At 40.0% G+C, this 206,416-nt stretch carries 177 protein-coding genes and 2 pseudogenes (1 of these 179 cut by a window edge); 63 read left to right on the forward strand and 116 right to left on the reverse strand.

Going from position 1 to position 206,416, the window contains the following annotated elements; genetic code table 11:
* Positions 1 to 464, reverse strand: the start of a protein-coding gene (locus J2S05_RS09885; RefSeq protein WP_306982322.1) for a dihydrodipicolinate synthase family protein. 715 nt of this gene lie to the left of the window's left edge; 464 of the gene's 1,179 nt are visible here — the first part of the coding sequence; it begins with the start codon at positions 462 to 464; its stop codon lies off the left edge, out of view.
* Between the two features lie 10 nt (positions 465 to 474).
* A complete protein-coding gene (locus J2S05_RS09890) occupies positions 475 to 1,626 on the reverse strand; it encodes a Gfo/Idh/MocA family protein (protein WP_306982324.1) in 1,152 nt (383 codons plus the stop codon).
* Positions 1,627 to 1,827: 201 nt separating this feature from the next.
* Between J2S05_RS09890 and J2S05_RS09895 the strand changes: the two genes are divergently transcribed.
* From J2S05_RS09895 to J2S05_RS09905, 3 genes are all read left to right on the forward strand, one after another.
* A complete protein-coding gene (locus J2S05_RS09895; RefSeq protein ID WP_306982326.1) occupies positions 1,828 to 2,040 on the forward strand; it encodes a YuzF family protein in 213 nt (70 codons plus the stop codon).
* Between the two features lie 62 nt (positions 2,041 to 2,102).
* Positions 2,103 to 2,993, forward strand: coding sequence for a manganese catalase family protein (locus J2S05_RS09900; protein WP_306982328.1), 891 nt, complete (start codon positions 2,103 to 2,105; stop codon positions 2,991 to 2,993).
* 189 nt (positions 2,994 to 3,182) lie between these two features.
* On the forward strand, positions 3,183 to 4,358 hold the full coding sequence (locus J2S05_RS09905) for an MFS transporter (RefSeq protein WP_306982330.1): 1,176 nt from the start codon (positions 3,183 to 3,185) through the stop codon (positions 4,356 to 4,358).
* A gap of 59 nt (positions 4,359 to 4,417) precedes the next feature.
* On the opposite strand, the gene J2S05_RS09910 is transcribed toward J2S05_RS09905, so the two are convergent.
* From J2S05_RS09910 to J2S05_RS09935, 6 genes are all read right to left on the reverse strand, one after another.
* A complete protein-coding gene (locus J2S05_RS09910; RefSeq protein ID WP_306982332.1) occupies positions 4,418 to 5,218 on the reverse strand; it encodes a helix-turn-helix domain-containing protein in 801 nt (266 codons plus the stop codon).
* Positions 5,219 to 5,295: 77 nt separating this feature from the next.
* A complete protein-coding gene (locus J2S05_RS09915) occupies positions 5,296 to 6,033 on the reverse strand; it encodes a glycerophosphodiester phosphodiesterase (RefSeq protein WP_306982335.1) in 738 nt (245 codons plus the stop codon).
* Between the two features lie 16 nt (positions 6,034 to 6,049).
* Entirely contained in the window at positions 6,050 to 6,868 is an 819-nt protein-coding gene (locus J2S05_RS09920) for a carbohydrate ABC transporter permease (RefSeq protein WP_306982336.1), read from the reverse strand.
* 18 nt (positions 6,869 to 6,886) lie between these two features.
* Positions 6,887 to 7,753, reverse strand: coding sequence for a carbohydrate ABC transporter permease (locus J2S05_RS09925; protein WP_306982338.1), 867 nt, complete (start codon positions 7,751 to 7,753; stop codon positions 6,887 to 6,889).
* The gene (locus J2S05_RS09930) at positions 7,750 to 8,820 is read right to left on the reverse strand and encodes an ABC transporter ATP-binding protein (protein ID WP_306982339.1); all 1,071 of its coding nucleotides are present in this window, start codon (positions 8,818 to 8,820) and stop codon (positions 7,750 to 7,752) included. The genes J2S05_RS09925 and J2S05_RS09930 overlap by 4 nt, the downstream gene beginning before the upstream one ends.
* 20 nt (positions 8,821 to 8,840) lie before the next feature.
* Positions 8,841 to 10,121 carry an ABC transporter substrate-binding protein gene (locus J2S05_RS09935; RefSeq protein WP_306982341.1) on the reverse strand — a complete coding sequence of 427 codons (1,281 nt, stop codon included), beginning with the start codon at positions 10,119 to 10,121 and terminating at the stop codon, positions 8,841 to 8,843.
* 227 nt (positions 10,122 to 10,348) lie between these two features.
* On the opposite strand from J2S05_RS09935, the gene J2S05_RS09940 reads away from it, so the two are divergent.
* From J2S05_RS09940 to J2S05_RS09960, 5 genes are all read left to right on the forward strand, one after another.
* Positions 10,349 to 11,518 carry an iron-containing alcohol dehydrogenase gene (locus tag J2S05_RS09940; RefSeq protein ID WP_306982343.1) on the forward strand — a complete coding sequence of 390 codons (1,170 nt, stop codon included), beginning with the start codon at positions 10,349 to 10,351 and terminating at the stop codon, positions 11,516 to 11,518.
* Between the two features lie 171 nt (positions 11,519 to 11,689).
* Positions 11,690 to 12,526: a carbonic anhydrase gene (locus J2S05_RS09945; RefSeq protein ID WP_306982345.1), complete on the forward strand. Its 837-nt coding sequence runs from the start codon at positions 11,690 to 11,692 to the stop codon at positions 12,524 to 12,526.
* A 263-nt stretch (positions 12,527 to 12,789) separates the two neighbouring features.
* Positions 12,790 to 13,515: a (Fe-S)-binding protein gene (locus J2S05_RS09950; protein WP_306982347.1), complete on the forward strand. Its 726-nt coding sequence runs from the start codon at positions 12,790 to 12,792 to the stop codon at positions 13,513 to 13,515.
* A 14-nt stretch (positions 13,516 to 13,529) separates the two neighbouring features.
* A complete protein-coding gene (locus J2S05_RS09955) occupies positions 13,530 to 14,975 on the forward strand; it encodes a LutB/LldF family L-lactate oxidation iron-sulfur protein (protein ID WP_306982349.1) in 1,446 nt (481 codons plus the stop codon).
* Positions 14,953 to 15,669: a LutC/YkgG family protein gene (locus J2S05_RS09960; RefSeq protein WP_306982351.1), complete on the forward strand. Its 717-nt coding sequence runs from the start codon at positions 14,953 to 14,955 to the stop codon at positions 15,667 to 15,669. Before J2S05_RS09955 ends, J2S05_RS09960 begins: the two co-directional genes overlap by 23 nt.
* 26 nt (positions 15,670 to 15,695) lie before the next feature.
* On the opposite strand, the gene J2S05_RS09965 is transcribed toward J2S05_RS09960, so the two are convergent.
* Both J2S05_RS09965 and J2S05_RS09970 read right to left on the reverse strand, forming a co-directional pair.
* Positions 15,696 to 16,421 carry a FadR/GntR family transcriptional regulator gene (locus tag J2S05_RS09965; protein ID WP_306982352.1) on the reverse strand — a complete coding sequence of 242 codons (726 nt, stop codon included), beginning with the start codon at positions 16,419 to 16,421 and terminating at the stop codon, positions 15,696 to 15,698.
* A gap of 108 nt (positions 16,422 to 16,529) precedes the next feature.
* Complete coding sequence (locus J2S05_RS09970; protein WP_306982355.1) at positions 16,530 to 16,973, reverse strand: Rrf2 family transcriptional regulator; 444 nt, start codon at positions 16,971 to 16,973, stop codon at positions 16,530 to 16,532.
* A 190-nt stretch (positions 16,974 to 17,163) separates the two neighbouring features.
* Here J2S05_RS09970 and J2S05_RS09975 point away from each other — a divergent pair.
* A pseudogene (locus tag J2S05_RS09975) lies at positions 17,164 to 17,304 on the forward strand (DsbA family protein); the annotation flags it as partial.
* A gap of 119 nt (positions 17,305 to 17,423) precedes the next feature.
* Positions 17,424 to 18,275 (forward strand): SDR family oxidoreductase, encoded by an 852-nt coding sequence (locus J2S05_RS09980; protein WP_306982357.1) that lies wholly within the window; start codon positions 17,424 to 17,426, stop codon positions 18,273 to 18,275.
* Between the two features lie 102 nt (positions 18,276 to 18,377).
* Here J2S05_RS09980 and J2S05_RS09985 read toward each other — a convergent pair whose 3' ends face one another.
* The 4 genes from J2S05_RS09985 to J2S05_RS10000 all read right to left on the reverse strand — a co-directional run bounded on the left by J2S05_RS09985 (position 18,378) and on the right by J2S05_RS10000 (position 24,235).
* Positions 18,378 to 20,441: a bifunctional aldolase/short-chain dehydrogenase gene (locus tag J2S05_RS09985; protein WP_306982358.1), complete on the reverse strand. Its 2,064-nt coding sequence runs from the start codon at positions 20,439 to 20,441 to the stop codon at positions 18,378 to 18,380.
* 33 nt (positions 20,442 to 20,474) lie between these two features.
* Positions 20,475 to 21,731, reverse strand: a complete 1,257-nt coding sequence (gene rhaA, locus J2S05_RS09990) for an L-rhamnose isomerase (protein WP_370873635.1) — start codon at positions 21,729 to 21,731, stop codon at positions 20,475 to 20,477.
* Positions 21,721 to 23,142, reverse strand: coding sequence for a rhamnulokinase (rhaB, locus tag J2S05_RS09995; protein ID WP_306982362.1), 1,422 nt, complete (start codon positions 23,140 to 23,142; stop codon positions 21,721 to 21,723). The genes rhaA and rhaB overlap by 11 nt, the downstream gene beginning before the upstream one ends.
* A 121-nt stretch (positions 23,143 to 23,263) precedes the next feature.
* Complete coding sequence (locus J2S05_RS10000; protein ID WP_306982364.1) at positions 23,264 to 24,235, reverse strand: AraC family transcriptional regulator; 972 nt, start codon at positions 24,233 to 24,235, stop codon at positions 23,264 to 23,266.
* A gap of 137 nt (positions 24,236 to 24,372) precedes the next feature.
* On the opposite strand from J2S05_RS10000, the gene J2S05_RS10005 reads away from it, so the two are divergent.
* From J2S05_RS10005 to J2S05_RS10020, 4 genes are all read left to right on the forward strand, one after another.
* A complete protein-coding gene (locus J2S05_RS10005; RefSeq protein ID WP_306982366.1) occupies positions 24,373 to 26,109 on the forward strand; it encodes a sensor histidine kinase in 1,737 nt (578 codons plus the stop codon).
* A gap of 1 nt (position 26,110) precedes the next feature.
* Positions 26,111 to 26,839, forward strand: coding sequence for a LytR/AlgR family response regulator transcription factor (locus J2S05_RS10010; protein ID WP_306982368.1), 729 nt, complete (start codon positions 26,111 to 26,113; stop codon positions 26,837 to 26,839).
* Positions 26,840 to 26,972: 133 nt separating this feature from the next.
* Positions 26,973 to 28,424 (forward strand): carbon starvation CstA family protein, encoded by a 1,452-nt coding sequence (locus tag J2S05_RS10015; RefSeq protein ID WP_306982371.1) that lies wholly within the window; start codon positions 26,973 to 26,975, stop codon positions 28,422 to 28,424.
* A 121-nt stretch (positions 28,425 to 28,545) separates the two neighbouring features.
* Positions 28,546 to 30,132, forward strand: a complete 1,587-nt coding sequence (locus J2S05_RS10020) for a glutathione ABC transporter substrate-binding protein (RefSeq protein ID WP_306982372.1) — start codon at positions 28,546 to 28,548, stop codon at positions 30,130 to 30,132.
* Positions 30,133 to 30,229: 97 nt separating this feature from the next.
* Here J2S05_RS10020 and J2S05_RS10025 read toward each other — a convergent pair whose 3' ends face one another.
* The 6 genes from J2S05_RS10025 to J2S05_RS10050 form a co-directional block, all read right to left on the reverse strand.
* Entirely contained in the window at positions 30,230 to 31,831 is a 1,602-nt protein-coding gene (locus tag J2S05_RS10025; RefSeq protein WP_306982374.1) for a response regulator transcription factor, read from the reverse strand.
* Positions 31,832 to 31,844: 13 nt separating this feature from the next.
* Positions 31,845 to 33,611: a sensor histidine kinase gene (locus tag J2S05_RS10030; RefSeq protein ID WP_306982375.1), complete on the reverse strand. Its 1,767-nt coding sequence runs from the start codon at positions 33,609 to 33,611 to the stop codon at positions 31,845 to 31,847.
* Positions 33,612 to 33,723: 112 nt separating this feature from the next.
* Entirely contained in the window at positions 33,724 to 34,365 is a 642-nt protein-coding gene (locus J2S05_RS10035) for a YesL family protein (protein ID WP_306982377.1), read from the reverse strand.
* A 32-nt stretch (positions 34,366 to 34,397) separates the two neighbouring features.
* A complete protein-coding gene (locus J2S05_RS10040; protein ID WP_306982379.1) occupies positions 34,398 to 35,240 on the reverse strand; it encodes a carbohydrate ABC transporter permease in 843 nt (280 codons plus the stop codon).
* Between the two features lie 2 nt (positions 35,241 to 35,242).
* Positions 35,243 to 36,190 carry a carbohydrate ABC transporter permease gene (locus J2S05_RS10045; RefSeq protein ID WP_306982381.1) on the reverse strand — a complete coding sequence of 316 codons (948 nt, stop codon included), beginning with the start codon at positions 36,188 to 36,190 and terminating at the stop codon, positions 35,243 to 35,245.
* Positions 36,191 to 36,293: 103 nt separating this feature from the next.
* Entirely contained in the window at positions 36,294 to 37,586 is a 1,293-nt protein-coding gene (locus J2S05_RS10050; protein WP_306982382.1) for an ABC transporter substrate-binding protein, read from the reverse strand.
* Between the two features lie 251 nt (positions 37,587 to 37,837).
* On the opposite strand from J2S05_RS10050, the gene J2S05_RS10055 reads away from it, so the two are divergent.
* Positions 37,838 to 40,213, forward strand: a complete 2,376-nt coding sequence (locus tag J2S05_RS10055; RefSeq protein ID WP_306982384.1) for a glycoside hydrolase family 95 protein — start codon at positions 37,838 to 37,840, stop codon at positions 40,211 to 40,213.
* Positions 40,214 to 40,284: 71 nt separating this feature from the next.
* Here the strand turns inward: J2S05_RS10055 and ytvI are convergent, their stop codons facing one another.
* The 4 genes from ytvI to J2S05_RS10075 all read right to left on the reverse strand — a co-directional run bounded on the left by ytvI (position 40,285) and on the right by J2S05_RS10075 (position 44,257).
* Positions 40,285 to 41,376, reverse strand: coding sequence for a sporulation integral membrane protein YtvI (ytvI, locus tag J2S05_RS10060; RefSeq protein ID WP_306982386.1), 1,092 nt, complete (start codon positions 41,374 to 41,376; stop codon positions 40,285 to 40,287).
* 89 nt (positions 41,377 to 41,465) lie between these two features.
* Positions 41,466 to 43,163 (reverse strand): methyl-accepting chemotaxis protein, encoded by a 1,698-nt coding sequence (locus tag J2S05_RS10065; protein ID WP_306982389.1) that lies wholly within the window; start codon positions 43,161 to 43,163, stop codon positions 41,466 to 41,468.
* 157 nt (positions 43,164 to 43,320) lie between these two features.
* Positions 43,321 to 44,124 (reverse strand): SDR family NAD(P)-dependent oxidoreductase, encoded by an 804-nt coding sequence (locus J2S05_RS10070; RefSeq protein ID WP_306982391.1) that lies wholly within the window; start codon positions 44,122 to 44,124, stop codon positions 43,321 to 43,323.
* Positions 44,111 to 44,257, reverse strand: a complete 147-nt coding sequence (locus J2S05_RS10075) for a hypothetical protein (RefSeq protein WP_306982393.1) — start codon at positions 44,255 to 44,257, stop codon at positions 44,111 to 44,113. Before J2S05_RS10075 ends, J2S05_RS10070 begins: the two co-directional genes overlap by 14 nt.
* Positions 44,258 to 44,465: 208 nt before the next feature.
* Between J2S05_RS10075 and J2S05_RS10080 the strand changes: the two genes are divergently transcribed.
* Entirely contained in the window at positions 44,466 to 45,092 is a 627-nt protein-coding gene (locus J2S05_RS10080; protein ID WP_306982396.1) for an FMN-dependent NADH-azoreductase, read from the forward strand.
* A gap of 62 nt (positions 45,093 to 45,154) precedes the next feature.
* Here J2S05_RS10080 and J2S05_RS10085 read toward each other — a convergent pair whose 3' ends face one another.
* Positions 45,155 to 45,940: an SDR family NAD(P)-dependent oxidoreductase gene (locus J2S05_RS10085; protein ID WP_306982397.1), complete on the reverse strand. Its 786-nt coding sequence runs from the start codon at positions 45,938 to 45,940 to the stop codon at positions 45,155 to 45,157.
* Positions 45,941 to 46,000: 60 nt separating this feature from the next.
* Entirely contained in the window at positions 46,001 to 46,345 is a 345-nt protein-coding gene (locus J2S05_RS10090) for a hypothetical protein (RefSeq protein ID WP_306982399.1), read from the reverse strand.
* 266 nt (positions 46,346 to 46,611) lie between these two features.
* On the opposite strand from J2S05_RS10090, the gene J2S05_RS10095 reads away from it, so the two are divergent.
* The 3 genes from J2S05_RS10095 to J2S05_RS10105 all read left to right on the forward strand — a co-directional run bounded on the left by J2S05_RS10095 (position 46,612) and on the right by J2S05_RS10105 (position 53,250).
* Entirely contained in the window at positions 46,612 to 47,982 is a 1,371-nt protein-coding gene (locus J2S05_RS10095; protein WP_306982401.1) for a sodium-dependent transporter, read from the forward strand.
* A 197-nt stretch (positions 47,983 to 48,179) separates the two neighbouring features.
* Complete coding sequence (locus J2S05_RS10100) at positions 48,180 to 50,522, forward strand: beta-galactosidase (RefSeq protein WP_306982403.1); 2,343 nt, start codon at positions 48,180 to 48,182, stop codon at positions 50,520 to 50,522.
* A 40-nt stretch (positions 50,523 to 50,562) separates the two neighbouring features.
* Positions 50,563 to 53,250 carry an alpha-L-rhamnosidase gene (locus J2S05_RS10105; protein ID WP_306982405.1) on the forward strand — a complete coding sequence of 896 codons (2,688 nt, stop codon included), beginning with the start codon at positions 50,563 to 50,565 and terminating at the stop codon, positions 53,248 to 53,250.
* 151 nt (positions 53,251 to 53,401) lie between these two features.
* Here J2S05_RS10105 and J2S05_RS10110 read toward each other — a convergent pair whose 3' ends face one another.
* The 7 genes from J2S05_RS10110 to J2S05_RS10140 all read right to left on the reverse strand — a co-directional run bounded on the left by J2S05_RS10110 (position 53,402) and on the right by J2S05_RS10140 (position 58,134).
* Positions 53,402 to 53,545 carry a hypothetical protein gene (locus tag J2S05_RS10110; protein WP_306982407.1) on the reverse strand — a complete coding sequence of 48 codons (144 nt, stop codon included), beginning with the start codon at positions 53,543 to 53,545 and terminating at the stop codon, positions 53,402 to 53,404.
* 456 nt (positions 53,546 to 54,001) lie between these two features.
* Entirely contained in the window at positions 54,002 to 54,343 is a 342-nt protein-coding gene (locus tag J2S05_RS10115; protein WP_306982408.1) for a YxeA family protein, read from the reverse strand.
* Between the two features lie 91 nt (positions 54,344 to 54,434).
* Positions 54,435 to 55,364 carry an AEC family transporter gene (locus J2S05_RS10120; protein ID WP_306982410.1) on the reverse strand — a complete coding sequence of 310 codons (930 nt, stop codon included), beginning with the start codon at positions 55,362 to 55,364 and terminating at the stop codon, positions 54,435 to 54,437.
* Positions 55,365 to 55,400: 36 nt separating this feature from the next.
* Positions 55,401 to 56,441, reverse strand: a complete 1,041-nt coding sequence (locus J2S05_RS10125) for an enoyl-CoA hydratase/isomerase family protein (protein ID WP_306982412.1) — start codon at positions 56,439 to 56,441, stop codon at positions 55,401 to 55,403.
* A gap of 320 nt (positions 56,442 to 56,761) precedes the next feature.
* On the reverse strand, positions 56,762 to 57,388 hold the full coding sequence (locus tag J2S05_RS10130; protein WP_306982413.1) for a hypothetical protein: 627 nt from the start codon (positions 57,386 to 57,388) through the stop codon (positions 56,762 to 56,764).
* Positions 57,389 to 57,808, reverse strand: coding sequence for a permease prefix domain 1-containing protein (locus tag J2S05_RS10135; protein WP_306982415.1), 420 nt, complete (start codon positions 57,806 to 57,808; stop codon positions 57,389 to 57,391). It abuts the gene before it with no gap.
* A complete protein-coding gene (locus J2S05_RS10140; protein ID WP_306982672.1) occupies positions 57,805 to 58,134 on the reverse strand; it encodes a PadR family transcriptional regulator in 330 nt (109 codons plus the stop codon). The genes J2S05_RS10135 and J2S05_RS10140 overlap by 4 nt, the downstream gene beginning before the upstream one ends.
* Positions 58,135 to 58,641: 507 nt before the next feature.
* Between J2S05_RS10140 and J2S05_RS10145 the strand changes: the two genes are divergently transcribed.
* Positions 58,642 to 58,992: a hypothetical protein gene (locus tag J2S05_RS10145; RefSeq protein ID WP_306982416.1), complete on the forward strand. Its 351-nt coding sequence runs from the start codon at positions 58,642 to 58,644 to the stop codon at positions 58,990 to 58,992.
* Between the two features lie 37 nt (positions 58,993 to 59,029).
* Here the strand turns inward: J2S05_RS10145 and J2S05_RS10150 are convergent, their stop codons facing one another.
* The gene (locus J2S05_RS10150) at positions 59,030 to 60,313 is read right to left on the reverse strand and encodes a M48 family metallopeptidase (RefSeq protein ID WP_306982418.1); all 1,284 of its coding nucleotides are present in this window, start codon (positions 60,311 to 60,313) and stop codon (positions 59,030 to 59,032) included.
* A gap of 108 nt (positions 60,314 to 60,421) precedes the next feature.
* Positions 60,422 to 61,891 (reverse strand): FAD-binding oxidoreductase, encoded by a 1,470-nt coding sequence (locus J2S05_RS10155; RefSeq protein WP_306982419.1) that lies wholly within the window; start codon positions 61,889 to 61,891, stop codon positions 60,422 to 60,424.
* A 166-nt stretch (positions 61,892 to 62,057) separates the two neighbouring features.
* On the opposite strand from J2S05_RS10155, the gene J2S05_RS10160 reads away from it, so the two are divergent.
* Both J2S05_RS10160 and J2S05_RS10165 read left to right on the forward strand, forming a co-directional pair.
* Positions 62,058 to 63,038: an iron-hydroxamate ABC transporter substrate-binding protein gene (locus tag J2S05_RS10160; protein ID WP_306982420.1), complete on the forward strand. Its 981-nt coding sequence runs from the start codon at positions 62,058 to 62,060 to the stop codon at positions 63,036 to 63,038.
* A gap of 131 nt (positions 63,039 to 63,169) precedes the next feature.
* Positions 63,170 to 63,883, forward strand: coding sequence for a pseudouridine synthase (locus J2S05_RS10165; protein ID WP_306982422.1), 714 nt, complete (start codon positions 63,170 to 63,172; stop codon positions 63,881 to 63,883).
* Positions 63,884 to 64,034: 151 nt separating this feature from the next.
* Here the strand turns inward: J2S05_RS10165 and J2S05_RS10170 are convergent, their stop codons facing one another.
* Positions 64,035 to 65,042, reverse strand: a complete 1,008-nt coding sequence (locus J2S05_RS10170; protein ID WP_306982425.1) for a zinc-binding alcohol dehydrogenase family protein — start codon at positions 65,040 to 65,042, stop codon at positions 64,035 to 64,037.
* A 197-nt stretch (positions 65,043 to 65,239) separates the two neighbouring features.
* Here J2S05_RS10170 and J2S05_RS10175 point away from each other — a divergent pair, with 197 nt between their 5' ends.
* Together J2S05_RS10175 and J2S05_RS10180 are read left to right on the forward strand one after the other, a co-directional pair.
* Complete coding sequence (locus J2S05_RS10175) at positions 65,240 to 66,127, forward strand: DMT family transporter (protein ID WP_306982427.1); 888 nt, start codon at positions 65,240 to 65,242, stop codon at positions 66,125 to 66,127.
* 21 nt (positions 66,128 to 66,148) lie between these two features.
* Complete coding sequence (locus J2S05_RS10180) at positions 66,149 to 66,733, forward strand: cysteine dioxygenase (protein ID WP_306982429.1); 585 nt, start codon at positions 66,149 to 66,151, stop codon at positions 66,731 to 66,733.
* Here the strand turns inward: J2S05_RS10180 and J2S05_RS10185 are convergent.
* The 9 genes from J2S05_RS10185 to J2S05_RS10225 form a co-directional block, all read right to left on the reverse strand.
* The gene (locus tag J2S05_RS10185; RefSeq protein WP_306982431.1) at positions 66,692 to 67,612 is read right to left on the reverse strand and encodes an AEC family transporter; all 921 of its coding nucleotides are present in this window, start codon (positions 67,610 to 67,612) and stop codon (positions 66,692 to 66,694) included. The genes J2S05_RS10180 and J2S05_RS10185 overlap by 42 nt on opposite strands.
* Positions 67,613 to 67,950: 338 nt before the next feature.
* Positions 67,951 to 69,681, reverse strand: a complete 1,731-nt coding sequence (locus J2S05_RS10190) for an ABC transporter ATP-binding protein (protein ID WP_306982432.1) — start codon at positions 69,679 to 69,681, stop codon at positions 67,951 to 67,953.
* A gap of 140 nt (positions 69,682 to 69,821) precedes the next feature.
* The gene (locus J2S05_RS10195; RefSeq protein WP_306982435.1) at positions 69,822 to 71,171 is read right to left on the reverse strand and encodes an aminotransferase; all 1,350 of its coding nucleotides are present in this window, start codon (positions 71,169 to 71,171) and stop codon (positions 69,822 to 69,824) included.
* Positions 71,172 to 71,191: 20 nt separating this feature from the next.
* The gene (locus J2S05_RS10200; protein ID WP_306982436.1) at positions 71,192 to 72,427 is read right to left on the reverse strand and encodes a Zn-dependent hydrolase; all 1,236 of its coding nucleotides are present in this window, start codon (positions 72,425 to 72,427) and stop codon (positions 71,192 to 71,194) included.
* Positions 72,424 to 72,651, reverse strand: a complete 228-nt coding sequence (locus tag J2S05_RS10205; protein ID WP_306982438.1) for a hypothetical protein — start codon at positions 72,649 to 72,651, stop codon at positions 72,424 to 72,426. The genes J2S05_RS10200 and J2S05_RS10205 overlap by 4 nt, the downstream gene beginning before the upstream one ends.
* A 13-nt stretch (positions 72,652 to 72,664) precedes the next feature.
* Entirely contained in the window at positions 72,665 to 74,137 is a 1,473-nt protein-coding gene (locus J2S05_RS10210; RefSeq protein WP_306982440.1) for an NCS1 family transporter, read from the reverse strand.
* A 48-nt stretch (positions 74,138 to 74,185) separates the two neighbouring features.
* The gene (gene hydA / locus J2S05_RS10215; protein ID WP_306982442.1) at positions 74,186 to 75,601 is read right to left on the reverse strand and encodes a dihydropyrimidinase; all 1,416 of its coding nucleotides are present in this window, start codon (positions 75,599 to 75,601) and stop codon (positions 74,186 to 74,188) included.
* Between the two features lie 12 nt (positions 75,602 to 75,613).
* The gene (gene preA / locus J2S05_RS10220) at positions 75,614 to 76,888 is read right to left on the reverse strand and encodes an NAD-dependent dihydropyrimidine dehydrogenase subunit PreA (RefSeq protein WP_306982444.1); all 1,275 of its coding nucleotides are present in this window, start codon (positions 76,886 to 76,888) and stop codon (positions 75,614 to 75,616) included.
* A gap of 10 nt (positions 76,889 to 76,898) precedes the next feature.
* Positions 76,899 to 78,257: an NAD(P)-dependent oxidoreductase gene (locus tag J2S05_RS10225; RefSeq protein WP_306982445.1), complete on the reverse strand. Its 1,359-nt coding sequence runs from the start codon at positions 78,255 to 78,257 to the stop codon at positions 76,899 to 76,901.
* A gap of 307 nt (positions 78,258 to 78,564) precedes the next feature.
* Between J2S05_RS10225 and htpX the strand changes: the two genes are divergently transcribed.
* Positions 78,565 to 79,476 (forward strand): protease HtpX, encoded by a 912-nt coding sequence (htpX, locus tag J2S05_RS10230; RefSeq protein ID WP_306982447.1) that lies wholly within the window; start codon positions 78,565 to 78,567, stop codon positions 79,474 to 79,476.
* A gap of 139 nt (positions 79,477 to 79,615) precedes the next feature.
* Positions 79,616 to 79,906, forward strand: coding sequence for a hypothetical protein (locus J2S05_RS10235; RefSeq protein ID WP_306982449.1), 291 nt, complete (start codon positions 79,616 to 79,618; stop codon positions 79,904 to 79,906).
* A gap of 190 nt (positions 79,907 to 80,096) precedes the next feature.
* Here the strand turns inward: J2S05_RS10235 and J2S05_RS10240 are convergent, their stop codons facing one another.
* Both J2S05_RS10240 and J2S05_RS10245 read right to left on the reverse strand, forming a co-directional pair.
* Positions 80,097 to 80,264, reverse strand: coding sequence for a hypothetical protein (locus J2S05_RS10240; protein ID WP_306982450.1), 168 nt, complete (start codon positions 80,262 to 80,264; stop codon positions 80,097 to 80,099).
* A 120-nt stretch (positions 80,265 to 80,384) separates the two neighbouring features.
* Complete coding sequence (locus J2S05_RS10245; RefSeq protein WP_306982674.1) at positions 80,385 to 82,208, reverse strand: UbiD family decarboxylase; 1,824 nt, start codon at positions 82,206 to 82,208, stop codon at positions 80,385 to 80,387.
* 545 nt (positions 82,209 to 82,753) lie between these two features.
* Between J2S05_RS10245 and J2S05_RS10250 the strand changes: the two genes are divergently transcribed.
* Positions 82,754 to 83,539, forward strand: a complete 786-nt coding sequence (locus J2S05_RS10250; protein ID WP_306982451.1) for a zinc ribbon domain-containing protein — start codon at positions 82,754 to 82,756, stop codon at positions 83,537 to 83,539.
* Between the two features lie 82 nt (positions 83,540 to 83,621).
* Here the strand turns inward: J2S05_RS10250 and abc-f are convergent, their stop codons facing one another.
* The 5 genes from abc-f to J2S05_RS10275 all read right to left on the reverse strand — a co-directional run bounded on the left by abc-f (position 83,622) and on the right by J2S05_RS10275 (position 89,888).
* Complete coding sequence (gene abc-f, locus J2S05_RS10255; RefSeq protein WP_306982453.1) at positions 83,622 to 85,244, reverse strand: ribosomal protection-like ABC-F family protein; 1,623 nt, start codon at positions 85,242 to 85,244, stop codon at positions 83,622 to 83,624.
* Positions 85,245 to 85,550: 306 nt separating this feature from the next.
* Positions 85,551 to 86,711 carry an MFS transporter gene (locus J2S05_RS10260; protein ID WP_306982455.1) on the reverse strand — a complete coding sequence of 387 codons (1,161 nt, stop codon included), beginning with the start codon at positions 86,709 to 86,711 and terminating at the stop codon, positions 85,551 to 85,553.
* 330 nt (positions 86,712 to 87,041) lie between these two features.
* Positions 87,042 to 88,370, reverse strand: a complete 1,329-nt coding sequence (locus J2S05_RS10265) for a Na+/H+ antiporter family protein (protein WP_306982457.1) — start codon at positions 88,368 to 88,370, stop codon at positions 87,042 to 87,044.
* 120 nt (positions 88,371 to 88,490) lie between these two features.
* Entirely contained in the window at positions 88,491 to 89,036 is a 546-nt protein-coding gene (locus tag J2S05_RS10270; protein ID WP_306982459.1) for a D-glycero-alpha-D-manno-heptose-1,7-bisphosphate 7-phosphatase, read from the reverse strand.
* A 3-nt stretch (positions 89,037 to 89,039) separates the two neighbouring features.
* Positions 89,040 to 89,888 carry an MBL fold metallo-hydrolase gene (locus tag J2S05_RS10275; RefSeq protein ID WP_306982461.1) on the reverse strand — a complete coding sequence of 283 codons (849 nt, stop codon included), beginning with the start codon at positions 89,886 to 89,888 and terminating at the stop codon, positions 89,040 to 89,042.
* Positions 89,889 to 90,066: 178 nt separating this feature from the next.
* Between J2S05_RS10275 and J2S05_RS10280 the strand changes: the two genes are divergently transcribed.
* Complete coding sequence (locus tag J2S05_RS10280; protein WP_306982676.1) at positions 90,067 to 90,315, forward strand: GlsB/YeaQ/YmgE family stress response membrane protein; 249 nt, start codon at positions 90,067 to 90,069, stop codon at positions 90,313 to 90,315.
* Between the two features lie 292 nt (positions 90,316 to 90,607).
* Here the strand turns inward: J2S05_RS10280 and J2S05_RS10285 are convergent, their stop codons facing one another.
* The 3 genes from J2S05_RS10285 to J2S05_RS10295 are packed head-to-tail and all read right to left on the reverse strand — an operon-like array spanning position 90,608 to position 95,329.
* Positions 90,608 to 92,431 (reverse strand): ABC transporter substrate-binding protein, encoded by a 1,824-nt coding sequence (locus J2S05_RS10285; protein WP_306982462.1) that lies wholly within the window; start codon positions 92,429 to 92,431, stop codon positions 90,608 to 90,610.
* Between the two features lie 20 nt (positions 92,432 to 92,451).
* Positions 92,452 to 93,927: an ABC transporter permease gene (locus J2S05_RS10290; protein WP_306982464.1), complete on the reverse strand. Its 1,476-nt coding sequence runs from the start codon at positions 93,925 to 93,927 to the stop codon at positions 92,452 to 92,454.
* Between the two features lie 4 nt (positions 93,928 to 93,931).
* Positions 93,932 to 95,329 carry an ABC transporter permease gene (locus J2S05_RS10295; protein ID WP_306982465.1) on the reverse strand — a complete coding sequence of 466 codons (1,398 nt, stop codon included), beginning with the start codon at positions 95,327 to 95,329 and terminating at the stop codon, positions 93,932 to 93,934.
* Between the two features lie 209 nt (positions 95,330 to 95,538).
* Here J2S05_RS10295 and J2S05_RS10300 point away from each other — a divergent pair, with 209 nt between their 5' ends.
* The gene (locus tag J2S05_RS10300; protein ID WP_306982467.1) at positions 95,539 to 97,242 is read left to right on the forward strand and encodes an ABC transporter ATP-binding protein; all 1,704 of its coding nucleotides are present in this window, start codon (positions 95,539 to 95,541) and stop codon (positions 97,240 to 97,242) included.
* Positions 97,243 to 97,302: 60 nt separating this feature from the next.
* Here J2S05_RS10300 and J2S05_RS10305 read toward each other — a convergent pair whose 3' ends face one another.
* The 6 genes from J2S05_RS10305 to J2S05_RS10330 form a co-directional block, all read right to left on the reverse strand.
* Positions 97,303 to 97,623, reverse strand: a complete 321-nt coding sequence (locus J2S05_RS10305) for a YxeA family protein (RefSeq protein ID WP_306982469.1) — start codon at positions 97,621 to 97,623, stop codon at positions 97,303 to 97,305.
* Positions 97,624 to 97,638: 15 nt separating this feature from the next.
* Entirely contained in the window at positions 97,639 to 99,561 is a 1,923-nt protein-coding gene (locus tag J2S05_RS10310) for an FtsX-like permease family protein (protein ID WP_306982471.1), read from the reverse strand.
* Positions 99,558 to 100,337 carry an ABC transporter ATP-binding protein gene (locus tag J2S05_RS10315; protein WP_306982473.1) on the reverse strand — a complete coding sequence of 260 codons (780 nt, stop codon included), beginning with the start codon at positions 100,335 to 100,337 and terminating at the stop codon, positions 99,558 to 99,560. The genes J2S05_RS10310 and J2S05_RS10315 overlap by 4 nt, the downstream gene beginning before the upstream one ends.
* 161 nt (positions 100,338 to 100,498) lie before the next feature.
* Positions 100,499 to 101,536, reverse strand: a complete 1,038-nt coding sequence (locus J2S05_RS10320) for a sensor histidine kinase (protein ID WP_306982474.1) — start codon at positions 101,534 to 101,536, stop codon at positions 100,499 to 100,501.
* Between the two features lie 11 nt (positions 101,537 to 101,547).
* On the reverse strand, positions 101,548 to 102,225 hold the full coding sequence (locus J2S05_RS10325) for a response regulator transcription factor (protein ID WP_306982678.1): 678 nt from the start codon (positions 102,223 to 102,225) through the stop codon (positions 101,548 to 101,550).
* Between the two features lie 59 nt (positions 102,226 to 102,284).
* Positions 102,285 to 102,614 carry a winged helix-turn-helix transcriptional regulator gene (locus J2S05_RS10330; RefSeq protein ID WP_306982476.1) on the reverse strand — a complete coding sequence of 110 codons (330 nt, stop codon included), beginning with the start codon at positions 102,612 to 102,614 and terminating at the stop codon, positions 102,285 to 102,287.
* Positions 102,615 to 102,809: 195 nt separating this feature from the next.
* On the opposite strand from J2S05_RS10330, the gene J2S05_RS10335 reads away from it, so the two are divergent.
* The gene (locus J2S05_RS10335) at positions 102,810 to 103,412 is read left to right on the forward strand and encodes an NADPH-dependent FMN reductase (RefSeq protein ID WP_306982478.1); all 603 of its coding nucleotides are present in this window, start codon (positions 102,810 to 102,812) and stop codon (positions 103,410 to 103,412) included.
* Between the two features lie 739 nt (positions 103,413 to 104,151).
* Here J2S05_RS10335 and J2S05_RS10340 read toward each other — a convergent pair.
* The 4 genes from J2S05_RS10340 to J2S05_RS10355 form a co-directional block, all read right to left on the reverse strand.
* Positions 104,152 to 105,618 (reverse strand): glycoside hydrolase family 1 protein, encoded by a 1,467-nt coding sequence (locus tag J2S05_RS10340; protein WP_306982480.1) that lies wholly within the window; start codon positions 105,616 to 105,618, stop codon positions 104,152 to 104,154.
* Between the two features lie 70 nt (positions 105,619 to 105,688).
* Positions 105,689 to 107,605 carry a beta-glucoside-specific PTS transporter subunit IIABC gene (locus J2S05_RS10345; RefSeq protein WP_306982482.1) on the reverse strand — a complete coding sequence of 639 codons (1,917 nt, stop codon included), beginning with the start codon at positions 107,603 to 107,605 and terminating at the stop codon, positions 105,689 to 105,691.
* 102 nt (positions 107,606 to 107,707) lie between these two features.
* Positions 107,708 to 108,562, reverse strand: coding sequence for a PRD domain-containing protein (locus tag J2S05_RS10350; RefSeq protein ID WP_306982483.1), 855 nt, complete (start codon positions 108,560 to 108,562; stop codon positions 107,708 to 107,710).
* A 223-nt stretch (positions 108,563 to 108,785) separates the two neighbouring features.
* On the reverse strand, positions 108,786 to 110,150 hold the full coding sequence (locus J2S05_RS10355; protein WP_306982485.1) for a PTS transporter subunit EIIC: 1,365 nt from the start codon (positions 110,148 to 110,150) through the stop codon (positions 108,786 to 108,788).
* A 309-nt stretch (positions 110,151 to 110,459) separates the two neighbouring features.
* Here J2S05_RS10355 and J2S05_RS10360 point away from each other — a divergent pair, with 309 nt between their 5' ends.
* Positions 110,460 to 111,659, forward strand: coding sequence for an enolase C-terminal domain-like protein (locus J2S05_RS10360; protein WP_306982486.1), 1,200 nt, complete (start codon positions 110,460 to 110,462; stop codon positions 111,657 to 111,659).
* Between the two features lie 106 nt (positions 111,660 to 111,765).
* Complete coding sequence (locus J2S05_RS10365) at positions 111,766 to 112,473, forward strand: GntR family transcriptional regulator (RefSeq protein ID WP_306982488.1); 708 nt, start codon at positions 111,766 to 111,768, stop codon at positions 112,471 to 112,473.
* 362 nt (positions 112,474 to 112,835) lie between these two features.
* Here the strand turns inward: J2S05_RS10365 and J2S05_RS10370 are convergent, their stop codons facing one another.
* The gene (locus tag J2S05_RS10370; RefSeq protein WP_306982490.1) at positions 112,836 to 114,056 is read right to left on the reverse strand and encodes a multidrug effflux MFS transporter; all 1,221 of its coding nucleotides are present in this window, start codon (positions 114,054 to 114,056) and stop codon (positions 112,836 to 112,838) included.
* Between the two features lie 185 nt (positions 114,057 to 114,241).
* On the opposite strand from J2S05_RS10370, the gene J2S05_RS10375 reads away from it, so the two are divergent.
* The 9 genes from J2S05_RS10375 to J2S05_RS10415 all read left to right on the forward strand — a co-directional run bounded on the left by J2S05_RS10375 (position 114,242) and on the right by J2S05_RS10415 (position 124,582).
* A complete protein-coding gene (locus tag J2S05_RS10375; RefSeq protein WP_306982492.1) occupies positions 114,242 to 115,069 on the forward strand; it encodes a sugar phosphate isomerase/epimerase family protein in 828 nt (275 codons plus the stop codon).
* On the forward strand, positions 115,066 to 116,055 hold the full coding sequence (locus tag J2S05_RS10380; RefSeq protein WP_306982493.1) for an ROK family protein: 990 nt from the start codon (positions 115,066 to 115,068) through the stop codon (positions 116,053 to 116,055). Before J2S05_RS10375 ends, J2S05_RS10380 begins: the two co-directional genes overlap by 4 nt.
* Positions 116,056 to 116,076: 21 nt before the next feature.
* On the forward strand, positions 116,077 to 117,273 hold the full coding sequence (locus J2S05_RS10385) for an MFS transporter (RefSeq protein ID WP_306982495.1): 1,197 nt from the start codon (positions 116,077 to 116,079) through the stop codon (positions 117,271 to 117,273).
* A complete protein-coding gene (locus J2S05_RS10390; RefSeq protein ID WP_306982497.1) occupies positions 117,263 to 117,820 on the forward strand; it encodes a maltose acetyltransferase domain-containing protein in 558 nt (185 codons plus the stop codon). Before J2S05_RS10385 ends, J2S05_RS10390 begins: the two co-directional genes overlap by 11 nt.
* A 292-nt stretch (positions 117,821 to 118,112) precedes the next feature.
* Positions 118,113 to 120,011, forward strand: a complete 1,899-nt coding sequence (locus tag J2S05_RS10395) for a beta-glucoside-specific PTS transporter subunit IIABC (protein ID WP_306982499.1) — start codon at positions 118,113 to 118,115, stop codon at positions 120,009 to 120,011.
* Complete coding sequence (locus tag J2S05_RS10400; protein WP_306982500.1) at positions 120,008 to 121,456, forward strand: glycoside hydrolase family 1 protein; 1,449 nt, start codon at positions 120,008 to 120,010, stop codon at positions 121,454 to 121,456. The genes J2S05_RS10395 and J2S05_RS10400 overlap by 4 nt, the downstream gene beginning before the upstream one ends.
* Before the next feature lie 54 nt (positions 121,457 to 121,510).
* Complete coding sequence (gene licT, locus J2S05_RS10405) at positions 121,511 to 122,341, forward strand: BglG family transcription antiterminator LicT (protein ID WP_306982503.1); 831 nt, start codon at positions 121,511 to 121,513, stop codon at positions 122,339 to 122,341.
* A gap of 122 nt (positions 122,342 to 122,463) precedes the next feature.
* On the forward strand, positions 122,464 to 123,345 hold the full coding sequence (locus tag J2S05_RS10410) for a fumarylacetoacetate hydrolase family protein (protein WP_306982506.1): 882 nt from the start codon (positions 122,464 to 122,466) through the stop codon (positions 123,343 to 123,345).
* 259 nt (positions 123,346 to 123,604) lie between these two features.
* A complete protein-coding gene (locus J2S05_RS10415) occupies positions 123,605 to 124,582 on the forward strand; it encodes a pectate lyase family protein (protein WP_306982681.1) in 978 nt (325 codons plus the stop codon).
* A 124-nt stretch (positions 124,583 to 124,706) separates the two neighbouring features.
* Here J2S05_RS10415 and nagA read toward each other — a convergent pair whose 3' ends face one another.
* Positions 124,707 to 125,894 (reverse strand): N-acetylglucosamine-6-phosphate deacetylase, encoded by a 1,188-nt coding sequence (gene nagA / locus J2S05_RS10420; protein ID WP_306982508.1) that lies wholly within the window; start codon positions 125,892 to 125,894, stop codon positions 124,707 to 124,709.
* A gap of 158 nt (positions 125,895 to 126,052) precedes the next feature.
* Between nagA and J2S05_RS10425 the strand changes: the two genes are divergently transcribed.
* Complete coding sequence (locus tag J2S05_RS10425) at positions 126,053 to 127,420, forward strand: acetamidase/formamidase family protein (RefSeq protein ID WP_306982510.1); 1,368 nt, start codon at positions 126,053 to 126,055, stop codon at positions 127,418 to 127,420.
* Positions 127,421 to 127,775: 355 nt separating this feature from the next.
* On the opposite strand, the gene hmpA is transcribed toward J2S05_RS10425, so the two are convergent.
* The gene (gene hmpA, locus J2S05_RS10430; RefSeq protein ID WP_306982511.1) at positions 127,776 to 128,945 is read right to left on the reverse strand and encodes an NO-inducible flavohemoprotein; all 1,170 of its coding nucleotides are present in this window, start codon (positions 128,943 to 128,945) and stop codon (positions 127,776 to 127,778) included.
* A 175-nt stretch (positions 128,946 to 129,120) separates the two neighbouring features.
* Here hmpA and J2S05_RS10435 point away from each other — a divergent pair, with 175 nt between their 5' ends.
* Complete coding sequence (locus J2S05_RS10435; protein ID WP_370873627.1) at positions 129,121 to 129,570, forward strand: Rrf2 family transcriptional regulator; 450 nt, start codon at positions 129,121 to 129,123, stop codon at positions 129,568 to 129,570.
* 37 nt (positions 129,571 to 129,607) lie between these two features.
* Here the strand turns inward: J2S05_RS10435 and J2S05_RS10440 are convergent, their stop codons facing one another.
* The 4 genes from J2S05_RS10440 to J2S05_RS10455 form a co-directional block, all read right to left on the reverse strand.
* Entirely contained in the window at positions 129,608 to 130,366 is a 759-nt protein-coding gene (locus J2S05_RS10440; protein WP_306982513.1) for a hypothetical protein, read from the reverse strand.
* A gap of 200 nt (positions 130,367 to 130,566) precedes the next feature.
* The gene (locus J2S05_RS10445; protein ID WP_306982515.1) at positions 130,567 to 131,397 is read right to left on the reverse strand and encodes a carbohydrate ABC transporter permease; all 831 of its coding nucleotides are present in this window, start codon (positions 131,395 to 131,397) and stop codon (positions 130,567 to 130,569) included.
* A complete protein-coding gene (locus tag J2S05_RS10450) occupies positions 131,397 to 132,383 on the reverse strand; it encodes a carbohydrate ABC transporter permease (RefSeq protein ID WP_306982517.1) in 987 nt (328 codons plus the stop codon). The genes J2S05_RS10445 and J2S05_RS10450 overlap by 1 nt, the downstream gene beginning before the upstream one ends.
* A 75-nt stretch (positions 132,384 to 132,458) precedes the next feature.
* Positions 132,459 to 133,889 (reverse strand): ABC transporter substrate-binding protein, encoded by a 1,431-nt coding sequence (locus J2S05_RS10455; RefSeq protein WP_306982519.1) that lies wholly within the window; start codon positions 133,887 to 133,889, stop codon positions 132,459 to 132,461.
* Between the two features lie 358 nt (positions 133,890 to 134,247).
* Between J2S05_RS10455 and J2S05_RS10460 the strand changes: the two genes are divergently transcribed.
* Both J2S05_RS10460 and J2S05_RS10465 read left to right on the forward strand, forming a co-directional pair.
* A complete protein-coding gene (locus tag J2S05_RS10460; protein ID WP_306982521.1) occupies positions 134,248 to 135,492 on the forward strand; it encodes an ROK family transcriptional regulator in 1,245 nt (414 codons plus the stop codon).
* 131 nt (positions 135,493 to 135,623) lie between these two features.
* Positions 135,624 to 137,156, forward strand: a complete 1,533-nt coding sequence (locus J2S05_RS10465) for an alpha/beta hydrolase (protein ID WP_306982524.1) — start codon at positions 135,624 to 135,626, stop codon at positions 137,154 to 137,156.
* 255 nt (positions 137,157 to 137,411) lie between these two features.
* Here J2S05_RS10465 and J2S05_RS10470 read toward each other — a convergent pair whose 3' ends face one another.
* Both J2S05_RS10470 and J2S05_RS10475 read right to left on the reverse strand, forming a co-directional pair.
* Positions 137,412 to 138,407: a DUF4179 domain-containing protein gene (locus tag J2S05_RS10470; protein ID WP_306982526.1), complete on the reverse strand. Its 996-nt coding sequence runs from the start codon at positions 138,405 to 138,407 to the stop codon at positions 137,412 to 137,414.
* Positions 138,400 to 138,918, reverse strand: coding sequence for an RNA polymerase sigma factor (locus J2S05_RS10475; protein ID WP_306982528.1), 519 nt, complete (start codon positions 138,916 to 138,918; stop codon positions 138,400 to 138,402). Before J2S05_RS10475 ends, J2S05_RS10470 begins: the two co-directional genes overlap by 8 nt.
* A 142-nt stretch (positions 138,919 to 139,060) precedes the next feature.
* Here J2S05_RS10475 and J2S05_RS10480 point away from each other — a divergent pair, with 142 nt between their 5' ends.
* The 5 genes from J2S05_RS10480 to J2S05_RS10500 all read left to right on the forward strand — a co-directional run bounded on the left by J2S05_RS10480 (position 139,061) and on the right by J2S05_RS10500 (position 144,028).
* Complete coding sequence (locus tag J2S05_RS10480; RefSeq protein WP_306982530.1) at positions 139,061 to 139,507, forward strand: GNAT family N-acetyltransferase; 447 nt, start codon at positions 139,061 to 139,063, stop codon at positions 139,505 to 139,507.
* Between the two features lie 319 nt (positions 139,508 to 139,826).
* Positions 139,827 to 140,591 carry an ABC transporter ATP-binding protein gene (locus J2S05_RS10485; RefSeq protein ID WP_306982533.1) on the forward strand — a complete coding sequence of 255 codons (765 nt, stop codon included), beginning with the start codon at positions 139,827 to 139,829 and terminating at the stop codon, positions 140,589 to 140,591.
* Entirely contained in the window at positions 140,588 to 141,448 is an 861-nt protein-coding gene (locus tag J2S05_RS10490) for an ABC transporter permease (protein ID WP_306982536.1), read from the forward strand. The genes J2S05_RS10485 and J2S05_RS10490 overlap by 4 nt, the downstream gene beginning before the upstream one ends.
* A 24-nt stretch (positions 141,449 to 141,472) precedes the next feature.
* A complete protein-coding gene (locus J2S05_RS10495) occupies positions 141,473 to 142,504 on the forward strand; it encodes an ABC transporter substrate-binding protein (RefSeq protein WP_306982538.1) in 1,032 nt (343 codons plus the stop codon).
* A gap of 135 nt (positions 142,505 to 142,639) precedes the next feature.
* Positions 142,640 to 144,028: a DUF2254 domain-containing protein gene (locus J2S05_RS10500; protein WP_306982540.1), complete on the forward strand. Its 1,389-nt coding sequence runs from the start codon at positions 142,640 to 142,642 to the stop codon at positions 144,026 to 144,028.
* Positions 144,029 to 144,509: 481 nt separating this feature from the next.
* On the opposite strand, the gene J2S05_RS10505 is transcribed toward J2S05_RS10500, so the two are convergent.
* From J2S05_RS10505 to J2S05_RS10515, 3 genes are all read right to left on the reverse strand, one after another.
* Positions 144,510 to 146,111: a catalase gene (locus J2S05_RS10505; RefSeq protein ID WP_306982542.1), complete on the reverse strand. Its 1,602-nt coding sequence runs from the start codon at positions 146,109 to 146,111 to the stop codon at positions 144,510 to 144,512.
* A 198-nt stretch (positions 146,112 to 146,309) separates the two neighbouring features.
* Entirely contained in the window at positions 146,310 to 147,437 is a 1,128-nt protein-coding gene (locus J2S05_RS10510; protein ID WP_306982544.1) for a Ger(x)C family spore germination protein, read from the reverse strand.
* Positions 147,438 to 147,827: 390 nt separating this feature from the next.
* Entirely contained in the window at positions 147,828 to 148,793 is a 966-nt protein-coding gene (locus J2S05_RS10515) for an ABC transporter substrate-binding protein (RefSeq protein ID WP_306982545.1), read from the reverse strand.
* 157 nt (positions 148,794 to 148,950) lie between these two features.
* Between J2S05_RS10515 and J2S05_RS10520 the strand changes: the two genes are divergently transcribed.
* Positions 148,951 to 150,567 carry an AraC family transcriptional regulator gene (locus J2S05_RS10520; RefSeq protein ID WP_306982548.1) on the forward strand — a complete coding sequence of 539 codons (1,617 nt, stop codon included), beginning with the start codon at positions 148,951 to 148,953 and terminating at the stop codon, positions 150,565 to 150,567.
* Between the two features lie 118 nt (positions 150,568 to 150,685).
* Positions 150,686 to 151,411: an IucA/IucC family C-terminal-domain containing protein gene (locus J2S05_RS10525; protein ID WP_306982549.1), complete on the forward strand. Its 726-nt coding sequence runs from the start codon at positions 150,686 to 150,688 to the stop codon at positions 151,409 to 151,411.
* A gap of 32 nt (positions 151,412 to 151,443) precedes the next feature.
* Here the strand turns inward: J2S05_RS10525 and J2S05_RS10530 are convergent, their stop codons facing one another.
* From J2S05_RS10530 to J2S05_RS10540, 3 genes are all read right to left on the reverse strand, one after another.
* Entirely contained in the window at positions 151,444 to 151,833 is a 390-nt protein-coding gene (locus J2S05_RS10530) for a VOC family protein (protein ID WP_306982550.1), read from the reverse strand.
* Between the two features lie 31 nt (positions 151,834 to 151,864).
* Positions 151,865 to 152,680, reverse strand: a complete 816-nt coding sequence (locus J2S05_RS10535) for an SMI1/KNR4 family protein (RefSeq protein WP_306982551.1) — start codon at positions 152,678 to 152,680, stop codon at positions 151,865 to 151,867.
* 534 nt (positions 152,681 to 153,214) lie between these two features.
* The gene (locus J2S05_RS10540; protein ID WP_306982552.1) at positions 153,215 to 154,273 is read right to left on the reverse strand and encodes an LLM class flavin-dependent oxidoreductase; all 1,059 of its coding nucleotides are present in this window, start codon (positions 154,271 to 154,273) and stop codon (positions 153,215 to 153,217) included.
* A 155-nt stretch (positions 154,274 to 154,428) separates the two neighbouring features.
* On the opposite strand from J2S05_RS10540, the gene J2S05_RS10545 reads away from it, so the two are divergent.
* Complete coding sequence (locus J2S05_RS10545) at positions 154,429 to 156,711, forward strand: glycoside hydrolase family 3 C-terminal domain-containing protein (RefSeq protein WP_306982554.1); 2,283 nt, start codon at positions 154,429 to 154,431, stop codon at positions 156,709 to 156,711.
* Positions 156,712 to 156,774: 63 nt separating this feature from the next.
* Here the strand turns inward: J2S05_RS10545 and glsA are convergent, their stop codons facing one another.
* The 3 genes from glsA to J2S05_RS10560 all read right to left on the reverse strand — a co-directional run bounded on the left by glsA (position 156,775) and on the right by J2S05_RS10560 (position 159,417).
* Entirely contained in the window at positions 156,775 to 157,704 is a 930-nt protein-coding gene (glsA, locus tag J2S05_RS10550; RefSeq protein WP_306982555.1) for a glutaminase A, read from the reverse strand.
* A gap of 139 nt (positions 157,705 to 157,843) precedes the next feature.
* Positions 157,844 to 159,013, reverse strand: a complete 1,170-nt coding sequence (locus J2S05_RS10555) for an MFS transporter (RefSeq protein ID WP_306982557.1) — start codon at positions 159,011 to 159,013, stop codon at positions 157,844 to 157,846.
* A gap of 89 nt (positions 159,014 to 159,102) precedes the next feature.
* Positions 159,103 to 159,417 carry an ArsR/SmtB family transcription factor gene (locus tag J2S05_RS10560; RefSeq protein ID WP_306982559.1) on the reverse strand — a complete coding sequence of 105 codons (315 nt, stop codon included), beginning with the start codon at positions 159,415 to 159,417 and terminating at the stop codon, positions 159,103 to 159,105.
* A 119-nt stretch (positions 159,418 to 159,536) separates the two neighbouring features.
* On the opposite strand from J2S05_RS10560, the gene J2S05_RS10565 reads away from it, so the two are divergent.
* Complete coding sequence (locus tag J2S05_RS10565; RefSeq protein WP_306982561.1) at positions 159,537 to 160,154, forward strand: GDSL-type esterase/lipase family protein; 618 nt, start codon at positions 159,537 to 159,539, stop codon at positions 160,152 to 160,154.
* Between the two features lie 103 nt (positions 160,155 to 160,257).
* On the opposite strand, the gene J2S05_RS10570 is transcribed toward J2S05_RS10565, so the two are convergent.
* From J2S05_RS10570 to J2S05_RS10595, 6 genes are all read right to left on the reverse strand, one after another.
* The gene (locus J2S05_RS10570) at positions 160,258 to 161,196 is read right to left on the reverse strand and encodes a LysR family transcriptional regulator (RefSeq protein WP_306982563.1); all 939 of its coding nucleotides are present in this window, start codon (positions 161,194 to 161,196) and stop codon (positions 160,258 to 160,260) included.
* Between the two features lie 62 nt (positions 161,197 to 161,258).
* Positions 161,259 to 162,473, reverse strand: a complete 1,215-nt coding sequence (locus J2S05_RS10575; protein WP_306982565.1) for an MFS transporter — start codon at positions 162,471 to 162,473, stop codon at positions 161,259 to 161,261.
* 63 nt (positions 162,474 to 162,536) lie between these two features.
* On the reverse strand, positions 162,537 to 163,295 hold the full coding sequence (locus J2S05_RS10580) for an isochorismatase family protein (protein WP_306982566.1): 759 nt from the start codon (positions 163,293 to 163,295) through the stop codon (positions 162,537 to 162,539).
* A gap of 14 nt (positions 163,296 to 163,309) precedes the next feature.
* Positions 163,310 to 164,311, reverse strand: coding sequence for an ABC transporter substrate-binding protein (locus J2S05_RS10585; protein ID WP_306982567.1), 1,002 nt, complete (start codon positions 164,309 to 164,311; stop codon positions 163,310 to 163,312).
* Between the two features lie 15 nt (positions 164,312 to 164,326).
* Entirely contained in the window at positions 164,327 to 165,190 is an 864-nt protein-coding gene (locus J2S05_RS10590; RefSeq protein WP_306982569.1) for an ABC transporter permease, read from the reverse strand.
* A gap of 14 nt (positions 165,191 to 165,204) precedes the next feature.
* Complete coding sequence (locus J2S05_RS10595; protein ID WP_306982571.1) at positions 165,205 to 165,999, reverse strand: ABC transporter ATP-binding protein; 795 nt, start codon at positions 165,997 to 165,999, stop codon at positions 165,205 to 165,207.
* A gap of 191 nt (positions 166,000 to 166,190) precedes the next feature.
* Here J2S05_RS10595 and J2S05_RS10600 point away from each other — a divergent pair, with 191 nt between their 5' ends.
* Positions 166,191 to 166,655, forward strand: coding sequence for a RidA family protein (locus J2S05_RS10600; protein WP_306982573.1), 465 nt, complete (start codon positions 166,191 to 166,193; stop codon positions 166,653 to 166,655).
* 130 nt (positions 166,656 to 166,785) lie between these two features.
* Here the strand turns inward: J2S05_RS10600 and J2S05_RS10605 are convergent, their stop codons facing one another.
* Genes J2S05_RS10605 through J2S05_RS10620 form a run of 4 tightly spaced genes read right to left on the reverse strand, consistent with a single transcriptional unit; the run spans position 166,786 to position 169,819 of the window.
* A complete protein-coding gene (locus J2S05_RS10605) occupies positions 166,786 to 167,376 on the reverse strand; it encodes a histidine phosphatase family protein (RefSeq protein ID WP_306982575.1) in 591 nt (196 codons plus the stop codon).
* 11 nt (positions 167,377 to 167,387) lie between these two features.
* Positions 167,388 to 168,173: a phosphonate ABC transporter, permease protein PhnE gene (gene phnE / locus J2S05_RS10610; protein WP_306982576.1), complete on the reverse strand. Its 786-nt coding sequence runs from the start codon at positions 168,171 to 168,173 to the stop codon at positions 167,388 to 167,390.
* Entirely contained in the window at positions 168,166 to 168,927 is a 762-nt protein-coding gene (gene phnC, locus J2S05_RS10615; RefSeq protein ID WP_306982577.1) for a phosphonate ABC transporter ATP-binding protein, read from the reverse strand. Before phnC ends, phnE begins: the two co-directional genes overlap by 8 nt.
* A gap of 13 nt (positions 168,928 to 168,940) precedes the next feature.
* On the reverse strand, positions 168,941 to 169,819 hold the full coding sequence (locus J2S05_RS10620; protein WP_306982579.1) for a phosphate/phosphite/phosphonate ABC transporter substrate-binding protein: 879 nt from the start codon (positions 169,817 to 169,819) through the stop codon (positions 168,941 to 168,943).
* A gap of 143 nt (positions 169,820 to 169,962) precedes the next feature.
* Between J2S05_RS10620 and J2S05_RS10625 the strand changes: the two genes are divergently transcribed.
* Complete coding sequence (locus J2S05_RS10625; protein WP_306982581.1) at positions 169,963 to 170,892, forward strand: LysR family transcriptional regulator; 930 nt, start codon at positions 169,963 to 169,965, stop codon at positions 170,890 to 170,892.
* 88 nt (positions 170,893 to 170,980) lie between these two features.
* Entirely contained in the window at positions 170,981 to 171,613 is a 633-nt protein-coding gene (locus tag J2S05_RS10630) for a hypothetical protein (RefSeq protein ID WP_306982583.1), read from the forward strand.
* A 165-nt stretch (positions 171,614 to 171,778) separates the two neighbouring features.
* Here J2S05_RS10630 and J2S05_RS10635 read toward each other — a convergent pair whose 3' ends face one another.
* From J2S05_RS10635 to J2S05_RS10650, 4 genes are all read right to left on the reverse strand, one after another.
* Entirely contained in the window at positions 171,779 to 173,341 is a 1,563-nt protein-coding gene (locus J2S05_RS10635) for a histidine kinase N-terminal 7TM domain-containing diguanylate cyclase (protein ID WP_306982585.1), read from the reverse strand.
* 90 nt (positions 173,342 to 173,431) lie between these two features.
* Positions 173,432 to 173,743 carry a group-specific protein gene (locus J2S05_RS10640; protein WP_306982587.1) on the reverse strand — a complete coding sequence of 104 codons (312 nt, stop codon included), beginning with the start codon at positions 173,741 to 173,743 and terminating at the stop codon, positions 173,432 to 173,434.
* Between the two features lie 92 nt (positions 173,744 to 173,835).
* A complete protein-coding gene (locus tag J2S05_RS10645) occupies positions 173,836 to 174,285 on the reverse strand; it encodes a hypothetical protein (protein WP_306982589.1) in 450 nt (149 codons plus the stop codon).
* 33 nt (positions 174,286 to 174,318) lie between these two features.
* Positions 174,319 to 174,909, reverse strand: a complete 591-nt coding sequence (locus J2S05_RS10650; RefSeq protein WP_306982591.1) for a TetR/AcrR family transcriptional regulator — start codon at positions 174,907 to 174,909, stop codon at positions 174,319 to 174,321.
* A gap of 220 nt (positions 174,910 to 175,129) precedes the next feature.
* Between J2S05_RS10650 and J2S05_RS10655 the strand changes: the two genes are divergently transcribed.
* Entirely contained in the window at positions 175,130 to 177,121 is a 1,992-nt protein-coding gene (locus J2S05_RS10655; RefSeq protein WP_370873636.1) for an efflux RND transporter permease subunit, read from the forward strand.
* Positions 177,122 to 178,951 carry a YhgE/Pip domain-containing protein gene (locus tag J2S05_RS10660; protein ID WP_306982593.1) on the forward strand — a complete coding sequence of 610 codons (1,830 nt, stop codon included), beginning with the start codon at positions 177,122 to 177,124 and terminating at the stop codon, positions 178,949 to 178,951.
* A 587-nt stretch (positions 178,952 to 179,538) separates the two neighbouring features.
* Here J2S05_RS10660 and J2S05_RS10665 read toward each other — a convergent pair.
* The 5 genes from J2S05_RS10665 to J2S05_RS10685 form a co-directional block, all read right to left on the reverse strand.
* Positions 179,539 to 181,437, reverse strand: a complete 1,899-nt coding sequence (locus J2S05_RS10665) for a PTS fructose transporter subunit IIABC (protein WP_306982594.1) — start codon at positions 181,435 to 181,437, stop codon at positions 179,539 to 179,541.
* A 30-nt stretch (positions 181,438 to 181,467) separates the two neighbouring features.
* Positions 181,468 to 182,337 (reverse strand): ketose-bisphosphate aldolase, encoded by an 870-nt coding sequence (locus tag J2S05_RS10670; protein ID WP_306982596.1) that lies wholly within the window; start codon positions 182,335 to 182,337, stop codon positions 181,468 to 181,470.
* Positions 182,338 to 182,357: 20 nt separating this feature from the next.
* Positions 182,358 to 184,211, reverse strand: a complete 1,854-nt coding sequence (locus J2S05_RS10675) for a BglG family transcription antiterminator (RefSeq protein WP_306982598.1) — start codon at positions 184,209 to 184,211, stop codon at positions 182,358 to 182,360.
* 179 nt (positions 184,212 to 184,390) lie between these two features.
* The gene (locus J2S05_RS10680; protein WP_370873628.1) at positions 184,391 to 185,320 is read right to left on the reverse strand and encodes an aldo/keto reductase; all 930 of its coding nucleotides are present in this window, start codon (positions 185,318 to 185,320) and stop codon (positions 184,391 to 184,393) included.
* 335 nt (positions 185,321 to 185,655) lie between these two features.
* Positions 185,656 to 186,087, reverse strand: coding sequence for a MarR family winged helix-turn-helix transcriptional regulator (locus J2S05_RS10685; protein WP_306982599.1), 432 nt, complete (start codon positions 186,085 to 186,087; stop codon positions 185,656 to 185,658).
* Positions 186,088 to 186,252: 165 nt separating this feature from the next.
* On the opposite strand from J2S05_RS10685, the gene J2S05_RS10690 reads away from it, so the two are divergent.
* The gene (locus J2S05_RS10690) at positions 186,253 to 186,675 is read left to right on the forward strand and encodes an organic hydroperoxide resistance protein (RefSeq protein ID WP_306982601.1); all 423 of its coding nucleotides are present in this window, start codon (positions 186,253 to 186,255) and stop codon (positions 186,673 to 186,675) included.
* Positions 186,676 to 186,729: 54 nt separating this feature from the next.
* Here J2S05_RS10690 and J2S05_RS10695 read toward each other — a convergent pair whose 3' ends face one another.
* The 6 genes from J2S05_RS10695 to J2S05_RS10720 all read right to left on the reverse strand — a co-directional run bounded on the left by J2S05_RS10695 (position 186,730) and on the right by J2S05_RS10720 (position 194,756).
* A complete protein-coding gene (locus J2S05_RS10695) occupies positions 186,730 to 187,488 on the reverse strand; it encodes a response regulator transcription factor (RefSeq protein WP_306982603.1) in 759 nt (252 codons plus the stop codon).
* 7 nt (positions 187,489 to 187,495) lie between these two features.
* Positions 187,496 to 189,157: a sensor histidine kinase gene (locus J2S05_RS10700; RefSeq protein WP_306982605.1), complete on the reverse strand. Its 1,662-nt coding sequence runs from the start codon at positions 189,155 to 189,157 to the stop codon at positions 187,496 to 187,498.
* 68 nt (positions 189,158 to 189,225) lie between these two features.
* Complete coding sequence (locus J2S05_RS10705) at positions 189,226 to 190,881, reverse strand: ABC transporter permease (RefSeq protein ID WP_306982606.1); 1,656 nt, start codon at positions 190,879 to 190,881, stop codon at positions 189,226 to 189,228.
* 1 nt (position 190,882) lies between these two features.
* Positions 190,883 to 191,977 carry an ABC transporter ATP-binding protein gene (locus J2S05_RS10710; RefSeq protein ID WP_306982608.1) on the reverse strand — a complete coding sequence of 365 codons (1,095 nt, stop codon included), beginning with the start codon at positions 191,975 to 191,977 and terminating at the stop codon, positions 190,883 to 190,885.
* Positions 191,978 to 192,052: 75 nt separating this feature from the next.
* Entirely contained in the window at positions 192,053 to 193,078 is a 1,026-nt protein-coding gene (locus J2S05_RS10715) for an extracellular solute-binding protein (protein ID WP_306982610.1), read from the reverse strand.
* A gap of 151 nt (positions 193,079 to 193,229) precedes the next feature.
* The gene (locus J2S05_RS10720) at positions 193,230 to 194,756 is read right to left on the reverse strand and encodes a malate:quinone oxidoreductase (protein ID WP_306982612.1); all 1,527 of its coding nucleotides are present in this window, start codon (positions 194,754 to 194,756) and stop codon (positions 193,230 to 193,232) included.
* A gap of 349 nt (positions 194,757 to 195,105) precedes the next feature.
* Here J2S05_RS10720 and J2S05_RS10725 point away from each other — a divergent pair, with 349 nt between their 5' ends.
* Positions 195,106 to 195,822 carry a 3-ketoacyl-ACP reductase gene (locus J2S05_RS10725; protein WP_306982614.1) on the forward strand — a complete coding sequence of 239 codons (717 nt, stop codon included), beginning with the start codon at positions 195,106 to 195,108 and terminating at the stop codon, positions 195,820 to 195,822.
* Positions 195,823 to 196,353: 531 nt separating this feature from the next.
* On the opposite strand, the gene yeiL is transcribed toward J2S05_RS10725, so the two are convergent.
* On the reverse strand, positions 196,354 to 197,019 hold the full coding sequence (gene yeiL, locus J2S05_RS10730) for a transcriptional regulator YeiL (protein ID WP_306982616.1): 666 nt from the start codon (positions 197,017 to 197,019) through the stop codon (positions 196,354 to 196,356).
* 85 nt (positions 197,020 to 197,104) lie between these two features.
* Here yeiL and J2S05_RS10735 point away from each other — a divergent pair, with 85 nt between their 5' ends.
* Complete coding sequence (locus tag J2S05_RS10735; RefSeq protein ID WP_306982619.1) at positions 197,105 to 198,259, forward strand: MFS transporter; 1,155 nt, start codon at positions 197,105 to 197,107, stop codon at positions 198,257 to 198,259.
* 118 nt (positions 198,260 to 198,377) lie between these two features.
* Here J2S05_RS10735 and J2S05_RS10740 read toward each other — a convergent pair whose 3' ends face one another.
* Genes J2S05_RS10740 through J2S05_RS10760 form a run of 5 tightly spaced genes read right to left on the reverse strand, consistent with a single transcriptional unit; the run spans position 198,378 to position 204,082 of the window.
* A complete protein-coding gene (locus tag J2S05_RS10740) occupies positions 198,378 to 199,154 on the reverse strand; it encodes a Cof-type HAD-IIB family hydrolase (protein WP_306982621.1) in 777 nt (258 codons plus the stop codon).
* Positions 199,147 to 200,286 (reverse strand): ABC transporter ATP-binding protein, encoded by a 1,140-nt coding sequence (locus J2S05_RS10745; RefSeq protein WP_306982622.1) that lies wholly within the window; start codon positions 200,284 to 200,286, stop codon positions 199,147 to 199,149. The genes J2S05_RS10740 and J2S05_RS10745 overlap by 8 nt, the downstream gene beginning before the upstream one ends.
* 3 nt (positions 200,287 to 200,289) lie before the next feature.
* Positions 200,290 to 202,095 (reverse strand): ABC transporter permease, encoded by a 1,806-nt coding sequence (locus J2S05_RS10750; RefSeq protein ID WP_306982624.1) that lies wholly within the window; start codon positions 202,093 to 202,095, stop codon positions 200,290 to 200,292.
* Between the two features lie 17 nt (positions 202,096 to 202,112).
* Entirely contained in the window at positions 202,113 to 203,294 is a 1,182-nt protein-coding gene (locus J2S05_RS10755; protein ID WP_306982625.1) for an ABC transporter substrate-binding protein, read from the reverse strand.
* 14 nt (positions 203,295 to 203,308) lie between these two features.
* A complete protein-coding gene (locus J2S05_RS10760) occupies positions 203,309 to 204,082 on the reverse strand; it encodes a PHP-associated domain-containing protein (protein ID WP_306982626.1) in 774 nt (257 codons plus the stop codon).
* 162 nt (positions 204,083 to 204,244) lie between these two features.
* On the opposite strand from J2S05_RS10760, the gene J2S05_RS10765 reads away from it, so the two are divergent.
* Positions 204,245 to 205,072, forward strand: coding sequence for a MurR/RpiR family transcriptional regulator (locus J2S05_RS10765; protein WP_306982627.1), 828 nt, complete (start codon positions 204,245 to 204,247; stop codon positions 205,070 to 205,072).
* Between the two features lie 210 nt (positions 205,073 to 205,282).
* On the opposite strand, the gene rhaM is transcribed toward J2S05_RS10765, so the two are convergent.
* Both rhaM and J2S05_RS10775 read right to left on the reverse strand, forming a co-directional pair.
* Positions 205,283 to 205,597: an L-rhamnose mutarotase gene (rhaM, locus tag J2S05_RS10770; protein ID WP_306982629.1), complete on the reverse strand. Its 315-nt coding sequence runs from the start codon at positions 205,595 to 205,597 to the stop codon at positions 205,283 to 205,285.
* A gap of 345 nt (positions 205,598 to 205,942) precedes the next feature.
* Positions 205,943 to 206,416 (reverse strand): annotated as a pseudogene (locus J2S05_RS10775) (copper amine oxidase); the annotation flags it as partial.

Genomic DNA, 206,416 nt, shown 5'->3' on the forward strand with positions numbered 1-206,416 from the left:
ATCAAAATGATTCCACTATCTTGACTTTCAACAAATTCACATTGTTCGCTATACGCGCGAATAATATCATCTAATGAATGCTCTACACTTAAATCTAAGTGGTCAGTCCCTGCACCTGAGGCAATTAATCCGCCTACACGTTTAGCTTCGATTGACGATTGTTTGATTAGTTCCTGAGCGCTTTCCCAAGACAATCCCATACCGCGCTGTGCCGTATCCATGGCTTCAGCCACACCAAATCCTAGTGAATATAAATGTCTACGGTAATGCAGTGTTCTCTCCCAATCAATCTCCCCACCAAGTACAGGGTGGCTGGATGAAAGAGGGTCAACAACCACATGTGCTGCAGAATAAGCCGTACGGGAGGAAAAGCCCCCCGTACCACTAAATGCAGCTGGTGATCCCTTTAATGTATAGGTCTCAAGTGTACGATCTTCGGTTGGAAGTTTAATAGAATATCCCATCATATGCCTCCTATAGCTTCAAATCTGGTACGTCTACCCACTTACGACCATGCCATGCTTCCAATCCAAGGTCTGAAAGCTGAGTACCTTTTGCTCCTTCAAGTAGATCCCAAGGGAATGCATCACCTTGATGAATATGCTTAAGGAATAGCTCCCATTGAATTTTAAAGCCATTGTCGTACGTTTCATTTTCAGGAACCTGCTCCCACTGCTCTTGGAATGCAAACGGGTTAGGAATATCTGGGTTCCACGTTGGACGCGGAGTCTGCACACGGTGCTGCGTTTTGCAGTCACGTAGTCCAGCCACTGCACTTCCAAGCTTGCCATCCACTTGAATTGTTAATAGATCATCACGATCTACACGTGTGGTCCATGAAGAATTGGCCTGAATCACGGCTCCACTCTGCATTTCAAAAATTGCGTATGCCGCATCATCTGCGGTTGCTTTGTACGTCTCTCCATCTTCATCTACACGGCTTGGAATATGTGTAGCCCCTAAGCAAGTCAGTGACTTGATCTCGCCGAACAAATTGTCAATAACATAACGCCAGTGAGCGAACATATCAACGATAATTCCGCCGCCATCTTCTTCTCTATAATTCCAGCTCGGACGTTGACCTTCCTGCCAGTCTCCTTCAAATACCCAGTATCCAAAGTCAAGCTTCACAGAAAGAATCTCTCCAAAGTAGCCACTGTCGATCAGACGCTTCAGCTTTAACAAACCTGGAAGAAATAATTTATCTTGAACAACACCGTTTTTCACTCCTGCTTCTTGAGCTAATCTTGCTAGTTCAAGAGAGCCTTCAACGCTTGTTGCTGTTGGTTTTTCACAATAGATATGCTTACCTGCTGCGATGGCTTGCTTAATGCCCTCTGCACGGCGTACGGTTGTTTGGGAATCAAAATAGATTACATTATGGTCATCAGCAAGGGCTGCTTCAAGATCTGTTCCAATACGATCAATTCCATGAGTATCCGCAAGCGCCTGTAGCTTTGCTTCATTACGCCCTACTAGGATTGGATCTGGGTATAGCACGTCACCATTTGCTAGCTTGACGCCTCCCTCAGAACGAATTGCTACGATTGAACGAATTAAGTGTTGATTCGTCCCCATTCTTCCTGTTACACCATTCATGATAATACCAATTTTATGCGTTGCCATTTTTTTGTTCCCCTCTCTACTTTTAATCTATCTCTATCATAATTAAAGCGCATACATAATTCTTACTACATCAGGCAAGAAATTCTCATTTTCGGAAATAGAATCAATGACTTCCTTCTCAAGACTCAAAAATTTACTGGGTATTTTTCGATTCTGCCGCATATACTGCCTAAGATTACAAACGGAGAAAGGATGATATATATGAATGATCAGCTTGAATGGACCCTCAACGACCCTTACTTATACGGCTCTGCCTCAGAGTATCTAAATCAGATAGTTGAAGTACAAACAACGCGCGGAGCAGTTAGAGGAAAGTTACTAGATGCTCAACCCGATCATCTCGTTATTGAAATGGGCGGCACACCCTTTTTCGTTCGGACGCAGCAAATCATTTGGTTCTTTCCAGCAAAATAAAAAAACATCCTCCCTTGTGCATGTAACGAAACTTACTTAATAAGGAACGGAGGAACTTTTGTATGATTAAACGAATCAATAAATTACAAATTGAATTACCCCGCCCTGAACACGGAGACGCAAATGCAGCTGCGGCTGTTCAAGAGTTATTAGGGGGCAAGTTTGGGGAGATGTCTACATTAAACAATTACATGTTCCAATCGTTTAACTTCCGAGGAAAATCAAAATACAAACCCTTCTATGATTTGATTGCTAGTATTACAGCCGAAGAGTTTGGACACGTTGAATTAGTGGCCAATGCCATAAACCTCGTCTCCTATGGAACTACGTTTCCTGGAGACCCCGATACAGCTCCGCTTCAAAATGGAAAAGATGAACGATATTCAACCCATTTTACAACGACAGCGCAGACAGCTTTCCCGGGTGATAGCATGGGGAGGCCGTGGAACGGTACCTTTGTGAACAATAGCGGGGCATTAGTGGAAGACTTACTACACAATTACACATTAGAAATCGGTGCACGTAATCATAAAATGCGCGTATATCAAATGTCCACGAATCCTACAGTACGTGAGCTTTGTGGATACTTATTAGTTCGAGGAGGCACACACATCATTGCATACGCCAAAGCCATCCAAGTGGCTACTGGTGTCGACATCGGAAAGATGCTTCCCGTCCCCTATCCTGACAATACCAAGTTTGCTGAGGCAAACAAGTTTATTGATCAAGGTCTCTACAATGTCCTCTATACTTGGGGAGAACCTGAATATCGAGACATTAATCAAATTTGGAAAGGCCAAAATCCAGAGACGAATGAGCCACTTCGTGTAATTGATGGCGTCCCTGCAGGAGCACCCATACCTGATCTAGAGGAGACACCTCAGCTTTTTGCACCGGGCATTGATCCAGAACAATATGAACAAATACAAAAAAGGCTGAAAGAGAACCTTTAATCAAATAACATACTAAATCGGCCAGGAACTTTTTCTGGTCTTTTTGCATGTTTCAAACCCTAAAAAACCTCGTAAGCGTAGTCATTCTTAGTAAATTTTAGTTTTTAGGTAAAATGCCTAGACATCCCTCCTATAATGTTTTATTATAACCGCTTGTGCTAGTTAAAACGTACGGCAAGGGGTGATGAAATGAATCGTTTACAGGCTTCAAGAACAACCGTATTAATTGTGTTTATGCTTTCCACTTTTGCTATTGGAATGACTGAATATGTTGTAACAGGGTTGCTTACTCAATTCTCAATGGATCTCGATGTACCAATTTCCACAACAGGGCTGTTGCTCAGTGTATATGCATTAGGGGTCGCCGTATTTGGGCCGATCCTCCGGATGATTACAATCAAATTCCCAGCTAAAAAGCTGCTGATTATTTTTATGGGTATATTTGTAGCAAGTAACATTATTGCAGCAACAGCGCCAAACTTTGAGATGTTGCTCGTATCAAGATTACTGTCTGCCACCATGCATGCTCCATTTTTCGGTTTGAGTATGGCTGTAGCGGTTAACATTTCCACTCCTGAGAAACGGACTGCAGCCATTGCTGCTGTGCAGGGTGGTTTAACGATTGCCATTATGCTTGGGGTTCCTTTTGGCTCTTATCTTGGTGGAATCTTTGATTGGAGATATGTCTTCTGGTTCATCGCTTTAATTGGAGTCATTGCTTTTATTGGGATTATCTTAACAACACCAAACCACAAACCAATTGACACACCTAATCTAAAAAAAGAATTAGGTATGTTTAAAAATAAAAGTGTATTACTTGTTATTGCGATTATTGTTTTTGGATTCTCCGGTGTGTTTACAGCTTATACCTTCAAAGAACCAATGCTTAGAGAATTCGCAGGTTTTGAAGTGACTGGAATCACCGCCGCATTATTCTGCTTTGGACTTGGGGCAGTGATTGGAAACTTCGCATCTGGGCGAGTCATTCCGAAACTACTGACAGAACGACTTATGGGGGCACTTGTAGTACTTGCCGTCATCCTGGTATCGTTCACATACCTATTGCAGTTTCCTATAACAGCCTTTGTCGCTTGTTTCCTATTTGGAGTTGGGACATTCGGTACCACACCACTCTTAAATTCGAAAATTATTATCGCTGCCAGAGAAGCACCTTCCTTATCGGGAACCGTTGCAGCCTCTGTTTTTAATCTGGCAAATGCGATTGGCGCTTTTCTCGGTACGATGATTTTAGATATCAGTGCAAGTTATGTCATTGTAACGTTTGTAGCTGCTGGGTTAATTACCCTCGGAATTGTGCTTACCTTTATCACTCATAAAGTTGAGGACAAGTCTTTGTATGAATAAAATGAAGCCACCTTCCAATGTGGGAGGTGGCTTTTATTTTTCGTTATGAAGATTTCATTTTACTCCCTACCCACATATGTTGTCCGATACCGATTTGGCGGTACACCTATTTGTTTTTTAAAAACACGGTAGAAGGTGGATAGAGATTCAAAGCCAACTTCAAAGCAAATCGTCACAATATCGAGGTCTGTCTCTGTCAGCATTTTTTTGACCCTGGTTAAGCGCACTTCTGTTAGGTAGCGCATTGGGGTTTGTTCATAAACCTCTGTAAACATTTGGTTCATATATCGTGAGCTTATTCCCATTTTACTGGCCATTTCTTCAATACTAGCAATCTGATAGAAATTCGAGTCAATATACTCTTTTAACCAGCTGGATCGCAAAGTATTTGAGTCCTGTTGCGCCATCGACTGATTAGTTCTCATCAGAATAAATAAAAGCTGACTAAGCAACAGTTTTATTCCTAGCGTATATTCTATATTTTTTTGGGATTGTTCATATAACATCTTTCTGAGAAGCTGGCGGATCTCGCTGCTTATAAATAAATTAAGGCTCCATACTTTTGATTCCGCAAAAACAGGAGCAATGAGCTGATCACGACTTTCTACATCAACGTGTAAATGAGAGAACTCCAAAATAAGCACCGTCATTTTGGACGCTGCTAAAATAGAGTGCTCCGTATGTGGAGGGATAACGATCATACTGTCTGGTGCAAGAGGAAAATCACGTTCATTTATTTTACAACGACCCTGCCCATCTAGGACATAAAGGATTTGGTGTGTATCATGTGAATGAGGCTGAACATAATCTTTCTCTTTATGTTTGCTTTCATATAAGATGACATCTTGTTGATTTAGCACGGTAGAAACACTCCTCTGACCTCTTCTCTTCTTTAATCATATACGAAGAGGTCAGTAAGTGAAAGCGGTATACATTCTTAAACAGTTGAAGCCTTTAAGATATGGTCCTTTAAAATACGCGGGTTATTTGTAGTGATATAAACGTCTTCAAAAAAGGTTCGTTTACGGTTTATAATCAGCTCATCATCGATCGTCCAAACTCCTACGTGAATGCCTTTATTTTTAAGCTCTTCAATTAATTCAGGCTCCGCAAAATGGTGCTCAAGCATCAGATAACCCGCTTTTACATGATCCAATTGTTCAAGAATCAAATTAGGTAGCTGCCCGATGATTAGACCTCGATTGGCTTGTGGCGCTAGCTTAAAGATTCGCTCCACAGATACATGATCAAAAGATGCAAAGATCACTTGCTCCATCATATTTAATCGTTCTACTACTTCAACTACTCTTTCCTCCATGCCAGGATAACGAGACCCCACCTGCTTGAGCTCAATGGTCACCTTTTTCCCTGAATCTTTTATGGCTAGAAGTGCCTGCTCAAGACTTGGGATTCGTTGATCAAAAAAGCTTTCACGATACCAGCTTCCAGCATCTAGCTGCGAGAGCTCCTCATACGTATATTCTTTTACTTCCCCTATACCATTTGTCGTTCTCTCTAGCGTATGATCATGAATGACAACAGGAATCCCATCTTTACTTAAATGAACATCCAATTCAATGCCAAAGATCCAATCGTGATCTAGTGCTTTATAAAAAGCAGCCATCGTATTCTCAGGAGCAAAGCTCGACCAACCTCGGTGTGCGATACATTTCATTCATAATCACCCTTTCTTATTTAACTCCAGTATAGGTAAATGCACGAATGATCTGCCTTTGCGCAAGTAAAAACACAAACAGGACAGGAATCACAAGCAGCATATTACCTGCCATTAATGTGTTCCAGGAGACTCCACCTTCTGTATTACGAAGCTGAGCAATGCCAACCGGAAGAGTACGAGCATCATTATTTGTTGTCATCACAAGTGGCCAAAAATAGTCGTTCCAGTGTGTAATGAAGCTAAATAAAGCAAATGTAATTAAGGTTGGTTTCGCCAGTGGGACCATGACTCGCCACATGATTTTCCACTCGCTCGCATCATCTAGTCTTGCTGCTTCAATCAGTTCATGAGGTACTTGCTTAAAGGACTGCCGGAGCAAAAAGATTCCAAAGGCACTAGAGGCAAATGGTAGAATTAACGCCCACACTTGGTTGAGCAATCCCCAGTTACTCATCTGAATGTATACAGGAAGAAAGATAAGCTGTGCTGGGATCATTAACGTGATCATAATGAGCGCAAACAAAACCTTTTGTCCACGGAATTGGTAACGAGCGAATGCATACGCCGCTGGAACAACCGTGACAAACTGCAAAAGTAGAATACCACCCGTAACAAGTAAACTATTTGTTAGATACTGAAGGAACGGACCTGAATTCCATGCTGCTGCAAAATTCTGCCACTGCAGCACCTCTGGTAGCCATTTTGGCGGAAATGTCATCGCCTCTCCTAGAGTCTTTAAAGAGGTGGAAACCATCCAAACAAATGGAAAGATAAACAAGAGTGCTAGTAGGAGCAATCCCACTATATTTAGTGAGCGTTTTAACAAAATCATCAGGTGAGAGCTCCTTTTTTATTGGTAGTGAACCCGACGTGATAAGAGCCAGAAGTATACTGCTGTGAAGATGCTGATTATACCAAGCAGCAAAACACCAGCTGCAGATGCATAGCCTATCTTAAAGAATTGAAATCCATACTCGTAGATGTAATAAACCAACATATTTGTTGAATTAATCGGTCCACCCTGCGTCATAATGGATATAGTTTCAAAGACCTGAAAAGAACCAATGAGATTAATAATTACTAGAAAAAAGATAGTAGGTGACAACATTGGTAACGTAATCTCGCGAAAGGTACTAAACCTTGAAGCATCATCAAGATCTGCCGCTTCATACACGGTCTTAGGAATGCTTTGCAATCCAGCAATGAAAATAAGTGTGTTAAACCCAAGCCCTTTCCATACCGCTACAACAATTAATGAAAATAGCGAGGTCTCCGGCGCATTTAACCATTGAATACCACTGAGCCCAAAGAGATTAAGTGCCCAATTTAATAGGCCGTAATCAGGCTCCATCATCCACATCCACAAAAGCGCAATCGAAACAAGTGAGATCACATGTGGACTAAAAATGGCGCCCTGTAAAAACGTGTACAGCCAGCCTTTTTTATTGAGCCAAAGAGCTAATAGGATGGAGAGAGCTGTTGTTACACTTACACTTGATACGGTGTAGATGCTTGTATTGAGTAGCACTTCTTTAAATTCAGCATCTGCAAACAACTGTTGAAAATTTTGCAGTCCAATAAAATTCATCTCAGGGCTGATAAAGTTCCAATCATGTAGACTCAGTTGAATCAAATAACCTATTGGATAGAGAAAAAACAAAGAAAATACAACGAGCGATGGCAGAATCATTAGATAAGGCTGAGCTTTTTGCATCATGCTTCAATGCCCACCTCTTTATGAACAGCTTTAGTATTCAATACGGCAACCCCACTTCGGTCAAAGTAGTGAAGATGCTTTTTGGCGATACTGATGTAGACCTGGTCACCCATTTTTAATGGTGGCTCGACACTTTTGGCAACCATACCTCCAAATGATGTTTCAATCTGATATAACGTCTCCGATCCTAGGGTCTCAACCGTTTTGATCTCTGCTTTCACAATCGCTTTTTCACCTGAAATAGCTAGTGCAGATGACATTGAGACATGCTCCGGCCTGAAACCTATTCTCGTGATTCCCTCACTAACATTTTGAAAAGAGTCGGGTAGTTCATCTACTGTAAACACATTCATAGCTGGTGTTCCAATAAATTGAGCTGAAAATACATTGGCGGGTTGCTGATAGATATTCATCGGTGCATCCATTTGCTGGATGAGACCTTTGTTCAGAATAACGATTTCATCACCCATGGACATCGCCTCTGTTTGATCGTGGGTAACATACACAAAGGTTGTTCCTAGTCGTTTGTGGAGCTGGATTAACTCTGTACGCATCTGTCCTCTTAATTTGGCATCTAGATTTGAGAGTGGCTCATCAAACACAAAGACCTTTGGTTTTTTCACCATCGCTCTTGCCAAAGCTACACGCTGACGCTGTCCACCAGAGAGGACTTGTGGTTTTTTAGATAGATATGGAGTTAGACCCACAATACCGGCTATTTCCTGAATCAATCTCTCCCGTTCTGCTTTTGGAACTTTTTTGTTCTTTAGACCAAACTCAATATTTCCTTTTACCGTCATCGTTGGATAGAGAGCATAGTTCTGAAAAACCATGGCAATATCCCGTTTTCCAGGGGGTAATTGATCGACTCGTTTGTCATCAATCCAAATCTCACCCTTCGTTTGTTTCTCAAGTCCCGCAATCATTCGTAGAGTTGTAGACTTCCCGCATCCCGAGGGGCCAACAAATACTGTAAAGGAACCATCTTTGATATGGAGATTCAGGTCATTAATAACCAGGTCGTCTCCAAATTGCTTACTAATGTTTTTAAGAGTAATACTGGCCATTATCGACGCTCCTCGTAAACTTATTTCAAAACAGCTTCTGCCCGTTCAGTAGCATTGTCCAGAGCGTCTTGGCTTGAACCATCCTGTAAAACAGCTCTTGTAATCTCTTCGACTAATGCGTTAACTACCTCAGGATACCCTTCCACCATTGGTCGTTCATGTGCATATTCAAGCTGTTCTACAGCTGTTTTATATTGAGGAACCTCTTCATAAACCTTCTGGATTTTCTCTGTTTCAGAAGCAGAATGTCTGCTTGGTAGATAACCAGTAAATTCACTTGAATAGGCTGTTTGCTCTGTATCTGTCATCCATTTTATAAATGTCCATGCAGCTTCTTGTTTTGCTTCATCAAGACCAGCTGTCATCACTAGATTTGCTCCACCTGTCGGAACACCAAATTGTTTGTTCTCAGGCATAAAGGCTGTATCAACCTCATAACCTTGATCATTTGCGTTCGTCATTAAATAGGTTAGATCTGCTGTTGAACTGAGCATCATTCCTGACTTTCCATTGACAAAATCTTGCTTCGCTGTATCTCCGGCGACATCGCCTGTTGGAACCTTGATCGAACCTGCTTCATACATCTCTTTAATGAAATCGATTGCTTCTGCCCCTGCTTCACTATTAAAAGCAGGCTTGCCTGCATCATCAATCATTTCACCACCTGCTTGAGTTACAAAGGCTTCATAAAACCAGATATCAATAGGCATCGTTGCCCCTTTCATCTCACCATCCTCAGATAGAACAGCAGCATATTCCTTAAATTCATCCCAGGTTTTTGGACCAGCTGGGTCTAGTCCTTTTTCTTCTAAAAGAGTTGTATTTAAGTACAAAATGGGAGTGCTACGAAGATACGGTAAGGCATAGATCTCATCATCTACATAAGAATTGCCCATTAGCCCTTCATTAAAATCCTCGATATCTAACTCATCTTGATCGATAAAAGGCTGCAGGCTTTCTGTCATTCCATTTTTTGCGAAGGTTTCTACAGAAGCAATTTCATTTTGAGTTACTTCCGGCGCATCTTTAGCTGCAAACGCTGCTTGAGTTTTAGCATGCAATTCATCATAGGTTCCTTGAAATTCTGCGGTTACTTGAATGTTTGGGTGTGCCTCGTTAAACTGTTCAACAAGATTTTCATTATTCTCTCCAATCTTATCTCCCCAGGCATACCAATATGTAAGCTCTATAGGTTCATCAGGCTGTGCCCCACTTACCGATTCGGTTGTTCCCGACGAACCACATCCTGTGATTACCAACATTGCCGCCATCGCGCTTCCAAGTGTCCAATATGTTTTCATGCTTTCGCCCCCTTAGTGATTTTCTATCTTGCCTTCATGCTACGCCCCTTTCATTAAGCATCTGTGAATGGAAGATAAAGTGTTTTTTAAGAGCACAGGAGAACCATTGAGTTTGTAAAGATCGTTCTTGATTTGTAATTTCATGTTTTATTTTGTTTTGTGTGGGAAGCCATAATAGTAGAGGTCATTGATCTTAACTAACCCATTACAAAGGAGACATGTTTTTCATGAGTCGCTTTACTATCCCTAGAGATATCTATTTTGAGGAAGACGCACTCGATACCTTAAAGACATTTGAAGGTAAAAAAGCAGCCCTTATTATTGGGGGCGGTTCACTTAAGAAAAATGGAAATTTAGATCGAATTGAGAAGCTTTTAGCCGAAGCTGATATAGAGACAAAAGTATTTGACGGATTCAATCAGGAGCCAACTGTAAAGATTGTTAAGGATGGTGCAAAGGCAGTAGAGAGCTTTAATCCAGATTGGATCATTGGAATTGGTGGAGGATCGGTAATTGATTCAGCTAAGGCTGTATGGTTATTCCATGAACACCCAGATCTCTCATTTGAAGATGCAGCCAAACCATTTACCCTACCGAAACTTCGGACAAAAGCGAAGTTCGCCGGTATTCCAACCACTAGTGGCAGTGGCGCAGAGGTATCAAACCTCTCTGTTGTAACAGATGACGAAACCAATATTAAATATCCATTGGCAGATTTCGAGCTCACGCCAGATGTGGCGATTATTGATCCAAGCTTGGTGGACAGTCTGCCGCCGCATTTAATTGCAAATACAGGGATGGACGCATTCACTCATACAATTGAAGCGTATGTAGCCAAACCGAGAACTGTATTCACAGATTCCTTGTCAGTAGGTGGCGGGGAGATTCTAAAAGAACATCTCCTGTCTTCTTATAAAGGGAATGAAGAATCCCGAAAACAAGTGCATAATGCCCAAGCAATGGCTGGTATGTCGTTCGCTAATGCTGTACTCGGTAATGTACACAGCTTAGCTCACAAAAGCGGCCCGACTTTTGGTATCCCGCACGGCTTAGCCAATGCGATTTATTTACCATACGTGATTGAATTCAACCGTACCGTTGTGACAGACCGCTATGCGACATTTGCAAGAAAAATTGGACTTGAAGCATCAAGTGACGAGAAGCTGGTTGACGAGCTAATTGCTTATATCAATCAACTTAATAAGGATCTAGGTATCCCAGCTACGCTGAAGGAATATGGCGTATCGGATGAAGACTTCCACAAACACGTGGATACGATGGCGAAAAATGCTGTAGGAGACCCTTGTACCGGTACAAATCCACGCGAAACATCTGTTGAGCAAATGAAAGAGCTCTATGAAATTTCGTTCCATGGTAAAGTACCAAGTCACGCGTAATAATAAAAAGATGGTCCTCCTTTTGGAGGCCATCTTTTTTTATGTCTGATACACTTGTCTGTTTGAACCATAATCCTTTGCCTTATAAAGTTGGGAAACCCATATACCCCCTAGTTTTATAAACGATGATCTTTATAATTGATCCTAGACTACTTATTGGAGGTATCGACTTTGCCAAAAATAAAGACGCTTAAAAAATTGTCCTTGAATGCTGCATTTTTACTTTCAAGCAGCTCCATAGTTACCATTCCTCTCTTTGCACAAGCACATACAAACCCATCGCATCTTCCTTATCACTCACTTCACCATCCGCTAAGTACTAGCACGAATGAAGACTGGTCTTATTCTGGCGCAACCGGCCCAGAGTTCTGGGCCGACTTACATAATGAATATGCAGCATGCTCACATGGAGTTGAGCAATCGCCTGTAGCCTTACATAATGATGACGCGTCAGACGAAGAAAAATGGTCGTTAGATCTTGATTATAAAGAAACAACGTTTTCCGTTGAAAATAATGGTCATACTATTCAAGCAAATGTAGACGAACACTCATCAAATAAATTAATTGTAAATGGAACGGATTACAAGCTGGAACAATTTCACTTCCATTCTCAAAGTGAGCATACCTTAAACGACGATTATTACGAGATGGAGGTTCATTTAGTACATCAGGATGAGGATCAGAACTTGGCTGTCCTAGGAGTTCTCATTGAGGAAGGAGAGAAGAACGAGACTCTAGCAAACATGTGGGATGTAATGCCCGAAAGTGAAGGAGAAGCCAATGAAACCATTTTACTAAACCCATCAGAGCTAGTCCCTAGAGATCTATCTACCTTCCAATATGCCGGTTCTCTTACTACCCCACCTTGCTCAGATCATGTTAAATGGAGTGTCAGTGACACATCCATCAGCATGTCAGCTGAACAACTACAAGCATTTCAACAGATCTATCCCGATAACTATCGCCCCATTCAAGAATTAGGAGATAGAGAGGTCGGCTCTTATTAATATAGGGTTAGCTAACCAGCAGACGATCGTTTGCTGGTTCCAATTCCCTCCTATCGCTCCAATCTCAGCATCCATCGTTCCACTTTCCCCTCCATCGCTTCAATCTCAGCACCCATCGTTCCACTTTCCCCTCCATCGCTTCAATCTCAGTACCCACCCCTCCCTCTTCTTCATCTACTTATCTATTGAACTTCCATCCCTCCACGTTTATAATGAAGGCAATATCTAATGGTCTGACCATATGATGAAATGGAGTGAATGAGATGAAAGTGTCCTTATTTATTACCTGTTTGGCAGATGTATTCTACCCGAATGTCGGGAAGGATGTTGTTGAGGTTTTAGAACGTCAAGGCTGCGAAGTGGATTTCCCTGCTAGCCAAACCTGCTGTGGACAACCGGCTTATAACAGTGGCTATCACAAAGAAACAAAAGAAGTGGCCAAAAGTATGATTCGGTCCTTTGAACATTCACAATATGTAGTAGCACCTTCTGGTTCATGTGCTGCGATGCTTCATGAGTACCCACACCTATTTAAAGACGATACGGCAATTTGGTTAAAACGAGCGGAGGAGCTTGCTGCAAAAACCTATGAGTTCACACAGTTCATTGTTGATGTTCTAGGTGTTAAGGATGTCAAAGCATCCTGTCCAGCTTCGGCTACCTATCATACCTCTTGCCATATGACGCGACTACTTGGTGTGACAGAAGCTCCGATGAAATTGCTTAAGAACGTAGACGGTCTAAACTATACTGAGCTTCCAGGTAAGGAAACGTGTTGTGGATTTGGTGGGACCTTTTCAGTCAAAATGAAACCGATATCAGAGCAAATGGTGGATGAAAAAATTGCTCATATTGAAGAAACCAACTCTGATATGCTTATCGGCGCCGACTGTGGCTGTTTAATGAATATAGGCGGACGCCTGGACCGCTTGGGTAAACCGGTTAAAGTAAAACATATTGCAGAGATTTTAAACCAACAGCACTCGTAAAGGAGGAACCAACTATGGGAATGAAAATTGGAGACAAACCATTTTTTGACCGCGTGAATAAAGGTTTAGGTGATTCATTTATGCGGGGGTCCGTTGTTTCTGCGCAGGAGCGACTAAAAAACGCCAAAACTAGCTCATCAGAACAGCTTGGAAACTGGGAAGACTGGCGTGAGCAGTCTGAGGAGATTAGGCAGCACACCCTTGAAAACCTCGACTTTTATCTAGAACAGCTAGCAACGAATGTAACCAAACAAGGTGGACATATCTATTTTGCACAAACGGCCCAGGAAGCAAATGACTACATTAAAGGTGTAGCTGAGAAAAATAATGCAAAAAAAATTATCAAATCGAAATCAATGGTCACAGAAGAAATTGGCATGAATAGTGCCTTAGAATCGATTGGCTGTGAAGTTATTGAATCGGATCTTGGTGAATATATCCTGCAACTGGATGACCATGACCCGCCCTCTCATATTGTTGCGCCTGCTCTTCATAAGAACCGTGATCAAATTCGAGATACATTTGAAGAAAAGCGTCAATATAAGGGTACCTCCACACCGGAAGAGCTAGCACTATTTGCGCGTCAACAGCTCAGAGAGGAATTCCTGACTGCTGATCTTGGAATCACTGGATGTAATTTTGCAGTAGCTGAATCGGGATCAGTTGCGCTCGTCACCAATGAAGGGAATGCCCATTTAACAGCTGACCTTCCCAAAACACAAATCTCTGTAATGGGTATGGAACGGATTGTGCCTACATGGGAAGAGCTTGATGTTATGGTTACCATGCTTTGCCGCAGTGCTGTTGGTCAAAATCTAACAAGCTATGTTACTGGCTTAACGGGCCCTCGACGTGAAGGTGAAACGGATGGTCCTGAGGAATTTCATTTAGTCGTCGTCGACAATGGACGCTCGTCTATTCTCGGTACAGAGTTCCAATCGGTTCTGCAATGTATTCGCTGCGCAGCCTGTATTAACGTTTGTCCGATCTACAGACATATCGGTGGACATTCGTATGGTTCGATTTATCCTGGTCCAATCGGGGCCGTGCTGTCTCCATTACTTGGCGGCTACGATGACAATAAAGAACTTCCTTTTGCTTCCAGCCTTTGTGCAGCCTGTACAGATGCCTGCCCTGTAAAGATTCCTCTTCATAATCTATTAATTGAGCATCGCCGCAAAATTGTAGAGGATGAAAAGATGAATGGCTGGGGTGAAAAGCTGGCAATGAGAGGATTTGGCTTAGCCATGAGTTCGTCTAAAGTGATGAGTACTGGGGCAAAGCTTGCTCCACGCTTGATGAAACCACTTGTTAAGGACGGAAAAATTGTTCGCGGTCCGGGTCCGATGAAGCCGTGGACAGACATCCGTGATTTCCCTACACCTGCCAAAGAGTCATTCCGAAAGTGGTACAAGACGGAAAAAGGGGGCGTAGATCATGACAACAACAAAAGAAAATAACCAGGAAACATTTTTAAATGAAATCGCAAAAAATCTAGGACGTCCTAGGAAAAAAGAAGTTACACGACCAACCTGGAAAAAACGTCCGCAGTGGGATGTGCTTGCAGATGCAACGCAGGATCAGTTGGTTGAAAAGCTTAAGGATCGCTGTCTTGCTATTCATACACAAGTTGAAATGGCCACTCTAGAATCTCTTCCTGCTACGTTAAAGAAGGTACTCGAAGAATACGAAGCATCATCTATTGTGAATTGGCGTGATCCACGATTTGCAGAATTCGGACTGGATTCGTTTTTCGAAGAACATAGCGAAAAAGGTCATTCTGTTCACTACTGGGATCCAGAAAGAGAAAAAGAGAATATTAGACTCGCAGAAAAAGCAGACGTTGGCATCACATTTTCAGATGTAACTCTTGCTGAGTCAGGCACCGTAACCCTTCTTAATACAGCTGGAAAAGGTCGATCTGTCAGCTTTTTACCTAAGTCCTATATCGCGATTATCCCTAAGAGCACATTAGTGCCTAGGATTAGTCAGGCTACTAGAATGCTTCATCAACTAGTCAAAGATGATAAACCCTTCCCTTCTTGCGTGAACTTCGTATCCGGTCCAAGTAACAGTGCTGACATTGAGATGAACCTTGTTGTCGGAGTGCATGGACCTGTTCGTGCCTGTTATATCCTTGTAGATGATAAGTAATACAAAATGGAGAGACTCCAGCTTTATCAATTCGCTGAGATCTCTCCATTTTTTTGTTTATATTCAACTAGTAAATCATTAATCGTATCCAAATGCACAGACATCGCTTCTTTTGCAGTAGCAGGATCTTTTGCCTTTATCGCTTCTGCTACGGCAATGTGTTGATCAACCAGCTTTTGTCTAATTGAGTACCCCTCAATTACTTTGACCATCCATACCTTTGTCACGACGCTAGAGATTTGAAGAACCTCCGCCAAAAATGTATTCCGCGCCATATCTGCAATGAGGCGATGGAACTCCAAATCAAGCTCAAGAAAACGATCGTGCTCGCTGGAATCCTTCATTCGCCCAATGATTTTATCTAATGATTCGTGGTCCTCTTCTGTAGACTTTGCCGCTGCCATTTCAGCTAGCACAGCTTCCATCTTCACTCTAGCCTCAACTAATTCAAGAATGTTATCATAGCTAATTTTGGACATTAACTCGAGGTGTTTGGTAAAAAAATCACCAAAACTTTGCGCTACAAATGTTCCCTCAGGTACACGAACCTCAACTAGACCTAAAGCAACCAATGCCCGGATCGCTTCACGCAATGTACTTCGTCCAACACCAAACATCTCCATCAGTTGTTTCTCTGACGGTAGCTTGCCGCCAAGTGGGATCGTACCATTTATAATTAATTCCATTAACTGCTGTACAATATTTTGAGACATTGTTGTCTTTTTAACTTGGTTTATCTGACCCTCTAGCATGTATTCACCTCAATGATCTGACCTTAAGACCTTAATGATACCTTAGACCTTAGGAAACAACAAGATTGTAAAAATAGGCGATCTTCTAGAACGACAGGTTACTCAACTTCACTCTATTTTTATCTCATCCTTAACAATCTGACTCACAACTTGATCAACTGTTATACTTTCTAGCTTCTCTTCTAAAGCACGTTGTGCATCCGAAAAATGCTGAGCAATAGAATGCTGAATATTTCTACCAACCATACATTTTGGATTAGGATTGTCATGTATGTTAAACAGTTCATTGTCTTTGACTGCATGTACTGCTTTATAGACATCGAGTAGCGTGACTTGTGACAAATCCTTAGCAAGCTCAGCACCTGCAATACCTGGTTTTGTTTTCACCAAACCTTCATTTCTAAGCATTCCAATGATCTTTCGAATAACCGCTGGATTTGTATTTACACTAGTTGCTAAAAACTCAGAAGTGTTTGCACTAGATTGATGTTTATTTACATCTAAAAGAGATAAGATATGAATTCCTACAGAGAAGCGACTACTAATAGACATTGTTTCACCTTCCTCTAACTTGTAACAAATAATATTACAAGTATAGTATACAAGGATCATAAGAACAATAAAAATTTACTATGTTGTTGTTGACAAACAAGGATCTTGTAATTATGATAGTTACATGTAATCAATTAAGTTACAAGTGTTCATGAAATTGATCTACCAAATTAAATAAGGAGAAAATTTTATGAATGATCATCGTTTAATCTATGTCTGGGATGCCTATTGTGGATGGTGCTACGGCTTCTCAAAAAGCTTACGTGCATTTTATAAAAACCATCCAGATATTCCTTTAGAGGTCCTTTCAGGTGGACTTTTTCAAGGGGATCAACTATCTGTCATTGGCAGTGGAGTGATGACAGCAGAGAAAATTGAAGATCGTTTAAATGAACAATTGTCCATGTCATAACTTAAGGTACAACTAAATTAAATTTGGAGGCTACAAACATGAAAACATTAATAACTGGAGCAACAGGTAAACTAGGTTCTAAGGTAGTAACATCAGTACTTAAGGTCATTCCTGCAACGGAACTAGCTGTGAGTGTTCGAGATCCCAAAAAAGCAGCAGAATTAAAAGAGCTTGGTGTTGATGTCCGACAAGCAGACTTTGATCATCCTGAATCACTCGATAAAGCATTTTCCGATATAGATCGTTTGTTACTGATATCAGCAGATGGAGATAACGAAACAAGAATTCAGCAGCACACAAATGCTGTTGAAGCTGCTGAGCGTGCGGGCGTTACATTCATCGCATACACAAGTCTTGCTGATGCTACACATAGCAAAAACCTAATGGCTGCCCCTCACGTTGCAACAGAAGCAGCTATCAAGAAAACTGGCATTCCTTATTCTTTCCTACGTAATAACTGGTATCTAGAAAATGAGCTAGGCAGTATCCAAGGCGTAGTAGCAGGTGCTCCGTGGGTTACTTCAGCTGAATCCAGCAAAGTAGGCTGGGCACTGCAGCAAGATTACGCGGATGCAGCAGCCAATGTACTGACTCAAGACGGTCACGACAATACGACCTATGAGCTTTCAGGTCCACTTTTAACTCAAGAAGAATTTGTTACTCAGCTAGGTTCTGTATTAAACAAAGACATTACATTAAATCAAGTGAATGATGAAGATTATGCTGAAACCATGAAACAAGCAGGTGTACCTGATTTCGCCATTCCTATTGTTGTAGGCATTCAACAAAGTATTAGAGTTGGTAGCCTTGCTATTGAAAGTGATGACTTTGAAAAGGTCTTAGGTCGTCCTGTAACTCCAATGAAAGAAGCTCTCAAGCAACTGGTTTAACAATCATGTAAAAAACCCGTTCCTCTCATCAAAGAGGTACGGGTTTTTACTGTTCAGCTACTCTGCTGAACCTCTAGATATCTACTCCACTGCTATCCTTTGTTATCTTGTAAATGCTGCCGGCACTCCGCCATCAACTGTAATCATACAACCTGTTGTCTTCTCTGATTTTGATGATGATAGGAACAATACTGCATCAGCAATATCCTTAGGGAAGATCATCACACCTAGTGTCGTGCGCTTTTTGTAGTGATTCTCTAACTCGTCTGGCTCAATGCCGTATGCCGCGGCGCGTTCTTCGCGCCATGCGGAGCCCCAGATCGCTGATCCCTGCAAGACTGCATCTGGAAGAACCGTATTCACTCGGATACCAAAGTCTCCACCCTCTGCTGCAATCGTACGAGCGAGATGAGCTTCAAGTGCTTTTACTGAGCTGTAAGCAGAAACATTTTTCCCAGCATAGACAGAGTTTTTCGATCCGATGAATACCATACTTCCGCCAATGTCTTGTTTCTTCAGTAGCTTAAATGCTTCACGAGAAACGAGGAAATATCCTGTACCAAGTACATTCATATTCAGGTTCCATTCTTTTAAGCTTGTTTCATCAAATGGACTTGAGGTTGCAAGCCCTGCATTGTTGACAAGAAAATCAATTCCGCCATATGTGCGTGCGACTTCAGCAAATGCTTCAACAATCATATCTTCACTTGTTACGTCCATTTTAATAGCCAATGCGCGACCTTCACCATACTCTTCATTAATCTCAGCAGCAACCTTCTGTGCGCCTTCAAGGTTTAGATCGGCAAGCACAACATGGGCACCCTGACTTACATATTGACGGCAAGTTTCGCTACCGATTCCACCTGCTCCACCAGTAACAAAGGCTACTTTACGAGAGAACTCAGATTCCGCTGGTGCTAGTGACAACTTGTATAGCTCTAACGGCCAATATTCGATCTGGAAGGATTCCTCTGCATTTAGAGAAACAAATCCACCAAGTGCCGTTGTACCTTTCATAACGGAGATAGCTCGTGTATATAATGCACCACTCACTTTAGAATTCGCTAGGCTTTTACCTGTATTCACCATGCCAAGACCTGGGATCAAGATGACGCGTGGAGAAGGATCAAACATTTTATCTCCTTCTGATTGATTCGCTTCAAAGTACGCTTCATACTCTTCTTTATACTTTTTGATGCCTTCAATTAACTTTTCAGCTAATGCCTCTGTATCATCTACTTTTGGTTCCCAGCTAATATAAAGGGGTACACGTTTTGTGTGAACGAGATGATCAGGGCAAGCTGCGCCTACCTGCGAAAGCTCTTCTGCATCTTGGCTATTTACAAACTCAAGGATGTGCTCTCCGTCATCATAGGAAAGGATTGATTTCTCTTGCTGACTCACTTGGCCACGGATCACTGGCATCACACTAGCTAATACAGACTTACGATCGTCCTCTGTCAAACCAGAAAATTTCTGCCCTCCAAAGATGTCAGCCTGCTTCGATTCGATAAAGGATTCCGCTTCATTGATCACAGAAATTGTGCGGTCGTAGCTTTCTTTAGCTGTTTCTCCCCATACGACCAGACCGTGTTTTTCCATAAGAACAAGCTCTGCTTTTGGGTTGTTCTGAACACCTTCTGCAATCATCTTAGATAAAGTGAAGCCAGGACGGATATAAGGAACCCAGACAAAACGGTCTCCAAAGATCTCCTTCGCCAGTTCTTGCCCATTATCTGCGCAGCATAGGCTGATAATTGCATCTGGATGCGTATGATCCACATGTTTAAATGGAAGGAAAGCATGAAGCAATGTTTCTATGGATGCACGAGGGTGCTTTTGACTCAGCATGCAGTTTTCTAGATAGGCAACCATCTCCGCATCTGGCATCTCGTCTTTTTCAATTAATGGACGAACGTCTTCAAGTCGCAGACCTGTGAAATTCTTTGCTCCCATTGTAGCTAGATCTGATCCGCTTCCTTTCACCCACATCACTTCAACTTCACGACCACGAAAGTCGATCTCTGTTGTCTTCATTGATGTGTTACCTCCGCCCCAGTTACATACAGCGCGGTCAGAACCAATCAAATTCGAGCGGTACACCAGCTCATCTAATCCTTGAGTTAAAGATTCTGCTTCTTGATTGTTCCAAAGATTCTTCACCATTCATATCCCATCCTTTTCTCTCTTTAATTAGCGTTACACTCGTTTAGATTGAGTATCTTCCTCATATTTCTGTATATCTTTTAACCAGCTTTCTTTAACTGGTACTTGTTGTCTTTGGCAATACTCATCCCAAATCGCTCCAAAAGGATATGTTTTGAATTCCTCAAGCAGCGCGAGCCTTTCAGTGAAATTACCTTCTTCTTGAAGAGATTTTAAGTGTTCACTTGGCTCAAGCAATGCATAGAGTAAAGCCTTTACCGTATTACGTGTTCCAATTGTCCAAGCTGCCACTCGGTTAATACTTGCATCAAAGAAATCAAGTCCAATGCTCACTCGTTCAAGCGCATCTGAACGAACAATTTCGTGCGCAATTTCCTTCAACTCATCATCAAATGTCACAACATGATCACTATCCCATCTCACAGGACGCGACACATGCAGTGCTACTTTTTCATTAAATAGAAGCAAGGACGAAAGCTTATTGGAAATCGTCTCTGTTGGATGAAAGTGTCCTGAATCAAGTAGGCAAAGTTTCTGATTTTGCTGCGCATAGCTCATATAAAACTCATGAGACCCGACAACGTAAGCTTCTGATCCAATGCCGAATAATTTACTTTCAACAGCATCTAGAACTAAGCTCTCATCAAAAGATTCCGAGTAAATTTCATCAAGGGATTCCTTCAGCCTTCTCCGAGGTGTTAATCGATCACTTGGTGTATCCTTATAGCCATCAGGCACCCAAATATTAACGAGTGAAGGCGTACCTAGTTGTTCTCCGAAATAGGCAGCAATTTTGCGACTTGCCTTACAATGATTGATCCAAAACTCTCGAATCTCAGGGTCTGGATGACTCAGAGTTAAACCATCTTCTGCTTTTGGATGGGCAAACACTGTCGGGTTAAAATCTAGACCTAGCCCTCTTTCCTTTGCCCATGCTACCCACTTCTCAAAGTGTTTTGGTTCAATGGCATCACGGTCAACATCTTCTCCGTTTGTTTCCGCATAAATGGCATGTAGATTTATGCGATGCTTCCCAGGAATTAGAGCAAGAGCCTGATCTAAATCAGCACGTAGCTCTTCTCCATTTCTTGCTTTACCAGGGTAATTTCCAGTTACATCAATGCCTCCTGACAGCTCCCTTTGTGCAACCTCAAATCCAGTAATATCATCACCTTGCCAGCAATGAACCGATATTGGAACTTGCGCCATTTTTTCAAATGCCTCTTCTACGTTAACGCCAAAGCGTTCATAATGTGATTTCGCTTCTGTAAATGCTGTGTTAGCCATGATGAATCTCTCCTTTTTGTGGGATATATTCAGTTAAATCAAAGGACTTTGCAACAAGCTCTCTCGCTTCTGATAAATGACTAATCTCATTCTGAGCAATCATTTGCACAATGATATTACCGATCGCCGTTGCTTCAATCGGCCCCGCTACAACACGTTTTCCTGTTTGGTTGGCCAGTAGCTGGTTCACGTATTCATTCTGCGCCCCACCGCCAATGATATTTACCTGATCAAAGGGCTGTCCTACAACCTCTTCAATCTGTTGAATAGACGTTTGATAGCTTTGGGTTAAACTATGAAATACGCATGCTGCCAATTCACTTGATTTTGCAGGAACCGGCTGGCCAGTCTCCATACACGCAGCCTGAATTTCTTCAATCATATTGACTGGGTTTAGGAATCGATGCTGATCCACATCAATACGTGCTGGATTCTTCACCTGTTTACTCGCCTGCACTAGGTCGTCAAATGAATACAGGTCACCATAAAGCCGTTTCACCTCTTGTATCATCCAAAAACCCATGATATTCTTCAAAAATCTAAATCTATGATTCACACCGCCTTCATTGGTGAAGTTGTAAGACAATGCTTTTTCACTGCAGATCGGCTCTGAGTTTTCCACGCCAAGCAAAGACCACGTTCCAGAACTCAGATAGATGGTTTCTTTCGATTCCGGTACAGCTGCTACAGCAGAGGCTGTATCGTGTGTTGCCGGAACAATCACTTCTAGATCGAAACCAAACTCATCCACTAGCTCCTGCTTAAGCCCACCTAAGTGAGTACCCGGTAGCACAATGTCTTCAAATACATCAGGAGACATCCCAATACCCTCAAGCAAAATTGGATCCCACTCTTTCGTGAATGCGTTCATCAGCTGTGTCGACGTGGCATTGGTATATTCGTTAACTTTTTTCCCTGTTAGTAGATAGTGAAAGTAATCCGGTATCATTAAAAAAGACTCTGCTTTCTCAAGCGCTTCTGGTTGCTCTTTTTTTAGTGCAGCAAGCTGATAAATTGTATTAAACGGTTGAAACTGGATACCCGTGTAGGAATAGATCTTCTCTTTTCTAATCTGCTGTGTAACTTCTTCCATTACTCCATCCGTACGTGTATCTCTGTATGCAACAGCTGGTGTTAGTAGTTGATCATGAGCATCCAACAGAACAAAATCCACTGCCCATGTATCGATTCCAATCGATGTTGGCGTAATGCCTTGATCTCGACATGCAAGGATGCCTTTCTTAATCTCATCAAATAAGTAATCGATATCCCAGCACAACTGTCCAGATTTGTTGATCATTCCGTTAGAGAATCGGTGAACTTCCTGTAAATCTATTTTTTCATCGATCAAGCGACCGACAAGTAATCGTCCACCGGATGCGCCGATATCAACGGCTATATGATTTGATGCCATCCTTTCACCCCTTATTCTGAAATCGCTTTCTTTTTATCAGTATATAAAAAAGACCTTTATATCACTAGGTCCGCATTCAACGAATCATATGTCCTTATTTGCATGAATAAAAGACCCCCATTTATGGGAGGTCTCTAGATGATTCTCGGAATTTTTTTGGGGTCATTCCATATCTCTTCTGAAAAATACGGTAAAAATAGCTCACATTGTCATACCCTACTTGATTCACAACCATGGTAATCGGTAGGTCTGTTTTTGTCATAAGATCGCAGGCCACAGTTAAGCGCTTTTCCTGCAGAAGTTCTTTAAAGGTTTGATTCGTCATTTGTTTTATCGCTCGACTTAACACATAATCGTGTTGATTCAATCGATGTGATATCTCAGTTAATGTTGCCGTACTGTACGATTGATTAATATACGATAATGTTTCCTGCATCCAGCTACTATGAAGAGTTAACGTTTCTGCTCCTTCAATTTGATGTTCATTCTGGGACAACTCTACTATTAATAGGCCAACCTGAAGCTTCACTCGAGCCTCAGACACATCAACTGGATTAAGAATTTCATTTATAATCGTCAGGATTAATTCTTGTAATTTATCATTCGTCGCGGTTTTAAATGTGAGGTATTGCCCTTGGTAGGAGTAGGTATAGAGACTATCCATTAAAAAACGATAGATGGGACCTCTAATATTCAAAAAAGAAAAGATATATTCAAAAAAACTCGGCTGAATAATAAAGTTGATGATAATATCCTCTTTTGAACAAGGGTCAATCTCATGTTCAATGTGTTGATTAAGGAACATAAGCTCGCCTTCATTTAATGTAAGTCTTTTGCCTGCAATAGTTTGCGTAAATGAACCCTGAAGAACATAGCTCATCTCGATATAATCATGCTTATGTCTAGGAAATTGAATAAAACGGGTATGTTTGCGCACCATAATCGTTTCATTGTCAGTCAAAAATTTCTTACTTTCTACCATAGTAAATTGAGGCTGTGACGTGTATCTATTATGTGAAACCTTATGTTCAGAGAGAATATCCTTTTCCTCATCCGTTAAAGGCATGAGCTCCTCTAGAATCTTTTCTTTCACCTTTAATCACCTCAGTTATCTCAAACTATAGCATAGACAAACGGCCATCCTATAGGAGAAACGTATTTGCTTATTTTATTGTGATATACTACTTTTTAGGTTATTTTAATTTGTCCGTTTAAAGAGAGGCACCTTTGATGATTGAACTTCTTATTACTATGTTAGAACGTCTTGGAATTATTGTTATGATTGCTTTTATTCTGACACGTTTTAGTTTTTTTCGCCATTTGATTACATCCAACCAACTGAACCGAAAACAGCAATTGATTGCCGTCCTCTTTTTTGGGGTCTTCGGTATAGTTGGAACGTATTCTGGATTAACGTTCAGCACGTCATCCTCTGAATTTTCGTTATGGGCGACCGACATCAATACTGATGAAGCCATTGCAAATTTTCGTGTGATAGGTGTTGTACTAGCGGGACTTCTTGGAGGATATAAAGTAGGCATTGGTGCCGGATTGATTGCTGGTGTACACCGCTTTTTTCTAGGGGGATACACTGCCTTTCCTTGTGGCATTGCGTCTATCTTAGCTGGTTATTTTGCTGGTCTTTTCCGTAAGGATAATCAACGTCCGCCTCTAACAAAAGCATTAATTATTGGTGCAGCGGCAGAGGCAGTCCAAATGCTACTCATTCTTCTTCTAGCTAGACCCTTTTCTCAGGCTCTAGACTTGATTGAAATGATTGCCTTACCTATGATCATTGCAAACGGCTTAGGCTGTGCATTATTTCTACTGATTATTAAAAATGTTGTCTATCAGGAAGATAAAATTGGGGCTTCTCAAACTCAGCTATCTCTTCGTATCGCAGATCAGACACTTGTTTACTTAAGGAAAGGGTTAAATGCCTCGTCTGCACAGGCTGTCTGTCAGATTCTTCATAGTGAGACACAGACCATTGCGGTTTCCATCACAAACAAAACCAATATTCTTGCTCACGTAGGGATGGCAAGCGATCATCACCAACAGAAAAGCCCAATTCAAACTCAGGTCACACGGGATGTGATACGTGATGGACAGCTTGTCATTGCCAAAAATCAGATGATCCACTGTTCTCATCCAGACTGTCCTTTAGGTGCCGCCGTCATTGCTCCTCTCAAACAACGAGGGGAAACAATTGGTACGCTTAAGTTTTATTTTCACTCTGCCAAAGAGATCAGTCCACTCTCGATTGAATTAATATCTGGACTGAGTGCGCTCTTAAGTAGTCAATTAGAAATTGCAAATGCGGATCACGCCTATAAGTTAGCTCAAGAAGCTGAGATTACAGCATTACAAGCCCAAATCAGTCCACACTTCTTATTTAATTCATTAAATACGATCACTTCATTGATTCGGATTGATCCAGGAAAAGCACGTAAATTACTTGTATCCTTGTCTCACTTTTTACGTCAAAACCTTTCAGCTACGACAGAGAGCTCCATTACATTTGAACAAGAATTACGACATATGAAAGCGTATCTGACAATTGAAGAGACACGCTTCAACGATAAGTTCACTGTTATCTATGATATAGATGAAAACTGTTTAATGGAGAAGTTACCACCGCTCACCCTTCAGCCGATTGTTGAGAATGCCATCAAACACGGCATCTATCCTTTAGATCGAGCCTGTACATTGACTATTCGTATTAATAGATGGCGGGATAAAATCTATGTTACTGTCGAAGATACAGGTAAAGGCATGGATAGAGAAACAGCAGACCTTATTAAACATAGTCATGTTCCATCTGAAACCGGATCAGGACTTGCCATGCACAATATCAATCGAAGGCTTACATTGATGTTTGGCGCAGATGCTGCTTTGCAGATTGAAAGTGAACCCAATCAAGGGACAAGTGTACGGTTTGCTATTCCTATAATGGAGGATCGTTGATATGCCACAGACCATTCGAACGTTAATCGTAGATGATGAACGATACAATCGTGATGAATTACATTTTTTACTAAGTCAACATGAGTGTATTGATATTATCGGGGAAGCAGAAACAGGAGAGGCCTGTATCGTTAAAGCGATCCAGCTTCAACCAGACCTCGTCTTTCTAGATATAGAAATGCCCATAATGAATGGAATGAAGGCGGCTGATTCTTTAAAGGAACTTCGTAAAGTACCTTTCATAGTTTTTGCTACAGCCCATCCTCAATTTGCAGCAGAAGCCTTTCGCTACGAGGCCATTGATTATTTGCTAAAGCCTTATGATGAGGAGCAACTACAGCAAACCATTAGTCGGATTCAACAGCGATTGATTGCTGATTCTCCGCAGGTTCCTGTCCCAACAGGAAAACTTCCTGTTGAAGCGGATGGGGATATTTATTACCTAGACCCAGCGGACATTCTATATATTTACCGTGACGATAAACTATCACGTATCGTTTCTAAAAAAGGACGATTCGAAGTGAAAACACCTTTAAAGGAGTTGGAGGTTCGACTTGTTCCCTTTTCCTTTTTTCGAATCCATAAGAGCTACTTGGTTAATCTCAGATGTGTAACAAGATTGTCGCCATGGTTTAATGGAGCCTTTCAGCTTGAAGTGGAGGGGCAAAAGGAACAACTTTCTGTAAGTCGAAATTACGTAAAAGAACTAAAAAAACGCTTGGAGCTTTAGGCTCCTTGCATCTTATCTACCTCCTTCGACATCATACCCCCTCATTTCTACATCTTACCCTTCTTTTTAACTTTTTGATTGTCCCTCCTATTATACTTGAAAACGGATTCAGTTTATTTTAGGGGGAACATGTATGTTTACATTTTTAGGCGGTATCGTACTACTAATTGTCGGATATTTTACTTACGGAAAAGTCGTAGAGAGAATATTTGTTCCAAATGCAGAGAGAACAACTCCTGCTTATACAAAAGGTGACGGCGTCGATTATTTACCCATGAGTACAAAGAAAAACTCATTGATTCAATTAATAAGTATTGCCGGGATCGGTCCAATTTTCGGTCCAATTATGGGTGCCCTATATGGCCCCGTTGCTTTTCTATGGATTGTGTTCGGCTGTATCTTCGCAGGAGCTGTACATGATTACTTAACTGGTATGATTTCCATTAGACACGGTGGGGCTCACCTTCCAGCACTAGCTGGTAAGTTCTTAGGAAAAGTTATGAAGCATGTAGTTAATGCATTTTCTATCCTATTATTACTACTAGTCGGAACTGTATTTGTGACATCACCTGCTGATCTACTCGTAGATCTTGTGAATGGAACTGTACCAGCCATTGTCTTTATCGTTATTATCTTTATTTATTTTATTCTAGCTACCATTCTACCTATTGATAAAATTATCGGAAATATTTATCCTTACTTTGGTGCTTTACTACTCATTAGTGCACTTGGTATCGGTATTGGCCTCATTGCAAATCAAGCAGCCATTCCGGAGCTTTCTTTAACAAATTTCCATCCTGATAATATACCAATCTTTCCATTATTGTTCCTAACCATTTCTTGTGGTGCATTATCTGGATTTCACGCAACTCAATCGCCTATTATCTCAAGAACAACTCAGAATGAAAATCAAGGACGTAAGATTTTTTACGGAATGATGATTGCAGAAGGTATTATCGCTATGATTTGGGCAGCAGCTGCCATGAGTTTGTTTGATGGACCTGTTAGTCTAAATGAATTAATTAATACAATTGGAACAGCAGGTATTGTTGCAGAGGCATCTACACTAATGCTTGGTTCTGTCTTTGGTACTCTAGCTATTCTTGGGGTTATCATTCTTCCGATTACATCAGGAGACACGGCATTCCGTAGTGCCAGAATGATTATTGCCGATTACTTTAACATTTCACAGAAAAAGATCTCTAGCCGTCTCTGGATTGCGCTTCCTTTGTTTGTGGTATCTGTTTTCTTAACAACCGTTGACTTTACACTACTATGGAGATATTTCTCCTGGGCGAATCAGTCTACAGCCGTCATCGCATTATGGGTCGGAAGTATGTACTTATTTATTGCCAAACGAAATTACTGGATCGCTGTCATTCCAGGAATCTTCATGACGATGGCTTGTGCGACCTATATCCTAAACGCACCAATTGGATTAGGGTTATCCATGAGTACGTCGTATCTGATCGGAGCGATCATTACCATTCTTATCACTGCTTTGTTCTTTAAAGCTGCAAATAAAGCAAGAGGTCAAAATATCCCTCTTGAAGAAGATGTATCAGATTGGAAGAACCCAGCGTAAGCAAAGATTGACCCGACTAAAACGGATGGTTTTAGTCGGGTCTTTTCTATTGTTACACATACTTTTTCACGGTATAGTAGAAAAGATTTATTTTTTAGAGAGATAGAGGAGAGTGAAGAGAATGAAAAAGAGAAAAAGAGTTGGCTTAGGTTCACTCATTGTATCAATTAGTTTGGCAGTAATGGTAGGCTGCGCGAATGATGATATTGATTCTGGTGCATCTGATTCAGAAGGAGCCGCTGGAGGAGATCTTGTAGTAGATATGCAATCAGACGTTGTATCTCTAGATGTACATGGATCAAATGATACAGCTTCTAGTAATGTCACATCTAATATCTTTGAAACGCTTGTGACACAGGATGAGAACCTTGACCTTCAGCCTGGACTTGCTGAGGAGTGGGAGCAAGTGAATGATACCGAGTGGGAATTCACACTAAGAGAAGGCGTAACATTCCATGATGGCACGGAGTTTGATGCAGAGGCTGTGAAAGCAAACCTTGACCGTGTGTTGGATGCAGATGTTAGCTCACCACGAGCGTTTTTATTTGAAATGATTAATGAAGTAGAGATTATCGATCCACATACAATAGTATTGCACACAGACTACCCGTTCGCTCCTCTTGCTGCGAATCTTGCTCACTATGGCGCTGCAATGATGAGCCCTGCTGCGATTGAAGAAGACTATCAAGCCATGGAAGAAGGAGCCGATGCCGGAAGTTACCTAAACGAACACCCTGTTGGCACTGGCTACTTTACATTCGATTCTTGGAACACGGGACAGTCTATTAAACTACTTAAAAACGAAGAGTATTGGGGAGAACCAGCTAAAGTTGACTCTGTTACATTTCAGGTCATTCCTGAAGGCAACACACGAATTGCCAATCTTGAAACAGAAGCCTCCCATATTGCTAACAATATCAGTTCAAGTGATCTAAACAGATTCGAAAATACTGATGGACTAGAAGTAAGTCAAACTGAAGGTGTAGGCATGCTTTACCTTGGATTCAACAAACAGAATGATGTCCTTAATGATCCACTTGTACGTAAAGCTTTTTCATTAGCTATTAATCGCTCTGAAATCGTCGATGGCATCTTTAACGGTGTAGGAACAGAAGCTACATCACCGCTTGCACCAAAGGTATTTGGCCACGATGACTCTATTATCAGCAATGAATATGATGTTGAAGAAGCTAAAAGTCTTTTAGCTGAAGCCGGTTATGAAGATGGACTTGAAATTACATTGAATACAAGTGATCAACGTGAGCGTCAAGATATTTCGCAATATATCCAATCTGCTTTGAGTGAGATCGGAGTAGATGTTTCCATTGAAATCAACGAATGGGGATCGTTCCTTGATCTGACCTCTCAAGGAGAATCAGAACTATTCATCTTAAGCTGGTCAACTGTGAATGGGGATGCAGATATGGGTCTCTATCCACTTTTCCACACCGATAATCAAGGCGCACAAGGGAACCGTACATTTACATCTGAAGAGGACCTTGACGAGTTACTTGAGCAAGCTAGAATAAGTAAAGATGAAGATGAACGACTAGCATTGTATAATGAAATTCAGACAATTGTAGCAGAGGATAGCATCATTCAGCCTTTAATTCATGAAGAATTTCTGGTTGGTCTGAGAAGCAATGTCACAGGTTTCTGGCAAAGCCCTACAGGAGTCTTGGTTTTGCGTGATGTAACCATTAATTAATCCATAGAAAAAACGAAGTGGCATGTTACTGTCCGCTTCGTTTTTTTTTATAACTAGAGTGCAATCAGCTCAAGGCGGAACCTATTCATACATCCACCTAAGCCTTCATTCGCTTTTGTATGAGGTCTGTCGGCGTATACCCTGTGTACTTTTTAAAGGCACTGGAAAAATAAGCAGGATTTCCGTATCCAACATTCTCTGATATCTCATAGATTAGATACGTTCCCTCTTGAATCATCGTTTTGGCTTTCTCCATTCGAACTCGTAGAAGGTAGTCCTTGAATGATTCTCCGACGACCTGCTTAAAAATCTTCCCCAAATAATTTCTTGAAATGTACAGTTTTTCAGCTAGGTCTTGTAACGTAATATTCTGATCCATATGATCCTGGATAAAATCTAGCATTTGTTCAATAAGCTGTCGATGCTTCAGGTTCTCATCCCATCTTTGACTCTTACAGATGTTGATTACATTATTCTTAAGCAACTCTGAGAATTCATCCCATGAATGTAATGATGTTAATTCTTTGTAGATATCATAATCCTCTGAGAAGAGATCCTCTATACGAATACCGATGTCATAGAGGGAATATGTCATAAGCGCCCACAGCTCAATACCAAGACGAATGGCTGTTTGTTTGTGATAGGAGTCTGTTCCAATAGATTCGTATAGAAGCTGAATAGCTGCACATGCTGATTCCTCATCTGCATATCGGATGGCCTCTGATAGCTGTCGATTTACTATGGTCAGTTCTTTTGGAACTTTTACGCCTGAAAGATCTGCTTCCGTTTGTTCCTGCTTCTCAAAAAGAGGCAGTTGATGTAAGGCTTCGTTTGTCGACTGGTAAGCTAATCGCCAATCACGCGTAATCGAACCAATTGTCATGATGGATTCGATACCAAGATGTGCTCCCAAACTCTTTTGCACAAAGTCTTTTAGCTGATTCAATTTGTTCATCTGTTCCGTATGATCTTCTCGGTTAAGATGGATTAGTAAGGCAGCTTGATTAGAATGAAACTCTGCATAATGAAATTCACTAAAAATCCTTGTCGCAGCTTCCTTTATCACGTCACCTAGAACAAAGCGGAAAAGATACCAATCCTTTTTCAAAAGTGGCGATCGGCCCTTTTGCTCAACAGAAGTAATCATGACAACAGCATGATCACATTGTTCCCATTTTTCAATCAGCTTTTTTGCCTTCTCAGGAGGACTTTTTGGTATAGATGATTCCGTAATTACAGATTTAATCCATTCCTTTTCAATTAATGGTTCATACCTCATCACTTTACTTCTTAGTTCAGAGAACCTCAGCTCTTCTGTATTTTTTTCCTCCATTTGACCAATCGTTCTTTTGAGCACTTCTTTAATCGTATCTCTTGATGCTGGTTTAGAAAGATAATCATTAATTTTAAGGCGCATGGCTTTCCTAGCATACTCAAAATCACTATACCCACTTAAAATAATCACATGTCCTTCAAAACCAGACTTCCGTAACTCTTCTACCATCTCTAATCCGTTTTTGATGGGCATATAAATATCTGTAATCACTAGATCAGGGGTCGTACGTTGAATGAGTTCCAACCCTTGCTCCCCATTTTTTGCTTGTCCCACCCATTCACACTCTAATTGATCCCATGGAATAATCATCTTTAAGCCACGTAGTACTCTTTCATCATCATCAATGATAACGACCTTCCACAATTGAACCGCCTCCCTATTCATTCTGGTCTAACAAATGAAAGTACTGAGCATCTACTTTTGGAATCTCTAATCTAACTGCTACACCACCAACTACGTTTTCTGTTACCTCTACACTAGCATCATGGCCAAAATACATATCAAGTCTTTCTCTTACATTTTTAATTCCATAACCACCCGTTTCAACTTTTGGGCGATCTAAATCTTTCTTGGGAAATCCATTTCCATTATCTGAAATCTCAAAGACTAGGGAGTGATTTCGTTCCGTTATAATGATGTCAATTTCACTATCAACCCTGCCTGAAAACCCATGAATCACTGCATTTTCAACAAAGGGTTGTAACGTGAGCTTCGGAATATAATAGTCTTCCATGTTACGATCACTCGTTATGGTGTACGTCAGTTGATTATCTCGATTAATTTTTTGGAGTTCTAAATAATTTGTAAGATACTCCACTTCCTTAGGCACAGGTAGAATACTGTCTCCTTTTGATAACCCAATACGTAACATATTCCCAAGTAACTCCAGCATCTTACTCATATCATCATCACCACGCTCAATGGCGCGCCAATTCAATTGATCCAGCGTATTATATAAAAAGTGCGGATTGATGTTAGCTTGAAGTGCTTTACTTTCAGCTATCCGCTGCCTCCTTGTTTTCTCTAGAACAGACGTGTATAAAGAATCGCTTCTTGCGACCAACTCTCTATATCCATCATAAAGAAGACCAATTTCATTTTTATAGTCTGTTGGCAGTTCTTCCGTTACTGGAGTTTGCGGATATTTTTGCATGACATTTTTTAATTGAATAATTGGTTCAGTGAATTTCTTAGTTAAAAATAGTGTCCCCAACGTAATAAATACGATAGAAACTAACCCAATAGCCGATAACCAAATCGCAATCGATTTACTTCCAGCTGTGATGACTTCCTTTGGTGTCACTTCAATAATCGTCCAATCTGAAGAAGGTACCGCACTAGAGACGACCAAATCTCCATTTGTAATGGTCGCCTGTTCAGACACGCCCCTTTGCTCTTGTAACCGAAGAGCCGATTGTTGTAAAAATGATCTGAAGTCCGATGGAACTTCGTCATTATTATGTTGGGAGAGAAAGGCTGCATCACCATCTAAAACAAATAGACTGGAGTGATTCCCCTTTTCTTGTATCCAGTTCTGAATGAACTCAATCCGGAGATTTAGTACTAACACCGCGGTCAGCTCACCTCTAGGCGAATACACATTTCTACCATAGCTAATCACATGGTCGGTGCCGAACAACAAACTGACTTCCCGCTCACCTAACCAACCTGCTGTTACATCTGAAAGTTTCACAGCCCAATCAGAGGAACGAAACTCTTCAATTGAGTGATATTGAACAGGATGTTGAGAGTTAACAGGTGGATTATCCATATAGACCGATACAGAATGCAGTCCAGGGACACTATATGTGATGTTAGAGAAATCAAGGTCTACTAATGTCCTTTGTTGAGTGGACGCTGACTCTTGCTTTAGTTGGGCTTCCATAGCTTGTGTAATAAGATCCTGAAACGCCTTCTGTCTCGACATACCTATAGACGTTTCATGAAAGCTACCCAGCTCACTGCTAAGCTCACTGCTTAATAGATTTAATTTTTCTTCTTGATGCTTTATAATCGTTTGCGTGCTTTCTCGCGTAGTAAGCTGATAGGTTACGACAATAATTGTTAAAAGAAGAAGCAAAACAAACGCAAAAAAGCTAATAAAAAAAATCTGTCTAATTTTATATCGTTTAAACACGTCCATCATCTCTTCTCCAAACCAAGCAATAATGTTAACGCTTTCAGTCTATCTTATCAAATTACTCTTAAAATGGAAATAAGGGGAAGGCTTTTGCCCTCCCCCTAACTATCTATCATTATGCTGGTTGATAACTAGTTACAAGACCTGCCTTCGCAAAAATCCGTAAGGCAAATTGCATGATAATAGCCGCTGGTAGGCTGACTCCATAAAAGAGAACTAAGCCAGGAAACAGTACGTACATATACACAAGAACCGTTAATATAAGACATAAGATTAACACATAGTGCATATTTGCAACTCCGAGAAGAAGCGCAAAGCGAACCGTATGCACTGAAGACATGCTCATGAAGGCTTTAAGCGGAAAAGCTAACAACAATATGGATACGAATAGAAATAAGACAGTCAAAAGAATCATTCGTGGCAACATACTTGCTTCCATCAATACCATAGCTCGACCACTTACAACTAATAACCCTAGACCAGCCACAATCAACCATCCAAAGAGATTTGCACTCACAAACTCTTTTTTATAGCTTTCTTTAAAGTCTCTAAATATAGAGGCAGAGTTCTCTCCTGTAAGACCTGTGCCCATAAATGATTTGCGCATAACGGTAAAAGCAGCTGCCGAAGCAGGAGCCCAACCAAACAGACCTAGACCAAACAATGTAAAACCAATCCATAACAGATTAATGACAGCAAGCCTCATTAGAATCTCGCAATAATGCATGACTCCTTCTCCAAGTCTGTGGATATTCACAATGGTTCCTCCTTTTCTTCAGCAGCTCATTTTTATTTGATACCCGTCGTTGCAATTCCTTCTACTAGATAACGTTGAAAGAACATGAATAGAATAAGTTGTGGCAATAACGATAAGGACGACATAGCAAGCAACGGCCCCCATGATGTTCCTGCTTCTGCATCCATAAAGTTCCTTAACCCTAAAGAAATCGTATGGATTTCAGAACTGTTTAAATAAATGAGTGGTGATAGAAAGTCATCCCATGACCACATGAAAGCAAAAATGGCTACAGTAACTAGAGCTGGCTTAAGTAGTGGCAGGATTATTCTCCAGAACACACCAAAGGTTGAGCAGCCATCAATAATAGCAGCTTCATCCAGCTCTTTTGGAATGCCTCTAATAAACTGAATTAAGAGGAAGATAAAAAATGGTGTCCCACCTAAAAAGGCTGGTACGATAAGTGGATAAAAGGTATTTACCCAATTAAACTGTTGAAACAGAATGTATTGTGGAATTAACGTAATCTGCATTGGCAGCATTACGGTTGAGATTAAGCAGGCAAACAATACTTTCTTGAATTTGAATCTTAGTCTAGCAAACCCATATGCTACGATACTAGACGAAAGTATAGCACCGACCACAACACTACTTGTGACAAATAGTGAGTTTTTAAAATACACATCAAAGCCAACTCCACCAAAACCAGCCCAGCCCTCAGGGTAATTAAGCCAGTCTACCTCTGTTGGGATTAATGAAACGGCATTACCAAAGATCTCAGTCTCAGGTTTAAGTGAACTGCCAAACATCCATAGGATCGGATACAGCATAAGGAAACTAAACCCAATGACAAACACATAATAGATGGTATTAGATAGCTTAGTTGGTTTATTCATGGTTAGTTCCCCCCATCTGAATCATAATGAACCCAAAGGCTAGATGTTTTGAAGATGATTAATGTGAATGCTCCTATAATTAATAGTAGTACCCACGCCATGGCAGAAGCGTAGCCCATGTTCAAGAATTCAAATGCTACCTCGTAAAGATACACAGCATAGAATAGTGTGGAATCTCTTGGTCCTCCACCAGTGACTAAAAACGCCTGCGTAAATGTCATAAATCCGCCGATCATCTCCATGATTAGATTAAAGAAGATAATAGGTGTTAACATCGGTAACGTCACTTTAAAGAATTGAACGACACGATTCGCTCCATCCACACTTGCTGCTTCATATAAATCCTTTGGTATTTGCCTTAACCCTGCAAGAAAGATAATCATCGGTGCCCCGAACTGCCACACGACTAATAGAACGAGAATCGACATCGCTGCATTTGAATCCCCAAAGAAACTGATTGTGTTTAAGCCGACTGAATCAAGCATCGTATTCACTGCACCATTTCGACCAAACAATTGTCTCCAAACAACAGCAATTGCTACACTTCCTCCAATAATAGAAGGTACGTAATACATGGTTGTTAAGAAACCAGATCCTTTTTTTCCTGCATTAAAGACCATCGCCAAAAACAAGGAAAATGCTAATTTTAAAGGCACTGCAATGATGACAAACGTAAACGTAGCCTTTAAAGATTGGATAAACCTAGGGTCATTTGTGAATAGCTTGACGTAGTTCGTTAGGCCAGTCCATACAGGAGCTGTCAGCATATTGTAATTTGTAAACGATAAATAGAATGAGTACATCATCGGTCCGATTACAAGCCCAAAGAAACCAATTAACCAAGGTGAGATAACAAGGTAGGCGGTTAAACTTTCACGCCAGGTTTTCTTTCGTATTCTTTTCTTCTCTGCAACGGTCAGCGTTTTCTCTGTTGATTTGATTGTCTCCATTTCCCACCTCTATCTATTGGATATACATGCGTATCAATTGAAAAAGAAAGGGTCAGTCCAATGATGGCCTGACCTCCTTCTGTTACTCCTACTGTTAAGCAGCTTAGCCTAGAATTTGTTCCGCTTCAGAACGGAATACTTCTACGCCTTCTTCTGGAGTCATATCACCATATTTTACAGCTTCCAACATGCGATTAAATGATGCTCTTACCTCTGCTTCTCCTGCTGGAGGTAGGGGTTCAGGCTCACCAGCACGTTGCCCTACAATATCTAGGAACTCAAACGTCTTCGCTACACTTTCATCTACCTGGTCCATTAAGTGAGTACGAACCTCTGTAGAAATTGGAACTCCACGTTCAGCCATTAGAATTTCATTTCCTTCGATATCATTTGTTAGGAAGTCAATGAATTTACCAGCAGCTTCTTGCTGTTCAGACGCTGCAGAGATACTAAAGGACATGCTTGGACGGATCCAGTCACCAGGACTTGTAGCCCCTTCCGCTACCGGAAGCACATTCACACCAATTGGGTCTTCAGACATTGGCTGAATTCCAATAACGCCATTACTAGCACCCACGGCCATTGCCGCTTCTCTATTCGCGATCATCGATTCTCCACTATCATTAATCTCAACTGTTACATCATGTGGAGTAGACACTCCATTATCAATCATGTTTTTCTCCATTGTTAGGAAATCGATTAGCGTTTGGTCCTCAAACCCAAGCTTGCCGTCTTCTCCGTAAAGGTGCTGCTCAAATTGACGTGCATAGTGGGTAAACGCTTCGTACTCTGCTTTAACAAAGTCAAATCCCCACGCGTTGTCTCCCTCACCTTGTGAAACTTTATCCATTGCCTCATATAAGTCGTCATACGTATATCCAGGCTCTAAATTTATATCGTATTCCTCAAATAACGCTTCATTATAAAGGGTTGAAAAAGCATTCGCCCCTGCTGCAATGGCAAATGTGCCGCCATCCTTTATGTTCATTTCTTGGTACACATCGTCAACGTCATCCATATTGATTGTACCCTCTTCAATGAGATCATTTAGATCAAGAACAAGTTCACTTGATATGTACTGCTCAAGTTTTGATGTGTCCATTTGAATGACATCCGGTAGATTACTTCCGGCTGCTTGAGTCGTTAGCCTTTCCCAATAGCTATCGAATCCTGTATATTCTGGCTCTACTTTAATGTCTGGGTTTTTCTCCTCAAATAATGCTATGGCTTCGGTAGTCATATTGTGGCGCTCATCTGCACCCCACCACGATACTCTAATAACGGTCTGACCATCTTCTGACCCTTCATTTCCGCCAGTTGGTCCACCTGGTGTACAGCCAACCATGACCAAAGTTAATGCGGTTACGCCTGCCATTGATCCCCATAATTTATTCATAAGTAACCATCCCCGCTCTTTTTGTAAGTGCTTTCATTCATAATTATAAGCGCTTACATTGATTAGTCATATATAATAAATGTTAAATATCTATAAAAAACCAACACACATTCTATTATCATACGTTTTATTTCTTTTTTGAAGCAAGACCCATCTTTCCAAAAATATGCTATCATCTTACTAATGTTCTGTTGATAAAGACTTTTATGAACGCGCTTACAAACTAACTTTTTGAAAGGAAGTGACAAAAGGTGAAGCTCTATTACGATCAACCATCTTTACTGTGGACTCATGCATTACCAATTGGAAATGGTTCTTTAGGGGCCATGGTGTATGGCGGCATTCAAGAAGAGAGGCTTCAATGTAATGAAGACACAATATGGTCTGGTGCACCTCGTGATCAATTTAATGTTAAGGCTATAGATTCTTTACCAGAGGTTCGATCGCTTTTAAAAGAAGGAAAATATAAAGATGCAAATGAAGCCGGTAGAAAATTAATGGGTGCCTACACTCAGTCCTATCTTCCTTTCTGTGATATCCATCTAACCTTTGATCATGATGCTACGTGCAGTCAGTATCAAAGAGAGCTCGACTTAGAACATGCCCTTTTAACAACGAGTTACACAATGAATGGAGTCACGTACAAACGTGAAACCTTCTCCTCTTATGTAGATCGTGTAATTGTTATGAGGCTAACAGCAAGCGAACCAAAAGCTCTGTCTTTTTCTGCTCGAATTTCAAGCCAATTATACGCCCAAAGTCAAACGAACGATCAGCGTATTCATTTAACTGGACGGTGCCCTGATCATGTAGATCCTTCCTATTATGATACACCTGATCCTGTTATCTATAAGGAAGAAGCAGAGTCAGAAGCGATTCGATTTGAGGCCATCCTCGATGTGAAGCTTGTTGATGGGTCCGTCAAATCATCAGCTGAGTCTTTAACAATTTGTGGTGCGACTGAGGTAACCCTAACGTTTGGTGCTGCTACTAGTTTTAACGGGTATAATCGCTCACCAGGTAAACAAGGAAAGGACTATCATCGCGATGTACACAATACGTTACAACAAGCTGGATCGAAGTCATATAGTGAGCTTTTGACTGCACATGTAAACGACTATCAGCAATTATTTCAGAGAGTAGAGTTTGAACTCGACCCAAACGAGTCTCATTCCCATCTACCAACAGATGAGCGCATTAAGGATTATGGAGCTTCTGATCAAGGATTGGTTGAACTACTTTTCCATTACGGACGGTATTTATTGATTGCAAGCTCTCGACAAGGATCGCAGCCAGCCAATCTTCAAGGCATTTGGAACAATGAGCTAAGACCGCCATGGAGCAGCAATTATACGTTAAATATTAATACAGAAATGAATTATTGGCCGGCTGAATTATGCCAGCTAAAGGAATGCCATACTCCTTTGTTGCAGTTCATCTCTGAACTGGCTGAGACAGGCAAACAAACGGCTTCAATCCATTACGATTGTAGCGGCTGGACTGCTCATCATAATTCTGATATTTGGCGCCACTCTCTTCCGGCAGGCAACAATAGCCACGGCGAACCCATTTGGACCATCTGGCCGATGGCAGGTGCTTGGCTTACACAGCATCTATGGGAGCACTATCTCTTTAATCTTGATCAGGAATATTTACGAAAACATGCATATCCGGTGATGAAAGGGGCCGCCGAATTCTGTCTTGATTGGCTAATCAAAAATGAGGATGGTTTCTTGATTACATCACCATCTACGTCTCCAGAACATTGCTTTCTTTCTAATGGTGAACCTTGTGGGCTAAGCGAAGCTTCCACTATGGACATCGCCTTAATCAGAGAATTGTTCACTAATACTGTAGACGCAGCCGGTGTTCTACAAATAGATCAAACATTCATCCAAAAAATTAAAGCTTCTTTAAACCAACTGCTCCCTTATCAAATTGGCGAACGTAATCGCCTGCAAGAGTGGTCCAAAGATTATACGGATCATGAGCCAGAGCATAGACATGTCTCGCATTTATTTGGCGTCTATCCTGGACACTTGCTCACAGAATCCTCATCAGCTGATTTATTTCATGCGGCGGAGCAAGCCCTAAAAATAAGGGGCAACGGTGGGACAGGGTGGAGTTTAGCATGGAAAATCTGTCTATGGGCTCGTTTTCGTAATGGCGACCAGGCACATCTATTCATTCATAACCTACTTCAAATAACGGAAGAAGACTCTATCAACCAAAAAGGCGGCGTGTACCAAAACTTATTTGATGCGCATCCACCCTTTCAAATTGATGGGAATTTCGGTTATACGGCAGGCGTTATCGAAATGCTCTTACAATCGCATGAAGACTACATTAGCTTCCTCCCCGCCCTACCTAAGCACTGGAAAAAAGGTCGGCTAAATGGGGTCAAAGCACGCGGTGGATTTATTATTGATATGGAGTGGAGAAACAGAAAGCTGACAAAGGTGAAGATTCATTCAGAGAAAGGTCAGACATGCCGTATCGATTCGATACCTACTATGAAGATCGAGTCTAATGGAGTTTCTATCAAGTGGGAAAAAGATTCAGTACATCAGATCATATCAATTGATACAATCGCAGGTAGCTCCTATCACCTCATTATCTCAGGATAAAGAGAACCGCCTGTGTAGAACCGAAAAAGCCCTCTATTGCTGTTAAGAAGCAATAGAGGGCTTTTGGGTTATCATTTTCTTATGGACTGATTCGGTAAATCACCCGTAAGGTTTAATTCAAACAATCCAGCTTCTTTTGCTGAACGAATCGCAATGTAAACAAATGGACCAAGAATTAGACCTAATACCCCAAAGAATACATACCCAAAATACATAGATAACACAGTTGGTAGTGCTGCAAGTCCAATTGAATCTCCCAGTACTTTCGGTTCAATGATTCTTCTCACTAATAACAGCACCACAGCCAAAATCATAAGTTGTAGCCCTGTGCTAGTGCTCCCAAGAATCATAGCCAGAATACCCCATGGGACAAGAATTAAAGCCGGACCGACGTATAAAGGAATAATATCGACTAGCCAAATAAGAACAGACATAAGTAAGGCCGACTCTGGTGAGATGAACAACAAGCTCACATACGTCACAATGAACACTCCAACGCTGAGAATAAACTGTGCTTTCCAATAGCCTAAAAATACTTTGCTCATTCGTTGGAAAACAAACCGTAACTTACTTGCTGTTTCCATTTTAAAGAGGTTAAAGAATAAATTTAAAAGTCTTGGCAGATCCAAGCTGAACAAAAACAATGTAATAACATAGATCAGTAAAACAAATAACATATTAGGAATACCCGTCAATACCGAAGTACTTGTCGCAAGAATATCGGATGTGATACTGACAGCCTTATCAAATAGGGCTTCTGACTGTCTCTCAAGCTCTCTGACAATTTGATTTCCTTGAGGAATTTCAGCGATTGTCTGGTTAAATGTAATAATAAAATCATCTATAAATATTTGGATCTCGCGCGCATAGTGCGGGATTTCCAGTGACCTCATATAAATCATGGTAACCAATCTAGTTAAGGTCAGATAAAGTAGGTACCCTCCTACTGTAAGGAATAACGTAAATACAATGGTCACAGGAAGAATTCGCTTCTCCGATTTCAAGTGCTTTTTAAGCATCTTCACAAATGGCTCAAAAATCATAGCGGTTAATAACGCAAGTAAGATAGGCAAAAACACAGAAAAGTTAATATACACAAAAACAACGATTGCAATAGCAGCAATCAAAGTCAAAATTCTTTTGACCAATACTGGATTAAACAATAAACAACCTCCTGACCACAATTAAAAAGGTGATGCTACATTATTATATCAGCATGGTGAAACGATACACAATTTTTCGAGAAATTTTTTTAAAGTTTGAATGTACTTACTGATTTCTGTAATTCTCCTGCGATATCCGTTAAATAACTCGATGCACCCGCAACTTCCTCCATAGCAGCTCCTTGCTCCTGTGCGGCCGCAGCAACTTGTTGAGAATGACTGGCTGCATCTGTGGCTAATTTAGATGCTACTTCAATTGTCTTTGCCATATCTATTACTTTTTCTTTAACATGCACGACTGACTGAGAGACTTCAACTACCTGAGAAGTAACTCCATTAACGTCAGCCGTAATCTGAATAAATTCACTACCTGCACGGTCTACTAAGTTCATGCCTCCATCCACTACCAAAGCCACATCATTCATAGATTGAACTGATTGATCAATTTGACTGTTGATACGTTCTGTTATTCCTTTAATTTGTAAGGCCGAACCTTGAGATTGATCAGCTAGCTTTCGAACCTCAGAAGCAACAACTGCAAATCCTTTTCCTTGTTCACCTGCACGAGCGGCCTCTATTGAAGCATTTAAAGCTAATAAGCTAGTTTGCTCAGCAACCTCAGTAACCATTAAAATCATCTTACTTATCTCTACAGATTGATCACCCAATTGTTCAATAAGTGTTGAAACAGTCTCTGTTTTAGCTTTAATTACTTTCATTTGTGTCAGACTCTCTGTTACGATATTTAATCCATTCTCTGCTTTGTTCTGAGTTGCTTTAGAACTATGGTCCACTTTATTCACGAGTTCTTCGATAGATTGAATACTAACCCCTATTTCTTGAGCAGAACTTGTAGCCAGATGAGTTTGCCTCATTTGAATTTCAGAACCGGCTGCTACCTCTTGGATTATCTGTGTGATTTCCTCTGCTGCATGATTCGTCTGATCTGCTCCAGCTGATAACTGGTCAGAGGATGATGCTACTTGATTTGATTTCAGTATTACGTCATTAACAAGTTTAGAAAGACTAAGCCTCATCTGATCATAATTCATAGCTAATTGACCAATTTCATCCTTCGCAGAATCTTGAATTGATACAGTAAAATTTCCTTGTCCTGCATTTTTTAATGCAAAACCAACTTGATTCAATCGCTTTTTCAATCGAGTAGTAAAGCCAAACACAAAAAGTGTAGAAAGCACAATACCTGAAATAACAACAATACCCAAACTGACTAAGATCTTCGAGATCGTTTGATCAACTAACTGTTGCGAAACCCCTGTATACCACATACCTATGATCACATTATCTTTGTCTCTAATTGGTTGATAGGCTGTTTGAGTCATAATACCTGCCACATTTGCCTCTCCATAATAGGTGTTTCCATCTTTAAGTACCGCTTGTATAACTTCATCCGATGCCTGAGTTGAAATAGCTCTTTCCCCATCCACCTCGACATTAGTCGAAATTCTAGTATCATCGAGAAAAATTGTCACAGTTCCTCCGGTCATCTCTGCAATTTGATCAACTAATTCAAAGTTATTATTTAGAACGGTCTCTCCTTTATATAGTTCTCCATCGATGACTGTCCAATCTCCAGGAAACTCTTTGTCAATCGCATGAAAAGATAGTAAGAGATCTGACTCAGCCTTCTCTAGTGCCATTTCTTTAATTCCTTCTGTAACCAATATATAAACAACTAAACCCAATGCACATCCAAAAACAAGTAATAGCGATAATACTAAGGCGTTTATTTTAAATGAAAGCCCCAAATTCTTAAACATTCTCATAATCCTTCTCCTCTAAGTTCATTAGGTGTTTCTTAGAATATATCGGATCAGAAAAGCTATATTTTATTAAGATATACATTATTAAACCGCTTACAATAAAAACTATAAATAAATAACCAACCAGCTGTAAATACAGGAGATTGGTTACTTTTTTTAATTATACAGAAGTAGCTCCCTGCCCACCGTCAATTCGGTAGTACGTTCCTGAAATAAAAGCAGCATCATCTGAGGCTAAGAAGGCCATTAGATTAGCAATTTCTTCTGAAGTAGCATATCGATTTAAGGGTACACTTGCTTCAAATTGCTTTCTCGGATCTTTTGCGCCTGTTTGTTCTGCATTTGACTCAATTGATCTCATCATCTGTGTATCCACACCTGATGGAGCTACTGCATTTACTCGAATATTGTTTGGTGCTCCTTCAAGTGCTGCGGTTTTTGTTAATCCAATGACACCGTGCTTAGAAGCTACATACAGTCCCATGCCTGGAGCACCTAATAATCCACCATTTGAAGCTGTGTTGACAATGGCTCCACTCTTCTGTTCGTTCATCACGCGCATGACGTGTTTCAATCCATAAAATACACCTTTTAGGTTAACATTCATGACCATTTCAAAATTCTCAGTGGTTTGATCCACAAGATTTTTAAACTCACCATTGATCCCAGCATTATTAATAAATACATCAATTCGACCGTATTTTTCTTTTGTTTGAGAAACAAACGCTTCAACATCCTCTTCTTTTCCTACATTACCATCAAGTAAAAGAAGATCAGATGCTTCAATATCAATACCTTCAGCCGCTTTTTTTAAGACATCTAGTTTTAAGTCTACCAGTGTTAGCTTTGCGCCTTCTCGGGCAAATTTCTTTGCAGCAGCAATTCCAATACCGCCCGCAGCACCAGTAATGAGTACGACCTTATTATGAAAAGTCATCGTATAAGCACTATTATGATTTTTCATCTCTAAACTCGTTTGGCTCTTCATGTTTGGTTGAATTATGGTTCTTTATCTGGCTGAGTCTGCCATTTCGATGTTCACCATGGTTTGTATTCTCTTTAAATTGGTTATTCGGTTTATGATCTTTTTTTGACATCAATAGCCCTCTTTTCCTAATGTGTTAAGGATAGCTTTTGCTATTACGTCCAATCTATACATTCTGAAACAGGCTTAGCAATCATTAGTATCCTTTAGGAAACTATAGTACTTTAAAGTGCGTACTACTATCTTGCATATCACTGTTGTATACTATCGAAATACCGAGAAATCAGTATATCTATTATATCTTCTGGAGGGAACTACCCATGTCTAAAGTTTTATTTATCAAAGCCAATGACCGCCCTGCTGATCAAGCAGTAAGCGTTATGATGTACGATGCATTCCTTGCATCATATAAAGAAGCTAATCCTAGCGACACTGTTACAGAATTGGATCTTTTCAAAGCTGACCTTCCTTACTATGGTAATGAAGCAATCACTGCTAACTACAAAAAGAGCCAAGGAATGGAATTAACAACAGAAGATCAAACGTTTATTGATCTTACAGAACAATACCTTGGTCAGTTCTTTGACGCTGATAAAATTGTTTTTGCTACACCACTATGGAATGGAACAGTTCCAGCACCACTTGTTACGTATATTTCGTACCTTGCACAAGCTGGACGTACATTCAAATATACAGCAGAAGGTCCAGTTGGACTTGCTGGCGATAAAAAAGTAGCTGTACTTGCTGCACGTGGTTCTGACTACGCTCTTGATTTCATGGCAGACGGTGAAATGGCTGTACGCTTTGTGAACAGAAACCTTGCCCTTTGGGGTATTCTTGAGCCAACTGAACTAATTATCGAAGGTCACAATCATTACCCTGAGCGTTCTCAGGAAATTATTGCTGACGGATTAGTAGAAGTAACAAAAGCTGGCGCTTCTTTCTAATTGCTATAAAAAGAAAAAGCTGTCCCCTTCACGTCATGTGAAGAAGGGACAGCTTTTTTTATTTAATCAAACATTAAAGGACGAGCGATCTTATTGATAGCCGCTCCATCCACCATTAACGTTTGTCCGCTCACGTATGTCGCTTCATCTGAAACCATAAATAAGCAAGCATTCGCGATATCATCAACCGTACCAATACGTCCGAATGGTTGAAATTCAAGAGTTTGTCTGAATGCTTCCTCTGGATCTTCAAGGCTTGCAAATGTTTTTTGTAGAAGTGGTGTGTCAACAGAGCTTGGACATACAGCATTCACACGGATATTATGTGGACCTAAGTCAAGTGACATCTGGCGTGTCAATGCAGTCAGCCCACCCTTTGATGCAGCGTATGCTGCAAGCCTCGTAATCGTTTTTTCCGCATGCCATGATGCGATATTAACAATTGCACCACCCCCGCGCTTTTTCATTTCAGCGATGGTATATTTTGAGCATAAAAAAGCTCCAGTTAAATTCACACCAAGAATTTGCTGCCATTCTTCAAACGATGTATCTTCAACTGATTTTCGAACAGTTACTGCTGCATTATTAATAAGGATATCCACCCCACCAAATGCTTCTATAGCCTGATCGACTAACTTTGTCACTTGCTCCTCCTTGCTCACATCAGCTTGAACAAAAAGCGCCTCCACATCATTCTCTTTTAACTGATTTACTAAAGCGAGTCCTAGCTCTTCATTCACATCCGCCACAACCACTTTTGCGCCTTCTCGTGCAAAGGTTCGGGCAATCCCCTCACCGATGCCTTGACTACCACCTGTAATGATTGCTACTTTATTTTTTAATCTCATATGTCATTCCTCCTCACGATTTAAAAAGGAACCCTACATGCATAGGGCCCCTCCAGTTTCTTAGTTTAAATTGCTCAAATCTAATTTGTACCCATTCTCATCATTACTCTCTTTTTCAGGAGCATTAAAAAGTGTTTGCTTGTTGATCTTATGCTTCTCCGCTGCACGGTCAGCAAATGCATCTGCGATCTCCGTATCTTCATTCAACACAAACTCAAGCGCGTTAATCTGAGTACGAAGTCTTTGAACAGTACGATCAAGATAAATATAGACCTGTTGATCATACGAAGATAATTCTCTAAACGTCTTCTCATCAACCTGCATTTCCTTTACCTTCTTAATACAATGAACAAGCTCCCCACGAAGCTGATTACGCTGTTCTTTCACAACTGCAAGATCTCTCATACATGCCACCCTTTCTAAAGATGCGAGTTATTCATATTGTCACGTTCCATCTAATTCTAGTATAGCTTTTTCAAGTAGGCTTTGAAAGGGGAAATATGCTAATTTTGTTTATCTCCCCTTCCCTCTAATGGTTAGACAAAATCTAAACTCTTCAGATAGTAAGAATAAAAAGACAATACTCCCAACATTCAGAACCTTGTTAATGCATACCTGCTCTGCTACCATGGAATAATGTTTTGAAGAGGAAATGAGAGGACTTATACATCATGACGAACACAAATGAACAATGGTCATCAAAGCTTGGATTTATTTACGCAACCGCAGGAAGCGCAATTGGACTCGGCGCAATCTGGAAATTTCCATACATAGCTGGAATGAGCGGTGGCGGTGCTTTCTTTATTCTATTCCTATTATTAACACTATTCTTAGGAGTTCCTTTACTCATTGGGGAGTACGTCTTAGGCAGACATACTGGAAAAGACGCTATTCTGACGTATAAAAAATTAGCCCCACGCTCTCCTTATCAATTAACTGGCTGGTTAGGAGTCATAGCCTGTTTTCTCATTCTTTCTTTCTATAGTGTGATTGGAGGATGGTCTCTCCTTTATCTCGGATCATCACTCACTGGCCAATTGTCGGGGTTAACATTAGGTGAATCTCAGAATTACTTTGATAATCTCATTGCTAACCCTGCTCTTGCCCTTGGTGCTCAGTTAACCTTTCTGTTGCTTGCAGCATTTGTCGTAGCTAAAGGAATTCAGAAAGGCATTGAAAAGGTGAGCAAGTGGATGATTCCATCCTTACTTGTACTGCTCGTGATCTTAGCTGTCTATTCCCTTACGCTTGACGGAGCCGCTGAAGGTATTCGCTTCCTACTCTACCCTGATTTCTCCGCTATTGATGGAGAAACCGTATTGTTTGCTCTAGGACAATCCTTTTTTGCTTTATCTGTAGGTGTATCCGTTATGGTCACTCTAAGTTCTTACGCATCAAAAAAGCAGAATCTACCGGCATCTGCCATGGTTTTAGCAGTCATGAATATCTTTGTTGCTTTACTTGCTGGTCTTGTGATCTTTCCTGGTGTCTTTACTTTTGGTTTTACACCTGAAGAGGGTCCAACGTTAATCTTTGCTGTTCTACCAGCTATTTTTGAACAAATGGCATTTGGTCAGCTTCCGCTTATCGCCTTTTTTGTCTTATTCCTTTTTGCTGCATTAAGCACGGCCTTTTCATTACTTGAAATTATTGTAGCTGCTTTTGTACGAGGAAACCAAACGAAGCGAAAACGCGCCAGCTGGATTTTTGCTATTCTAGTCTTTATCGTTGGGGTACCCTCCGCACTATCATACGGCTTACTCTCAAACCTAGAGATAGGAGAGCGTTCCTTTTTTGATACAGTGGATTACGTTACGAGTAACATTCTTATGCCTTTAGGAGCTTTGTTAATCTGTCTCATGATTCCACGAAAAATAAGCAAAGAGATCTTATGGCAAGAGTTCACTTCTGGATCAAACGCCGGAAAACGACTATTCGCCTTGTGGTTTGCGTTAATAAAATACGTCGTACCTTTAGCCATCTGTATTGTATTTATCGATCAGTTATTCGGTCTAAATCTCGTTACGATTATATTTGGCTAACCGGCTGGTTTAAGTTCAGTAAATTACTGGACTTAAACCAGCTTATTTTCTATTTTATTTATTAAAATGATTTTTAAATACACTTGACTTTATAAAGTTATTTAAAGTAATATACGCCTATGAAAGCGGTAACAATTAGATACGTTCGATTTATGTTAACTCAACATCAAAATAATTCTTTATAGGGATGGTTATAGATGCAGATAGATCATAAAGAAACGATCATTTTAACTAAGGAAAAAAACTCATTTACACCGGCTTTACCAGCATTGCAAGGGAAGAATCTCCAGGACGAGATGCTTCACTTTTCCAATCATTTTATGATGGTAAACGACAAACCTGTCTTCGGAATATGTGGAGAGTTTCATTTCAGCCGTTATAATCACACGAAATGGGAAGACGAGCTTTTAAAGATGAAAATGTGTGGGGTTACGATTGTTCCAACGTATGTAGTTTGGAATCACCATGAGGAGATTAAAGGAGAGTTTGAATGGAAGGGGTCTAAGGATTTACGTACATTTATTCAGCTTTGCGGAAAACATGGTCTACAATGTATTTTACGAATCGGCCCTTTTGCTCATGGAGAAGTTAGGAATGGTGGCCTTCCAGATTGGCTTTATGGTGAACCCTGCCGTGTAAGAAGCAATGATGCTCGCTATATCTATTATGTTGAACGTATGTACAATGAAATCGGAAAGCAAGCTGAAGGGCTTATGTATAAGGATGATGGTCCTGTCATTGGTATTCAGCTTGAGAATGAATTCTATCACGCCGGGGCTCCTTGGGAACTAACAACTGGTACAAGCAACGAGTGGGTTTCAGCTGGTGAAGATGGCGAAGCACACATCCTATTACTAAAAGAGTTAGCCATTCAAGCAGGTTTGGTCACTCCAATCTACTCGGCTACTGGTTGGGGTGGAGCATTAGCGCCAACTGAAGAAGTTCTTCCGTTATGGGGCGGTTATGCTTTTTGGCCATGGGTTTTCTATGATGAGACTGTACGTGAGCACCCAATCACGCCGGAGTTTATTTATCGTAATTACAATAGTACAACCTACAATTTTGATCCGAACTATGATCCGCAATCCATTCCATTTGCCTGCTGTGAAATGGGAGGCGGTATGACCGTTTTTTATAATTATCGATTCAGTCTGCCCTATAGAAGTGTTGAAGCGATGGCTAATATTAAGGTTGCCGGTGGATGTAATTTCGTTGGGTATTATGTATTCCACGGAAGCTCAAATCCTAAGGGGAAAACAACTCCTTATTTAAATGAGAATGCTACACCAAAAATATCGTATGACTATCAAGCTCCTATCGGAGAGTTTGGCCAAATACGAGAATCATATAAACGACTAAAGAGACAGCATTATTTTTATAAAGACTTTGAAGACAGCTTCTGCCAGACAACGACTGTTTTGCCTCATAATACAGATGATATGAGACCAGATGACGTGGATACTTTACGCTATGCATTACGAGTCAATGAAGGTAAGGGATTTATTTTTATTAATAACTATCAGGACCATATACAATCTCCCGCGAAAGACAATATTTCATTACAAATTCAAATTGAACAAAAGAAATTGCACATTCCTCATGAAGGTGGGTTTTCCATAGGTGAAGATGTTAGTTGTATTTTACCTTTTCATCTAACAATCTCAGATGTGCAGCTTGAATATGCAACAGCGCAGCTTATGAAAAAGGTTAAACTATCTGATCATGAAGACGCTTATTTCTTCTTTCACCCTTCTGGTATGAAGCCAAGTTATCGATTCGAGAAACAGAATATTGATCGTGTCACCCTTTCAGATGGAGATGTACAAATGGAAAGCAGCCATTATACAGTAACACCCACTGAAGAGATGTTAACAAGAATAGATATTCATTCCAAGCAAGGTAAACTCATTCGAATCTATACGATGACAGATGAACAAAGCTTACATTTTTGGTCATTTGAATGGAACGGAAAACCACATGCCATTTTATCAGAAGCAGCCCTTATCGTTGAAGAAGATCGTGTTCGCTTTGAGTCTGAATCTGAGGTGCTTCAAGTAACAGCGATAGATGAACTGATATCGCCAGCACTCGCATCATTTTTCACAGAGAGATCAGACCATATGTTACTACATGAGTATTCTATCAAAAAAGAGAAGATAACGTCTGAACCGATTTTAGAATCGATCGATCATAGGCGGACCCTCATTACTATTCCAAGTGACATCTTTAGTCAATGTAAAGAAGTGTTACTAAACATCTCTTATGACGGGGATATTGGGTACGCATTCATTAATAATGAATTAGTACATGACAATTTTAACAATGGTGATGTCTGGCAAATCGGGTTAAGTCATTTAGAGGCAGAGCTGCTACATGATCCAATCTATCTTCAAATCTCACCATTAAAAGAAGGACGTAAGGTAAAAAGTGATTCACCGATGGCCGCAAGAACTGAAATCGCTAATAAAGAGATTGCAGACATAAAATCTATCTCATTAGAGCCAGTTTATGAATTTGAAGTCTTAACTAACAGAAAATAGATTCATAAAAGAAACAATGATAAAAAGCTGGAGGGAACACATGAAAACAATCACAGCGATAAATCTAACAGTAGAACAGCTGCAAGCACCTTATGGAATAGAGTCACATAAACCGTTATTGGGCTGGGGATTCTCTAATTCAACAGTAAGAGGAAAAAGACAGACTGCCTATCAAATTCTTGTATCTACTCACGAGTCCTTATTAAACGAAGGTAACGCTGATATGTGGGATAGTGGAAAAGTTTATTCAAATCAGCATCAATTCATTAACTATGAAGGTCATATCTTATTACCTGAAAAAAAGTATGTATGGAAAGTTTGCTTATGGGATGAAAATGACGATGAAAGCAGCTGGAGTGAAGATTCCAATTGGACAATGGGGGTTATGAGCCAGGAATGGCAAGCCGATTGGATTGGTTTAACGCCCTCTATACAAGACGGATGGAAAGAAGATACATGTGAAGAGCCTATGCCCTTATTTCGGCATGAATTCTCTATTCAATCATCACCTATTCGAGTGCTCGCTCACGTAAGTGGACTAGGTCAATATGAGTTTCGTTTAAACGGGGTTAAAGTAGGTGACGCTGTTCTTGAACCAGGCTGGACAGATTATGATCAATCCTGTTTGTATCATTCTTATGATGTCACTTCCTATATAAATCAAGGTGATAATGCGGCAGGAATCATGTTAGGTTGCGGTTTCTATCACGTTAACGGCCAAACAAAAAGGTATGTAAAATATGAAGGTAGCTATGATCTACCAAAATGTATTATTCGGCTTACTATAGACTATTCGAATGGCGAAACGGAAACGATTGGCACTGGCTCACATTGGGACATAGGTAGAAGTCCGATTGTCTTTTCTTCAATCTACGGTGGAGAAGATTATGATGCACGCTTACTACAAGAAGGGTGGGACAAAGTTGGATTTGTCGATTCAAATGATCACTGGAGATCAGCCCCTGTAGTACGTCCTCCAGAAGGAAAGCTCTGTAGTCGAATCATTCCACGAAATAAAATAAAAGAAACCATCGTAGCAAAGAAAATTGAGGTCAATAGTCAGGCTATAGAATTATATGATTTGGAAAAAAACATCTCTGGCTGGCCACGCATCCGTATTAAAGGAGAAAAAGGTTCATCCGTGACACTTGTTACTGGGGAACTACTTACTAGTGATCATCATGTAGATCAATCTATGATTGGAGAACCAGTCTCCTTTACGTATACATTAAAAGGTGAAAATGAGATTGAAGATTGGGCACCTCAATTTACGTATCATGGATTTCGATATGTACAAGTTAGTTATAGCTATCAAGAAGAACCACCAGAACTACTAAGTGTAAAAGGAGAAATGATTTACCCTGAAGTGGAAGAGGTTGGAGACTTTCAATGTTCGAATTCTGAATGGAATGCCATTCATGAAATCATTAATACCTCTATTAAAAGTAACATGAAGAGTATATTTACAGATTGCCCGCACCGTGAAAAGCTTGGGTGGATAGAACAGTTACATTTAATGGCCCCATCGATTTTTTACAACTTCAATGTAGCCCCATTATACGAGAAGATCTTTATCGACCTTGAGGAAGCTCAAGAAGAGAATGGTTTTGTACCAAATATAGCTCCTGAATATGTGGAATTTGAAGATGGTTTTCGCGATTCACCAGAATGGGGAAGTTCTTTCGTTATTGGTCCCTGGTATCACTATAATTGGTACGGGAATGATACGGTCTTAAAGAGACATTACACTCAGATGATTAAATATGTTGAGTATCTAGTATCTCGTTCTACAGAAGGAATTGTCCATCACGGATTAGGTGACTGGGGGGATTTAGGAGAGGTTCCTGATGACAATCAAGGATTTGCCGTTCATACACCCATTGCCGTAACCGCAACCGCCATGTTGTTTGAAACTAGTCGAATTCTGGCCGACATCGCTCAACTACTTGGCTATCACGAAGATGTATTGAGGTTTAGGACCCTTTCAGATGAGACAAAGAAAGCATTTAATCAAGCATTTTTTAATAAAAGCACTTCTTTTTATGCAACGAATAGTCAAACATCAAACGCTACGGCCCTAGCTCTCGATCTAGTATCAGAAGTCGATACATCACACGTTTTATCTAATCTAATCACTGAGTTAACAAATAATAAGTATGTGATCACATGTGGTGAGGTAGGACATCGATACTTATTATCAGCATTATCTACATATGATAGATCTGATATTGTGGAGAAAATGCTTCAGCAATCGAATGAGCCTTATTATAGGTTTCTAGTGAACAACGGTGCAACGAGTTTAACTGAATTTTGGGATGGACCTCTGACTGGCCATTCACACAATCATATTATGATGGGACACATAGAGGAATGGTTTTATGCTCAACTAGGGGGCATTCAGATTAATTATTCTCAAAGAGAAGCCGTGCATCCGATTCTCATTTCACCTTTTATCGCTGAACATGTCGATTGGGTTAAAGCAAATCACAAAATAGCAGCAGGATGGATCCATACTCATTGGAAAAAGAATGATGACCAATTACTAGTAGACGTTACGATTCCAGCTAATACGAAAACAGTGATTGCTCTACCTGTTACTAAAAACGAAGAAGTAACAGAACGAGAAATAGGTACAATCAATGAAGAGATAAAAACAATAAATGGAGTCAGTCGCATGTATATTCACGTTGGATCAGGGATGTACAATTTTAATATAAAGAAGGTTTAGGTAGAGTAGACAAAAGAAAACGACGAGCGTTCCTATTAAGGAATGATCGTCGTTTTGGTCTGTCTATCTACTTTTATTCCAGCCACTTTTCGTTAGTTAATTCCCTAAAATCTACTTTAAATATAGTGAACGAATTTCTACCTGTGAATAGTTATTTTTCTAAATTAACTTTACCTGAAGGTGTATAGATTGGCTCTGGTTCCGGATCTGATTCAGCAAAAGCGGTCTGTGAATGAAACGTAACAACCGAAAAAAGAACAACTGATAGAATGAAAAGCTTACTAAACATTTTCAATTCAAACACTCCCAATTTAAGTTTGTTTGTAATTCATTTGAATAACTAAACGTCATAAACTGCAGGGTTGTTTCAGAACCATCTCGTTGTTGAAGAGATTATGTCGAATCTTCGGATGCCTCAGCCTTGCTTTGAACCTTATAGGTACACCATTCTACACACATGATTCCAACTAACATTGAGGTCATTAACCTCCTATCATTAACCTCCTTTCTTATTGAAATCTATTATATCAGTAATATTATTACATATATATACTTAAATTGTATTTAAGAGCATCTATTACTATTTGAGATCATATAATAGTAATTTCCCTCCCTCTTTCTAAACACTAAGAAGCTAATTAACCTCGTAAACGTTCTTACATCCGACGTCAAACGAGTTCATCATCGTCTTTTGGCACAAAAAAAACACCCCAAAAGTAGTTTCTCTACTTCTTAGGGTGCTTTCAGTATGTTATTGATTATCTAATTCACTTTTCACATCTGCTGGAACCTCAGACTCTTCTACTTCACTATACGTAACAGCTTGATCACCTTTCATTGTTACAATTAAATAGGCGCCTTGGCGGAGTTGTCTCATCCCCATGAATTCGATTATTTCGCTCTCCCCATCTTCCGTGACACCAAGCGTTTCATAATCATGTTGTGTTGCTTCGGCAGGCGCATTTTCAACAGGTACACCTTCGTCAACAATTTTCACATAATAATCTTCATTTTGGAAGCTACTATAGATCATAAAACCTGCAACAACTGCCGCAATAACCAGTATGATTGTTAATCCTATTTTCTTTATCATGTAGTATCTCACCTCTACCTATAGTCTAATAAGGAATGCGCTATCGTCCTATAGATTTCACTTACACAAACCTTACAATACTGTTAGATTGCTAAAATAACACCTGACTTAAATAGATAAAAAACGTCACCGTAAAACAACTGGCAACCGTAGAGACTAGCACCGCCTGAGCCGCGTATTCAGGATAATTATCATACTCTAAAGCGAAGAGAGCACTGTTTCGCGACATCGGAAAAGAGCTCGCAATTAGAAGGCCTTGGGCCACGGTTCCATCAAGACCCATTACCCAAATAATGACCAGACCAATGAATGGGGCCATAATCAGCCTTCCTATTATTGAGACGAAAAACAGTAGCGAGAACTGCTTTAAGGTGGGATAAGCAATTTGGGCACCTAGTACTAGCAAGGCTAATGCGATAAAGCCATTTGATACTTGTTGCATTGGAGTTTGAATAAATGTCGGGAGTTCCCACGGCATTTGATAAAAAATAAGTCCAATTACAAGCGCATAAATAATCGGTGTCTTAAAAAGCTCGGATAAATTACTCCATAAGCCTGTAGACCTAGTAGATGCTGAAACCATGACACCGTATGTATACGTAATTAAATTCTGGAACATCAGAACAATGACTTGAACGGATATGCCAAGTGGGTTTCCTGCAAAAACTAATTGACTGACAGGCAGTCCAAAGTTGCCTGAGTTCATTAATACAATACTATTCTGGAAAGTTGGCGCAAGCTTTGGATCCATTTTGAATATCTTCACAAGTCCCCAACTTACTCCAGCTAAAATCACAAATTGAATGACTAAGAAACCACCAATCTCAATTAACAATCCAGTATCTAAGTTACTATTTGAGATATTCACAAACACAACAACTGGAAGAAAGAAATACGTTAATAACTTCGAAAAAGATGCCAAATGAAATGAAAACTTTCGATGTAGCAATGCACCTGCTACCAACAATACAAAGATCGGAAGCATAACTTGAAAGATAATCTCGATCAGAAATATCCACATATCCCGTAATCCCTCTTTTTCTCTACTTACTTTATGCTATTGAATAAAAGCTTTCACATAATCAGCCGGTACTTCTTCTATTGTTTGATACAAATAGTCTGGCTGCGCTTCTTTATCGATTAACAAACAACGAACGCCTTCGTAAAAATCTGTACACATCATAAATTGCATCGCTACCTTTTTATCAAAATCAAGTGCTTCAGTGTAGGTTTTTAGCTTCTCTGTATGTCTTAAATGAGCATACGTAACCAGCAAAGAGACAGGAGATTTCCGTAAAAACGACTGATAGAGTGCCTGAGCTTCTTGGGAACGATCCCTTTTTAATGATCCAACTATTTCTTTTACCGATGGAAGAGAAAAGTGCTTCTCGATAAAAAGAGCTTGTTGCATAAGTTCACTTTTTGGTGGGTTTGTGCTAAACGATTCAATACACTCTTTCACCTGCTGATCTATGTCTTTTTCACTAGAACCCGTTTTGGTAACTAGCCTTTCTCTTAACTCCGTTATAGATGAGCTAGGCACAAAAAAATCTGCCGTTCCGATATGTATAGCATCTGCTCCGCTTATCACCGCACCACTTAAGCCAAGGTACATTCCTATACTATGAGGTGTCTGGTTAAGGAAATATCCTGCACCTACATCTGGAAAGAAACCAATGGCTGTCTCTGGCATGGCCCACTTTGTCTTTTCCGTTACAACTCGATAGGTCGCCCCATATGAAAGTCCAACGCCGCCTCCCATTACGAGGCCGTCCATAAGTGCAATAATGGGTTTTGAATAATTTGCTATGATCGCATCCATCGTATATTCCACGTCAAAAAATCGCTTTGATTTTTCTAAGCCAACACTCGTTGCTCCATATGAATAAATTTCTTTAATATCTCCTCCTGCACAAAAAGCTTTTGAACCAGTACCTTCTAGTAATACGAAACGAACCGATTCATTTACTTCCCAATCAAGAAGAATGTCATAAATGGATTGAATCATCTCAAAGGAAAGAGAATGAAGTGATTTCTCTCTGTTAAGAGTAATCACACCAACCCCTGTATTTGTTACATGAATTTGAGTGTAACTCATCTTTATCCCCCTCTTATCTGATGCTTGCCTTATCCCGTCACAATACTCATGACGATCTCTATCTGACCATAGCAGACTAGTCAGAATATCCGCAAGCGCTTACCTTATTATGACATGAATGCAACGGGAGGAAACTACATGTGTTACAAAGAAGAACCACTGTAAAACGAAGACGATTGATACTTTGATAAGAGGTAGAGGACGATATCAAGACTCATTCAAATATAATCAAGACAGCTTGGGGGATTACCAAGAGCCCGCCCTCAATACTAAGAGCGGACTCACTTTCATCAAGAGTAAAACCAAATTTAAACAGGATTCTACACCGCTCGTCTATACACAAAGTAATAGATCGTTAATGGCCACCACAATACAGTAAAAATTGGATACACCGCCCAAATAACGTCAGGAGTGATTAATGTGTTAACGTTCCAAAAGAAAAGTGTAACTAACAATGCACCAAATACCGAATACAACATCGGGCGTTTAGCAAACGTAACCGACATTGGCCACCAGAGGATAACAAAGGCCGGAAAGATAAACCACGGGAATCCCGGCTCAAAATAAATGTTCAATCCAACATAATACAAAAGAAAAAAGATACTTGCCAATACAGAAAAGGTTGGCATTGCAGCAAGTCGTCCTGCAAAAACCACAAGTGGCCAGTAGAGTATCGGTAGCCATGCATATAGAATCCACAAATACCCTGGTGTCTCTACCAAATTAATCGCAAGCAAAATACAGATAAGAAGGATAGAAGCACATAAGGAGTACCACTTATGCCCATTTGGAAACTTGAACAGTGCGTTTAAAGGCCAAAACAGTAGGAATAATGCTGGATAGATCGCCCAAAGCTGTTCAGGTGTGGTCATCCAATTTATAAAGAAAAGAAATAGAATAGTGAAAAGTGAAGCAATAATAGAAAAAGGCACATCCTCCTTCTTCATTTACTTTCCTCCCCCTTGTCTACGCCAATAATAATACATAGATAATGGCCACCAGAGGATGACGAATGTCGGATAAACAAACCAAATATTATTAGGCGTGTATTCCACATTCATAAACCACATCAAAGCAATAAAAAGGACGCTACCCCACACAGAAAACCACATATTCAAGCGCGTATGTTTCTTTTTTATTGGATTCGATGGTTCCGATGACAGCTGCAACTCTGCTTTAATCTCATCAATATCACCGAAATCAACAATCGTTTTATTAATAGCATCTTCTTCGCTCTTTCCTTGCACCATTAGATCTTGGGCTTTCTCCTGCAGATCCAACGTGATTTCTTCCTTCACTTGAATGACTTCGTCTGTCTCAGGCAAATCGTAAAACAAACGCTCCACATGATTTCGTATTTTTTTCATGAATCAAGCCCCTCCATAAACAAATTAATAATCTTTTTCATCTCGTTCCACTCATTCATCGTTTCTTTTAGGTAGGCTTTACCCAACGTCGTAATGGAATAATATTTACGTTTCCCCCCCTGAGACTTCTCTCCAAAATAAGAGGTGATTAGCTCTTTTTTCTCTAACCGTTGAAACACAGCGTAAAGAGTTGCTTCTTTGATTACGAATTTCCCTTCTGTTCGTAGACTAATTTCCTTAGAAATCTCATAGCCATATCTATCTTTCTCATATACTAGCCGAAGAATAATTGAGTCTACATGGCCCCTCAAAATATCACTGCGAATATTCGACACCTTCCTTCAAATTACTCTGCCTGATAGAACTATATCTGATAGAGTAATTATAAAACGGATTACTCTGTCTGTCAAAGTAAAAAATTCAATATGATCTGTCTGGATTTAGCTGATCTAATCGCTACTGAGGTTCACTCTTCGATTGATAAGTGCTATTATTACTCGTAATGAAAAACTCCGACTCCTCATGCAAATATTTCTCAAAAATGCTCACTCTGCGATTGGATCGAACAGCACATGATTGGAAGTAAGGAAGCGTATTTGGAGGATAGTATTTTGAGTCAGGATTAGGTGAGGATGTTTCTTTTTTGAGCATGATATCACTAATTTTGAGCATTTGAGGTTTTTCTGAGCAATTCGTGGGTTTTTTCGCGCATTGAGCTACACTTTTCGCGCAGAATTCTATTTTTTGAGCATGACGTGTTCATTTTTGAGCATCTACCTTCTATTTTTGCGCACGTCATCTTCTACTCAATCATTGCAAGGAGGATCCATTCGATGTTTGCCTGTAAGGTCAGGTGCCGCACGACCGTTTTTATTAAATATGGCGAAGGCACTCCCACACTTGAATCAACAAAAGCTTTGTTTAAGCAGCTTAGAAAACAGTCCAAGCTGATATCCGTTAAAAAAATCTATGATTATAAGCATTGGAAAAATGACTTTGGGGAGGTAGCAGCCACTCTGGAGGTTGATGTTCTGGTTGAGCACAATCAACATGTGGAATATCTTTCTGATTATGAATTACGAGCCTGTCGAGTTGTTCGCGAGCAATTCTTCACGGCTGGTACGGCTATTCAGGCGTTAGACTCTCACCGTTATCAGCCTCTGCGTACAAGGGCTTTTAGATAAAAAAGAGCAGCGAGCTCTTATACCCGCTGCCTTTTATTTATTCAGTTAATGCTTCTCGGAGTTCTTCTTCGGTTTCAACCCCTATTATATTTAATGCATTAGAGCCATAGATATCCTCTATTTCTGGATCTGCGCCGAAATCCAATAGAAGTAACGCAGATTCATAATCTGCATAATAAACGGCTTCTATTATTGGCGTTGCTTCATCTTCATTTATAATATTCGGGTCTGCTCCAGCTTTTAATAAAACTTCAATGATGTCTGGATATTCATATATAGTGGCGTGATGTAGTGCTGTGTTACCATAATAGTCTTGTTCATTAAAGTCCACACCTAATTCAATTAGACGATTAACCTCATCGATATCCGCTTCGCTTACAGCATCCATTAAATTGGTTGATTCATACTCTTCATAATCACTAAATTCCTCTTCCATCTCAGTCAAAAAGGTACCATATAACACAGTACCACCTGCCACACTTCCAATAATAGCAAAGTAAGCACCAATTGTTGCTGCACCAAGAATGAGCACGCCTGCAACTACTTTTCCGGCATTCTCTGTATAAATAGGTCTTGATGTCTCTCCCATAAATACACTGACTGATTGAATTCGCTTTGGTAGGTTAGGGTGGGAGGATAGAATTTCACTTACCCATACCACTCCGTGCGATTCAGTTGAAATTTGCTCAACAAATGCATCCTCATTTACTTCGCGATACACTTGTTTTCCGACACTTAATATCGTGAGTGCTCGTTTGGCTGCAGGTGCGTTGTTAATTATAAATGCCGCTTCCCGATCACACGTATATTCACATGAACGGCTGTAGGCTTGTGCTAAAAAGGGGATAAACTGAGCTGGTGCGATTAAAATATTTTTCCAAACATGCCGACGTTTCACGTGTGATAGCTCATGGGCAATGATAAAATCAAGCTCATCTTTCCCTTGTTCACGTCCTAAATCAAAAATTTCTGAGTATAATACAACCATATTACGTCCCCAGAACCTTGTTGCAAAGGCATTTAAGATTCCTTCTGATTGGATAACAAAGACATCGGGTACTTTCTGCAGTCCCATTTGCTCTGACATCACTTTCACTCGTTCATACACATCAGGAAACTGGTTCTGACTAATACGAACACCATTTCCTCGAATCGATCCTAACATCATCATGTTCACAAAGAACATAAAGGCAAAGATAAATAAGGCAATTCCAATTCCTATGATTGATATTGCCGCAATAACATATACCAGTACACTAAAAATAATGGCTAATACAAAATATACCGTTTCTCTTGATGAAGTGACATTCTGTTGGTTCAACTCTTTTTCCTCCTGCAATTTCCTTAAAATAAATTTCTACTCTATCATAAGGTAAAGAGACGGAAAATAATAGATAATATTGTCATGTGTTAGTCGGTTGAACCAATATCAGTTACTTGAATCATAGGTCTCATAAAAGTAATTCATAAACCGTTCCTCTGGATCATACTCTCTTTTTCTCTCAAAGAAGGTGTTGATCGCTGGGTAGGCTTGCTCTAATTGTCCCTTCTCAGGAAACGTTTGATAGGTTAAATAATATGTACCGTCTACTTCAATCGCAGCCTCAACCATTTGGATTGTCGCCTGCTCCATATGAGCCTTTCCCTCATCCGAGAGGGGATGATTAAATAGGAGAACAATTGCTAGCGTGTCTTCTCGGGCATAGTTCAAATAAGCTTCATGCTGCTCTGGTGTAAATCGTACAGTTGCGTTTAATAGATTTAACTCCTCGTCTTCAACAATATCTTTTAACTTCTCAACAAAGGCGGGAAACTCATTAACCGGTATAAAATACTCCTGTAAGATATCTGTATCCTTAGTAGATTCATAGTCCAAAAACTTCACAGGTGGACGCATGGCATTATTTCGTGTGATGATCTGCACGTCGTCTGCATTTGAATATAATTTTTGCTGTAAATACCAAACTGCATTTTTACCCCAGTCATATGATCGGGCAAGATTTAAGAAGAATTGATCACGTTTGATATTTTTCTCCTCAACTAATGGCCATAATTCATCGACGTTAGCCCCTTGTGGATAGACTGGATCCTCTTCATCTATTGTATAAAAGGTCGTTGTATACATCTCTTCAGAAAGACTACCTGGAGTCGCAGAGAGACGAGCAAAGTGCAGTCCGACGTCCTCCTGATTCTTGATGTGGCTGTTTATATAGGATGGATAGTCCTCGTAGGTTATCGATTCTGTTTTAGACATATATACATCATTATCCGTCAATTCAAGAGTTACATCTAATATCACTCCAAACAAACCAAATCCACCAATAACTAGCTCAAAAAGCTCTGCATTTTCTTCTCTACTAACATGTTGAACAACTCCATCTCCATTTAAAAGCCTAAAAGATTCTACAGTATCAATAATTGGACCAAACTTAGGATCACGGCCGTGAACATTCGAGCTTAATGAACCCCCAATGGTGAAAATATTTGAGGACTGCATCACTTTAATAGATAATGCATAAGGGTTAATATACTCTTGAATCGCTTCCCATGTTATCCCACTTTGAACGGTAATGGTTTTGCTTTCTTCGTCTAAAGATAGAACCTGATCATAGCCCTTCATATTCAACCAGACAGAGTCTTCATAGAAGGCATGTCCACCCTGGCTATGTCTAGCCCCTGCAATGGAGACCTTTAAGTCTTGTTTTTTAGCCATTAAAACAGCATCAATGAGTGCTTGTTCTTCTTTTCCTTCTACTATCTCTTGAACGTGAACTGACTGTAATCGACTTACATCATTAATGAAATGGGGATTTTCCGTTGCTTGATCTGATGACGATGAAATGATGAGTATAGTAAGAGCTAGTAACAAGCTCAGAGACGCAATATGTTTCTTTTTCATTTATAAAAGCCTGCCCTTCTATAGCTCACTTTCGTACTTATGTAAATAATACCATATCAACCATTATTAAATGGTTACTAGTTTGAGTAGACGGTTCGCTTATAATTTGGTATATTTTAAATGATAATGATTTTCATTATTATTTAATTTAGGAGGAAAAAGAAAGATGAAAACGACTAAATGGTTTTTAGGACTTCTCACATTATGTATGGCTCTATTTGTTAGCGCATGCAATACAAATTCAGATACGGATGCTAACTCAGATGGGAACAATGAAACAGCTGAAGCTGAAGCGGAGACAAAGATCTTTGCATCTGAGAGCGGTGATGTGGAGATTCCAGCACAACCCGAACGGATTGTAACAGACATCTATGCAGGAGAATTCTTTTCAGTAGGTGCAAACGTTGTTGGGGCAGGATCTTGGACCTTTGGAAACCCAATACTTGAAGAGCAGTTAGAGGATGTTATCGACATTGGTGATCCAGTCAATCTAGAGAGTGTCTTGGAATCTAAGCCTGATTTGATTGTGGTCATGAGTGATGATCAATATGAAGAGCTTTCACAGATTGCGCCAACGATTGTTATTCCTTATAACACAACAACAAATATTCAGGATACAGTAGAGATGTTTGGAGAAATAGCTGGTGCCGAAGATGAAGCTGATTCTTTTATAGCTGACTTTGAAGAGAAAGCGGCTCAAGCTCGTGAGGAAATTAATGGAGTGATTGATGAGGGTGCTACAGTTGGCATCTATGAGATTACAGACCAAGGATCCTTCTGGGTGTTTGGAGAAAATGGCGGTCGTGGTGGACAAGCACTATATAATGCCTTAGAACTAGAGGCACCCGAGTCTATAAAAGCTGACATTATCGAAACCGATGAGGTTAAAGAGCTTTCAATGGAGGTTGTTCCTGAGTATGCCGCTGATTATATGTTTATCACAGACTATAATCCAGATGGGACAAGTGACAGCCTCAACCAATTTACAGAATCATCTATTTGGCAAGATTTAGAGGCTGTTAAGAACAATCGTGTCTTCGTAAATGATTTTGATACCTTTTACCCGTATAATCCGATTTCCGTTTCCCATCAAATTGATTTATTTGTTGAAATGATTCTAGAACGTGCAGAAGAAAACGGAAAATAATTCAAAACAAGCGGTTGAGAGATGCATGTCCACTCAGCCGCTTTTTACCGTTTTCTGTACAACGACCAGCGAATATTGTATGGTTAAGTCACTAAAATCATATGATCAATCAATGCTAGGATGTGTGAGACATGCGTATTAATAAATTTATTAGTGAAACCGGCAAGTCATCAAGACGTGGAGCCGATAAGCTCATTAACAGTGGACGAGTCACAATTAATGGTAAGGTAGCTAAGCTTGGTGACCAAGTGAACCCTGGAGACCATGTTGTTGTAAACGGTGAAACCATCAATATCGTCAAAAACAATGTGTATCTTGCGTTAAACAAACCAATTGGAATTACCAGTACATCTGAGAAGAAGGTTAAAGGCAATATTATTGATCTTGTAAATCATCCACTTAAGGTTAATCATGTAGGTCGTTTGGATAAAGAATCAGAAGGGTTGATTCTCTTAACGAATGACGGCGACATCGTCAATGAAATCCTTCGTGCAGAAAACCGTCATGAGAAAGAATACATTGTATCTGTTGATAAACCAATCACGCCTGATTTTGTGAAACAAATGTCAGAAGGAGTGCATATCCTTGATACGAAAACTCTTCCTTGTGAGGTTACTCAACTATCGAAGTTTGAATTTCAAATCATTCTCACCCAAGGTCTAAACAGACAAATTAGACGGATGTGTGAAACACTTGGGTATGAAGTCTTAAGACTACAACGCACAAGAATTATGAACATCCAGCTAAACAACCTACCTATCGGCCAATGGCGTGACCTTACAAAAAAAGAGAAAACCAAACTTTTTAAGGATCTAAACTACGAACCAAAAGAATGGGGCGAGTAAAGATAGGTTTGAACAGAGGGATTCTAAATTAGATGGTTCCTTTATTCTATTTCTTTGAAAGCAGCAGTGCATTACAAGATATAACAGAAACCAGTAAATGACTGATTCAAACAAAAGCAGTGAGCCCATGAAGGCTCACTGCTTTTCTACTTTAAAATCCTTCCACCACAATTTTCCCGATCATCTTCCCACTTTCAACCTTTGCATGAGCTTCTTTGATTGTTTTGGCTTCAATGGGTGACAACGTCTCCGTTAGCGTAGTTTGAATATGACCTTCTTCAATCAACTGACTAACTTGATCTAATAGTTTTTGTTGCTGGATCATGTCCGGAGTTTCATACATTGCCCGAGTAAACATGAACTCCCACACAAAGGTGGCACTTTTACTTTTTAATACATTCAAGTCCAAGGGCTCTTTGTTTTCGACGATTGAACAGATCTTCCCCTGCGGTTTAATGATCTCTGCCATCGCATCCCAATGTTGGTCGGTGTTATTTAAGCATAAAATGTAGTCCACTTCTCCATGTAGCTGATTTACTAAAGATTCATGGTGATTTGCCACAGAGTCAGCACCCATTTTTTGAACCCAAGTTGAGGTTTCCTCACGCGATGCAGTAGCAGTAACCGTTAATCCGGCCCACTTAGCCAATTGAATCGCTATAGAGCCTACTCCACCAGCGCCTCCAATGATCAACAGCTGCTTCTGCTCATTCTCTGATTTCGCCTCTGCATTAATACCAAGACGTTCAAACAAAGCCTCCCAGGCTGTAATCGCGGTTAAAGGTAAGGCAGCTGCTTTGGCGAAACCAAGTGAGCTTGGCTTTCTGCCGACAATTCGCTCATCAACTAGTTGATATTCACTGTAAGAGCCAGATCGAGTAATGCTGCCAGCATAATAAACCTCATCACCGATTTTGTAATCTGTACAATCTTCCCCTACTTCTTCAACTATTCCGCTTGCATCCCATCCAAGAATACGCGGCTCTTCTTCAACCTTATCCTTTGGCGCTCGTTGCTTTGTATCCACTGGATTCACAGAAATAGCATGCACTTTAACTAGAAGATCCTTGCCTTTAGGTGTTGGTCTAGACACCTCAACATCTAAAAAACTTTCTTCATGTTCAATAGGTAAGTATCTTTTTAACCCAACTGCTTTCATTTTTATCTACTCCTTTTTATTGAAAGATTAATAAACAATCCAAATTAAGTACCTGTTTATCTTGTTCCCTTATGAACAGTGATCTTAAACTTTGAGAGCCTTATCGCCTCTATACCATTGTTTTTCTTTCATTATCTCATAACTAAGTAGGACGGGCATATGCTTGTACAAAGACTTATGAGAAAGGATCATTGCTTATGGCTCTTGCTAAAACATCCTCTGTCGCTTCTATGTATGCATTACTCTCTATAAGCTTTTGGGGCATTTCCTTTGTATCTACGAAGGCTGTTCTTACTACACTTGACCCTCTTACATTGCTTGTCCTACGGTTTGGGATTGGCGCGCTTTTTCTATTTCTATTAATCATCGCCCAGCGAACAAGTTTGCGAATTCGGCTCACGTATCTTCCGCATCTTTTGATTCTTGGAATATTAGGTGTGTTTGTACATCAACTCATTCAAGCCTCAGCCCTCTTAACCATTGATGCTTCGGCCGCCGGTTGGATGATTTCTTTTTCTCCAATTTTCACAGTGGCTCTCTCCATTCTATTTTTGCATGAACGAGTAACGATATGGAAGGTAGGTGGAATGCTTCTTGCAGCGACTGGAGTATTACTCATTACTACAGCTGGCCCTGATCGTACCCTTTCACTTGGCTTTCATATCGGGTATATTCTCATGCTACTCAGCACCTTAAACTGGGCGGTGTATTCAATCTTGCTGAAGAAGCTACAGATTCCTATGCCTTCTTTAGTGATTACCTTCTATATGTGTACAATTGGGTTTCTTTTAACGCTTCCTTTTATGATTCGAGATAAAGGGTGGGAAGCACTGCCTCTTCTCTCTCAGTCCGAGTGGATTCACCTGCTTTTTCTTGGTGTGTTTGTGTCTGGTGTTTCCTATTGGTTTTGGGCGAAATCGCTGGAGGTCATGGAGGCTTCTAAAGTTTCGGCCTTCCTTTATTTAGAGCCTCTTACTACATTGATTGCTGCAGTCCTTCTCTTAAACGAACAGATTTTATTCATAAGTGTACTTGGGGGCGTCATAATTATTGTAGGAGTGATACTAGTCAATCGACCCATCTAAAAAAAACGATAGGAGGTTATCATGGATTACCTTCAGCGAGCAGAACTGATTTTACAGGAATTAGAATCACCAACTCCAGCTACTTTACGTCATGCATTGGTTACATTAGACACAACATTGGACGACCTCACTCCTTTTCTACGTTCAGATCAGGGCAAACCCTATTATCGAAAGCTCCTTTTTCAAAATAATGAAGTTGAACTACTTATGATGAATTGGTCACAAATCGCCTGTGCACCACATGATCATGGGCAATCCTATGGTTGGATTCAGGTTATAAGCGGCACCACCATTAATACCGTCTATACGTGTAAAGATGGATACCTGCCCGATGCGTTTTTCTCAAAAAAAATGAAGAATAGCGCCGTGTTTTTTGCCCCAAAAACAGGTATTCATCATATGAAAGCCGATGGTGATGTGAACTTAGTTACCTTACACCTTTACTCACCGCCCATAAGAAATATGAAGGTATATGACCTTGATGTGTGCGCTGCCTGTATTGTTTCAGAGAAGTGTGGGGCATGGTGGCCAGAGGAACAGCGTGAAAAAATTATGGATATTCAACTAAAAAAACATGGGGTGCAACCAAGCAAAGAGCCAAAATAACAACGGTAACGTTCCGGATGCAGCTAGCGTCGTTACTAATACAGAGATCGTCGCAAGATTTGTGTCTCCCCCATATTTTTCTGCAAATAAACTAATGGTAGGTGCACATGGTGAAGCAGATAGTAAGACCGCTATGGCCAACCACTCGAATGGAATCTGTAAAAAAAGTATGGGGAGAAACAAGCACACTGGCAGAACGAGTAAGCGGGAAAGAGTAACAATCCACACGATCTTAGAGGTGAGATAGTGTCGCACTTCTCGTAAAGGGATAGATGCCGCAAAACAACCAATAACCAGCATCGATAGCGGCACTGTCATCTCCCCAATACGACTTACCGATTGAATGAGTGGAGAAGGCAGCGAGAATGGTAGGAAAAAAAGACAAAGCCCTACTAGCGTCGCCATAAGCCCAGGGTTCTTCCACAAGGATGTAAGACGAATTGTTGAATCCCCCCTACACATCACCCATATTCCATACGTCCAGATTAAAATAAAATACACAAGATTAAACACAACCGCTAAAAACAAGCTTCCAGAACCGAGTAACTGAGATACAACAGCTATTCCGATAAAACCTTGATTTCCAAACAGGAGTAAGTTTTGAAAAACACCCGTTGTATCCTGGCCTAGGTTCAAGCGTTTTGCAGACCACTTTGCCATGTACGCTGTACTGCCAAGAAAATAAACAGACAATAGGATAAGTACTGCAATACCTTCCCCTAAGCTCTTATCAAAAGGAATATGCAAAGAAGAGACAATTAAACAAGGTAGTGTTACATACAGCAGCAAATTCGTTAAAACAGATTTACTTATAGGAGCTAACCACCCTATACGATAAGCTAAAAATCCTACAGCAAACATAAAATATAATTCCAGCAAGCTACTCCCCCCAGCCATAAAATCGTTGGGGTATCTTATTCATGAGGGAGTAGATAGGCGACAATGTTGCCCATAACTAAATGTAAGATTTATAAAGACGATTAGTATAAAGTATGCTAAATTGCACCGCTACAGGAGAATCCTTCGCACCCGCAGGGCACGGCCTCAGCCTCCTCCGTGGAAAACCACCACTCCAGAGTCTTCAGACACGTGCTGGTCCCCCAGGAGTCTTCGAATTCTCCTTCCGCTAATTCTCATATTAAACAAACGACTAGCATTCCTAAAATAGGAATGCTAGTCGTTTTAGTCTGTCAATCTACTATTTCTGTCCCAGCTTTTTAAGCACCTGCGTAATCAAAATCAAATTGGGCATGATGCAGGCGGCTGTAGGCCCCTTTTTTCTGCAATAATTCCTTATGAGTACCTTCTTCTTCTATTCCATTTTCCGTCACTACAAAGATTCGGTCCGCTTCTTTGATCGTAGCCAAACGGTGAGCGATAATAATGGTGGTACGTCCTACCGCTAATTCTGCAAGTGCACTTTGAATAGCTGCTTCTGTCTCCGTATCAAGCGCAGATGTTGCTTCATCGAGGATTAATATGGCTGGGTTTTTCAAGAACATACGCGCAATAGATAGACGCTGTTTTTGACCACCTGACAGCTTCACACCACGTTCTCCGATTAACGTATCTAAGCCTTCCGGAAGGGCCTTGATAATAGAAGTCATCTGAGCACGATCTGCCGCTTCCCAAATCTCTTCATCTGAGGCATTAAGCTTTCCGTACGCAATGTTTTCTCTGATAGACGCATCAAACAAGAAAACATCCTGTTGAACAACGCCAATTTGTTCTCGAAGTGAAGCCATGGAGAGATCATGGATATTAATAGAATCAATTGAAATTTCTCCACTTTCAATTTCATAAAACCTTGGTAACAGGCTACAAATGGTGGTTTTACCCGCTCCAGATGGTCCAACCATTGCGACCGTCTCACCAGCCTTGATGGAGAAGTTCAATCCATTTAATACTTTATTTTTATTTTCATAGCCAAAGACTACATCTTTGTATGAAATATCCCCTTTAACTTTATCAACATGGATGGCGTCAGGACGATCTTCCTGTTCTGGTTTCATGTTAAGTAGGTCAAGATAACGTCTGAACCCTGCAATTCCCTTCGGATACATTTCCATTACTGCATTCAGCTTGTTAATCGGCCCAACCATTACATTGGCTAATAAAACAAAGGCTACAAACTCACCATATGTAAGCTGATTATCGATGACAAACCATGTTCCACAAAGCAAAACAAAGATCAAAAGGAACTTCATTAAAATTTGGCTGAAGGCTGTATGCTTAGCCATTATTTTATAAGACGCCAACTTTGAAAAACGGAAATGATTGTTGTTCTCTGAGAATTTACTCATCTCATGCTTTTCATTTACAAATGCTTTGACCACACGAATTCCCGTTACATTATTTTCAACCCGTGCGTTGAAGTCAGCAATACTACCAAATAACATAGTCATCGCTACCGACATCTTTTTACCAAAATAATAAGTAAACAAGATAAGGAAAGGTACTAAGACAAAGGTTAAAATAGCTAACTTCCAATTAATTGAGAGCATAATACCAAAAGCACCAAGAAGAGTCATGATGGATATGGCAAGCTCCTCTGGACCATGGTGAGCAACCTCACCAATATCCATCAGATCATTTGTCAGTCGAGAAATCAAATGACCTGTTTTTGTATTATCAAAGTATTGTACAGACTGATTTTGGATATGCTCAAACAGATCTCGTCTCATATCCGTTTCAATATTAATTCCTAACTTATGACCCCAATACGTCACAACATAATGAAATCCGCCATTGAAAATATACATGGCAAATAGACCAACACCACCCCAGAAAATCCACTGCCAATTTCCTGATGGTAATAAATTATCAATTACATGGTTCACAGCAAGCGGAAATGCAAGCTCTAGGGCACCCGCTAATATTCCACAAAACAATGTAAACGCAAATAAACGTTTATATGGTTTGTAATAAGTCATAAAAGCTCGTAACATGATTTTGCTCCTTCTTCTCTATCTGATATTCATTCTCATTTATTCATTTTACGCTACATACCTATACTTAGCAATGAATTGTTTAGAATTTTCCATAAAGAAAAAGGCCGCTTTCCTTTATTCGGAGAGCAGCCTTTTTCCTAATATGATTGAATCACATCCGTAAGTGTTTTAACTAAAAAACGAAGATCGTCCTCTGTTGAGGTCAGGGGCGGAGCAATGATGAGCACATTCCCACCATTCGGGATCGTATCACTATTTTTACCTATGATTAGTCCCTTTGCCTGACAGGCAGCGACAATTGATTTCATGACGCTATCTGCTACAGGATGTTTGCTTTCTTTGTCTGTCACCAATTCAATACCATATAAGAAACCAATTCCTCTCACTTCACCAACCATCGGATGCTCGCTTATTTGATTAAGCTTTCCTAAAATCGTTTCACCTAACTCTTCTACCCGCTCAACGATCTGACCTCGCTCAATGATTTCAATTGCTTTTAACGCAACAGCACAGGAAGCGGGATGGCCTCCATACGTGGAGATATGGCGAAAGTGATGGTCCTCAGAATTATTCTTAAATGACTCGTAGATACTTTCCTTTACGCATGTTGCTCCAAGTGGCAAATATCCACTAGTCAGTCCTTTAGCTAATGTTATAATATCCGGCTTAAAATTCTCTGCGTGCATATGACCAAACATTCGACCTGTGCGCCCAAAACCAGATACCACTTCATCTAAAATCAGTAACACATTGTATTGATCACAAATCTCTCTGACTCTTTCATAATAAAAAGATGTCTGAGGATAAAGCACCCCGCCACCTGATATGATTGGCTCCATAATAAAAGCAGCAACCGATTCTGGCCCTTCCCATAAAATAGTCTGTTCTAAGTAGTTAGCGGCTAATTCATCATCTCTGTCTGGATTTCCAAAGCTTGAGCGGTAGGCGTAAGGAGGAGGAACATGCAAAAAACCAGGTGCCGCTGGATCATATTTCATCTTGCGGTTCGCCTGTGCAGTTGCACTAAGTGCACCAAGGGAGTTCCCGTGATAGCCTCGATAACGGGAGATCATTTTGTACTTTTCCGGATGACCTGTTTGTTTGTGATGCTGCCGCGCAATTTTAAATGCAGTTTCATTCGCATCTGACCCACCATTTGCAAAAAACGTACGATAGCCGCCAAGAAGCTGATCCAACTTCTCAGCCAGTTGAATGGCTGGTTTGTGACCAAAGGATAAGGGGAAGTAGGCCAAATCCTCCATTTGTTTTGTTGCTGCTTCAATAATTTCTGTTTGTCCGTGCCCGAGGTTAAGACACCACAATCCTGAAACCCCATCCATATAGCGATGTCCTTTTGTATCTGTAAACCAAGAACCTTCTCCTTTATCTGCAATAAAAGGCACAGCATCTGGGTGATAACGATGAACCGCATGCCACAAGTAATCCTGATCTAATTGTTCAACAGTTTTATTTGTAGGTGTCTTCATTAGTTGTTATTCTCCCCTCCTCATTCAGACTCAGAAAGTTCAAGCACGGTTTCCAACAGAACATTCACACCTCTTTCGCATTCTTCCCAAGATGTATATTCATCCTCATCATGACTTTTCCCTCCAGCACTCGGAACAAAAATCATCGCAGTTGGTACCATCGATGCAATAAATTGCGCATCATGTCCCGCTCCACTAACCATTCGTTTAGACGTATAATTTAATGTCTTTGCTGACTTTTGTATGGATTGTACAATAGTTGATTCGAACCAAACGGTATCCCTTGACCAGAGCTTCTCCGCTGACTGTGTGCATTCGCCTTGTTGCTGATCCATTAGCTTCTTGATGATATTCTCCACCTCAGCTAAAACCGTTTCATCCTGATGCCTTGCTTCAAGGGAAAAAACAACTCGATTCGGAATAACCGTATGAATATTTGGATACACATTAAAACGCCCCATCGTATAAACCAACGTCTCATCCAGCTCAGATAATCGAGTGTGAAATTCGCTCATACAATGATTAGCCGCTGTTAAGGCATCTTTTCTCATATGCTGAGGAGTCGTGCCTGCATGATTGGATTCACCTTGAATTTCAATCTCATAGCAAACCATACCTACTACGCATTCGACTGCTCCAATTTGGAGCGATTCAGCCTCTAAGATCGGTCCTTGTTCAATGTGAAGCTCTAGGAATGCTTTTCCTTCACTCATACGATGCTCAATGGAACCTTCATATCCGGTTCTCTTTAAGGCGTCACCAAATGAAATACCTTCTGTATCCACCTTCTTACACATCGACTCCTTTTCAAACTTTCCAGATAATACACCAGATGCCATCATAGATGGTTCAAACCTTGCTCCCTCTTCATTTGTGAAATTTACGATTACAATTGAGCATGCTGGTTGAAGGTTATGTGAAACGATGCTCCTTATCACTTCAAGCCCTGCAGCAACACCTAACACTCCATCGAAGCGTCCCCCTCGTTTAACTGAATCAAGGTGCGACCCTATATATATTGCTGGTTTATTCCGATCCACTCCTTCAAGTGTACTGTACATATTCCCAAGATCATCGACCGTAACGTACAAGCCTAATTCTTCACATTGGTTTCGGAAATAGTCTCTGGCCCATACATCTTCTTCAGATAACGCAAGCCTTGTTACACCTTGGCGATCCGTTGCTCCAAATTCAGCAAAGTCTTCTAATGTCTTTTGCAATTGTTGACCATTTATAGCGATTTTTTGTTGTTTCATGTCGCTCTCCTCTCACTCGCCATTTGTAAGGTAAGCATAGTTGTCGCATATTTCCGGGCATTAGCATTGCCTAAATGTACGATCATTGTCTCGTCTGTCTCTGTTTTTTTTAACAACACATCCGTTCCATTCAGATGATCTCGAATGTCATAGATTAAAAAACCCTTGTTTAGACACTGATCCAGCTCTAGCTTTTCACTCAAATACTGCGGATGTTCTGCCATTCATGACTCCTCCTCATGACGTTTGAGTTTTTGCTTCCTCTGCCACCACTTCTTCTTCAGTCTCAGAGATCGTCCAGTCACGTCCAACCGTTAAACCCAAAAACAACTCATCCCTTGGATTCTCGAGCTCTGCTTGTTTATACAGTTTAAACCACCAATATTTAGCACTCACATAATAGAGTAAACCCCCAGCCACTAAGCCTACGAGATAGGAGTAACTAGGAAGCAACAACGACACGCCTCCACCAATGACCCAGGAAAGCAAACCAGCTACATTCAAGCCTTTCCAATAGTGGTACTGACCCTTTTCCTCATAAAGCTCAGTGACATTCACTCGCCTTTTACGAATAAAATAATAATCAGCAACCAAAATACCTACAATTGAGGCAAGTATACCTCCAACAACCAATAGTGCAGGTACAATAATGCCGAATAGATTCCACGGTTGGACAAGAACACCGATTAGACCCGCAACGATAACACCCACCCAGTGCGGCACACGAGGTCCACCGACATTAGAAAAAATAGTTGCCGCGGGAATAAGGTTCGATGACGTATTTGTGGACCATTGCGCCAACGCAATCATCAACATTAAGACCCCAAGTAAAAGTACGTTGCTTGTTGTCTCTAGCAAAGCATCTACTGGATTAGATATTGTTACTGCTATATACGATACCGCACCAACCACTACCATAAAGGTATGGACCAATGGCATGGCGATTAAGCTACCTATTAATTGTCCTTTATTACGTTTAAACCAGTTCCTCTCATATTTTGGCGCCTTGATAAATCGAGAAAGAGACGGCATATCAGCGGCTAGCGTGCCCCAGAAGCCCATTGTAGCCATCGCGATAACTGCAAAAGAACCCATTACCGCCGTACCCGTTACTGGATTCTCAACCCATCCCCAAATGTCTCGACCCGCTGCTTGGGCTTGATCGGATAAAGTCAGGTACATCCAACCAGAGATGATGACAATAATAGGCGCTGCTAAATTTGCAAATCGTTCAACCGCCTTTATCCCAAATGCCGTATTAAACAGTTGAAGGGCAGCAAAAAGAAGGAAACAGAGAAACCATTGGTCAATGCCATATACCATAAGTAAAATGGCATTGATACCTGTCGCTCCAAAAAACGTATTCACACCAAACCAGCATGAGGCAACAAAACCTCTCATAATTGAGGGGATGTGGGTACCAAGTGTTCCAAACGGGGCTCTTAGATAAACCGGAAAAGACAAACCGTGCTCAATTCCTATATCTCCAGTCAATGTCATACAGATGCCTATTCCAATAGATCCCACTAGCGTCGCTAAGATGACAAGGTGCAATGGCAACTGTTGAATACCGTCCCCACCAATAGCAAAAGCAGCCAAAACCACTGCCATACTTACCCACAGAATGGCAAATCCAGCTGTGCTCATGTTTCGATCCTGTCCGGCAATCGGAAACAAATCAGGAGACTTCAGATAACTACGTTTGGACATGTAGCACGCTCACCCTCTCAAGTTTGATCTTTCATTAATACGTTTGCCTCAGACTCGTTCTAAGGCTGTATTCCTTAACTCCTCTCCATATTTCGCTCGTTTGATAAATACACCGTCTCCCTCCGTACCTTTGTAGACATTGTCCTGTATAATCACTTTGCCTTTAGAGAGCACCGTTCTTACTACACCTTTGATCTGCTTGCCTTCAAAAGCGTTATAATCTACCTTCATTTGATGCGTTTCACTCGAGATTACTCGCTCTGCAAATGGATCAAAAATCACAAGATCTGCATCTGCGCCAATCGAAATAGACCCTTTCTTAGGATAGAGACCAAATAACTTAGCCGCTCGCGTTGAGGTAAGATCCACAAATTGATTCAAGCTGATACGCCCCTCTGCTACACCTTCTGAATAGAGGATACTCATTCGGTCTTCGATCATCGGACCTCCGTTTGGTATCTTAGTAAAATCATCTTTCCCGAGATCTTTCTGTCCAATAAAATCAAAGGAACACTGATCACTTCCTATGGTTTGAAGAGCGCCAGTGCGAAGCGCATTCCATAAAACATCCTGATGTTTTTTCTCACGTAGAGGTGGGGACCACACATACTTAGCTCCTTCAAAGTCTGGTTTACGTAATTCATCCTGATCTAGCGCTAAATATTGCGGGCAGGTCTCACCCCAGATATCAGCTCCAGCCCGACGAGCGGATTCAATTTGTTTGACTGCTTCCTCACAGCTCACATGGACCACATAAAGCTGAGAGCCTGCAAGAGATGTAAGCTGACATGCTCGCCCTGTTGCCTCTCCTTCTGCTTCCACTGGACGAGTGAGGGCATGATAAATGGGATCAGTTTGACCATTGGCTAATGCCTCTTTTGTTAAATAATCGATCACATCTCCATTTTCAGCGTGCACCATCACAAGCGCACCAAGTTCCTTTGCCTTTATAAGGGTTTGAAATAACGTCGCATCATCCGCTTGAAATACGTTTTTGTACGCCATAAATACTTTAAAAGACGTAATACCCTCCGCTTCAATCATGCTAGGGAGTTCAGCCAATACATCTTCGTTTATTTCTCCAATCATAAGATGAAAACTGTAATCAATTGCTGCTTTCCCCTCTGATTTGTTATGCCAAGTGTTAATCGCATTCTTAAGAGGTTTACCTTTCTCTGTTAAGCAAAAATCGACAATAGTCGTTGTTCCTCCGAAAGCAGCCGCCGTAGTCCCAGACACAAAGTCATCCTTTGTCACCGTTCCACCAAAAGGCATATCTAAGTGAGTATGGGGATCTACCCCTCCAGGGAAAACATAGCATCCATCTGCATCAATGATTTCAGTTCCTTCTGAAGGTAAAAACCCTTTCCCTATCGTTGAAATCTGCTCCCCTTCAATAAGAATATCGGCTTCAAATGTATCTGAAGCGGTCACGATAATACCGTTCTTAACAATTTTTTTCATCGACCATTCCTCCTACGTATTTGAAGCATGTAATGATTTCATTGCAGATTGTCTTTCATTCCATGAAAGGGGTGGTAATCCATTGACTACAGGAACCATATCGATCGCTCCATCAACTGGGCAGACAATAGAACATAGGTTACAGCCTACGCACTCATCTTCGTTCACCTTTAAGTAGGAAGCTTCTTCTCCATTTTTGTACCGACTAATACATTGGTGTGCAGTATCTTCACAAGCAATTTGACATTTATTACAGTTAATACAGGTATCCGTATTAATACGCGCCACAATCTGATGGTTTAAATTCACATTTCCCCAATCTGAATATTTGTGAACAGATCGCCCTATAAGCTGCTTGACAGAATGTAGTCCTTTATCATCTAAGTAATTTGAAAGTCCATCAATCATATCCTCCACGATTCTAAAGCCATGATGCATAGCCGCAGTACAAACCTGTATATTTGTTGCACCCATTAACATAAATTCGACGACGTTTTGCCAAGTAGAGATTCCACCTATTCCTGATATAGGCACCGTTACTTGTTGATTTCTTGCACACTCCCCAAGCATATGCAGCGCAATGGGTTTAACCGCTGGACCACAATACCCGCCATGCGTTCCCATTCCATCAACATTCGGAACGGTGTCCCACGTATGAATATCCACTGATGCCAAGCTATTAATCGTATTAATCAGGCTAATGGAATCAGCTCCACCCCGAACAGCCGCCTCAGCTGTCGCAGTAATATCCGTAATATTAGGAGTGAGCTTTACAATAACAGGTGTCTTAGCTATTTCCTTTACCCAATAGGTCTGCTGTTCTACTAAGGATGGTACTTGGCCGGATGCAGCACCCATACCTCTTTCTGCCATACCATGTGGACATCCGAAATTCAGTTCTAAGCCGTCTACCCCTACTGCCTCAACCTGCTTCACAATCTCGTGCCATTTCTCTTGTTGCGGTTCCACCATTAATGACGCGACAATAGCTCGATCTGGAAATCGTTTTTTTGTATCAGCTATTTCACGCAAATTCACCTCAAGAGGGCGGTCGCTAATGAGCTCAATGTTGTTAAACCCAGCTACTCGCTGTCCATTAAAAGAAACAGCAGCAAAGCGAGAAGTTGAATTGATAATCGGCTCACCAAGTGTTTTCCATACCACTCCACCCCATCCTGCTTCAAACGCACGCTGCACTTGGTAGCCAGAGTTCGTTGGTGGCGCACTGGCCAACCAAAATGGATTTGGTGAGGCAATTCCTGCTAAATTGCTATACAAATCAGCCATATCCTACCTCCTAGGCATTGGTTTCTTCTCTTTGACCCAATAACTTTTGATGAACACCATATGCGGTTTGTTTGCCCTGCTCGGCTGCCGATACAACCATCGCTTCCCCTTGCCCGTTCCCAAAAATCGCATCGCCACAGGCAAAAACCCCACTGGCTGATGTTTCTAAAGTATCTGGATCTACTACAATCACACCCTGATTGGTTTTGATGCCAGCTTGGTGCAGCCACTCTGTGTAGCGAGACTGACCAATCGCACGGATAACAAAGTCGACTTGCATTGAATAGCTCACCTCTGTCGGGACGGATCTGCGCCTACCATCCTTATCTGGTTCACCTAATTCCATTTTTACACAAGTAATAGATTGGACTTTTCCAGATGCATCACCTGTAATTTTTGTTGGGTTTGTCAGCCAACGGAATTCAACTCCATCCTGTTTAGCAAATTCATACTCAAAGTCATATGCCGTCATCTCTTGCACCGTTCGACGATACAGGACTTTCACAGTTTCAGCCCCAAGACGTATGGCACAGGTCGCTCCATCGATAGCTGTATTACCCGCACCAATGACAACCCCTCGCTTTCCAAAAAACTGTTCAGTTAGTTCTCCATTTTTAGTCGCCTTTACAAAATCAATTGCATCGTAGACTCCTTCAAGATTCTCTCCGTCTATTTGCAAGAGGGGAACAGAAGACATACCAATCGCTACGATCACCGCATCAAATGCAGAGGTGAGCGTACTAAATTCAATATCTTTACCAACACGTGTATTCGTATGAATCGTGACCCCAACGGATTTCACTTGTTCTACTTCCCAAAAAGACACTTGCTTAGGAAGGCGAAATGAGACAATACCATACGTATTGAGTCCTCCTGCTTCCTCCGCCGCTTCATAAATCACAACTTCATAACCCATCACAGCAAGCTCCCGAGCCGCAGACAGACCAGCAGGACCTCCTCCGACAATAGCTACAGACTTCCCTTTTGATCGCCCTGCTTTAAATAAGATCTTTTCATTGTGTATCGCCCAATCTGTTGCATAACGTTGAAGCTTGCCAATCAGAATTGGTTTAGTCGAACCATTAAAAACACATGCGCCTTCGCACAATTCCTCAGTAGGACAAACCCTTGCGCAGCTTGCGCCAACAGGATTTGCCTCCATAATAGTGCGTGCCGACCCAAGCAAATTATCCGTCGTAACCTTCTTTATAAAGGATGGGATATCAATGCCAGTTGGGCACGCGGTAATACAGGGCGCATCATAACAATATAAACAACGACTTGCCTCCTCAAATGCTTCCTGAGACGATAATGGAGGCTCTACTTCTTCAAAATTCAATTGCAACCGATCTAGTTGATTCCCACTCATTTGTGAACGCCTCCTATCAGCTGTCAAAACGTTTAAAAAGCAACGTTCTTATCACTACCATAAGATCGGAATATTCAGATATCAATGATCTTGTTAGATAATGTGATAGATAATTGAAATAAATGTATGATTACCAAGTAATTAGTGGGGATCTGACAAAGTTTGCGGGGGATTCTGTAAGAAAAGACTGTGTAGTTATGAGAGCAACTTTAATTTTATCGATTTCACAAAATCATTGAATCTTTCTTGGATTTAAAAACGTAGTACATGGTACTATAGAATATACAACTAACTCGGAGGTGCGAAATTGGGTAAACGTTTATTATTGTTTTTATTAACCAATATTTTGGTTATGACTACAGTTGTCATTATATGGGGATTGATTTCTACCTTTACTGACATTGACTTAAGTATGCGTAATGACAGTGCGTTAGGAATTAACTTACCTGCTGTAATGATCTTAAGTTTAATTATTGGTTTTGGGGGAGCTTTCATCTCTTTGGCTATGTCCCGTTGGGTTGCCAAGATGATGATGAAGGTAAAAGTTCTAAATCCAGACGAATCGCTTAATCATGAAGAGCGTGCGATCGTTGAGAAAGTTCATCGCCTTTCACGTGCTGCTGGCTTGGTTCATATGCCAGAGGTTGGTATTTATCAGTCAGGCGAAGTAAACGCCTTTGCAACAGGCCCATCTAAGAAACGTTCATTAGTGGCAGTATCTTCTGGACTACTTCAATCAATGGATGATGCTGCGGTTGAAGGTGTAATTGCACATGAGGTAGCTCACGTAGCAAACGGAGATATGGTAACCATGACACTACTTCAAGGGGTTGTGAATACCTTTGTTGTATTCCTATCACGTGTCATTGCTATGATTGCTTCACGTTTTGTACGTCCTGAATTACAATTCGTTGTACAATTTGCAGCCATTATTATTTTGCAAATTCTTTTCTCTATCTTAGGTAGTATGGTAGTTAGTGCTTACTCTCGTCATCGTGAGTTTCACGCAGACCGCGGAGGCGCAGACCTTGCCGGTAATGATAAGATGATCCATGCACTACGCTCGTTACAACAATACTCTAATCGTGCTGTTGTTAATGACCGTACTAATGATGCAGCTGTTCAAACCATGAAAATTAGTGGTAAGGCCGGAATGATGAAATTATTATCCACTCACCCTGATTTAAGTGATCGTATTGCTCGTTTAGAGCAACGTTAAACTAGAAAAAACGACTCCTATGTAGGAGTCGTTTTTTTGTGGCTTATTTTCCTCCGCAAAGCTTATCATTCGTTTAATTTACATTATTATGGGAATAGGACTGTATAGTACAAAACTTCTTCAAGAAAGGAGTAAAGTGGTGGAAACTTACTATTATCAACAGATAAAAGACCGTTACTTGATACTAGAAAGCTGGGTATGGGGACTCATATTTGTGGTTGTGCCTCTGTACGGAATCTTTAACGTGTTTAATGCCGAACCATGGGTAACAATCACAACTGTTACGTTTGCTACGTTAGTTACAGGAGCTTTACTTATTAAGGTAGTGAAAATGAGAGCGCTTAGAAACTCAAGAAGGGCAGTACTTTATGGATCTCTATTTGTTCTCTCGATGATTCTCTTCTTTTTTCCTTGGAATCTTTTATGGTAAAAAAGAAGCTGACTAACATCTAGTGTGTAGCAAGTACCTACGTTTTCTTAAACAAACAATGAGCACTCCCCTCTATAGGAAGTGCTCATCTTTAAGCTTAGAGCGAGACAAGACAGGTTTGAACGTAATAAGCTAAGGGTGAAATTCTCCTCTTATTACTATGTAGGGCGGAGAAACCCACCCTTAAAACCTACTCGTTCATCTGCATCTCTGTTTCTTTAAGGATCATTTCGATATGATTGATCTCATCCTCAACCATGTCGGAGAAACGAGTCTCTTTTTCGGTCATTTTCCCCCTTAACATTTTAAGAAAGTCCAATTCCCGTTGAAACAGTTCTCGCTCTAAGCGACTAATCATAGATATCCTCCTCACTTAGAATACTGACTGATACCTACATTCTCTATATAGCCCATTTAAAAAGTTAGAAACATCTTGAATGGGAGAGGAGGACTTCTCTACTACTAAATTTAAAAATGATTACCCTTTAAATACGCCACTCTCTTCAAAAAAACGGTCAATCTTCCGTTCAACTTCATTATCTTCAACAAGTGGTGGCGCATGGTGCGGCTTAATTCTTGCATCGATAATAACGGCATCACAGCCCCAGTGCTTATACTCTGTAAAGCTATTCACACCATACATATCATGCGATGGGTTGCTTCTCGTAAAAGTAATCCAAAGTAAGTTATCCTTACTGTCGCTTACAAAATGGCTATCATCAGCGAGGATGAGTAATGGACACGAAGAAAAAGATCCCGCTTCAGCCATTTCTTTTGTTAGTTGCTTGAGTTCTTGCTCTGCTTGATCATAGCTAACAAAAGCACTTAGTTCAAAACTAACAACTCCCGGAGTGACTAGCTTCGCATTTTTTATTGATGGAAGAGCGAGTAACTCTGCTGGTACGTCCTCACAAAGTGTACGTTTCTTCTCACCATATGCAGCGAACACGACCTTGCTTCCGCTGTTTAGGCCGGTCCCACTGTAGTCTAATGTATCAATGGTAGTATTTGTATAGAAATGCAAATCTCGACGTAGATCCATTCGTTCCAAAATGTACCGCATAAACGCTAGTTCATCATGCGTCGTAACAGGTTGCTCTTCTTCAGCGGTAATAAACAAGTACTTAGCCAGACTAAGCTGTCCAAATCCAAGCACTCTGTTGGCAATGGTTAATAGCTCTGTTGGCTGTTTTACCTTTTGATACGGTGTATATCGTTCGCTACCAATGGCAAAAAGTAACGGATGAACTCCAGCGGCATCCACTGCATGGACTTCCTTTAAGCCCGGAAGCTCCTGTGTGACAGCCTTACCCGTTAACTCATGAATGATCGCACCAAAGCTTGTATCCTCCTGAGGTGGACGACCTACTACAGTGAATGGCCAAATTGCATTTTGTTTTGCATACACTTTATGCACCTTCATGACTGGGAACTCATGAATTAAACTATAATACCCAAGATGATCTCCAAATGGTCCTTCAGGCTTTGTTTCATCTGGATAGATTTCTCCTGTGATTACAAAATCGGCATCATGACTGATACAGTACCCATCCTCATAGCTATAACGGAATCTCCGACCAGCAAGCAAACCAGCAAACAGCGTCTCGCTTAATCCTTCTGGTAATGGCATCACCGCTGATAATGTATGCGCTGGAGGACCTCCAACAAAGATACTGACTTTTAAAGGCTCTCCCTTTTTGGCTGCCTCCGTCTGATGAACACCAATCCCTCTTTGTATCTGATAATGAAGCCCAATTTCTTTATCTTGTTCATACTCATTTCCTGTTAGCTGAACTCGATACATGCCAACATTGGCACTTTTGATACCTGGATTGGTTGGATCTTCGCTATACACCTGCGGCAGTGTAACAAAGGCGCCACCATCCATCGGCCATGAATGGATCGGAGGAAGGTCAGAGATAGAAATCTCCTCAAAGCCCGCACCCGCAAGACTAGATTTCTTCTGTGGTAATGCTTTAAGCGCAGCAAGTCCCTTTCCTGCATTTTTAATCGGATGTTTAGCTGCCTTCATTGGATCATCACGTAGGTCTACTAATTCTTTAATGTCATCCCAATTCTTGCGAAACATAAATTTACTTCGTTCAGGTGTTCCAAATAAATTTGAAACTGCTCGATATTTCGATCCTTTTACATTTTCAAAAAGGATGGCTGGACCGCCCTGTTGATAGACTCGTCGTTGAATAGAGGCCATCTCAAGATACGGATCCACCTCTTCTTTTATTCGAATTAATTGGCCATTCTTCTCTAAATCTATAATGGTTTCTTCTAGGTTTTTGTACATTGGGTTAATTGGAGCTACTCGTTCCTGCTCCATTCCTTTCCGCTGCATGCTTTAGCAACTCATACTTTGTTTCTATCATACCATTAGATGTAGCTGTGCTTGCAATGATTATCCCCACACTTAAAGCAAGCAATAGCCGATCTAATCAGGCATGATATCTAAGGTTTTATGAAATGAAAATGCCAGCTTTATACTTACTTCCAAAGAAACCAAACACCTTCTTTTGAATAAAAAGGATAATATTCATTATTTATGATTGATTATGCGACTATATGGTTATATACATGCTAGGTACTAAAACTCACTCGAGAATTAGCAAACAAAGGCACGTGCAATGAGAGCTTTAGTGGTCGCATATGCTATGACTTTTTAAGGATTTACGATAAAAGGATATTGGTGCCTTTATACCTATTCATATCAGTGTCCCTAAGCCTAAAGTAGGGAATATCATCCTTCTTATGCATATGACTGCCAATCAATTCTAAAGTAAGGTATGGTTATTCTAATAGAAATTAAAATGCAAAGCGATTAAGGAGGCTATTTACATGACGTGTGCAAAATGTGGTACGGCTGTACCCCCTGAGAGTAAATTTTGTGAAAGTTGCGGGGAACCCATTGCAGTTAGCTCAGCATCAACCGATTCAATTGAACAACATCCATCTCATCAAACAGAAGCTGCCAGTACTGTTGATGGTGCAGATAAAGCACCAAATGAAACAGTAGAGAAACTTACAGCGGTGAGTAAGAATTACTGGAATTATTTCCTTCATTATCTTAAGGCTCCAACACAAAGAGGCATGAACGAAACTCATTCCACTTTACCTTTTGCCCTCATTAATTCTGCACTAATTTCATTATTTTTTGCTTTAACTCTTTATGCTCAGCTTAGTCTTCATACAGGAGACAGTATGTATAGTATAAGCTTGGATTTTAGTGAAAGCTTTATACCCGGTCTCTTTTATATGGTTCTGTTTATCGCTATTTTGACTGGTGGGTTATTCTTAGCCATTAAAACGGTATTAAAAACAGATATAAACTTCGCAAATCTATTCACTACATTTGCTGGGTTATTTCCAATACCTGTCGTCTTGTCGCTTTTAGCTGCAATTAGCGCATTAATTGGAATCGGTGCATTAACTAGCTTATTCACCGCGTTACTTTTCATCAGTCTTTTTACGCTAATAATTCTGACCTATCAGTTCTACCCTCAAACACAGGCAAAAATTGATCCACTCTATGGTTTAATTGGACTCTTTGCTGTTCTTCTAATTGTTTTGGCTGTCGTTTCAGATTATCTGTTAGATGGCATTTTGATCGCATTGATAATTTAAATACAAAATTGAGAGTCTTCTATTAAATAGAAGACTCTTTTTTTATGCGTAAGTCTCTGTTTAAGAGACGGGGCTTACTATACTAATTCTTTAGCCTTTGCTTTACTTTTAAAAGCTCCTGAAATCGTTGATCTAGCTCTGCTTTCTCCTCTTCATTTATAGTTGTAGACAGTCGGCCTAGTGTCTCTGTCAATTGCATCTCAATAGTTAGTAGATCTGGTTGATCATTCACCTCTTTACTTGCCTGAGTAGAGTCGGAAGGAGGGTCTAATGGCATAACCATTGGAACCGAGTCTCCAAAGGAAAGGACATGTGTCGCCAACGAGGAAACAAACGAACGATCATGACTCACAAAGATAATGGTCCCCGGATAAGCGGATAATACCTCTGTTAATGACTCCTTTGTCTCAAGATCCAAATAGTTCGTTGGCTCATCCATCACTAGGACATTATAATTACCAAGGAATACGTTTGCCATGGCTGTTCGCATCCGTTCACCACCACTTAATACAGAAGTTTTTTTGTGCACATCCTCTCTTTTAAAAGCCAACTTAGCGAGCACTTTTCGTACAAATGTCTGGTTATAAGGACTATCCTTCATAATGTTTTCTAATATGGTTTTTCTATCATCGAGATTCTCCTGATGCTGACTAAAGAAGCCGATTTTAGCTGGTTGAGCGATCATCATGTTTGAATGTCTGTCTACAACCATCCTTAAGAGCGTGGTTTTTCCAGTACCATTTCCACCTGTAATAGCGAGCCTGCTACCTAAGCGGACTTCCCCTTCTATTTTTGCTTTTAAGACACGATCGCCTATTGTAACGGGGCACCCATTAAACTGAACCACCCTTTTACTATGAAGCGCAGGGAAGTCAGCTAGATCGAATACAATTTGTTCATGTTCTTTTGGTTTTTCTTTCTTATCTAGCTTCTCGGCTCTTGTTTCCATCGCTTCTGCCGCACGATTTAACTTGGCTTTCTGCACCCCGGCACTTCTCTTGTGAAGTCTCGCCTCAGAGTTCCCCATGCGACTAGGCGCTTTTTTGATTCCATCAGATTTTGCCTTGAGTTGTCTTGCTGCCTGCTTCAGTCGGTCCTTTTCCTGCGTATATTCTTGATACTCTTTCTTACCCTTCTCCTGCTCAATCTGCTTCTGCTTAAGGTAAGCATCATAGTTACCCTCATACACGGTTACCTGCCCGGCTTCTATTTCCCAGATTGATGTACATAGTTGATTCAGAAAGTCCTTATCGTGTGACGTTAATAAAATCGCGCCTTTAAACGTATTCAACTCACTTTCAAGCTGTTCGATTCCTGCTTGATCTAAGTGACTAGTGGGTTCATCTGTAATCAACACATTGGCATTTGATGTTAAGGCTTGAGCTATTTTTCGCCGGGTTTGTTCACCACCACTTACCTGATCCTGCTCCTCATCCGCAAGCTTCCATTTTCCATTTAAATCAGGGCTTACTTCCTGATCTAATTCCTCTAGCTGGGGTACATAAGCGACTGATCCATATCGTTCAACCTGGCCAGCATCTGGCTTTGCTGTGCCTGCTAGGATAGACAATAAGGTGGATTTCCCTTCTCCATTACGACCAACAAGTCCAATTCGGTCCTGGTCATAGAGATATAGTGAATCAATAGAAAAAATAGTTCGTCCTCCATGGCTTTTTTCAATGTGATCTGCTTTTAAATACAACATAAAAAAACTCCCTCCAGTTGCTAGAGAGAGTTCGTCCGATGCTAATTAGCTATACTCAAAAAGGCCATACGTCCCCATAAGGCAGACTTAGGCAGAATATAGATTAGTACCTATACAAGCACAGACGAATCTCATCTCTAAACATACTCGTTAATTTATTTCCGAATGAATGCAGACCTATTGCGTAGGCTGCTCACTCAAAATCATTAAGATGTACTGTTTATTTGATAAGATTCTACTTCATTGTACGAGGTACCGTCCTTTCCACATAATTGCTATTATCTTTGCACAGACCTCAGTCTATTGTCAAGATACCGGTTTACTTTCAATCGCTGGCTGACGGAATGAAAATAGCGCAAAGCCAACAGATAGAAGTACTAAGATGCTTCCTGCAATAGGTGTTGCTTCAACAGAAAATCCATTTACGACTAACCCACCAACACCAGACCCTATGGCAATCCCAAATTGAAGGGCAGATGTATTAATACTCTGCTGAATATCCGATGTACTTGGAGCTGTTTTTATTAAATATCCTTGTTGCGCCGGAGCAATAGACCAGCTCAGCATTCCCCAAATAATAAGAGAAACGGTAAATAAGATGACAGATTGGTTTGTTAACGGCATTGTCGCTAATACAATACAGAAAAGGATCGTAAAAAAGATAACCGTTCGTTCAGGACCAATTCGATCAGTGAGCCAGCCGCCAATTCCACCGCCACTTACAGCTGAGATACCAAAGACAAAAAATGCAACACTAACCCAATAAGGTTCAGCATTCATCGTAACATTTAGATATTCCGCGAAATAAGCATACATTGTGTAATGACCTGCCAGAACTAAAAGCGTCACAATATGTGCACTAGAAAGCTTCACGTGTTTGAGGGATCGAAGCTGATCACGAACCGAGCTAACCTGCTCAGGAGGGATTGGGTCTAAAAACTTCATGATCACGACACCAGCAATTAATGTCAAAATCGCGATGATAAGAAATAAAATCCTCCAACCATACGCCTCTCCAATCAGGACTCCCAGAGGAACTCCAAGAACTAACGCCGAGCTTACCCCCATCGTGATCATACCGATGGCACGAGAGCGATACTCCGGCTCAACAATTTTAGGAGCAATTGTAAGTGACAGCACGATAATAAGTGCAGCACTCATCGATGTAATGACCCTAAAAACAATCAGAACCGCATAACCAGGACTTAGAAAAGACCCGATATTCGCCAAGAAGAACACACAAAGCGCTATGAGGTACAATCGCTTCCGTTCATATTTACTAGTAAGAGACATCAGCACAGGACCAGAAATCGCAAACACCAATGCAAAGATTGTAATTAACTGTCCAGCCGCTCCAACAGATACGCCTAGATCATTTGATATAACAGGGAGAATCCCCCCAATAATTAACTCTACCATCCCAACAACAAACGCAGAGACAGCGAGAACATACACTTTAAAATTCATTCTAAGGCACCTTCTTCTAAGATGTAAAATCCACCTGTGTTAGTTTACCTCACACGCAGACAAACAACAAGGAACGCGCTCAAATAGTCGCTGAGAAATATAGGGAGTTTGTGGTTGTCTTCTCGCGTGTCGTTTTTGCTTTCTTGCGTGTAGGTCCTGCTATGCCGCGTGTCTGATTGCCCTCTTGCACGTTGGATTTGCTTTCTCGCATGTCATTCCTACACTACCGCATGTCCCCGATTTAACACGCCTCGCGGAAAAACTCTCCCCATTCAAAAAAAGCTTCCCCTAAAGCCATGAAAACGGCCAGATGGGAAGCTCTCAATCGTATTACAGTGTAACCGCCGCAATCCAACCAAAAATGATGAGCGGGATATTAAAGTGGATAAAGGTTGGGACACAGGTGTCCCAAATGTGGTTGTGTTGGCCATCAGCATTCAAACCAGCCGTCGGACCAAGTGTACTGTCAGATGCAGGGGCACCTGCATCTCCTATCGCACCTGCTGTACCGATTAAGGAAAGTGTGGCCAGCGGGCTAAAGCCCATAGCTGCACACATTGGCACAAACAATGCTGCGATAATAGGTACGGTTGCAAAGGATGACCCGATTCCCATTGTAATTAATAGTCCAATGAGGATCATCATGATCGCCGCTAGACTTTTGCTGTCACCCATCCATGCAGCAGATGACTGCACCAGTTGTTCAACATCCCCGGTCGCGCGCATGACTTCAGCGAATCCAGATGCTGCAATCATCACAAATCCAATAAATGCCATCATTTTCATGCCTTCTGTTAAAAGCGCATCCGACTCTTTAAATCGAACTGAACCACTAAACACAAGCACAACTAAACCAGCAACACCTGCGATAATCATCGATTCAGAGATGATTTGAACAATAACCGTTGCTAGAATAGCAGCTCCTGCGCTAATTAATGAATACACGGAATAAGAGATAGCTTCCGCTTCATCGGTTGTTTCAGCTTCTAATGGTTTATCCTCATACACTCTTGATTTTCTGTACGTAATAAACACTGCTATTAAAAGTCCAAGAAACATACCAACCGTAGGCAGTAGCATTGCATATGGCATGTCTGACAATGAGGCACTCATTCCATTTGCCTCCATATTATCAACAACGATCCCGTGAAAGATTGCGCCAAAACCAAATGGCAACAGCATATATGGAGCCTGAAGACCAAACGTCATAATACTTGCGACAGCACGACGATCCACAGCCATTTCATTTAGAACCCGCAATATAGGTGGAATCAGAATAGGAATAAAGGCAATATGAATGGGAATTAGATTCTGTGACATACAAGAAATCATAAAGATGATCAAAAAGATGAGTGCCTTTGGTAGAGTCTTCGAACGAGATTCCTCTTTTCTACCAACAATTTTAATTGAAAAATTAACAAGTAATTGGGGTAGTCCCGTCTTAGAAAGAGCCACCGCAAACGCACCAAGTACTGCATAGCTTAACGCAATATTTGCACTCTCTCCAAGCCCTTCGGTGAAGACTTCGATCGTTCCATTAAACCCTAATCCACCTATAACTCCCCCGGTGAGAGCTCCTATAATTAGTGCAATCACTACATGTACACGCACTAAGCTAAGTATAATCATAAGTAAAACAGCTATTACAACAGCATTCATCTATAACACCCTAACATTCACTTTAGTTCGATAAATCACTAAATCGAACTTTATCATCTTGGTTAAGTGACTGTCAACCTTCCTGACATAAAACCAGGTCGTTCATTCTTCCTATTTATTTCAATGGTTTTTATGTTCAAGGATCCATGGCAAAGCATTTTTCAGATCTTGGAAAACTACGTCAGCGCCATAGGAGTAAGTCGATCGTGAATGTACGAGAACCGTTTGACACCCTGCCTCTTTGCCTGCAAGAATATCTGGTTCACGGTCCCCTACCATGATACTACGACTGAGATCTACATTGTGCGTAGCAGCTAATTTTTGAAGCATATACGCTTTTGGCTTACGACATGGACAGTCTGAATTAGGTTTGTGAGAGCAATAGGAGATGTCATCGATCTTAGCACCTTGCTTAGCGAGTTTATTTTTTAAATCAGTATGGATTGTCTTTAACATTTCTTCCGTCATATACCCGAGACCTATACCACCTTGATTCGTCACCACAAACACGAGAAAACCCGATTCATTTAACATTTTGATTGATTCGGCCACTCCATCTAGTAAGTATAGGTCACTTGGCTTATTAACAAATTTCACTTTTTTGGTCAGGACTTCATTGATCACACCATCCCGATCTAAAAAAACAGCTTGTTTCTTTTCAATCATCGTTTATTCCTCTGCATACTTTCCATAATCAGGTATGGCCTCTTCATCGAAGTGTTCTGTTAAATGCTTTAAACGATGTTTAAACTCTTCTCCGAACATTGGCAAACCATGCCCTGGTGCAATATAACTTGGATCAAGACTCGAGAGGCGTTCGACCGAATATTTAGCTGCTTCCCAATCCGTTGTAAAATAACGAGGTGGACCTTGGAGATGCTCTGATTGAGTGAGAACATCATACATTGAATCTTGCTTCACTGTAATAATTGCATCTCCTGATAGTAAAGCACCATCTTTTTCACGGTATAAGGCAATTTGTCCAGGGCTATGACCGGGAGTATGTTCCCACCGCCATTCAGGGAATCCATCAATGGATTGACCTTCTGGAAGCACCTGAATAAATGGAGAGAGGTCAATGGCCTTGTACGGAAACGCTCCTGATAATTTAGCAACCAGTCCCCCTTCAACAGTGGGATCGGGTTTTGGGTAATCCTTCAGCCCATTTAAAAAAGGAAGCTCGAGTTCATGGCAGTATACATTTACACTCCAATGACTAGCTAGCTCATATGCAGCTCCCACGTGATCAAAATGTCCATGCGTTAAGATGATAGCTTTTGGCGGGAAAGCATCACCAAACGATTCAGCTAAAATGGATAAGATTCGATCTTTTGTTCGACTGATTCCGCAATCTATTAGTAACCATTCCTCTGGTTTATTTGGATTACCTATAAAATAGACATTTACTATCTTATCTGTGAAACAGTAAATATCCTCTGTTAACGCTTGAAAAAAACCATCGTGAGCAGAGCTTATAGGCAATGTAGGCTGAGGCTCATTACCACTTACTTGATCCATATCTTGTCCCTCTTTTCATTCATCCTTTTTAAATCAGTACACACTTATTTTCACTAAGATTCTAATTAGTATGCACACATTCCAGAGCGATATAAAATGAGAATATTCTAATACGTTTAAGCATATATACACAGGGAAGAGAAGACTTGTACTTATAAATAAGGAGAGAGATCATATGATGAGTTTTATTTTTAGTTTAATTATAGGTGGACTTATTGGATGGGCAGCTGGAGCAATTACTGGTAAGGGCGTTCCTTTTGGTATCATAGGTAATATCGTAGCTGGACTCATTGGAGCGAACTTAGGTACAGCTCTTTTGGGAGATATCGGTCCAAAAGTTGGTGGATTCGCCATAATCCCTGCTTTGATTGGTGCCATTATCTTAATCTTTATTGTTAGCTTTATCTTACGAGCTATCAAAAAATAATACATGGCCTCGGACCTGTTCCGAGGTCTTTTTTATATTCACTCATACATGTGCCAAAATTATTTTGAGCATGTACGGTTGAATTTCGCGCATTTTTTACTTTTTTGCGCACTCACCAACATATTTTGAGCAATGTGCCTTTCGTTTTGAGCATTTTAGGCTTTTTTGAGCATCTGAGCATTTTTTTGAGCATACTCCTTACTTTTTCGCTCGCGTCGTGTGCTCATCATGCTCATAACAAAAAAGCAGTAGGGGCAAATCCCTTCGGATCTGCCTCACTGCTTCTGTTTGATTAGCGATTCTCTAAATAGGTATTTAAATGCTCTTTCACTTTCTCTGGATCAGCCTCTAATACATTTCCTGTATCAACTAACGGACTAAGCGTTGAGTATGCTTTTAGCTTATCATCGTTGTATACACTGATGATCTCGTCTTGATTAATTGAATAAAGAACGGCTTTACGCAAATCTTCACTCTCTGCTACATCGCGACTTTCATTGTTAAAGGATAGATAAGAGACTCCGTTACTTGGTGTGCTTTGTAATTCTAACTTATCTTCGCTCTCAATGACATCCATCTTGTTCTCTGCTACCCCGTAATACAAGTCAATCTCATTACTACGAAGTGCAGATAATGCGGCATCAGCATCAGCAATAAAGCGGACATCCACTTCACTAATGTTAGGCTCATATTCTGTACCAACTTGATAACCTGGATTCTTTAAGAACTTAGCTTCATAGTCATTTTTAACGTTTAAAATGTATGGACCACTTGTATACAAATGGTTATCGTACGTATCACCTTCTGTAATTGCACGTTGGTCACCATACGCAATGTCCCTTTCGGCATCGTAGCTATCAATATCATACGTGTTAATCGATTCAACTTGATCCTTCGATACAATCCCCGCGGATTGGTGCGCCAAATAGTTTAATACTTGTGGAAATGGTTCCGTTGTCGTTAGCTTGATTACTTGGTATTTTCCTTCACTAGAGTCAGCCTCATCTTTGTTTGTGACTAGTTCATTAATTGGTTGATCTAGTTCATCTTCAAGCTGATCTTTGATACTTGTTGATTCATCTGCTGCATTCACACCTTCTAAGTCGGCTAGATTATCCACTGCCTCTACAGTATCAATGTGTTCATGCAAGGTAAATGTCCGGTGATCCGGTACAGAATTCGGATCTGATGCGCGCTCTAGTGAGAAGATCACATCATCTGCGCCTACTCTTTCTCCCGTATCTACTGCTTCTCCATCTTCAATAGATGCGAAATTAATATCGTCACGAAGAACAAAGTAGTAATCCGAGTTTCCTTCTGCAATGCTGTAATCATACGACAGCGAAGCCTCAGGTGTAATTTCATCATCATCTGTCAGATTAACTAATCGAACATACATATTCGTATTCAACTGATTAATAGATCCGTCATTTCCTTTAATAGGATCTAAAGATGTAAGTTCAGAAATTGATTGCTGTAAAACAAGTGGATCTGTATCACGTCGAGACTCATCAACAAAGTCAACGGAATCCCAAGCGAAGGCGCGTGATTTTGATAAACGGACTGTATCAGAATCTAGTACATCTTTATTAAATACTTGGTTCTTCAGAGAGTTATAAAGAGGTGCAATATAAGCATTCTCTTCTACTAGTTTTAACTCTAGTTCTTTATACGTTTCTGTATATTCCTCTGGTGACTCCGTGGCAGCCTTTTCTATTAGTGCATCCACTTCATCATCCTGAACAAGGGTATTATCCCCATCAGACTTAAAAAGAGAACGAATTGCATAGTCAGGATTCCCTGTAACAGTTGTCCAACTGTTAATGGCGATATCAAAGTTCCCTGCATCACGTTGAGTCGTAAAGCTACCATAATCAGGCTGCTGATTAATTTTTACGTTGAATCCGTTTTTAGTAAGCTGGTCACGTAGGATATTAATATCCTGTTCATTACTACTCATAGATAGCAACTCAATATCTACTGCTTCTTCAGGAGCTGCTGTTGCTTCATTTATTGTATCTCCATCTCCTTCAGCATCCTCTCTCGTTGTCACATTGCACGCTCCAAGTACCGTCAGTGCTAATGCAGATGCTAAAATTGCTGCTTTTTTCTTCATATTCTTTCCCCCTATAAATTTTATGATAGTTTTGGATCTGTTGCATCACGAAGTCCATCGCCGAGAAAATTAAATGATAATACGAGTAAAATAATCGCTAAACCAGGAAATATAGCTAGATGCGGCTGGCTTTCCAAGTAGGCGCTACCTAACCGAAGTACATTACCCCATTCTGGGATATGTGGTTCAACACCTAATCCTAAATAACTCAAACTGCTTGTTGAGATAACGGCTGTACCTACTGTTAAGGTAGATTTTACAATCATCGGTGCCAGTGCATTAGGAATCACATGTTTAAATATAATTTGTCGATCATATGCCCCTAGAGCTCTAGCAGATTCAACAAATTCATAGGTTGAGACCTGGAGAACATTAGCCCTCATTGTCCGGGCATAACCAGGAATCGCTCCAACACTTAAAGCAATAATTAGGTTCACAGTATTCGCTCCAAAAGCAGCAATGATTGTGATCGCTAGGAGCAGTCCGGGAATCGCATAAAGGACATCCAATGCTCTCATAATGACATTATCCGATCTCCCACCGAAGTAACCCGAGAGCGCTCCAAACACGCCTCCTACTATGAAAGGAATCATCGTAGCCAAAAAGCCAACGACTAGAGATATTCTTGCGCCAAAAATGACTCTAGAAAATACATCGCGACCATAGTTATCGGTTCCAAATGGATGTGCCAAGCTAGGATCTTGCAAAATTAAGGAGTAATTATTATTAATTGCATCTCCATAATCAAACACACCAATACTTGTGATCGATATACTTAATAAAAATAAAATAAAGAACAATCCAAGCATTGAAGCATTATTATAAGTGAGTTTATCTAACAAACTTTCCCGCACAATCCACGTAACAGAACGAGTCTGCTTGATATAGGCCCACACTGTAAATAAAACAAATAAATTTCCTGTTAGTGCAGTTAAACTAAGAATCGCTAGGAGAACCGCTCGTGGCCCTCTGTTGAGATGCTCCAGACGCCCCTGTAAACAAAGAAAAGCGATATGAAGAACTAAAATGAGAATCAGTGCATACATCGATGGCAAAAAAGTATTCGATACATAGGGTTTAAAAAGATTCACGGATGATACGAGAATCACGATTACATCTGTGATGATCATATATGAGGCGTATGCATATGCCGTACTACGTTTTTCCTTTAACACATATAAAGATGAAACAGCCAAAAAGACATTCCCTACAAAAAGACTAAACAACAATACAACCGCTAGAATCTTTACCTTTGCTGAAATTCGGTCGATCAATTGTATATCTCTTTTCACTTGCCAGACTAAAAGAGTCTGAAGCAATGTGAAGACCGCCTGAATTCCAGTGTATATCAACACTCCAGGTCGAATAGAAAGGGTAGTCCACTCGATACTGAATAGTAGTAACAGGATTGTAAATCCAGTCGACAAAGCTAAAAAGAATCGTACCTGCTTGTATAAAAAGCGATTATTTGAAGAAACCACGGACTCACCTGCCATTAATCTAATACTCTTTCATCTTGGATCGAATCCTTGGGTCTAAAAATGTATAAAGGATATCAATTACGACATTTACAATCGAAATCGCAATGGCAATGTAGATAACTCCACCTAATACACTAGGGATATCAGGGACAAACTGTTTGTCTACGATATAACTTCCTAGACCACTAATGTTAAAAACCTTCTCAGTAACCGCAGCTCCACCTAACAATCCACCAAATTGTAGACCAATTACCGTTACAATTGGGATCAGTGCATTTGGTACAGCATGTTTGACTAACACATGACGGCTGGATAAACCTTTTGCTCTAGCCATCAAAATATAATCCTCACCAATTACTTCTAAGGTAGAGGAGCGTGCCATTCTTGCCACCGCAGCCATTAGACCTGTACCCAAAACAATGGTCGGCATGATTAGCGATAGTGAGTTACTCGCTCGGTATGTTGAAGGTAGCCAGCCAAGATGTATCGAAAATTGCATAATCATTACTAAACCTAGCCAAAAACTAGGGATTGAAAGCCCAATTAAGGCGACAAACATTAAGCTCTGATCATAAATGGAATTACGCTTAACAGCTGCATAGATACCCGCCGGAATCGCAACAATGATAGCCAAAGCAAGTGATAATAAAGTTAACTGAAGAGTAATTGGAAACTTTCTTAAGATTGTTGAAGCGACATCTTCTCTGCCTTCAAAGGAAAGACCAAGATCAAATGTCAGTATGCCCTGAAAGGTTTTCCAAAGTTGAACGAGATAAGGCTGATCTAAGCCATATACACGATTAAAATTCTCAATTTGTTCAGCTGACGCCTGCGCCCCTAATATATTGACGGCAGGGTTAAAGGATGAAAAATGCAAAATACTAAATACTACAGTTGTTACACCCGCTATAACGAATAACATCATAATAAATCGGTCAAATATATACTTTACATAAGGATAGGCATACACAGTCAGTAAAAGAAACATCGGAAAACCTAGCACAATCCCAATGAATAGTCCTTTTGGTTTTGATAGAAAAGAAGCGATTTCTTGCTTAAATGTAAGCCGAACTTTTCCAGTCTGGTGTGCCTCTTTTTCTTGAGCTTCGACCTTTAATTGTCGGAACCGTTGCTGAACTATTTGCTCTGTTTCTTTTCCTGTTTTTTGTTCATTAAAGAAGGTTTGTTTTGCAAGCTCTTGCTTTCTTAACCTACCTAAATCTTCATCCCCTCGCTGATCATCATAGTTGATGTCATCTGCTTGGATAGATCGTTTTCTCTTTATGTACATAAATAGTACAAGTAGATGAAGGGGTAAACCTAGAATAAATAGACAGATAGAATACAAGGAATGCCTGCTTGCTTTCTTGTAATGATGAGCGAACCACGTTGCTGATTTCTGCGATTGATGTGTCACACGCGAACTCTCTCTCCCTTCATTTACAGTTCTTTTAAGCTTATTAAGAGACTGAACCCCTCCATTTTCCAGAGAAGATGTAATGAATATAGCAGAAGGAAAAAAATAAGTCAATTATTCTTATGAATTTACTATGCTTTTAGTCGTAGTTCAGTTAAAATGAATTTCATAGTCCAAGTAGAATGAACTTGTTAGAGGAGATTAAATGAATGAAAACGTTACTCGAGGTCAGAAACCTTTCTATAGATTTTGAGCAAGGTGAGCTTTTTACTAAAGCCGTTTCGAATGTTTCATTTCACATAAAAAAAGGGGAAACACTTGGTATTGTTGGGGAATCTGGTAGCGGAAAAAGCGTCACCGCCAGAGCTATTATGAAACTTCTTCCTCATTCCGCCATTTACAAACCGGATACTAGCATTGTTTTTTTAGGAAAAGATCTATCACAAGCTACCGAAAAACAAATGGAAAAAGTTCGAGGACGAGATATCGGGATGATTTTCCAGGATCCTATGACATCTCTTAATCCGACCAAAACAATAGGAAAACAACTTACAGAAAGTATTATCAAACATCAAAAATTATCATCAAAACAAGCAAAACAAGAAGCAACAAACATGATGAAGCTTGTTGGTATTAATAATCCCGAGTATCGATTTAAACAGTATCCTCATGAATTCTCTGGAGGTATGCGCCAGCGCATTGTCATTGCGATCGCACTTGCCTGCAAACCAGCTCTTCTTATTGCTGATGAGCCAACCACTGCTTTAGATGTGACCATTCAAGCGCAAATTCTTGAATTAATGAAGGACATCCAAAAGCAAACTGACACGTCAATCATTCTAATCACTCATGACTTTGGTGTCGTATCACAAATGTGTGACCGAGTCATTGTAATGAAAGAGGGAGCAATAGTTGAAGAGAATGACGTAATTTCTATTTTTAAAAATCCTCAAAATGATTATACAAAAAAGCTCTTACATGCTCTGCCAGACCTACAAGATCAAAAACCAGTTAAGGTCATTGACACGCAGAAACAAGAATTACTGCGCGTGAGTCATCTGAAGCAGTACTTTACACTCGCCAAGGGGCAGGTCACAAAGGCAGTGGATGATATTTCTTTTTCAATTATGAAGGGAGAGACTCTTGGCTTCGTAGGAGAATCAGGTTCGGGAAAATCGACAACTGGTCGAACGATTTTACACTTGCACCGACCAACTTCTGGTGAAGTCATTTATGAGGGCTTTGATCTCGCACACTTAACTCCCTCAGAGCTTAAACAAATGAGGCAGCATATGCAGATCATCTTTCAGGATCCTTTTGCTTCACTAAATCCTAGACTTAAGGTCATAGATATTATTGGTGAAGCTCTTGATATACATCATTTAGCTCAATCAAAAGCAGAGCGTCAGGCACGAGTCGAGGAGCTTCTCAAGATGGTTGGCCTTGATCCAGCCTTTGCCATCCGTTATCCACATGAATTTTCAGGTGGCCAAAGGCAGCGGATTGGAATTGCACGAGCATTAGCTGTTGACCCGACCTTTATCGTTTGTGACGAGACACTCTCAGCGCTTGATGCGTCCATACAAGCACAAATTGTAGACCTTCTTGAGGATTTGCAGAAGAAGTTGAATTTAACGTACTTGTTTATTGCTCATGACCTTTCTATGGTCAAACGTATTTGTGACCGGGTAGCTGTGATGTTTAACGGTAAAATTGTTGAGATGGCTGACACGGAAGAACTATATAGCAATCCTCTTCACCCATATACACAAAATCTATTAGCGGCTATCCCGGTTCCTGATCCCACTATTACATCTACCCAACAGGTTAAAAGCATTTCTGTACCTGAAGACTGGGAAGATCATCAATTAATTGAGGTACAGAAGGGCCATTGGGTGGCGCAGGTTGGCTAATTAAAACAAAGGAGAGCTGCACCGCTCTCCTTGATTTAAAATGACAAGTACAAATACCTTTTAACTCGATGGCATTTCATCCCTATTGATTAATGTATATTCTATTGTATGGGTCCCTTTGGCGAGCACTCTGACGAATGTGCCTTGATCGAGTCTTGTGCTGGTGCTAAATACCACTCGTTTTGTTTCATTGCTTTCATTTATACCTTTCAAGTTATACTTATATCTTCCGTCATCATCTGAAGGGTCACCTTGCACCTCAACATAGACATATTCCTCCGCAATCATTGGATTAAAACGGTCGATGGTTTCTCGAAAGAAAAAGTATAGGCTCGTAATGACAACGACTAAAACTAGACATGAGATAAGGATCTTTTTCATAAACACATTTCCTTTCTATAAAGCACTTTTAACAATGCTTTTGTAATATTGAACAGTGAACACAGCAAATAGTAAGTAGATGAGAATATACGCTACCATACTAATGATGATTGGCGTGAGCATACTTGAAGCCATGAGAACAGAACCTACGTTAAGAGCAAAAGCAGCGTGTACTAACCCAATGACCAGAGGAATCAAATAAACAAAGAGTTGCTTACGGATGATCCCTTTCATCATGTCGTTCACTTGAAATCCAAGTTGTCGTAGTGTTCGATAATGGGCTTTTTCTTGTTCAGCCTCTGTCATTTGTTTAAAGTACAAGATACTTCCCGTTGAAAGGATAAACACAAAGCCTAATAAGCCAGCGATGAAAATGAAGAGCCCAAAGGTTTGAATAGATCCCTCGTATGCGGAATAAAAGTCAGTGATATACTGATCACTATCCACATTCGCTAGAAAAATGTCAGAGGCCGTATCTGATTTCTCCGTATCCAATAATTGAAACACATCAAAGGTCAAAAATTCTGTGTACTCATCCTCCTGAATACTATCACTCAATCTCTTAAAGGTTTCTTCAGAAACAAGTAGCTGCTCGCCATAAAATCTGTAATTCATCACGTTTTCAAGCATAAACTCGGAGACTATTAATCGATCAGCTTCATCATTTGATGCGTACTGCACGTCTTTCGGAAATGAAATATCTATTCCTTCTATAATAGCCCGCGTATTATAATAGATGGCTTCACCGTCTTTGGGAATCTCAACATCTAATCCAGCCTGCGCCATCTGCTCTGCCGAGAAAAGCATAAACGTTCCTAGACGATCTTCTACATTAGAATCCTGCTCCATCCATGTGCCATCAAATCGTATGGAATCTAGTTGATTTTGATCAAATTCAATTTGCTCCTCTTCCAACCCGCTTGAAATGATAGCGGCTTCCTCCTGCATATTTTCTACTGCAAAATCAAAAGGCATCGCCAATCTCACATCTTTTTCGGTTGAATAATACAAGGAGTAGGAAAGTGAAATCATTGTGATCGTCATAGCAGATAATACAGTGATTAAGGTTAACGAATTGGCGTGACCTTTCATTCTGTGCATTAATGGCGCTACCGACAAGCTATTATACAAGCCTAGATTTCCATTTTTCTTTTTTCGAAACACATATAATACCCAGCTTATTGTCGTATGGAAGATTAAATAAGTTCCGAGTATGGTACTAGCGAGAACGACTAACATAAGAAACATCAGCATATCTGCATTGTCTATGATTAAGGTAGACACATAATAACCAACCCCTATTAGAACTAATCCTGTTAATCCTAAAATGCCTGAAACAATGCTTGGACGTTTGACAAAGTCATCATTTTTATTATTTGCCTGAAACAATTGCAGTAGTGTACTACGATAAACCGTCCAAGTAATTTGTACGGATGTGACAACAATTAGGCAAATAAAAACGGCCAGTGTTTGGATGACTGCTTGACCGGAGAAGGGTAAGCCAATGACAGCTTCGAAACCTATTAAGTTCATAAAGAGTAAAAGAAAGAGTCGCGAGAGCAAAGCTCCAACTAGCAATCCAATGAATAAAGCTCCTATGCCAAGAATCGTGTGTTCCAAGATCAGTACCCGAGCGACCCAAGCCTTAGACAAGCCAATTAACTGATACAATCCAATTTCTTGACTACGCCTTCTAATAAAAATATTCGTAGCGTACATCGTAAACACAATGGTAATGAGAATGAGTAATATTCCAGCGATTTGAAATGCTGTTGAGAAGTTCACGCTAGCTTCAACCATCGTAACAACGGTCTCGTCATTTTGTAGGGTAGAAAAGATAAAATACAAACTTATGCTAAAAATCATCGCAAAGAAATAGAGGTAATACATTTTGATGTTCTTTCGAATGCTTCGAAATAACAACTTCTGTGTGGTCATCTTTGATCGCCTCCTCCAAGAACGGCTTGCATGTCTAGAATGTCCTTAAAAAAAGCTTCTCTTGTTTTATCCCCTCGATGTAACTCAGAGAAAACGCGACCATCCTTTAAAAATACAACCCGGTTACAATAGCTCGATGCTAACGGATCATGAGTGACCATGATAATGGTTACTTGTCGTGCTTGGTTTATCTCGTGCATGTTCTCTAATAAATTCGAGGCGGCTTTTGAATCAAGTGCACCGGTAGGCTCATCAGCAAACACAATGGAGGGCGAATGAATTAATGCCCGTGCAGCCGAAGTTCGTTGCTTTTGGCCACCTGAAATTTCAGAGGGGTACTTATTCGCTAATTCATGGATATCCAAGATCTCTGCAATGGAGTTAAACTCTGACTCAGCCTCATCCTTGCTAATTTTTGTTAACGAAACAGGAAGTAATATATTTTCTTTTACCGTTAATGTATCAAGCAAATTGTAATCCTGAAAAATAAAGCCTAAATGCTTGCGGCGAATACTTGAAAGTTGGCTATCCTTCATTTTTGAAATCTCGTGCTCGTTTATGAAAATACGTCCATCCGTAGCACGATCAATCGTGGCTAACGTGTTAAGAAGCGTTGTCTTACCTGAGCCTGAAGGTCCCATGATGCCAACAAACTCACCTTCTGTCACACGAAGATCGATTCCTTTTAAGACTTGCTGGGCATTTCCCTTTGAACCAAAGGATTTACGTACTCCTTCAGCCATTAAAATGGTTTTAGGTGTCTTGTCTAACGTCATCTCTTCCACTCCAATCAAGTTGGTATAGACACAGTATAGTTCTTTTCTAACTCTAGGTCGTAAGCTTTAGATGATAAAACAGGTTTGAATGTGATATTTTTGTCACCTACACAAATAAAAAGTAGTCAGGTAATAACCTGGCTACTTCGGTAAGGTCTATCTTATAATACTGATTGCCTAATCTGTTCAAATGAATTTTTGCGTGTAAATAGTAATGAAATGGATGTACCTTCGCCAACAGTTGAAGAAACATCAATTTGTATATGTAACTTCTTACTTATTTCTTTTGCAAGATAAAGCCCCATTCCGGTAGCTGTATGCTGCACTCGACCATTTTCCCCTGTAAAGCCCCGATCAAATATACGAGGTAAATCATGCGCTTGAATGCCCGGTCCGTCATCTTTAATGGTTACGACAGTAGATTGATTTGAATCGGAATCCACATTAATGACGATTATTCCATTCGTAGGACTGTATTTAATCGCATTTGTTAGAACCTGTCGCATGACAAATCCACCCGACTTTTTATCCGTGAAAGCGGTAGATGAGGTGTTTCCCGTTAGATCTATGGCTATATTTTTTTCCATACACCAAGTTGAAAGCTCCCTAATCTCTTCTCTTAGCAAATCGTTTACTTTTAACTCTTCCGGCAGTAAGTCTGAGTCTGAGTTGGCTAATCTTGAAATATAAAGTTGTCGGTCAAGTAATAGGTGGATCTTAAGCCAATTTGTTTGGAGCCTTTGAGCTAACTCATTTGAACGATGAGCATCAATCGTTATCTTCATCGCTGTAAGAGGTGTTTTCATTTCATGGACCCATGATACAAGATCATTATGGTCCATTTGTTGCGTGGATTGATCCTCATGTCGTTTTTTTTGATCTTGCTCATAAATGTTTTCTAAAAGCTTATATACAATACGGTCTGGAAACTGATAACGAGGAGGAGGCATACGTTCAAACCAGTCATCTCCCAGGTCATCAGAAAGTGTAAGCAATGATTTATAATAGGACGTTTCCTTTTTATATCTCCAGATAAAAAAAACGACACAAGTAATTAGAAACAACACATTCAAATAAACGATCGAGTAAGGTTCAACATGAATACCCGCATCAAATACAAGTAAAGCGTTTGTTAGTAGAAGGACTAAACCCAATAAGCCAATCCAACTCTTTTTATAAAAAAGATAAGCGATAAACAAATCTGACCCTCCTAAAGTGTGACGGCCATATATCCAAGCCCTTTTTTCGTCACAATTCCATCGGCTAAATTTAAAGAGAGGAGCTTTTGGCGTAACCTTGTAATGTTGGCAGTAAGCGTATTGTCATTAATAAATTGATCATCATCCCAAAGCATTTTCATCAATTCATGACGCGAGATAATCTCATTATTTGATTTAATCAATACAGAAAGAATAAAAAATTCATTTTTTGTCAGATCAATCGTTTTCCCATCCTTATAGATTCCACCCTTCTTTAAGTCAATGATGGCTTGATTCCATTCAATGACATCGGAGGAGGCTTCTTCATACGTATAGGTTCGACGAAGCATCGCCTGAATTTTTGCGAGAAGGACATCCATATGAAAAGGCTTTTGAACATAATCATCTGCCCCTAAATTCATGGCCATCACCATATCCATTGGATGATCTCTTGATGAAAGAAAGATTATAGGAACTTTTGACACTGCCCGTATTTCTCTGCACCAATGAAAGCCGTCAAACTTAGGAAGCTGTATATCAATCATGACTAGGTGAGGTCGCTGCTCAACAAAATCCTCCATCACTTGAGAGAAATCATTGGGATTACTTACCTCGTATGACCACTGACTTAACCCTTCTCTAAGAGCATCTAAGAGATGAGCGTCATCCTCAATAATAAAGATATTCATATTCAAGTTGTTTTCCTCCTCCCTAAACACTTTCTATACTAACGATCAGAACCCTTTCCTCAGATGAGCTCTGTCTTTTCCTCTATCTCCATCCACGTCTCAGCATACTTTTCCATTTCTTTCATTATAGGTTCAAGCGCAAGGCCCTTTTCTGTTAATGAATATTCAATCCGAACAGGAGTTTCTGGAATAACATTACGTTTGACGATTCCTTCAGCTTCTAAATCTTTAAGTCGCTCTGAAAGGACTCTGCCGCTGACAGCCATGGAGGATTCAATATTACAAAAGCGCTGAGGTCCAGGTAAGAGCTGATAAATGATTAAGCCAGTCCACCTCTGACTTAGGATTCCCATTGCTTTTTCAAATCTTGGACAAATTGTCGTATCCATTTCAATCACTCCTTACCTCTATTATATACCCGTTCAGTGAAAAATAAATTACTTTTTATAATAAAGTTACTTGACACCATTAAGTAATAAAAATATAATTACTTACATAAAGTAAGTTACTTACAAGATTTAATTTGAGTAACTAGACATACGTTTTACAACTTTAGAATATATATCGCAGGCGGTGCATCACACATGAGTTTCTTAAAAAAGTTATTTGGCAATGACCAAAAGGAGGAAGTAAACATGGCACAAGAATCATTGAAGATTGGAATTATCCTAGGAAGTACAAGACAAGGACGCGTAAGCCCTCAAGTAGGAGAATGGGTGAAAAAGCTCGCTGACGAACGTGGAGATGCGACGTATGAAATCGTAGATATAGCGGAATATGAGCTTCCGTTCCTTGGTACAACGGATGGAACAGAGCCAGGAATCGCAGCATGGAATGAAAAGCTAGCTAGCCTTGATGGATTTGTTTTCATCGCTCAAGAATACAACCACAGCATCTCAGGTTCATTAAAAAATGCATTAGACTTTGCTCGTGATGCATGGTATAACAAAGCGGCTGGTATCGTCAGCTACGGTTCAACAGGCGGAGCACGTGCAGCAGAGCACCTACGTGGAATTCTAGGAGAGCTAAAAGTTGCTGATGTACGCACTCACCCAACACTTTCACTATTCTTGGATTTTGAGAATGGGCAGGACTTTAAGCCACAGGACCTTCACCATGCTAACATCACAGCAATGCTTGATGAAGTAAATGAGTGGAGCACAGCTTTAAAAACGATTCGCAAGTAATATATGAAGATAAGCTTTTAATAAAAAGGCGACCTAGACATGTTTGAATGTCAGGTCGCCTTTAGTTTTTTGGAGTTTAAGTGCAGAGATCGTTGAATGTAAACTAATTGACATAGAGATCTTGCTAGGAGAGGGGGTTCTCTTGATAAACCTAGAGTAGGTCTTGGCAACATGCTCTTCTCCTTGATAATATCCACTCTGTCTTGATGCCACATCAAATTTTCTTGCTATCGACTTCACTTTCTTGCTAAATCTCCATCCTTCTTGATTTTGCATCGATTGCTCTTGGTGTCGCTCTTTTCCTCTTGGTTCATCTTCTATCCGTCTTACTTCTTTAGCATTTCCTATTTGTAAGACCTAAAAGTCCAATAAGGTTTATAAAAATGGTCATTTTTATTCCGAAAGGCATTTGAATTAGCTTGTGAGAGCTTAGCTTCTTGGTATCTTCTACTTTCCTCTTGATAGAACTTACTTATCTTTTAGTATTGCTCCTAGCCTCTTGATAAAACCGGCTCCATCTTGATTTCACAGCGACCTCTCTTGGTGTCACCCTTTCCGTCTTACTAAATCTCCATCTGTCTTGATCCATTTGTGATTGCTCTTGGTCCCGACCTCTATCTCTTGGTCGTTCTCTATCCATCTTGATTTCAGAAACATTCCTCTTGATATAACGGCGTAGCTTGTGAAATAACAAAAAAACTGTATGACGATCACTCGTCATACAGTCTGATATTAGTTCTTACAGTTCTTCACCATTTGTTTTAATTACATTCTGATACCAAGCAAACGAATCCTTCTTAGAACGTTTAAGTGTTCCATTTCCTAGATCATCTTGATCCACATAGATGAAACCGTAGCGTTTAGACATTTCAGACGTTGAGAAGCTGATGAGGTCAATTGGTCCCCATGCCGTATAACCCATTAAGTCCACACCATCTTTTACTGCTTCTTTCATTTGTTCGATGTGCTTGCTTAAGTAATCAATACGATATTGGTCATGAATTGAACCGTCTTCTTCCACTTTATCATAGGCTCCTAAACCATTCTCAACAATAAAGAGTGGCTTACCATAGCGATTATGGAAATCACGTAAAGTTACGCGCAGCCCTTTAGGGTCAATCTGCCATCCCCAATCTGAGGATTCAAGGTATTGGTTTTTAACTGCACCTTTAACCAAGTTACCAGCAGTCTCTTCTTGCTCACCCTGTGTTGTGACAGACATAGACATATAGTAGCTGAACGAGATGAAATCAACTGGGTGGTTCTTAAGGATTTCATCGTCGCCTTCTTCTTTGTTCACTACGATATCATTATCTGCAAAGTGGCGGTCCATATAAGATGGATATTCCCCTTTTGCATGTACATCTGTAAAGAACAAGTTTAAATCATTATCATGCTGAGCTTTTAGGATATCATCCGGGTGGTTCGTTACTGGATATGTTTGCATACGAGCAAGCATACAACCTACTTGTGAACCAGGAATGATTTCATGAGCAAGCTTTGTAGCTAAAGCACTTGCTATAAATTGATGGTGTACAGCTTGATACGCGATTTGGTCGCTTGTTTTCCCTGGAATTTTATCAATAAGCACGCCACCGCCCGTGTATGGGCTATGAGTGATTACGTTAATTTCATTAAACGTCAACCAATACTTCACAAGATCCTTATAACGAGTGAAGACTGTTTCAGCATATCGTGTATAAAACTCAATCACTTCACGGCTATACCACCCATTATACTTAAGAGTAAGTCCAAGTGGCGTTTCGTAATGAGACAACGTAACAAGTGGCTCAATGTTATGTTTTTTTAATTCATTAAAGACATTCTCGTAGAACTGAAGCCCCGCTTCGTTCGGTTGTGCATCATCACCGTTTGGAAAGATACGAGACCAGTTAATTGATACACGGAACACTTTAAATCCAAGCTCTGCAAATAGAGCGATATCTTCTTTATAATGATGATAGAAATCAATTCCATCACGTTTTGGGTAACGATCTTGGATCTTTCCAGCTAATACATCATCTATATATTCAGAATTGACGTCAATAGCAAAATTCAGTCCACGCTTCTCTTTTGGAACAAACGGGACCATATCAGCAGTTGATAGCCCTTTACCATCTTGATCAAACGCACCCTCTACTTGGTTAGCCGCTGTAGCGCCTCCCCATAGAAAATCTGGTTTGAATCCTTTGATTGCTTTAGTCATCTTCTCCACGTCCCTTTCTCTTTCTATAATCATTGGAGGCTACTGCTCTGCAGCCCCCAAAGTTAAATGATCATCTAACTAATGTTAATAATTGTTCGCCTTCAAAAACAGGACCAGAATCGTTAATGCTTAACACATCTAAATAATCAGGTGTGTTCGTTACAATAATCATTGTCACCGTTTGAATATTCGCTGCTTTAATTGCTTCACGATCAAATTCAATCAGTTTTTGACCCACTTCAATTCGATCTTCTGCTTTTACTAATGCATTAAAATGCTGACCTTTTAATGATACGGTATCAATTCCAATATGAATCAGAATCTCTTCACCATTATCCCCTTTAATACCAATAGCATGCTGGGAATCAGGTAGTACCATAACGGTTCCAGATACAGGTGCGACAATATGGTTTTCACTTGGTTCAATGGCAATCCCTTTACCCATAATTTCTTGAGCAAATGTCGGGTCTGATAGATCTTTTAATGGAACCAACTCTCCTTTTAATGGAGATTGGACAACCGTTTGCGTTTGAGTACCTGTAACTCCAGCTGATTCTTTTTTCTCATCAGTTGCGGCAGGTGCTTCTTCTTTTTGTCCTTCTTCAGGAATATCTTTAAATCCAAACACCATCGTCAGGATAAACGGTATAACAAGTGACAATACAAACAAAATTAATGCAATAACCAATGGAGCTGTAGCCCCACTTGGATCTGCGAAAACAGGAATAGAAAAGACACCAACTAGACCACCAAGAGCAAAGGCTTTAAAACCATACCATCCAGCAAATGCGCCAAGAATACCACTTGAGATCATTGCATAAATAAATGGTTTTTTCAGTTTCATGTTAACCCCATACATAGCAGGCTCGGTAATTCCAATCATTGCAGAAATACCTGAAGATACAGCTAACTGTTTCATCGCTTTATTTTTTGATCGAACAGCTACACCAAATGACGCTCCTGCTTGAGCCAAGTTACTGATAAACATCATTGGTTGCAGGAATGTATCCGTTCCATTGTTGTTAATGTTTTGAATAGCAATCGGCACAAACGCATAATGCATACCTGTCATAATGATAAGTGGCATAAACCCACCAAGTAATAGACCAGCAACAGGTCCAGCGACGTCAAATAAGTAAACAAATATTGTCGAAAGTCCTTCACCAAGGTTTGTTCCAAGCGGACCAATTAACCAAAGAGTAATCGGTAGAACAATTAAAAATGTAATCATTGGTGAGAACATTAATGAAACAACGGACGGAATGACTTTCTTAACGGCATTGTATACGTATTTAAGAAGAAGCACCGCAAGGATAATTGGAACTACACTTGATGAATAATTCAAAACTGGAATCGATATGAAACTTAAACCAAATATCGAAAAACTTGTTACGTCTGTAATACCATTTGCCGCATCAATAAATGTTGGATACATCAAAGTACCAGCAATAATTAGCGCTAGGTATTCATTCGTTTTCACCTTACGAGCAGCAGAAACGGCTAAGAAGAACGGTAGGAAGTAGAATACGCTGTCCCCAATTGCATTTAAGATTGCGTACGTATCACCCGCGTTATTCATCCAGCCTAGTGTTACAAATAAGGCAAGAAAACCTTTTAGTAAACCTGCCCCAGCAAGTGCAGGCAAGATCGGTGTAAACACACCAGAGATAAAGTCCATTGTTGCAGAGACAATGCCCTGCTTTTCACCTTTTTTCTCTCCACCACTACCGGATCCACCACCTTCAACCATTGGCTCCAGTTCAGCAAAGACATCTGATACTTTATTACCGACAATCACTTGGAATTGATCTCCTGAAAACTGTGCACCAAGCACCCCATCAATTCGTTTGATCGATTCCATATCTACTTTTCCTTTATCGTGAAGGTTAAAGCGAAGACGTGTAATACAATGCCATGCTTGGTCTACATTACTTGCACCGCCAACATTCCCTAGAACTTTTTCTGCAATTTCTTTATACTTCGACATGGTAAATCCCCCTTTTTTTCCATAAAAAATACCCAAACAGACGGCCAGTGGCTCGTTCCATTTGGGTAATGCCTGATAATATCAGTAACAATCCGCCGTGATCTATTTAGTTATTTGCCTATTTGTCACACGCCATACATGAAGAGTTAAATAAAGTCGTTCATTAGAAGTTAAGCTCCAGCCATACTTCTTCTCAAGCAGGCTTGAAATTTTCTCCACCGCCTGATAGGCCTTTGCGTACTTAGTCTTCACTAGCTCAAGAAGAGTAATATCTACTTCTTCCTGCTCCGTTTGGTCTTGCTTGAATTGCCGGATAAAGAAATAGCGAAGGTGCGTAATAAATCTCGTGTAATTTAATGAATCTTCATCAAGCTCAATTTGAAAATGATATTGAACAATTTCTATGATGCGATTAATAACCTCTGTCATCTTTAGTGTTTCTTCAATCTTTGTCTTTTTTGCCTGTTGTCCATTTACAAAGTGATACGTAATAAAGGTCTCTTCACTTTTTGGAAGCAACACATCAAGACGATCAAACACCTGACGAATGGCACTTTTGGCTGATTCATATTCCTTTGGGTATAGGTTCTTAACTTCCCAACGGTTTGTATCTGCATAATCTACCCGTTCATTTGCTCGTTTTACGGCAAAGTTCAGGTGATCGGCAAGAGTTAGATAGATATTATTATTAAATGTAACGCCCAGCTGTGCTTCTGCATTTTTGATAATTTCAACTGAAACATCAAGGACCTCAGAATCAATTTCATCCAATACCTGCAGCAACGGCTTTCGAGTTGACGATTGCTCAGCAACAAACTTGCGACGGATACTCTCCTCAGGAATGGAGTCTCCCTTATTCTTTTGGTATCCAACACCAGTGCCCATTACAATCCATTCTACTCCAGATGAATCTTTAACCAGTGCCACATTATTATTGAATGCTTTAGTGAATTTCATGGAATGTCCTCCATATCTCATAACACAACAAAATCCCATCTTAAAAACACATTTAAAAAAAGTGTGTTCTTAACATAGGTAATGCCTGATCGAATCAGTAACAATCCTAATATATTGTTGTACCCATACTATACATCCCGATGTAAACGATGTCAATCTCTTTCAATAAGAATTATATTTAATAAAAAGAGCTGAAAGGATAAAATCCCTTCAGCTACACATGTTACTGCTTCTCATTCACTTCTCTACTTTTTAATGAGAAGAACGTTATGGCAAAGCCAATTGATAATGTGAGTATGACTCCAATAATGGCATACCAGAAATATGGACCGACATACGCTACAAGACTAACGATACTCGATAAGATATACCCATAGATTCGAACACCTAATAGTGCAAAGAACGTAGCACCAATCATGCTTGCAACCGTACATGCTATAAAGGCCTTCCTATGTTTAATTAAGACTCCAAACAATGCTGGCTCTGTGATTCCAAGTAATGCAGATATGGCAGCAGATAAAATGACCGATTTTTCTTTTTTGTTTTTCACTTTAAAGAATACCGCGAATGTTGCCCCCGCTATCGCCATATTTGTCATTAAGAACATTGGCATCATCATATCAAAACCATTGTCGGCGAAATTTTGTAAGGCAATCGGTGTCATGGCATGATGCATTCCAAATACGATAGCAATTGGGCGTATTCCACCTACTACAGTTCCCGCGAGAATAGCAGATAAACTAAAGAGCATCTCAATAAATGATGCAAGCAAGCCCCCCATATATGCGCCAAGTGGACCCGTTACAATTAATGCAAGTGGGATCGCGATAAACAACGTTACCGTTGGTGTAAAAACCGTTCGAAGCACATTTGGCATAAATTTATCCACGTACTTTTGGATATAACTTAACGCCCATATTGATAAAATAATCGGGATAACGGTGGCACTATAATTAATAACTGGTACCGGTAGCCCTATAAAAGTAAACTGGCTAATCTCACCTAATTTTGCTGCATCAAGTAGGGATGGATACATAAATCCACCAGCAACCGCAAGTGCGAGATATTGATTGGTTTTAAAGATATTCGCAGCAGATGCCGCTAAGAAAAACGGTAGAAAATAAAAGACTGCGCTTGCAACTAAATCAAGAATGATCACTGCATCACTCTCAGCGTTTAATACCTCAAGAGCAATTAATCCTGCCAATATCCCTTTAATCATCCCAGCTCCAGCTATCGCTGGAACAATTGGCCCAAATACACCTGAGACAACATCAAGCAACGCACCAAAAAATCCTTTTTTCTTCGTTGATGCCGATTGGCTTTGTTCTGAATTCTCTTCTATATTAAGCTCATTCGTTAAAGCTTCATGGACTTTTTGAACATGTGTACCGATGACAATTTGATATTGATCATTCGTCAGCTGGTCTCCCATTACTCCTTCAAGTGCTTTTATCTCTTCTCTATTTATTTTCGAGAAATCATAAAGATCAAATCGAAGTCTTGTCATACAATGCCATACTTTTTTAATATTATCTTCTCCGCCTACATATTTAATAATATGTTTGACGTTCTCTTTTTCATTCATACTGCCAGCCTTCCTTCTACTCAATTAGATGATCATCTTTACACGGTAATCGTAGCATAAGCCTCTAATTTTGAAAACGGTTTAAAAAATACCAATAATATTAACAAACGTTGATATATAAAGGTTTACAACGATTATTTCACAGATTGGTATGGTAAATATCGAAATTACGCACATAAAATCTAACCAAATTGACTGGGTAAAAACGGTATGCTTTAATCAAATTAATTAAGAATATCATTTAGTATTTCAATATAGTATAAACTCATTCGAGCGTTTCCATCATTCGAATGTAAAGGAGTATGTATAATGAAGCCTAATCTGATTACAAATGTAGAAGCGTTTGTAACAAATCCACAGCGACATAATTTAGTTGTTGTTAAAGTTGAAACAAGTGAAGGTGTAACTGGTTACGGATGTGCAACCTTTCAACAAAGACCCCTACCTGTTCAGATGGTCGTTGAAGAGTACCTAAAACCTCTTTTACTAAATCGAAACGCACATGATATTGAAGACCTATGGCAAATGATGATGGTAAATTCCTATTGGAGAAACGGCCCTATCTTAAATAATGCCATTGCAGGAGTAGATATGGCCCTTTGGGATATTAAAGCAAAGCTAGCCAACATGCCTCTATATCAATTATTTGGAGGGAAATCTAAAAGCGCGATCGCGACGTATAGTCATGCGGATGGATTAACTCTAGATGAACTGTTTGCAAATGTGGACAAGCTTATTCAACGTGGTTTTAAACACATACGATGTCAGCTTGGACTGTATGGCGGTAAAAACCATGACATGCATCTGCCCCACACATTAATGGAGGGCGAATACTACGATCCAGACATCTATGTTAAAGATGTAGTACGCATGTTCAAAGCATTGCGAGAAAATTATGGATATGACATTCATTTTCTACATGATGTACATGAGCGTCTATCACCTAACCAAGCCATTCAGCTCGCCAAAGATTTAGAGCCCTATAAGCTATTTTTCTTGGAAGACATCCTTCCACCTAACCAAAATGAATGGTTAACACAGTTAAGAAGCCAGTGTACAACTCCTATTGCCACAGGAGAGTTGTTTAACAATCCAATGGAGTGGAAGGAACTCATTGTAAACAGAAAAATTGATTATATTCGCTGTCACGTCTCACAAATTGGCGGGATCACACCAGCTCTGAAGTTAGCAGCCCTATGTGATGCATTTGGTGTACAAATTGCATGGCATGGCCCGTCTGATATGACGCCAATTGGGGTAGCTGTGAATACTCACCTGAATATTCACCTTCATAATGCAGCCATTCAAGAGGTGCAAGAACCGGGAGAGACCATCAAAAAGATGTTCCCACACTCTGTGGAAGTAGAAAGTGGATATATTTATCCGATTGAACGAATTGGTATTGGCGTTGATTTTGACGAAGAGTTGGCAACAGAATATCCTGTTGTCTATCGAAAACACGAATGGACACAATCAAGAGTGCCAAACGGAACAATTCATACACCATAATAAAAAGAGCCTATTCCCAATACAGCAGCATCAGCTGACTTTTGGGAACGGCTCTTTTTTGATAGAATAAAATAAACGAATTGTAACCTGATATAGAGGGGTAACTATGACTAAAACTGAGTTTGTTTCGGATGATCTCCTTAGCAAGATCTATCAAAATAAATATCAACCTGGCGAAAAGCTTCCGACCGAAAGAGATCTTGCCGAACAGTATCAGGTCTCTCGCTATACGATTCGTCACGCCATTAAAAAGCTTCTTAACATAGGCTGCGTTCGTGTCATCCAAGGCTCAGGTATTTTTGTGACGGATACAAAATATAAAAGTCCTCTCATTTATAACTCCTTAACTGAGAAGAAATTTAATGAAATCGAGTCGAAAATTATTCATCTAAAAAAAGTCGAAGCTAATCCTTCACTTGAAAAAACATTTGATCTAAAAAACCAAGAACTTTGGGAGTATAAGCGAATTCGAATAGTAGATTACCAAAAGGTACAAATAGAGACATCTCTACTTCCCTATCAATTATTCCCTGATCTCAATGAACAAATCTTAGCTAAGTCTGTTCATAACTACGTACAACAGTGCGGTTACCAGATCTCTCATTTCATCACAACCTATAGTGCCGTTTCTGTTACTAAAGAAGACGCAGCTCTGCTGAACTGTAAAAAGGGTCTACCTGCGATGAAAATTATGAATCGAGGCATTTTAAGTGATGGTCGCGTATTCGAATACAGCGAACTCATTAATCTTGATTACACCGTTTCCTATTTCACACCATTTAACAGTCATAACCACCAGCAAAGGTTGGAGTAAAAGACACTATGATAAAACCGATCGCACCCTATTTGTTCAGCTATTGAGGTAGATTCACTATTTTTTCTGTTGGTGTTCTCTTTCTTCTATGTACTCCCTGATGATTACGCCCAGTTTAGATGAATCAATCCCTCTTTGCACGGCTTTTTCTATTACAATAAATAGAAGAAACAAAGTAACTATTACCGAAACAATAAAAAAGATGACGTTCATTTCAAGCACCTCCATAAGGGTCTAGTGAGTACAGTATAATGATAATCAAGGAAGAAATTCAATAAAATCACACTCACTTCCTGAACAAAAAACCGAAGCATTATGCTCATTAAACAGCACAATGCTTCGGTTTTTATGATGTCATCCCACTACCCTTGTTGCTCTTCCCCACGCCCGCCTCGCGCTAGAAATGTAAAGGATAGAAAAGCTGCCGCACTCATAACAAATATAATTAATCCCATTGGCACGGCGGTTTCTTCACCAGCAATACCTACTAGTGGTGCAGTTGCTGCTCCGATTCCGAATGGAAGTAAGCCAAGTAAGGCGGAAGCACTTCCTGCCTGCTCTCCTTTGGTTTCCATTGCCAATGCAAACGAAGTCGTCCCAACCATACCGATCATTGATACAAAGAAGAAGATCGGAATCACAATCGAAATAAGTGGCCCACCAATTAATGTCATCATAAATAAAAATCCACTTGCGATGACTGCGATGATGAGACCCACACGTAAAAATACTCTCTCTGGTACAATACCTGCATAACGCCCTACTAAGTGCGTACCTAAGATAATGCCCAAACCATTTACTCCGAACAGAATGCTAAAAGTCTGTGGGCTTACCTCATAGATATTTTGATAAACAAATGGTGTACCTGATACATAGGCGAAGATTCCACCAGTCATTAATCCTTGAGTCAAAGCAAGACCCATAAAGAGTCGATCTTTTAATAACCCTTTGAACGTTCGTAAGGTTTCACCTATCGAGCTTGGTCTGCGTTTCTCTTCCGGAAGCGTTTCTTTCAGCTTAATTGCCACGGCAGTAATGATAAGAATCCCTAAGATACCGAGCACGATAAACACCCAGTCCCATGTTGCGCCAGGCACAAGCAAAACAGCCGCTCCAAAAACAGGCGCCATGATAGGGAATAATCCATTGATTAACATAAGCAGTGAAAAGAATTTCGTTAATTCACGACCACTAAATAAATCACGGACAACCGCTCGTGAAATGACAATGCCTGCCGCAGCCGTAAACCCTTGTAAAAACCTACCTAGGATAAAAAAGTAAATATTTGGTGCAAATGCACAGGCAAATGACGCAAGGACATACAACGCAATAAAGAGAAGCAACGGTCGCTTCCGCCCTCGCGAGTCACTTAGAGGACCAATCACAAGCTGACCAGCTGCTAATCCCAGAAGACAGGCCGTTAAGCTAAGCTGCACTAACGAAGCCGATGTGTTTAGACTTCTTGTAATATCAGGAAAACTCGGTAAGTACATATCAATAGTGAGTGGTCCAAATGCTGCCAGCATACCTAAAAGAAAAGCTAGGCCCAATCGTTTTTTTCCAGTTACTTGTTGCTCCAACATAACCCCTACTCTCCAAAAAATAATCTATCTATTTATATCTGTTGATTATTCATTCTTTGATGATACAATTTAATAAACCCACTTAATAAAGTCATTTTATTAAGTAGACATTATCTATAAACTAGTATAAACGAGAATGCATACTTAATCATATTTTAAAATTTAATGAGAGGTTGTTGTTCACTATGCGTTATGTATCTTTGACTTCATGGAGTTTAAATCGACTTCTCGGTCCATTGTATTGGTCGAAGTGGAATCAACAAAAAAAAGACATTGAGACTTTCATTGATGAACAGCCTGAGATTCATAGCTTGCTTGATTTACCTGCGTTATTAGCTGAAAAAGGCTTTCAAGCTATGGAAATCATTCATCCGCACGTTCCTTCTACAGACACAGAGTACCTTAAGAAGCTACATAAAGCTACCCAAAAAGCCGGAATTCGTTTTTATAATCTGTTAATCGATTATGGCGACATCACAAACGAAGACCCTGTTCGACGCAAACGAGATATGGATTTTATAAAAAGCTGGATTGATATCGCTTCCAAAGTTGGTGCGGAGAATGTACGTGTGATAGGAGGAGATGCAAAGCCGGACGATAAAAAGGCTTTACAACTTGCCGCGCTTCAGCTGATGGAATTATGTGCGTATGCCAAGAAAAAGGGTGTAGGTGTTTTAACAGAGAATTTTCATTCCTTAACCTCCACATCAGAGAATTGCTTATTTTTGTATGAGCAGACGGATATCACTGGTTTAATCAGTGATTTTGGAAACTTTAGTGGCCCTTCAAAATTTCAGTCACTTAGTGAAACCATCCCAAATAGTACATCCATTCATGTAAAGGCTCTTAGTAATAAAGATGGAAGTATAAATAAATCTGAACTTCTGCAATGCTTAGATCTAGTTGAGCAAGCCAACTATGATGGACCGTTAACGATTGTATATGATGGACCCAATGACATGTGGCAAGGTATTGAAGAAGTCAAAGAGATCGTGCAGAGATACATTATATGAATGGAAATATCGTAAAAGAGCTCAACTTAAATAAAGTACGCGGTATCTTACAGAAGCATGGAATAGCAACAAAACCTCAACTTGCAGAAGCCACAAGTCTAAGTGTTGTCACGATTAACTCTCTTGTAAAAGAGCTCTTGGCTCGAGGTGAAGTGTATGAAGACAAAACCGTGCCTTCAAATGGCGGGCGTCCTGCTCTAACGTACCGATTTAACTATAATTACAGCTTGGCTTTAGTTTTACTCTTTAATGAGAACCATTGGAAGGATGAGGTTGTTGCTTCAATTGTTAACTTGAATGGTGACACATTAAAAAGAGAAGAGCATCAAATTCCTGTATTTGACTTACACCATTTTGAGCAGATTATTGCCGAACTCATAAACGCGTATCCTGCTGTAAAAATGATCGGGATTGGGATTCCAGGCCAAGTAGTAAATGGAGAAATCACCGTAAGCAGTCATGAAACATTAAAGGGCATACGAATGGCTGATTCGATTCAAGAAACATTCGGTCTGCCTGTTTTGATTGAAAATGATGTAAATGCGGCAGTCAGTGGCTACTTTGCTTCAGAAGATAAGGGACAAAGTGACTGCGTTATCGGCATTTACTTCCCAGATAAGTACCCACCTGGTGTTGGCATTCATTTAAACGGATCCGTAGTAAAAGGGAGAAACGGCATGGCTGGAGAGATTAAATTTCTTCCTATGGATGTTGACTGGACGGGGCATTGGAACCCAACAGAATTTATCAAGGTCACATGTCATGTTATTCAGACTCTGAACGCTGTCTTGGCTCCTGATAAAATTGTTTTTTATCAAAACGTCGTATCTGATGAGGAGTGGATCTCTTCTTGGAACACCTATCAAAATGAACATGAGATGGCATCTGTCCCACAAGTGATCTTGTCTCGTTCTTTTTCAAAAGATTTTCATGAGGGGATACAAGCACTTGCTTTAGAAGAGTTGAATCCTCCCATTATAAAATAAACAAACTCACCGGGGGATTATATGAGAAAACTCATTTGGATGGCCTGCTTTGCCTACCTACTTACAGGCTTTGGTCACATCATCATAGGCTCTGTCCTTGAACCAATGATTCGTCACTATGAACTAAGTTATAGTGACGGTGGTCAGCTCATTATGAATCAATTTTTAGGATTTTTAGTGGGTGTACTGCTCGCTCCTTTTATTGTTAAACGTATTGGGAGAAGAGCGATTCTATTACTTGCCCTATCACTTTTTGCCGTATCTCAACTTGCATTATTTTTCCTAATCCCATGGGAGATCCTCTTAATCATTATCCCGTTTGGTGGAGCTGGATTCGGTATGATTGAGACAGTTTTAGCCGGAATGATTATTGGGAAGCTTAAAGAAAAGAAAGCCTCCATTATGGTGCTAACAGAGGTGTTTTTTGGTGTCGGTGCACTTGTCATACCTGCTCTTGCTGCCTTTTTTATAGCACGTGGCGAGTGGAATATGATTTTTGTGGTCGTTAGTCTTATTGTATTCACTTGCTTACTCTTATGGATGTTTCTACGGTTCGATGAGTATGAGCCTTTATTTAAAAAGGAGCTTGTCGACAAAGACGCACCAGCTCCAATCAAGCTATCATACCCAAAAGTCACCTGGCCTTTAATCGTACTGGGTTCATTCTTTTTCTTTTTATATGTTGGTGTGGAGATGACATTCCCTAATTATCTACCATCGATTTTGTCAATGACATCGGATCTCACACCTGCCATTTTAGCTATAAGCATTACTGTCTTTTGGGGAGCCATGACCATTGGACGCTTCATCATGTTTTTTACAATAGAGAGGATTGGGATCAGTCGATTATTTGTAATCACCGTTATTGGTCAGTTGGTTACACTTGGATTGTTTGCGGCTTCTCCCCATTACATCATCAGTTTTATTGTGATCTTCTTCGCAGGATTGTTGATGGGAGGAATCTTCTCACTAGGATTACTTGTCCTAAATGAAGGCATTCCCGGTTTAGAAGATCGAACAACAAGCTTACTCATCGCAATGGGTGGATTAGGCGGGGCTTTTTTACCAAGACTGACAGGAAGTTTGCTTGATCAATATCCCGTCGAAGTAACTCTTTGGACGTTATTTGGATTTTCTGTAATAATGGCTATTCTTATGCTTTTAATCTTTGGTTTTAGAAAACGACTTATTGAAAAGGGAGAACAAGATGAAATCTGAAAAAGAGAAAATGCTAGCAGGAGAACGATATAATCCTCAGGATCAAGAGCTACAAGTAGAACACGATGAAGCTCGAAAGCTCGCTCGTCAATTTAATCATGCAACCGAGCCAGAAGAGCGAACAAAACTCATTAAAACATTGTTTGGTACGACCGGACAGGCGTTACATATTGAAGGAAGCTTTCAATGTGATTATGGCTATAACATTCATGTTGGAGAGAATTTCTTTGCTAATTTTGACTGTGTCTTTTTAGATGTATGCGAAATAAAAATTGGAGACAACTGTATGCTTGCACCAGGCGTCCATATTTATACAGCGACCCATCCACTTGATCCGATTGAACGAGTTTCGGGTCTGGAATACGGGAAACCCGTCTCTATTGGACATAACGTCTGGATAGGTGGTCGAGCCATTATCAATCCAGGTGTCACCATTGGCAATAATGTTGTCGTAGCTTCAGGAGCCGTAGTCACAAAGGATGTGCCTGACAATGCTGTGGTTGGCGGGAATCCAGCGAAATTGATTAAGATGATTGAAAATGAGTAGATTCCTTAAGATTCTTTCATTTTATGGAAGCATCCCCTGGTAACGCATTCAAAAATTTTAAAAAAGGGTTTACATTTTCGGAATGACGGTGTACGATGCAGGTATCAACACCATTGTTGATTCCGGAAAACAACAATACCAATAATTAAATACACATGGCGTGTTACTGATAATGCAGGCAAGGCCTAGATAGAAGAGAACTTTGTTTAACCAAACAAAGCTCCTACTCTATCTAGGTCTTTTTTTATGGCTATTATCAGGAAATGCTCACATTCGCTAAGGAGAAAAATAGATGAATTATAAACAATTAGCTTCACAGATCCTTGATGCAGTTGGTGGTTCAGACAATATAAATAATGTATATCACTGTTCTACAAGGCTTCGATTTACATTAAACAACGCGGACCATGCAGATAAACAAAAAATCGAATTAATCGATGGGGTTTTAAATGTCATTAAAAATGGGGCGCAACTTCAAGTGATTGTTGGCAGTAATGTGAGCTATGTTTTCCGAGAGCTTCAGGAAATGGCTAACATCTCTGAAAAGGATCCCTCAAACCACTCTGAGACAGAGCAAAAAAAGAAGTTTGGAATCGGTCCCTTCTTCGATTTGATTGCTGGTATATTCCAACCGATCGTTCCTGTCATTGCGGGTGCGGGGATGATGAAAGTCCTGCTTGTATTATTAACGATGACTGGGGTTCTTACGAAAGATGGACAAACACATGTCATTCTTTCAAATATAGCGGATGCTGGGTTTTATTTCTTACCTATATTAATTGCCTATTCTTCCGCCATAAAATTTAAAGTCAGTCCACCGCTGGCTATTGTTGCTAGTGCAGTTCTGTTGCATCCTAATATGACTGCTCTATTCACTACAGGAGATCCACTTTCCTTATTTAGCATTCCTTTAACACCAGCTAATTATGGAGGGCAAGTGGTTCCAATCATTCTTATTGTATGGTTTATGTCCTACGTTAGTAAGTTTGCCGATAAGGTTTCTCCTGGTCCTGTGAAGATTTTCTTGAGTCCTTTAATCGTCATTGCCATAACTGGACCTATTGCTTTGCTTGGGTTAGGGCCCATCGGCGTATTCCTTGGAAACGGCTTAACACAAGGAATTTTAGCCATTCAAACAAGTGTTGGTTTTATTGCCATTGTTATATTAGCAGTCTTGATGCCAATCATCGTATCTCTAGGTATTCATAAAGTATTTATTCCAGTGATGATATCTTCTATCGCAAATCCTGGTTACGACATGCTTATTCTAGTTGCACACCTTTGCTCAAACTTTGCTCAAAGTGCTGCATCATTTGCAGTTTCTATAAAATCTAAAAATAAACGGATGAAGCAAATCTCTCTATCATCTGGTATTACAGCTTCTTTCGGTATCACTGAACCTGCAATATACGGTGTAACAATGAAATTAAAGAAACCTTTATATGCAGCGATGGTTGGTGCTGGGGTTGCTGCTGTTTTCGCCGGATTAATGAATTTAAAAGCATATGTAGCTGTTGGTCCTGGACTTGCCTCCCTTCCTATGTTTATTGGAGAAGGATCTAACTTTGTTATTGCTTTAATTACGTTGGTTATCTCGTTTGTTGTAACATTTATTATGGTCTTTGTGATCGGGTTCAATGATCCAGAATCAGAGAATACGGACGACAAATCAATAGCCGAACCTATACAAAATGGGAATGTTGCGAATGATAATAAAATTGGACGTTCAGTAATCTCTGCGCCAATGAACTCGGAGACCTTGTCACTTAGTGAGGTAAACGATGATGTGTTTGCACAAGAGATGATGGGAAAAGGGATTGCCTTTACAACAGAGGAATCTACTCTAACTTCTCCTGTAAATGGAACGATTGCAGCTTTATATGATAGCAAACATGCTATAGGAATTGTCTCTGATGATGGTGTTGAGCTCCTTATCCACATCGGAATTGATACTGTCACTATGAAAGGTGAAGGCTTCGAAGCTCTTGTTAACAAAGGTGACCGCGTTAGTATCGGCGACAAATTGATTGAATTTGATTCTAAGGCTATTACAGCAAGAGGTTTAGATCCAACCATCATGCTGATTGTCACGAATACACAAGAATACGAAATTGTTGAATCGTTAAAGTATGGAAAGGTTACACAAGGAGAGGCAATATTATCAGTTATTAAAGGAGAAGATAAATCATGACTACTACTAACGGATTTCCTGAAGGGTTTTATTGGGGCGGTGCTACCGCTGCAAACCAAGTGGAAGGAGCATGGCTAGAAGACGGTAAAGGTGTTAGCACTCTTGATATGTACACTGGTGGTTCTCTTCATCAAAAACGCCGAATTACATTAGAACTAGATTCTGAAGAACGATATCCTACACATGAGGCAATTGACTTCTATCATCATTATAAAGAAGATATTAAGCTCTTTGCTGAGATGGGTTTTAAAATGTTTCGGTTATCAATCAACTGGACACGGATCTTTCCAAATGGTGATGAGAAGGAACCAAACGAAGCAGGTTTAGAATTTTATGATCGTGTGTTTGAAGAATTGCAAAAATACGGCATTGAACCACTTGTTACAATTGCTCATTACGAGTTTCCTTTCCATCTCTCAAAAACTATTAACGGATGGGCTAGCAGAGAGATGATTGATCATTATGTTCGTTACTCAGAGGTTCTCTTTAATAGATACAAGGACATCGTAAAATATTGGATTCCTTTTAATGAAATGAATTGCTTAACCCTTTCGCAAAAGGCGTATCAAGCTGGCGGGATTATTTATGATGAATCTGGAGAATTGATAAATCTAACTAAAGACAATGCAGAACTCCGTTTCCAAGCACTTCATCATCAATTCATTGCCAATGCACTGATTGTGAAAAAAGGTAGAGAAATCAATCCAGATTTTCAATTCGGATCAATGATTACACATTTAACATTCTATCCTTTAACCTGCAATCCTGCAGATATCATCCTTGCAACAAGAGAGATGCAGATGAAAGTGTATTATTGTGCGGATGTTCTCCATAGAGGAAAGTACCCATCCTATGCCGACCACTTCTTTAAAGAAGAAGGTATTACCATCAAAAAAGAAGCCGGTGATGACCTTCTCTTAAAGGAGAACACGGTTGACTACTGTTCATTCAGCTATTATATGTCTGTATGTGTAAGTGCAGATCCTAATCAAGAACAAACGGGAGGAAATCTACTCGGCGGAGTTAAGAACCCTTACCTTGTAGAGAGTGAATGGAAGTGGCAAATCGACCCAATCGGTTTACGTTATACACTTCACACTTTAAATGACAGATATCAAGTCCCTCTTATGATTGTAGAGAATGGTTTAGGCGCTTCGGATGAACGAAATGAAGATGGTGAAATTCATGACGACTATCGGATTGATTATTTCAAAAGCCATCTGAGCGAAATGAAACAGGCCATTAAAGAAGGGGTTCCTCTAATCGCCTATACTAGTTGGGCGTGCATTGATTCCGTTTCTCTTGGAACTGGTGAAATGAAAAAACGTTACGGATTTATTTATGTAGATAAACAAGATGATGGAACTGGCAGTATGAAACGCATTAAGAAAAAATCCTTTGATTGGTACAAGCAAGTGATTAAAACAAATGGTGCAGATATTTAAAGTAGGTAGGGACCTGTTATTTTGGGTCCCTTTAAAAGAAAGGGAATAACTGTTATGAGGGTAATAAAAATTCTAAATAACAACCTTGTTTTTGCTGAAAATGAACTCAAAGAAGACGTAATCCTAATGGGAAAAGCCATTGGTTATAATAATAAAGTCGGTAATATCATTTCTCCTGAAAACATAGAAAAGTTATATGTTTTGGAGGATCAATCTGTTTCAAAAGAGCTAGTGAAGCTTATGGAAGAGACTCCTCCAGAGTACTTATTACTAACACGATCTATTGTTGATATGGCCGAAAAGCAACTAGAGAAAAAGTTATTTGAGTCCATCTATATTACACTTACAGATCACTTGCACTTAGCGGTCATTCGAAACGAATCCGGTGTTATGATTCAAAATCGTCTTCTTTGGGAAGTCAGAAAATTTTACCCACAAGAATTTGAGATTGGTCTAAAGGCACTTAAAAAGATCAACGAAAAGCTTGATATTCATCTGCCTGAGGCTGAAGCAGGTAACATCGCTTTTCACATCGTTAATGCCCAAAGTTACGAAGGGAAAATTGAAGATCTAATTTTTATGACCAATTTGGTTAAGGATGTCCTAAAGATCATTAACCATCATTACTCAATTGAGCTTGATACAGATTCTCTTAACTATTCAAGATTTGTGACACATCTACAATTTCTAGCTCAAAGACTGTTAGACAGTCGACCTCTGCACTCTGATGATCATTTTTTATATGACAATATAAAGGCTACCTTTACAAGGGAATTTGATTGTACATTAGTCATAAAATCATATATCGAGAAAATCAGTAAGGTGAAGATGACAAGAGAAGAAGAGATCTACTTAACGATTCATCTTAATCGTTTGCTTCAATAAAAGGTTCTATCCTCTTTTATTTAATTGAGGATAGAGCCTTTCATTATGGATAGGGCTCTAAGCTTTAAAAAATGGTATCCTTACCTAAAGCAAAGAACTTACATCAGATAGGAGAGATTTCAATGAAACTATGTAATATAGAGCGAAATGGAGTTCTTCAGCTCGGTGTATATCATAATGATAAAATTGTTGACCTATCCAGAGCAGTAAAGCAGCATGCAAATGCCAATATCCCGACATCCATTAGCGAATGTATTGGAGATTCAGGGAAATACCTCCCTCACATTAAAGAATATATTCATTCGCTTGGTGATTCAGGTCCATACTACCTGAATGAAGAAGATTGCTTGTTTGGGCCTGTCCTTTCAAATCCAGAAAAAATCATCTGCGTTGGCCTTAATTATCGTCGCCATGCGGATGAAACAGGTGCTGCCTATCCAGAGGTACCCATACTCTTTAACAAATTTAATAATTCATTAACTGGCCATGGGCATGATATTGCCATACCGCCTATGACAGAGGAGCTCGACTATGAAGTAGAGCTTGCAATTGTAATAGGCAAAACCGCAACCCGAGTGTCTGAAGATGAGGCGCTAGATTATGTGCTTGGTTATACAACAGCAAATGATCTTTCTGCCCGAGACCTACAGATGAAAACATCCCAGTGGTTATTAGGCAAAACGTGTGATGATTTCTGTCCAATTGGGCCGTACCTAGTCACAGCCGACGAAATTAATGATCCGCAAAATTTATCTCTTCAAACAGAAGTAAATGGGGAGACCAGACAAGAATCAAATACCTCAGACATGATTTTCTCATGCAAACAAATTATCAGCTATATCTCCCATCACTTCACTCTTAAACCAGGTGATGTGATCCTTACGGGAACTCCTGAAGGGGTCGTTCTGGGCTTACCAAAGGACGCTAGAGTATATTTGAAGTCTGGAGATTCTGTCTCAGTCAGTATTGAGAAGATTGGAACGTGTACCAACAAGATTATATAAGCTAGATGCTTTGCCCTTCCAGATCCCATACATCTAGGAGGGCTTTTATCATTATATTTTCCCAATATCTTGCTTCATGTAATGTGCTAAGCTCAATTTATAACGAAGATAAGGAGTGAAGCCTATTCGTATGACATAAATCGAATACAGAGATGCTGTGTAACTTGTGGTAGCTGTCTGTCGCCCTTTCCGTATTTAAAAATAAAATAGGCGAAAGTAGGGATGAGCGTTGAAGTCATTCTTTTCCGTGTTCACTGCAATGGTGTTAGTATTTGGTTTGTTTACTGCTCCAGTCGAAGCCGAAAATGAAAGCGCTAACATTACGAATGCTAATTTTGACATGCAGGGATTTGCCACTCTTAACGGCGGTACAACTGGTGGTGCTGGTGGTACAACCGTGACCGTTACAACAGGAGCTCAGTTGATTACAGCCTTAAAAAACAAACCAAGCAATACACCTCTGACGATTTATGTGAATGGCACGATTACTCCATCCAATACATCCGCAAGCAAAATTGACATCAAGGACGTAAATGATGTTTCCATATTAGGTGTAGGAACAAATGGTGAGTTTAATGGTATTGGCATTAAAGTTTGGCGTGCCAATAATATCATCATTAGAAACCTGAAAATACACCATGTAAACACCGGTGACAAAGATGCCATCAGCATTGAGGGACCTTCCAAAAATATTTGGGTAGATCACAATGAGCTTTATAACAGCTTAGATGTTCATAAAGACTATTACGATGGTCTTTTTGATGTCAAAAGAGATGCCGACTACATTACTTTCTCTTGGAACTATGTTCATGATAGCTGGAAAAGCATGTTGATGGGATCGTCTGATTCCGATTCTTTTAATAGAAAAATCACTTTCCACAATAACTATTTTGAGAACTTGAATTCTCGTGTCCCTTCTGTGCGCTTTGGTGAAGCCCATATTTTCAGTAACTACTACAGCAATATCATTGAAACAGGGATTAATTCAAGGATGGGAGCCCAAGTTCGTATTGAAGAGAATGTATTTGAGAATGCTCGTAATCCAATCACTAGTCGCGATAGCAGACAAGTAGGGTATTGGCATTTAATCAATAATACGTTTAGTCAATCTACAGGAGACATTCCTACCTCTTCTACTACAACCTATAACCCGCCTTACAACTACCAAGTTACACCTGTAAGTCAGGTTAAGAATCTTGTACAAGAAAATGCCGGAGTAGGAAAGGTTTCACCATAATATAAGCTCTAAAAAAATAAAGCCGTTCTCCCTTTGATTTCGCATAAAGGAGGACGGCTTTTTATCGATTCGTTAAATTCTATATGATCATTTTTCCCAACACTTGATCGGAGTGGCACCTGAATCACATTCTTTTATATACAAGATGCCCCCGGCAAAAAGTAAGCAGCACCTCATTATGTTCATTCAGAATCACGATATCTGCATCTTTTCCGACTGCTATACTGCCCTTACGATGACTGACATGTAACTGTTTTGCCGGATTAAGAGACGCCATTTTAATCGCGTCCTCTAAGGAACATCCTGTATAGGAAATCATATTTCTAATCGCTTGATCCATTCGTAGGACACTGCCAGCAAGAGTTCCATCCGGAAGAATTGCCGTTCCATCCTTCACCTGAACGTTCTGACCGCCAAGATCATACGTCCCCTCTTCTAATCCCTTTGCACGAATTGAATCCGTAATGAGAATGATCTGTTCAGCTGTTTTTTGCATGAAAGTTAGTTTTACAATGCTCGGATGCACGTGTTTACCATCTGCGATAAGTTCTGCTTTTAACTCATCCGTTAAAAAACAAGCTCCTACTACGCCTGGTTCACGATGATGTAGACCTCTCATTTGATTAAATAAGTGCGTTACCTGCTTTGCGCCTGCTTGAATAGACATCTCTACTTCATCAAAATTTGCATTTGAATGTCCAATTGAAGCAATAATACCTTGTTTCTCTAAATATCTGATTAACTCGATCCCGCCTGTTTGTTCTGGAGCTAATGTAACCAGTTTAATTTGCTGTTTCGCTATCTGCTGCCACTTTTGAAATAAGGGGATATCCGAGGGGATAATATGTTGCTTCGGTTGTGCACCTGCCATAACGGGATTGATGAAGGGGCCTTCCAAATGGATACCAAGCACTTCGGCTCCATTGGCCTTTTTTTGCTGAAGGATGTACTCTCCAGCCTGCTCCAGACTCTTAGTAATAGTTTCGACACGTTGAGTCATTGTCGTGGCTAAAAAACTTGTTGTTCCCTCTTGCGTTAGCATTCGCGCCATTGTATCGAATGAATCCCTCTTACCGTCCATCGTGTCTGCTCCACCTGCACCATGTGTATGGATATCTATAAAACCTGGAACTGCTTTTACATGCTGGTGTAGGTTGAAATCAACTAGTTCGTAAGGTAATTCAGGCGCTTCAAACTGATTCATCGGTCCAAAGGATTGAATCGAGTCACCAGCTAAGACAAGATAACCTTCCTCTATTAACTGGTTTTCTGTGTATAGGTCAACGTTTATTATGGCCGTGACTTGTTCCATATAAGCCTCCATAAATCTAGTGGTATATACCGGTTGTATCACTTGGTGTTTTTATAGTCAAACCATTAAAAGAATGTTAGAAAATCTCTGTTTCCCAATAACGGCCTGTACTCTAAATGGTACGGTTATCAGATCTTAAAAATGGAGAGGGGAACATCATGAATACAAAAAGTACGATTTTTAGCATCGTTTGTATGAGCACACTGGCACTATTCATCTATCATCCTTCAACGGCAGCAGCAGAATCCATTCCATTTCCATTAAACAAAGATAACTCGTATAAGCTAGACGGAGATCATTTTCTTCCTTCTTCACTTGATACGATTACGTGGGGGCATTTACCAAACCGAAACTCAGAACCAGTCATGGAGATCACTTCAGGGGAAACTCTCACCGTTGATACGGTATCGCATGAAGGTATATTAGACGATCAAGGTAGGAATCCGATCGAGTATTTTGGTGAACATGGAGTAAGTGAGGACGAGATTCTTGAAGAAGCAAAAACCATTGCAGACTCAGATATTGATCACGACTTTGATAACCATGGACCTCATGTTGTTACAGGACCAGTTGCAATAGAAGGTGCCGAACCAGGCGATGTGTTAAAAGTCGAGATTCTTTCTCTAACACCACGCGTTCCATATGGAGTCATCTCAAACCGTCATTATAAGGGAGCACTGCCTGAAGAATTTCCTGAAAATGACGGACCTGAAGAAGGCGCAAGTGCTGACAACCCTGAATTATATAATAATGTTTCACTATTTACTCCAATTGAATACATAGATGGACAATGGTTTGGTCAAATTCTAGGTGAAGATGTTCAATTCCCGATTGATCCTTTTATGGGCATGATGGGTGTTGCAACCGACACAGAGGATGACGTTCACTCAGTCCCTCCCACTCATACTGGAGGTAATATTGACATTAATGATCTGACAGAAGGTTCTACACTGTATCTACCAATCGAAGTGGCTGGTGGACTTTTCTACACCGGTGATCCTCATTTTGCCCAAGGGGATGGCGAGGTAGCCTTAACTGCCTTAGAAGCATCTCTACGTACAACCTTCCGTCTCACAGTCTTAAAAAATGGTGACGAGTCCATTCCTGGCAACGCCTCCGAATTCACACATCCATTCGGAGAAACAGATGACTTTTGGATTCCAATAGGACTAGACGAAGATTTGAACGAAGCCATGAAGGATGCTACAAGAAGGTCCATTAATTTCCTTGAAGATGAATTAGGAATGGACCGGGCAAAAGCCTATGCTTATCTAAGTGCAGCCACCGACTATGAAGTCTCTCAAGTGGTTGACCAGACAAAAGGTATACATGGAATGATTAGAAAGGCTGATTTTGAAAATAAACTAGCCAGTTTGGACTCCAGCCAATCTGAGGATTCAGAGGGTGGCGCTCTACCAGATACCGCAACCAACACAACAATCTGGCTACTTTTTGGATCGGGACTTCTATTAGTGGGGATTGCCTTTTACTATTTTACAATCAGACGAAAAGCTTCGATGAAATGATCACAATGATAAATAGCAAAAAGCTCGTTCGATTTGAGCGGGCTTTTTTGTGTGAGGATACGCATGGTTTAGTTTGGTTTCTGAGCGCTTTTTGAATTTTTGCGCGTTGCACCTCGGTTTTCGCGTATTTTTCATTTTTTTGCGCTTCGCACCTCCATTTCCGCGCATGTTTCGTTTTTTCCGCGCATCTCACCTCCATTTCCGCGCATTTTCAATTTTTTCGCGCACCGCACCTCCATTTCCGCGCATTTTCATTTTCCTACGCATCTCGCCTCAGTTTCTCAAACGGAAAAATACAATAATCAATAAAAACACAGTGGCGAACAGTGGCCACTGTGTTTTTATGTATGAAAATTTATACTGGTATTAACGGTGTAAAGACCTCATAGTGAATACATTCTCTTGATACTCCAGCTTGGTGCAAGTATTCCTCCATTTCATTCACAAATGAAACCGGACCACAAATGTAGAATTGCTGAGGTTTGTCATGTACGATTTTTTTCAGATAATTAGAGGTTATTAACGCTTCTTCCCCACGCTCCGTATAGCGAAAATCGTACTCAAAAGAAGAATGTTCAACACCTAGCTTCTCCACTTCTTCTTGAAAAACATGAGTGCTCTCATTCCTCGTAGCATGGATAAATTGAACAGCACGTTCTGGCTGAACCTGTAATGCTCCTTTTAACATACTCAATAATGGAGTTACGCCAATACCTGCGCTAAGCAACACGAGTTCACTATCAGAGTTTAGATCCATGGTAAATTCTCCAGCCGGAGCTGTTAACTCAACAACCGCACCTTCTTCCACTTGATGATGCATATATTCCGACACAGTTCCTTCTCGTTTAATCGATAAGCGAAAATAACCCTTGCCCGGCATGTCAGATAAGCTGTATTGGCGTAGGTGAGTATACTCATCATTGTCATTGTAGCCTTTCACTGTGACATACTGCCCAGGCAGAAAATCAGGAAGTGTTTGATCATCCTCAGGTACTAAGTAAAAGGACGTCACTACGTCGCTTTCCTTTTGTTTCTTCTTCACGATAAAACGTCTGTAACCTTCCCATCCTCCTTTTGCAGATTGAGCTTCCAGATACATCTCTTTCTCAACAGACATAAAGATATCTGCGATGATTCCATATGCCACTTCCCATGCTTTTAGCAATTCATCAGTCGCAGCATCACCAAGAGTTTCCTTGATAGCATGTAGTAAATGATGACCGACAATGGGGTAATGCTCTGGCTTCACCTGTAGACTGCGATGTTTTTGAGCGATTTGTCTCACTACTGGAAGAAGCGACTGTAAGTTTTCAATATTTGCGGCAGCTGCATAAAGTGTATTAGCCAATGCCTGTTGCTGTTTCGATTGCTTTTGATTCGATTGATTAAACATGTTTAATAATTCAGGATGTGCTTTGAATAAATTAGCATAGAAACATTTTGTGATGGTTGTTCCATGCTCAGCAAGAACGGGAACACTCGCTTTAATTAATTCAATTTGATTTGACGACAAAGAGTTTGACATAACTCCGTTCACCTCTTCTTTTAAAGTTGTATTTAGAATACAACTTAAGTTTACTAGGTAATGAATGGTAAACAAGAGGACAACCAAACCCTTCACAAAATCGAGATATCTTTAAGAATAAAGAATGAAAATCCCTATGTTATACTACTAACATCTTACTCTTACAAAGAAAGGTGTGATTTTTATTCAATTAACCAATTACACCGACTATGCATTAAGGACCCTTCTCTATGTTGGCAGCCTTTCACCAGACGATCGGGCGCAAGTTAAAGACATTGCGGGTGCCTATCAATTATCCCTTAATCATCTCCAAAAGATTGTTTATGACTTAGGAAAACAAGGATTATTAAATACAACGAGAGGCAAAAACGGTGGAGTTTCATTAGCTGTAAAGCCAGAAGATATTAATATAGGAGAACTTGTACGTTCACTAGAGGATTTCGGAATCGTTGAATGCTTTACGAATAAGGACAATTGTTTAATTAGTTGCTCTTGCAAACTAAAGTCTGTCCTTTTCCAAGCCAAATCAGCCTTTATTGCGGTGCTAGACCAATACACATTAGCCCATTTACTCGAGAATAAGAATGAATTGTATATGTTATTTAAAGAAGGCCAAACAAAGTAAGGGGAAGGTGCAATGTCTGTGTCCACACCTTCCACCATTACTTATAATAACCAGGTGTCGCATCATGGCCACCTTTACTCGACATACCATCTCTTCGAATTTCATAAGACCAGTGCCACGATCCTTCATCTTCACCCTTCTCCCACATTTCTCTGAACGTCACAAGATAGATTTCGTCTTCTGTTTCTTCTACTGTTACTTCTTGCCTTACATCATATCCATTTATCTCACCTGTCCACGCACCTTCTTCTGTCGGAAAATGGTCATAGTCGACACTTCGAGCGTCATGAGCCGCGAGAATGGCTTCTTCTTTTGTAAAAGGTGGTCGATCCGGAGACATCATCGCGAACACAAGAGTTATACCCGCAACTAAAACAATAGGAGTAGCAAGTGTCACACTTTTTCTAGGAATCTTCTTCTTAGGCTGCTTTAACCAAAGATCTATTAACCCAAAAATGAGGGCTACTCCACCGCCAACAAATGTACCCGCTCCAAGAGTAAATAAACCAAATGCTAGTCCAAACATGACGTGTAGGCATAGATAGAGTGAAGGAGATATCTTTGTTCGTTTTGTATGAATTAACTCTAGTACAGTCGAGACCAAACCACCATATACAAAGATAACAGCACCACTATATATGAAACAGACGAGAAACCATCCAAAAAAAGATGACCCTAATTCATGTGGTAGGCTCTTGCTTTCTGCCAGTGTGAACCCGTATGCAAGAATGATAGACACTATACTTGTTGAAAAAAAGGCAGCTAATAGCTTGCGAATGATCCAGTTTTTCTGCATATCATTTCCCCCTTCCTTTCTTCCATTTTTCTTTATCCTAACACATGTGAAACATTGAGCAAAGGAGGGCGAATAAGTGAGCGTATGATTTCCACGCACTCTCATTCAATTCTATTTAGGTCAATATCACATTACTCTCACATACAAAAAAACCACCACCCTACACGGGTTGATGGTTTTTGACATGTATTCTCTTTTAATTAAGACTTTACTGCTCCTGCTACACCTTCGATAAAGAATCGTTGCATTAATAGGAACAAAACCATGACCGGTACTAATGAAATCGTTGCAGCGGCCGTCATTCCAACATAATCAGATGTATAGGTTCCAACAAAATTCTCCATACCTACAGCAAGCGTTCGAAGCTCAGGTCTATTTGCAGTGAAAATAAGTGGAATAAGGAACGAGCTCCATGTCCAGATAAACTGCATAATCCCTGCAGTCGCAATGATAGGGGCACTTAATGGCAACATAATTTGACTAAACGTTCGTAAAAATCCTGCGCCATCAATTTCAGCTGCCTCTTCAAGCTCCTTTGGAATTTTCGCGAAAAAGGAGGCGAATAACAGAATAAAGAGAACATGGGCCCCTGAGGACTCTGCAACAATAACACCTAAGATAGAATCCGAAAGCCCTAAAGCACTTACGATTTTAAACAAAGGAATGATTGTGTATCCTTTTGGAATAAACATAATCGCGACCACTATAAAGATAATGACCTTTCGCCCTGGAAATTGAATACGTCCAAGCACATAACCTGTTAGTGCACTTAGAACGAGGACAATAAGCACAGTTGAAACTGTAAATATCACCGTGTTCACAAAATAACTTGAGAAGTTTGCACTTGTCCATGCACGAACATAGTTGTCCCACTGAAATTCTGCTGGGATGGGGTTAGGTCCACCTGATAAAAATTCTGTATTTGTTTTAAATGATGATAAAACCATCCATATAAAAGGATAGATCCAAATGAATCCAAAAATCAGTAGGCAGATATGAATGCTTGTTCTCGCAAATTTACTTGAAATCATTATTTCAACCTCGCTTTCTTCCGATTAGAGCGAAATTGCCTGATCTCTTTTGCAAATGCCCCTAGACTAAACAAAACACTAATGACAAAAGTGAACAATCCTAGTAACACACCAGCTGCTGATGCATAGCCCATCCTTGTTTGTCCTCCAGAGAATTCAGAAGAGAACGCGTAATTATAGATAAATAAATCAAGAGTTTCTGTTTGGTAGTAAGGTCCCCCGTTTGTCAGTGTTTTAACTAAATCAAACGCATTGATTCCTCCTACAATAGATAACAATAGAATAACTGAAAGCATAGGCTTCAAAAGTGGCAGTGTAATGTGGATTAATGTTTTCCAGAATCCGGCTCCATCTAGTTGAGCAGATTCGTAGAGATCATTTGGAATGGATTGAAGTCCAGCTAACCAATAGACCATATTAATACCGAGCCCTTTCCAGGAACCGATCACAATTAATAAGATCATCGCCAACATACCATCCGTCAACCAAGAAACTGGACGATCCATTAGACCAATGGATGTCATAATATCGTTGAACAACCCATTTAAGCCAAATATATTGTTCATGACGATCCCGATAACAGCCGTAGTTGTTACAACTGGAAGGAAATAGACGGCCCGATAAAATGTTTTCCCTTTTAGTCGAGAATCGTTAAGAATAATGGCTAGTATTAAGGCAAGTCCAACACCTATAACCGTCGTCCCGGCTACATAATAGATAGAGTTGATAAAAGCCTGCCAAAACCGATCTGATGACAACAATTGAGTATAGTTACTTAGTCCAATAAAACGATTTAGAGGGCCAATTCCAGACCAATCATAAAATGAATAAACATAACTCATGACAATAGGGTAAACAGATAAAACAAAAAAAACGATAATTTGAGGCATTAAGAAAACGTAAGCCCAGATCGCTTTTTTTCTATTTCGGGGACTTAGACGTCCTTTGTGTTTTACCTGCTGCTGTATCTCAGCTGGAACTCTCACATCTTTCACTCCTTTTATAAACACATGCCGCCATCATCATTTCTATATAAATGGCGGCACATGAACGAATCTTCTCTATTCCAACTCTTCGTAGTCGTCTAAAGTATAAGGTGTGAAGGGTTCCCAATTTGGAAAGACAAACTCTTCAGCAGATACCTCAGGGTGATCAGCTAATGTATCTTCAAACACTTCGTTTGCTGTTGTTTCCATTTTCTCTAGTTCGCTTTTAATATCAGGAACGGCTCCTGTTAAATAACCAACAACAGGCTCGCCCACACCAGTAAAGTCTAAACGGGAACTATTATCTCGTTGGAATTCAATGACTTCTAAGTTCCGTTGAACTGGGTTCGGAATTGGAATAGCCAACTGCTGCATTAATTCTTGAATTTCTGCAAATTGTGGGTAAGGAGCCTCTCCACCAACATCCATTTTTGCTGGAATGGCTGTACCTGGTTTGATATATAGTTCCTCATGCAAATGTTCTAGAGAGTATTCAAGAAATACTTTTACTTCTTCCCAATGCTCTGTATTTTGATTAACATGCATACCATCCGCTTGTCTTCCTGCAGGATAATAGTAAGGATCTCCGTTCTTTGTAGGAATAGGAGCGACACCCCAATTTTCAAATTGGTTACTATTAACTAGTTGAGTCCCTGTCCAGTTTCCGCTTATCCAAAAGGCCGACTGACCAGCAATGAAGCTTGCCTCCGCTGCCGCAGTATCTACTTCCATACTATTTGGTGTCATTACGCCTTCATCGAACAATTTCTTAAGGTATTCTGCTGATTCCAAAATACCTTCAGTGGCGAAGCTTGGCTTACCTGTCTCGAAATCAAATCTCCAAGGAGTATTTGGAGAGATAGCCGTTGCCATCATATTAACGATGCCATCGTTTGACCAAGATTCATTGTTCCATGAAAGTCCATGAATGGCTCCATCTGATTCTTCATAAATGAATTTTCCAAGTTCCTCAAACTCATCCCAAGTAGATGGAACATCCTCTTCAGTAAGTCCTAACTGTTCAAACACATCTGTGTTGTAGTAAAGGATATATGCCCCACTTTGAGGAGAAACGAATGGGAAGACATATACTTCGCCCTCTAGTTCAGTCATATTCTCTGCCCATGTTCCTTCGTAAAATTGATCTTTTACATCTTGAGTAAAGACCTCATTTAGACTATGTACCGCTTCAATGTCTACTAACTCTTTTAAGTCGGCTGCAGTCGTAAACATATCCGGAAGCTGATTCTCAGAAAGAGCTGTTTGGAATTGTGCTTCATGGCTACCTAGAGGTAAATCCTGTTTTTCTACTTTTATCCCTGGATGTTCTTCTTCAAAGTTAGCAATCAATTCATCAAATGGTACTCTTAGTTCAGGATATCTATTCCAAAGTGTAAGGGTCACGTCCCCATTCTCTGAACCAGCATCCTCACCACCACAAGCTGTTAACGCTAATAATCCAATTCCAAATCCAAACAAAGTTAATGACGTTTTTGTCATTTTCATTATCATCAATCTCCTTAACAATAGATTAATAGATCTATCTCTAAATTCTGACTATATTATTCAATCGTTGTCATACTACTAAAAAGTTAATAAACACAATAATAAGAGGAGTACGGTTTTGATCCTTCATGCAGAACTACTAACTACTATCCAGTTGCATTCTCATAGCTTGTTTAACCGTTATCTACATTCCCCCGTTTCCTCAATAATTGCTGTATTTATCGTCTTTTCATTGATAACGCTTTCATATGTATATCTTAGTTTAACTAACTTTACTAAGTCAAGTATATTTTTAAGTTATTTTATTATATGTGATATATGATATGATATGGTTAAAAATTCTTTCAAGGAGGCCAGTATGTCACATTTTTTCGCGAAACTTAGTCGAGAACAAATGAAAACGTACAATCAAAAACTAATTCTGAGGCTTCTTAAAGAACATGGGACATTATCAAAAGCCCAGCTATCAGAATTTAGTCAGCTCACTGTTCCCGCCGTCACTGGCTTTATTAAAACATTATGTGACAATAAATTAATTGAAGAGGTAGGTCCTACCAAAACTAGTCGAGGCAGATTTCCGTCTCTATTCCGTTTGAAAACAGATAATATTCATGTTTTGGCTGTAACCATTGCCACTTCTCATGTCAAAGCATCGATTATCGATCTGAATGGACAAATCCAAAAGATCTATCAAGCTTCTCTACCTCCTAACTCAGCTCCAGATCAAGCGATGGAATATGTGAGGAAATTAATTGATCAATGCCAGCATGACAGGTATCACATTTTAGGATTAGGCATTGGTGTTCACGGTATTGTAGACATTGATGAAGGATTACTTGTATTTCCTCCACAACTATCATGGAGATCCTATCCAATTGTTGAAGAATTAAAAAAATCGTATTCGTACCCTATACTTGTAGATAATGATTGTAACGCTATGGCGATAGGAGAAAGATGGTTTGGAAGCGCAAAGGAAGGTCAAACATCAGTTACTTTAAATGTAGATTATGGGATTGGTGCTGGAATCTACATGAACAATAGTGTCTTTAGAGGGTCTCATCATGCAGCAGGACAAATTGGTCACACAACAATTGAAGAAAATGGTCCTACTTGTCCTTGTGGTAACGATGGCTGTCTCGAAATGTTTGCTAGTGAGCCTTCAATCCTACGTCATCTGACTTCACACATATCTTCAGGTGTCGCTTCGATAGCTAAAGACATTGCAGGAGATGTACAATCCATTAGGATTAACCACCTTTATGATGCCGCTCTGTTAAATGACGAGCTTTCATGTTCACTTATCTCTAGGGCAGGTACATTAACAGGGAAAGGTGTATCAGGGTTAATAAATATCTTAAATCCAGATCGAATAATCCTTACTGGAGGCCTGCTTCGTTCAGAAGACACTTTTTTTGAACCATTTAAAAAAGCAATCCTAGATCATTCGATCAAATCAAATACAAGACATCTTGAGGTCCTAAAATCGAATTTAGGAGAGCATCGTGACGTTATCGGGGCTGCTTCTCTCTGGATCGATAAATTATTCAACAGCCAGGTCACTCTTGAATCTCTTAATATACAATCTACAAAGGTAAATAGTTAATTCGTTTACAATCCTCTTTCCGCATATTACATATAGTCATCTTTTAATTTAATTTTTCAGAATAAAATTGATTAAACGTGTGTTTATTTGTATGATATTCATATATGTTTACGTGTGAAAGGGGATATCTAATGGACAAAACAAAAGAGATACATTTTGAACATCTACTTTCTGGTCATGCGACCGACACCATTGTTTTAATCCATTGCAATGCAGCAGACATGAGTATCTTTGATTGGATTGTTCCTTATCTTAGACAATCATTTCACGTCGTTCGATATGATTTAAGAGGTTATGGTCAAAGTGATAGAGGCGATGATCCCCTCACCCTTGATAGGTTTGCTAATGATTTATACACATTAATGAACAAAATTGGACTGACAAAAGTTCACTTGGCAGGATTACAGCTTGGAGCACTAATTTCCATTCGGTTTGCTCATCTCTATAAGGAACGAGTGAGCTCACTTGTTTTGATGTCAATTCCTTGTTTTCCACCTGATATAATAGAAAAAATGACTAAACACCGTTTGGCGATTAGGCCCGATGGATCGGATATTCCAACTGATTATATCCTCAGACAGGCTAGTACACTACCTAACGGCCATCCAGCACTGGAACAAGCAGCCCAAAGCGCATTAAATGCTGATGTTCATGTGTGTAAAGAGATTACTCAATTAACAATGAGTTCAAATCCACTACATGAGTTGGCCTCTATTACGCAGCCTACCTTTATTATTTCAGGTGCTGAAGATGTCTTTTTTCCCTACCACTATCTTCATGCTGTTGTACGTGAATTTTCACACTGTCATTCAATTGTGATGCCAAATACGTCGAGTTTACTCGTTATTGATGACCCAAAAATGCTTTCCTCTTTAATCACCACATACTTTCAGCTCGACACTTACTCTACAGAACAAACAGATCCCTTTTTAGCTAACATGAAAGAAGCGATTCAATCGTCTGTCACCTCGTTGCAGCTACCAGCTACAAAAGTAGATGCGACGCTAAAAATAAAGACAGCCGATGAATTCACTGTTTCTATTAATGATATAAATATAAAAGGTGGTTGGAATAAACGTTACGCAACATCCTTATTACTTTTCCTTGTCTTACATCCATCAGCAAGTAGGGAACAAATCTGTGATGCCTTGTGGCCAGACATTCCTATCACAACAGCTAAGAAAAATTTGCGCGTTTATTTAGTACACCTACGCAGCCTACTCAATCAAGAAGATGGAGAGACAATGCTTGAAGTAAGCCGAGAACGAATTTATTTGAATGCAACGATTAAATGCGACTTACTTGATCTTTTAAGCCAAACTAAAGCGGCCATTTTAGAATCTCAGCCTTCTACACGTCTAACACTTGCTGTTCAGATCGAGCGTGCACTTCAAACCATTCAGACACCTGTTCTCTATGAGGATTGGTATTTAACAATATGGAGAGACCTACAAAATCATTGGATCTCTCTCTTTAGCTGGAGTGCTAAAGAGCTTGCTAATCTCGGAAACTTTGAACTCGCTCTTCAACAGCTACTAACCGTTACAAAAAGTGTCGAAGATGAATTGTTAATTGAAACGGCATTAGATATTGCTTATATGAGTCAATCTCAGTTACTTATCAACAAGTGGACAAAGACACATGATGAATTTTTAAGTCTGTAATGATAAAAATTAGTTATCCACATGTTCATGATTTGTTTTATGCCAACTAATTCATGAAAAACACTTATCCACAAGTGGATAAGTGTTTTTCATTTGTAGTTTCATGCCCATTCGGCTTTTGTATCCACTCTCATTCTCAAGCATTTCGCTACTTCATCTAAAACTGTGGTTCTACATCTACGTTTAAAAAAGCAGAAACCTGAATCATTTTTACTGATTCACAACCACTTAGAATTTCTCATGAATAAGTACTAGTTAATCTATTTTCTTCAACTCCACCTCACCAATATCATTTATTCGAAATGCAAATGAATCCAAATGATCATACGAAGAAATTTGGAAGGTAGTCGAAATGGTTGTGGTTTGATAGTTATCATTCGACGAGATACTATACATATCAGCACCGTAATCATTACCCTCTGTATCCAATATAAGCATCTCCGAAAAAATATGCTCTTGTTCGCGGTAATCCCCTTCAACTTCAAACTCAAGATATAAAGATGTTGGATTAGCTGTTGCTTCTTTAATTTTAATTGGTGCTGTTTCGTCTAATGCTATATACTTAGTTGGTTTACTTTCACTTCTTTTTTCCATATCGTTCATTGGAACTCTCCACTCACCATTGATACTTTCAAAATCTCCATTTCTCCATAATTTAATCATTTCTACTTCTAAGGTTGCATCATTTATAACAGGTACTGCTTCTTCACCAATATTGTCGTACAGAGCTTCAATCTGAACAAGACCTTCACTATTATGTAAAAAGGCTTCTTCACCCCCACCACTAAAATATAAGGTCCCATCTCCCTTACGTGGTTCAGTATCCGGTATACTTTCTATTAGGTACGTTCCATCTCCATTTTTCAATCGATAATCAAACGTTACTCGCTCAACATCTTTTAACTGCTTAACATCTTCAAACTTCATCTTGATGTTCATCCCTAACTTTCGATCATCATAAAAATGATCTGAAAGGGTTATTTCAATCCCTTTATTACTTACCGAATGGCCATCCTTTTGTACATAACCTTCTGATATGGCTTTATTCACACCACGGTCACTTTGGAATAGTTGTGAGAACGAGGCCTGCACATCATCGTTCATTAAAACGAAGCCTGCCAACACGACTGCCGCAGCCGATATAACCATGCGTTGTACGTATCGTTTCTTTTTACGTTGAGATGATTTTAATTGAATTTCTTTATACGTTTCATCTAATGCAGAACGTACTTTTCCTGGAATTTTAGCCAACTGGATTCACTCCCTCAAATGTATAATAAGTATCTCGAAGAATTGTCTTTCCGCGACAAAGTCTTGATTTAATCGTACCCTCTGGCTCATTCAGAATCGTACTAATTTCTTTTGTTGTGTAGCCAACTACATAATATAGAGTAAATACCAATCGATATTGATCAGATAAACTGTTAAGCGCATCTGCTAGCTCTATATTTTTAAATGAATCTGCAGCTTCAAGTAGTTGGTGTGGCAGATCTACCATTTGTATTTTTTGTTTCTTCTTCACCAGACTAGTACATTTATTAAGCAAAATCTTGCAGAGCCACGTATGAAAATACTCGTTCTTTTTTAAGGTGTGTAGCCTTTCAAAAGCCGTTAAGATGGTATCCTGCAAGACATCCGCCGCATCCTGTTCCTCTTTAACAAATCGTATCGCCGTACGATACAGCACTTCCTCATATTGCTGTACGAGCTGAACAAAGGCATCTCCATCACCTTTTTTAGCCTTTTTCACCAACCGTTCCATCGCCATCCTCCATTTCGTTTTTACTTTTACATCTATTAGACAACGAGGCAGGTTATTTAGTTGCATCCTTTTTATATTTTTATTGTAATCATTTTAGAAATTACTTACAATTATTAAAAGAAGTGTATTGGAGGGTAACATAATGAACATCTATCAAGCTACGATTGAGGATACCCAGCATTTATCTATATTATTTAATGCCTATCGAGAGTTCTATTATCAAGAAACCGATCTCGCAGGAGCCAGTTCCTACATTTCAGAGCGCCTTAAGCAAAAAGACTCCGTTCTATTTGTAGCTGAACACGAAGGAAAATATGTCGGATTTGCGCAGTTATATCCAACCTTTTCATCCATAGCCATGCAAAAAGCATTTATATTAAATGATCTGTTTGTGGCTGAAGAAGCGCGTAAAAACGGAATTGGCGATCAATTGCTCCTTAAAGTAAAAGACTATGCTCTCGCACAAAACGTACTAAGACTCAGCTTGAGTACCGCCATACATAACAAGGCAGCACAACGGTTGTACGAAAAACACGGGTATGTGCGCGACACTGATTTTTATCATTATCAGCTGACTTTAGAGGATTAACAGGGTGTGAGTTACACATTCCTTCCTCAACAAAAAAAGAACCTCTCTTTGCAGAGGTTCTTTTTTTGTTTACTCTTTCTAGCGTTAGTCAACTGCATTCCCAAATGGCCCTCACTTATCTTGATGACATCTCACAAATAAAACAGTTTTATCCATTTTAAGTGTAACAAACCACAAAACATAAGTATATGAATTTTCAATCAGTTTAGAGTATTTGCCAATCTTCCCTGTTCAAATTGGCGATCATGCACATTGTTTAAACCGAACCAGTTGGTATACTTACGCTAACAATTCTCGTAACAGAAAGTAGGGATAGCTATTGAGTTTAGTTGTATCCGATGTAAATAAGTCATTTGGAGACGATGAATCAAAAAAACATGTACTCAAGAATGTTTCTTTTGTTGGGAAAGAGAATGAGTTCATTTGTATTCTAGGTCATAGTGGGTGCGGAAAATCAACTCTCTTGAACCTTCTCGCTGGATTTGCGAAGCCAGATGAAGGAACGATTAAAGTTAATAACACAATCGTTAGTGGACCTCACCGCGAACGAGGTGTTGTATTTCAAGAGCATGCTTTATTTCCTTGGTACACCGTTCTCGACAACATTGCCATGGGACCAAGCTTAGAAGGCCGATCCAAGTCAGAGGCTCGGAAAATTGCAACTACCTACCTTGAGCTTGTTGGATTATCAGAATGTGCCAATCAGTATCCTAGTCAACTTTCTGGTGGAATGAAGCAGCGAGTTGGGATTGCTCGCGCTCTTGCAAACAAGCCTAATATTTTATTAATGGATGAACCCTTTGGCGCACTGGATATTCTTACGAGGGAAACAATGCGAAGGGAGCTTCTCTCCATTTGGATGAAGCTAAAAACGATGGTCATTTTTGTGACCCATAGTATTGATGAAGCGGTGTACCTCGCCGATCGAGTTCTTGTGATGAAGGATGGAGAAGTTGCCTTAAACAAGGAAATTACGTTGGAACGCCCAAGAAAGTCTGATCATTCAGAATTTATTTCTATATCAAAAGAACTGCAATCTCTTTTAGAGACCATAAATGAATCAAACAAGGGGGTTCTTACATGACTGTTACAGATACTCCCAAGGAAAGCCTGGTCACAAGTAAACGAAAACATCGATCAAAATCGAGAGTTTTTGATCGAGAAGGCATTCTTCGTGGAAGTACCGTGCTCGGATTCTTTGTGTTGTGGCAGATAATCGGTCTAGCGAACCAGCAAATTGAATGGATGAATCCTACGTTCCTTCCGACTCCTATCAATGTATTAGAGGCAGCTCTTCGATTACATGAGCAAGGTGTGCTTTTTACACATATTTGGTCTAGTACGTGGCGGTTATTGTTAGGTTTTATACTCGGGGTGATGATTGCTGTTATTCTGGCCTTTCTTATCGCTAAATTCAAGCCGATACAAAATGTAATTGAACCTCTGATCAACATGGTTGGACCTATTCCTCCGTTTGCTTTACTACCTATCTTTATTATTTGGATGGGCGTTGGGGAACTACCAAAGCTTTCACTCATTATCTATGCTACAGCTATTCCTATGATTGCCTATACCGTAGATGGAATCCGGAATGTTAACCCGCTCTTAATACGATCTGCGTTGTCTCTCGGTGCTACCCAGTGGCAGGTATTCAAACGAGTGATTTTACCATCATCGCTTCCACCTATTTTTGTTGGCATGCGAGTAACACTTGCCATTGCCTTCTCTGCAATGGTTGTCGCTGAAATGATTGGTTCACATTCAGGACTTGGTTACTTAATTATCGATTCAAGAAACTTTTTTCAAATGGACAATATGTTTTTAGCTGCTGCCTTAATTGGTGTGCTTTACTCCATCTTTGCATTGATTTTAGGTCAGATCGAAAGAAGACTGTTCAAATGGAAATATGGGACTCAGATGAATGACGCCGTATCAAAATAAATGATTAAAGGAGTGGATTACTTGATGAAACAGCAGACAAAGAGAATCGTTGCTACAGGAGCTGTGCTTTCTTCTATCATGCTACTTGGGGCTTGCTCAGATAACGAGACGACTTCTAATACCGGAGACAATGATTTAGAACAAACGGATGTTACTCTTTATGGAGTCATTGATACACAGGTATCTGCGCAACAAGTCATTGCAGATGAAATGGGCTTTTTTGAAGATGAAGGACTAAATGTCACGAATACCATTGTTCAATCTGGACCAGATATTGGCCCTCTCATTGCAAGTGGTGATGCTGAAGCAAGCTTCGAGACAACCATAACGAATATCACATTAAAAGCATCGAATGTTGATAATGTGATTGTCGCTCCAATGGCGAATATTTCTGGCACCCAAGCGGTCATTGCAAGCCCTGACTTTGAGATCAATAGCGCCGAAGACATTGAAGGCGCAACGATCGGAATGGTTCAAGGGGCTGGTGTTACCATCGCCCTGCAAAATATGGCAGATGAATTAGGTGTAGATATGGATCAGGTGAATTTTATTAACATGTCACCGACAGATCAAATCGCTGCACTCGACAACGGAAACATCGATATGATGGCAGCCTGGGAACCTTGGATTACAACTGGTGTGGAACAAGGGGCAGAGTTCTTATTTAGCGGAAATTACTCAGAGCTTCCAGGTGCTGAAGGTGATGTCGAGTGGATGCAGTATTATTCTACCTTCCAAGTATCAGAAGAATTTTTAGAAGAAAACCCAAACACAGTAAAAGCCTTACTGCGTGCATTGATTCGTGCAACCGAGTATATCAATGAAGATCGCGAGGGCGCATTAGATATCATGGATGCTTCCATTCAGAACCTGCCTCGCGAACAAATTGCAGAAATTATGGATCGAAACATCTACTCAATGGAAGTAGAAGATGACTTAAAAACAGGATCGGACATTATCGCAGAGCACCTATCAAATATGGGCAGTATTCAAAACGTCCCTGAATTTGAAGAGTATACGGATTTTTCTTTGTTAGAAGAAATACAAGCAGAATAGCATACTGAACCGGGTGAGAAACAATTCTTATCCGGTTTTTATATTCTCTTAATATCCAAAAGGTAGCATGATGTTTTTAACCTAATGTAATGGGGAACCATTAGTAGTGATTCCTAATGAAAGGACGGCAGACACATGCACCCAATTCGTTACATAAAACGCACACTTCAACGTCTGAATAGCTTGTCTTACTATCAAGTTAAATATGAAATAAAATCGAATGTTTGGTTGATTTGCTTATTTTATGGCTTAATCGGCGCTTCTCTTGCCGGTGTTGCTTATTTTGGCGATATGCACATGATGATGGGCTATGAAGCGAATGGTTTCTTTCAAGCTGATTATGAGTTAACCCGCCAGATTGTCAGCTCTCTTGTTGCAGGAATTATCACTCTTAATGCATTTACTCTGAACTCCATTCTAGTTGTCTTAACAAATTTTTCAGGCCAGTTTACACCGAGAATGCTAACGACCTTTATTTCTGATCGTCGCACACAGCATTTGATTGGCATTTTTAATCTAGCATTTGTATTTATCTTGCTTTCATTTTTTCTAATAGATGAACAGGTAGCATCTTATTATGCTGTAATTCCGACGTTAACCATTGCATTGATGCTCATTGCTGTGGGTTCTTTTGTTATCTTTATTAGTCACACGATTAACTGGATGCAGGTTCCAAATATCATGCAAAACATGAAGAATGAATCCCAGCAACAGATTTTGACTACGCTAGTGAAGGATCTTGAGGAGTTTCGAACATCAGAACCTAAAAGAGACATCGCTGATCAGTTACATGGGGAAGGCATGACCATATCCGCTTCTAAAACTGGTTATATTCAAATTGTCGATTACAAACGACTAATTAATTATGCTCAGTCGGTTGATACAGTGATACGATTTGAGAAAAGAATTGGTGAGTTTGTCTTAAAAGGCACACCCTTGCTTACCTACTGGAAGAATGGAAGATTCCCTATTGAGCCTAAAGAAATCAACAAGCGTGTTTTTATCGGTTCTAAAAAAACAGAAGTTCAAGACATTGAGTTTGGGATCAATAAGCTAAAAGAAATTGCCATCAAATCCTTGGGGAATGATGATCCACATACAGCTTCCAATGCGATCTTCCAGCTTACAGATCTATTACTTTCCATCTCAAAGGTGTCTCGATTTTCATCCTATTTAACTGATTCAAATAACGAACTACGAGTGATAATAAAAAAAGAGTCTTTTGCTTTTTATCTAAATTCAACCTTCTCGCATATTACGTTATATGCAAAGGAAGATCCTGTGATCACCAATGATATTTTAGAAGCTATGACTCTACTCGTACAATCAATCGATAAACAGTACCATGAATGCTCTTGGAAATTCGCTCTAATGGTTGCAAAAGGTTATGCAGCACCTTTCTCGTTTGAGTACAACGAGCATAAATTTTACCGATCCCTTGAAAAGATCTCAGACACAACAGGCAATCAAGACGATTATCAAGCCTTTTTGGATGAGATAAAACATAACGAAGAGAACAAGTAATGTGTGATGGAGAAGGTGAAATGACAGAAGCACAGTCAGTGGGAGTGACTGTGCTTTTAGTTTGGTTTTGGTGGTGCTCTATCGTTTCGATCTTGCCCTCTATCGTTTCACTTGCCCTTCCATCGTTTCGATTTCGCTCTCTATCGTTTCACTTGCCCTTCCATCGTTTCGATTTTGCTCTCTATCGTTTCACTTGGTCCTCCATCGTTTCGATTTCGCTCTCTATCGTTTCACTTGGTCCTCCATTGTTTCGATTTCGCTCTCTATCGTTTCACTTGCCCTTCCAACGTTTCGATTTTGCTCTCTATCGTTTCACTTGGTCCTCCATCGTTTCGATTTCGCTCTCTATCACTCTAATCTTTACTCCATCGCTCCAATTTCACTGTCTTTCGCTCCATTCTCTAGTCCATTGCTCCAATCTACATCCCACATCCATACACAAAAAAAGCAGCAAACACCGTGTGTTCACTGCTTCGTCTTTCTAATATGGGCTAGATGGTTCACTTAGATCTTGTGCTTGCTCAACGGCTGATTTTTGATTTGAGCCGGATTTGCCTAATTGTTCAATTCCCTCTTTCACTCTTCGTCCGTATTCTTCATTGGCCTCCGTTAAATTCCGGATCATTTGTTCTTGAGCTCGCTTGTCTGCTTGGCTAATGCCTGCGGAGAGGTTTTTAATTAGCTCGTCTTTCTCCCAGTCCGATAATCGCTTATACGTTTCACCGGCTTGACCAAAATTATTCGGGCGATCGATTGGTGCTTTGACTACCCGTCCGCTAATTTCTGGCTCATGAGGTTTGCCATTCCGATCGGCTTCTCGTAGACCTTCTACTGACGGTTCGTAGTTAATGTGTGGGTTATGAGAGGGCGGAGTGTCTACATGATAAGCCATCTGCCCATCTCGTTGATTTGTTGCTACTCGTTTTTTTGGAGCGTTAATGGGAAGCTGTAGATAGTTTGCTCCGACCCGGTGACGCTGGGTATCCGAATAGCTAAAGGTTCTGCCCTGAAGCATTTTATCATCTGAGAATTCTAATCCATCTACTAACACACCCGTACCGAATGCGGCTTGTTCTACCTCTGCAAAGTAATTCTTTGGATTTTTGTTTAATGTCATTTTCCCTACTTTATGCCATGGAAATTGATCCTTATACCAAAGCTTCGTATCATCAAGTGGATCAAAGTCTAAATCTGGATGGTCATGGTCTTCTATAATTTGCACGTATAACTCCCATTCAGGGAAGTTTCCTTCTTCAATGGCATCATATAAATCCTCAGTCGCATGATTGAAGTTTTCCGCTTGAATCTTTTCAGCTACTTCTTGTGTTAAGTTCTTAATTCCTTGCAATGGTTCCCAGTGATACTTCACGAGCACAGCTTCGCCTTTTTCATTTACCCACTTATATGTATTGACGCCTGATCCCTGCATCTGTCTGTAGTTAGCAGGTATGCCCCATGGGGAAAATAAAAATGTAATCATATGCGTTGCCTCTGGACTCTGAGAAATGAAGTCAAAAATTCTCCCTGGATTCTGAGTGTTTGTCACTGGATCTGGTTTGAATGCATGAATCAAATCAGGAAATTTCATGGCATCTCGAATAAAAAAGATTTTAAGGTTATTCCCTACAAGATCCCAGTTTCCATCTTCAGTGTAGAACTTCACCGCGAAGCCTCTTGGATCTCTTAACGTTTCCGGAGAATGGGTGCCATGAGTAACTGTAGAGAATCGTACAAAGACTGGGGTCTGCACATCTGTATTGGTAAAAACCTTCGCTCGAGTATATGTTGAGATTGGATCATCTCCAACCTTCCCATACGACTGAAAATATCCATGTGCCCCAGCACCACGGCCATGCACAACACGTTCAGGTACCCTCTCGCGATCGAAGTGACTAATCTTTTCTAGAAAATCGTAGTTTTCTAAAGTTGAAGGACCACGGTTTGTGACGGTTTTGATATTTTGATTGTCAACGATTGGTTGTCCTTGTCGATTGGTTAGCGTTTGATCCGTTTCATTAGACGCTTTCCGTTGGTCGTGAGCATTTCCCTCATGCTGTGCATTAGTCTCTGAATTATTTTCCAAGTGAATAAACCCCTTTTTCTGGTCAATTTTGGATCGCTCTTATTGTTCTCCAAAACAGGGGTTTATTATTCTCTTCATTATTCAAAGCTATATTTCTCAATACCCTGATCTACTTCAAAAAAGAGCCAGATACAATAGTACCTAACTCTTACTCTTTTCCACGATTAACTAAATCAGTATATCCCCAATAGATTTTTATTAATTAACTATCCCATACTCCGTAATCTCCACAGCAACATTTGCTTTAAAATCAACTGATGGGTACACATCTTTCCATTCATTATTCTTCCAAATCTCATCATGAAAGGCATGCACTTTTCTCCCGATGCCTAGGTAGTCGCATTGAGCTTCTTGCATTTTTGTAATGACTTGATTGGCTTCATTTGTGAGTTGTTCTGATAGCTCTGTATTTAATCGTTTAATGGTCTTTCTCTCTTCTAGGTGATGATGTGGATATTCGGTTACATTTAATTTCAGGACAACATCCACTTTGACCGACAGCTGTCCGTCTTGATTTTTTGTTATGTTCAATGCACGTTCTAAATTCTTTACGCCTACTGTGACATCGTCATAAAGATTCTTTTCATCAGAGTTTACATTAACTTTACGCGTTATATAGTGTGATCCTTTTTTACTTCCATCTAAAAGAAGTAATAGAATAGATTCATCCGTATTTAACTTTCCAGTCATTTGTAGTCCATTAAATAAACCAACGCCTGTTAATTCCGCCCCATTTTTTGAGTCTAATACCTTTAATGTAGGAATAACGGCATCCTGACCATCATCGTGGACGATCGTCAAGGTGTTTTGAAGGTTTACAAGTGGAATTACACCTTCCTCCATCCCACTTAATAAAATACCACTAAGATAATCGCTAATAAGTGGCATATTTTCAGTTTTTACATGGAGAATTGATTTAGCTTCGCCTTCAACGATAGCTAAGTTAGCCGTTAATGCACTTAAGGGAGAACGAAAATTTGTATCTAATACCGAATAAATATCGTATTTTGCTAAATCCTCACTAAAAAAAGTCACTTCATTTTTTGTTGCAAACAGCTCACTGCCTATTTTCTTGTCTAATTCGGACCGACTGTCACGAGTGTTATGTCCATTGGCTGAAATAATGGTTGTGTTAATTGGGATTTTCTCATTTGATGTACCGCTCACAACAGCTACCGTGGTCGTTATTATCCCCGTATCCGTATCAATATCCAGTGCCTGTGCATTAATTAACGCCACATCTTTTAAAAGCTGTTCATCCCAACATCCAGACAGACATAAAAATAAACAACTACATATCACGAACCTTATTAGTAGCCGCCGCATGTCCATCCCCCTTTTTGTAAATCAGAATATGTATTCTCCGTGTTTTACTTTCTCCTTTTATTTAATCATTTATGTACTAAACGCTTATTCATTAGAATTAGAAACTGATTTAAGGAACTATAAAAAAACAGAAGGTGACATAACCTCAGTAACTCAATCTCTTACAAATGAGCCTAAACCAGCGTAGGACATACATTTAGACTCCAGTGGGAGTAAAGGCCTGGGTGAGACTTCCCAGTGCGTAGCACAAGCAGGCTCACCAGCCGGACCGGTAGCAACTCTCTCAACGTGAAAAAAACCGAAACATTTTGCTCATTAAAACAGCAGAATGTTTCGGTCCTTATAATAAATAATAACAGTTCTAACCCAGCCCCTTAAAGGCAAAACATATTAGTTCAATTCCTCAGCAATTTCATCAAGCACAATATCAATTGCAAGTGGTGAATAATAACCGATCCAGAGGGCAGTATTTTTTTCATATACATGATCTTCTGTAACAGCTTTTAATCCCTTCCAAACAGAGGTATCTTTGAACTCATTCGTAAGTTGCTCATTTGTGTCATCTTGTAGTAAAAACAGATGATCTGCATCTAATTCCGGCATAACTTCAATGGAAATCATTGAACTTGTATCCGTACTTTCTGTAGCCATATCAGGTGGAGTTAATCCTAAGTCTTCATATAAAATGGCCGCTGTGCGATGTTCCGTAGTGTGAAGACGAATCATATCATCTCTAGGACGAATCAGAGCAACTGTTTGATCTCCGATTTTTTCATCTAACGCTATTTTGAGGTCGCTCACTTTTTGATCATACTCATCAACAATCTGCTGTGCCTCATCTGGATGATTTAGAATATCACCAAACTTCAACTGGACCGTCTGCCAATCTTCCATCCGATCTAACACAAGAGTAGGCGCGATGCTTTCTAATTGGTCATATATATCTTCGTGAGCATCCGTCGCAATAATGAGATCCGGTTCTATCGAAAGGATTGCTTCTATATTAGGCTCTAGATATGTTCCGAGTAATTCTGGGTCCCCAGGAAGATCCCCGAGATACTCAGGAAGTCCATTATCAGTTTCAGCAAACACTGTTCCTACCGGCTGCTCTTCTAATGCCAACATATGATCCAAGAATTGAACATCAAGAACGGCAATCCTCTCTGGCACGCTCTCAAAGGTCATCTCACCTTTTAAATGCTCAACTGTTACTTCACTCACTTGTGATTCAGACGGGTCCTCTTCTTCTAATGGTTCATTTCCATTATTATCTGTATTAGAGCATGCTCCAAGTAACAAAATCGTTGCTGCTACTAAGTTTATGGTCCATCCTTTTTTATTCAAAAATACACGCATCTAACTAGCCCCCTTTATTTTAATTGATATTGATACTCATCATCATCTATACTACTATAAAGATTCAGACTCGCACCGTCCATGGACATAACCGTCTTTCAATGGATGATAGCGACACAAATGGAATAGCGTCCATTGAAAGAGGAGGATATCTCTTATGCATACTAACGACAACTCACAAGACGATCTATCTTCGTTATTGTACTCACTAGAAAACGCTACACATTTCCAAGCAGTAACTAGCATAAGGCAAAGTCGCTTCCTTCATGGAGTTGTGCTCTTTAAGGAAAAAGATGTAGTCGTACATATAAATGGGTCTCGCCATCAGATGCATCAAGCTGAACTATTATTCCTACATGCTGATGATAAAAAAGAGCAAACCATCCATTTTGATCGTGCTCTTGAGGGATATCATCTGCAATTCTCTGCCTTAAAAAACCAGGGACACGGACAATATAAGAATGTATCGCTTCCTTTACCGCAAAGCATTGCAACATCCCATAAGCTTTTATTGCAGTCAAAAGCGCAAGATATTATAACCCATCAGGGCCGAACAGATGGATGGGATACTGTGAGAGCTACTACCCTTTTTCAGGAATGGGTCTATACATTATTCAATGAGATACGGACGGATCAATCCTTACCGCTTAAACAATTAATTCGTGATAGTAGGGATTACATCCATGAACATTATCATCTAGACATCACACGAGAACATCTTGCACAATTAGCCGGATTACACATCGATTATTATTCACGGAAATTCAAACAGGAATATCAAAAAAGTCCGATTGCGTATCTGAATGACGTGAGACTTCATCAGGCTAAGCAGTGGCTCATTCAAACACAAGAGCCGATACGCTCTATTGCCAAACGTGTTGGCTTCAGTGATGAATTTTATTTCAGTCGGAAATTCAAAGCAAAAGAAGGCTGTTCACCAGTCGTATATGTAAACAAAATCAAGCAATCCAGCCGAGTCGCTTCACTGAATCATATGGTAACAGGTCATCTCATTGCACTTGGATTGGAACCCTATGCAGCTATAATGAATAGCTCATTCCCTATTGTTCATCAGTTAGATAAAACCATTACAATTGGTAGTCAAAAGCCTGACCTTGAACGATTACTTTCAGCCAAACCAGATCTAATTGTTCGCTGTGCACCTGCCAACCAAGAGCAGACAACAAAGGATGAATTATTTAATCATATAGCACCGACTCTCACATTGTCCTACCAAGACGATTGGCGAGATCATCTAAAAATAATTGCACGAATGGTTGGAAAAGAACAAGAAGCGATCGATGTTTTGGATAGATACCACACCAAGGCTGAGATGATTAAGGGCCGAATCAAGAAAAAAATGATGAATGAAACCATCCTTATTCTCGGTATAGGTGAAGGGGCACAATGTGTATACGGACAAAGAAATCTTGGAACGGTTCTTTATGGTGATCTGCACCTTGGCGTTCCTACTGGAATTGAGGATATCACTCATTTAAAAGAGGTCTCATTCGAGGAATTGGCTGCATTCAAAGCAGACCGAATACTATTAACGATTTATCGAAACAAACATCGCCTCCCTAGCAAACAAGCGATACGTAAGCAATTGCTACAAATGCAACAAAGTCTGGAGTGGCAATCACTTAAAGCGGTCCAACATAATAAGGTCTACTCCATTTTCGACAGTAATCACTTATATACCAGCTATAATTCACTATCACACAATTTATTTCTTGATAAGATGAATCAGCTGCTAGTGGAAGAGGTTCATTAAATAAAACACGTAAATGTGAAGTAAGATCACGTAAATGTCTATGTTCATCCTGAGCTATATCAATAATAATGAAAAATAAAGCTCATTTCTTTAAGCTTTCAGTTCAGGAAGGTGAACCATGGCCGTTAATAGCTTACAACTTGAAGATCTAAAATCCTTTGGCATCCTACCTTGGACATCAGATACACAAGGGATGAGAATCACAGACTTATTAGATGAAAATACCTGTCGAGAATTTCTTGATCAGTATATGAACGATATTGGAGCTCCTACGCGAAAAGTAGCAGCCTCATTATTTATGAAGCATTACGCTCGATTAACGGTTGCTATGGCTCTTCATCAGATGAGTATAAAAAATGGGGTACCAGCCATTCCCGTTGAAGCTTGTCTATTTAATAAAGATAGAAAACTCTGCATTGAGCCAGAGCACTATTCATGGCAGGAGTGGCACACAGACGCCCGACAAGCCTGGCAATATGAGAAACTACAAACGATCATCACAGAGCACATCACTCCTCTCATTATCAACTTGAATAAAGTAGCAAAGCTCTCAAACAAGATTCTCTGGGAAAACGTAGCCGTTCGAATAAACTCTGTTTATCGTAAGCTACTCGCACAAAATCTCGATCAAACCCAAAGGAATCAGTTGGTTCAGGACTTCTACTTTCTCAAACAAGCAGATGGGGAGCTTTGTAAATGGAAAGAGAACCCTTTAGCGCCTTACTTACATTTAGAAACCCCAGAAACCGGTACATGTGCCAGGCAAACATGCTGTATGTATTACATGATGCCCAAAAACGAATACTGCGGTGTTTGTCCGCTACCTAAAAACCCTTCCTCTTAAATAATGAGGAAGGGTTTTTGCCTTGGTATGTATTACGTGTTTGATTCATATCTTGATATTTCAATCAAGTTCTCGTCAGGGTCTCTGATATAGATGGATTGAATTGGGCCTAATGCACCCGTTCGTTTAACAGGACCTAGTTCAATCTCCACATTCTGTTGTTTCAGATGCTCCATCGTACTTTCTTGGCTTTCATTTGTGATGAGACAAATATCACCAGATCCAGACATAGGACTCTTTGCCTTTGGATCAATCTCCTGACCCACTTGGTGAAAATTAATCTTCTGTTGGCCAAATTTCGCAGCCTTTCTACCTTCTCCAAATACCTCAATCTCCATGCCGAGTACTTCTTGATAAAATATACACGATGCCTCAATACTTTTCACCGTTAATACAAAATGATCCAAACGTAAAAAGTTCATTAAACTCACTCCTCCTCTCAATGATCATAGTTTAAGCTTGTTTCTCATCAAAAAGTCTTTGCGCTTTCTTTGAGAAGTTTTGAATCGCACGATCAGAATGATTCTTAAGCATATCAATCACTTCTTGGATTGATTCCCGGTTTATGCCCTCTTCATCAAAGCGTTTATCTATAATTCGATAAAGAGTGACTGCTGCATCTTGAACAATGAATTCATCTTCCTTGACCACAACCTTCTTAAGTTGAGAAAGGAGCCAGTTCGTATCACTATCTGTGTTGATGAAATAAAGTAAAGCTGAACTAATTTTACCGATATTATGACCTGAGAAGACTTTTTTCCCTTGCTCATATGAGAACTCTATCTGGTCCTCTTCAAATTCATCTTCCTCATCATCGGACTCCTTGTATAGCTTAGACAGGAATTCATCAAAAGACTCCGCTAAGGTCGCCTCAAACTCTAAATCAATATCAAAAAAAGCAACACTTGGCTCGCTCTGATTCTGTCTATAATCTAAGGCTACCCAAGTTGAACCATCGCCACTTAGTAAAACGATCTGGCTGGGTAAATCCCATTCTTTTATTAAATATGAAGATTGAAGAACGCCTTCACTTGGATCTAAGCTTAATCCGTAGAGAAGGTCTATCGGTAAACTTCCGTCTTCATATTCATAGGCATACGGAAATTGATTGAGATGTAAATACCCCCCATTTTGCACCTTTAAAAGGTCTAGATAGGCTTTGGGAAAGCGAATGTTTAACTGTTTCTCCACGCCCTGGATCGTTGAATCAGTTAATGGAGCTAGCTCATACTCATCAAATATATCTGATGTCCAATATGTTTGAGTCACTTATAATCCTCCTTCTGCTGTATGTTACTACATTGTTCATATAATAAGAGAAATATTTGATGTAGAGGAGAATTTACGCTATTGCTAGATCTTAGTATATCATTCAGACACCCACACAAAATACAAAGGAGAAAACCCGAGGGTTCAACTAACTAACAGGAATGGAGTCACCAAGAGATATTTATACGTAATCAAGATGAATCAAGTTTTAAAAAGAGGGAGAAGACGTTACCAATAGAGATCATTGTCTAACTAAGACCAATTTAACATTTACTAAGTTCCGATGCCTGTTACCAAGAGCTTCGCTAATTCTATTCAGATATACGTCAAATTTAGCAAGACCTACTAGCACCATCAAAAATCCCACCTTTGATAATTGGTTTAAAATATAGCATCAAGTTGATTTTGAGTTTTTTATCAAGCGGTATCGCTGTGAAATATGAAGGATGGAGATTCACCAAGAGCCACCCCACCGCTCAATATACGATCAATCCAAAGAAAAAACGGACAGCCTCTGCGTCCGTTTTTGTATCATCACGTTTGTGCTGTATATTTGCGAATGGCTGGAAGAATCTTAGTTGCGATGATCTCAATATTTTGTTCTAGTTTTTCAAATGGTACTCCGCCAAAATCCATTTGAGCTACATATCGCTGATGGCCAAATAACTCATGTTGATAGAGGATTTTTTCAATAATTTGCTCTGGGCTTCCCACGTTCATAACGTTTTGGCTATCTGCGCCCTGTTCAAATTGAAAGCGAGGAAAACCTTGCCCATTTGTTCGTTTCATTCCTTCATTAATATGAGGGTAGTATTCGTTTATCGCTTGCTGCGTCGTTTCTGCTGCGTAAAAGAATCCCGCTGTTGAAATCGGGAGCTCAGCTGGGTTAAACCCACCTTCTGTTGCTGCCATTCGATAAGCATCAATGGATCGTTTAAAAGCAACTGCTGGTCCTCCCAGATGTGCTAAAAACATCGGTACTCCTGCATGACCCGCTTTGATCGCACTAGTTGGTGTTCCTCCAACCGCACGCCAGATCGGTAATTTTCCACCTTCAGGGCGTGGAATGACCTCTGCATTTCTTAATGGTGCTCGAAACTCACCACTCCAGTTCACCACTTTTTCTTCATTAATTTTTCTAAGTAAATCAAACTTCTCTTCATATAGCTCTTCGTAGTTTCTGAGATCATAACCAAGGAGCTCATATAACCCTATTCGGGAAGCACGTCCAGCAACAATCTCTGCACGCCCACCAGATAGTAAATCAATTGTTGAGAAATCTTCATATACTCGAACTGGATCAGACGTGCTAATAATTGTTGAACTACTAGCTATTTTAATCTTTTCTGTCGCCTGTGCTATGGCTGACAGTACAACCGTGTGGGCTTGTGTAGCAAAATATTCTTGATGGCTCTCACCCACACTAAAAAAATCAATTCCTGCTTGCTCAGCCAACTGTGCCAATCGAATAATTTCCTTTAGTCGTTGGGCTGCTGAAATCCGTTCCCCAGTCCTTGGATTGGCTAAGTGATCTCCTAATGTATATAAACCAAATTCCAATCCTTTAGCTGGATTTATTCGATATGCTTCCATCTAATCACCTCTACCTCTATTATAGGTAGGTCGGTGATTATTTGTAAGTACGCACTAAAAAGTAACCTTACATAGAAATGGATACTGTTCTTATTGAAGTTTCCCTTTCGACAAAAACGGAAATACTAGCTACATATATATAAGGAGGAAACAAAATGGATCATCAAATAAAGCAATGGCTTAAAGATTTAACAATAGAAGAAAAAGCAGAGCTCTGTAGTGGGCAGGATTTCTGGACTACTCAGGGTGTTGAACGTCTTGATATTCCCTCGATTATGTTAACAGATGGCCCACATGGTTTACGTAAGCAAGCTGGGGCGTCTGACCATCTAGGCTTAAACGACAGTGTACCTGCCACGTGTTTTCCATCCGCTGTAGGACTCGCTTCCACTTGGAACCGCGAGCTTATTTTTGATGTCGGGGTTGCTCTTGGAAAAGAAGCTCAACATGAAGATGTGGCTGTTCTTCTTGGACCAGGTGCTAACATCAAACGTTCTCCATTATGTGGTCGGAACTTTGAATATTTTTCAGAAGATCCTTACCTTTCTGCGCAGTTAGCTGCCGCTCATATTAAAGGGGTCCAAAACGAAGGCGTAGGCGCTTCTTTGAAGCATTTTGCCGTAAATAATCAAGAGCATCGTCGAATGAGCGTGGATGCCGTGGTAGATGAACGTACGTTACGTGAGATCTATCTAGCTAGCTTTGAAGGGGCTGTGAAAGACGCTAAACCTTGGACCGTCATGTGTTCCTATAACTTGATAAATGGTGAGTATGCGTCAGAGCATGAGCGTCTTCTAACAACGATCCTCCGAGATGAATGGGGCTTTGAAGGTCTTGTCGTTTCTGATTGGGGAGCTGTGAATGAGCGAGCTGCCGGAGTAAATGCTGGTATGGATCTTGAAATGCCAACCTCTAATGGAGTAGGAAAACAAAAAATCCTTGAAGCTATTTCTGCTGGAGAGCTTGATGAGCAGGACCTTGATACAGCTGCGACACGTATTCTTGAGCTTGTGCTAAAAGCAACAAAACAGAAGCAGAGTGAACGTAAAGTGGATATGGATGAACAACATCGTTTTGCTCGTAAAGTAGCAAGTGAATCAATTGTGCTCTTAAAAAACGAGAAGCAATTGCTACCATTGCAGAAAAAACAAAAGGTTGCCATCATCGGAGAACTTGCCAAAAAACCACGTTATCAAGGTGGCGGTAGCTCTCATATTAATCCATATAAACTGGATAATGCTTACGATGAACTTGCTGAATTAGCTGGGGAAGAGCAATTAACCTATGCACGAGGATATGACCTTGAAAAAGATAAAACAGAAGAACAGTTAATACACGAAGCTGTTGACGCAGCTCGTACTTCAGATGCCGCTGTTTTATTTGTTGGCTTACCTGATCGCTATGAGTCTGAAGGATTTGATCGCACACATATGTCTCTACCAACTAATCACGAAGCACTTATTCAAGCTGTACTAGAGGTCCAACCTCAGACGGTCGTTGTGCTTAGTAACGGCTCACCTGTTGAAATGCCTTGGGTAGATGACGCTTCATCAATTATTGAGGCGTATCTTGGAGGACAGGCAAGCGGTGGAGCTATTGCAGATATATTATACGGAATCGAATCTCCGTCTGGTAAATTAGCCGAAACCTTCCCAGTTAGATTGCAGGACAACCCTTCTTATCTCTATTTCCCAGGCGAAGGAGATCGAGTTGAGTACCGCGAAGGATTATTTGTTGGCTATCGTTATTACGATACTAAAAAGGTTCAAACCCTTTTCCCATTCGGACACGGTCAGACCTATACGACTTTTGAATACGAAAAAATGACTGTGAATGCACAGCAACTCACTGAGAATGATGAGGTAACTGTGACCGTTCATGTTAAAAACACAGGCGAATGTACGGGTAAAGAAGTCGTTCAACTGTATGTTCATGATAAGAAGGCCTCTGTAATAAGACCAGAGAAAGAGCTTAAAGCCTTTGAGAAGGTTGAGCTTGCACCCGGTGAAACAAAAGAGGTTCGGCTAATACTTGATCGACGTTCCTTTGCTTTTTATGATACAAAAACAGATGATTGGACAGTCGAAAATGGCGAATTTGACCTGCGTGTAGGTTCATCATCTGCACAAATTCATCTTTCTGAGACCATTTCAATCTCATCTGTAGAAGAACCAAACTTTGTAGTCACCCGTAATTCTACGATTGGTGATTTAATGAGCTCTGCTCATGCAGAGAGAGTAAGTCAATGGATGGAGACGCACTTTGGTAACAATCCATTCACAGCAGACTCTCAGACAGAAGAACAGGTTGACGAAGGCGGCTCGGACATGATGAGTGAAATGCTTAAGTATATGCCACTTCGAGCATTGGTGAATTTTCAGCCATCCGTTCAAGCAAATAAAGCACTTGATGAGTTAATCGAAGAATTAAATCAATAGAATAAAGAGACTGCCTACATAGTCGTGATCAGCGACAAAGCAGGCAGTCTCTTTTTATTTTCATTAAAACATACTCAACGAATACTTCTTCGACATCATTTCTAACAAACGTACTCCAGCAATACTATTGCCTTTATCATCTAAAGAAGGACCACAAATCGCTATTCCACATTTCTTCGGAAGAGAGCCCATCACTCCGCCAGCGACACCACTTTTTGCTGGAATTCCAACCTTGATCGCAAATTCACCTGATGCATTATACATTCCACATGTCACCATAAATGTTTTACAGATACGGGCAATGTCCAATGGGATAATTTGCTCCCCAGACACTGGATCTGCACCATCCATTGCTAGTACACACCCAACACGCGCCAGATCAAGACAGTTCATTTCAATAGCACATTGCTTTGTATACAAATCCATTAGATCTTCGACTTCTTCTTCAATCACACCATGTTGCTTCATAAAGTAACAGAGCGAGCGATTGAGGTGACCTGTCTCATATTCTGACTGGGCTATCTTTGCATTGTATGTAAGTGAATCGTTGCCTGAGAGCTTACGAATGAATAAAAGCAGTCTCTCCAATCGATCCGACACTGAGTCACCTTGAATCATATGTGTAATGGCTAAGGCGCCTGCATTTATCATCGGATTTAGAGGCTTGGATGGCTTATTTGTTTCAAGCTTCGCAATCGAATTAAACGGGTCCCCTGTTGGCTCTTGCCCTACATGATCAAACACATACTCTTCCCCACGATCCATTAATGCAAGAGCTAGCGTCAGCACCTTTGAAATACTCTGCAGCGTAAAGTTTTCTGATGTATCGCCTGCTGAATAGCAACGACCATCCGGATAGTATAGTGCGACGGAAAGCTTATCCTCATCTGCAAGAGCAAGGGCCGGAATATAATCCGCTACTTTACCATGTTTGGTCAGCTGTTTTGCTTCCTCAACTAACGCCTCTAATTCTTCGTTTGACTGACATCTCATTTTATCCACTCCGATTTCTATATGTACCTATAGAATAGATTATCCAATAATTACATTTGTATAATCTCATAGTAGCACTAAAGCCTATATACCATAAATAAATATGATAGATAGGCTTTGCGTACGTTCAATATATATCTTAGCTTTTATCCATATTGTAGCTTATAAAGGAGAGTGCCGAAGCGATTAAGGCACAAGCACCACCAACAAGCGCAAGGTATGGCAAGCTTCCATTAGCAACAACAAGTCCACCTAATGCAGAGCCTAGTGTTATACCTACATTCACTGAAACAGGAGTTAAAGAGGATGCAAGGTCTCTTGCTCCAGAAGAATACGCTTCAGCCCTGTCCATTAGGTACACTTGGATGGTTGCGTTCATCATGTAAAGCGTAATAGCCATTAGCATAATACTAATTAAACCTGCGACCGTGAAGCCCATCGTAACAAATAGAGAAGCGATGATAAAGGCTTGTACAATAAAGGCATAACGCAAATGACCAATACCTTTACTGCTTGCTATTTTACCGGCTAAAAAGTTACTAGCGATTGAAAAAATTCCGTATACAAGTAGGACAAGTCCCACTGAACGAGAGGCGATACCTAGTTCTCCCTCCAAGATAGGCGCAATGTATGTGTAGATCGCATAGGTACCAGCAATACTAAACGTTGGAATAAAAAAGGCGATCAAGATCTTTGGGTCCTTAAATAAAACGAGTTGTTGCTTAAGAGAGCTTGCGCCACTCGCTTTTAACTTAGGCAGAACGAATAGTGAAATGATAAAAGCTACCAAACCAAGCGCCGCAGTGACCCAAAACGTAAGATGCCAAGATCCTAGCTGCCCAATAAATGTTCCAAGAGGTACACCTAATACATTGGCAAAGGTAAAGCCAGCAAAGATCAGTGCAATGACAGAAGATCTCTTGGCAGCCGGCATTGTCACACTTGCAATCGTCATGGCTAAAGCCGTAAGAACTCCACTTGCAACAGCTGTAAAAATTCGTGCTGCTAATAATACATTAAACGAAGAAGTTAGTGCGCTGACCACGTTCCCCAGAATAAAAATCCCAATTAATACTAGCATAAGAGGATATTTTGGGAATCGACTTACCCATCCAGTTAGTAAGGGAGTCCCCACCGCATAAGCAATTGCAAATCCTGATACAAGAGTACCTGCAGCTGCTACACTTACATTTAAATCTTGTGCTACCTCTGACAATAATCCTACAATGACAAATTCACTTGTTCCCATTACAAATGTAAGTAACGTTAACGTAAAAGCTAAAATGGTTTGTTTCTTTGTTAATACCATATTGAATAACCCACCCTTATATCTATTAATCGGAATATACCGATATAATTACACAAAAAAGAAATCCTTTATGGATTCCTTGAACTTCTTTACAGCTCTACATCCAAATATTGAACTAACTTCTTCAGCGTCTCTTCATCTCTTCGATAATACGTCCACTGGTTGTAACGAACCGATTCAAGTAAACCAGCACGTTGCATCATAGCTAAATGTTGTGAAACCGTTGATTGAGAGGCTTGAACCTTTTCTTGAATGTCTCCTACACAAACTCCCCCTTTATAGTGAACCTCCTTTGGAAGATGCGCTTGTTGTTTAGGAAAATGCTTCTCTGGTTCCTTAAGCCAATGCAGGATCTGCAGTCTTTTTTCATTTGACAATGCTTTTAGCACTTCAATAATTTCCATGGTTACATTGTATATCGGTTTATTCCGATATTCAACAATAAGTTCTTCTTATTCTATGAGATGTCTGCCGTTCCTCCTCGCTTTCTTACTCAATACACTGTACCAAGGAGGAGGACAACATGTATTCATATCTTGCAATAGGTGATTCACTCACAACAGGTGTTGGTTCAACAAATGGTGGATTTGTTCTGCCTTATCGAAAGTTAGCCGCTGAGAAACTCGAACAAACCATTTATATTCAACAATTAGCAAGAAGCGGATTAACCTGTGAACAAATCGTTCGCCTAGCATCTAAACATAGAAGACGTATCTTCCAAGCAGATATCATGACCATAACAGCAGGAGGCAATAACTTTATTGATGCCCTAAAATACATGCAACGAACAGGTTCAATAGAGCATTTACCCGATACTGCATCAAATGTGTACCAGTGCTTACATCGACTGATTCACCTAATCGACGAGACGAAAAAAACGAGCAATAAACCCTATATCATTCGAATCTTTACCCTATACAATCCATTACTAGAAGACCCTGAGCTTAATCAGCTTTTAACTACATTTAACCGTAGCTTATATACATTTGAACGAAATCGTCATGTGCGAATTGTTGATGTCAGCTCTATATTTGATAGAAGAGATGCCGGTTCTCTATCAAGAGATGGCGTTCACCCAAATAACCATGGATATGAGCAAATGGCCATTGCGGCTTATCGTACGGGGTTTAATCCTTTGTGATTCATAGTAAAAAGCCCTTAATTTTAATTAAGGGCATAACATGTAATAAACTTATGATGTCATAAAGGATCACGAGGCGTTACGGCGCTTGAAGGTTCTCGAATTAAATATAATGACTTAATTTTTGATCTAACCCGTCCTGCTCTCTATAGTAGTTAACTTGTTCCCGTACTCCCTTTACCACAAAAGAGATCATATCCTTTTGCTGATCTTCTAACCTCTCGGGATAGATTAAATAGAAACACTGACTTAAACTACTCTCATGGAGATTATAGATCGATAGACCTTTGGTATCTAACCATAGGCTTGACCTTGGTAGCAGTGTATACCCTACCCCTTCTCTCACAAGCGTTTTAATATCCCAAAAATTTTCTATCTCAATGATTTGTTTTGGTCGAATTTGATATGCCCGAAAGAATTTCTCTTCAATTAATTCTCTTAATGGGTATCCCCTTTTAGGAATAATGAAGCAGGCATCTTTCATCAAAAAGCTTGGATTAATTAGATCATGGTACACTTTATTCTTTCTAGCACCAACCAGATGAATCGGTTCACTAAAAAGCTCAATACTTTTTACATTGTCTGGTATATAGTCATTTTGATTAACAATAGCCATTTGAATCACCTCACAGCTTGTTAACATGGGCAATTCAATCGATGAACTCACCTGTATCTTCCAACGCTTGTAAAGTCCTTGTTTTTCTATTAAAGGCATGATAATTGGAGAAACAATCCTCATCACTGGATTGTTTACACCAAATTGAAAGACCTCGTTATCTTCTTCCTGTGTATCCTGCATAATTCGAATGCCTTCATTTAGAATAAGCAAACTCTTATATGCAAAATAATAGAATTTTCTTCCTTCTAATGTGAACTCTGTGCCTGATTTCGATCTTACAAATAGCTTCTTTCCTACTTCTTCTTCAAGAAGCTCTAGTCTTTTGGAAATGGTTGAGTACGAAAGTGGATATGTCAAAGATAGTTTATTCATGCTTCTGTCATGTGCCAATGATGTAAATAGTTCTAAATCTAACTTATCCATATCTCGCCTCCTATTTCTATTATCATAAAACAATTAACGATAGATTCTTAGACAATGTAAGATTACTTCTCATATATTTCAGTTTTCATTGGAGGAATGTCCAATAGATTCCTTTTCTTATCTTTTCTACTAAGTAAAAATACGGCACACACAGAAAAAATCGTCATAATAGCTCCCAAATAAAGAAAAGACATCGAGTAATCCAGTAGTGGTAGCGCGAATCCAAAATAAAGAGGGTTCACCAATTGCGCGGAACGATTAATAAGCAGACGTAATCCAAACGCGATGCCTCTCTCACTAGTCTCTGTGTGTTCTGATATGAGTGACATTGATACAGATTGAGTAATAGCCAATGAGAATCCAGAAACAGCCAATACCATTATAATGACAAGGAAGTTATGGCTAAATGGTAAAATCAAAAGAAACATAATAGATAAGAAAAAACTTCCGGTTAAAATAACGGTTAAATTCCACTTGTTAGTCATACGTTCATAAACACTTTTAACTAAAAGCCCAGCTCCTGATGCCACCGTTAATAAAAATCCTATCTGCATGTAGTTATAATCAATATGTTCTAAATATAACGGGACATAGGACATGCGAGTATCCACAATAAATAACATGACAAAGGAAGCAACTAATCCAGCAGCTACTCCTTTATTTTTTAGAAGTGAAAACGTTGCGCGCATGTTATTTCTGTGCGCTGGAACTGATATTTTGCTAGTAAGCTTGCGTATTCTATATCCAGATATCAGTAAAACAAGACAAATACTCATATATAAAGTAAAGACACTTGAATAACCAAGTAACTCTAAACAGAATCCTGCAATGATGGGACCTAATAGTTGACCCAATGCCATATAAAAAGAAAAGGTAGCAATTCTTTTTGTTTTGCTTATTTTTTTTGCATCACCTGTAATCATGACTTGAACCGTAAGCCAAACAAATAATTGACCGATGCCTGCTATGATCTGCGCAAGAATTAACATAGTAAGATTAGTTGAAAGGATATATAGGAGGCCGCTCAGGCACATTAACCATGCGCCCCATCTGAATAGAACCTCAGAACCCACCTTTTCCATGTAACCGCCAATCGGTATAGCTAAAAGCAATGGAATAACTGCATAAATCGCTAAAATGAATGAAATGTGTAGGTCACTTGCTCCGATAGATAAACCAAATAGCGCGATCACTGGCCTGGTTAATGAATGAGCAAACCAATATAAACCACAGCATATAGAGATAAACGTCCACTCTTCATTCTTTCTTTCAATCATTATTTATCTCCACTCTCTGATCGATAAAATAAGGTCTGGATACCCATCCAGACCTCAACGTTATTATTCAGCAGCCACTTTTCTTTTAAAGGATCCAAAATCTAACTTGTCGTCATAGATTCCTTCATCAACGGTTTCTATATATTGAAGGGTGTCTTCCAAAGACATACAATCCGCATACTTAGCATTCATATCGTATAAGGCCATCGCATGAGAAGCTTGTCCTCGGTCAAATGTACACTCTTCAACCACTCCAATTCGATAATTGTAAGAAAATGCATCTACAACAGAAGCACGAACACACCCGCTCGTTGTTGTCCCTGTCACAATCAACGAATCTACACCTAAATGTACAAGGTGAGTCAACAAATTCGTTCCATGAAAAGCACTAGGCTTTAATTTTTCGATATATAAATCCGTCTCTAATGGAGCGATCTCTTTGACGATATCATTGCCTCTAAATCCTTCTACACCTTGCGCTTCTTTCATCTTAGGATTCTTCCATGTCCATGCCCCTCGATCAAACCCATCTAATCTTGAATCGATTCCTGTTGTATAGATCACTGGAATTCTTTTTTCTCTGGCATGGTGTAATAGTGTTTGAGTATGGTCAACAGCATCCCATGCTTCTTCTCCACAACTGAGATTCCATGTCTTTACCGACTCTTCTACAGGTTCACGCTTATGACCGCAAAAATCATAGCTAACATCAATAATTAAGAGCGCGGGTTTTGAACCTAACCCCGCATTATTTCCATAACCAGCATCCCCAAATACCTGCCTGTCCCGGTCTGTTAAAAAATGATCCCAAGATTTTTTCATAAACGTTTCCTCCTTTATTTTTGGAAAAATGATGATTCTACAATATCGTCATACGAAACGGCGTCAGCCTCTAACATATCCGCATTTACAACCACTTTTAGGTTTGTACTAATTGAATCTTCAGTTATTTCACCTGAGAATTCCCAATGCTCATCATCTAGTGCCCTTTGCATCATCGCTTCAAGTAAGTCATCATCAATGGTGGAAAACTCTTCTGTTGCTGTTTCTAATGCTTCTTCTGGATTGTCTCTAATGAAGGCTAGACCTTTTTTCATTCCCTCTACAAATGCTTCCACTTGCTCTGGGTGCTCTTCAATTGTTTCTAATTGAACATTCATTGTAGAATACGCATAATCCCCTAGTTCTTGAGGAACATTGTAGATTGGTTCGCCCCAGATACCTTCATTTATTCCTTGTTGAAGAATAGGGTCTGCAACTATAGCTACTTCTCCCTCTCCTTCACTTATTACACTTGGTATAGAGGACTGATCAACCTCTAATAAAGTTACATCCTTATCAACATCCAATCCCCATTCACTAAGAAGATATCTTGTAATTGAATTTGGCGTCGCACCATAAGGGTTCGTAACAATCGTTTTGCCTTTTAGGAAAGTAGCCATATCCTGATCGACTTCTAACCCATCTTTTGCAACCATATAAACATTACCTCTATTAACTACATTCACAATAGCTTTTAGATCTGCATTTTTTGCTTTTGCAAATGCATTATGCTCAGGACCTCCAATGAATGCCCATGCTTCATTTGTTAACACCGCATTTGTGTGAGCACTGCCTCCTGACAAAGTCGTTATTTCTACTTCTACTCCTTCAAAAAATCCTTCTTTAATAGCTACATAAAGTGGTAAATATCCAAAGCCTCGTAATGGCTCAGCCACGATTAATTTGGGTATATCACCTTCAGGTTCAGCAGAGGCCCCTTGGCTACTTGATGAGCCGCAGGCAGATAAAATCATCAGTATCATGCTAGTACATAAAATAAGTAAACTCTTTCTCATTATCATCACCCCTTATTATTTATGAAGCACACCCTGCAACAAACGTTTTTCAAGCCATGAAATAATTAAATAGAGGAGAACTGAGAGTAATGAAAGATTGAATATCCCTGCCCAAATCAGCGAGATTTCATACGTTTGACCCGCATAAAAGATCATTCTTCCTAAACCATTACTTGATCCGATATACTCTCCAACTATAGCTCCTGTTAGAGCAAGCCCGATATTGATTCTAAGTGCGGATATAATCGCCGGCATCGTCCATGGAACAACTACCTTCGTGAATACCTGCCACCTAGATGCTCCCAACGCAAAAATCATTCTCACCAAATCCCGGTCAACCTGCTTCATTCCGTTATAAGTCGTTAATGTAGTAATAATAATTGTAATCGCGATAGCCATAGCTACTTTGGAAGAAAGACCTATTCCAAAAATCAGCACTACAATTGGAGCCAGTGCTAATTTAGGCATCGCCTCAAAGATAATGAGGAATGGTTCTGTAACCTTTGCATAATATTTAGACCACCAGAATGATAAGCCTATAGCAGCCCCGCCAACTGTACCAATTAAAAATCCATAGATTGTTGATTGAAATGTATAGAATGTGTCATACCAAACGGACCCATCGGCTGCGATAATTAGCCATGTTTGAAGGATTTCAGATGGCATACTCCAAAAAAATGAATTAATAATCTCAAATCGCGCCAGCAACTCCCACAACGTAATGAATAGTGCAAACACCCCTAATCTACCAACTTGCAGTGTCCACTCCTTTGGTTCTTTCTCGATGCTTGCCCATGCTCTACGTTTTTTTGACTTAGCTTTGCTAGGTTTATTAGAGGGTACAGCGACGGTATCTACGGTTTTGATATGCTCTGCCAATGCCTTCCCCTCCTTTATGCACCTTCTTTTTGACTCTTTTTAACTTCTTGTGAGAGAAGATGCAGTGCTTCTTCTTTTAAACGGATAAATTCTTTAGACGTTGTAATAGTAGGTTTTCTTGGCCTTGCAAGATCCACTTTCAATCGACATTTTACCGTTCCTGGTCTAGCCGTCATAATATAGATCTCATCAGATAAGTAAATCGCTTCATCAATATCATGCGTAACAAACAAAATGGTTTTCTGAAAATCATCCCACAAATCAAGCAACCACTCTTGCATATTAGCTCTAGTTTGAGCGTCTAATGCTCCAAAGGGCTCATCCAATAAAATAATATCCTTGTTATATAAAACCGTTCGAAGCAATGCAGCTCGTTGCCTCATGCCTCCAGATAATTGTGACGGATAACTATGTTCGAACCCTTTTAAACCGTACTTTTCAAGTAAAGGTAGGGCAATATCTTTCGCCTCGTTTTTAGGCTTCTTTAAGATTTCCATTCCAAGAATGACGTTATCGAGGATGGAGCGCCATGGTAGCAATAAATCCTTTTGTAGCATATATCCGACAAGCCCCGTTGATCCATTTACATTCATTCCATCGATGACAAGCTCCCCATCACTCGGTTCATCTAGCCCCGAGATAATATTAAATAAGGTTGACTTGCCACAACCACTCGGACCGATGATACTGACAAACTTGTGAGGAGATATTTGCATTTCTACATTATCGATCGCGCTTACCGTTCCCTTTTTTGATTCAAACGTTTTGGTAACATTCCGTAATTCCACTTTATAAGGCTGGGACTCCATGTACGATTACCTCCTTTATCTGTCTAATCAAATTCTAGCACTCAGATCTATTAGCCGGTTCACGGTAATATAAAGAACAAATTGAGAGATTTCATGACAGAATTTTTAGTTAATTCAGTTTTTTACTAGTTGACATAATCACTTTTATAAAAATAAACTAAACTAACACCGACACTACTAGGAGGATGAGGATGCGAGATTTAACGGAGGAACACATGCAACGTTTAAATATACACTTACCTAAACCGAACAACCCATTAAATGGATATGTATCTGTTAAACAAGTTGGACGTCTACTTTACACAGCTGGACAGGATTGTCGAATAAATGGAGAATTGCAATACGAAGGTAAATTGGGAGAAGAATTAACGATCGAGGAAGGCAAACACGCTGCTGAAATTGTGATGTTGAATCTCCTAGCAGCTATCAAACAGCACACGGGTAGTCTGGACAGCATTAAACAAGTTGTAAAAATATTAGCATTCGTCAACTCCACAAACACCTTTGCTGACCAGCCTCACGTCATAGATGGAGCCTCAGACTTACTAAACCGTATACTCAAAGAACGTGGAACTCATGCCAGGTCTGCCGTTTCGGCAAATTCTCTTCCTTTTCACACACCAGTGGAGATAGAGATGATCGTTGAGTTGAAATAAAAAAGGACTAATGGTTATCCGTCACTAAAAAAGATCCTTACACAAAAAGGATCTTTTTTAGGATATCTATGAATAATTATAAGAGAAGATCTCCCACTAAATCTCAGTATAAACCTACCGTTTCTTCATACTACAAATGCGGAGTATGATTATACGCTTCAACCTCAAAGGAATCATCTAACCAACGTAATTGCGTGATGGATGTATTCGCTAATTTTCCTTTACCGGTTCCAATTTCTCCATTTGTAATCCGGTGAAGAAAGGCATTGATTGCTCCGCCGTGGGATACGATTAATGTGGGTGCGCCTTCTGTCATTTTGGCAATGTTTGTGATGGCTGTCACCATTCGTTCCTGCATGTCTTCAAGCGACTCCATGCCATATCTCATCGGCACCCCAAAGTTTATTTGAAAGTCCGGTAGCGTATCAACAATATCCGTTATGAGTCTTCCTTCTAGCTCGCCGTAATATCGCTCACGTAGAGCTGTTTCTGTTTTGATTCCACTTATAGGCATAGCTTCTGTGAGCCATTGTGCTGTTTGATTCGCTCTCTTTAAGTCACTTGTAAACACATATTCAAAATGAATGTTTTGATCTATAAAATGGGTAGCTAATTTCTTCGCCTGCTGAATGCCTTTTTTGCTTAATGGAATATCCTTTTGTCCTTGAAGTCTCTTTATGACATTCCACTCTGATTCTCCGTGCCTGACGATACATAACAAAATAAATCCTCCTATAAAATACGTTTTCGAATGGCAGCGGATAGCTGCTCTACTAAGACAACCACTATAAAAATAATGATAATAATCATAAATGCTTCATCATATTTCATTAATGACATAGATGTAGATAATTCTATTCCTATACCACCTGCGCCAACTAATCCAAGCACAACGGCTGATCGAATCGCTTTTTCTACTGAGAACAAACTTGTAGCTACAAAGGAAGGAAAGCCAATCGGAACAATGGATGCGGAATAAACACCCAAACGATTACTTCCTGTAGACTGAATCGCTTCACGTGGACCTTTATCCATTTCCTCTATTCGTTCAGAGAAGAAGCGCGCACAGAAAGCCGTAGTATCAACCATAATGGTCAAGATCCCTGCAAAAGGGCCAAGTCCCACTGAGATAACAAAAAGTAGAGCCCAAACTAAGTCCGGTACTGTACGCATAATAGATACGATAAATCGAATGACTGTGCTGATAAGCGGATGAGGCGTGGTATTTTTTGAGATTAATAAGGCAATGGGTAAGCTAATTATTACACCAAATACTGTCCCAACTAATGCAATCTCAAACGTTTCCAACATCGCCATGGAGATGCTACTCCACCGGCTTACATCGGGTGGTACAGCCCTCGAAAGAAAGGTCCCGATATTTTGTGAACCTGCTACAATTCGATCCAACGAGATATTTGCATTGATCATACCTGACATAAAGAAACCAACAAAGCCAACGATGACGATCCAGCTCCACACAGGAGGCATTGAAAAACGCGGAGGAGGAAGATTAGACATGAGTGAGGATCTCCTTCTGTTCATAATAAAGACGGTCGAATGAATGCACAGTTTGGTTTGTTTTTAACTCATCAAGCACAATCTTTCCGTTATTGAGTCCTACAAAACGATTCCCATACGTAAGGGCTAAATCTAGCTGATGAAGAGTACAAATCAGCGTCAATCCCTGCTCCTGTGCCACTTCAATTAATAAATTCATCACCTCAATACCAGCTTTAGGATCTAAAGAAGCAATGGGCTCATCCGCAAGCACAACAGTGGGTTCTTGAATAAGCATACGAGCAATAGCCACCCTTTGTTGCTGCCCTCCTGACAGCTGGTCAGCACGTCGAGAGGCCAAATGGCCAAGACCCACTCGTTCCAGACAATGCATCGCACTTTCTCTTAATTCTTTTTTAGCAAAGGGATGGAACGTTGTGATGACAGATGGATGACGACCTAAGGCACCAAATAATACATTTTGAAAAACCGATATATTTGGAATGAGATTAAACTTTTGAAATACATTTCCCATTTCCTTCTGGAGTTGTCGAAGCTCTTTTCCATTCGCTTGAGAGATTGACCGCCCATCGAGAAAAATCTCTCCTGAGGAAAGTGACTCCAGCCCTCCAACTGTGCGAAGAAGCGTAGATTTACCTGAACCGTTATGGCCAAGTAAAATGACTAGTTCTCCCTTTTGCACAGTCAAATCAACGGATGACAACGCTTTTGTCCCATTATGAAAAGCCTTTGATACTTGTTTAAGTTGTAACATTCGACCCCTCCATCTAATCTAGCTCGATGCCTAACTCTTCATAGATCAAACGAAGATCATCGTAATCATTGTCATCTACCAAGACAAACTCGCTCTCTTCATAATGATCATGTTCACCTGTGATCAGCATGCTCTCTAGTAACTCATCTTGATTGTCTATCATTGTTTGACGGAGCTCTTCTACTACTTCATCTGATAATTCATGACTTGCCACAAACAAATCATTAGGTAAATCCTCACTTTCAGCCAATACTCGAATATTCTCCTCTCCCCACTCTTCCACAAGGTCGTTGTAACGAGATAGAGAAAAGGCAACTGCATCTGTTTCGCCCATTTTAAAAGCTTCAACAAACGTCTCACCAAGCATTAATGTATCCACGTCATCTTGAGGATCCAGACCGGCTTCCATTAAAAGACCAACAGGAGCAATGTGGCCTGAGGTAGATCCAACATCTTTCATCGCAATTTTCTTGCCTCTCAAATCTTCAATGGACTGTATATCACTTGAAGCTGGAACTGCAATAACACTTCGATAACCGGGTCTAGTAATTCCAACGACCCCTTTTACATCAGTCATATTTTTCATAGACACATATTCACCAGGGCCAGTCAGTACGATATCAACTTGTCCAAATTCCATGGCCGTAGCCGCTGCCGTTCTGTTTGATATGGAGAAGAATTCGACTGTTCGTTCCGTTGCTTTTTCTAGTTCATCTTTAAAAGGACCAAATTCTCTAGACAATTCTTCCATTCCTTCTGCACCTGTATCGACAAAACGGATCGTCTCAAGCTCTTTCCCTTCATTCTCCGCACTTGCCTGACTCTCTGTCCCACAAGCCGCAAGAAAAACCGCAAAACCCGACACCATCGTTAATAGAATCTGTTTTTTCATACTAAAAACCTCCCTTGTAAAAGTACAACCTTAGATTACCAAGGAGACATTAACAATAAATTAACGTAAGCCTAAGCTAATATTAAGAATTTTTTTATAAAATAATGACAATGTATAGATTTTATCAATAGGAGGAATTTTGGATGTTTACGTTACAGCAATATGAAATTCTACTGTCTATTTATCAAACGGGTCAGCTTACCAAGGTGGCCAAGCAACTTCAGCTAAGCCAACCCACTATAACTTTTCATATAAAAAAGATGGAGCAAAAAAGTAACCTAGCACTCTTTGAGTACCACGGGAGAAGGACAACCCTGTCTTCAACAGGAAGAGCCTTGCTTCCATATGCTCAACAAATCCTCCAAATTCATAATCAAACGAAGCAAATCATTCAAGACATTCAACATGAAAAACAAGGCTCCATCATCATTGGCGCAAGTAACACCGTAGCCAACACCATCATTCCTTCCACGTTGCCAAAGATCTTTGCTCAATTTCCAGACATAGACCTTTCTATTCTCAAGTACAACACTCGTACCATTCGTCAGCTTGTACACGACTTTACGATTGATATTGGTATCATCATTGCCCACAAAGAAGATATCGAGGACGTAGCGGCTATTCCAATCAAAGAAGACCCTATAGGTATTGCAATAAACGTTCACCACCCCTTTGCACACTATCCGCTCCATGACCCAAGTGTCCTAGTGAACGAACGATTTTTGCTGCGTGACCAACACTCAACCTCGACAAAAACCTTTCGTAGTTGGTGCCAAAAAGCAAATATCACATGTCGATACGAAACAGAAATCCAAAGTGCAGAAGCCATAAAAAAAGCCCTACTCACGAACAGCGGCATCGCTGTTGTATCAAGGCTCTCCATTGAAGAAGAAATAAAATCTGGTCTCTTGATCTTCAAAGAAATAGAAGCCAAAAACCGCCGATCCGTCTATTTAATTCATCACCCACAACGGCGCCTCTCTCCCTTGCAGCAAAGTATGATTGCCCTTATTCAGGCGATGTGGGGGGATTATCAAAAAGAGGATGAGACAACTTCTACTCAATCAGAATAATCCTACATAATGCTGGTTGAATTTATGGATGTCACATCTTCCGGATTTTGATAGGATGGCATTATCTGTTTTTTTAAGGGTTGATGCTATGAGGAGAAGGAAAAAGATTTTTGTAATGTGTCTGTATGTATTTATGATCTATGTTTTGATCACATATGTGATGAGGTGGGAATCAGCAATAAATCCACAATTAGAGTTAAAGCTACCTGTAGATGAGCAAATAAGTGAAGCAGCTCTAAACGATATGGTAGAACAAATGAATGCGGAAAGAGTTTTTACTGGGGAAGCTACATATCAAGATTACACGCACTCCATCGTATTTAATAATGAAAAACAAGCCCGCTCCCACATGTCTTTTTGGGAGCATGATAGTTACATAGCATCAGATGCTATCATTTGGTCTGGTGGAATACGAAGACTGCCTTTTTACCGGTCAGAGAGGTTAGATATTCAATTAGATATCCCTGCAGACATAACAAAGCAGTATGAGGAAAATGAGTTCCTGCTTGTGTTAGATTCCACTCATGTAACTGGTGCTAACGCAGAATCTACAACTAAAAATAGGTACACTTGGAGGTCCGAGGAAGATTCCTTTTTGATCAAGTATCGTGTAACAACTTACGAGATAGGTGCTTTTTCAGTCTTCTTAAGTACAATTATCCTAATGATCGCTACCCCCATCCTCTACGTTAGGATTAAGTGGGAAAAGCAAAGGCCTTAATGCTCAAAAATTTGATATAAATGCTCGAAAATGTTGAGGTTTGGCTCAAAAAAGTCATAAATGCTCAAAAAACATACGTTCATGCTCAAAAAATAACTAGAACGCTCAAAATTTCTTAAAATGCGCGAATTCACCATAGAAATGCGCAAAAAAGCAGAGGATCGCTCAACTCGCATCCTCTGCATAAACCTGCACTTGATTTCGCCCTTGCCTCTTCGCCACATATAAGGCTTTGTCAGCCTTTTTCAACAGCTGATGCAGTGTTTCCTCAGTATCCTCACTGGCTTCAGCTAAACCACTACTAATAGTTATCGAGATGGCCACATCGTTCATAATTAATGGCTTGGATTCCAAACGAAGTCGGAGCTGATTAGCGACTATCTCTGCTTCTGCTCCTGTGTAGTTATTTAGCCCAATAACAAACTCTTCCCCACCATAACGAGCAAACAGGACGTCTTCCTTAAGGTCTGTTTGGCATACATGCACTACATGCATCAGCAATTGATCCCCCACGTCATGACCAAAGGTATCATTCACTTTTTTAAAATAATCAATATCCATTAATATAATAGAGTAAGGACTTGCCGTCTGCTTCGTTAAACTAAATTCATGCTCACTTTTCTCGAAAAAGGCTCTACGATTATAGATTTGTGTTAAATCATCATAATACGCACGATTTTCTAACTCTAGCTGCAATCTTTTTAGCTCAGTCACCTCAGTAAATATAAGTAATAATCCTTTACGATTATTCGCGTGTTGCAGAGGAGACATGCGCACTTGATAGATATAAGGAGTATCATCATTTTTCAACTGTATTTCACTTGTGATATCGGCAGAATCCAAATCAAGTGGGAAGGCTTCACCTGTGAGCCCTAACCACACATACTTAAAGTCCATTCCAACCATTGATTTATGCATGGAGGGAAACATACTCTTATAGGCTTCATTAAACTCAATCATACGATGCGATTCATCTAACACAATGACCCCATCGTTAATACTATTAAAAATAGAATCCTTTGCAATCGGCATGACCGTAAACATTCTTGTTGAGTTAATGGACCAAACATACAAAAGTGATGTGAACCATAATACCATTGGTACAGGATCAATGCCTGGAGGAGTGAATCCTAACAGATAGATAAATGCTGTGACCATTGGTACAAATTGACCTATCATTAAAAATAATAATTGTGCGCGATACACCTTAGCCGTTTCTCTCCAACGCGAAAGCATGAGAAAAAACGCCACAAACATACTTACAAACGTGAAAATACCGTGAATCATGTACCAGGAGCCAATCTCTTGCTGGACAAAAGGTGCCCCCAAGACAGGATCAATTTCAAACACACGATAATGAAGATGATGAAAATCGTTCGTCGCGACCATCAAAAAGCTAATTACAGAAATCGACAAAAGAGGCAGAGCCCACGCTGCCTTTATCTTCATACCTAAGTATTTCATCGCAAACAATAAACCAAGTGGTGCAGATACTGGCATTCCGATATATAAAATAATATTCCAAAACTTCAACTGTTCTAGTGTTGTTGCTGTCAGACCTAAAGCAGAACCAAAGCAATAGATCGAAATAGCTGCCGTATAAAACATAAAATAATACGAAATATTTGTGTACTGGTGTCGTCGAAGAAACACATACATACACAAATAAAGATTAATGACACCCGATGTACTAAACAGAGTAATATATGCGGTTAATTGGGAACTCAATCCTTCAGCCCTCTTTTACAAAACATTTTATTTAAATGTAGCATAAAAGACCTAGTAAGTTACCTTTTTTTAATGAAAAGTTGATTGATATTATATATGCATAGTCTCTTTTCCTACTAAATATTGCATAAAGTCTTCAAATTCCCCGATATACCTATCTACGCCTTCAACATGGTAGAATGTACTCGTTTTTTCGATCTCATTCACCTCATTAGTAGGAGAATAAAGATAGATTCGTTTACCGAGTCCTAAAGCGATACCTAATTCAACATGACTACTTTTCCCTGCCGGATAGAGCAGTACAAGAAAATCAGACTGCTTGACTGCTTCTTTTTCTTGCTCTCCGATCAAGGATAACTGCTCAACAGAATGCACTTTCTTACCTTCTGTCCAGTCATACATGTGCTAAAATCCTTCTTCCGAAAGACGTTTAGCAAGCTCTCGAACAATGTCTATATTCTTAAAACTTGAAGCCAGATAGAATTTCATTTAATTTATATTTCCTCCCACTCTAGGTCCTCTTCTGTTTCTTGAATCAAATCAAACAGGATGTTTCGGTTTGTCACTCTATACATGTCTGTGCCTACTAGAATTTTCTCCTCAGACACATCAATCCATAAAGAACCAGGGGAAAACCAAATCATATAGCGAAGTTCACTTGTATATCCTGATGTCTTTTGTAAGCCCATCTCAGAAGGCTCTTCAATCAACCGCTGAATGAGCTCAGCGTCTTCTTCAAATACAAAACGATGGTCTCCAGAATCACTAATTCTAAATTCAACCTGTTCAATCTCCTCTAGGTTTTCGTGCTCCCTCTCTAACACTTGCTCATAGGTCACAACTCTTACCTGGTCATAGACGTAATAGCCCGCCTGACCAACGATGACGAGAATTAATATAATGAAAAGGGATAAAACGGCTATTCCTAGCTTGTATTGTCTCATTCAAGACACTCCCTTACTTGCTTAGTCTCTTCCTTATTCTTCCTTTCCCCTTTCTCTTTGCACGAAACCCATTAATCCGTAGTTCGTGAAGTGGTGAATGAGTGTCGCCATTTCCTTTGGTGATTCTTTTTGTCCATTTATGAGCCAGCTTTCGATTGCGTCAATACTTCCACTTAAAACAAGCAACGGGATGTATTCGGAGAGTTTGTCATTCATAGTAAAATCTTCAATCCATTCTCTCATGATGATGTGTTTTGTTAATTCCATGACCTGCTTCTTAAAAGTCGAGTCAACATTTTCGCTTAACAGCACCTGACAGAGATCACTTTTGTCTGCGACATACTCAAGGATTTTTTCGGTCATTTGTAGGGCTTCTTCTTCTTTATTAAAATTGTATTGATTCAATGTCTGATACATATCTTCCACGACCTCTTCACTGATTTTATCAAGAAGGTCGTATTGATCTGTGTAGTGTCCATAAAAGGTGGATCGATTGATATCAGCTAAAAGGCATAGCTCTTTCACTGTAATAGACGTAATTGGCTTTTCCTTTAACAGTTGAATGATCGCATCCTTTAAAACCATTCGTGTATACTTTTTTCGTCTGTCTATTTTTTCGTTCACGTAAGTTTCACACCTTCATTTTCATTTTTTCCAACACTCTGTTTAAATATGTTGATTACAAAACGGAATCTAATCAACTGTTTGTTGTTTATCCAACACCGTGTCTATATACTATTAATGGAATAAACATGAAAGTCAATATAGGTGGGGAAATGAATTGTTGATAAATAAAATTATTGGTCACAAAAAAGCAGTAGTCCTTGTATTTGCCGTTCTGACTATGATTTCCATAGTCGCTCAATTCTTTGTATCTATTAACTATAATATGGTCGAATATTTACCGGATGAGGCTCCTTCTAGTATTGGCTTGGAGCTCATGGAATCGGAATTCACATCAGATATGCCCAACACAAACGTCATGATTCAGGATGTCTCCGTTCAAGAAGCACTGGAATATAAGGAGAGCTTAGAATCGATTCAAGGTGTCACATCCGTTTCTTGGCTAGACGATGTGATGGACACACGAATACCACTAGAAATAGCTGATACAGCTACAGTGGAATCCTACTATAAGGATCGTAACGCCTTGTTTTCATTGTCCATTGAATCAGGAGCAGAAGTTGCAGCCACCGAAGAAATTTATGAGTTAATTGGTGAGGACAATGCGGCTTCCGGGGAAGCGGTGAACACAGCTACTTCTCAAAATATGACGAGTACTGAAACGATTTATGCTGCCTCACTATTAGTTCCCATTATCATTATTATTTTAGTTGTTTCAACGAAATCATGGATAGAGCCTCTCTTTTTCTTAACAGCGATTGGGGTCTCCATCTTAATCAACTTAGGAACCAATATATTCTTAGGCGAAATTTCTTTTGTTACTCAATCTGTCGCACCGATTCTTCAGCTAGCGGTCTCACTTGATTACGCCATTTTTCTTCTTCATCGCTTTTCAGATGAGCTCAAAACAGAACAAACGCCAGAGAAAGCCATGGCCAAGGCAATGAAAGCTTCGTTCCCTGTTATTTTTACAAGTGCTCTGACTACCTTCTTTGGTTTTATGTCTTTAATGCTCATGGACTTCGGAGTAGGAGCAGACCTTGGATTAAATCTAGTTAAAGGAATTGTCTTAAGCTTTATCTCTGTTGTTGTATTCTTACCTGCCCTCACTTTATGGGGCTATAAATGGATGGAGAAGACGCAGCATAAGAGTTTGATTCCTGATTTCACTGGGATTGGTGGCAAGCTTCTTAAGCTGAAGATTCCTGCTCTTATCATTGTTTTCACTTTGATTGCACCAAGCTTTCTGGCACAAGGAAGTACATCCTTCACATATGGCCTGGGCGATTTGCCTGAGGACACTCGTACAGGAGCAGATGCAATCAAAATTGATGAGGTATTTGGTCAATCCACACCTATTGTGGTGTTAGTTCCTAATGATGACCTTGCTAAAGAGGAAGAGCTTGCTCAAGAGATTGAAGGTCTGCCTTATGTAGACTCTGTGATGTCGTATGCCACAGCAATTGGTACAGCGATTCCGGTGCAATTTATAGATGAGTCAATCATAAAAGAATTTCAATCCGAGAACTACAGCCGACTCACTGTGTTTACAAATGCAGAGGTAGAAGGAGATATTCCTTTTCGGTTAGTTGAGCAGATTCGTGAACTTTCAAGTACCTATTATGGGGACTCGGCTTATACACTCGGAGAAAGTGTCACGCTCTACGATATGAAAGAAACGGTAAGCAAGGATAATCGAATGGTCAATACTGTCACCATCGTAACGATTGCGATTGTTCTACTATTTGCGTTCCGTTCCATCTCGATTCCTATTGTCCTTCTGTTAACGATTCAAGCAGCGGTATGGATAAACCTAGCCGTACCTTATTTTACAAACGATTCACTTGTATTTGTTGGTTACTTAATTGTCAGTACGGTGCAACTAGCGGCGACGATTGATTACGCCATTTTGTTAATGGAGACGTATAAACACCATCGAAAATCAATGCCTGCTATCCCTGCTATAAAAAAGGCATTGGATGAACAGATCTTTTCCATTACGATATCGGCCGCTATTCTCTCGAGTGTTGGATTTATTCTATGGTTCACTTCAAGTAATCCAACCGTCTCATCCATAGGATTATTGCTTGGTAGAGGTGCAGCCCTGGCTTATATTCTCGTAATCTTATTCCTACCGGCGTTACTTTGGATTTCGGATAAATTAATTAAAAAGACAACGTATAAAGCTGATTTTTACGAGGAGGAAGAATAAATGAAACAAAAATTACCTATTTTTGTTGCTACTACACTACTTGTTCATCAATCCTTTTCACTCGTTGCTGCTCCTTCAGCACTGGCAGCAACAGAAGGGTCCATTTCTTCCAAGGACGAAGTAGTCTATGCAAATTTGCAAGCTAACGGATTGGTTAATGAACTCTATATTGTTAATGCGCTAGAGGTTACAGATGAAGGTGCTGTACAAGATTATGGTTCCTATGATCAAGTGATTAACTTAACGGATGTATCAGAGATCACTCAAACCGACTCAAACGAGATTGATCTACAGTTACCTACAGGTAGGTTTTATTATCAAGGCAACCTAACAACACAAACGGAACTCCCTTGGGAATTTGAGATTACCTATTCATTAGACGGTCAAGAGGTAGAACCCTCTGATTTGATAGGTGAAGAAGGTGCATTCGAATTAGACATTCAGGTTTACCAAAATGATGAGGTTGATCCTGCTTTTTTTGAAAACTATTTATTACAAGTTTCCATTCCTCTTGATAGCAATAAGTTTACACAGATCGAAGCACCAACTGCGGCTGTGGCAAATGCAGGGGAAAATAAACAAATTGCTTTTACTGTTATGCCAGAGGAAGAGGCACATCTCGAGCTATCAGCTACAGTCACAGATTTTGAACTTGAGGGGATTGAGATATCTGCACTGCCTTCCTCCTTCGCCATTGATTCTCCGGACACAGAGGAGTTAACAGGAGAATTTGATTCCTTAACTGGTGCCATTTCTGAGTTGAATGATGGGATCGGGGAAGTAAAAAGCGGAGTTAGTGAATTAGCCAATGGGCTACAACAGTTAGAAACAGGCTCATCTGACTACCAACAAGGGGTCTCAGAAACGGCAAGTGCTGGATCAGCGCTGGTTTCAGCTTCAAGTAGTATTGAAGAGGGTTTATTGGAGCTAAATGAAGGATTGCAATCGGATGATCTAGATATGGACTTCGACATCGGCCTAGATGATGAGCTATTTTCAGCACTTGACCAATTTTCAGCTGGAATCAGCGAGTTAGCTGAAGGCATTACCGAATTAAACGCCGGTTATCAACAGTCTTACGAAACATTAAAAGAAGCGATGGATGAGATTCCGGAGCACGAGATCAGTGAGGAAGAGATTCAGCAGCTTTATGTGAATAACCCTGAATCAGAAGCCGTAGAAAAGCTTATCGAAACGTATGCTGCAGCAAGTAAGGCAAAAGCAACCTTTGATGCGGTCGATGAAGGCTTTGAAGCTGTCGAGCCTGCTTTAGAAGAAATGAGTTCATCTGCTACTCAGGTGAGTAAAGGTATCGATGAATTCTCAACATCTGTGCAAGAAGCTATTAACGGAATAGACGTTGGAGAAGGCCTCGACGGACTGAATGAGCTGAGCAACGGAATCGAAGCACTTGCTACTCAATACGGATCGTTTCACGACGGTCTAACAGAATACACAGACGGGGTAAGTCAGTTATCTAGCGGCTACCAAGAGCTCGACACAGGTATTAGTGAAACAGCTGATGGCGCTTCTGAGCTCTCTAATGGGTTATCAGAGCTACAGGAGGGGACCCAGGAGCTTGAGTCAGCTACCTCTGAAATTCCTGATCAGTTACAACAAGAAATTGACGAGATGATCTCCCAATATGATAAATCTGACTTTGAACCGATCTCCTTTGTTTCACCAGAAAATAACGATGTCATTGAAAACGTACAATTTGTCATCCAAACAGAAAGCATCAAAACACCTGATGATTCAGAACAAGCCGCTGAAGATGAAGAAGAGCCCAGTATATGGCAGCGTTTTTTACAGTTATTCGGGTGGGATTGATTCATAATACATTGTAAGCCGTCATGCTCCTTGCATGACGGCTTACGTTTTTTTTAAGCGGTCGAACGTCCGTTTTGATGTTCAAACGAACGTGTGACTAGATTCGACAGACTCTTCATCTGATCTTTGATAGTTTAGTAGTAATAGAATAGGCGATCTCAAGGGTGGTCAGCACTCCCCTATAGAAAGGGGGTGCTACTATGACACCGACTCAGGCGTGGATTATGATTCTCATTTCACTCACATCTGTTATCGTGTCTGTCATTGCTTTAAAGACAAAAAAGTAACCCACCCTTGAGCTGTGCGGCTTAAGTGGATTACTTTCTCTACCCATTGCTGACCCCTTTGGTGGGAGCCATTCTATAATTACCGTCTAATGTTACTAGCATTAGGCGGTCTTTCTATTATGTTACGCTTTATTAGTCATAATTATACTTATTTTATATATAGCGGTCAATTAAAAAATGACTCTCCATTGTCTTCTAACTCATGGCAATTTAGATAACTTTTGAAGGTTAATCATAAAAAATAATCCCCTGTGCAGGTTCTTCTACACAGGGGATTGTCTTAATGTATTACCTCATTCATTATATAACCGAATCCATTTCTTTTCCTTTTTTTCGAGCCTGTTCAGAAAGTGGTTTCTTCAAGAATCCAATCATGAGGCAGGTAACGATCGAACCAAGTAGGATACATCCGATGTAAAGGAATGGATGATTACTTGCTATTGGTATGACAAAGATTCCGCCATGTGGTGCTTGTAACGAGATGTTTAATGCCATACACGCTGCTCCACCAATTGCGGCACCTACGATATTTGCAGGAATAATCCGTAATGGATCTGCTGCGGCAAAAGGAATCGCTCCCTCTGTGATAAAGCTTGCTCCTAGTACATAACTTGCTTTTCCAGCCTCTGCTTCTTGAAGAGTGAACCGGTTCTTAAAGAATGTTGTAGCTAGTGCAATCCCGATTGGTGGGACCATACCTCCAACCATAAGAGCGGCAGAAGGCTCAAAGATATTCGCTGCAAACATAGCTAAACCAAAGGCAGAAGCTGTCTTGTTAATCGGTCCACCCATGTCTGATGCCATCATACCAGCTAACAATGCACCTAAGATTGCTGCATTAATACCTGTAAGACCAGTTAACCAGTTCTCTAAGAATATATTGAGTAAGGACATTGGTGTATTTAAGACAAAGAACATAAATGCGCCAACAATAAGAGTACTTAATAATGGAACTAATAAAACGGATATTAAGCCTTGGAAGGCCTTTGGTACTTTAGCAAAAGCTCGTCCAATATACAAAACTGAGAATCCAGCCACAAATCCGGCAAACATCCCACCTAGGAATCCAGATCCACCAATACTTGCGACCATACCACCGATCATAGCTGGAGCAAGACCTTGCTTATCCGCAATACTGTATCCAATGAACCCAGCCAAGATAGGAACCATTAGAGCGAATGCTGCTTCTCCACCCACTTGACTGAAGAACTCTGCAAAGATATTATACTGATCACTTTGAGGATCAGCTGCATAAATTCCAAACATAAATGATATGGCAATGAAGATACCACCTACCACTACAAATGGGATCATGTACGATACACCACTCATAATATGCTTATAGAAATTCAAACCTGACTTCTTCTCAGGTTCAGCATGCGATTCTGAAACATGCTCAGACTGAGGGTCACGAATATCATAAGCGAGTGCTTGGTCAATTAATTGATCCGCATGACTAATCGCCTTTTTTACTGGGACATCTACAAAACGTTTGCCCTTGAATACATCCGTATCCACTCTAACATCATGTGCCACAACAATCGCATCCGCATTCTGAATATCTGATGCAGTTAAACGATTTTCTGGTCCATTCGCGCCATTTGTTTGGATCTTAATCTTCATGCCGCGTTTAGCTGCGGCTTCTTTTAATGATTCTGCCGCCATATACGTATGAGCAATACCTGTCATACAAGCCGTAATACCAACAATATATTTCCCGGAATCCTGCTTTTCAGTTTCAGCAGGTTCACTTAATACGGACTGATCTTGAATCGTTTTTATGACTTCATCCATTGAAGTGGCTACAAGTAATTTGGCTCGAAACGTTTCGTTCATTAAAAATGTTGAGAGCTTTGATAAAAGAGAGAGATGTTCATTTGACGCATTTTCAGGTGCAGCAATCATAAAGATTAAGTTAGTATGCTGTCCTCCATAATCAATTCCTTGAAGCGTACGACCCATGATGATTGTCGGCTTAGAAACAGATTTTGATTTTGCATGTGGAATCGCTACTCCATATCCTACTGCTGTAGAAATTTCATTCTCTCGTTTATAAATAGCTTCTTTAAAGGAAATCGGATCATTCGTAAGTTGATTCTCAGTTAATTTACCCACTAATTCGTCAATTACAGCATCCTGATCTGTACCTTTGAGATTCAATATAATATTATCTCTAGTAAGAATGTCTACTAATTCCACAAAAATCCCTCCCAGACCCACCTGAAATTATTAACTGAAATAGTGATGCGCTTGATTCGTTGAATTAAACAGATCCATCTTTTTCTTCACTACTTCTTGCGCAGCTTTACGCGCACTTGGCATGATCATATCTGGCTCATACGCTGTATCGTTTTCGATTAGGAAACGACGCATCTCTTTGAAGAAAGCATTTTTCATATCTGTTGATAGGTTAATCTTTGATACACCATGAAGGTAAGTTTGTGAAATTTCCTCATCTTTGTTGTCACTACCACCATGAAGAACAAGAGGGATATCTACATTTTTATTGATTTCAGCAAGCAGATCGAGCTTCAATTCTGGCTGTCTATCGTGTTTGTATTGACCATGGGACGTCCCAATTGCAATAGCCAATGTGTCAATTCCAGTTTGTTCAACAAATGTTTTTGCATCATCTACATCTGTATATAAGATGACATCCGCTCCACCTTCAGAGCTTCCTTCGTTTGAACCAATTGTTCCGAGTTCAGCTTCAACAGAAACATTAACGCTATGTGCAAGCTTCACGACTTCTTTAGAGATGGCAATGTTATCTTCAAATGATGCGTGAGAAGCATCGATCATAACTGACGTAAATCCGTTTCGAATCGCTCTCATGACATCTTCCACAGAACCACCGTGGTCAAGATGGATAACCATTGGTACCTTTGCATTTCGGCAGCTTTCACGAACATAAGTTATAAAATCATCACCTAGTAGTTCTACTTCATTTGGGTGGATTTGAATGATAGCTGGTGCATTTTTTTCTTCAGCAGATTCAATAATAACCCTCACAAATTCACTGTTTGCTACGTTAAATGACCCCACTGCAAACTGATGCTTGTACGCTACCGCTAAAAGATCCTTCATATTCATTAACATAATTATCTCTCCTCGTTTGTTTAGATCTGATTCCAAATTTTTAAGAACTCTTCTTCACTACTTGTATGAACAAGTGATCTCACATGCTCAATACTCTTTGTTTTTTGGAAAAACTCTGTAAATACATATTCATTTCGTTCAACATCTGATGATGGGATGTAAATGATAATGAGCTGTACTTTTTCCGTCCCCCATTGAATCGCATGTTCATTAATACCAATGATGACGCGTTCCTTATACTCCTTCATTTCAAAGTATGGATGAGGAATGGCGACTAGATTTCCTATAGAGGTATAGGACATCGTTTCTCTTTTCATAATAGGATCATAAAATTCTTCTTGATTACTTTCCGACAACAGGTGGTGAATCGCTTCAGCAGGACTGCTTTCATCCATCCAGTAGATACTCGCCTGCTCAATAATCATATTCTGAGCCTCAAGGAAGAATCTTATTCTTTTAATATCTGCGCTCTTAAAGCTACTTTGCACAGCTACAAAATTTGTTTGATTTTGCGGTGCATGGGCAAGATCAATACCAATATACAAGCAGCCATCTTCAAACGAATGGTCTGACGAATACTTCTCAATTCTGCTTATCTCCAATTCATCAAAGTACGTGGCAATCTTTGAAGCAAGAAGCTCGGTACGTTCGTAGCCTCTAGTGTAGAGAATGATCGCCTTCCGTTTCTTTTTGTCCTTCGACTGGATGATGACCTGAATATGATAGGCAAGATAAGCAATTTCACTATCTTGAATTTCTACGTCAAATTCCTTTTCGATTTGTAATGCCAAATTTGAAGCGACGCTAAATGAGAAGAAGTATTCTGCCTTTGTTTCCTTCACAAACGGATTATAAATCAGCAAATTATGTGAAGCTGGGTAGATAATCCGATAGATGTGATTGAGTATGTTATGTCTATACCTCTGCTCTGAGTAAGTTGGCACATGATAGATCTGCTCTACTTTACGTAAGATTGATTCAATTTTTTCGACAATCTCTGAATTCCGATTAGCTATCTCAACATCCTCTAAATCAAGCTGTAATGACATCAAATAATTGACTAGAAATACTACTTCGTCTTCAGAAAACGTAATGTATTCGCTCATCTGAGTTTGAAACGCTAGAGCCACATCATATTCTTTAAACTCTGTTAACTTCACAAGTTCTTTATCACCAATGACAACGAGGCGTTTTTCATTAATTTGATGAATGATAATAAGCAATTGCACAGTTAGCTTCTTATAGATGGTAAATTCAATATTTAACTGATACTTTATATTCATCTCATCTACTACTCTAAAAACGCTTTCAATTGTCTCTGATTTAAGCCATGATTGAAAATACTGAACAACAAAATCCTTGTAATTTTCTTTCTTCACATGAATTGAGGAGAAGAAGCTCTCAAGTAAAATTCTTTTCTGCATTTCTGTTCCAACTAGCTTGATACCCTTAAACACCCTAGTATCAATGGATACATCAATCCCTAGTGAATGGATATTTATCGTAAGCTTTTGAATACGGCTTCGAATCGTTTGTGGTGAGTAATAAAATGACTCTGCTAGCTCTTCATAGGTAGTGTAGTCATCCCTATTCATTAAAAATTGGATGATTTCAAACTCAAGAATGGCCTCTTCAGGTTCTTTATTGGTTAGATCAACCTCCTCTTGGTTTCCTTGGCTATCGTCACTCACCATTGCATATCCCTGGGGAGATGAAACGATTACGATATCACTGAAATTCTCGTTAATATCTTTTATATAATTACGAATGGTTCGATCTGTAACGTTTAACATATCTGCTAACGTTGCAGCCGATACATAGCCTTGGTTTTGCTTCAATAGAAAGTCAATTAATTGTTTACGTTTTTCATGCAAACTAACCACAACCTTTCTATAACTTCACAATAAAACACCTCTATTGAAAGCGCTATATCAGTAGATTTTCCTACGTCTAGGAAAAAATACACCATTTCAGTTACAAAAGCACTGTCAGCGGCTTACAGAACAAAAAAAACAAACCGGATACCGGTTTGTTTTCTTATTCTCTATTGGATTTATGGAATCATATTCCCCGCTGCTACATAGAGCTCATACCATTCCTCTCTTGTTAGTGGAATGTCTGAACCTGCTGCAGACTCCTGCAAGCGCCCTGCGTTCGTTGTGCCGAGTACCACTTGAATATTCGCTGGATGGCGAGTAATCCAAGCCACTGCAATAGTGGTTGCAGTAACATCATACTTCACTGCAAGACGATCCAGTACTTCATTTAGTTCAGGGAATCTTTTTGTATCCCCTACAAATACACCATCAAAGAATCCGGTTTGAAACGGTGACCATGCTTGCAAAGTGATGTCGTGTAATCGAGAGTATTCAAGTATGCTGCTATCTCTATTTACTGCGTTTTCAGTGTTCATATTCAAGGACACACCTGAGTCAATTAGAGGCGTGTGGGCAAGGCTAAATTGCACTTGGTTCACTACAAGCTTTTGATTCACGCTCTTTTGTAACAGCTCCATTTGCATCGGGTTATGATTTGAGACACCAAAATGACGTACCTTCCCAGACGTATGCAGCTGATCAAACGCTTCCGCTACTTCATCTGGTTCCATTAACGGATCTGGACGATGCAGCAACAAAATGTCTAAATAATCGGTTTGTAATCTTTTTAAGATATCATCAACAGACGAAAGGATATGGTCTTTAGAAAAGTCATAATAACCTGTTGCCCCTCTTCTGATTCCACATTTACTCTGCAGAATCATCTTTTCTCTTATGCTCTTATCCATAGAAAGCGCTTTCGAAAATTGTTCTTCACAGCTGCCTCCACCATAAATATCTGCATGATCAAAAAAGTTAATGCCTGACTCCTGTGCTGTATGAATCAATGCTTCTGTTTCCTTTAATGAAAGATTGTTAATACGCATGTTACCCATGACGATGTTGGATACGTTAAGATCCGTTCCTTTTATATTAAATTTCTTCAATGTACATACCCTCCTATAAATCGTATCTATCTTATGAATAGCTTACTAAATTGTAGGGAACCTGTATACTTTTAAGGGGGTAGACACAGATCTATTTTAGCAGTAATACTACCGCTCCAGTCATACACTTCGCTTTCCATGGGCGGCTGGTGAGCCTCCTTGTGCTTCCGCACTGCGAAGTCTCACCCTGGCCATTACTCCCATGGGAGTCTACGTGTATGTCTTACGCTGGTTTTAGTTCATTTTAATAGTTAGAGTTACTGACGAATGAGTACATTTTAGCTATAGCTGTCAGTGTTGTTCGTCTTATATATCATCTCTATGGTCATGAGCCATTATTTTTTTACATGCTTAAGGAACGTCGTAAGTAATTCATCCAGTTTTTTGTAGTCTTCAAATTCTAATGATAAATTTTCTACTAATTGTGATGGAATACATTCTGCCTTTTGTTTTAATGCTTCTCCCTCAGCTGTTAGTCTAATAATGACACTTCGTTCATCCTCCACCGACCGCTTTCTTTTTAAAAGACCGTGACTTTCCATTCGTTTTAGCATTGGTGTTAAGGTTCCTGAATCAAGCGACAGCTTTTCTCCTAATTCTTTCACTGTGATTGCATTTTTTTCCCATAGAACTAGTAACACTAGATATTGTGAATACGTTACATCCAATTCCTCTAATAACGTACGATACATCTTCATTATTTCGCGTTCTGCAGTGTACATCTTAAAACAGATTTGATTTTCAAGCTTAAGTATCTCGTTATCCACGTTGATCCCCTTTCCCTATCTATTACTATCTATCATACACAATCCAGTTCAATAATGACAAAATTTAATTTTGCACAATATAATTGTTGACTAATTAAAATATACGCATTAATATGATTGTAAGCTATTCAGTTTTGCACAACTTAATTTCAGGAGGTTTTTATTATGGAAGCTTTATATACAGCAAAAGCAACAGCAGATGGTGGACGTCAAGGGAAGGTAAAAAGTAGTGACGGTACGCTTGATCTCACACTATCCATGCCTAAGTCATTAGGCGGACAAGAAAAAGAAGGATCAACAAACCCAGAGCAACTATTTGCTGCAGGCTACTCTGCATGCTTCGATAGCGCACTGAATGCCGTTGCCAGACAGTCTAAGAAAAGAATCGAATCTAAGGTCACATCTGAAGTATCAATCGGAAAAGATTCAGATGGCGGTTTCAAACTTGCCGTTGTTCTTTCCGTTGTAGTTAACGGTGTTTCACTTGAGGAAGCAGAAGAGTTAGTCGAGCAGGCACATTCATTCTGCCCATACTCAAAAGCAACTAAAGGGAACATTGATGTAGAACTAAAAACATCCTTGTTTTAAGTTGATTAATCTAGGATAAAAAAGGATTAGAGGCACCCCTGCCTCTAATCCTTTTTACATAGACTCCTTTAAAAATTGCTTAGGAGACATGCCAATATATTTCTTGAAAACATGGCTGAAATATTTATAATCACTAAATCCAGTCGTTTCGGCAACCTCATACACGAGCATTTTTTCGTTTTGAAGCTTATCAAGTGCTTTTGTAATTCTATATCTAGTGAGAAATTCGTTGAAGCTATAGCCGGTTGTTTCTTTAAGCTTTGTATTAATACTGACAGTGGAAAGACCAATTTCCTCACTAAGCATAGCAAGGGTAATCTTCTGGTCATAGTAGCCTTTAATGTAGCGTACGGCTTCTCCTGCATATGTTGATTCCGCCTCAGAATCAAGAGTAAATGGTAGCAAGCCGCTCATGACTTTTGATTGTTCGTGCTGCTTTTTCTCCTGAATGTCTTTCGTCAATTGTTGTAACGATTCAGCAAGCTCTTTCAAATCAATTGGCTTCAACAGGTAATCCCGAACACCTAGGCCTATGGCTTGTTGAGCATAGGTGAATTCACCATAACCTGATAAAATAATGGCTTCATACTGCTGGGAAGGCTTCGTTTCCTTTAACATCTGCAAACCGTCTTTAAAAGGCATACGAATATCTGTAATCACAATATCAGGCTGTGTCTCAGCAATGATTTGGCAGCCCTCTACTCCGTTTTCTGCCGTTCCAACAACTACGCAACCACTGCTAAGCCAATCCATGCGATAAAGCAGTCCTTTAAGAATCATAGGCTCATCTTCGACTAGTACGACCTTTAACATTATCGCTTCACCCCTTATATGGAATTTGCAATGAAATGACAGTTCCTTCTCCTAATGTTGTCTCTATATCAAGCCCATATTCCGTGCCATACAAAAGCTGGATTAGCTGATGCGTATTTTTCATGCCTGTATGCTCAGTTTCCTTCATGTCTCCGGCTAGAATCGCCTGTACCAATGCTAGAGTTTCTGGCTTCATACCTAGCCCGTTATCTTTCACCCGGATAAGCATAAGTGTCTCACCAAGCACCTCTATTGTTAGTTCGACTAGTAAACCATGTGTTTCATTTATATTATGCTTGATTGCATTCTCGATTAAAGGTTGAATCATCAGCTTTGGTATGTGCGCCTCGTATAAGTAAGGCTCTATTTGTATAGAGTAGTTCAGCCTTTTACCATACCTCATCTTCTGAAGGGAAAAGTAATCTTCAAGATAGCTCAAATCCTTCTCCAATGGTACTGTCGTATCTCCAAAGTTCGTATTATATCGCATGAGCTTTGCTGTTTTGACGATCATATCAGAAGCATTTTCAGGATCAGCCAATGTCTCATACTTAATCATTTCGAGCACATTAAAAAGAAAATGCGGATTAAATTTTGCTTCAAGATGCTTCATCTCACTTAATTTTCTTTTCTCCATAATTTCTTGATTCTGATCAACCAGAAATTGAATTTCATTTATTTTACTCGTGTATTCTTCATATATAGTCTGCACTTCATCAAAGATATGTTCCTTTTGAAAATGTTGATTATGATTTTTAGTAGAAATCATTGTAACGAGTGCATCAAAAGGCTGCAGTGATTTTTTTAATATTTTTGGTGTGACAATCCATACGACAAGGATCATCACCAAGCTGCTTACAACCATTGTTAGAAGCCCATAGAATAAAAGTAAACGATACGAATAAATTGATGTTAGTGTAATAACTTGAATGTCATTTTCAGAAATGGTTGTGCGTGTCTTAAAAAAATAATCAGTATCCGCTTGTATAAAGTGCCCTTTTTCAAGCTCTAACTTGCCAAGCGTAGTTAAAGCAAAGGAATGGCTATAAAAGATAACGTTATCAAATGGATCCGTGACAAATAATAGCTGATTATTGGTTGATGGTAGCTGATTCTCAAGAAAAAACATTAGATACCCAATCGTGCCATCACTACCCGGTATGGCAGCTGTAAATACATAGGACGCTTCATGGTTCACATCCATGATTCGCTTGTTTAATCGCTCTTCTATCATGCCGTTTTTATTTGCTTTGTTAACCAACTCATTCATAAAAATACTTTGACTCAGCTCCTGCTCAATTCCATCGTAATAACTAGTAGCTATGATTTCTTCCTCTTCATTTAGCAGGACAAAGTCGGCATTCATCTGTTGTGCATTCCTGAAATCATAGAGGATACGGTTTGTTACGTTTCCTTCACCAGCTCCAGATAAAAATGACGTGATGGCTTCATCTTTAATTAATGAAGACAAGCCAGCTCTATATTCTTCAAATCCTGCTTCAATCTCAGCAGCAACCTGCTCATTTATTTTTTGATTTGGCTTTACGATAGATACATTAAAAATCAGATATAAAGAAATCAAATACACAAAGAGAATAATAGCTATAATGACAACTGCGTATTTTATAAAAGAGCGTTTGATATCATCTTTGATTTTTCTGCGTTCCATATATGCCAACTCCACTATACCTGTTTAAAAATAGGGCTACCTTGATAGAAAGGCAGCCCAATCACTTTTTACAAATTCATTTCTTTTTTACCTGATAGCTTAAAGAATAATAACAGCGATAAAATCGATGTGACAGTTAAGATCGCTGAGTAGGCCGAGGCATTACCAAAGTTCCCACGAATAACCTCTGAATAGATTGATACAGCCAATGTTTGCGTGTTGCTAGAATACAAGATAATCGATGCACTAAGCTCACCCAGAATAGTAATCCAACTCATAATGGCTCCAGCTAACACACCCGGCATCATCATCGGTACAATAACTTTAAAGAATGTTCGTTTTTCTGATGCACCCAGGCTAATAGCCGCTTCCTCCATACTAGGGCTGATCTGACTCACAATGGCCGTACTTGAGCGAATCGTATACGGCATCCGGCGAATAACAAAGGCCAGTACCATAATCAACGCTGTACCTGTTAAGAAAAAAGGTGCATCATTAAAGGCAAATACAAGCGCGATCCCAAGAACAGATCCTGGAATAACAAACGGTAGCATCGATATCGTATCTAGCATAGACGTTATTACGTTTCGCTTACGAACCGTCAGATACGCGATAAAGATACCGAGCACCACAATGATAGCGATTGCAAATAACCCTAGCTTATAAGTGTTGAGGATCATAGAAAGATCCCTGTTAAACAATATGGTCTCATAGTTTTGCAGAGAGAATCTACCTGTATAAACCTGGCCGCCTGTTGTCTCCAAGAAAGAAGTGTAGACGACGACTAGTTGAGGCAAGATAGATAATAAGGCAATGATATAAACAGCCCCATGACTCAAAACATTTTTGATGCCATAGCTTCTTTTCACTTCCATTGGTTTAAGAGCTGACATTGAATACGCATACTGACGTGAGATGATTCGTTGCACAAGAAACAGAGCAATGGTCACAATAATGAAGATAGCGGCAATAGCAGCGGCAAATCCTGCATCTCCACCAACCTCACTCATAAATTGAGTATATATTAAAACAGGGATTGTTCGATACCCTTCACCAATAAGCATTGGTGTACCAAAATCTGCAATCACACGCATAAATACCAGTAGCGAACTAGCTAATATCGTTGGTGTAATTAACGGTACCACGATTTTCATGACACGCTGAATCCCAGAATACCCAAGACTTTCCGCAGCTTCAATCAATGAATTATCTAAATTCTTAAGCGCTCCTGAGATATAAATAAAGATTAAAGGGAATGACTGCAATGTCAGAACAAGCACGATCCCTGCAAATCCATAGATTCCATCGTAGTTCATATCAAAGGTGTTGTTTAAAAATTTAGTAACGACACCACCTCGGCCTAGTAATTGAATCCACGCATACGCCCCAATAAATGGAGGCGAAATATAGGAAACAATGACGAGAATTTGAATGGTTTTGCTTCCAAAGATCTTTACTCTTCGTAAAATATACGCAAGTGGTAACCCTATTAAAACAGCTAGAAGCGTACTAACGATGGTAACTTTTATACTGTTCCATAAGGTAACCCAATAGAATTTACGTTCAAAGAAATGAGCAAAATGCTCAAGTGTAAATGTCCCTGACCCTGAATCATACACACTTTTATTCAGTACAAGAATGACTGGAAATAAGATAAATAAAGCAAAGAATAGCATGATAAATAAGGTAATAAGGTTCCAACCATTAAGGCTTTTGCGCAGCATATTACTCACCTGCCTTAATCAGTGTCATCTCACTCGCTGCATCAAACACATTAATCAACTTCGGCTTTACTTTCAAATGAACAGCTGTCCCTTCAGGAATAATGGCATGATCCTCGATATTCTGGACCACTTCTACCTTCTCTCCTGATGTTAATGTGATGAAATAATGCGTATTAATCCCTAAAAACATTGTCTTATCTACTACTCCAGCGATTGCATTTGTATCTGTTGTAACAACAAATTCCTGTGGTCTAACGGAAGCCAGTACTTGCTGTCCTACTTTTACCGTATCAACAAGATTATTTAATTTCTCACGGTAGCCATCATTAAAGACAACATAGTTTCCATCCTGATGCTTTTCAACTATTCCTTTTACAACATTGGACGTTCCGATAAACTGAGCGACAAATAAATTATTTGGTCGAAGATAGATGTTTTCTGGTTTACCGATCTGTTGAATTATTCCTTTATTCATGACCGCAATCCGATCAGAAATAGCCAGCGCTTCTTCTTGATCATGTGTGACATAGACAGTAGTAATGCCTACTTCCTGCTGAATCTCCTTAATAGCATTACGCATCTCTACACGAAGCTTCGCATCCAAATTTGATAACGGCTCATCCATTAACAACACCTTTGGATTAATGACTAATGCCCGCGCCAACGCTACTCGCTGCTGTTGGCCCCCGGAAAGCTTATCAGGCTTTTTCGCATGATGATCCTCAATACGTACGACCTTCATCATCTCGTTAATACGACTCTGCATATTTTTCTTATCAGCATTTTGTGCCTTCAGACCAAAAGCGATATTCTCCGCTACTGTCATATGAGGGAAGATCGCATAGTTTTGAAACACCATGCCCATCTTTCGTTTGTTAACAGGGATAGTATTAATCACTTGGTCATCTACTTTAATGGCTCCTCCTTCTATTGAATTAAACCCAATAATCATTCGTAGCAATGTTGTCTTTCCACAGCCCGAAGGTCCAAGTAAGGTAAATAGCTCCCCTGGTTTAATGTCTAATGACAGCCCGTTTATTACGGTCTGATCCTCATATTTTTTTACTACTTTATCAATGTGAATGGCTACACTCATTGTTCTCTCTCCTTTCGTTTCTAAAAAAATAGATATGCAGAGCTACCTTCGTACTCTGCATATCTAGCTGTCTAATTAATTCATAGATCGTTCAAGCACATCCACATAACGAGCTGTTATATCATCCGTGTTCTCGATAATATAATCCTCATCATATTCATCAAATAATGAGATCTCATCCTGTGGAGTCATATAATCAGCTACCTCTACACCCTCACGCAATGGACGGACTGTCAGCTCCATACCCGTGCGGCTTTGTACTTCCTCTGAAAGCACATAATCTATAAACTTCTGTGCTCCTTCAAGATTGTCAGTACCTTTGATAATTTGAACGGACTGTCCAGGATACACCACACCCTCCGTTGGGAATACCACATCAACCGCGGCTCCACTCTGCATGTAATGAATAACTGGGTCTTCCCACGTTAGACCAACCACATACTCTCCATCCGCTACACCACGGTGCACTTGTCCAGAGCTCCCCTGTACTTTCCCATCCAGGTTAGCAAGGAATTCTTCAACATACTCCCATGCTTCATCAGCCATCGGATCGCCGTCTCCCGCTGCATAAAGCATCGCAACGAGTGATTGGAAGGCTGAGCTTGAATTAACCGGATCACCAAAGGCAATGCGCCCCTTTAACTCCGGATTTAATAGATCCTGAAAGTTATCAATTTGAATATCTCCTGCAAGATCTGTATTTACAATAAACACCGTCGGATCCGAAAAAGCTGGAGAGAAAAAGCCTGTTGTATTCTTAAAGCCCTCCATCATAAACTCATCCTCAGGAGAAACATACTCCTCAAACAAATCCGTCTTATCATGCAGCATCGTTACGTCCGCTGCCCAGAGAATATCTCCCTGGGGATTATTACGCTCCGACTCCACACGGGTTACAACCTCACCTGTACCTGCCGAGATTGTTTGAACTTTAATACCCGTTTCTTTCTCAAAGCTTGGAATCACAGCTTCATTCAAGTTCTCACTCCGAGTCGTATAGATAACAAGCTCTCCTTCACCAGAACCTGAACTTGAATCCCCACAACCAGCCATCAACGCAGCAGCTCCAGCTGTTAATACAACTAATTTAAGCGCTTTCATAATAACCCCTCCTCTTTACTAGCTAGCTCTATCGTATAGCAGAGACCCGGAAGCCGGAATCCTAAAATTGATAAAATGTATCTGATATTTGATGGGAATGAAAAAAAGACTGCTCCTCTCAAAAGGGGCAGTCCTACATACTTATCACTTTTTACGCTTGCTTCTTCAGAAAATCTTTTCCACCAAATTGATTGCCATTATCTAATTTCAACACCTCTGCTGTCGTCGCATGAACATGATCAAGCAGCTCTTGGTTGTCCATTAAATACTGGCCATAGGAAGGAACCATTTCTTTGATTTTTGCATCCCACTCCTGCATACGATCTGGAAAGCATCGCTTTATGACATCGAGCATGACATGCACAGCTGTAGAGGCACCTGGAGAAGCACCAAGCAAGGCAGCGATGGAACCATCCTCTGCACTAATGACCTCGGTACCAAACTGAAGAGTACCTTTGCCTCCTGCTACTGTATCCTTGATTACTTGCACACGTTGACCAGCCACTACTAAGTCCCAATCCTCGGATTTAGCGTTTGGAATGAATTCACGCAGTTCGTTCATACGCTGTTCTTTAGATAACATGACCTGCTGGATTAAATATTTCGTCAGTGACATATTTTTAGCGCCAGCTGCAAGCATGGTCAATAAGTTATTCGCTTTTACAGACGTAAATAGATCCAACACTGATCCATGCTTTAAGAATTTTGGTGAAAAACCAGCAAACGGTCCAAACAATAGCATCTTTTGATTTTCAATAAAACGTGTATCCAGATGTGGTACAGACATTGGTGGCGCTCCCACTTTAGCCTTGCCATAGACTTTCGCATGGTGCTGCTCAACCACAGCTGGATTATTACAGGCCATAAAAATACCACTAACCGGGAATCCGCCAATTTGTTTGCCCTCAGGAATACCCGACTTCTGAAGAAGATGTATACTTCCACCTCCGCCTCCAATAAAAACAAACTTCGCTCTATGACTTTCGGTTGTACCGCTTTCAAGATTACGTACCTTTACTTCCCACAAACCATCATTCGTGCGTTTGATATCAGAGACACTGTGGTTATAATGCATATCAACACCAAGTCCCTCTAGGTGGTCAAACATTTTGTGAGTTAACGCACCAAAATTCACATCTGTTCCAGTATCAATTTTGGTTGCAGCCACACGATCTTCTACCGGACGATCCTTCATCATTAGAGGGATCCATTCCATTAACATATCGCGATCTTCTGAGTATTCCATGCCTTTAAACAGAGGGTTGTCTGAAAGCGCTTTAAAACGTTTCTTTAAAAAATCTACATTTTTTTGCCCTTGAACCATACTCATATGAGGTAATGCTCTAATAAACTCTTGTGGCGCCTCAATTAACTTTTGGCTAACAAGATAAGACCAGAATTGCATAGACACTTGAAACTGTTCATTAATATTTATCGCTTTACTAATATCCATTGAACCATCTGGCTTTTCAGACGTGTAATTTAATTCACACAGTGCTGCATGACCCGTACCAGCGTTATTCCATTCATTGGAGCTTTCTTCACCTGCATTTGATAACTTTTCAAAAACCGTCATGTTCCAGTCCGGTGCTAATTCTTTCAAAATTACGCCCAAAGTTGAGCTCATAACACCAGCACCAATCAATATAACGTCCGTACTATGTTGTGTGTTCGTCATATATTTTCAGTCCTTATACGTTAAGATTCGAAGAAAAATTTTGAATTTGTTTCCTGTTTCCATTGTAGCACTAAAGAAACAAATTTAAAATATCACTCGATTTTTTACACAAGTAAAAGTTGGAAAATGAGCAAGCTACCATATCCCATCTGCAGGGCGCCCGGTTTTTTACTATATGTATCTACTTTAATTATCGTCATTCGTTTCTTATCTATTCAGTTTCTTCTATATATAATATACGCGGCAATCGCTCCATGCAACCCTTTATCTTCTCCTCTCAGGTTCAATCTATAGCATCCTCCTCCTAATTCCGTTAAACTTAAACGACCTCATCAAAAGGAGTGGAAGTATGCAAACAATCACAGGAAAAGTAGCGTTAATCACAGGAGCTGGGCGCGGAATTGGCCGAGCAACAGCAGAAGCCTTTGCCAAAGAGGGTATTCACGTTGGACTTGTCGGACGTACGCTAGAAAACCTGCAAAAAGCTGCAGAAGAGTTAAAGAAATATGATGTAAACGTAGCGATTGCTGCTGCAAGCATAGAGGATTTAGATTCCATCACAGCAGCCGTTGAAACCATCCGTGGAGAGCTTGGACCAATTGATATTCTTGTCAACAATGCTGGAATATCGAAGTTCGGTGGCTTCATGGACTTAACACCTGAAGAATGGACAAATATTATTGATGTGAACGTTAAAGGTGTTTACTACACTACCCGTGCAGTATTACCGGAGATGATCGAGCGTAACAAAGGTGATATCATCAATATCTCCTCAACAGCTGGTCAAAAAGGCGCGCCGATTACAAGTGCCTATACAGCTTCAAAAGCAGCGGTCATTGGACTTAGTGAGTCATTAATGATGGAAGTGCGTAAGAAAAATATCCGTGTTACGACACTCACGCCAAGTACAGTAGCAACAGATATGGCGGTTGAGCTTAACCTGACGGATGGTAACCCTGAAAAAGTAATGCAGGCAGAAGATTTAGCCGAGTTAATGGTTGCCCAACTTAAACTTCATCCTCGTGTTGTGTTGAAGAATGCTGGATTATGGTCTAATAATCCATAAGAGTATGATAGTAGGAATCAACGAGCATCTTAGGATGTTCGTTGTTTTTTTGGTGTTTTGCTGGTGCAATGTTGCTTGGTAAAGTTGAGTTTTCTCTTGGTGAGATGAGCATGGTTCTGGGTTTGGTGCTTTGGCTCTTGATAGATTTTGATTCCTTTTGGTTTTGAAGTGGTTCTTCTTGGTTAGACCTCATGATCCTATTCTGATCATAAAAATATTCATTTTTACCCATTGTGTTCGTGCGACTTGGGTTCCTCCGCCTATATGAGCTTGGTAAATCGGCCTTCCTCTTGGTGAATAGAGCGTAGATCTTGGTAACACTCTTCCGCTCTTATTAAAATCTCTTTCATCTTGATCAAAAATGATTTTCTCTTGATAACGACCGCTCGCTCTTAACAAATCTCCATCTGTCTTAGTATTTAAGTAATCCTTCTTGCTAGACCCTCTAAACGTCTTTTTATCCCTATAGGTCACATGATTATATAGAACTCTTACTATCATCTTGATCTATTTCTCTTAGTTAGAATGTGATTACTTCAATACTCCTGCCAAATGACGTAACGCTTCCTCGTTTCTCGTTCGATAGTATCTTTTTTCCTTCTCTACATAACCTTTTTCACAAAATTGATTTAACACATACAACAAATGTCGATACGAGACGCCTAAATAGTCACAAACTGTCACGTGCTTCTCCTGATAGATGCCTTGATCTGATAACTCGAGAATAAAGTGAGCTAACCGATTTTCAAGTGGATAGGCCTGACTCTGTGATGATTTTGTCGCCATAAATGTTGCTTTTATACTTAAAAACGATGTGAGTTCACGAAGGAAGATCACATCCTCCAGTAATTTGGTTCGGCATTCTCGAAATGGTATAGCAAAACAAATGGTTTTCGCTACAACTTGAATGCCTTTTGAATAATAGCTTTCATGTATAAGCTCCATCTCACCAATGTAGTCACATGGCTTGATAAAATTGATTAACGAAACCTTGCCATTTTGATGCGTCATATAGATCTTTGCTTTCCCCTCCACCACATAAAAAAGATAATCTGGTTTCGTTCCCTCTCGAATAATCCATTCATTTCGCTGATATTCATGGATCTCCATGTATCGTTCGACTTGAAATGAAAAATGGTCCGAAATTGAATGCATCTTAAGAAACTGTTCCTTTTTGTCACCTGTATAAATGTCCATTATCCACCTCGAAATGTGAGATATCTCCTATTATTCTATCCGATACCCATGATATCATGCTTATCATATGGATGGAGGATACAGCATGAATACGCACCGTTGGATGAGCACACAGTTTTTCAGCTTCTTTTTAACATGGGGAATTTTTCTACCTTATTGGACAGGCTGGTTAGTCTATTCAAAGGAATTATCCGTGACAGACGCCAGTTTTATTATGAGTATGGGTTTGGTCGCTAGAGGTCTCTCCACTCTCTTTGCCTTTCCTTATCTATCAGGAAAGTTCAGTAACAAAATCATTTTACGAGGAGCTGGCATTGGAACCTTAATCGCTGTCCTATGCTATATTCCAGCGCAATCATTTAGTCTTTTATTATTGGTTACGATCTTCTTTCACTTTTTCTATCCACCCTTAATGCCAATCTTAGATACAGCTGCTAGTAGGCTGGTTCAGCATAAACAATTAGAGCATTACGGTAAGAGCCGCCAATGGGGATCAATCGGATTTGTCTTAGTTGGAATCGTCCTCTCTCTCTTCATAGCTCTATATGGAGAAGACGTCATTTATTACGCATTATTACTTGGAGTTGTGTCTTTAGTATACCTTGCATTCCGACCAGCTCCTGCCGTTTTATCACAGAAACCAACCGAAACACCAATAGCAACGGGCGGTTTACTGAAAATGTTTCATATGAAACATTTTTGGCTTGTCCTCTTAATCGTGATTTTATTGCAAGCCGCACACGCTTCTTATTACAATTATGGTTACCTTTATTTACAGGAGATTCAAGCACCCGACTATCTCATTGGTCTCATCATTAATATCGCCGTTCTAGCCGAAATTCTTTTCTTCACAACGGCTGATCGAAAATTCAAGAGGTTCTCTATTGGTTCCTTACTGGCCATTGCAGCATTCGGTTCGACCCTTCGTTGGATTCTTGTGTTTGCCTTTCCAAGTGTCATCGTCTTTTCGATTGCACAGGTCTTACACGCCTGTTCATTTGCTATGGCTCATTATGCCTTTATGAAGTACCTGATCCAGAACATTCCGCCAGCACAAATTCCAAAAGTGCAGGGACTTTATTCTGCATTAGCACTTAGCTGGAGCACGGCAGTCTTCACCTTATTTGGTGGGTATCTGTATGACATTAAGCCTGGCTATGCATTTCTAGGAATGATCGTATGTACTGTGCCAGCATTGGTGTTGGCAATGAGATATCGAAGAGTGGAAAAGCTATGTTGAATCATTCTTCTAAGAACACATGATAGAGAAGGTGGATCCTCCCCCCATCTTCCCTTCGCAAGCAGCGCGTGATCACAAAAAAAAGCGCCTATGAGCAAGATAGACGATTTTAGCTTCTTCATATAAGGGCGGTGTCCTCACTGATAACCGCGGCAATTGCGTGATCGCGATGATGCTTAGTAATATAAGAAGCCACCCTCTTTAGATCTGTATGTGCATTTTCTACTGCATATCCACAGTCAGAAGCCTCAAATAGAGACAGATCGTTAAGCTGATCCCCTACAGAGATAATCCTTTGGATATCATGGCCCAGCAGTCTTCGTAATTCTTGTAAGGCACTTCCTTTGGACACACCAAAAGGGAGGAGCTCTAGATAGGTTGTATCAGATTGAATACATACTTTGAGGAGTTCACCCACCATTTGAACCGCATCGTGTATTTGCTCACCAATAACAAGTAGTTTGTTCATCTGCAAGGGAACTGTATCACTCACGATACACGTAACGTTTTCTTTGTCTTCATAAGTAGAGATGAGTCCATTTCGGTTTGGTGTATAAATCTGATCATTAATATAGGCAAGAACTACGCCTCGATCTGAATGGGTGTTCCAGATCTGATCTATTTTATTTCGATGACTAGTAATCGTGTGAGATTGAAGCAGGCGCTGTTGTTTTGGACAGTAGATTTGAGTACCGTTTCCTAAAATGACGGGTACCTTAAGATCCAGCTCTTGAATATAAGGAAGCGCAGCACTAAGCATACGCCCCGTAGCAATCGTAAACAAACCTCCCTTTTCAGTAAACGCTTGAATAGCTTTCTTATTCTCTACGCTGATCTGATGGTGCTCATTAAGAAGAGTACCGTCTAGGTCTGATACAAGTAGTTGCTTATACATACACATTCAAATCCTGTGCTTTTTGTTCTGGTATTTTATTTAGACGAAGACCAGACGTGCGATCGTATAAGTTAATTCCTTCTAGATTGGCTTTTATATAGACAGTACTATCTGGCAAATACGTGCCTACACCCATTTCTTTTGCGAGAAGGATGGTCTCTCCACATTGGATATGAATAGTGGTTTCGGGTCCTGCAGGTAGGACGGCTCTTACTGTACCTGAAACAGAGCCTTTTTGAGGCGTACGTGAAATCAAGAGGTCCTCTGGTCTCACAGTTAATACCACATCTTTCTCAATGCGTTCTATCCAATCCGTACTCATAACCATTTCTCCAAGAGCAGAGTGTATGTGAAACGTAGTTTTGCTGCTTTCTCTACATGTAGCATCTAGAAAATTATTTGCCGGATTGCCCACAAACTCAGCAACCGTTAAATGAGCAGGATATTGATAGAGTTGAATCGGCTTATCCACCTGTAAGATTCGTCCTTCAGAGAAGACGGCGATTTTTGTAGACATCGTCATAGCTTCAACTTGGTCATGCGTTACATAGATCATCGTAGTGCGTAACTCATGGTGTAATCGTTTAAGCTCAGCCCGCATCTCAACACGCAACTTTGCATCCAAGTTAGACAACGGTTCATCTAATAACAGAATCTTTGGCTCTGTCACGATAGCCCTAGCAATGGCCACTCGTTGCTGCTGTCCTCCAGACAATTCGGATGGGTACCGATCTTTATACGCTAAAATCTGTAGCTTCTCAAGAGAGCTTTCTACTCTTTCTCGTATTTCTTTTTTATTCCGCTTTCGCCCTTCAAGACCAAATGATACATTTTCAAACACCGTCATGTGAGGCCATAGGGCATAATTCTGAAAGACGAGGTTTAAATGACGTTCAGCTGGAGGAGCAAAGAATTGAGCTTGACCATCTGCGACCAATTTGTCACTAATGACAATTAAGCCCTCTTCTTGATGCTCAAGCCCTGCTAATATACGGAGAGTTGTGGTTTTCCCGCACCCAGAGGGACCAAGAAATGTCATGAAATCCCCTTCTTCAATCTCGAGGCTAATATCCTTTAAAACATGGTGTTTGTCAAAATATTTATTAATTCCCTCAAGCTTTATAAGAGACATCTCTTACCCTCCAATTCCTTTTGTAAAATCAATTTTTCCTAATTTACTAGCGATAAAATAGGTGATTAAAATGATTCCCACAATAATAAGCATCAACGCATTCGCATATTGTTGGAACCCCGACTCCGCATACTTAAACATGAGTGTTGGTAGCGTACCGTTCTCAGGCGTAATTAATAAAATAATCAAATCTAATTCCTTAATGACACTTATGAAGAGAAGCAAGAAGATGGTAAAGAGTGTTTTTTTGCTTAAGGGAAGCATGATTCGCGTGAAGCGTCTGCCCCAATTAGCTCCTTGCACATACGCAGCTTCTTCTAGCTCTCCACCTATTTGGTGCATCGTACTTGCACCAGAACGAGTGGCAATCGGAAGCTCATTCACAACGCATATTAGAATGATAAGGGTAATCGTGCCGTATAAGCTCGGCATAAACCAGCTTGGCGTCGCAAACATTGATAGATAGATAGCCGAGAAAGCGATCCCCGGAATTAGATAAGGCAAATAGCTTAACTGTTCAATGGCTCGACCATCTAATCGATTACGTCGTTTGGATACAATGTAACCAAATACTAGTCCCATAATTGCTGCAATACTCGCCGCAGTAAAAGCAATCTTCAATGAGTTCCCGATCGCAGAGAATAACGCATCGTTTTTCAGCACACCTACTTCGCCTGAAGCAATGGCTGGATTTGAGTCGCCTAACCAAAAATGAAGTGTGAATTGATCAAGGGAGAATTGACTATTTGTCATCATAAAGGACTGTAAAGTTAAGATGATCAGAGGTACAGCAGATACAGCCCCCATCCCACCTAAGACAGACCAGGTAATGGGACGATGCCATTTCTTTAAGGGATACAGATGCTTACGCGAATCCTTCCCTGTAATCGTGGCAAAGCTTCTGCGTTTGCCAATCGCCTTTTGGTTAAAGAAGATTAAGAGAGCACAAACCATTAGTAAAACGATACATAGGACGTATGCTTCAGATATCATTCGATTTTGAATACTTGAGTGAAGCATCGTTGCGATTGTGTAGTATTTAGTTGGTAAGCCTAAAAATGCAGGAACACTAAAGGATCCTAATGCTTTAGAAAAGGTCAATATAAAGGCAGATGAAATGGCTGGTATGATCAACGGTAAGGTAATCTTTCGAATCGTTCTAGCGCTGCTTGCACCTAGTATCCGCGCTGACTCCTCTAAGCTCGCATTCACTGCACCAAGTGCCACTGACAGCAATAAGAAGAAAAAGGTGAAATAATTTAACGTCATGGTTAACACAATAGGTACAAACCCATACGCCAGCCAATCTGGCGGACTAACTTGAAACACCGAGTAAAATAAGCCTTGTCCCCCACCAATGCGGTCGTTCTTGAATACAGACATCCAAGCAAATGCCATAACCCAAGAAGGTAGCATATAAGGCAGGAGAGCAAGCATAGTGACTGACTTCTTATAACGAAAATCTGTGCGCATTACAAGCCAAGCGAGCCCTCCTCCAAGTAAGAAGGAAAGAACAGAGACACTTAGTCCAATAGATAAGGAATGCAGAAGAGGCTTATAGAACAGTGGCTCACTAATACTACCTGCAAAAACATTCATCCAGTTAGCAACTGTGAAGCTACCAGCCGCTCCCCCACTTCGTGCATCTTCCTGAAAACTTTCTATGAGAATTTGTCCAATAGGAAATGCGACCATATAGGTTAGAAAAAGTAGAGCCAATGCCGATATCAGATGAATCGGATTTGTTAAGATGCGAATCAGTTTATTGACGACTCGTGATCGTGAATGATAGCGCGAGATACTCCTCACCTGTTTGCTCCTCTCTACTACTGGTTACCTAATATAAAATTCCTAACATCATTGCTATTGTCATATAGAAACTCACCATCATATGGCCAAAGAGTAAGCTCATCGCTTGAACGCTGCCCATCTACAGACACATCGGTACGAGTTGACCAAGATCCCGGAACGTTATAAGGTCTAAATCCCTCTCCTTGTCCATCAGCTTCTCCTGCCATCCAACGTATGAGTAATTTAGCGGCGGCTGTATGCTCAGCGTTGTTCGCCATATACAAATACGAGGTTCCCGCTACCGACATTTTCGGCTCTACATCGTATAGGAATTCAGCCATATAACCTTGTTCCTCAATATGGCGTGACTTACTTGATGTCGTAATGCCAACAGGTGGCTTCTCTTGACCAGGTGTTCCTACTGCTTCCACAACATCATCACCAGAACTCACAAAGACGGGATCATTTGCTAGTAGTTGTTTAATAAATTCATAACCTGCATTATCTGTACCATCTAACTCTATTTCCTCTCCAAATTTCTGCTTATAGGCCTCTTCCATATCATCCGCATTTTGAACAATCGTTGTGAACAAATCTAGAGTGTCTGACGAAAGCAACGGATCATCCATAACAATTTTGCTCTTCCACTCTTCGTCTGTTAGATCCCACCAGTTGGTAATCGTTGAGTCATCATATACCTCGTTATTCACAAAAATAGCGCGAGTAGAAAAGTAGAATGGCAGGCCTGGTTCATCAAGGAAGGAATCATCTAGACTCGCAACCAAATCATCTGGCGCATATTTGTGAAGCATTCCTTCACTTAGTAATTCACCCGAAACCACACCTCCACCATCTTTCACGAAAACAACGTCTGCTGTATTCAAACCAGCCTCTTGTTCACGGGCTACCTTCTCTACAATTTCAATTGTTCCCAAATCAAACGCATCCACTTGAATCCCTGGATATTCCTTTTCAAAGCTTGCTTTTACATCTTTTATCCTGCTTGATTGCGAATATACAACCACTTTCCCTTCCTCTTTTGCTAGCTCGTACAATTCCTCTGGGGATTCATTCGCCTCAAGGTTTGCTTGCTCAAGCCATGTTGTTGCTTCCTCTGCACTAGCATTATTCGACGAATCGTTGCCACAAGCGGAGACAACAAGTAAAGATGAAAGAGCTAGTCCAGCTGATGCCCACTTAAACTGATCTTTTTTCATGTGTACATTCTCCTTTAGACACTCAAGATAGAGTCCTTGTTTTTTTGTTGTTTCCAAACTTCTTTCATCACTTCTGCCGCGCCTACCTTTGTTTGTAAAACTGGGGATATCCCTTTGGTATAAGCATTTTTCTCAATAGCTGCTTTTAATTCTAGTGCTGTATCACATGAGATATGAATGTCGTTATAAACAGCTCCATATTGGATTGGAAGGTGTGTATCACTTCCACAAACGACCGGCTTGTTTAATGCTTCCACAAACGCATATACTTCCGTTTGTGCCTGCTCGACCCCTTTTCTGAAAAGGTCACGCCCATTTAAGTCGAACGCATCTAGCTGACCTAAATGTTCGGTTGGGTGACTTGTGAGAGGCGTACCTTCTCTCAAGGGATGGGCACCAATTTTTAAGAGTGGATGACCTTCCGATATTTTAAGTAACTCAGCTAGCCTAATAAAGTTTCCATCCTCTGTGTGTGGCTCAAGCTGTGCACGAATCTCACGAATAGAGGTGCGAGGCCCAATAAAAAGAATATGCCCCCGATCCTTCACATCAATTTCCATTCCAGAAAAGACTTTAAAACCATTTACATCATAATGGTCCCCCACATAAGAAAAGTGTTCATCCAAGATATCGAATACATCATAAAAATTCTGTGTATTAAAATGCTCTGTTAATGCTGTTGCATGAAGTCCTGCTTCTCTTGCATTCGCAATTAGTTCATTAAAGTATGAAAGAGAGAATTCCGTCTTTTTTGTCCATTTTCCGTGTGTATGAAAATCAATTCTCATCAATGGCCTCCTGTGTGTTTCTTCTACACCATTAGCATGCCTGTGAAGTGTTAAGGTAATATAAAGAGAATGTAAAAAAACAAACATCTATCAAAAATGAATGTTTTTATACATTTTTATCTGTATACTAAATCTATCAGCCAAGTGATAGGAGGATCACGTATGATTGCATTTGAAGCCTTCACCCTTACCAAAAACCAACAAAGTCTTGCAAACTTTATAACAAAGAATATGGACAACATTGCTTTTATGACAGAAAAGGACATTGCGGATGCGTGTATGGTTAGTAGCGCCACTGTCTCCAGGTTTTGGGGTGCGATCGGTTATAAAAATTTCAAAACCTTTAAAAAAAGTCTTCACTCGCAACAAACAGCAACCCCTGTTACAAAGACTGAGACGACTTTTAATAAATACGGCCAACACCCCTTTCTCCCGATGCTAAATGCGCATATCCATAATCTTGAAACAACATTAACGAGATTATCTGAAGAAGATTTTAGATACAGCTCACAGATGTTAATAGATGCAAACTGTATTCACGTCTATGGAAATGGAGCGGCTCAGTTCATGGTGGATCTTGTTGCATTTCGTTTAAGTCGTTTTGACTGCAAGGTAAATCGTATCGCTCCAAGTGGGCATGAAATCTTTGAAAACCTCATTCACTTTCAATCATCTGATGTAGTCGTGGTATTTGGTTTTATGAATTACTCACCCGAGCTCCAGGTCATATTTGATCTCTGTCAAAAACAAAGCATACCGGTTATCCTGATTACTGATCGACTCATTTCACCCATGAGAGACAAAGCAGCAGCGATTCTCTATTCGGAAAGAGGAGAGAATAATGAATTTCATTCGCTAGTTTCAACGCTTGCGATTGTCGAGGCCTTGATTCTTGAGGTGGGAAGAGGAAAAGGGGCTTCTGCGATTACCAAATTAAAACAATTACAGGATATAAGAAAGCAATACGCGAGTAAGCTTCCAAAGCAATAACAAAAGGAGCATGGAAATTCATCCATACTCCTTTTTGGAGAAAACTAAGCACTTTCCCCGTAACGCTCTTCTTAAATGGCTTCAAGTGAACGACCACGTGTTTCGTTACCGTGACAAGAAAAGCAATCATAATCACACCTGCTGCCTGAAAGTCATTCCGGTAATCATCGCTGGTACAAATAGGCTTGGGCATCGTCAATTTCATCGCCGTTACTTTAAATAAAACACTTCTTCCAAATCCGTTGATACGGGACTGTTATCTTCATTCGTCTCCATCAGTGGTTCCATATAAGCCCACCACTTTCGGCAGATATCCGTGTCTGATACTTGTTTATACACCTCTTCATCCTCTACATGTAAATAGGCAAACAATTGACCTGTTTCCTCTAATAGAAAAATAGAATATTCACTAACACCATGGTCTTTTAACATCGTTTCCATCTCAGGCCATAACTCATCGTGTCGTCTCTTGTACTCTGCGTACTGATCCTTATATACTTTCATCACACTTGTTTTACGTACCAAAATAAAACCCTCCTTTTTTAAATGAACGCTACATCATATATCATTCCTTACTAAACAGCTACCCTTCCATAGTAACCGCTTTCAAAGAAAATGACTATGACGCTATTAGAATTAAAAACTAACCTTATTTGCACGGCTTAATTAAATTAAGAGCCTATTATAGAAAGAATATGAGTACCAATACCTAAGATCCTCGAAATCATGGAACAAAAAGAGATCTAAAAAAGGCTCTTGTTTGTCTAACGAACAAAAAACCATTTCCTACCATAACAGTGTCTTAATTATTGTTTCTACAACCCAAAAGAAGACCTCGGACATTCGAGGTCTTCTTTACGTTATACTTTATTATTCTTGGCTTGTTTTACGACGGAATACAAACAGTCCAGCCAGTGCAGCTGCTGCCAATCCGCTTAACCAAACCATCATGGAAGAATCGTTACTTGCGCCACCAAATCCTGTTTGAGGCATTTCTTCTGGCATAGACCCGTCACCAAATTGGTCAGGCATTTGTGTCACGATAGCTCCACCTAATGTTTCACCAATTCCAAACATGAATGCATAGCCTTCACGGTATGTTTTGACACTTTCCTCATAGTTCTCTTCTACATACAGGTCAAACGTCTTAATTACTTGCTCTTCATGCATCCAAACTGCTTCTTGTGCAGCTTCTTCAGGAAGATTCCCTTCTGTTGCTGTTGCTAGGAATGCACCAAAGTCTTGTGAGAACATTTTCAAGTGTTCAATGGCTAGATCACGTGCTTCTTGATCGCCTTCAAGTGTCGCAATCGCTAGATCACTTTGTGCATTAATATGATCTTG

Source organism: Alkalicoccobacillus murimartini, assembly GCF_030813245.1.
Taxonomy (GTDB): domain Bacteria; phylum Bacillota; class Bacilli; order Bacillales; family Bacillaceae_D; genus Alkalicoccobacillus; species Alkalicoccobacillus murimartini.

Coding starts and splice junctions, on each gene's coding strand:
- J2S05_RS10715 (WP_306982610.1), bottom strand. CDS start 193,078: ATGAAAGCGCTTAAATTAGTTGTATTAACAGCTGGAGCTGCTGCGTTG.
- J2S05_RS10075 (WP_306982393.1), bottom strand. CDS start 44,257: ATGTCAAAAAAAGATCATAAACCGAATAACCAATTTAAAGAGAATACA.
- J2S05_RS10175 (WP_306982427.1), top strand. CDS start 65,240: ATGGCTCTTGCTAAAACATCCTCTGTCGCTTCTATGTATGCATTACTC.
- J2S05_RS10400 (WP_306982500.1), top strand. CDS start 120,008: ATGACTACTACTAACGGATTTCCTGAAGGGTTTTATTGGGGCGGTGCT.
- J2S05_RS10495 (WP_306982538.1), top strand. CDS start 141,473: ATGAAACAGCAGACAAAGAGAATCGTTGCTACAGGAGCTGTGCTTTCT.
- J2S05_RS10345 (WP_306982482.1), bottom strand. CDS start 107,605: ATGTCGAAGTATAAAGAAATTGCAGAAAAAGTTCTAGGGAATGTTGGC.
- J2S05_RS09985 (WP_306982358.1), bottom strand. CDS start 20,441: ATGGTGAAGAATCTTTGGAACAATCAAGAAGCAGAATCTTTAACTCAA.
- J2S05_RS10100 (WP_306982403.1), top strand. CDS start 48,180: ATGCAGATAGATCATAAAGAAACGATCATTTTAACTAAGGAAAAAAAC.
- J2S05_RS10480 (WP_306982530.1), top strand. CDS start 139,061: ATGAACATCTATCAAGCTACGATTGAGGATACCCAGCATTTATCTATA.
- J2S05_RS10065 (WP_306982389.1), bottom strand. CDS start 43,163: ATGAGAATGTTTAAGAATTTGGGGCTTTCATTTAAAATAAACGCCTTA.
- J2S05_RS09965 (WP_306982352.1), bottom strand. CDS start 16,421: ATGCTAGAGGGTCAGATAAACCAAGTTAAAAAGACAACAATGTCTCAA.
- J2S05_RS09930 (WP_306982339.1), bottom strand. CDS start 8,820: ATGGCCAGTATTACTCTTAAAAACATTAGTAAGCAATTTGGAGACGAC.
- J2S05_RS10020 (WP_306982372.1), top strand. CDS start 28,546: ATGAAAAAGAGAAAAAGAGTTGGCTTAGGTTCACTCATTGTATCAATT.
- J2S05_RS10210 (WP_306982440.1), bottom strand. CDS start 74,137: ATGTCCAAACGTAGTTATCTGAAGTCTCCTGATTTGTTTCCGATTGCC.
- J2S05_RS10045 (WP_306982381.1), bottom strand. CDS start 36,190: ATGGAGACAATCAAATCAACAGAGAAAACGCTGACCGTTGCAGAGAAG.
- J2S05_RS10445 (WP_306982515.1), bottom strand. CDS start 131,397: ATGATTTCAAGTAAATTTGCGAGAACAAGCATTCATATCTGCCTACTG.
- abc-f (WP_306982453.1), bottom strand. CDS start 85,244: ATGTTGTATTTAAAAGCAGATCACATTGAAAAAAGCCATGGAGGACGA.
- J2S05_RS10225 (WP_306982445.1), bottom strand. CDS start 78,257: ATGAGTGGGAATCAACTAGATCGGTTGCAATTGAATTTTGAAGAAGTA.
- J2S05_RS10475 (WP_306982528.1), bottom strand. CDS start 138,918: ATGGAACGGTTGGTGAAAAAGGCTAAAAAAGGTGATGGAGATGCCTTT.
- J2S05_RS10765 (WP_306982627.1), top strand. CDS start 204,245: ATGATTGCATTTGAAGCCTTCACCCTTACCAAAAACCAACAAAGTCTT.
- J2S05_RS09905 (WP_306982330.1), top strand. CDS start 3,183: ATGAATCGTTTACAGGCTTCAAGAACAACCGTATTAATTGTGTTTATG.
- J2S05_RS10395 (WP_306982499.1), top strand. CDS start 118,113: ATGAATTATAAACAATTAGCTTCACAGATCCTTGATGCAGTTGGTGGT.
- J2S05_RS10130 (WP_306982413.1), bottom strand. CDS start 57,388: ATGAAGAAGGAGGATGTGCCTTTTTCTATTATTGCTTCACTTTTCACT.
- J2S05_RS10270 (WP_306982459.1), bottom strand. CDS start 89,036: ATGATTGAAAAGAAACAAGCTGTTTTTTTAGATCGGGATGGTGTGATC.
- J2S05_RS09940 (WP_306982343.1), top strand. CDS start 10,349: ATGAGTCGCTTTACTATCCCTAGAGATATCTATTTTGAGGAAGACGCA.
- hydA (WP_306982442.1), bottom strand. CDS start 75,601: ATGAAAAAAATTGTTAAGAACGGTATTATCGTGACCGCTTCAGATACA.
- J2S05_RS10640 (WP_306982587.1), bottom strand. CDS start 173,743: ATGTATGACTGGACAGAAGGTAAGAAAGTGCATTCTGTTGAGCAGTTA.
- hmpA (WP_306982511.1), bottom strand. CDS start 128,945: ATGTCAAACTCTTTGTCGTCAAATCAAATTGAATTAATTAAAGCGAGT.
- J2S05_RS10720 (WP_306982612.1), bottom strand. CDS start 194,756: ATGACGAACACACAACATAGTACGGACGTTATATTGATTGGTGCTGGT.
- J2S05_RS10510 (WP_306982544.1), bottom strand. CDS start 147,437: ATGCGGCGGCTACTAATAAGGTTCGTGATATGTAGTTGTTTATTTTTA.
- J2S05_RS10195 (WP_306982435.1), bottom strand. CDS start 71,171: ATGAAGACACCTACAAATAAAACTGTTGAACAATTAGATCAGGATTAC.
- J2S05_RS09970 (WP_306982355.1), bottom strand. CDS start 16,973: ATGTCTATTAGTAGTCGCTTCTCTGTAGGAATTCATATCTTATCTCTT.
- J2S05_RS10415 (WP_306982681.1), top strand. CDS start 123,605: ATGGTGTTAGTATTTGGTTTGTTTACTGCTCCAGTCGAAGCCGAAAAT.
- J2S05_RS10335 (WP_306982478.1), top strand. CDS start 102,810: ATGAGTTTCTTAAAAAAGTTATTTGGCAATGACCAAAAGGAGGAAGTA.
- J2S05_RS10565 (WP_306982561.1), top strand. CDS start 159,537: ATGTATTCATATCTTGCAATAGGTGATTCACTCACAACAGGTGTTGGT.
- J2S05_RS09895 (WP_306982326.1), top strand. CDS start 1,828: ATGAATGATCAGCTTGAATGGACCCTCAACGACCCTTACTTATACGGC.
- J2S05_RS10300 (WP_306982467.1), top strand. CDS start 95,539: ATGAAAACGTTACTCGAGGTCAGAAACCTTTCTATAGATTTTGAGCAA.
- J2S05_RS10155 (WP_306982419.1), bottom strand. CDS start 61,891: ATGAAAAAGAAACATATTGCGTCTCTGAGCTTGTTACTAGCTCTTACT.
- J2S05_RS10190 (WP_306982432.1), bottom strand. CDS start 69,681: ATGTTACGAGCTTTTATGACTTATTACAAACCATATAAACGTTTATTT.
- J2S05_RS09915 (WP_306982335.1), bottom strand. CDS start 6,033: ATGAAATGTATCGCACACCGAGGTTGGTCGAGCTTTGCTCCTGAGAAT.
- J2S05_RS10465 (WP_306982524.1), top strand. CDS start 135,624: ATGGACAAAACAAAAGAGATACATTTTGAACATCTACTTTCTGGTCAT.
- J2S05_RS10425 (WP_306982510.1), top strand. CDS start 126,053: ATGAATACAAAAAGTACGATTTTTAGCATCGTTTGTATGAGCACACTG.
- J2S05_RS10630 (WP_306982583.1), top strand. CDS start 170,981: ATGAGGAGAAGGAAAAAGATTTTTGTAATGTGTCTGTATGTATTTATG.
- phnE (WP_306982576.1), bottom strand. CDS start 168,173: ATGTCTAATCTTCCTCCTCCGCGTTTTTCAATGCCTCCTGTGTGGAGC.
- J2S05_RS10540 (WP_306982552.1), bottom strand. CDS start 154,273: ATGGAAGCATATCGAATAAATCCAGCTAAAGGATTGGAATTTGGTTTA.
- J2S05_RS10525 (WP_306982549.1), top strand. CDS start 150,686: ATGGCCGTTAATAGCTTACAACTTGAAGATCTAAAATCCTTTGGCATC.
- J2S05_RS10625 (WP_306982581.1), top strand. CDS start 169,963: ATGTTTACGTTACAGCAATATGAAATTCTACTGTCTATTTATCAAACG.
- J2S05_RS10500 (WP_306982540.1), top strand. CDS start 142,640: ATGCACCCAATTCGTTACATAAAACGCACACTTCAACGTCTGAATAGC.
- J2S05_RS10440 (WP_306982513.1), bottom strand. CDS start 130,366: ATGCAGAAAAACTGGATCATTCGCAAGCTATTAGCTGCCTTTTTTTCA.
- J2S05_RS10090 (WP_306982399.1), bottom strand. CDS start 46,345: ATGAGAGATCTTGCAGTTGTGAAAGAACAGCGTAATCAGCTTCGTGGG.
- J2S05_RS10105 (WP_306982405.1), top strand. CDS start 50,563: ATGAAAACAATCACAGCGATAAATCTAACAGTAGAACAGCTGCAAGCA.
- J2S05_RS10160 (WP_306982420.1), top strand. CDS start 62,058: ATGAAAACGACTAAATGGTTTTTAGGACTTCTCACATTATGTATGGCT.
- J2S05_RS10755 (WP_306982625.1), bottom strand. CDS start 203,294: ATGAAAAAAGATCAGTTTAAGTGGGCATCAGCTGGACTAGCTCTTTCA.
- J2S05_RS10455 (WP_306982519.1), bottom strand. CDS start 133,889: ATGAAAATGACAAAAACGTCATTAACTTTGTTTGGATTTGGAATTGGA.
- J2S05_RS10290 (WP_306982464.1), bottom strand. CDS start 93,927: ATGGCAGGTGAGTCCGTGGTTTCTTCAAATAATCGCTTTTTATACAAG.
- J2S05_RS10315 (WP_306982473.1), bottom strand. CDS start 100,337: ATGACGTTAGACAAGACACCTAAAACCATTTTAATGGCTGAAGGAGTA.
- J2S05_RS10340 (WP_306982480.1), bottom strand. CDS start 105,618: ATGACTAAAGCAATCAAAGGATTCAAACCAGATTTTCTATGGGGAGGC.
- J2S05_RS10305 (WP_306982469.1), bottom strand. CDS start 97,623: ATGAAAAAGATCCTTATCTCATGTCTAGTTTTAGTCGTTGTCATTACG.
- nagA (WP_306982508.1), bottom strand. CDS start 125,894: ATGGAACAAGTCACGGCCATAATAAACGTTGACCTATACACAGAAAAC.
- J2S05_RS09920 (WP_306982336.1), bottom strand. CDS start 6,868: ATGATTTTGTTAAAACGCTCACTAAATATAGTGGGATTGCTCCTACTA.
- phnC (WP_306982577.1), bottom strand. CDS start 168,927: ATGTTACAACTTAAACAAGTATCAAAGGCTTTTCATAATGGGACAAAA.
- J2S05_RS10010 (WP_306982368.1), top strand. CDS start 26,111: ATGCCACAGACCATTCGAACGTTAATCGTAGATGATGAACGATACAAT.
- J2S05_RS10735 (WP_306982619.1), top strand. CDS start 197,105: ATGAATACGCACCGTTGGATGAGCACACAGTTTTTCAGCTTCTTTTTA.
- J2S05_RS10570 (WP_306982563.1), bottom strand. CDS start 161,196: ATGGATAAGTTAGATTTAGAACTATTTACATCATTGGCACATGACAGA.
- J2S05_RS10135 (WP_306982415.1), bottom strand. CDS start 57,808: ATGAAAAAAATACGAAATCATGTGGAGCGTTTGTTTTACGATTTGCCT.
- J2S05_RS10595 (WP_306982571.1), bottom strand. CDS start 165,999: ATGGAGTCCCAGCCTTATAAAGTGGAATTACGGAATGTTACCAAAACG.
- J2S05_RS10250 (WP_306982451.1), top strand. CDS start 82,754: ATGACGTGTGCAAAATGTGGTACGGCTGTACCCCCTGAGAGTAAATTT.
- J2S05_RS10180 (WP_306982429.1), top strand. CDS start 66,149: ATGGATTACCTTCAGCGAGCAGAACTGATTTTACAGGAATTAGAATCA.
- J2S05_RS10015 (WP_306982371.1), top strand. CDS start 26,973: ATGTTTACATTTTTAGGCGGTATCGTACTACTAATTGTCGGATATTTT.
- J2S05_RS09890 (WP_306982324.1), bottom strand. CDS start 1,626: ATGGCAACGCATAAAATTGGTATTATCATGAATGGTGTAACAGGAAGA.
- J2S05_RS10515 (WP_306982545.1), bottom strand. CDS start 148,793: ATGCGTGTATTTTTGAATAAAAAAGGATGGACCATAAACTTAGTAGCA.
- J2S05_RS10280 (WP_306982676.1), top strand. CDS start 90,067: ATGAGTTTTATTTTTAGTTTAATTATAGGTGGACTTATTGGATGGGCA.
- J2S05_RS10580 (WP_306982566.1), bottom strand. CDS start 163,295: ATGAAAAAATCTTGGGATCATTTTTTAACAGACCGGGACAGGCAGGTA.
- J2S05_RS10245 (WP_306982674.1), bottom strand. CDS start 82,208: ATGTACAAAAACCTAGAAGAAACCATTATAGATTTAGAGAAGAATGGC.
- J2S05_RS10325 (WP_306982678.1), bottom strand. CDS start 102,225: ATGAATATCTTTATTATTGAGGATGACGCTCATCTCTTAGATGCTCTT.
- rhaB (WP_306982362.1), bottom strand. CDS start 23,142: ATGGCATCAAATCATATAGCCGTTGATATCGGCGCATCCGGTGGACGA.
- J2S05_RS10760 (WP_306982626.1), bottom strand. CDS start 204,082: ATGAGAATTGATTTTCATACACACGGAAAATGGACAAAAAAGACGGAA.
- J2S05_RS10115 (WP_306982408.1), bottom strand. CDS start 54,343: ATGATAAAGAAAATAGGATTAACAATCATACTGGTTATTGCGGCAGTT.
- J2S05_RS09955 (WP_306982349.1), top strand. CDS start 13,530: ATGGGAATGAAAATTGGAGACAAACCATTTTTTGACCGCGTGAATAAA.
- J2S05_RS10310 (WP_306982471.1), bottom strand. CDS start 99,561: ATGACCACACAGAAGTTGTTATTTCGAAGCATTCGAAAGAACATCAAA.
- J2S05_RS10490 (WP_306982536.1), top strand. CDS start 140,588: ATGACTGTTACAGATACTCCCAAGGAAAGCCTGGTCACAAGTAAACGA.
- J2S05_RS10050 (WP_306982382.1), bottom strand. CDS start 37,586: ATGAATAAATTATGGGGATCAATGGCAGGCGTAACCGCATTAACTTTG.
- J2S05_RS10355 (WP_306982485.1), bottom strand. CDS start 110,150: ATGAATGAAAAAGAGAACGTCAAACATATTATTAAATATGTAGGCGGA.
- J2S05_RS10080 (WP_306982396.1), top strand. CDS start 44,466: ATGTCTAAAGTTTTATTTATCAAAGCCAATGACCGCCCTGCTGATCAA.
- J2S05_RS10645 (WP_306982589.1), bottom strand. CDS start 174,285: ATGAGACAATACAAGCTAGGAATAGCCGTTTTATCCCTTTTCATTATA.
- J2S05_RS10575 (WP_306982565.1), bottom strand. CDS start 162,473: ATGATTGAAAGAAAGAATGAAGAGTGGACGTTTATCTCTATATGCTGT.
- J2S05_RS10410 (WP_306982506.1), top strand. CDS start 122,464: ATGAAACTATGTAATATAGAGCGAAATGGAGTTCTTCAGCTCGGTGTA.
- J2S05_RS10545 (WP_306982554.1), top strand. CDS start 154,429: ATGGATCATCAAATAAAGCAATGGCTTAAAGATTTAACAATAGAAGAA.
- J2S05_RS10660 (WP_306982593.1), top strand. CDS start 177,122: ATGAAACAAAAATTACCTATTTTTGTTGCTACTACACTACTTGTTCAT.
- J2S05_RS10585 (WP_306982567.1), bottom strand. CDS start 164,311: ATGAGAAAGAGTTTACTTATTTTATGTACTAGCATGATACTGATGATT.
- J2S05_RS10555 (WP_306982557.1), bottom strand. CDS start 159,013: ATGGTATTAACAAAGAAACAAACCATTTTAGCTTTTACGTTAACGTTA.
- J2S05_RS09980 (WP_306982357.1), top strand. CDS start 17,424: ATGAAAACATTAATAACTGGAGCAACAGGTAAACTAGGTTCTAAGGTA.
- yeiL (WP_306982616.1), bottom strand. CDS start 197,019: ATGGACATTTATACAGGTGACAAAAAGGAACAGTTTCTTAAGATGCAT.
- J2S05_RS10655 (WP_370873636.1), top strand. CDS start 175,130: ATGATTTCCATAGTCGCTCAATTCTTTGTATCTATTAACTATAATATG.
- J2S05_RS10710 (WP_306982608.1), bottom strand. CDS start 191,977: ATGAGTGTAGCCATTCACATTGATAAAGTAGTAAAAAAATATGAGGAT.
- J2S05_RS10375 (WP_306982492.1), top strand. CDS start 114,242: ATGCGTTATGTATCTTTGACTTCATGGAGTTTAAATCGACTTCTCGGT.
- J2S05_RS10370 (WP_306982490.1), bottom strand. CDS start 114,056: ATGTTGGAGCAACAAGTAACTGGAAAAAAACGATTGGGCCTAGCTTTT.
- J2S05_RS10700 (WP_306982605.1), bottom strand. CDS start 189,157: ATGGAACGCAGAAAAATCAAAGATGATATCAAACGCTCTTTTATAAAA.
- J2S05_RS10200 (WP_306982436.1), bottom strand. CDS start 72,427: ATGAAACAACAAAAAATCGCTATAAATGGTCAACAATTGCAAAAGACA.
- J2S05_RS10620 (WP_306982579.1), bottom strand. CDS start 169,819: ATGAAAAAACAGATTCTATTAACGATGGTGTCGGGTTTTGCGGTTTTT.
- J2S05_RS10530 (WP_306982550.1), bottom strand. CDS start 151,833: ATGAACTTTTTACGTTTGGATCATTTTGTATTAACGGTGAAAAGTATT.
- J2S05_RS10205 (WP_306982438.1), bottom strand. CDS start 72,651: ATGGCAGAACATCCGCAGTATTTGAGTGAAAAGCTAGAGCTGGATCAG.
- J2S05_RS10385 (WP_306982495.1), top strand. CDS start 116,077: ATGAGAAAACTCATTTGGATGGCCTGCTTTGCCTACCTACTTACAGGC.
- J2S05_RS10600 (WP_306982573.1), top strand. CDS start 166,191: ATGCGAGATTTAACGGAGGAACACATGCAACGTTTAAATATACACTTA.
- J2S05_RS10165 (WP_306982422.1), top strand. CDS start 63,170: ATGCGTATTAATAAATTTATTAGTGAAACCGGCAAGTCATCAAGACGT.
- J2S05_RS10560 (WP_306982559.1), bottom strand. CDS start 159,417: ATGGAAATTATTGAAGTGCTAAAAGCATTGTCAAATGAAAAAAGACTG.
- J2S05_RS10005 (WP_306982366.1), top strand. CDS start 24,373: ATGATTGAACTTCTTATTACTATGTTAGAACGTCTTGGAATTATTGTT.
- J2S05_RS09925 (WP_306982338.1), bottom strand. CDS start 7,753: ATGATGCAAAAAGCTCAGCCTTATCTAATGATTCTGCCATCGCTCGTT.
- J2S05_RS10350 (WP_306982483.1), bottom strand. CDS start 108,562: ATGAAATTCACTAAAGCATTCAATAATAATGTGGCACTGGTTAAAGAT.
- J2S05_RS09960 (WP_306982351.1), top strand. CDS start 14,953: ATGACAACAACAAAAGAAAATAACCAGGAAACATTTTTAAATGAAATC.
- J2S05_RS10705 (WP_306982606.1), bottom strand. CDS start 190,881: ATGCTGCGCAAAAGCCTTAATGGTTGGAACCTTATTACCTTATTTATC.
- J2S05_RS10460 (WP_306982521.1), top strand. CDS start 134,248: ATGTCACATTTTTTCGCGAAACTTAGTCGAGAACAAATGAAAACGTAC.
- J2S05_RS10120 (WP_306982410.1), bottom strand. CDS start 55,364: ATGTGGATATTTCTGATCGAGATTATCTTTCAAGTTATGCTTCCGATC.
- J2S05_RS10145 (WP_306982416.1), top strand. CDS start 58,642: ATGTTTGCCTGTAAGGTCAGGTGCCGCACGACCGTTTTTATTAAATAT.
- J2S05_RS10030 (WP_306982375.1), bottom strand. CDS start 33,611: ATGGACGTGTTTAAACGATATAAAATTAGACAGATTTTTTTTATTAGC.
- J2S05_RS10240 (WP_306982450.1), bottom strand. CDS start 80,264: ATGATTAGTCGCTTAGAGCGAGAACTGTTTCAACGGGAATTGGACTTT.
- J2S05_RS10040 (WP_306982379.1), bottom strand. CDS start 35,240: ATGAATAAACCAACTAAGCTATCTAATACCATCTATTATGTGTTTGTC.
- J2S05_RS10365 (WP_306982488.1), top strand. CDS start 111,766: ATGACTAAAACTGAGTTTGTTTCGGATGATCTCCTTAGCAAGATCTAT.
- preA (WP_306982444.1), bottom strand. CDS start 76,888: ATGGCTGATTTGTATAGCAATTTAGCAGGAATTGCCTCACCAAATCCA.
- J2S05_RS10125 (WP_306982412.1), bottom strand. CDS start 56,441: ATGAGTTACACTCAAATTCATGTAACAAATACAGGGGTTGGTGTGATT.
- J2S05_RS10170 (WP_306982425.1), bottom strand. CDS start 65,042: ATGAAAGCAGTTGGGTTAAAAAGATACTTACCTATTGAACATGAAGAA.
- J2S05_RS10285 (WP_306982462.1), bottom strand. CDS start 92,431: ATGAAGAAAAAAGCAGCAATTTTAGCATCTGCATTAGCACTGACGGTA.
- J2S05_RS10740 (WP_306982621.1), bottom strand. CDS start 199,154: ATGTATAAGCAACTACTTGTATCAGACCTAGACGGTACTCTTCTTAAT.
- J2S05_RS10095 (WP_306982401.1), top strand. CDS start 46,612: ATGACGAACACAAATGAACAATGGTCATCAAAGCTTGGATTTATTTAC.
- J2S05_RS09900 (WP_306982328.1), top strand. CDS start 2,103: ATGATTAAACGAATCAATAAATTACAAATTGAATTACCCCGCCCTGAA.
- J2S05_RS10260 (WP_306982455.1), bottom strand. CDS start 86,711: ATGAATTTTAAAGTGTATGTTCTCGCTGTCTCTGCGTTTGTTGTTGGG.
- J2S05_RS10380 (WP_306982493.1), top strand. CDS start 115,066: ATGAATGGAAATATCGTAAAAGAGCTCAACTTAAATAAAGTACGCGGT.
- J2S05_RS10390 (WP_306982497.1), top strand. CDS start 117,263: ATGAAATCTGAAAAAGAGAAAATGCTAGCAGGAGAACGATATAATCCT.
- licT (WP_306982503.1), top strand. CDS start 121,511: ATGAGGGTAATAAAAATTCTAAATAACAACCTTGTTTTTGCTGAAAAT.
- J2S05_RS10745 (WP_306982622.1), bottom strand. CDS start 200,286: ATGTCTCTTATAAAGCTTGAGGGAATTAATAAATATTTTGACAAACAC.
- J2S05_RS10070 (WP_306982391.1), bottom strand. CDS start 44,124: ATGAAAAATCATAATAGTGCTTATACGATGACTTTTCATAATAAGGTC.
- J2S05_RS10520 (WP_306982548.1), top strand. CDS start 148,951: ATGCATACTAACGACAACTCACAAGACGATCTATCTTCGTTATTGTAC.
- J2S05_RS10265 (WP_306982457.1), bottom strand. CDS start 88,370: ATGAATGCTGTTGTAATAGCTGTTTTACTTATGATTATACTTAGCTTA.
- J2S05_RS10360 (WP_306982486.1), top strand. CDS start 110,460: ATGAAGCCTAATCTGATTACAAATGTAGAAGCGTTTGTAACAAATCCA.
- J2S05_RS10725 (WP_306982614.1), top strand. CDS start 195,106: ATGCAAACAATCACAGGAAAAGTAGCGTTAATCACAGGAGCTGGGCGC.
- J2S05_RS10695 (WP_306982603.1), bottom strand. CDS start 187,488: ATGTTAAAGGTCGTACTAGTCGAAGATGAGCCTATGATTCTTAAAGGA.
- J2S05_RS10670 (WP_306982596.1), bottom strand. CDS start 182,337: ATGTTAATGAATATGAAGGATCTTTTAGCGGTAGCGTACAAGCATCAG.
- J2S05_RS09935 (WP_306982341.1), bottom strand. CDS start 10,121: ATGAAAACATATTGGACACTTGGAAGCGCGATGGCGGCAATGTTGGTA.
- J2S05_RS09950 (WP_306982347.1), top strand. CDS start 12,790: ATGAAAGTGTCCTTATTTATTACCTGTTTGGCAGATGTATTCTACCCG.
- glsA (WP_306982555.1), bottom strand. CDS start 157,704: ATGAGATGTCAGTCAAACGAAGAATTAGAGGCGTTAGTTGAGGAAGCA.
- J2S05_RS10690 (WP_306982601.1), top strand. CDS start 186,253: ATGGAAGCTTTATATACAGCAAAAGCAACAGCAGATGGTGGACGTCAA.
- J2S05_RS10275 (WP_306982461.1), bottom strand. CDS start 89,888: ATGGATCAAGTAAGTGGTAATGAGCCTCAGCCTACATTGCCTATAAGC.
- J2S05_RS10085 (WP_306982397.1), bottom strand. CDS start 45,940: ATGAGATTAAAAAATAAAGTAGCAATCATTACAGGTGGTAGTCAAGGC.
- J2S05_RS10330 (WP_306982476.1), bottom strand. CDS start 102,614: ATGGATACGACAATTTGTCCAAGATTTGAAAAAGCAATGGGAATCCTA.